This is a genomic window from Agromyces sp. H66 (assembly GCF_004959775.1).
Lineage (GTDB): Bacteria > Actinomycetota > Actinomycetes > Actinomycetales > Microbacteriaceae > Agromyces.
On the sequence record NZ_SJZG01000004.1, the window covers coordinates 166,749 to 367,506 of the forward strand.

The 200,758-nt window shown below is 70.5% G+C and carries 179 protein-coding genes, 5 tRNA genes, 1 other RNA gene and 2 pseudogenes (1 of these 187 running past the window's edge); 106 read left to right on the forward strand and 81 right to left on the reverse strand.

The features are described from left to right. Nucleotides 1-1,531, reverse strand: the 5' portion of a protein-coding gene (locus EZM51_RS08920; RefSeq protein ID WP_136707911.1) for a succinic semialdehyde dehydrogenase. The gene continues 20 nt to the left of window position 1, outside the view; 1,531 of the gene's 1,551 nt are visible here — the first part of the coding sequence; its start codon is at nucleotides 1,529-1,531; its stop codon lies beyond the left edge, outside the window. A gap of 55 nt (nucleotides 1,532-1,586) precedes the next feature. Here EZM51_RS08920 and EZM51_RS08925 point away from each other — a divergent pair, with 55 nt between their 5' ends. Both EZM51_RS08925 and EZM51_RS08930 read left to right on the forward strand, forming a co-directional pair. Continuing rightward, nucleotides 1,587-2,960 carry an MFS transporter gene (locus EZM51_RS08925; RefSeq protein WP_136707912.1) on the forward strand — a complete coding sequence of 458 codons (1,374 nt, stop codon included), beginning with the start codon at nucleotides 1,587-1,589 and terminating at the stop codon, nucleotides 2,958-2,960. Continuing rightward, entirely contained in the window at nucleotides 2,957-4,603 is a 1,647-nt protein-coding gene (locus EZM51_RS08930) for an aspartate aminotransferase family protein (protein WP_136707913.1), read from the forward strand. Before EZM51_RS08925 ends, EZM51_RS08930 begins: the two co-directional genes overlap by 4 nt. Nucleotides 4,604-4,741: 138 nt before the next feature. Here EZM51_RS08930 and EZM51_RS08935 read toward each other — a convergent pair whose 3' ends face one another. Genes EZM51_RS08935 through EZM51_RS08950 form a run of 4 tightly spaced genes read right to left on the reverse strand, consistent with a single transcriptional unit; the run spans nucleotide 4,742 to nucleotide 8,632 of the window. After that, complete coding sequence (locus EZM51_RS08935) at nucleotides 4,742-5,617, reverse strand: hypothetical protein (RefSeq protein ID WP_136707914.1); 876 nt, start codon at nucleotides 5,615-5,617, stop codon at nucleotides 4,742-4,744. Between the two features lie 16 nt (nucleotides 5,618-5,633). Next, complete coding sequence (locus EZM51_RS08940) at nucleotides 5,634-6,812, reverse strand: P-loop NTPase (protein ID WP_136707915.1); 1,179 nt, start codon at nucleotides 6,810-6,812, stop codon at nucleotides 5,634-5,636. Next, nucleotides 6,799-7,317 (reverse strand): DUF1003 domain-containing protein, encoded by a 519-nt coding sequence (locus tag EZM51_RS08945; RefSeq protein ID WP_136707916.1) that lies wholly within the window; start codon nucleotides 7,315-7,317, stop codon nucleotides 6,799-6,801. Before EZM51_RS08945 ends, EZM51_RS08940 begins: the two co-directional genes overlap by 14 nt. Then, the gene (locus EZM51_RS08950) at nucleotides 7,304-8,632 is read right to left on the reverse strand and encodes a CBS domain-containing protein (RefSeq protein ID WP_136707917.1); all 1,329 of its coding nucleotides are present in this window, start codon (nucleotides 8,630-8,632) and stop codon (nucleotides 7,304-7,306) included. Before EZM51_RS08950 ends, EZM51_RS08945 begins: the two co-directional genes overlap by 14 nt. A 77-nt stretch (nucleotides 8,633-8,709) precedes the next feature. Here EZM51_RS08950 and EZM51_RS20835 point away from each other — a divergent pair, with 77 nt between their 5' ends. Next, complete coding sequence (locus tag EZM51_RS20835) at nucleotides 8,710-9,468, forward strand: general stress protein (protein WP_211195864.1); 759 nt, start codon at nucleotides 8,710-8,712, stop codon at nucleotides 9,466-9,468. A gap of 146 nt (nucleotides 9,469-9,614) precedes the next feature. Continuing rightward, on the forward strand, nucleotides 9,615-9,959 hold the full coding sequence (locus EZM51_RS08960; protein WP_136707918.1) for a TIGR02611 family protein: 345 nt from the start codon (nucleotides 9,615-9,617) through the stop codon (nucleotides 9,957-9,959). Between the two features lie 93 nt (nucleotides 9,960-10,052). On the opposite strand, the gene EZM51_RS08965 is transcribed toward EZM51_RS08960, so the two are convergent. Continuing rightward, nucleotides 10,053-11,612 carry an aminopeptidase P family protein gene (locus tag EZM51_RS08965; RefSeq protein WP_169053845.1) on the reverse strand — a complete coding sequence of 520 codons (1,560 nt, stop codon included), beginning with the start codon at nucleotides 11,610-11,612 and terminating at the stop codon, nucleotides 10,053-10,055. A 47-nt stretch (nucleotides 11,613-11,659) separates the two neighbouring features. Then, complete coding sequence (locus EZM51_RS08970) at nucleotides 11,660-12,676, reverse strand: endonuclease/exonuclease/phosphatase family protein (RefSeq protein ID WP_136707920.1); 1,017 nt, start codon at nucleotides 12,674-12,676, stop codon at nucleotides 11,660-11,662. A gap of 97 nt (nucleotides 12,677-12,773) precedes the next feature. Between EZM51_RS08970 and EZM51_RS08975 the strand changes: the two genes are divergently transcribed. Then, nucleotides 12,774-13,643 (forward strand): PHP domain-containing protein, encoded by an 870-nt coding sequence (locus tag EZM51_RS08975; protein ID WP_136707921.1) that lies wholly within the window; start codon nucleotides 12,774-12,776, stop codon nucleotides 13,641-13,643. Between the two features lie 71 nt (nucleotides 13,644-13,714). Here EZM51_RS08975 and EZM51_RS08980 read toward each other — a convergent pair whose 3' ends face one another. Then, a complete protein-coding gene (locus EZM51_RS08980) occupies nucleotides 13,715-15,190 on the reverse strand; it encodes a DEAD/DEAH box helicase (protein WP_169053846.1) in 1,476 nt (491 codons plus the stop codon). 132 nt (nucleotides 15,191-15,322) lie between these two features. Between EZM51_RS08980 and EZM51_RS08985 the strand changes: the two genes are divergently transcribed. Continuing rightward, nucleotides 15,323-16,039, forward strand: coding sequence for a ferritin-like fold-containing protein (locus EZM51_RS08985; RefSeq protein ID WP_136707923.1), 717 nt, complete (start codon nucleotides 15,323-15,325; stop codon nucleotides 16,037-16,039). 25 nt (nucleotides 16,040-16,064) lie between these two features. On the opposite strand, the gene EZM51_RS08990 is transcribed toward EZM51_RS08985, so the two are convergent. Together EZM51_RS08990 and EZM51_RS08995 are read right to left on the reverse strand one after the other, a co-directional pair. After that, nucleotides 16,065-16,376, reverse strand: coding sequence for a hypothetical protein (locus EZM51_RS08990; protein WP_136707924.1), 312 nt, complete (start codon nucleotides 16,374-16,376; stop codon nucleotides 16,065-16,067). A gap of 2 nt (nucleotides 16,377-16,378) precedes the next feature. Beyond that, complete coding sequence (locus EZM51_RS08995; protein WP_136707925.1) at nucleotides 16,379-16,603, reverse strand: DUF3107 domain-containing protein; 225 nt, start codon at nucleotides 16,601-16,603, stop codon at nucleotides 16,379-16,381. A 93-nt stretch (nucleotides 16,604-16,696) separates the two neighbouring features. Here EZM51_RS08995 and EZM51_RS09000 point away from each other — a divergent pair, with 93 nt between their 5' ends. Continuing rightward, nucleotides 16,697-19,798: a UrvD/REP family ATP-dependent DNA helicase gene (locus EZM51_RS09000; protein WP_136707926.1), complete on the forward strand. Its 3,102-nt coding sequence runs from the start codon at nucleotides 16,697-16,699 to the stop codon at nucleotides 19,796-19,798. Next, entirely contained in the window at nucleotides 19,795-23,151 is a 3,357-nt protein-coding gene (locus EZM51_RS09005; RefSeq protein WP_248305550.1) for an ATP-dependent DNA helicase, read from the forward strand. Before EZM51_RS09000 ends, EZM51_RS09005 begins: the two co-directional genes overlap by 4 nt. Here EZM51_RS09005 and EZM51_RS09010 read toward each other — a convergent pair. Continuing rightward, complete coding sequence (locus EZM51_RS09010) at nucleotides 23,070-24,308, reverse strand: phosphotransferase (protein ID WP_136707927.1); 1,239 nt, start codon at nucleotides 24,306-24,308, stop codon at nucleotides 23,070-23,072. The genes EZM51_RS09005 and EZM51_RS09010 overlap by 82 nt on opposite strands. A 108-nt stretch (nucleotides 24,309-24,416) precedes the next feature. Between EZM51_RS09010 and nudC the strand changes: the two genes are divergently transcribed. Continuing rightward, nucleotides 24,417-25,382 carry an NAD(+) diphosphatase gene (nudC, locus tag EZM51_RS09015; protein ID WP_136707928.1) on the forward strand — a complete coding sequence of 322 codons (966 nt, stop codon included), beginning with the start codon at nucleotides 24,417-24,419 and terminating at the stop codon, nucleotides 25,380-25,382. Further along, a complete protein-coding gene (locus EZM51_RS09020) occupies nucleotides 25,367-27,154 on the forward strand; it encodes an ATP-dependent helicase (protein ID WP_211195865.1) in 1,788 nt (595 codons plus the stop codon). Before nudC ends, EZM51_RS09020 begins: the two co-directional genes overlap by 16 nt. A gap of 872 nt (nucleotides 27,155-28,026) precedes the next feature. On the opposite strand, the gene EZM51_RS09025 is transcribed toward EZM51_RS09020, so the two are convergent. Then, nucleotides 28,027-29,346, reverse strand: a complete 1,320-nt coding sequence (locus EZM51_RS09025; protein WP_136708085.1) for a zinc-dependent metalloprotease — start codon at nucleotides 29,344-29,346, stop codon at nucleotides 28,027-28,029. Between the two features lie 200 nt (nucleotides 29,347-29,546). Here EZM51_RS09025 and EZM51_RS09030 point away from each other — a divergent pair, with 200 nt between their 5' ends. The 11 genes from EZM51_RS09030 (at nucleotide 29,547) to EZM51_RS09080 (ending at nucleotide 46,222) form a co-directional block, all read left to right on the forward strand. Further along, entirely contained in the window at nucleotides 29,547-30,677 is a 1,131-nt protein-coding gene (locus EZM51_RS09030) for a PDZ domain-containing protein (RefSeq protein WP_248305551.1), read from the forward strand. 98 nt (nucleotides 30,678-30,775) lie between these two features. Next, a complete protein-coding gene (locus EZM51_RS09035) occupies nucleotides 30,776-33,661 on the forward strand; it encodes a UPF0182 family protein (protein ID WP_282568138.1) in 2,886 nt (961 codons plus the stop codon). Further along, the gene (locus EZM51_RS09040) at nucleotides 33,658-34,545 is read left to right on the forward strand and encodes a class I SAM-dependent methyltransferase (RefSeq protein ID WP_136707931.1); all 888 of its coding nucleotides are present in this window, start codon (nucleotides 33,658-33,660) and stop codon (nucleotides 34,543-34,545) included. Before EZM51_RS09035 ends, EZM51_RS09040 begins: the two co-directional genes overlap by 4 nt. Nucleotides 34,546-34,607: 62 nt before the next feature. Further along, nucleotides 34,608-34,681, forward strand: a tRNA-Met gene (locus EZM51_RS09045). 183 nt (nucleotides 34,682-34,864) lie between these two features. Then, nucleotides 34,865-36,823 carry a class I SAM-dependent DNA methyltransferase gene (locus EZM51_RS09050; RefSeq protein ID WP_248305552.1) on the forward strand — a complete coding sequence of 653 codons (1,959 nt, stop codon included), beginning with the start codon at nucleotides 34,865-34,867 and terminating at the stop codon, nucleotides 36,821-36,823. Beyond that, the gene (locus EZM51_RS09055; RefSeq protein WP_136707933.1) at nucleotides 36,820-38,010 is read left to right on the forward strand and encodes a restriction endonuclease subunit S; all 1,191 of its coding nucleotides are present in this window, start codon (nucleotides 36,820-36,822) and stop codon (nucleotides 38,008-38,010) included. The genes EZM51_RS09050 and EZM51_RS09055 overlap by 4 nt, the downstream gene beginning before the upstream one ends. Further along, the gene (locus EZM51_RS09060; protein WP_136707934.1) at nucleotides 38,007-38,870 is read left to right on the forward strand and encodes a GIY-YIG nuclease family protein; all 864 of its coding nucleotides are present in this window, start codon (nucleotides 38,007-38,009) and stop codon (nucleotides 38,868-38,870) included. Before EZM51_RS09055 ends, EZM51_RS09060 begins: the two co-directional genes overlap by 4 nt. Nucleotides 38,871-38,941: 71 nt before the next feature. Then, the gene (locus EZM51_RS09065) at nucleotides 38,942-39,568 is read left to right on the forward strand and encodes a nucleotidyltransferase domain-containing protein (protein WP_136707935.1); all 627 of its coding nucleotides are present in this window, start codon (nucleotides 38,942-38,944) and stop codon (nucleotides 39,566-39,568) included. A 168-nt stretch (nucleotides 39,569-39,736) separates the two neighbouring features. Next, on the forward strand, nucleotides 39,737-41,431 hold the full coding sequence (locus EZM51_RS09070) for an ATP-binding protein (protein ID WP_136707936.1): 1,695 nt from the start codon (nucleotides 39,737-39,739) through the stop codon (nucleotides 41,429-41,431). A 1-nt stretch (nucleotide 41,432) separates the two neighbouring features. Next, a complete protein-coding gene (locus EZM51_RS09075) occupies nucleotides 41,433-44,561 on the forward strand; it encodes a type I restriction endonuclease (protein WP_136707937.1) in 3,129 nt (1,042 codons plus the stop codon). Between the two features lie 35 nt (nucleotides 44,562-44,596). After that, nucleotides 44,597-46,222, forward strand: coding sequence for a thermonuclease family protein (locus EZM51_RS09080; protein ID WP_169053847.1), 1,626 nt, complete (start codon nucleotides 44,597-44,599; stop codon nucleotides 46,220-46,222). A gap of 78 nt (nucleotides 46,223-46,300) precedes the next feature. Here the strand turns inward: EZM51_RS09080 and EZM51_RS09085 are convergent, their stop codons facing one another. From EZM51_RS09085 to EZM51_RS09095, 3 genes are all read right to left on the reverse strand, one after another. Continuing rightward, nucleotides 46,301-47,404 (reverse strand): methyltransferase domain-containing protein, encoded by a 1,104-nt coding sequence (locus EZM51_RS09085; protein WP_169053848.1) that lies wholly within the window; start codon nucleotides 47,402-47,404, stop codon nucleotides 46,301-46,303. A 151-nt stretch (nucleotides 47,405-47,555) separates the two neighbouring features. Then, nucleotides 47,556-49,253, reverse strand: coding sequence for an AarF/UbiB family protein (locus EZM51_RS09090; protein ID WP_136707940.1), 1,698 nt, complete (start codon nucleotides 49,251-49,253; stop codon nucleotides 47,556-47,558). Between the two features lie 37 nt (nucleotides 49,254-49,290). Beyond that, nucleotides 49,291-49,860, reverse strand: a complete 570-nt coding sequence (locus tag EZM51_RS09095; RefSeq protein WP_136707941.1) for a PadR family transcriptional regulator — start codon at nucleotides 49,858-49,860, stop codon at nucleotides 49,291-49,293. A gap of 170 nt (nucleotides 49,861-50,030) precedes the next feature. Here EZM51_RS09095 and EZM51_RS09100 point away from each other — a divergent pair, with 170 nt between their 5' ends. Further along, complete coding sequence (locus EZM51_RS09100) at nucleotides 50,031-51,002, forward strand: ClbS/DfsB family four-helix bundle protein (RefSeq protein WP_136707942.1); 972 nt, start codon at nucleotides 50,031-50,033, stop codon at nucleotides 51,000-51,002. A 50-nt stretch (nucleotides 51,003-51,052) separates the two neighbouring features. Here the strand turns inward: EZM51_RS09100 and EZM51_RS09105 are convergent, their stop codons facing one another. Next, entirely contained in the window at nucleotides 51,053-51,739 is a 687-nt protein-coding gene (locus EZM51_RS09105; protein ID WP_136707943.1) for a hypothetical protein, read from the reverse strand. Nucleotides 51,740-51,862: 123 nt separating this feature from the next. On the opposite strand from EZM51_RS09105, the gene EZM51_RS09110 reads away from it, so the two are divergent. Next, nucleotides 51,863-52,684, forward strand: a complete 822-nt coding sequence (locus tag EZM51_RS09110; protein WP_136707944.1) for a carbon-nitrogen hydrolase family protein — start codon at nucleotides 51,863-51,865, stop codon at nucleotides 52,682-52,684. Nucleotides 52,685-52,687: 3 nt separating this feature from the next. Here EZM51_RS09110 and EZM51_RS09115 read toward each other — a convergent pair whose 3' ends face one another. Then, nucleotides 52,688-53,911, reverse strand: a complete 1,224-nt coding sequence (locus EZM51_RS09115; RefSeq protein ID WP_248305553.1) for a pyridoxal phosphate-dependent aminotransferase — start codon at nucleotides 53,909-53,911, stop codon at nucleotides 52,688-52,690. A gap of 168 nt (nucleotides 53,912-54,079) precedes the next feature. Here EZM51_RS09115 and EZM51_RS09120 point away from each other — a divergent pair, with 168 nt between their 5' ends. The 5 genes from EZM51_RS09120 (at nucleotide 54,080) to EZM51_RS09140 (ending at nucleotide 60,030) form a co-directional block, all read left to right on the forward strand. Beyond that, the gene (locus EZM51_RS09120; RefSeq protein ID WP_136707946.1) at nucleotides 54,080-55,657 is read left to right on the forward strand and encodes a trypsin-like peptidase domain-containing protein; all 1,578 of its coding nucleotides are present in this window, start codon (nucleotides 54,080-54,082) and stop codon (nucleotides 55,655-55,657) included. A 119-nt stretch (nucleotides 55,658-55,776) separates the two neighbouring features. Next, complete coding sequence (locus EZM51_RS09125; protein ID WP_248305554.1) at nucleotides 55,777-56,832, forward strand: glycosyltransferase family 2 protein; 1,056 nt, start codon at nucleotides 55,777-55,779, stop codon at nucleotides 56,830-56,832. A gap of 5 nt (nucleotides 56,833-56,837) precedes the next feature. Beyond that, nucleotides 56,838-57,650 (forward strand): CDP-alcohol phosphatidyltransferase family protein, encoded by an 813-nt coding sequence (locus EZM51_RS09130; RefSeq protein ID WP_136707947.1) that lies wholly within the window; start codon nucleotides 56,838-56,840, stop codon nucleotides 57,648-57,650. A gap of 73 nt (nucleotides 57,651-57,723) precedes the next feature. Then, nucleotides 57,724-58,584, forward strand: a complete 861-nt coding sequence (locus EZM51_RS09135; protein ID WP_282568139.1) for a glycosyltransferase — start codon at nucleotides 57,724-57,726, stop codon at nucleotides 58,582-58,584. Between the two features lie 150 nt (nucleotides 58,585-58,734). Then, a complete protein-coding gene (locus EZM51_RS09140; RefSeq protein WP_136707948.1) occupies nucleotides 58,735-60,030 on the forward strand; it encodes a CDP-glycerol glycerophosphotransferase family protein in 1,296 nt (431 codons plus the stop codon). Here EZM51_RS09140 and EZM51_RS20840 read toward each other — a convergent pair. From EZM51_RS20840 to EZM51_RS09160, 4 genes are all read right to left on the reverse strand, one after another. Then, nucleotides 60,027-61,118, reverse strand: coding sequence for a hypothetical protein (locus tag EZM51_RS20840; protein ID WP_211195866.1), 1,092 nt, complete (start codon nucleotides 61,116-61,118; stop codon nucleotides 60,027-60,029). The two genes, EZM51_RS09140 and EZM51_RS20840, sit on opposite strands and share 4 nt — an antisense overlap. Nucleotides 61,119-61,261: 143 nt before the next feature. Beyond that, on the reverse strand, nucleotides 61,262-62,110 hold the full coding sequence (locus EZM51_RS21060) for a hypothetical protein (protein ID WP_248305555.1): 849 nt from the start codon (nucleotides 62,108-62,110) through the stop codon (nucleotides 61,262-61,264). A gap of 555 nt (nucleotides 62,111-62,665) precedes the next feature. Further along, nucleotides 62,666-63,439 (reverse strand): ABC transporter ATP-binding protein, encoded by a 774-nt coding sequence (locus tag EZM51_RS09155; RefSeq protein ID WP_136707949.1) that lies wholly within the window; start codon nucleotides 63,437-63,439, stop codon nucleotides 62,666-62,668. Next, a complete protein-coding gene (locus EZM51_RS09160) occupies nucleotides 63,439-64,254 on the reverse strand; it encodes an ABC transporter permease (RefSeq protein WP_136708088.1) in 816 nt (271 codons plus the stop codon). The genes EZM51_RS09155 and EZM51_RS09160 overlap by 1 nt, the downstream gene beginning before the upstream one ends. A gap of 82 nt (nucleotides 64,255-64,336) precedes the next feature. Between EZM51_RS09160 and EZM51_RS09165 the strand changes: the two genes are divergently transcribed. Beyond that, nucleotides 64,337-64,873 (forward strand): ECF transporter S component, encoded by a 537-nt coding sequence (locus EZM51_RS09165; protein ID WP_169053849.1) that lies wholly within the window; start codon nucleotides 64,337-64,339, stop codon nucleotides 64,871-64,873. Between the two features lie 96 nt (nucleotides 64,874-64,969). On the opposite strand, the gene EZM51_RS09170 is transcribed toward EZM51_RS09165, so the two are convergent. Both EZM51_RS09170 and EZM51_RS09175 read right to left on the reverse strand, forming a co-directional pair. Continuing rightward, nucleotides 64,970-65,662, reverse strand: coding sequence for a phosphocholine cytidylyltransferase family protein (locus EZM51_RS09170; RefSeq protein WP_136707951.1), 693 nt, complete (start codon nucleotides 65,660-65,662; stop codon nucleotides 64,970-64,972). Nucleotides 65,663-65,893: 231 nt separating this feature from the next. Then, on the reverse strand, nucleotides 65,894-66,493 hold the full coding sequence (locus EZM51_RS09175) for a hypothetical protein (protein WP_136707952.1): 600 nt from the start codon (nucleotides 66,491-66,493) through the stop codon (nucleotides 65,894-65,896). A gap of 136 nt (nucleotides 66,494-66,629) precedes the next feature. On the opposite strand from EZM51_RS09175, the gene EZM51_RS09180 reads away from it, so the two are divergent. The 3 genes from EZM51_RS09180 to EZM51_RS09190 all read left to right on the forward strand — a co-directional run bounded on the left by EZM51_RS09180 (nucleotide 66,630) and on the right by EZM51_RS09190 (nucleotide 69,605). Further along, on the forward strand, nucleotides 66,630-67,703 hold the full coding sequence (locus EZM51_RS09180) for an ABC transporter ATP-binding protein (protein WP_349236062.1): 1,074 nt from the start codon (nucleotides 66,630-66,632) through the stop codon (nucleotides 67,701-67,703). After that, a complete protein-coding gene (locus EZM51_RS09185) occupies nucleotides 67,679-69,253 on the forward strand; it encodes a hypothetical protein (RefSeq protein WP_136707953.1) in 1,575 nt (524 codons plus the stop codon). Before EZM51_RS09180 ends, EZM51_RS09185 begins: the two co-directional genes overlap by 25 nt. 64 nt (nucleotides 69,254-69,317) lie before the next feature. Next, nucleotides 69,318-69,605 carry a DUF3039 domain-containing protein gene (locus EZM51_RS09190; RefSeq protein WP_136707954.1) on the forward strand — a complete coding sequence of 96 codons (288 nt, stop codon included), beginning with the start codon at nucleotides 69,318-69,320 and terminating at the stop codon, nucleotides 69,603-69,605. Nucleotides 69,606-69,617: 12 nt separating this feature from the next. Here EZM51_RS09190 and EZM51_RS09195 read toward each other — a convergent pair whose 3' ends face one another. Beyond that, nucleotides 69,618-70,937, reverse strand: coding sequence for a nicotinate phosphoribosyltransferase (locus EZM51_RS09195; protein ID WP_136707955.1), 1,320 nt, complete (start codon nucleotides 70,935-70,937; stop codon nucleotides 69,618-69,620). Nucleotides 70,938-71,017: 80 nt separating this feature from the next. Between EZM51_RS09195 and murI the strand changes: the two genes are divergently transcribed. From murI to EZM51_RS09215, 4 genes are all read left to right on the forward strand, one after another. Next, entirely contained in the window at nucleotides 71,018-71,920 is a 903-nt protein-coding gene (gene murI / locus EZM51_RS09200) for a glutamate racemase (RefSeq protein ID WP_136707956.1), read from the forward strand. After that, nucleotides 71,917-72,699 (forward strand): ribonuclease PH, encoded by a 783-nt coding sequence (gene rph / locus EZM51_RS09205; protein ID WP_136707957.1) that lies wholly within the window; start codon nucleotides 71,917-71,919, stop codon nucleotides 72,697-72,699. Before murI ends, rph begins: the two co-directional genes overlap by 4 nt. Next, nucleotides 72,696-73,328, forward strand: coding sequence for an RdgB/HAM1 family non-canonical purine NTP pyrophosphatase (rdgB, locus tag EZM51_RS09210; protein WP_136707958.1), 633 nt, complete (start codon nucleotides 72,696-72,698; stop codon nucleotides 73,326-73,328). The genes rph and rdgB overlap by 4 nt, the downstream gene beginning before the upstream one ends. Before the next feature lie 101 nt (nucleotides 73,329-73,429). After that, nucleotides 73,430-74,365 (forward strand): cation diffusion facilitator family transporter, encoded by a 936-nt coding sequence (locus tag EZM51_RS09215; RefSeq protein ID WP_136707959.1) that lies wholly within the window; start codon nucleotides 73,430-73,432, stop codon nucleotides 74,363-74,365. Nucleotides 74,366-74,404: 39 nt separating this feature from the next. Here EZM51_RS09215 and EZM51_RS09220 read toward each other — a convergent pair whose 3' ends face one another. Next, the gene (locus EZM51_RS09220; RefSeq protein WP_136707960.1) at nucleotides 74,405-74,944 is read right to left on the reverse strand and encodes a hypothetical protein; all 540 of its coding nucleotides are present in this window, start codon (nucleotides 74,942-74,944) and stop codon (nucleotides 74,405-74,407) included. A gap of 35 nt (nucleotides 74,945-74,979) precedes the next feature. Further along, complete coding sequence (locus EZM51_RS09225; protein ID WP_211195867.1) at nucleotides 74,980-76,689, reverse strand: FAD-binding protein; 1,710 nt, start codon at nucleotides 76,687-76,689, stop codon at nucleotides 74,980-74,982. Nucleotides 76,690-76,826: 137 nt separating this feature from the next. On the opposite strand from EZM51_RS09225, the gene EZM51_RS09230 reads away from it, so the two are divergent. Further along, nucleotides 76,827-77,957 (forward strand): helix-turn-helix transcriptional regulator, encoded by a 1,131-nt coding sequence (locus EZM51_RS09230; protein WP_136707962.1) that lies wholly within the window; start codon nucleotides 76,827-76,829, stop codon nucleotides 77,955-77,957. A gap of 2 nt (nucleotides 77,958-77,959) precedes the next feature. On the opposite strand, the gene EZM51_RS09235 is transcribed toward EZM51_RS09230, so the two are convergent. Beyond that, nucleotides 77,960-78,778, reverse strand: a complete 819-nt coding sequence (locus tag EZM51_RS09235) for a VTT domain-containing protein (protein ID WP_136708090.1) — start codon at nucleotides 78,776-78,778, stop codon at nucleotides 77,960-77,962. Between the two features lie 161 nt (nucleotides 78,779-78,939). Next, nucleotides 78,940-79,362 (reverse strand): MarR family transcriptional regulator, encoded by a 423-nt coding sequence (locus EZM51_RS09240; protein ID WP_136707963.1) that lies wholly within the window; start codon nucleotides 79,360-79,362, stop codon nucleotides 78,940-78,942. Here EZM51_RS09240 and EZM51_RS09245 point away from each other — a divergent pair. Next, nucleotides 79,349-80,494, forward strand: a complete 1,146-nt coding sequence (locus tag EZM51_RS09245) for an NAD(P)/FAD-dependent oxidoreductase (protein ID WP_169053851.1) — start codon at nucleotides 79,349-79,351, stop codon at nucleotides 80,492-80,494. The genes EZM51_RS09240 and EZM51_RS09245 overlap by 14 nt on opposite strands. Before the next feature lie 10 nt (nucleotides 80,495-80,504). Continuing rightward, nucleotides 80,505-81,374: an LLM class flavin-dependent oxidoreductase gene (locus tag EZM51_RS09250; protein WP_136707965.1), complete on the forward strand. Its 870-nt coding sequence runs from the start codon at nucleotides 80,505-80,507 to the stop codon at nucleotides 81,372-81,374. A 10-nt stretch (nucleotides 81,375-81,384) separates the two neighbouring features. On the opposite strand, the gene EZM51_RS09255 is transcribed toward EZM51_RS09250, so the two are convergent. Both EZM51_RS09255 and EZM51_RS09260 read right to left on the reverse strand, forming a co-directional pair. Continuing rightward, on the reverse strand, nucleotides 81,385-82,068 hold the full coding sequence (locus EZM51_RS09255; protein WP_136707966.1) for a GNAT family N-acetyltransferase: 684 nt from the start codon (nucleotides 82,066-82,068) through the stop codon (nucleotides 81,385-81,387). A 141-nt stretch (nucleotides 82,069-82,209) separates the two neighbouring features. Then, the gene (locus tag EZM51_RS09260; RefSeq protein ID WP_136707967.1) at nucleotides 82,210-83,301 is read right to left on the reverse strand and encodes an SDR family NAD(P)-dependent oxidoreductase; all 1,092 of its coding nucleotides are present in this window, start codon (nucleotides 83,299-83,301) and stop codon (nucleotides 82,210-82,212) included. Nucleotides 83,302-83,361: 60 nt separating this feature from the next. On the opposite strand from EZM51_RS09260, the gene EZM51_RS09265 reads away from it, so the two are divergent. From EZM51_RS09265 to EZM51_RS09275, 3 genes are all read left to right on the forward strand, one after another. Then, nucleotides 83,362-83,982 carry a TetR/AcrR family transcriptional regulator gene (locus tag EZM51_RS09265; protein WP_136707968.1) on the forward strand — a complete coding sequence of 207 codons (621 nt, stop codon included), beginning with the start codon at nucleotides 83,362-83,364 and terminating at the stop codon, nucleotides 83,980-83,982. Nucleotides 83,983-84,060: 78 nt separating this feature from the next. Next, the gene (locus EZM51_RS09270) at nucleotides 84,061-84,690 is read left to right on the forward strand and encodes a dihydrofolate reductase family protein (protein ID WP_136707969.1); all 630 of its coding nucleotides are present in this window, start codon (nucleotides 84,061-84,063) and stop codon (nucleotides 84,688-84,690) included. Continuing rightward, nucleotides 84,687-86,003, forward strand: a complete 1,317-nt coding sequence (locus EZM51_RS09275; RefSeq protein ID WP_248305556.1) for an FAD-binding oxidoreductase — start codon at nucleotides 84,687-84,689, stop codon at nucleotides 86,001-86,003. Before EZM51_RS09270 ends, EZM51_RS09275 begins: the two co-directional genes overlap by 4 nt. Nucleotides 86,004-86,052: 49 nt before the next feature. On the opposite strand, the gene EZM51_RS09280 is transcribed toward EZM51_RS09275, so the two are convergent. Next, nucleotides 86,053-86,134, reverse strand: a tRNA-Leu gene (locus EZM51_RS09280). 143 nt (nucleotides 86,135-86,277) lie between these two features. On the opposite strand from EZM51_RS09280, the gene EZM51_RS09285 reads away from it, so the two are divergent. From EZM51_RS09285 to EZM51_RS09305, 5 genes are read left to right on the forward strand one after another with little or no spacing between them, the layout of a single operon-like run. Beyond that, on the forward strand, nucleotides 86,278-88,158 hold the full coding sequence (locus EZM51_RS09285; RefSeq protein ID WP_211195869.1) for a glycoside hydrolase family 15 protein: 1,881 nt from the start codon (nucleotides 86,278-86,280) through the stop codon (nucleotides 88,156-88,158). Then, a complete protein-coding gene (gene zwf, locus EZM51_RS09290) occupies nucleotides 88,155-89,609 on the forward strand; it encodes a glucose-6-phosphate dehydrogenase (protein WP_211195870.1) in 1,455 nt (484 codons plus the stop codon). Before EZM51_RS09285 ends, zwf begins: the two co-directional genes overlap by 4 nt. A 59-nt stretch (nucleotides 89,610-89,668) precedes the next feature. Continuing rightward, nucleotides 89,669-91,360 (forward strand): FAD-dependent oxidoreductase, encoded by a 1,692-nt coding sequence (locus EZM51_RS09295; protein WP_136707971.1) that lies wholly within the window; start codon nucleotides 89,669-89,671, stop codon nucleotides 91,358-91,360. A gap of 11 nt (nucleotides 91,361-91,371) precedes the next feature. Next, entirely contained in the window at nucleotides 91,372-92,283 is a 912-nt protein-coding gene (locus EZM51_RS09300) for an SMP-30/gluconolactonase/LRE family protein (protein ID WP_136707972.1), read from the forward strand. A 60-nt stretch (nucleotides 92,284-92,343) separates the two neighbouring features. After that, entirely contained in the window at nucleotides 92,344-95,247 is a 2,904-nt protein-coding gene (locus EZM51_RS09305; protein WP_136707973.1) for an arylsulfatase, read from the forward strand. Here the strand turns inward: EZM51_RS09305 and EZM51_RS09310 are convergent. Then, a complete protein-coding gene (locus EZM51_RS09310; protein WP_136707974.1) occupies nucleotides 95,244-95,921 on the reverse strand; it encodes a hypothetical protein in 678 nt (225 codons plus the stop codon). The two genes, EZM51_RS09305 and EZM51_RS09310, sit on opposite strands and share 4 nt — an antisense overlap. Nucleotides 95,922-95,929: 8 nt before the next feature. Further along, nucleotides 95,930-97,273 carry a cation:proton antiporter gene (locus EZM51_RS09315; RefSeq protein ID WP_136707975.1) on the reverse strand — a complete coding sequence of 448 codons (1,344 nt, stop codon included), beginning with the start codon at nucleotides 97,271-97,273 and terminating at the stop codon, nucleotides 95,930-95,932. Nucleotides 97,274-97,469: 196 nt separating this feature from the next. Between EZM51_RS09315 and EZM51_RS09320 the strand changes: the two genes are divergently transcribed. Continuing rightward, nucleotides 97,470-98,594 (forward strand): aminopeptidase P family protein, encoded by a 1,125-nt coding sequence (locus EZM51_RS09320; RefSeq protein ID WP_136707976.1) that lies wholly within the window; start codon nucleotides 97,470-97,472, stop codon nucleotides 98,592-98,594. 48 nt (nucleotides 98,595-98,642) lie between these two features. On the opposite strand, the pseudogene EZM51_RS09325 reads toward EZM51_RS09320, so the two are convergent. Next, nucleotides 98,643-98,891 (reverse strand): annotated as a pseudogene (locus tag EZM51_RS09325) (DUF1653 domain-containing protein); the annotation flags it as partial. Between the two features lie 15 nt (nucleotides 98,892-98,906). Then, nucleotides 98,907-100,592: an alkaline phosphatase D family protein gene (locus EZM51_RS09330; RefSeq protein WP_136707977.1), complete on the reverse strand. Its 1,686-nt coding sequence runs from the start codon at nucleotides 100,590-100,592 to the stop codon at nucleotides 98,907-98,909. Between the two features lie 114 nt (nucleotides 100,593-100,706). Here EZM51_RS09330 and EZM51_RS09335 point away from each other — a divergent pair, with 114 nt between their 5' ends. Beyond that, the gene (locus tag EZM51_RS09335; RefSeq protein WP_136707978.1) at nucleotides 100,707-101,843 is read left to right on the forward strand and encodes an endonuclease/exonuclease/phosphatase family protein; all 1,137 of its coding nucleotides are present in this window, start codon (nucleotides 100,707-100,709) and stop codon (nucleotides 101,841-101,843) included. Nucleotides 101,844-101,878: 35 nt separating this feature from the next. On the opposite strand, the gene EZM51_RS09340 is transcribed toward EZM51_RS09335, so the two are convergent. Beyond that, nucleotides 101,879-102,304 (reverse strand): DUF1801 domain-containing protein, encoded by a 426-nt coding sequence (locus tag EZM51_RS09340; protein ID WP_136707979.1) that lies wholly within the window; start codon nucleotides 102,302-102,304, stop codon nucleotides 101,879-101,881. Between the two features lie 9 nt (nucleotides 102,305-102,313). After that, entirely contained in the window at nucleotides 102,314-103,036 is a 723-nt protein-coding gene (locus EZM51_RS09345; RefSeq protein ID WP_136707980.1) for an alpha/beta hydrolase, read from the reverse strand. A 49-nt stretch (nucleotides 103,037-103,085) separates the two neighbouring features. Between EZM51_RS09345 and EZM51_RS09350 the strand changes: the two genes are divergently transcribed. The 9 genes from EZM51_RS09350 (at nucleotide 103,086) to EZM51_RS09385 (ending at nucleotide 108,973) form a co-directional block, all read left to right on the forward strand. Beyond that, complete coding sequence (locus EZM51_RS09350) at nucleotides 103,086-103,781, forward strand: WYL domain-containing protein (RefSeq protein ID WP_136707981.1); 696 nt, start codon at nucleotides 103,086-103,088, stop codon at nucleotides 103,779-103,781. A gap of 51 nt (nucleotides 103,782-103,832) precedes the next feature. Further along, entirely contained in the window at nucleotides 103,833-104,351 is a 519-nt protein-coding gene (locus EZM51_RS09355; protein ID WP_136707982.1) for a putative immunity protein, read from the forward strand. A 101-nt stretch (nucleotides 104,352-104,452) separates the two neighbouring features. After that, the gene (locus EZM51_RS09360) at nucleotides 104,453-105,685 is read left to right on the forward strand and encodes an ATPase, T2SS/T4P/T4SS family (protein WP_211195871.1); all 1,233 of its coding nucleotides are present in this window, start codon (nucleotides 104,453-104,455) and stop codon (nucleotides 105,683-105,685) included. Then, nucleotides 105,682-106,545 (forward strand): type II secretion system F family protein, encoded by an 864-nt coding sequence (locus EZM51_RS09365; RefSeq protein WP_136707984.1) that lies wholly within the window; start codon nucleotides 105,682-105,684, stop codon nucleotides 106,543-106,545. The genes EZM51_RS09360 and EZM51_RS09365 overlap by 4 nt, the downstream gene beginning before the upstream one ends. Then, nucleotides 106,533-107,480 carry a type II secretion system F family protein gene (locus EZM51_RS09370; protein WP_136707985.1) on the forward strand — a complete coding sequence of 316 codons (948 nt, stop codon included), beginning with the start codon at nucleotides 106,533-106,535 and terminating at the stop codon, nucleotides 107,478-107,480. Before EZM51_RS09365 ends, EZM51_RS09370 begins: the two co-directional genes overlap by 13 nt. Before the next feature lie 57 nt (nucleotides 107,481-107,537). Continuing rightward, nucleotides 107,538-107,705, forward strand: coding sequence for a hypothetical protein (locus tag EZM51_RS20525; RefSeq protein WP_169053852.1), 168 nt, complete (start codon nucleotides 107,538-107,540; stop codon nucleotides 107,703-107,705). A gap of 11 nt (nucleotides 107,706-107,716) precedes the next feature. After that, the gene (locus EZM51_RS20530) at nucleotides 107,717-108,106 is read left to right on the forward strand and encodes a TadE/TadG family type IV pilus assembly protein (RefSeq protein ID WP_248305572.1); all 390 of its coding nucleotides are present in this window, start codon (nucleotides 107,717-107,719) and stop codon (nucleotides 108,104-108,106) included. After that, entirely contained in the window at nucleotides 108,081-108,527 is a 447-nt protein-coding gene (locus EZM51_RS09380) for a hypothetical protein (RefSeq protein WP_136707987.1), read from the forward strand. The genes EZM51_RS20530 and EZM51_RS09380 overlap by 26 nt, the downstream gene beginning before the upstream one ends. Next, nucleotides 108,524-108,973 carry a pilus assembly protein TadG-related protein gene (locus tag EZM51_RS09385; RefSeq protein ID WP_136707988.1) on the forward strand — a complete coding sequence of 150 codons (450 nt, stop codon included), beginning with the start codon at nucleotides 108,524-108,526 and terminating at the stop codon, nucleotides 108,971-108,973. The genes EZM51_RS09380 and EZM51_RS09385 overlap by 4 nt, the downstream gene beginning before the upstream one ends. 49 nt (nucleotides 108,974-109,022) lie before the next feature. Here EZM51_RS09385 and EZM51_RS09390 read toward each other — a convergent pair whose 3' ends face one another. Further along, nucleotides 109,023-109,676: a hypothetical protein gene (locus EZM51_RS09390; protein ID WP_136707989.1), complete on the reverse strand. Its 654-nt coding sequence runs from the start codon at nucleotides 109,674-109,676 to the stop codon at nucleotides 109,023-109,025. Between the two features lie 183 nt (nucleotides 109,677-109,859). Between EZM51_RS09390 and EZM51_RS09395 the strand changes: the two genes are divergently transcribed. Together EZM51_RS09395 and EZM51_RS09400 are read left to right on the forward strand one after the other, a co-directional pair. Continuing rightward, nucleotides 109,860-110,132 carry a hypothetical protein gene (locus EZM51_RS09395; RefSeq protein ID WP_136707990.1) on the forward strand — a complete coding sequence of 91 codons (273 nt, stop codon included), beginning with the start codon at nucleotides 109,860-109,862 and terminating at the stop codon, nucleotides 110,130-110,132. 166 nt (nucleotides 110,133-110,298) lie between these two features. After that, nucleotides 110,299-111,444: a hypothetical protein gene (locus EZM51_RS09400; protein ID WP_136707991.1), complete on the forward strand. Its 1,146-nt coding sequence runs from the start codon at nucleotides 110,299-110,301 to the stop codon at nucleotides 111,442-111,444. Nucleotides 111,445-111,556: 112 nt separating this feature from the next. Here EZM51_RS09400 and EZM51_RS09405 read toward each other — a convergent pair whose 3' ends face one another. Then, nucleotides 111,557-113,293, reverse strand: a complete 1,737-nt coding sequence (locus EZM51_RS09405) for a hypothetical protein (protein WP_136707992.1) — start codon at nucleotides 113,291-113,293, stop codon at nucleotides 111,557-111,559. A 145-nt stretch (nucleotides 113,294-113,438) separates the two neighbouring features. Here EZM51_RS09405 and EZM51_RS09410 point away from each other — a divergent pair, with 145 nt between their 5' ends. Continuing rightward, nucleotides 113,439-114,398 (forward strand): hypothetical protein, encoded by a 960-nt coding sequence (locus tag EZM51_RS09410; RefSeq protein ID WP_136707993.1) that lies wholly within the window; start codon nucleotides 113,439-113,441, stop codon nucleotides 114,396-114,398. A 29-nt stretch (nucleotides 114,399-114,427) separates the two neighbouring features. On the opposite strand, the gene EZM51_RS09415 is transcribed toward EZM51_RS09410, so the two are convergent. Then, entirely contained in the window at nucleotides 114,428-115,699 is a 1,272-nt protein-coding gene (locus tag EZM51_RS09415) for an MFS transporter (protein WP_136707994.1), read from the reverse strand. 70 nt (nucleotides 115,700-115,769) lie between these two features. On the opposite strand from EZM51_RS09415, the gene prfB reads away from it, so the two are divergent. Beyond that, nucleotides 115,770-116,879 (forward strand): peptide chain release factor 2, encoded by a 1,110-nt coding sequence (prfB, locus tag EZM51_RS09420; RefSeq protein ID WP_136707995.1) that lies wholly within the window; start codon nucleotides 115,770-115,772, stop codon nucleotides 116,877-116,879. A 61-nt stretch (nucleotides 116,880-116,940) separates the two neighbouring features. Here the strand turns inward: prfB and EZM51_RS09425 are convergent, their stop codons facing one another. Together EZM51_RS09425 and EZM51_RS09430 are read right to left on the reverse strand one after the other, a co-directional pair. Beyond that, entirely contained in the window at nucleotides 116,941-117,369 is a 429-nt protein-coding gene (locus EZM51_RS09425; RefSeq protein ID WP_136707996.1) for a cupin domain-containing protein, read from the reverse strand. 79 nt (nucleotides 117,370-117,448) lie between these two features. Next, on the reverse strand, nucleotides 117,449-118,198 hold the full coding sequence (locus tag EZM51_RS09430) for a gamma-glutamyl-gamma-aminobutyrate hydrolase family protein (RefSeq protein WP_136707997.1): 750 nt from the start codon (nucleotides 118,196-118,198) through the stop codon (nucleotides 117,449-117,451). Between the two features lie 151 nt (nucleotides 118,199-118,349). Here EZM51_RS09430 and ftsE point away from each other — a divergent pair, with 151 nt between their 5' ends. The 3 genes from ftsE (at nucleotide 118,350) to smpB (ending at nucleotide 121,166) form a co-directional block, all read left to right on the forward strand. Next, on the forward strand, nucleotides 118,350-119,663 hold the full coding sequence (gene ftsE / locus EZM51_RS09435; RefSeq protein ID WP_136707998.1) for a cell division ATP-binding protein FtsE: 1,314 nt from the start codon (nucleotides 118,350-118,352) through the stop codon (nucleotides 119,661-119,663). Next, on the forward strand, nucleotides 119,660-120,571 hold the full coding sequence (ftsX, locus tag EZM51_RS09440) for a permease-like cell division protein FtsX (protein ID WP_136707999.1): 912 nt from the start codon (nucleotides 119,660-119,662) through the stop codon (nucleotides 120,569-120,571). Before ftsE ends, ftsX begins: the two co-directional genes overlap by 4 nt. A 118-nt stretch (nucleotides 120,572-120,689) precedes the next feature. Then, nucleotides 120,690-121,166 carry an SsrA-binding protein SmpB gene (smpB, locus tag EZM51_RS09445; RefSeq protein WP_136708000.1) on the forward strand — a complete coding sequence of 159 codons (477 nt, stop codon included), beginning with the start codon at nucleotides 120,690-120,692 and terminating at the stop codon, nucleotides 121,164-121,166. A gap of 17 nt (nucleotides 121,167-121,183) precedes the next feature. Here the strand turns inward: smpB and EZM51_RS09450 are convergent, their stop codons facing one another. Then, nucleotides 121,184-121,471, reverse strand: a complete 288-nt coding sequence (locus EZM51_RS09450) for a transcriptional regulator (protein WP_136708093.1) — start codon at nucleotides 121,469-121,471, stop codon at nucleotides 121,184-121,186. 13 nt (nucleotides 121,472-121,484) lie between these two features. Then, nucleotides 121,485-121,940: a hypothetical protein gene (locus EZM51_RS09455; protein ID WP_136708001.1), complete on the reverse strand. Its 456-nt coding sequence runs from the start codon at nucleotides 121,938-121,940 to the stop codon at nucleotides 121,485-121,487. A gap of 118 nt (nucleotides 121,941-122,058) precedes the next feature. Here EZM51_RS09455 and EZM51_RS09460 point away from each other — a divergent pair, with 118 nt between their 5' ends. After that, complete coding sequence (locus EZM51_RS09460) at nucleotides 122,059-122,793, forward strand: tyrosine-protein phosphatase (RefSeq protein WP_136708002.1); 735 nt, start codon at nucleotides 122,059-122,061, stop codon at nucleotides 122,791-122,793. 7 nt (nucleotides 122,794-122,800) lie between these two features. On the opposite strand, the gene EZM51_RS09465 is transcribed toward EZM51_RS09460, so the two are convergent. Both EZM51_RS09465 and EZM51_RS09470 read right to left on the reverse strand, forming a co-directional pair. Then, on the reverse strand, nucleotides 122,801-123,466 hold the full coding sequence (locus EZM51_RS09465) for an SIMPL domain-containing protein (protein ID WP_136708003.1): 666 nt from the start codon (nucleotides 123,464-123,466) through the stop codon (nucleotides 122,801-122,803). 99 nt (nucleotides 123,467-123,565) lie between these two features. Beyond that, nucleotides 123,566-124,855 carry a glycosyltransferase gene (locus tag EZM51_RS09470; RefSeq protein WP_136708004.1) on the reverse strand — a complete coding sequence of 430 codons (1,290 nt, stop codon included), beginning with the start codon at nucleotides 124,853-124,855 and terminating at the stop codon, nucleotides 123,566-123,568. A 337-nt stretch (nucleotides 124,856-125,192) separates the two neighbouring features. Here EZM51_RS09470 and ssrA point away from each other — a divergent pair. Continuing rightward, nucleotides 125,193-125,562: a transfer-messenger RNA gene (gene ssrA / locus EZM51_RS09475) on the forward strand. Between the two features lie 81 nt (nucleotides 125,563-125,643). Here ssrA and EZM51_RS09480 read toward each other — a convergent pair. The 5 genes from EZM51_RS09480 to EZM51_RS09505 all read right to left on the reverse strand — a co-directional run bounded on the left by EZM51_RS09480 (nucleotide 125,644) and on the right by EZM51_RS09505 (nucleotide 129,311). After that, the gene (locus EZM51_RS09480) at nucleotides 125,644-126,015 is read right to left on the reverse strand and encodes a hypothetical protein (protein WP_136708005.1); all 372 of its coding nucleotides are present in this window, start codon (nucleotides 126,013-126,015) and stop codon (nucleotides 125,644-125,646) included. 428 nt (nucleotides 126,016-126,443) lie between these two features. Next, a complete protein-coding gene (locus tag EZM51_RS09490) occupies nucleotides 126,444-126,959 on the reverse strand; it encodes a septum formation family protein (RefSeq protein WP_136708006.1) in 516 nt (171 codons plus the stop codon). 172 nt (nucleotides 126,960-127,131) lie between these two features. Beyond that, complete coding sequence (locus EZM51_RS09495) at nucleotides 127,132-127,353, reverse strand: hypothetical protein (RefSeq protein WP_136708007.1); 222 nt, start codon at nucleotides 127,351-127,353, stop codon at nucleotides 127,132-127,134. A gap of 96 nt (nucleotides 127,354-127,449) precedes the next feature. Next, nucleotides 127,450-128,373 (reverse strand): LLM class F420-dependent oxidoreductase, encoded by a 924-nt coding sequence (locus EZM51_RS09500; RefSeq protein ID WP_136708008.1) that lies wholly within the window; start codon nucleotides 128,371-128,373, stop codon nucleotides 127,450-127,452. A 5-nt stretch (nucleotides 128,374-128,378) separates the two neighbouring features. Next, complete coding sequence (locus EZM51_RS09505; protein ID WP_248305557.1) at nucleotides 128,379-129,311, reverse strand: inositol monophosphatase family protein; 933 nt, start codon at nucleotides 129,309-129,311, stop codon at nucleotides 128,379-128,381. A gap of 108 nt (nucleotides 129,312-129,419) precedes the next feature. On the opposite strand from EZM51_RS09505, the gene EZM51_RS09510 reads away from it, so the two are divergent. Further along, nucleotides 129,420-129,492, forward strand: a tRNA-Lys gene (locus EZM51_RS09510). 148 nt (nucleotides 129,493-129,640) lie between these two features. On the opposite strand, the gene EZM51_RS09515 is transcribed toward EZM51_RS09510, so the two are convergent. The 11 genes from EZM51_RS09515 to EZM51_RS09565 form a co-directional block, all read right to left on the reverse strand. Next, nucleotides 129,641-130,579, reverse strand: a complete 939-nt coding sequence (locus tag EZM51_RS09515) for a 5'-3' exonuclease H3TH domain-containing protein (protein ID WP_248305558.1) — start codon at nucleotides 130,577-130,579, stop codon at nucleotides 129,641-129,643. 70 nt (nucleotides 130,580-130,649) lie between these two features. Then, a complete protein-coding gene (locus EZM51_RS09520; protein ID WP_136708010.1) occupies nucleotides 130,650-131,408 on the reverse strand; it encodes an SDR family oxidoreductase in 759 nt (252 codons plus the stop codon). Nucleotides 131,409-131,417: 9 nt separating this feature from the next. After that, nucleotides 131,418-132,011, reverse strand: a complete 594-nt coding sequence (locus EZM51_RS09525; protein ID WP_136708011.1) for a VOC family protein — start codon at nucleotides 132,009-132,011, stop codon at nucleotides 131,418-131,420. Nucleotides 132,012-132,146: 135 nt separating this feature from the next. Then, nucleotides 132,147-132,728, reverse strand: a complete 582-nt coding sequence (locus tag EZM51_RS09530) for a GNAT family N-acetyltransferase (RefSeq protein ID WP_248305559.1) — start codon at nucleotides 132,726-132,728, stop codon at nucleotides 132,147-132,149. Nucleotides 132,729-132,744: 16 nt separating this feature from the next. After that, complete coding sequence (locus tag EZM51_RS09535) at nucleotides 132,745-133,530, reverse strand: metal-dependent hydrolase (RefSeq protein WP_169053853.1); 786 nt, start codon at nucleotides 133,528-133,530, stop codon at nucleotides 132,745-132,747. A gap of 70 nt (nucleotides 133,531-133,600) precedes the next feature. After that, the gene (locus EZM51_RS09540) at nucleotides 133,601-134,194 is read right to left on the reverse strand and encodes an energy-coupling factor transporter transmembrane protein EcfT (RefSeq protein WP_136708013.1); all 594 of its coding nucleotides are present in this window, start codon (nucleotides 134,192-134,194) and stop codon (nucleotides 133,601-133,603) included. Further along, nucleotides 134,191-134,871 (reverse strand): ATP-binding cassette domain-containing protein, encoded by a 681-nt coding sequence (locus tag EZM51_RS09545; RefSeq protein WP_136708014.1) that lies wholly within the window; start codon nucleotides 134,869-134,871, stop codon nucleotides 134,191-134,193. The genes EZM51_RS09540 and EZM51_RS09545 overlap by 4 nt, the downstream gene beginning before the upstream one ends. Further along, nucleotides 134,871-135,524, reverse strand: coding sequence for a biotin transporter BioY (locus EZM51_RS09550; RefSeq protein ID WP_136708015.1), 654 nt, complete (start codon nucleotides 135,522-135,524; stop codon nucleotides 134,871-134,873). The genes EZM51_RS09545 and EZM51_RS09550 overlap by 1 nt, the downstream gene beginning before the upstream one ends. Before the next feature lie 189 nt (nucleotides 135,525-135,713). Next, nucleotides 135,714-136,304, reverse strand: a complete 591-nt coding sequence (locus EZM51_RS09555) for a thymidine kinase (protein ID WP_136708016.1) — start codon at nucleotides 136,302-136,304, stop codon at nucleotides 135,714-135,716. Nucleotides 136,305-136,327: 23 nt separating this feature from the next. Then, nucleotides 136,328-136,759, reverse strand: coding sequence for a hypothetical protein (locus tag EZM51_RS09560; RefSeq protein WP_136708017.1), 432 nt, complete (start codon nucleotides 136,757-136,759; stop codon nucleotides 136,328-136,330). Nucleotides 136,760-136,933: 174 nt separating this feature from the next. Continuing rightward, nucleotides 136,934-137,122, reverse strand: a complete 189-nt coding sequence (locus tag EZM51_RS09565) for a hypothetical protein (protein WP_136708018.1) — start codon at nucleotides 137,120-137,122, stop codon at nucleotides 136,934-136,936. Nucleotides 137,123-137,233: 111 nt separating this feature from the next. Here EZM51_RS09565 and EZM51_RS09570 point away from each other — a divergent pair, with 111 nt between their 5' ends. Genes EZM51_RS09570 through EZM51_RS09580 form a run of 3 tightly spaced genes read left to right on the forward strand, consistent with a single transcriptional unit; the run spans nucleotide 137,234 to nucleotide 142,676 of the window. Then, nucleotides 137,234-137,839 (forward strand): TetR/AcrR family transcriptional regulator, encoded by a 606-nt coding sequence (locus EZM51_RS09570; protein ID WP_211195872.1) that lies wholly within the window; start codon nucleotides 137,234-137,236, stop codon nucleotides 137,837-137,839. 8 nt (nucleotides 137,840-137,847) lie between these two features. Continuing rightward, entirely contained in the window at nucleotides 137,848-140,736 is a 2,889-nt protein-coding gene (locus tag EZM51_RS09575; protein ID WP_136708019.1) for an MMPL family transporter, read from the forward strand. After that, nucleotides 140,733-142,676 carry a YhgE/Pip family protein gene (locus EZM51_RS09580; protein ID WP_136708020.1) on the forward strand — a complete coding sequence of 648 codons (1,944 nt, stop codon included), beginning with the start codon at nucleotides 140,733-140,735 and terminating at the stop codon, nucleotides 142,674-142,676. The genes EZM51_RS09575 and EZM51_RS09580 overlap by 4 nt, the downstream gene beginning before the upstream one ends. 28 nt (nucleotides 142,677-142,704) lie before the next feature. Here EZM51_RS09580 and EZM51_RS09585 read toward each other — a convergent pair whose 3' ends face one another. Continuing rightward, a complete protein-coding gene (locus EZM51_RS09585; RefSeq protein WP_136708021.1) occupies nucleotides 142,705-143,571 on the reverse strand; it encodes a sugar phosphate isomerase/epimerase in 867 nt (288 codons plus the stop codon). An 85-nt stretch (nucleotides 143,572-143,656) separates the two neighbouring features. Here EZM51_RS09585 and EZM51_RS09590 point away from each other — a divergent pair, with 85 nt between their 5' ends. From EZM51_RS09590 to ilvC, 5 genes are all read left to right on the forward strand, one after another. After that, a complete protein-coding gene (locus EZM51_RS09590; protein WP_136708022.1) occupies nucleotides 143,657-145,909 on the forward strand; it encodes a bifunctional alpha,alpha-trehalose-phosphate synthase (UDP-forming)/trehalose-phosphatase in 2,253 nt (750 codons plus the stop codon). A 10-nt stretch (nucleotides 145,910-145,919) separates the two neighbouring features. After that, a complete protein-coding gene (gene ilvD / locus EZM51_RS09595; RefSeq protein ID WP_136708023.1) occupies nucleotides 145,920-147,614 on the forward strand; it encodes a dihydroxy-acid dehydratase in 1,695 nt (564 codons plus the stop codon). A gap of 41 nt (nucleotides 147,615-147,655) precedes the next feature. Then, nucleotides 147,656-149,458 (forward strand): acetolactate synthase large subunit, encoded by a 1,803-nt coding sequence (locus EZM51_RS09600; RefSeq protein ID WP_136708024.1) that lies wholly within the window; start codon nucleotides 147,656-147,658, stop codon nucleotides 149,456-149,458. A 2-nt stretch (nucleotides 149,459-149,460) separates the two neighbouring features. Next, on the forward strand, nucleotides 149,461-149,970 hold the full coding sequence (gene ilvN, locus EZM51_RS09605) for an acetolactate synthase small subunit (RefSeq protein WP_136708025.1): 510 nt from the start codon (nucleotides 149,461-149,463) through the stop codon (nucleotides 149,968-149,970). Between the two features lie 92 nt (nucleotides 149,971-150,062). Then, entirely contained in the window at nucleotides 150,063-151,091 is a 1,029-nt protein-coding gene (gene ilvC, locus EZM51_RS09610) for a ketol-acid reductoisomerase (RefSeq protein WP_136708026.1), read from the forward strand. Between the two features lie 71 nt (nucleotides 151,092-151,162). Here the strand turns inward: ilvC and merB are convergent, their stop codons facing one another. After that, nucleotides 151,163-151,834: an organomercurial lyase gene (gene merB / locus EZM51_RS09615; protein WP_136708027.1), complete on the reverse strand. Its 672-nt coding sequence runs from the start codon at nucleotides 151,832-151,834 to the stop codon at nucleotides 151,163-151,165. Between the two features lie 110 nt (nucleotides 151,835-151,944). Here merB and EZM51_RS09620 point away from each other — a divergent pair, with 110 nt between their 5' ends. The 4 genes from EZM51_RS09620 (at nucleotide 151,945) to serA (ending at nucleotide 156,512) form a co-directional block, all read left to right on the forward strand. After that, nucleotides 151,945-153,825, forward strand: a complete 1,881-nt coding sequence (locus EZM51_RS09620) for a 5'-nucleotidase C-terminal domain-containing protein (RefSeq protein WP_136708028.1) — start codon at nucleotides 151,945-151,947, stop codon at nucleotides 153,823-153,825. Nucleotides 153,826-153,881: 56 nt separating this feature from the next. Then, nucleotides 153,882-154,322 carry a hypothetical protein gene (locus EZM51_RS09625; RefSeq protein WP_136708029.1) on the forward strand — a complete coding sequence of 147 codons (441 nt, stop codon included), beginning with the start codon at nucleotides 153,882-153,884 and terminating at the stop codon, nucleotides 154,320-154,322. Nucleotide 154,323: 1 nt separating this feature from the next. Continuing rightward, a complete protein-coding gene (locus tag EZM51_RS09630; protein WP_136708030.1) occupies nucleotides 154,324-154,731 on the forward strand; it encodes a hypothetical protein in 408 nt (135 codons plus the stop codon). A 191-nt stretch (nucleotides 154,732-154,922) separates the two neighbouring features. Further along, nucleotides 154,923-156,512, forward strand: coding sequence for a phosphoglycerate dehydrogenase (gene serA, locus EZM51_RS09635; RefSeq protein WP_136708031.1), 1,590 nt, complete (start codon nucleotides 154,923-154,925; stop codon nucleotides 156,510-156,512). A gap of 12 nt (nucleotides 156,513-156,524) precedes the next feature. Here the strand turns inward: serA and EZM51_RS09640 are convergent, their stop codons facing one another. After that, nucleotides 156,525-157,091 carry a TetR/AcrR family transcriptional regulator gene (locus EZM51_RS09640; protein WP_136708032.1) on the reverse strand — a complete coding sequence of 189 codons (567 nt, stop codon included), beginning with the start codon at nucleotides 157,089-157,091 and terminating at the stop codon, nucleotides 156,525-156,527. A 77-nt stretch (nucleotides 157,092-157,168) separates the two neighbouring features. Between EZM51_RS09640 and EZM51_RS09645 the strand changes: the two genes are divergently transcribed. Beyond that, the gene (locus EZM51_RS09645) at nucleotides 157,169-158,752 is read left to right on the forward strand and encodes an MFS transporter (protein ID WP_136708033.1); all 1,584 of its coding nucleotides are present in this window, start codon (nucleotides 157,169-157,171) and stop codon (nucleotides 158,750-158,752) included. Nucleotides 158,753-158,848: 96 nt separating this feature from the next. On the opposite strand, the gene EZM51_RS09650 is transcribed toward EZM51_RS09645, so the two are convergent. Next, nucleotides 158,849-159,112, reverse strand: coding sequence for a DUF6458 family protein (locus EZM51_RS09650; protein ID WP_136708034.1), 264 nt, complete (start codon nucleotides 159,110-159,112; stop codon nucleotides 158,849-158,851). 138 nt (nucleotides 159,113-159,250) lie between these two features. Between EZM51_RS09650 and EZM51_RS09655 the strand changes: the two genes are divergently transcribed. Genes EZM51_RS09655 through EZM51_RS09670 form a run of 4 tightly spaced genes read left to right on the forward strand, consistent with a single transcriptional unit; the run spans nucleotide 159,251 to nucleotide 162,709 of the window. Further along, on the forward strand, nucleotides 159,251-160,324 hold the full coding sequence (locus EZM51_RS09655; RefSeq protein WP_136708035.1) for a 3-isopropylmalate dehydrogenase: 1,074 nt from the start codon (nucleotides 159,251-159,253) through the stop codon (nucleotides 160,322-160,324). Between the two features lie 11 nt (nucleotides 160,325-160,335). Next, complete coding sequence (locus tag EZM51_RS09660) at nucleotides 160,336-161,454, forward strand: branched-chain amino acid aminotransferase (RefSeq protein WP_136708036.1); 1,119 nt, start codon at nucleotides 160,336-160,338, stop codon at nucleotides 161,452-161,454. Continuing rightward, nucleotides 161,454-161,939, forward strand: coding sequence for a GNAT family acetyltransferase (locus EZM51_RS09665; protein WP_136708037.1), 486 nt, complete (start codon nucleotides 161,454-161,456; stop codon nucleotides 161,937-161,939). Before EZM51_RS09660 ends, EZM51_RS09665 begins: the two co-directional genes overlap by 1 nt. Further along, nucleotides 161,936-162,709 carry a fumarylacetoacetate hydrolase family protein gene (locus EZM51_RS09670; protein WP_136708038.1) on the forward strand — a complete coding sequence of 258 codons (774 nt, stop codon included), beginning with the start codon at nucleotides 161,936-161,938 and terminating at the stop codon, nucleotides 162,707-162,709. The genes EZM51_RS09665 and EZM51_RS09670 overlap by 4 nt, the downstream gene beginning before the upstream one ends. 25 nt (nucleotides 162,710-162,734) lie before the next feature. On the opposite strand, the gene EZM51_RS09675 is transcribed toward EZM51_RS09670, so the two are convergent. Continuing rightward, nucleotides 162,735-163,766, reverse strand: a complete 1,032-nt coding sequence (locus EZM51_RS09675) for an aminotransferase class V-fold PLP-dependent enzyme (protein ID WP_136708039.1) — start codon at nucleotides 163,764-163,766, stop codon at nucleotides 162,735-162,737. An 82-nt stretch (nucleotides 163,767-163,848) separates the two neighbouring features. Here EZM51_RS09675 and EZM51_RS09680 point away from each other — a divergent pair, with 82 nt between their 5' ends. The 3 genes from EZM51_RS09680 to EZM51_RS09690 all read left to right on the forward strand — a co-directional run bounded on the left by EZM51_RS09680 (nucleotide 163,849) and on the right by EZM51_RS09690 (nucleotide 166,618). Then, nucleotides 163,849-164,793, forward strand: a complete 945-nt coding sequence (locus EZM51_RS09680; protein ID WP_248305560.1) for a LysR family transcriptional regulator — start codon at nucleotides 163,849-163,851, stop codon at nucleotides 164,791-164,793. 55 nt (nucleotides 164,794-164,848) lie between these two features. Beyond that, nucleotides 164,849-166,366, forward strand: coding sequence for a glutamate--tRNA ligase (gene gltX / locus EZM51_RS09685; protein ID WP_136708041.1), 1,518 nt, complete (start codon nucleotides 164,849-164,851; stop codon nucleotides 166,364-166,366). A gap of 180 nt (nucleotides 166,367-166,546) precedes the next feature. Continuing rightward, nucleotides 166,547-166,618 (forward strand) — tRNA-Gln (locus tag EZM51_RS09690). A 605-nt stretch (nucleotides 166,619-167,223) separates the two neighbouring features. Here EZM51_RS09690 and EZM51_RS09695 read toward each other — a convergent pair. Next, nucleotides 167,224-167,628, reverse strand: coding sequence for a four-helix bundle copper-binding protein (locus EZM51_RS09695; protein ID WP_136708042.1), 405 nt, complete (start codon nucleotides 167,626-167,628; stop codon nucleotides 167,224-167,226). Between the two features lie 239 nt (nucleotides 167,629-167,867). Here EZM51_RS09695 and EZM51_RS09700 point away from each other — a divergent pair, with 239 nt between their 5' ends. Together EZM51_RS09700 and EZM51_RS09705 are read left to right on the forward strand one after the other, a co-directional pair. Beyond that, the gene (locus tag EZM51_RS09700; RefSeq protein WP_248305561.1) at nucleotides 167,868-168,548 is read left to right on the forward strand and encodes a DUF305 domain-containing protein; all 681 of its coding nucleotides are present in this window, start codon (nucleotides 167,868-167,870) and stop codon (nucleotides 168,546-168,548) included. A gap of 273 nt (nucleotides 168,549-168,821) precedes the next feature. Further along, the gene (locus EZM51_RS09705; protein ID WP_136708043.1) at nucleotides 168,822-169,130 is read left to right on the forward strand and encodes a hypothetical protein; all 309 of its coding nucleotides are present in this window, start codon (nucleotides 168,822-168,824) and stop codon (nucleotides 169,128-169,130) included. A gap of 37 nt (nucleotides 169,131-169,167) precedes the next feature. On the opposite strand, the gene EZM51_RS09710 is transcribed toward EZM51_RS09705, so the two are convergent. The 8 genes from EZM51_RS09710 to EZM51_RS09745 all read right to left on the reverse strand — a co-directional run bounded on the left by EZM51_RS09710 (nucleotide 169,168) and on the right by EZM51_RS09745 (nucleotide 177,626). Beyond that, nucleotides 169,168-169,665, reverse strand: a complete 498-nt coding sequence (locus EZM51_RS09710) for a pyridoxamine 5'-phosphate oxidase family protein (protein ID WP_136708044.1) — start codon at nucleotides 169,663-169,665, stop codon at nucleotides 169,168-169,170. Between the two features lie 105 nt (nucleotides 169,666-169,770). Further along, nucleotides 169,771-170,037, reverse strand: a complete 267-nt coding sequence (locus EZM51_RS09715; protein WP_136708045.1) for an SHOCT domain-containing protein — start codon at nucleotides 170,035-170,037, stop codon at nucleotides 169,771-169,773. 229 nt (nucleotides 170,038-170,266) lie between these two features. Next, a complete protein-coding gene (locus EZM51_RS09720) occupies nucleotides 170,267-172,210 on the reverse strand; it encodes a hypothetical protein (RefSeq protein ID WP_136708046.1) in 1,944 nt (647 codons plus the stop codon). Between the two features lie 147 nt (nucleotides 172,211-172,357). Continuing rightward, the gene (locus tag EZM51_RS09725) at nucleotides 172,358-172,777 is read right to left on the reverse strand and encodes a universal stress protein (RefSeq protein ID WP_136708047.1); all 420 of its coding nucleotides are present in this window, start codon (nucleotides 172,775-172,777) and stop codon (nucleotides 172,358-172,360) included. A gap of 78 nt (nucleotides 172,778-172,855) precedes the next feature. Beyond that, nucleotides 172,856-175,333, reverse strand: coding sequence for a heavy metal translocating P-type ATPase (locus EZM51_RS09730; protein WP_136708048.1), 2,478 nt, complete (start codon nucleotides 175,331-175,333; stop codon nucleotides 172,856-172,858). Nucleotides 175,334-175,420: 87 nt separating this feature from the next. After that, nucleotides 175,421-176,368 carry a F510_1955 family glycosylhydrolase gene (locus EZM51_RS09735; protein WP_248305562.1) on the reverse strand — a complete coding sequence of 316 codons (948 nt, stop codon included), beginning with the start codon at nucleotides 176,366-176,368 and terminating at the stop codon, nucleotides 175,421-175,423. Between the two features lie 74 nt (nucleotides 176,369-176,442). Then, nucleotides 176,443-177,057 carry a DUF305 domain-containing protein gene (locus EZM51_RS09740; protein WP_136708049.1) on the reverse strand — a complete coding sequence of 205 codons (615 nt, stop codon included), beginning with the start codon at nucleotides 177,055-177,057 and terminating at the stop codon, nucleotides 176,443-176,445. 122 nt (nucleotides 177,058-177,179) lie between these two features. Beyond that, nucleotides 177,180-177,626 (reverse strand): DUF6153 family protein, encoded by a 447-nt coding sequence (locus tag EZM51_RS09745; protein ID WP_136708050.1) that lies wholly within the window; start codon nucleotides 177,624-177,626, stop codon nucleotides 177,180-177,182. Between the two features lie 548 nt (nucleotides 177,627-178,174). Here EZM51_RS09745 and EZM51_RS09755 point away from each other — a divergent pair. From EZM51_RS09755 to EZM51_RS20535, 3 genes are all read left to right on the forward strand, one after another. Next, on the forward strand, nucleotides 178,175-178,846 hold the full coding sequence (locus EZM51_RS09755) for an ABC transporter ATP-binding protein (RefSeq protein WP_136708052.1): 672 nt from the start codon (nucleotides 178,175-178,177) through the stop codon (nucleotides 178,844-178,846). Continuing rightward, nucleotides 178,843-180,390: an ABC transporter permease gene (locus EZM51_RS09760; RefSeq protein ID WP_136708053.1), complete on the forward strand. Its 1,548-nt coding sequence runs from the start codon at nucleotides 178,843-178,845 to the stop codon at nucleotides 180,388-180,390. Before EZM51_RS09755 ends, EZM51_RS09760 begins: the two co-directional genes overlap by 4 nt. Before the next feature lie 66 nt (nucleotides 180,391-180,456). After that, on the forward strand, nucleotides 180,457-181,530 hold the full coding sequence (locus tag EZM51_RS20535; protein ID WP_169053837.1) for a hypothetical protein: 1,074 nt from the start codon (nucleotides 180,457-180,459) through the stop codon (nucleotides 181,528-181,530). A gap of 464 nt (nucleotides 181,531-181,994) precedes the next feature. Here EZM51_RS20535 and EZM51_RS09765 read toward each other — a convergent pair whose 3' ends face one another. After that, on the reverse strand, nucleotides 181,995-183,005 hold the full coding sequence (locus EZM51_RS09765; RefSeq protein ID WP_136708054.1) for a hypothetical protein: 1,011 nt from the start codon (nucleotides 183,003-183,005) through the stop codon (nucleotides 181,995-181,997). Nucleotides 183,006-183,317: 312 nt separating this feature from the next. Between EZM51_RS09765 and EZM51_RS09770 the strand changes: the two genes are divergently transcribed. Then, the gene (locus EZM51_RS09770; protein ID WP_136708055.1) at nucleotides 183,318-183,716 is read left to right on the forward strand and encodes a helix-turn-helix transcriptional regulator; all 399 of its coding nucleotides are present in this window, start codon (nucleotides 183,318-183,320) and stop codon (nucleotides 183,714-183,716) included. A 955-nt stretch (nucleotides 183,717-184,671) separates the two neighbouring features. Here the strand turns inward: EZM51_RS09770 and EZM51_RS09780 are convergent. Beyond that, nucleotides 184,672-185,670: a LacI family DNA-binding transcriptional regulator gene (locus EZM51_RS09780; protein ID WP_248305563.1), complete on the reverse strand. Its 999-nt coding sequence runs from the start codon at nucleotides 185,668-185,670 to the stop codon at nucleotides 184,672-184,674. Nucleotides 185,671-185,827: 157 nt separating this feature from the next. Here EZM51_RS09780 and EZM51_RS09785 point away from each other — a divergent pair, with 157 nt between their 5' ends. Genes EZM51_RS09785 through EZM51_RS09805 form a run of 5 tightly spaced genes read left to right on the forward strand, consistent with a single transcriptional unit; the run spans nucleotide 185,828 to nucleotide 190,631 of the window. After that, nucleotides 185,828-186,439, forward strand: coding sequence for an urea carboxylase-associated family protein (locus tag EZM51_RS09785; RefSeq protein ID WP_136708057.1), 612 nt, complete (start codon nucleotides 185,828-185,830; stop codon nucleotides 186,437-186,439). After that, a complete protein-coding gene (locus EZM51_RS09790; RefSeq protein WP_136708058.1) occupies nucleotides 186,436-187,056 on the forward strand; it encodes a flavin reductase family protein in 621 nt (206 codons plus the stop codon). The genes EZM51_RS09785 and EZM51_RS09790 overlap by 4 nt, the downstream gene beginning before the upstream one ends. Continuing rightward, complete coding sequence (locus EZM51_RS09795; protein ID WP_136708059.1) at nucleotides 187,053-188,312, forward strand: amidase family protein; 1,260 nt, start codon at nucleotides 187,053-187,055, stop codon at nucleotides 188,310-188,312. Before EZM51_RS09790 ends, EZM51_RS09795 begins: the two co-directional genes overlap by 4 nt. A 49-nt stretch (nucleotides 188,313-188,361) precedes the next feature. Beyond that, nucleotides 188,362-189,747: an MFS transporter gene (locus EZM51_RS09800; protein ID WP_136708060.1), complete on the forward strand. Its 1,386-nt coding sequence runs from the start codon at nucleotides 188,362-188,364 to the stop codon at nucleotides 189,745-189,747. 8 nt (nucleotides 189,748-189,755) lie between these two features. Continuing rightward, nucleotides 189,756-190,631, forward strand: a complete 876-nt coding sequence (locus EZM51_RS09805) for a polysaccharide deacetylase (protein ID WP_136708061.1) — start codon at nucleotides 189,756-189,758, stop codon at nucleotides 190,629-190,631. A 58-nt stretch (nucleotides 190,632-190,689) separates the two neighbouring features. On the opposite strand, the gene EZM51_RS09810 is transcribed toward EZM51_RS09805, so the two are convergent. After that, on the reverse strand, nucleotides 190,690-191,901 hold the full coding sequence (locus EZM51_RS09810; RefSeq protein ID WP_169053854.1) for a metallophosphoesterase family protein: 1,212 nt from the start codon (nucleotides 191,899-191,901) through the stop codon (nucleotides 190,690-190,692). A gap of 413 nt (nucleotides 191,902-192,314) precedes the next feature. Here EZM51_RS09810 and EZM51_RS09815 point away from each other — a divergent pair, with 413 nt between their 5' ends. Beyond that, nucleotides 192,315-194,663 (forward strand): transglycosylase domain-containing protein, encoded by a 2,349-nt coding sequence (locus EZM51_RS09815; RefSeq protein WP_169053855.1) that lies wholly within the window; start codon nucleotides 192,315-192,317, stop codon nucleotides 194,661-194,663. Between the two features lie 56 nt (nucleotides 194,664-194,719). Here EZM51_RS09815 and EZM51_RS09820 read toward each other — a convergent pair whose 3' ends face one another. Beyond that, nucleotides 194,720-195,358 carry an MBL fold metallo-hydrolase gene (locus tag EZM51_RS09820; RefSeq protein WP_136708063.1) on the reverse strand — a complete coding sequence of 213 codons (639 nt, stop codon included), beginning with the start codon at nucleotides 195,356-195,358 and terminating at the stop codon, nucleotides 194,720-194,722. A gap of 62 nt (nucleotides 195,359-195,420) precedes the next feature. On the opposite strand from EZM51_RS09820, the gene EZM51_RS09825 reads away from it, so the two are divergent. Then, nucleotides 195,421-196,323, forward strand: coding sequence for a diacylglycerol kinase family protein (locus tag EZM51_RS09825; RefSeq protein ID WP_136708064.1), 903 nt, complete (start codon nucleotides 195,421-195,423; stop codon nucleotides 196,321-196,323). A 78-nt stretch (nucleotides 196,324-196,401) separates the two neighbouring features. After that, nucleotides 196,402-196,474 (forward strand) — tRNA-Glu (locus tag EZM51_RS09830). Between the two features lie 41 nt (nucleotides 196,475-196,515). Here the strand turns inward: EZM51_RS09830 and EZM51_RS09835 are convergent. Beyond that, nucleotides 196,516-197,127, reverse strand: coding sequence for a TetR/AcrR family transcriptional regulator (locus EZM51_RS09835; protein WP_136708065.1), 612 nt, complete (start codon nucleotides 197,125-197,127; stop codon nucleotides 196,516-196,518). 23 nt (nucleotides 197,128-197,150) lie between these two features. Here EZM51_RS09835 and EZM51_RS09840 point away from each other — a divergent pair, with 23 nt between their 5' ends. The 4 genes and pseudogenes from EZM51_RS09840 to EZM51_RS09855 all read left to right on the forward strand — a co-directional run. Next, nucleotides 197,151-197,981, forward strand: coding sequence for an alpha/beta hydrolase (locus EZM51_RS09840; RefSeq protein ID WP_136708066.1), 831 nt, complete (start codon nucleotides 197,151-197,153; stop codon nucleotides 197,979-197,981). Between the two features lie 201 nt (nucleotides 197,982-198,182). Then, nucleotides 198,183-199,226 (forward strand): TerC family protein, encoded by a 1,044-nt coding sequence (locus tag EZM51_RS09845; RefSeq protein WP_136708067.1) that lies wholly within the window; start codon nucleotides 198,183-198,185, stop codon nucleotides 199,224-199,226. A gap of 126 nt (nucleotides 199,227-199,352) precedes the next feature. Next, nucleotides 199,353-200,243, forward strand: a complete 891-nt coding sequence (locus tag EZM51_RS09850) for a protein phosphatase 2C domain-containing protein (protein WP_248305564.1) — start codon at nucleotides 199,353-199,355, stop codon at nucleotides 200,241-200,243. After that, nucleotides 200,224-200,758 (forward strand): annotated as a pseudogene (locus tag EZM51_RS09855) (hypothetical protein); the annotation flags it as partial. The gene EZM51_RS09850 and the pseudogene EZM51_RS09855, both read left to right, overlap by 20 nt.

Genomic DNA, 200,758 nt, shown 5'->3' on the forward strand with positions numbered 1-200,758 from the left:
GCAGGATGCGCGCGAGCAGGACGAACGGGCCCGCGAGCACCGCGTACTCGCGCCCGGTACGGGGCAACTGGATGAGACCCGTCGACCGCGACACCGTGATGGCGTCGACGAATCGGAGCAGCCCCTCGGGGCCGTTGCGGCGGCCGACGCCGGACGCCTTCAGCCCGCCCATCGGCGCGTCCACCGAGCTGAACGTGGCGCGGTACCCCTCGTTGATGTTGACGCTCGCGGCCTCCAGTGCGTCGGCCACGCGCCGGCCGCGGCGGGCCGAGCGCGTGAGCACTGCGGCGTTCAGCCCGTACTCGCTGTCGTTCGCGGCGAGCACCGCCTCCTCCTCGCTGTCGACGATGTAGAGCGAGACGATGGCGCCGAACGTCTCCTCGGCGTAGACCCGCATCTCGGGCGTGACGCCGGTGAGCACGGTCGGTTCGTAGAACCACGGCCCGAGATCGGGGCGGTGCCGACCGCCGACCAGCACCGTGGCGCCCTTCGCGATCGCCTCGTCGAGGGTCGCCTCGACGTTCGCGAGTTGCTCGGCGCTCGTGAGCGAGCCGAAGTCGACCGTGTGGTCGTGCGCCGAGCCGAGCGTCGCGGTGCCGAGGCGGTCGACGAGTTCGCGCGTGAACTCGCCCGCGACGGCACGGTGCACGTAGAGTCGCTCGATCGAGACGCAGAGCTGTCCCATGGCCGAGAAGCACGCATACGCGGCATCCGCCGCCGCCTGCCGTGGGTCGACGTCGTCGAGCACGATGAGGGGGTTCTTGCCGCCGAGCTCGAGCGACGCGCCGATGAGCCGACGGCCGGCCTTCTCGCCGATCTTCCGGCCCACCGCCGTGGAACCCGTGAAGCAGATGTAGTCGACGTGGTCGGTGAGGGTCTCGCCGACCTCGTTGGTCGTTCCGGTCACGACCGCCCAGACCGCCTCGGGCACGCCCGCGTCGATGAACGCACGGCGAAGGGCGAGGATGGTGAGCGCGCCCTGGTCGTCGGCCTTCTGCACCACGGCGCATCCGGCGGCGAGCGCGGGCGCGATGTCCATCGCGGCGAGGCTCAGCGCGAAGTTCCACGGCGTGATGACGCCGACGACGCCCTTCGGCCGATAGCGGACCCGCGTCGTCGTGGCGAGCGGGACCCCCGCGCGCCGACGGCGACCGCGGAGAACGCGACGCGCCGAGAGGGCGTTGTAGCGCGTCACGGACGCGGACTGGAAGACCTCCTCGAGCGCCTGCCCCCGGGTCTTGCCGCTCTCGAGCTGGATGAGGTCGAACAGCAGCTCGCGGCGGTCGAGCAGCAGGTCGTGCGCACGCAGCAGCACCCGGCGCCGCTCGGCGAATCCCGCCCTGGCCCACGCGAGCTGCGCGAGCCGCGCCCGCGCGATCGCGTCGCGCACGTCGTCTGCGCTCGAGCGGGGGAGGTCGTGAATGCCCTCGCCGTCGAGCGGCGAACGCATCGCGATCGTTTCGGAGCCCGACGCGACGACGTCGTCGGCGAGTCTCGCGAAGAGTTCGGGGGAGGCCGTGGGGGCGCGCATGGGCACAGTCTAGGTCAGTTGACCCACTTCTCCCGGGGATGAGTACACTGCCACCATGACCGCACCGGAGCGACCCCTCTCCCGCGGCGTCGTCACCCGGTATGCGATCGGTTCGATCGGCACCGGCGGCTTCGCGACGCTGCCCGGACTCGTGCTCGTGTACTACCTCACCGACACCCTCGGCATCACGGCGCTCGTCGCCGGACTCGTGGTCACGGCCGCCAAGGTGTGGGACGTCGTCATCGATCCCTGGATCGGGGAGCGCAGCGACCGGGCGCTCGCCCGCACGGGCACGCGGCGCACCTGGATGACGATCGGCGCGATCGCGCTGCCCGTCGGGTTCCTGCTCACCTTCGCCGTTCCGGCCGGACTCGTGCCCGCGGCATCCGCCGTGTGGGTCTTCGTCGCGTTCCTCGCCACCGCCACCGCATTCAGCCTGTTCCAGGTGCCGTACATCGCGCTGCCCGCGGAGCTCACGGATGACTACGACGCGCGCACGCGGCTCCTCACGTGGCGGGTCGTGGTGCTCACGGTGGCGATCCTGCTGTTCGGGGCGGGCGGGCCCGAGATCCGTGCCGCCTTCCCCGGCGACGAGCGCCTCGGCTACCTCATGATGGCCCTCGTCGCGGGCATCGTGATCGGCGCCGGCATGCTCGTCGCGACGACGACGGCCACGCGCGGTACGGCGGCGACGGATGCCGCGCCCGCCCGGAGCATCCGGGCCGGCTACGCCGAAGGCCTCGCCGCACTGCGGCGGAGCACGCCGTTCCGGGCGCTGCTCACCGCCTTCGTGCTGCAGGGCCTGGCCACCGGAGCGATGCTCGCCGGCGCGCAGTTCGTGGCCACGTGGGTGCTCGGCGAGGAACGCCTCGTGACCGCGCTGTTCGTGGCGCTGATCGCCCCCGCCGTGCTGTGTGCACCCGCGTGGGAGCGGGTCGCCCGGCGCATCGGCAAGGAGCGGGGCTTCGTGGTCGCGAGCGTGCTCTTCGCGGTGGCGGCGGCCAGCCTCGTCGGCATGCTGTGGGCACCCGGCCCGTGGGTCTACGCGTCGGTGGCGCTCGCCGGCGCCGCGTACGCGGGCATGCAGTCGCTACCGATGGCCATGCTGCCCGATGTCATCTCGCACGACGCCAGGCGTCACGGCGACGGACGCGCAGGCAGCTTCGGCGGCGTCTGGACCGCCGGCGAGACGGCGGGCATGGCGCTCGGCGCGACGCTCTTCACCATCGTGCTCGCCGTCACGGGGTACGTCGAGTCGGTGGGCTCGGCCGTCGTCGCCCAGCCCGACGCCGCGGTCGCCGGGATCACGGTGGCCTTCAGCCTGCTGCCCGCCGCGCTCGTGCTGGCGAGCCTCCTGTCGCTGCGCCGCTACCCGCTGCGCAAGGGCGACATCGACGCGGATGCCACGGCGCGGGCGGCAGTGCGATGAGCGCGTTCGAGCGGCACCCCGACGACGTGCTCGCAGAGCTCGAGGCGCTGCGGAGCGCCGACGCCCCCACGCACGGCGGTCGGGTGCTCTCGTACGTGTACGACTCCGGGCTTCCCGAGCTCGACGAGCTCGCCGCCCGCGCCGCCCGCCTCGTGCAGGCGGTGAACGGCCTCGACCCGACGACGTTCACGTCGGTCGCCGCCATGGAGTCGGGCGTCGTCGGATTCGCGCGGCGGGTCTTCCACGGTGGCGGCGCGGGTGCCGGTGGCGCCGGGGGCGCCGGTGGCGCCGGGGGTGCCCGTGGCGACGACGTCGTGGTCGGCTCGGTCACGTCGGGGGGCACCGAGAGCTGCCTGCTCGCCGTCAAGACGGCCCGCGACGTGTGGCGCGCGGCGCGCGCGGGGACCCCGCGCACACCTCGGATCGTCGCCCCGACGACCGTGCACGCGGCGTTCCACAAGGCCGCGCACTACTTCGGACTCGAACTGGACCTCGTGCCGGTCGACCCGGGTACCGGTGCGCCGACGCCTGCCGCGATCGAGGAGCGTCTCGGCGACGACGTCGCGCTCGTGGTGCTCAGCGCACCGTCGTACCCGTTCGCGACGCTCGACCCGATCGCGGATGTCGCGGCGATCACCGACTCGCGCGGCATCGCGCTGCACGTCGACGCCTGCATCGGCGGCTTCGCGCTCGCGTTCTGGCCCGACGACCTGCCCGCCTGGGACTTCCGGGTGCCGGGCGTGACGAGCCTCTCGGCCGACCTGCACAAGTACGGCTACGCACCGAAGGGCGTGTCGGTGCTGCTGACCCGCGGACGCGACCGCCAGCGCCACCAGTACTTCGCGACGACCGACTGGCCGGGATATCCCGTGGTGAACCCCACGATGGCCGGGTCGAAGCCCGCCGGGCCGCTCGCGGCCGCGTGGGCGATCACCGGGGTGCTCGGCGAGGGCGGCTTCGCCGAGCTCACGGCCCGCGCGGCATCCGCCACCCGTGAGCTCCTCGACGTGATCGACGGCATCGAGGGCCTGCGCGTCGTCGGCGAACCCACGGGCCCGCTCCTCGCGGTGACGGTCGACGAGCGGGTGCCGGCCGACCGGCGGGTGGATCCGCACCACTGGGCGGATGCGGCGCGCGAGTCGGGATGGCACGTACAGCTGCAACCGGGTCGCGTGCAGTCGGACGGCACGCGCCTGCCGCACACGAGCCACCTCACCGTGACGCCCGTCACGCAGTCCGTGGTGTCGGAGCTGTCCGCCGCGCTCGCCGCCGCCGCCGATCGCGTGCGCGGCGTGCCGGCCGTCGACGGGCACGAGCTCGTGGCCGGACTCGCCGCGCAGCTGCCCGGCGGCGTCGAGGCGCTCGCCGCGGCGTCCGCGGGCGTCGACTCCGACGGCGCGGCCGCACTGCTCCGGGCGTTCGGCCTCCTCGGCGGCGGGGCCGGCGCGGACGATGGAGCGGGCGGGGCCGGTGGGGCCGATGCGGCGGGTAGCGCCGGCGCGAGCGGCGCGGGCGGTGGGGGCGGCGGGGCGTTGCCCGATCGGCTCGCACCCGTGCTCGCACTCGTCGAGGCGCTGCCCGGCTCGCTCACCGAGCGACTGCTCATCGAACTGCTCGCGCGGGTCGTCGAACCACGCGACTGACCCGTACTGCCGGCGGCCGGCCGCATCCTGCCGGACCGGCGCGCGGTCGCGGCATCCGCTGCCAGGGCCGGAATCGAGCGGTCGCGTTTGCAGGGTGCGACCCGCCAATCGCGACCTCTCGATTCCGGGGTCGGCCCTTCAGCCGGCCGGCGCATCCAGGCCGCAGCGTTCGCCGTAGTAGGCGTACAGCTCGGCCTTCAGGCCGTCGGCGGCGGGCACGTCGAGCCGGCCGGCCCGGCCGTCGTCGGTGGCGAGTTCGAACGGGAGGATCGTGCCGCGCTTGTCGTCGGCGATCGCGTGGGCGTCGCATCGCGCGGGCCGCACCGGAAGCGAGATCGTGAACGGCGCGTCACCGGTCGCCACGTCGAGGCCGAGCGTCCAGTCGATGCCGTCTTCGGCGTTCAGGAGCGTCGTGCCGTAGATGCGCTCGATGCGCATCGAGCGGTCGCCGGTGGCCACAGGCTCGACCCGCACGTCGATGTAGGCCCGACGGTCGGGGCCGACGCCGGTCGAGCGCAGGTGCTCGGGCATGACGAGGGCGGCCACGGCCGCGACGGACTCGCCGAGGCAGTCGGCGCCGTTCACGCGGGCGACGGTGTCGAAGGGGTCGTCGGCCGTGAGCCGACCCTCGTGCGCACCGTCCGCCGTGCGCAGGCGCAGGTCGACCTCGACCGGCCCGGGCTCGGCGTCGCACACGCTCGCCGGCAGGTCGAGCCGGATGTCGACCGCGTCGTCGGCCCCGAGCTCGATCGCCTCCGACCGCTCCAGTCCTGGCGCGAACGTCGGCGTCTCGACGACGAACGATTCGATCGTCACCGGCGTCGGGCCGGCGTTCTCGAAGCGCACCACGAGTTGCCCTGCGACGACGTCGAGGCGGCCCTGCTTGATGGAGACCGCGAGCCCGTCGGGCATCGCGGGCGCGGCGGCCGGCGACGCGCACCCCGCGAGCAGGAGCGGCACGGTCGCGAGGGCGCCGACGAGCGCGAGCGAGCGGGAGCGGTGGGCGAGAGGCATCCGGCTCATCGTTCGATCACCGCACCGAGACGTCGAGGCGGCGACCGGCCAGCGATCGGGGGAGGGCGGCGAGGTGCTCGGCGACCTGCTCGATGGCGCGCGCGGCCGGATCGTCGGGCGAGGAGGCCACGACGGGCGTGCCGGCGTCGCCGCCCTGTCGCAGCGCGATGCTGAGCGGAACGCTCGCCAGGAGCGGCACGGGCTCGGGCTGCCCCTCGGAGAGCCGCTCGGCCACGAGGGCGCCGCCGCCGGCGCCGAACAGCTCGACGACGCTTCCCTCGGGCCCGGCGAAGCCCGACATGTTCTCGACCACGCCGACGATGCGCTGTCCGGTCTGCCGGGCGACCACGCCCGATCGCTCGGCGACGTCGGCCGCGGCCGGCTGCGGCGTCGTGACCACGACGACCTCGGCGTTCGGCAGCAGCTGCCCCAGCGAGATCGCCACATCGCCGGTGCCCGGCGGCAGGTCGACGAGGAGCACGTCGAGGTCGCCGAAGTACACGTCGGTGAGGAACTGGTTGAGCGTGCGGTGCAGCATCGGACCCCGCCACGCCACGGCCACCGACGACGCGCGGCCGCCCGGCTCGGCGGGCTCCACGAACATGCCGATCGAGATGACCTTCACGCCGTGGGCCACGGGCGGCAGGATCATGTCGTCGACCCGCGTCGGGCGGGCGGCGTTGCCGTGCTCGTCGACGAGGCCGACCAATCCCGGGATCGAGAAGCCGTGCACGTCGGCGTCGACGAGCCCCACGCTCAAGCCGCGTGCGGCCAGCGCGACGGCGAGGTTCGCGGTGATCGTCGACTTGCCGACGCCGCCCTTGCCGCTCGTGATCGCGATCACGCGGGTGAGGGTGCCCGGGCCGAACGGGTTGCCCCGTGCCGCGCGGCCGCCGCGGAGCCGCTCGGTGAGCGCCTGCCGTTGTTCGGGCGTCATGACCGTGAGGTCCACGTCGGCGTTGCCGGGCCCGACGACCGTCTCCGCGGCCTGCCGCACGTCGCGTTCGATGCGGTCGCTGGCGGGGCATCCGACGATCGTCAACCGGATGCCGACCCGTGCACGACCGTCGTCGCCGACCGCGACCGACTCGACCATGTCGAGGTCGGTGATCGGCTTGCGGATCTCGGGGTCGATGACGCCGGTGAGTGCGGCGCGGACCCCCTGCTCGAGTGCTGCGACGTCAACGGGGGGCATGCTCGGCCTCCCCGTCGGGCTGCCGGTCGAGCTCCTCCATCGCGGCACGCAGCTCGGCGCGGATGAAGTCCTTCGTCGCGAGCTCCTTCACGACGAGCCGGAGCGCCACGACCTCGCGGGCGAGGTACTCGGTGTCGGCGAGGTTCCGCTCGGCGCGTTGACGGTCCTGTTCGATCTGCACGCGGTCGCGGTCGTCCTGCCGGTTCTGGGCGAGCAGGATGAGCGGGGCGGCGTAGGAGGCCTGCAGGGAGAGGGCGAGGGTCAGCGCGATGAAGCCGTAGTCGGCGCGGTCGAACTGCAGGTTCGTGGGTGCGAGCGTGTTCCAGAGCATCCACGCGACGACGAAGAGGGAGAGGCCGAACAGGAACCAGGGCGTTCCCATGCCGCGCGCGATGTACTCGGTGAAGCGACCGAAGCGGTCGCTGTCGCCCGATCCGCGGAAGGCCGGCGATCGGCGGATTCCCTTCGGGGTGTCGAACCGGCGGTCGACGTCAACGCGTGCCATCTCCTGCCCTCCTTCCATGCGGGATCGGGATGCTACCGGTGGTCAGTTGCGCGCGCGCCGCGGCGCGGCGTCCCACTTCGGTCTCCTCGGGATGACTTCGCCAGTCATCGGGCAGGAGGTAGTCGAGCACGTCGTCAATCGTCACCACCCCGACGAGTCGGTGCTTCTCGTCGACCACCGGCACCGAGACGAGGTCGTAGCTCGCGAGGATGCGGCTGACCTCGGCGGCGGAGGTGTCGGCGCGGACGGGCTCGAGGCCCTGGTCGATGAGCGTGCCGAGGCGCTCGTGCGGCGGATAGCGGAGCATCCGCTGGAAGTGGACGATGCCGAGGAACCGACCCGTCGGCGGCTCGTACGGCGGCAGGGTGACGCACACCGCGGCGCCGAGCGCCGGCGGGAGGTCGTGACGTCGGATGAGCGCGAGTCCCTCGGCCACGGTCGCGTCGGCCGAGACGATGATGGGCTCGGTCGTCATGAGCCCGCCGGCGGTGTCGGGGCCGTACGAGAGGAGGAACCGCACGTCGTCGGCCTCCTCGGGCTCCATGAGCTCGAGGAGGTGCTCGCCGCGCTCCTCGGGGAGCTGCGCGATGAGGTCGGCCGCGTCGTCGGGCGACATGTGGTCGAGCACGTCGGCGGCGCGGTCGTCGCCGAGCTTCGCGAGGATCTCGACCTGGTCGGACTCGGGCATCTCCTCGAGCACGTCGGCGAGCCGGTCGTCGGGCAGTTCCGCGGCGACCTCCTGCCGGCGCTGCGGGGGCAGGTCGAGGAGCGTGTTCGCGAGGTCGGCGGGCTTCAGCTCGGAGTAGGTCGCGATGAGCTGCTCGGCGGACTGCGCCTCGCCCTTCGCCGTGAACTCGCGCACCTCGCGCCAGGTCACGTAGGCCGACTGCCCCTTCGTGAACGGCGATGCGCCCTTGGGTCGGCGCACGAAGAGCTGGTCGACCTCCCACTCGCCGGGCTCGCGCTCCTCGATCGCGACATCCTCGATCGTCGCCTGGCCCGAGCCGTCGTTGAAGACCACCTTGCGACCGAGCATCTCGGCGATCACGCGCACCTCGCCGCCGCGCTGCTCGAACCGGCGCAGGTTGATGAGGCCCGTCGTGATGATCTGGCCGCCCCCGATCGACGTGACCCGCCCGATCGAGACGAAGACCCTGCGTTTGCCCGGGATCTCGACGATGAGTCCGACGACCCGCGGAGGGTCGTTCTTGCGGTACACGACGAGGACGTCGCGCACCTTACCGACCCGGTCGCCGGCGGGGTCGAAGACCGCGCAGCCGGCGAGTCGGGCGACGAAGACTCTCGTGGCACTCACACCACCAACTTAGCCCCGGAACCGGCATTCCGGCCGGTTCCGGGCGGCGGCGCGCGGCCCCGTGGGAGAATGGCCGCGTGACCAACCAATCCCCGTTCGGCGGCCGCATGGCGCGCACGTATCCGACCCTCCCCAGCGGTGAGACCGTGGCGAGCTTCGAGACCTACGCCGAGGCGCAGGCCGGCGTCGACACGCTGGCCAAGGCGGGCTTCCCCGTGAAGGAGCTCGCGATCGTCGGCACCGGCCTCACGAGCGTGGAGCGGATCACCGGCACCCTCAGCTGGGGGCGGGCCGCCGGCGCCGGCGCGTTGTCGGGCGCCTGGTTCGGCACCTTCCTCGGCCTGTTGTTCTTCATCTTCGCCCCCACGGGCGCGTCGCTCGGCATCCTGGGCGCCGCGATCCTCATCGGCGCGGGATTCGGCATGATCTTCAGCGTCGTCTCGTACTCGGTCAACCGGCGCCGCCGCGACTTCACCTCGATCGCCCAGGTGCTGGCGACGCGCTACTCGATCGTCGCCGAGCCGGCGCACGTCACGCGCGCACGGCAGGTGCTCGGAACCACGGATGTCGCGGGTGCACCGTGGAGCGCGCCGGCCGCGCCGGTGCCGCCCGCTGCCTCCGCGGCCGTGCCGGCGGCCGCGCCGCCGCCCGCGCCCGCCGCGTCGGCAGAGCCGTCGGGCGGGGAGGCGGCGTCGGCCGGAGGAGAGGGCACCGAGGCATCCGACACCGGCGCGGAAGCGGCCGAAGAGGAACCGCGCGGCCTCACCTACGGCGAGGCGCAGGACGCCGCCCGCCGGGCGCGCCGGCAGCGCGAACGCGGCGACGCCGACGCCTGAGGCCCGCCGGCGTCGGGCCGGTCGCGCGGCCGGTGCGCCGCTTCGGTCGACGCGAGGGCGCACAGGGGCGCGGTGAGCAGCAGCGCTCCTTGCGCGGCCGGCGACGTCGCGGGGCATTTCCAGATTCGCGATATATCGTGTCGCCCATGGTGCACCTGATCACGCAACGCGAGCTCGAGCTCGAGATCGCCGAGGGCGAGCGGCCGGATCGTCCGATCCGGCGGATGCTCCGCGGCATCCGCCGCTGGATCGACCGCCACCCGCGGCTGCGGTTCGCCTACCGACTCGGCGTCGGCGTGCTCGGCGGGGTCATCGCGTTCGGCGGGCTGCTGCTCGTGCCGCTGCCCGGCCCCGGATGGCTCGTCGTATTCCTCGGCCTCGCGATCCTCGGCACCGAGTTTGCGTGGGCGAAACGCCTCGCCGCCTTCACCAAGCGCCAGCTCGCGCGGTTCTGGGCCTGGTGGCAGGAGCGCCGGGCCGCGCGCGCCTGACGAACCCGACCGCCGGCCGCGCCACGCCCGCGGGCTCTGCGCCAGTTGTGCGGGCGCGGAGGACGCGGATGTGGCTCCGAGGCCGCGAGGGCGTCAGCGCGCGGCGCCGCGCACCCACGCCTCGACCTCGTCGGCCGTGCGCGGGATCGCCGCCGAGAGGTTCTCGGCGCCGTCGGCGGTCACGAGGACGTTGTCCTCGATGCGCACGCCGATGCCGCGGAACTCCTCGGGCACCGTGAGGTCGTCGGCCTGGAAGTACAGGCCGGGCTCGATCGTGAACACCATGCCCGCCTCGAGCACGCCGTCGAGGTACATGGAGCGACGCGCCTGCGCGCAGTCGTGCACGTCGAGCCCCAGGTGGTGGCTCGTGCCGTGCACCATGTAGCGGCGGTGGAACTGGTTCTCGGGCTGCAGCGACTCCTCGGCCGACACGGGCAGGAATCCCCACTCGGCGGTCTTCCGCGCGATGACCTCCATTGCGGCGGCATGCACCTCGCGGAAGATCGCACCCGGCTTCACGACCCGGAACGCGGCATCCGCGGCTTCGAGCACCGCCTCGTAGACCTGGCGCTGCACCGGCGAGAAGGTGCCGTTCACCGGGAACGTGCGCGTGATGTCGGCCGTGTAGTACGTGTCGCGCTCGACCCCCGCGTCGAGGAGCACCAGGTCGCCGGGCACGACGGGGCCGTCGTTGCGGGTCCAGTGCAGGATGGTCGCGTGCGGGCCGGCCGCGGCGATCGAGCTGTAGCCGACGTCGTTGCCGTCGAGCCGGGCGCGGGTCGCGAAGACACCCTCGATGACGCGCTCGCCGCGCACCTCGGCCGTGATGCGGGGCAGCTCCTCGAGCACCTCGGTGAATCCCCGCGCCGTCGCGTCGATCGCGGCCCGCAACTCGGCGACCTCGAACTCGTCCTTCACGAGGCGCAGCTCGGAGAGCACGCGCGCGAGCTCGGCGTCGGGCTCGTGCTCGCCGCCCACCTCGAGCGAGAACGGGGCGTCCGACGCGTTGGTCGAGAGGGCGGCCTCGGCGGCGTACCGGATGCGTGCGTGGTCGACGCGCTCGGTGAACGCCGGGTCGGCTTCGCGCAGCACGAGCGTCGAGGTGTCGACCGAGTCGATCACGTGGTCGAGGTCGGCGATGCCGCGAGTGGCGAGGCCCAGGTCGGCGGCGACGTGCGCGAGCGAGGGGCGCGGCCCGATCCAGAACTCGCCGATCGACGCGTCGGCGTAGAACTCCTCGGTGTCGCGCCCGGCGCGCTCGCGGAAGTACACGGTGGCGTCGTGGGCGTCGCCGTTCGGCTCGAGCACGAGCACCGCGCCCGGCTCGGAGTCGGCGCCCCAGCCGGTGAGGTGCGCGAAGGCCGAGTGGGCGCGGAACGGGTAGTCGGTGTCGTTGGCGCGCTGCTTCATGTCACCGGCCGGGATGATCAGCCGGATGCCCGTGAACGCCGCCGAGACCTTCGCGCGACGGGCCGCGGCGAACGTCGCCTGCTCCCGCGCGGGCGGCAGCGACTCGTCGCGCTCGGCCCAGCCGGTGCCGATGTATCGCTTGAAGCCCTCCGACGAGGGCGTCGTCGAGCGGTTGGCGTTGCGGTCATCCTCCTCCGCCGTGGGGCGCGCGGTCGAGGTGCTCGTGTCGGTGGTGTTCGCCATGCCGTCCATTCTGGCACCGCCGGCCGAGCGGACGCCGCGAGCCGACGTCACCCGACGCGGCTCAGCGTCGCGACCACGGGCCGGTGGTCGCTGCCCGACCCGTCGACCTCGCCGATGACCCGGAACGCGTCGACCCGCCACCCCGGCGTGGCCAGGACGTGGTCGATCGGGCTTCCGAGGAGCTTCGGCAGGATTGTCGGCCACGTGCCGATCGCTCCCGCGCCGGCGGCGACCGCGGCATCCCGGCACCGCCCGAGGTCGCCGCCGTCGACGCCGCGGCCGGCGAAGTGGTCGACCGTCGCGTTGAAGTCGCCCGCCATGATGACGTTCTCGCCCGCGCATTGCTCGGCGAGCCAGTCGAGGTCGCTTCGCCAGTTGCGGAGTTCCCAACGGATGGGCGCGACGGCGTGCACGGCGACGATGCGCGGACCGTCGCCGGCCACCGGGTCCGCGACGATCGAGGGCAGCGTGTTCGTGTTGCCGGGCGGTCCGGGCACGAGCGCCGACGTGACCGTGTAGTCGCCGAGTGCCGGCGAGATGAGGATCGTGGTGGAGCGCGCCTTCGCGACCTCGTCGAAGGCGACGGTGTGCACCCACATGGGGCTGCCGCCCTCGCGCATCGCGATCGCGATCTCCTCGCCGAGCGGTCCGGTGGTCTCGGGCAGCACGATGACGTCGGCGCCCTCGTCGAGCGCGAGCGTCGCGATGCCCGATGCGTCGGGCACCTCTCCGAGGGTGTTCCAGGACATGACGGTGACGGATGCCTCGCCGGCCGCGGCATCCGACCCGCTCGCGCCGCGCGTGGCGAGCACCGCGACGTTGCCGGCCGCGAACAGCGCCAGGACGACGGCCATGGCGATCCCGAACCGGCGCGTCGGGCGCGGGATCGCGAAGAGGGTGAACGCCGCCGCGAACACGATGCCGCCGAGGGCCGCCGCACCGCGCAGGGCGACGACGTGCGCGGCCACCCACTGGTTCTGGAGACCCACCCCCTGCGGCCAGACGAGCACGGCGGCGAGCGCGGCCGTGCCGAGGACGACCGTCCAGCCCAGGAAGCGCAGCATTCCACCAACCCTAGGCGAGCACGTCCTGCTTCCGCCGATGGGTCACTCCGGGTCTGCTGGGAGTCGGCGGTGAGGATGCCGCGACTAGCATGAAGGAGTGTCCGAGTCTCCCGTCGCCGCCGGTGAAGCCGACCTGCACACCCACACGACGGTCTCGGACGGAACCGAGTCGCCCACCGTCCTGATGCAGCAGGCCGCGGCGGCCGGGCTCTGGGGGATCGCCCTCACCGACCACGACTCGACGGGCGGCTGGGCCGAGGCCGCGGCCGCCGTGCCCGAGACGGGCGTGGTGCTGATCCCGGGAATCGAACTCTCCACTCGTGAGGGGTTCACGAGCGTCCACCTGCTCGGCTACCTCATCGACCCGCTCGACGAGGCGCTGCTCGCCGAGACCGCCCACATCCGCGAATCACGGCTCACTCGTGCCGAGGAGATCGTGCGCCGCATCGGCCGGGACTACGCGCTGAGCTGGGACGACGTGCTCGCGCAGACCACGGAGGGCGCCACGATCGGCCGACCGCACATCGCCGACGCGCTCGTGGCCCGCGGGCACGTGGCCTCGCGCTCGGCGGCGTTCGCCGGCATCCTGGATCCCGGCGCCGGCTACGCGCAGCCGCACTACGCGCCCGATCCGCTCACGGGGGTGCGCCTCATCCGTGCGGCCGGCGGCGTGCCGGTGCTCGCGCACCCCGGTACCCGGGGTGCGGAACGGGTCATCCCGCCCGAACGGCTGGAGCGTCTCGTCGACGCGGGCCTGTTCGGCCTCGAGATCGACCACCCCGAGAACCGCGAGGACGCGAAGCCGCGACTGCGCGCGCTCGCCCGCCGGTTCGGGCTCGCCGTCACGGGATCGAGCGACTACCACGGTGCCGGCAAGCCGAACGTGCTGGGCGAGTGCCGCACCGCACCCGAGGTCGTCGGGCGCATCATCGCCGAGGGTCGCGGCTCGGCGCCGGTCTTCCCCTGACGGGTCGCGCGTCGTCACGCCGACGGCGCGACGACGCGCGGGACGTCACGCCGACGGCGTGACGGGGAGCGTCACGCCGCGGGCGCCGACCCGCCGGTCGATCCGCGGCGCCGGCGGCGGCGGCGCGGTGCCGCGTTGCCGTCGTGGTGCTCGTGCCCCTTGCCGTCGTGCGTCCCGGTGCCGGGCTCCTTCGCGACGGCGGCCGTGTCGGCCCTCTCGCCGCCGGCGGCCGGCTCACCGGCCGGCTTGCCGCCGCGCGTGCGCCGGCGCGAACGCGAACGCGGTGCGCGCTCGGCATCGGCCTCGGCACGGCCCTCGCTGCGCCCGGCCGTGCTCGAACGCGCGGGTGCGGCCGTCGCGCTCGGCTTCAGCCGGCCCTTGGTGCCCTGGGGGATGTCGAGGTCGGAGTACAGGTGCGGGCTCGACGAGTAGGTCTCGGTCGGCTCGGGCTGGCCGAAGTCGAGCGCCCGGTTGATGAGCGCCCACTTGTGCAGGTCGTCCCAGTCGACGAACGTGACGGCGATGCCGGTCTTGCCCGCGCGCCCGGTGCGACCGACGCGGTGCAGGTACGCCTTGTCGTCGTCGGGGATGGTGTGGTTGATGACGTGCGTCACGTCGTCGACGTCGATGCCGCGCGCCGCGACATCCGTGGCGATCAGCACGTCCTTCTTGCCGGCCTTGAACGCCGCCATCGCCCGCTCGCGCTGGTCCTGGTTGAGGTCGCCGTGCACGGCGGCGGCGTTGAAGCCGCGGTCGTTGAGCTCCTCGACGAGCTTCGCCGCCGCGCGCTTGGTGCGCGTGAAGATGACGGTCTTGCCGCGGCCGTCGGCCTGGAGGATGCGGGCGATCACCTCGTCTTTGTCGAGCGAGTGCGCCCGGTACACGAGGTGCTTGATGTTCGCCTGCGTGAGGCCCTCGTCGGGGTCGGTCGCCCGGATGTGGATCGGCCGGGTCATGAAGCGGCGGGCCAGCGCCACGATCGGACCGGGCATGGTCGCCGAGAACAGCATCGTGTGCCTGGTCGCCGGGGTCTGCGCCATGATCTTCTCGATGTCGGGCAGGAAGCCGAGGTCGAGCATCTTGTCGGCCTCGTCGAGCACCATCTCGCTGACGTTGCGCAGCGAGAGGAGGCGCTGCGACGCGAGGTCGAGCAGGCGTCCGGGCGTGCCGACGACGATCTGCGCGCCGGCCTTGAGCTGCTCGATCTGGCCCTCGTACGCCTTGCCGCCGTAGATCGACACGATCTTGGTGGGACGGTTGGATGCCGCGAGCTCGAGGTCCTCGGTCACCTGCACGCAGAGTTCGCGGGTGGGCACCACGACGAGCACCTTGACGCCCGGCTCGGGGTCGTCGCCGAGGCGCTGGATGATCGGCAGGCCGAACCCGAAGGTCTTGCCCGTGCCGGTCTTGGCCTGGCCGATGATGTCCTGGCCCGAGAGGGCGAGGGGGATGGTCTGTTCCTGGATGGGGAAGGCATCGATGATGCCCTTCCCGGCGAGGGCGTCGACGATGTCGGACGCGACGCCGAGGTCACTGAAAGTGGTCAAAGTTCTGCCTGTCGAATGTCGCTGATGAGGGTGCGCCTCGTCTCGACTCCAGGCGCACGGCCGCGGGTCCAACGCCCGCATGCGCTTCCAGCCTATCGGAGACTCCCTGAGAGCCTCCGATAGGCTGGGCCCGTGGTGTTCCGGACGAATCGACGCGGCCCGCGTCCCGAGACGCCGCGCCTGCGTCCGCGCCCGGCGCCGACCGAGCTCGCGCGCGTCGACTTCCACGAGCTCGTGCCCGAGCCCGTGCCCTTCCTCGGGCAGGCCGCCTACATCCAGCTCGAGTTCTTCGAGGGCCTCGCCAAGGCCGTGGCCACCGCGCCGACGCTACCGTCGAAGGAGGGTCTGAGTGCGGCCGCGGGCGTCGCGCTGCGCAAGCACCACGCGCTCATCGCGGAGCTGCGCCGGCTCGACGTGGAACCCGACGACGTGATGGCGCCGTTCGCGCCGGCCACCGACCGGTTCCGCCAGGCGACGGCGGGCGCCGACTGGTACGAGCTGCTCCTCGGGATCCACCTCACGGCCGGCATGCTCGACTCGTTCTTCTCGCGCCTGGCCGAGGGTCTTCCGGCCGAGCTCGGCGCGCGCGTGCGGGCCATCCTCGACGAGGAGGGCGCCACGGTCGTGCTCGAATCCGAACTGAAGGCCGCGATCCAGGCGGACCCGAGGCTCGCCGACCGACTCGCCCTCTGGGGCCGGAGCCTCGTGGGCGACACGCTCCTCATCGCTCGCTCTGCGTTGCGGGGGTCGGATGCCTCGGCGCGGGCCGGCGAGCAGGTCGAGCCCGTGTTCACCGAGCTCATCGCCGACCACACGCGTCGCATGGACGCGCTCGGGCTCACGGCGTAGCCGGAGGTCGCCGTCGAGGCGCCGGTCAGGCCTTCCGGGCCGCGGCACCCGGCCGAGCGAGCCGCTCGAAGAGCGCCGCGTCGCCGCGCTCCCGGCGCGGGCCGATCACGAGAACGGCCGCGACGGCCGCAAGCCCGGCGGCGACGAGGGAGGCGACCCAGATCCAGCCGCCGTCCCACGGCAAGCCGAGCCAGGTGAGCCCGACCCACACGACGGCCGCGACCGCGGTGCCGATCGCGGGCACGAGGGCGCTGCCGTACGTGTGCCGGCGGGGGAGCGCATAGCGAGCGGCGAGTCCGAGGATCGCTCCGCCGAGCGCGACGAACATGAGCTCCATCGTCAGGCGACGAATCCGACGCGGCGCGACTCCTCCGAGCCGATCTCGATGTAGGCGAGCGCCGCCGACGGCACGACGTACACGGTGCCCTTGTCGTCGGTGAGCTTGAGGTGCGCCGACTGCCCGGAGAGCGCCGCCGCGACGGCCTGCTCCACCTCCGCCGCCGTCTGCGAGGTCTCGAATCCGAGTTCACGGGGGGAGTTCTGGATGCCGATGCGAACGTCCACGGTGCGCCTTTCTGCTTGTGTCTGAAACACTACGACACGGGCCGCGCCGGGCCGTACCCGTTCACTGTCGGCGGAACGCGTTACCGTTCAGGCATGCCCCGCACCGCGACTTCGCCGCACCCCGTCGCGACACTTCCCGATGGGGCGCACGCCGCGGTCTTCGGCTCACCCGGCAGCGGCAAGACCCGGCTCGTGGTCGAACTGGTCGCCGACCGCGTCGAACGCCGCGGCTACGGCACCGACGAGGTGCTCGTGCTGTCGGCGACGCGGGCGTCGGCCACGGCACTCCGCGACGAGCTCGCGGTGCGCCTCGGTGTCGCGACGAGGGGGCCGCTCGCGCGAACCGCCAACTCGATCGCGTTCCAGCTCGTGCGGGCGGCCACCGGAGCACCCGTCACGCTGCTCACGGGCGCCGAGCACGACCAGATCGTCGGCGACCTCCTCGAGGGCGGCATCCGCGACGGGTTCGGCCCGGCCTGGCCCGAACCCCTCGGGCCCGACGTGCGCGAGCTGCGGGGATTCCGCTCAGAGCTCCGCGACCTCATGATGCGCGCCGTCGAGCACGGTGTCGACGCCCGGGCACTCGCGCGACTCGGCGAACGCGCGGGCCGGCCCGAGTGGGTCGCCGCGGCGACGTTCCTCGAGGAGTACGCCGAGGTGAAGGAGCAGGTGCGGCCGACCCAGTTCGACTCCGCCGAGCTGGGCGCGTTCGCCGCCGCGATCGTGCGTCGCAGTACGACGGATGCCGCGGCATCCGCTGCGCTCGGCGGCCTCGCGGCGCTCCGGCTCATCGTGGTCGACGACGCCCAGGAGGCGACCGAGGCCACGGCCGCCATGCTCGGCGCGTTCGCGGCCCGCGGCGTCGCGGTGGTCGCGTTCGGCGATCCCGACGTCGCGAGCAACGGATTCCGAGGGGGCCGGCCCGAACTCCTCGGCTCGTTGTCGACCGTGCTCGACGGCGCCCCCGTTCGGCGCATCGAGCTCCCGAGCGTGCTGCGCGGCCGGTCGGCCATCCGCGAGGTCGTGCGCTCGGCCACCTCGCACATCGGCACCGCCCTCGGCGGAACGCACCGGCAGGCGACATTCGACGAGTCCGACGGCGTCGACGCCGACCCGTTGGCCCCGGTGCTCGGCATCGAGGCGCACTCGCATGCGGCCGAGTGCCAGTCCGTCGCGGCGCTCCTGCGCGAACGGCACCTGCTCGACGGCGTGCCGTGGTCGTCGATGGCCGTCGTGCTGCGGGCCGGTGCCGACGTGCCCGCGTTCGAACGCGGCCTCGCGCTCGCCGACGTGCCGACCGCGGGCGACGCGGCACGCACGGCGCTGCGCGACGCGCCGGCCGCCGCCGCGCTGCTCGTCGCGGCTTCGCTCGCGCTCGACCGCGAGCCGCTCACCGCCGAGCGGGCGATGGAGGTGCTCACCGGGCCGCTGGGGCGGCTCGACGGGGTCGGGCTGCGCCGCCTCCGTCTCGCGTTGCGGCACGAGGAACTCGCGGCGGGGGGCTCGCGGTCAGGCGACGAACTGCTCGTCGACGCGCTGTCGGCGCCGGGCGGATTCGAGACCGTCGACGCGGCTCCCGGCCGGCGTGCCGCACGCGTCGCGAAGCTCCTCGCCTCCGCACGTGGCGTCGCCACAGGTGGGGGCACCATCGAGGAGGTGCTCTGGTCGCTGTGGGACGGCAGCGGCCTCGCGTCGGAGTGGGGGGCGCAGGCGCGCGGCACGGGCGTGCTGGCCGACGAAGCGAACCGCTCCCTCGATGCGGCGGTCGCGCTGTTCGCGGCGGCCACGCGCTTCGTGGAGCGCGAGCCCGACGCACCGGCCGTGCGCTTCGTAGACGAGGTGCTGGCCAACGAGCTCCCCGAAGACTCGCTGGCGCCGCAGCGCAGCGCCGAGTCGGTCGTCGTGACCACGCCGCCGGCCCTCATCGGCCGCGAGTTCGACGTGGTGGTCGTCGCCGGGCTGCAGGACGGCGTGTGGCCGAACCTGCGCCCCCGCGGCACCCTGCTGCACGCCGGGCTGCTGCCGCGCGTCGTCGCGGCGGCGCGGGCGGGCGCGCCGTTGCCCGGCCCCGAGACCGCGGCCGAGTCGCGTGCGTCGGTGCGCGGCGACGAGCTTCGCCTCTTCGCGCTCGCGGCGTCTCGTGCGAAGCGCCAGCTCGTGCTGAGCTGCACCGCCAACGACGATGAGCAGCCGTCGATGCTCATGGGCTACGCCACCGAACGGGTCCGGCCGCGCCGTCGGCCCCTGCACCTGCGCGGACTCGTCGGCGCGTTGCGCCGCGAGGCCGTCGCCACGGCCGATCCCGAGTCCGCCGCGGCGCTCGCGCTGCTCGCCGAGGAGGGCGTCCCGGGCGCACACCCCGACGACTGGTACGGGCTCGCCGAGCCCTCGACCACGGCGCCGCTCGTGGACCTCGACGACCCCGAGGCGCTCGTCGCCGTGTCGCCGTCGCAGATCGACCGGGCCGAGGAGTCGCCGCTCGGGTGGTTCATCGACCATGTCGCGTCGCCGCCGTCGGGGATCGCCGCGTCGATCGGCACGATCGTGCACGCCGTGGTCGAGGAGGCGGGCGCCCGCGACGACGGCGACACGAGCGTGGAGACGCTGTGGGCCGCCGTCGAGGCGCGCTGGCGGGACCTCCGGTTCGAGGCCGGCTGGGTCGCCGAACGCGAGCGGCGCGGTGCGCGGCGCATGGTCGAGGGCGCCGCCGACTACTTGGCGGCGTTCGCCGACGACGGCAAGGTGCTGCTCGGCGCGGAAGGCCGGTTCACGCTCGTCGTCGACCGCGTGCGGATCACGGGCACCATCGATCGCGTCGAGGCGTCGCCCGACGGCACGACCGTGATCGTCGACCTGAAGACAGGGCGCACGCCGCCGACCGTCGAGCAGGCGTCGCGGCATCCGCAGCTCGCGGCGTACCAGCTGGCCGCGCGGGCCGGCGAGGTCCCGAACGCCGGCGTGGTCGGCGGCGCGAAGCTCGTCTACCTCGCGAGGCCGACCCGCGGCGTCGGTTACACCGAACGCGCACAGCAGCCGTTCGACGACGACGCCGAGGCGGAGTTCCGCGACCGACTCGCCGAGGTCGGGCGGCTCATGGCCGCGAGCACCTTCGAGGGCCCGGGGGAGCTCGGCTTCCGTTCCCGCTTCGGCGCCTGGCAGTACCGTGTGCACCTCATCCCGGCGGTCTCGGCATGAGGGCCGACGGCATGCGGGCCGACGGCACGGGGGCCGACGGCACGAAAATCCACGGCGCGGCGGCATCCGTCCCGATCGCGGGTCGAGGTGCCGCCATCGGCGCGGCCGAGATCGCCGCGCGCCTCGGCCTGCACCCGCCAACCGACGAGCAGCGTGCCGTCATCGAGGCCGATCCGCGCGGCGCGAGCATCGTCGTCGCCGGTGCCGGCAGCGGCAAGACCGAGACCATGGCGAACCGCGTGGTGTGGCTCCTCGCCAACGGGCACGTCGCCGTACCCGAGGTGCTGGGCCTCACGTTCACGCGCAAGGCCGCCGGCGAACTCGCCGACCGCGTGCGCGAACGCGTCGGGCAGCTCGTCGCCGAGGGCATCGCCGACGTGGAACTCGATCCGCTGGAATCGGCCGCCGTCAGCACCTACAACGCCTTCGCCAGCACGATCTACCGCGAGCACGCGATGCTGATCGGGCGCGAGCCCGACGCGTCGGTGCTGGGCGAGGCATCCGCGTGGCTCCTCGCCCGCTCGGTCGCCTCCGCGTCGGCCGACCCGCGGCTCGTGGAGCTCGACGCGTCGCTCGACCGGGTCACCGGCGCGGTGCTCTCGCTCAGCCGGGCGCTCGCCGAGAACGTCGCCGACAGCCGCGACGTGCACGCGTTCGCCCGTGACTTCCTCGCGATGGAGGGCCTGCCGATCGAGGCGCCGCGCAAGCGCACCGACTTCCAGACCTTCACCGACGCGCTCGGCGTGGTCGGCGCCCTGCCGCCCCTGCTCGAACTCGCCGACGCGTACGCGGCCGCCAAGCGCGAGCGCGGCTACGTCGAGTTCTCCGACCAGGTGGCGTTGGCCCTCGCGATCTGCGAACGGCATCCCGAGGTCGTCGCCGCGCACCGGGAGCGTGCCCGCACCGTGCTCCTCGACGAGTACCAGGACACGAGCGTCGTGCAGACCCGGCTGCTCTCGACGCTGTTCCGCGGGCACCCGGTGATGGCGGTCGGCGACCCCGACCAGTCGATCTACGGATGGCGCGGGGCGAGCGCCGCGAACCTCGCGCGCTTCGCGCACGACTTCGCGCCCGACGGGGCCGCCGGGGTCTTCGATCTGTCGACGAGCTGGCGCAACCCGCGGATCGTGCTCGATGCGGCGAACGCGCTCATCGCACCGCTCGACGCTGGAATCCCCAAGGCGCCCCTCGTGGCCTCGCCGTTCGCGGGGCCGGGCCGCCTCGACGTGGCGTGGGCGGAGACCATCGAGGAGGAGGCCGACCTGGTCGCCCGATGGTTCGCCGCGCGCCTCGGGCACGCTCGGGACGGGGCCGTGCCGACCGGGGCGCTGCTCTGCCGCACGTTCGCGAACGTCGGCGTCTTCACGGCGGCGCTGCACGCACGCGGCGTGCCCGTGCATGTGCTCGGTGTCGCGGGCCTGCTCGACCAGCCCGTCATCGCCGACCTCGTCTGCGTGCTCCGAGTGCTGCATGACCCCACCGCGGGCTCCGAACTCGTGCGGGTGCTCGGCGGCGCGCGCTGGCGCATCGGCACGGCCGACCTCGCCGCACTGCACGACCTCGCCAGGTGGCTCGCCGATCGCGACCTCGCGAGCCGGCGGCTCGACGACGACGTGCGCACCGGGCTCCGTGCGTCGATCGCACCAGATGAGTCGCCGTCGATCGTGGACGCCCTCGACTTCCTGCTCACCGCGCCCGATGGGCACAGCGCGGTGCGCGGCTTCAGCGAGACGGGCCTGAGCCGCATGCGCCGAGCCGGCGCGCAGCTCCAGTCGCTTCGCCGCCGCGCGGGCCTGCCGCTGGTCGACTTCGTGCATCTCGTGGTGCAGGAACTCCTGCTCGACATCGAGGTCGACGCGAACGAATCGCAACCCCTCGGCGCGCCGAGCCTCGAGGCATTCGACGACCTGCTCACGGGCTTCGCGCAACTCGCCGAGCACCCCACGCTCGGCGCCTTCCTCGGATGGCTCACCGAGGCCGAGCAGCGCGACCGGCTGGCGCCCCGGCAGGATGAGCCCGAACCGGGCGCCGTGCAGGTGCTCTCCATCCACGGGTCGAAGGGCCTCGAGTGGGATCTCGTCGCCATCCCGCGAATGGTCGACGACGAGCTGCCGTCGAAACCGCGCACCACGAAGGGATGGCTGGCGTTCGGCGAGCTGCCGAACGATTTCAAGGGCGACCGCGACGAGTTGCCCGAGCTGCAGTGGCGGGGCGTGCAGAGCCAGGCCGAGTTCGACGCCGCCGTGCGTGCGTTCGCCGACGAGAACCGGGATCGCCACGCCGACGAGGAGCGACGGCTCGCGTACGTGGCGCTGACGCGCACACGCGACGAACTGCTGCTCACGGGCTCGTGGTGGTCGACGCAGAAGTCGTCGCGTACGCCGAGCCCGTTCCTGCGCGAGCTCGCCGTGGCGGGCGTGGTCGACCCGGCGGCGCTGCCGCTCGCGCCCGCCGACGACGAGAACCCCCGCGACGGCGCGACGACACGGCAGCGCTGGCCGCTCGACCCGCTCGGTGCACGGCGCGCCCGAGTTCGCGCCGCCGCCGACGCGGTGCGCGCCGCCGCCGAGCGGCCGAGCGGCGCGGGCATCGGGCCTCGGCTCGCCGACGAGCTGCGCCTCCTCCTCGAGGAGCGTCGGCGCCGGTTCGAGGGGCCCGGGGCCCCGCCGATCCCGGCGCGTGTGCCCGCCTCCCGGTTCAAGGACTACGTCGACGATCCCGCGGCGGTCGCCGAGCAGCTCCGACGGCCCATGCCGCAGCGCCCCTACCGCGCCACCCGCATCGGCACGCTCTTCCACGCGTGGGTGGAGCACCGATCCACGGGTCCGGGCGAGGCCGCCGCGATCGACGACGGGTGGTCGGCCCTCGCGGTCGACGACGACGAGCCGACGTCGATCCTCGCGGATGCGGCGCCCGACCGTCTGCGCGCGCTGCGGGCGACGTTCGAGGCCTCCGAGTGGGGCGGGCGTCGCCCCATCGCCGTCGAGCTCGAGCTGCACCTGCCGATCGACGAGCACGTGTTCGTGTGCAAGCTCGACGCGGTCTACGAGGTGCCGCCCGGCGGGGAACTGGCCGCTCGCGGCATCCGCTACCAGGTCGTCGACTGGAAGACCGGCGCCTCGCCGCGCGACGAGCACGACCTGGAGCTCAAGCAGACGCAGCTCGCCCTGTACCGCCTCGCGTACGCGAAGTGGGCGGGCGTGGCGCCCGAGCAGATCGATGCGGTGTTCTACTTCGTCGAGGAGGACCGCATCATCCGGCCCGACCGCCTCTACGACGAGGCGGCGTTGCGCCGCTCCTGGGCCTCGGCGGCGGGCTCCGCGGCCGCCGTGTCGTCGGTGCCGTCGGGGTGAGGCGGCTCGGGCGGGGCCGCATCGCCCCAATCGCTGAGGTCGAGCGGGATCGGTGCCGTGGCATCCGCCGGCGCCGTCGGCTGTTCGCCGGCCTCGCGGCGCTCGAACTCCGAGAAGTCGTAGCTGTCGGTGAGCAGTGTCGCCCCGCCCTCGCGAGGCAGGTGGTCGCGGGGCGTGTCGTCGAGCATGCGCTCCACGTCGCCGACCGCGAGGATCGGACCGGTCTCAGGTGAGAGCGGCTCGCTCGTCTGGTCGTGCACGCGCTCCACGAGGCCGTCGAGGAGCGAGACGGCGTCGTCGATGATCGCCTCGTCGCGGCGCTCGACGCCGTGGAGGAGCCACCGAGCGAGCTCGAGCTCGCCGTAGAGGAGCGCGCGCTGGGGCAGATGGGCGTCGGCGACGCCGGAACGGCCTCGCGTGTACGCCTCGAGCGCGAACTCGGCGGATGCCCCGCGCGACGTCAGCAGCCAGTGCAGGTCGCGCGCCGGGTCGCCGACCGCGAGCGTCCCCCAGCCGACGATGGCCGTCACGATGTCGCCGTCGACGAGGATCGAGTCGGCCGTGAGCGAGCCGTTGACGACGGTGGGCCGGAATCGCCACAGTGCCTGGTCGTCGGTCGCCTGTTCCCACCGGCGCAGGATCGCCGCGGGCAGGCGACCGGTGTCGGCGGCCTGCCCGATGAGGTGGACCACGCCGTCATGCGCCTCCTCGGCGGTCTCCCGCGGGAGGCCCGCGTCGCCGATGAAGCCGGCGGGCAGCGTGTGGATCGCGGCGATGGCGGTGCCCACCGCCCAGGCCAGCGACTCGTGCTCGGTGAGCTCGTCGGCCGTCAGCACCGTGCCCGGCAGGAACTCGGTGACGATGGCGCGGGTGCCGTCGATCGGCGCCTGGCCGACGAACGCGGGCACCCGGAAGGGCAGGAGCGATCGGATGCCGGGGGTCATCGCCCGGATGGCGACGAGGTCGGCGGACTGCTCGGTCTCGGCACTCTGCGAGCGCGGCGCGCGGATGACGAGGTGCCGCCCGTCGGCGGCCCGGAGCAGGACGCTGTCGTACCCTCCGTGGCTGCGGCGGGTGTGCGTGCGGGCCCCGCGCACCTCGAGGCCGGGCACCGCCGCCGTGGCCAACGCGGCTAGAGTGAGAGGGGGTCTGGCCATGGCCACAGCTTAAGCAGGTGAGTCCGCCTCCCGGGCGACCGCCACGCCTTCCCGCCGACTCCGCCCACTGGTGCAGACAGCGGGCTCAGACGTGCAGAGAGGTGTCCAGTGCGCGAAACGACCGCCCCGCCCCTCGCGCGCGCCGCCATCGACCGCGACGGCGAGGCCCGCGCCGACGACGACTTCGCCGAGCATTTCGACGCCGACCCCCGGGCTCGCGTCATCGCGATGCACCGCGGCCGGGTGCTCCTCGCCGAGCGCGTCGACGGCTCGGATCCGGTGCTCGACTTCCGTCGCCCGGGCGAACTGCCTGAGCCGCAGCTGCGCTGCTACCTCGGTCGCACGGTGACCGACGATGGGACCGTGCCGGCGGGCACGCCCGTCGAGGTCCGGGTGTTCGATGCGGATGCCGCGTCGCGCGTCGAGCCCGAGCAAGCGCGTTGGGCGAGCCTGCGTGCGGCGGCCCCCGTGCTCGGCGACCGCGACGCGGGACTGTTCACCGAGGCGGTCGCCCTCGCGAACTGGCACGAGTCGAGCCCGTTCTGTCCACGCTGCGGATCGACGACGACGGTGATCCAGGCGGGCTGGGCACGCAGGTGCGACCGGGAGGACACGCTCCTCTTCCCCCGAACCGACCCCGCCGTCATCGTGCTCGTGACCGACGACGAGGATCGCGTGCTCCTCGGCTCGAACGCCCTCTGGGAGCAGAACCGCTTCTCGCTCCTCGCGGGGTTCGTCGAACCCGGGGAGTCGCTCGAGGCGGCCGTGGTGCGCGAGATCGGCGAGGAGGCCGGGCTCGTCGTCGACCGGGTCGAGTACGCGGCGTCGCAGCCCTGGCCGCTGCCCGCCAGCCTCATGATCGGCTTCACGGCACGGGCGGCCGCGAACGCCGCGGCCGCCGATGCGAGGCCCGACGGCGTCGAGATCCTGGAATTGCGCTGGTTCACGCGCGAGGAACTCTCAGGCGCGAACCCCGACATCGGTCTGCCCGGCGGGAGCTCGATCGCCCGGTGGATGCTCGAGCGCTGGTACGGTGGCCCGGTCGACGAGGGGATGCCGTGGATCACGTCGTGATCGCGGCATCCGACGATCCACTCCTTCGCGCCCTCGACGACGACCAGCGCGTGGTGGCCGAAGCCCTGCTCGGCCCGGTGTGCGTGCTGGCCGGCGCCGGAACCGGCAAGACCCGGGCGATCACGCATCGCATCGCGTACGGCGTGGCATCCGGTGCCTACGACCCCGCCCGCGTCATGGCGCTGACCTTCACGGCGCGCGCGGCCGCCGAGCTGCGGGCCAGGTTGCGGGTGCTCGGCGCCGGGGGAGTGCAGGCGCGCACGTTCCACGCCGCGGCGCTCGCGCAGCTCAACCACTTCTGGCCGCTCGTGGTGGGCGGCAGCGCCCCTCGCGTGCTCGAGTACAAGGGGCGTGTGCTCGGCGAGGCCGCCGAACGGCTGAAGCTGCGCGTCGATGTGCCCACGCTGCGCGATGTCGCCGCCGAGATCGAATGGCGCAAGGTGAGCGCCCTCGGCATGGACGACTACGAGCGCCGGCTCGCGAGCCGCGGCGCGCCGGGCTCGCTCACCGCCGACCAGATGCTCGCCCTGATCGCCGGCTACGAGCAGCTGAAGGACGAGCGCCGCGCGCTCGACTTCGAGGACGTGCTGCTCGCGACCGCCGGCATGATCGAGTCGGAGCCGTCGGTCGCCATGCACGTGCGCGAGAGCTATCGGCACTTCGTGGTCGACGAGTACCAGGACGTGTCGCCCGCGCAGCAGCAGTTGCTCGACCTCTGGCTCGGCGGTCGCCGCGACGTGTGCGTGGTCGGCGACGCGAGTCAGACCATCTACTCCTTCGCCGGCGCCACGCCCGAGTACCTGCTCGACTTCGAGCGGCGCTACGAGGACGCGACGGTCGTGCGCCTGGAGCGCAACTACCGGTCGACGTCGGCGATCATCGGCGTCGCGAACCGGCTCATGCGGGGCCGGGCGGGCGCGCTGCAGCTCGTGTCGGTGGCCGGTGAGGCGGATGGGGCGACGGATGCCGCGGCGACACCCGTCGTGGAACCCGACGTGGTGTCCTACCCCGACGAGCTCGCCGAGGCCCGCGGGGTCGCCACCCGCATCCGGGAGCGCGTCGACGCCGGGGTCCCGCCCGAGTCGATCGCCGTGCTCATGCGCGTGAACTCGCAGTCGGCGATCCTCGAGCGGGCGCTCGACGACGTCGGCGTGAGCTCGCGGGTGCGCGGTGCCGTGCGCTTCTTCGACCGGCCCGAGGTGCGCGAGGCGGTGCATTCGCTGCGCGCGGCGGCGCTCACGATCGCGGGCGAGCCGCTCTTCAAGTCGGTCAGCGACGTGCTGCGTTCGCTCGGCTGGACCGTGCAGCCTCCCGAGGGTCCCGGCGCGGTGCGGGCGCGGTGGGAGTCGCTGAACGCGATAGCGCGCCTCGTCGACGACGCGCCCGAGGGCACGACGTTCCGGGAGTTCGCCGACGAGTTGCGGGCGCGTGCCGAGGCCCAGCACGAGCCCACGGTGTCGGCCGTGACGCTCGCGACGCTGCACTCGGCGAAGGGCCTCGAGTGGGACGAGGTGTTCATCGTCGGGCTCACCGAGGGCATGCTGCCGATCTCGTACGCGAAGGGGTTCGACGCCGTCGACGAGGAGCGGCGACTGCTCTACGTCGGCATCACGCGGGCACGGCGCCGGCTCGCGCTGAGCTGGCCCCGCGGGGGCGGGGGGCAGCGAGGCGAACGGGAGCCGTCGCGGTTCCTGCAGGAGTTCGGCACCCGCAATCGGGATGCGGCTCGTGGCGTCGCCGCCGGGGGAGGGCGCCCGGTCGCTCCAGCGTGAGCGAGGCGGCGGCGAGACCGGTGCGGCCGTGCGCGAGGCGGTCGTCGACGACGGCCGCGGCGAGCGCGCTCGCGTCGAGCGCGGCACGCGGGGTGCAGCTGGCGGCGGGTCGCCCCGCGAGCTGCGCCGCGATCACCGGCCACGCGGCGTCGGCGTCGCGCCTCGTGAGGTCGAGGCAGCGCAGGCACGGCCCGGTGCCGGGTTCGACGAGGGGGCCCACGCGCGCGCCCGTGTCGTCGAAGACGATCACGAGGTGGGGTACGTCGCGGCGGAGGAACGGCAGGTAGCTCGCCGGCGGCACGACCCAGGTCGCCGAGATCACGGCCAGGGTCGCCGTCTCGCCCGCGTCGCGCGCGTCGGCCACGTCGTAGCCGAGCGTCGTGAGGCTCGAGGTGAGCCGGCTCCGGACCAGGCCCTCGGCGTCGAGCGCCACGAGCGGCGGCGCGGCGGCCGGCTCGGTGGCCGCGGCGGCCGTGGTGGCCGGCGCGGGCTCGGTGGCGGGGGTGGCAGGCGTGGCATCGAGGCGGCGTTCGGCGCGGAGACCGGGTTCCGGCTCCGGCAGGAACGCCGGCTCGAGCAGCTCGAGCAGGCGCTGCACCTGCTCGGCCGTCGCACCGAGGCCAACGCCCATGGTGAGGAACGTCGACCGGCTCACGCCGTGGCGCAGCGCCGCGAGCAGGTTGGCCTCGAGCTCGCCGGCGTCGGGGAGGATGACTCGGGCCGCCGTCGCGCCGAGCTGCAGGTCGGTCGGCGAGCGCCACACGAGGGGCAGGGTGGGGTCGATCCGCGGTGCCATGCCGGGAGCATGCCCGAGATCACGTCGGTCTCGCGGCATCCGTCCACAGGCCGGGCGGAACCGGAACCGGGCACACTCAGCCCGTGGGCTCCTCCCCGTCTTCACCGGGTGCGGCCGGGGTCTCGCCGCGGAGCAGCTGCTCGAGCGCCTGGTCGAACTCGTCGTCGGCGTCGGACTCCGCGGTGCGGGTGCCCGTGAGGCGGGCGACGAGCCCGCTCGGGTCGTCGAGGTCGGCGGCCGTCGGGAGCAGGTCGGGGTGGGCCCAGAGTGCGTCGCGACCCTCGATGCCGACGGCCTCGGTCACGGCGCGCCACATGGCGGTCGCCTCGCGCAGCCGGCGTGGACGGAGCTCGAGTCCGACGAGCGTCGCGAACGCCGACTCGGCGGGGCCGCCCGACGCGCGGCGACGGCGGATCGACTCGGCGATGGCATCGGAGCGCGGCAGGCGCCCCGTGGCATCCGCGGTGACGGCGTCGACCCAGCCCTCGACGAGCGCGAGCATCGTCTCGAGTCGGCCCAGCGCGGCCTGCTGCGCCTCGCTCTTCGGGCGGATGAGCGCGCCGTTCACGACGGCGTCGCGGAGTTCCTCGGTGTTCGACGGGTCGAAGCCCTCGGCGAGCTGTTCGAGCCGGTCGGTGTCGATGTCGATGCCGCGGGCGAAGGCGGTGATGGCGGTGATCAGGTGCAGGCGGAGCCAGCGAGCGTGCCGGAAGAGCCGGGCGTGCGCGGTCTCGCGCACGGCGAGGTAGAGCTCCACCTGGTCGTGCGGGATGTCGAGTCCGTCGCCGAACTCGGCGACGTTCTGCGGCAGGAGTGCGGCGCGGCCGTCGGTCTGCAGGGGGATGCCGATGTCGCCGCCCGAGACGACCTCGGTCGCGAGCTGCCCGACGACCTGGCCGAGCTGCATCGCGAACAGCGCGCCGCCGATGCCGCGCATCATGCGGCTCGCGCCCTGGATCATGGTGCGCAGCTCCTCGGGCGCCTGCTCGGTCATCACGCGCGTGAGGGCGTCGGAGATGCTGAGGGCGACGGGCTCGGCCAGCTGCGTCCACACGGGCATGGTGGCCGTCACCCACGCGCGACGGGTGAGCAGCTCGGGGGTCTCGGGGAGCGCCGAGAAGTCGACGGCCTCGTCGAGCCAGAGCGATGCGACCTGCAGCGCCTGTTCGAGGCGCGCCCGGTCGTCGTCGTCGATCTGCCGCTGGCCGGATGCCGCGCGCTGCTCGCCCTGGCGGAGCGCCACGCTCCAGTCGATGCCGTCGCCGCCGCGGTTCATGGCCTGCTGCAGTTGGCCGAACAGCGCGGCGATGCTCGCCGGATCGTTGGGGAGCCCGGCGGCGCCCGCGAGTTGCGAGGCGTCGATGCCGCCGGCCCCCGAGAGCAGTTCGCGGAGCATCTCGCGGAACTCCTCCTCGGGATTCCGGTCGCCAGGCTCGTCGTCCTGATGGGCCACGTGAGCCACCTCCAGTCGCGTCTCTTCAACCGTAGCGCCGGCTCAGGGGACTGGTCTGGGAAATGGCCTAGGCTGGGTCTTCCGGGTGTCCGCCCTTCGCGAACAACGCCCGTACGCGATCAGGCACCGCCGGGAGGACTGGGTTGAGCATCTTCGACGATGAGACCCCGTTGTCCGAAGACCGTCGGCGCGCCGACCCCGGCGCGACGCGACGCCCTCTCCGGCAACGCATCGGCGGGTGGGCCCTCGCCGTGGCCGCCGTCATCGCCGTGCTGTTCGCGCTGCTGCCCTCCCCGTACGTCATCGAGCAGCCCGGACCGATCTACGACACCCTCGGGGTGGCCGAGCGCGGCAACCGGGAGATCCCGCTCATCGAGATCCCCGACGAGCAGACCTTCCCGACCGACGGCGAGCTCAACCTCCTCACGGTGACCGTGCTGGGCCGGCCCGGCCGGACGCCGAACTGGCTGGAGGTGCTGGGCGCCTGGTTCGACCAGACCCGCTCGGCGGTGCCCATCGAGGTGTTCTTCCCGCCGGGCCTGAGCGAGGCCGACCGCGACGCGCAGAACGAGGCGATGATGGTCGACTCGCAGCAGGACGCGATCGCCGCGGCACTCGTCGAGCTCGGCTACGAGTTCCCGCGCGAGGTCACGGTCGCCGACGTCGTCGAGGGGTCGCCCGCCGAGGGGCTGCTCGACGAGGGCGACGTCATCGCCGAGGTGAACGGCGTGCCCGTGCACGCGGTCGAGGAATTGCGGGAGGCGGTGCGGCAGAACGGCACGGATGCTCCGGCGAACCTCGTCGTGGTTCGCGACGGCACCGAGCAGACCGTCGCCGTCACGCCCGTCGAGCGCGGCGGTGCCGTGGTGCTCGGCGTCGGGGTCCGCATGCGCTACGAGTTCCCGATCGACGTCACCCTGCAGCTCGACGATGTCGGCGGACCGAGTGCCGGCATGATGTTCGCACTCGGCATCGTGGACAAGCTCACCCCCGGCGCGATGACGGGCGGCGAGATCATCGCCGGCACCGGCACCATCGATTCGGCCGGCGCGGTGGGTCCGATCGGCAGCATCCGACAGAAGCTCTGGGGCGCCGACGGGGCGGGCGCCGACTGGTTCCTCGCACCCGAGTCGAACTGCGATGAGGTGACCGGGCACGTCCCCGACGGCCTCACCGTCTTCGCCGTGTCGAGCCTCGACGAGGCTCGATCGATCGTCGAGGCGGTCGGCGACGGCGCGGACCTCTCGGGATTCGCCTCCTGCCCCGCGTCCTGAACAGCCGGTTCCAAGGCTCGCGACCATAGGATGGAATCTCGATCCCATCGCGACCGAACACGAGGCCGAGATTGTCAGCACAGCCGCAAGCACCGAGGATTCCGCGCCGCCGCGCCCCCATCGTCATCACGATCGGGGTGGTGGCAGCACTCGTCATCGCGTTCTTCGTCTTCGTCGGACTCTACGCCGACGTGCTCTGGTACGACCAGCTGGGCTTCCTCGAGGTCCTCACGACCGAGTGGATCGCACGCCTCGTGCTCTTCGTCATCGGCTTCGTCGCCATGGCGGTGCCCGTCTGGGCGTCGATCCAGATCGCGTACCGTACGAGGCCCGTTTACGCGAAGCTGAACTCGCAGCTCGACCGCTACCAGGAGGTCTTCGAGCCGCTCCGGCGCCTCGCCATGTACGGCATCCCCGTGGTGCTCGGCGTGTTCGCGGGCGTGTCGACGTCGACGCGCTGGGAGCTCTCGCTCATGTGGCTGAATCGCACCCCGTTCGGCACGACCGACCCGCAGTTCGGGTACGACGTGGGGTTCTTCGTCTTCGAGCTGCCGTTCTACCGCTCCATCGTGGGGTTCGCCTCGGCGGTCGTGCTGCTCTCGCTGCTCCTCGTCGTCGCGACGGCCTACCTGTACGGCTCGATCCGCGTGAGCGGCCGCGAGGTCGTGATCTCCAAGTCCGCTCGCGTGCAGATCGCCGTCACGACGGGCGTGTACCTGTTGCTGCAGGCGGTCAGCATCTGGTTCGACCAGTACGCGGCCGTGTCCGAGTCGGGTCCGATCATCACGGGTGCGGCCTATACCGACGTCAACGCCGTGATCCCGGGTCGGGGCATCCTCGCGGCGATCGCGGCGGTCGTCGCGGTGCTCTTCTTCATCACCGCGGCCATCGGGCGTTGGCGGCTTCCGCTCGTCGGCACCGCGCTCCTCATCGTGTCGAGCCTCATCATCGGGTCGCTGTACCCGTGGGTCGTGCAGCGGTTCCAGGTGGACCCGAGCGCGAAGACGCTGGAGGCGCCGTTCATCGAACGGGGTATCGAGTCAACGCGTGACGCGTACGGCGTGGCCGACATCGAGGTGATCCCGTTCGAGGCGAAGACCGACGCCGAGCCGGGCGCGCTGCGAGCCGACGCCGAGACCACCGCGAACATCCGCCTGATGGATCCGCTCGTGATCAGCCCGGCGTTCCGGCAGCTCGAGCAGTTCCGCCAGTACTACCAGTTCCCCGCGGAGCTCGACGTCGACCGCTACGAGATCGACGGAAGCACCCAGGACACCGTGGTGGCCGTACGCGACCTCGCACTGGAGGGCCTGGGCGACGCGCAGACCTGGTTCAACTCGCACATCGTCTACACCCACGGCTACGGCATGGTGGCGGCGGCGGGCAACCAGCGCTCGGTCGACGGGCAGCCCGTCTTCCTCCAGTCCGGCATCCCGTCGACGGGCGTGCTGGGCGACTTCCAGCCGCGCGTGTACTTCGGCGAGGGCTCGCCCGACTACTCGATCGTCGGGGCCCCCGAGGACGCCGACCCGATCGAGCTGGACTATCCGGCCGGTGGCGACAGCGAGCGGGAGACCCGCACGACCTTCGAGGGCGACGGCGGGCCGAAGCTCGACAACGTCTTCACGAAGCTCGTCTACGCCCTGAAGTTCCAGTCGGAGCAGATCTTCCTCTCCGACGCCGTGAACACCGATTCGCAGATCCTGTACGATCGCGACCCGCTCGAGCGTGTGCGCAAGGTCGCGCCCTATCTCACGCTCGATTCCGACACCTACCCCTCGGTCGTCGACGGCCGCCTCGTGTGGATCGTCGACGGCTACACCCTCACCGACCAGTACCCGTACTCGAACAAGGTCAGCATGAGCGAGGCCATCGCCGACAGCGAGGGGCTGCCGGCGACGCTGCCGTTCGACGAGGTGAACTACATCCGGAACTCGGTGAAGGCCACGGTGGACGCCTACGACGGCTCGGTGACGCTCTACGCCTGGGACGAGGACGACCCGATCATCCAGACCTGGCAGAAGATCTTCCCGGCGGCGATCGAGCCGATGAGCGAGATGTCGGGCGAACTGCTGAGCCACGTGCGGTACCCGGCCGACCTGTTCAAGATGCAGCGCGCGGTGCTCGGCCGCTACCACGTGACCGACCCGGGGTCGTTCTACTCCCGCGAGGACGCGTGGACCACGCCGAAGGAGCCGACGGCCGGCGCGAACACGACGCTCCTGCAGCCGCCGTACTACCTGACGATGCAGATGCCGGGGCAGGATGCGCCGTCGTACTCGTTGTACTCGACGTTCATCCCCGAGGCCCGTGGCGAGCAGAGCCGCAACGTGCTGCGCGGGTACCTTGCCGTGAACTCGGATGCCGGGTCGACCGACGGCGAACGCGGGGAGGACTACGGAAAGCTCCGTCTGCTCGCGCTGCCCGAGGATGACAACGTGCCGGGTCCCGGCCAGGTGCAGAACCAGTTCGACGGCGACCCGAGCATCTCGGCCCAGCTGAACATCCTGAAGCAGGGCCAGTCCGACGTGATCAACGGCAACTTGCTCACGGTTCCCGTGGGCGGCGGCCTGCTCTACGTGCAGCCGGTCTACGTGCAGTCGACCGGCAGCACGAGCTATCCGCTGCTGCAGAAGGTGCTCGTCGCGTTCGGCGACCAGATCGCGTTCGAGGACACGCTCGATCTCGCACTCGACGTGCTGTTCGGCGGCGACTCCGGCGCCGACGCCGGCGACAACGAGGTGGAGCCCGACGTCGAGCCCACGACGCCGCCCGAGGACGGCGAGCCGACGACCCCCGTCGAGCCGACCGACGAGGTGCAGGCGCTCCTGAACGAGGCGAACCAGGTCCTCCAGGAGAAGCAGGCCGCGCTCACGGCGGGTGACTGGGCGGCGTACGGCGCGGCCGACGAGCGGCTCGCCGAGATCATCGAGCAGTTGCTCGAGCTCACGCAGACCGAGACGACCGCCGAAGAGTCGCAGTGACCGGTTCCGTCGACCTCCGCGGTGGCGACTGGCTCGACGATAACCGCGCGAACTGGGACGAACGGGTGCCGATCCACGTGGCATCCGACTTCTACGACCAGGACCCGCTGCGCGCGGGCGGGAGCGTGCTCGACCCCATCGCGCGCGCGGGTGTCGATCGGCTGTTCCCCGATGGGCTCGCGGGCGTTCGCATCCTGCACCTGCAGTGCCACTTCGGCTCGGACACGCTGTCGCTCGCGAACCTCGGCGCGAGCGTGGTCGGGCTCGACTTCTCGCGTGCGGCCGTCGAGGAGGCCCGGCGCATGGCGGCGGAGATCGGCCTCGATGGCCGTGCGCGGTTCGTCGAGGCCAACGTCTACGACGCCCGCCAGGAACTGCCCGATCCCGGATCGTTCGACCTGGTATTCACGACCTGGGGAACGATCGGCTGGCTTCCGGATGTCGCGGAGTGGGCCCGTATCGTCGCCTGGTTCCTGAAGCCCGGCGGGCGCCTGTACTTCGCCGACGGGCACCCGGCGGCGTACGTGTTCGACGGCGAGGGCGGCGCGGGCGGCATGCCGACCTTCCAGTATCCGTACGTGAACGCCGATCCCGACGTGATCGACGACCCGAGCGACTACGCCGACGCGGATGCGAAGCTCGTCAACGACCGCACCTGGGAGTGGGTGCATCCGCTCGACGAGATCATGGGCGCGCTGCGTGCGGCGGGCCTCACGATCGACGACTTCGTCGAGCACTACGAGGTGCCGTGGCAGATCTTCCCGATCGCCGTGCCGAAGGGCGACGGCATGTTCGGGTGGCCCGCCGAGCGGTGGCTGCCGCTGTCGTACGAGCTGGTCGCGTCGGCGCCGACGGAGGGCCCAGCGGATTCCGCCGACTCCTGAACCGGCGAGGCCGTGCTCGATTGGACGGCCGATGCATCGCCTGCTAGTGTTATCTCTTGTGCCGCGGGGTGGAGCAGTTCGGTAGCTCGCTGGGCTCATAACCCAGAGGTCGTAGGTTCAAATCCTGCCCCCGCAACAGATGAAGGCCCGGAATCCAACGGATTCCGGGCCTTCGTGCTTGCCGCCGCGAGTCGTGCCCGCGCCCATTTCGGGTGACAGGTGCGCGATCGAGCCACCTCCGATGCCCACATGTGGAATCGTTCTACTGGGTGACCCTCCGCACCCCTCGCACCGCGGCATCCCGAAAGGCGCTTCATCGTTGAGCAACAACCACGCCACCTTCATTTGGTCGATCGCCGATCTGCTGCGCGGTAGCTTCAAGGCGCACCAGTACGGCGACATCATCCTGCCGTTCACGGTGCTTCGCCGCCTCGATGCGGTGCTCGCGCCCACGAAGCAGGCGGTGTTCGCGGCGGTCGAGGAGGCGAAGCGCAATGAGCTCCCGGTGCGGGCGACCTACCTCAAACAGAAGGCCGGTCACCGGTACTCGTTCTGGAACGAGTCGAAGTTCGACCTGAAGACAGCGCTCGGCGATTCCGAGAACCTGGCATCGAACCTGCTCGACTACGTCAACGGGTTCAGCGAGAACGTGCGTGACATCTTCGCGAAGTACAAGATCGAGGACCGTCTCGCCGAGCTCGATGAGCACGACCTGCTGTTCCTGGTGACCCAGCGGTTCGCTGAGGTCGACCTCTCGCCGGCGAACGTGCCGAACGAGGAGATGGGCCACATCTTCGAGGAGCTGATCCGAAAGTTCGCGGAGGCCTCGAACGAGACCGCTGGTGAGCACTTCACCCCCCGTGACGTGATCGAGCTCATGGTCGACGTGCTCCTCGCCCCAGAGAACGAGACCCTGGCGACCCCGCACATCGCGCGCTCGATCTACGACCCCACGGCCGGCACGGGCGGCATGCTCAGCGTCGCCGAGGACCACATCCGTTCGGCCAACCCGACCGCGACGCTCACTCTTGCCGGGCAAGAGATCAACCCGCAGTCGTACGCGATCTGCAAGGCCGACATGACCGTGAAGGGTCAGGCGGTCGACGCGATCGTGTTCGGCGACACCCTCCGCAACGACGGCCATGAGGCTCGTACCTTCAACTACTGCCTGTCGAACCCGCCGTTCGGCGTCGACTGGAAGAAGCAGCAGAAGGATGTCACGCAGGAGCACACGCTTCGCGGCTACGCGGGCCGGTTTGGGCCGGGTCTGCCGCGCGTGTCAGACGGGTCGATGCTGTTCCTTCTGCACCTGATCTCGAAGATGCGCCCCACCGACGAGGGTGGCGGGCGTGCGGGCATCGTGCTCAACGGCAGCCCGCTGTTCACCGGCGGCGCCGGGTCGGGGGAGTCGAACATCCGCAAGTGGATCCTCGAGCGCGACCTGCTCGAGGCGATCATCGCCCTGCCGACCGACATGTTCTACAACACCGGCATCGCCACCTACGTCTGGATCCTGTCCACGAAGAAGGAACTGAGACGCGAGCGCAAGGTGCAGCTGATCGACGGCAGCAAGCTGTTCCGTAAGATGCGCAAGGGCCTCGGCTCGAAGCGTAACGAACTCGGCGAGCAGAACATCGCCGACATCGTGAAGCTCTACAGCGACTTCGACGAGACGAAGCAGTCGAAGATCTTCCCCCGCGAGGCGTTCTTCTACCGCACCATCACCGTCGAGCGACCGCTCAAGCTGGCGTTCCAGGTCACGCCCGACCGTATCGAGGCGGCGCTCGCCGAGAAGGCGGTCGCCAAGCTCGATGAAGGCGAGCGGATGTCGCTGCGCCGCGCCCTCGAAACGCTCGACGCCGCCCGCACCTACAAGAACCGCGACGCGTTCACGAAGGAGCTGAAGGCCACGCTCAAGGATGCCGGGCTCACGCTCCCAGCCCCGGCCATGAAGACGGTGCTCGCGCAGCTTTCCGAACGGGATGACACTGCCGATGTCTGCACCGACACCAAGGGCAGGCCCGAACCCGACCCGACATTGCGCGACACCGAGAACGTGCCGTGGACGGAGGACCTCCACGAGTATTTCGCCCGCGAGGTCACCCCGTTCGCACCCGACGCGTGGATCGACGAGTCGAAGACCAAGGAGGGGTGCGAGATTCCCTTTACGCGGCACTTCTACGAGTACGTGCCGCCGCGCCCGCTCGAGGAGATCGACCGCGACCTCGACGTGGTACTCGGGCGGATCCGCGCGCGACTCGAGCAGGTGCGTGCGTGATATCCACCGAAGAGAGCGCCGAAAGTTGGCCATTGGTGAGACTTGGCGCACTGGTCCAGTTCAAGAGCGGTGACGCCATCTCGGGCGAGAAGATTCGGGATGAAGGCGACTACCCCGTTTTCGGTGGGGGCGGCTTCCGCGGCTACACGGACACGTACAACACCATGGGAGACCGTGCGCTCGTCGGCAGACAAGGTGCACTCTGTGGCAATGTCACGTTCGCGCGTAGCCGCTTCTTCGCGACTGAGCATTCGCTCGTGGCGCACCCGCGTACCGCCTTCGACGCGCGATGGCTCGCGTTTCTTCTTGAAGCAATGAACCTTCGCCAGTACTCGATGTCTGCTGCACAACCGGGGCTCGCGGCGGAGAATCTGGCGCAGCTTCGAGTCCCAGTGCCGCTGATTGCGGAGCAAGAGGCGATTGCAGAGTTCCTCGATCGGGAGACGGCGGAGATCGACGCGTTCATCGCGGATCAGGAGGAGCTCATCGCCCTGCTGACGGAGCGCCGCGCCGCGACGATCAGTCACGCAGTCATCAGGGGGCTCGATCCTTCCGCCCAGACCGCTCCCACTGGCGTAAATTGGCTGGGCGACATTCCGTCGCATTGGACGGTGCGTTCGGCCATCGCGATCGGTCGTACATTCGGCTCCGAGCCCATCGCGGAAGATGAGCTTGCCTCCGAGGGGGTGATCGCCTTCCTCAAGGTCTCGTCGTTGTCCTCCTCGTCGCTCCAACTTGAGTCGATCGATTGGTATGTGAACGACAGCCAGCGAGCCGTCACAGGCGAGTTTGTAGTATTTCCCAAGCGCGGTGCGGCCATCTTCGGGAACAAGGTCAATGTTGCGACTGGTCCCGCGGTCATTGATCCGAATCTGATGGGCTGGCAACTCTTTCCGTCAAACAGCCCGAGGTACTTCGCATATGTTCTCAAGTGCGTACGTCTCGAAGAGCTCGCCGACGTCTCGACCGTTCCACAGATCAATGTGAAACACCTCAGGGAGCTTCGCTTGCCGGTACCTCCGGTTGATGAACAGGTTCGGATTGCGCACCACATCGACAGGGAGGTCGGGGAACTCGATGCCGCAATCGCCGACGCCAGCGAAGCGATCGCCCTTTCCCGCGAGCGACGCGCCGCACTGATCTCGGCAGCGGTGTCGGGCAAGATCGACGTGAGGAGTGCCGCGTGAGGCCGCAGACGATCCAGATCTTCCTGCCGACGGGCGATCCGAGCGGTATCCGGCAGGCGGAGATCACGACGCGTACGGTGCGGGTGTACGACGTTCCTCGCTCGGAGTTGCGGCGATTCGCCGGGCTCTCGGCGGCGCACCAGCCCGGCGTCTACTTCCTGATCGGGGAGGAGTCCGACGAGGCATCCGTCGACGATCGGCCGCTGCTCTACATCGGCGAGTCCGACGATGTCAGCGTGCGACTCGGTCAGCATGGCGCCGATGCGGCCAAGGCGTTCTGGAATCGGGCGCTCGTCGCGGTGTCGCTGACCGACAGTTGGACCAAGGCGCACACCCGTCAACTGGAGTTCGACGCGCTCGCGAGCGCCGCGAGTGCTGCGTCGCATCGTCTGCAGAACGGGAACACGGGGTTCAGCCGCAAGCTCCAGGACCCGATCGCCGCGGACTGCGCCGAGTACTTCGAGACGATCGAGGTGCTGGTCTCGACGCTGGGGCACGACTTCCTCGAGCGCGCGAAGAGCGCGGGCGAGGTGGGCGCCGACGACACCTATTCGATAACTGCCAAGGGCGCGACGGCGCGGGGCACGTACTCTGCGGCCGGGTTCACGGTGTTCCGTGGCTCTGGCGCGAACGCGGTCGTCAATCGCGAGGCGCATCCGCGAGTGCACTCGGCGCAGGGGCGCCTGCTCGCCCAGGGCGTGCTCGAAGCGAATGGAGACGGCTTCGTCTTCACACGCGACCACACCTTCACGTCGCCATCGGGCGCGGCCGACGTCGTGTTCGGCCGGTCCGCGAACGGATGGACGGAGTGGAAGACCGCCGACCGACGCACGCTGGATTCTCAGGTGCGAGTGCAATGAACGACGGTCGCGGTTGTACCGATAGCGTGACAATCGTTCCATATTCGTGACATTCGTACCAGAATCGTCACATGAACCTGAGCGAGCCGCTCGCGGGCATCACCAGCGAGGTCGAGGCCGCGACGCTTCGCGTGCTCGCCCGCAGCGACGCGGGGTTCTCGGGTCGGCAGGTTCACCAGCTGGCCGGCGTCGGCTCCACGACGAGCGTGCATCGGGCGCTCACACGCTTCGTCCGAGTCGGGCTCGTCGATGCGGAGTCGCGACCGCCGGCGATCATCTACCGCCCGAACCGGCGGCACGTGCTGTGGCCCGTGATCGAGTCGGCCCTCGACACGCGCTCCCGTGTGTTCGCCGACCTCGACCGGTTCTGTCGTGAGGAACTGCCTGGCGAACTCGACCTCACCATCGTCGTGTACGGCTCGGTCGCTCGACGCGAGTCGTCGCTCGAATCCGATCTCGACCTATTCGTCGTCTACCCCGACGGCATCGATCCCGACGCGCAGGCGGAGTACAGCTATCGGCTGGAGCAGCACGCGGAACGTCTCACCGGGAACGAGACGCAGATCTACGCCGTCACGCGCTCTGAACTCCGTCGTCGCGAACGCGATCGCGACCCGCTGCTCGCGAGCGTGATCGCCGACGGCATCGTCGTGCACGGATCGCAACTGCCCACCGCGCAGAGACGTCGCGCCTCGTGAGGTGCTGAGCGAGCAATCCTCAGCCCGAGGTGCTCGCCAAAACACATGGTTGCGACTCGACCGGCGATCAGCGTATGTTTTTCCTGAGAAAACATACGCTCGAGACACGGAGGCGCGGTGGGCATACGTTTTCACGACGACGATCCCGTCTCTGACGAGGTGCAGCGTGTGCTCACCTCACTCGCCGGCGGCACTCCGCTCGAGCGGAAGCGCGTCGATCTCAAGGAGGAGCGTGGCCGGCGCGACAAAGGCGGAGTGCTCTCGCCTCCGGTTCCGCAGAGCGAGTCGGCCGCCAGGCACCTGGCGGGGGAATGCGCCTGCATGGCCAACACGCCGGGCGGCGGAGCCCTCATCGTCGGCGTGGCCGACGATGGCGCACTCGTCGGCACGGGCTTGGACGCGGAATGGCTTCGATACCGCATCTACGAACTCACCGATCGACGGATCACCCCCGATATCCGTGTCGTCGACGTCAACGGCGTCCGGCTCCTGACGATCATCGTGGTCGAAGCGCTCGAGCCGATCACCTTCAACAACAAGCTGCTGTGGAGAGTGGACACGAACTGTGTCTCGATCGACACTGCAACCTGGGTAGCGGGTCGAGCGCACCGGCCGATGAGCGACTCGAGCGCGCTTCCGTCGACCTTCACGATCGCCGACGTCCGCCCGGTCGCCATCGCTCGCGCCCGCGAATACCTGAAGGCATCCGGCGAAACGCGCTCCATCGAACTGGCACGCTCGACTGACGCCGACATGCTCCGGCGACTGAACGCACTGACCGCCGACGGCCATCTGACCCGTGCAGGCGCGTTGCTCTTCGTCGGCCGTGATGAGCCGGCGCTCGATTACGTGCGCCGAAAGATCGTCGCCGGCGACAGCGTGAAGCGGGTGTCATTGTCGGGTGTGGCGGTGCTGGAAGAACTGGCCGAGGTCGAGCGAGAACTCGAGGCTGCCAACGATGTCGTGTCGCACATGGGCGATGGTTTCGCGATCGGCCAATTCCGTGAATTGCCTCCGACCGCCGTTCGCGAAGCAGTGGTGAACGGGCTAGCCCATCGCGACTGGGCCGACCCGCGCCCGACGGTCGTCGAGCACATCGGCGGCACGCTGACCGTGACCTCGCCCGGCGGATTCGTCGGTGGGGTCGACGCTACGAACATCATCACGCACCCCTCCCAGACCCGGAACCGGGCGCTCGCCGACCTGCTCGCGGCATTGCGGATCGCCGAGCGTGAAGGTGTGGGTGTCGACCGGATGGTTCGTGACATGGTGCGACTCGGGCGGCCCTCGCCGATCATCCACGAAATCGCCGGACCTCACGTACGCACCACGCTGGTGGGCGGCGTGGTGGATGCCGAGTGGGTGCGGTTCCTCGGTGATATCGAACCAGGCGAGTACGGGAACGACCTCGACGTCATCCTCATCCTCGACCGTGCAAGTCGCACCGGCTGGATCGACATCGAACGTTTGGCCCCCGTGCTGCAGCGCAACATCGGCGAGACCGAGCAGGCGATGGCGCGCATGCTCACCCTTCGGATCGGCGAGCAACCGCTCGTCCGACAGATCGCCGGGGTTCCCGAATCCGCGTCGCCTGCGTGGACCTTGACGGATGCCGCTCGCCGCCGCCTTCCCGCCCGGGTCGACGATGCGTTGAGTATCCGAGCACGAGCCGCGTTGGCGATGGACTGGGCTCGAGCGCGAGGACGCATCAGCAACACCGAACTCGCTGACCTCACCGGCGTGCAGCAGCCCAATACGCTTCGACTGCTCAAGTCGTTGGTCGAACGTGGGGAACTGAGGCCGTCTCGGCCGAATGCACGCGGGCGCGGGCTCTACTACGTTCCCGTTGACGGGAAGGAGTGACGTGTCGATACAGCACGAGATCGCGTTCGAAGACGAGATCTGCGCGCACCTCGAAGCGCATGGGTGGGTGTACTCGCCGAACGACGAGTTGTACGACGCCGAACGCGCGCTCGTGGCATCCGACCTGTTCGACTGGCTCGAGGCGACGCAACCCGATCAGCTGGCCAAGATCGTCAAGCCCGAGGCATCCGCTGCGGTGCAGGACCAGGCGCGTCGACAACTGCTCGACCGAATCGGGCAGGTACTGGCGACCGATCCGATGAACGGCGGTGGCACGCTGAACGTGCTGCGCCGCCCGGTGTCGCACCGGAACGCGAAGCTGTCGCTGTTCCAGACGCGACCGGCGACCTCGTTGAACGCGACGACACTCGAGCGGTATGCGGCGAACCGGCTGCGGGTGATGCGGCAGGTCGAGTACTCGACGAAGCACGGCGGCCGAATTGACCTGGCGTTGTTCGTCAACGGCATCCCGGTGGCCACGATCGAGCTGAAGACCGACCTCACCCAGAACCTCGCCGCCGGGCTCAAGCAGTACGCGCACGACCGCATCCCCACGGGCGAACCGCTGCTGACGTTCGGCCGCGGCGCGCTCGTGCACTTCGTCGTCACGAACGAGGAGGTGCACATGACCACGCACCTCGATGGCGCGAACACCCGGTTCCTGCCGTTCAACCGTGGCCGCGACAACGGCGCCGGCAACCCGCCGATGGATGACACGAGCCCGACGGCGTACTTCTGGCGCGACATCCTCGACCGGGACACCTGGCTCGACCTCGTCGGGCGGTTCCTGCACTTCCGCTTCGACGAGCGCACCGACCCGATCGACGGGAAGAAGTCGTTCACCCGGTCGCTTCGGTTCCCCCGCTACCACCAGTGGCGTGCGGTGACGAACCTCGAACGCGTCGTGCTGGATGAGGGGCCGGGGGAGAACTACCTGATCCAGCACTCGGCTGGGTCTGGCAAGACGGACTCGATCGCGTGGGCCGCGCACCGGATGGCGCAGCTGCACCGCCCCGACGGCTCGAAGGTGTTCGACGGCGTGATCGTGGTCTCCGATCGGCAGGTGCTCGACGGGCAACTGCAGCGGGCGGTGGAGCAGCTCGAGACGACGTCGGGAGTGTTCCAGCCGATCACCCGCGGCGGTGAGGCGTCGAAGTCGAAGCAGCTCGCCGGCGCGCTGCTCGCCGGGAAGCAGATCATCGGGGTGACGTTGCAGACGTTCCCGCATGCGCTCGAGGAGATCGAGAAGAACACCGGGCTGGCCGGGCGGACGTATGCGGTGATCGCGGACGAGGCGCACTCGTCGCAGACAGGCGAGGCGGCGGCGTCGCTGAAGCAGGTGCTGACGGCCGAGGGTCTCGATACGCGCTCGGCGGGCGCTACTCGACCAACGGATGAGGGTGACGACGAGGCATCCGTCGACGCCGAGGATGTGCTCGCTGACTACATGGCGCGCAAAGTCGGCATCGGGAACATCTCGTTCTTCGCGTTCACGGCCACGCCGAAAGGTAAGACCGTCGAACTGTTCGGCCGGGCCGACGAGGCCGGCGAGAAGCATCCGTTCGACCTGTACTCGATGAAGCAGGCGATTCAGGAGGGCTTCATCCTCGACGTACTGAAGAACTACCTGCCCTACGACCTCGCGTTCGAGATCGCGCACAAGGACGACCCGGCCAAGCTCGACATCGAGGTCGACGTGCAGAAGGCGAACAGCGAGCTGATGCGGTGGGTCCGTCTGCACCCGACGAACATCTCGCAGAAGGTCGCGGTGATCGTCGAGCACTTCCGTGCCAACGTGCGCAGCGAGCTCGGCGGGCGGGCGAAGGCGATGGTCGTCACCGGCTCGCGCAAGGAAGCCGTGCGATACAAGCTCGCGATCGACGAGTACCTCACCGCGAACGGGCTGGCTGACGAGTTGGCCGCGCTGGTCGCGTTCTCAGGTGCGGTGACGGATGCCGCGGCCGGCACGGGTTCGCCGGCGGGCGAGTTCACCGAGGCATCCATGAACCCGGGTCTCAAGGGGCGGGCGTTGGAGGAGGCGTTCGCCGGCGACGAGTTCCAGGTGATGATCGTCGCGAACAAGTTCCAGACCGGGTTCGATCAGCCGCTTCTCGTGGGCATGTACGTCGACAAGAAGCTCTCGGGCATCACCGCCGTGCAGACGCTCTCGCGGCTGAACCGGGTGATTCCCGGCAAGGAGAACACGTACATCCTCGACTTCGTGAACGACCCCGCCGAGATCCGCGCGGCGTTCCAGACGTACTACGAGGACGCCGAACTGCCGATCGACAAGGTGTCGGACCCGAACGTCATCCACGACATGCTCGGCAAGCTGCGCAGCATGCACATCATCGACCGGCACGACATCGACGACGTCGTCGACGCGTGGCTGAACAAGACCAGCCACAATCAGCTCTATTCGAAGATCAAGGCCTCTCGTGATGTGTTCTGGGACCGGTGGCGTGCTGCGGTCGACGGCGACGACGGCCTCGAACTCGCGCGGCTCGAGGAGTTCCGCGCAACCGTGAACGCGTTCGTGCGCGCCTACGACTTCCTGTCGCAGATCCTCGATTACGGCGACACCGACATCGAGAAGTGGGCGATCTTCCTGCGCGTGTACCGGCGGGTGATCGAGCGTGAGGGCGGCGACCCCTCGGCGATCAGCACGGATGACATCGTGCTCACGCACTATCGGCTGCGCAAGCTCGATGCGCAGAACCTCAAGCTCACCGACGGTCAGGCGGGCGAGCTCAGCGGCGTCACCGCCGCCGGGTCGGCGCAGCCGAAGGAGACGAAGTACGGGTTGCTGCGCGAGGTGATCGACCGGATCAACCAGCTCTTCATCGGCACCGACGTCGACGAGGTCGATCAGGTGTCGAGCATCGAGACGCTCGCGCGGCACATGATCGACAGCGAGCGGATCCAGGCGCAGGCGATGGCGAATACTCCGGCCGACTTCGCCTCGTCGCCGACGATCCAGGTCGAGGTGGAGGACGCGCTCTACGCGGCGGCAGCAGGGCAGAGCCAGGCGTTCAAGGCCCTGCTGAAGTCGGCGGATGCCGCGCAGATCGCCGCGGTCGTGCTGGCGATGGGGCTGTACGAGAAGGCGCGGGCGGCCGCGGAGGCGTGATGCATCGGGTACGGAGGTTCTTCGCGCGATCAGATGTGCGCATCGGCGCCACGGTCGCGGTCGGCGCGGGACTACTGCTGTCGGCAGCTAGGGATCGCTTTCCCGCCCTTGGGGTGGTCGCGTCGTGGATTATCGGGTTGGCGCTTCTGGTCCTCGTGGCAGCCCTTGCTGAACTCGCTCACGGCCGTCGTCGACACATGACTCCTGCCGAGCATCGCTGGTACTACGAGCATCGAAACGGCAAGCCGGCGAACCTCTACTGGCCCGGCCATTTCATTCCGGTGCAACGGGCGCCGGTACGGCCGTGGCTCATTGAAGGTCTCGTGGTCGCCACGGCCGTCTCGTTTGGGCTCGCGAACGTGCGTTGGGGGAGTCCGCCAGCAACACACGCATGGGTGTCGTTGACCTTCCTGCTGGGCATCAGTTCTGCGATCGCGGCATATCGCAGGTTCGTCTCGCGCAATCGAAGCATGTCACAGGCCGAACGGGTGCTGTTCTCAGCGGATCCGGCTCAGAAGCCGTCGTTCCTCTACTGGCCAGGAGAACCGGTTCCCAGTCGTGATCCTGCGCCGTGGTCCGAGACGCCCCTGGTGTTGGTGCCGCGACGGATCATCGCCGCGTACAGCGAGCGACCACGCCGCGTCATGTCGGCAATCGCCATCGTCGTGATCTCGCTCATAGCGCTCTCCGGTGTCGTACTCACTGCCGCTCCGGCCGCTGCTGACGAAGCGACGGTGACGCGCATCGTCGACGGCGACACGTTGGAGGTCCGACTGAACGGGGAGATCCGGCGCGTTCGGCTGCTGAACATCGATACCCCCGAACTCGGCCGCGACGGGCGCGAAGCGGAGTGTCTGGCAGAACAAGCGAAGGACACGCTCGCGCAACTCGTGCGCCCCGGTTCGAAGGTGCGACTGGAATATGACCGCGTCCGTGTCGATCGATACGGCCGTGTGCTAGCGGCGGTGGTCAGCGAGTCCGGCACTCTCGTGAACGCCTCAATCGCTCGGCTGGGATTCAGCGGTCCGATCTCGTACGGCGACAATATGGAGTACTTCGACGAGGTCGAGGCGGCAGACAGGATTGCACGTGAGAATGCGGCCGGTATGTACGACGCTCAGGTGGAGTGTTCTCCGGCAGCGGTCATCGCGGGCATCGCGGCACAAGTTGAAGCGCTACCGCCCACCTTGCCACCAAGCTCTGCTGAGCTCGTAACGGTCGCTGCGACGGCTGCTGCGGTGACGGTCGCGGCAGCAACCGCACGGGCGTCATTCGAACAGATGCGATTCCTGAGCGAATCATCGCGGAGCTATTTCATCGACGAAATCGATCGCCTCTCGAGTGCGGCGAACGCCGTCGAGCGGCGCGCCGCCGTTGAAGCCGACGTCGCGCAGGCCGCGGAAGCGGCCGCCAACGAACAGGCCGAGCGCGAGGAAGAAGCTCGCAAGGCGGCGGCTGAACGCGCAGAAGCCGAGCGTGCCGCCGCAGAACAGTCGGCACGAGAGCAGTCGGGGACGCCGGATTCGGATAGTGACGATCGGGCATCCGGTGGCGGGTACCCATCCGATATCGGCTATACCGGATGCCGCGACTACAGCGGCGTCGGCATGATCGACGACCAAGGCCGCTCCTTCGCACCCATTCCGTGCCCCCCGCGTTGATCGCAGTATGCAACTTCCTGGGGTCGTGGATGTGTGGCGTCGAACGGAGGTGCCAAACGGGCCGAGCAGATCGGTTCCTCACGACGGCCGGGCGACGACGATGCGCGGATGCCTCCCCGCCACGCTCAGCGGAAGCGTTCGTACCACGTCCCAGTGCCGGCTCCCGGCGAGCGCCGGCTCCTGGCCCTCATCGACGAGGACGACGAGGAGTCCGTCGTCGCGCAGCACCCGGCGCCACTCGCTCAGCAGGTGCGGCAGTCCGTGGCGTTCGTGCACCTGCACACCCCACGGCGGGTTGCTGATGATCCGGTCGATGCTGCCGCTCGCGTCCGGCAGGGAGACCGCGTCGCCGACGCGCCACACGATGCCCGGGTGTCCATCGGCGTTGCCGGTCGCGATGCGCACGGCATCGGCGTCATGGTCGCCGCCGACATATGCGCCGTCGGGCTCCGCGTGCGCCGCCTCGATCAGGATGGTGCCGGCACCGCAGCAAGGGTCGAGAACGCGGAGGCCGGGCTCCAGCCGTGCGAGTTCGGCCATCGCGGCCGCGACCGGAGGGTGGATGCTTCCCGCCACGGTGGCGCGCCGCCACGCGCGTCGATGCAGCGGCGTGCCGCTCGCACGCAGGCCCACCCGCACGAGCGTCCCGTCCGCGGTCACGCGCCAGTCGATGGCTTCCGGCGGGGGAGCGATGCCACCCCGCCGCGAGTGGTACGCGGCTCCGAGCCGTCGCGCCAGCACCCTGCCCACGGCATCCTCGAGGTCGTGGCGGCTGTAGTTCCGTCGACCCGTGAGCGATGCCGTGGCGCTGAACACCACGTTCCGTCGGAGGTCTCGGGCGCGAAGCATCCTCACCCCGGCCGTGAGGTCGGCTCGCGCCAGCGCCGTGGACAGCGGATCGAGGCACTGCCGGCTCCGCCCCGGGTCGGGTATCGACGCGACGATCGGGAACACGTCGTCGGCGGTGCGCGGCGGGTCGGTCAGGATCGAGTCGTCACGTGGTTCCACGACGAACTGTCGCTTCGAGGCGGCGAGGACGCGATGGCCCTCGCGAGCGAGCCCGGCGGCGGTGAGCTCCTCCAGGCCGTTGACGGTGCGGACGAGGATCGAGGGAGGGGGAGTGATGCTGCTCGGGCGCGCGCGGTCGAGCGACCGCGCCGCCTCTCGGCGGATGGCAGGCATGTGAGAACTTCCGGTCGGCGATTGAAGCGGCGGATGGCCGCCCCACATCGCTCGCCGCGGGCGGGGCCTCGGTCTGGCGAGCGGGTCGCTAGCCGAGGAGGAAGAACATGCGTGTCACGGAAAGCATTCTACGGTGCAGTGCCGGCCCCGCTCAGCCCGGGCCGCGTCGGCCGAGCATCCCCGCGAACAGGGCGTGCAGCAGCGGCGCCGCCGACGCCGCCATGAGCACGGTGCCGAAGACCGCGTCGACGGGACGGAGCAGGATGCCGCCGATGAGCAGGCCGGCGAACAGGATCGCCGAGACGACTCGCCGCCCGGTGCGCTCGAGCTGTCGGATCCGCTGGTCGAGGCGCGGCGTCTCGACGGCGAGCTTGCCGTCCTCGATCCGGGTGACCACGTCGTCGAGGCGGCGGGGCAGCCGTGCTGCGATGCCGGCGATGGACACGGCCTCCTGCGCGAACGCACGAACCGTACCGCCGCGTTCGTCGCGCAGCAATCGCCCGGCGTAGGGCTCGACGGCGTTCCAGATGTTGAAGTCGGGATCGAGCGAGCTGCACATCCCCGAGGTGAGCGACATCGCACGGATGATGAGCAGGAAGTTCTCGGGAAGCTGGAACGGCAGCGCCCGCATCGTGGCGCTGAACTCGATCGCGAATCCACGCAGCTCGCGCTCATCGAGCTGCCGGAGGTCGGCGAAACCCATACCACCGAACCGCGCGAACAGCTCGGTCATGGCCCGCTCGAGCTCCGCGGTATCGGCGGACGGCAGCAGGACGCCCAGGTCCTTGACGCTGTCGACGAGCTGGCGCCCGTTGCGCGCGGCGACCGCGATCAGGAATCGCTGCAGGCCCCGGCGCAGGGAGTCGGGGACCTCGCCCATCATGCCGAAGTCGACGAACGTCAGCGCCCAGTCTCGTCCGTCCGCGCGCGAGCCGGCGGGGAGGGGCGTGACGAAGATGTTGCCGGGGTGCGGGTCCGCGTGGAAGAAGCCGTCGACGAACAGCTGGTCGAACATCACGGGCGCGAAGTCCGCCGCCACCGCCGACGGGTCGATGCCGGCGGCGCGCAGGCCCGCGAGGTCGTTGATCTTGATCGCGGTCACGTCCTGCAGCGTGAGCACGCGCCGCGTGAGGCGCTCCCACGCGATCTCGGGCACTCGCACGCGGTCGTCGTCGGCGAACTCCTCGGCGAACCGCTCCGCGTTCAGCGCCTCGTGCAGGTAGTCGATCTCCTCGAGGCTGGTCTGTGCGAACTCCTCTACCAGCCGGGGCAGGTCCACATGGCTCGACACGAGCTTCACCCGGTTCAGCCATCCCGCCACCCTGCGCAGGGCCGCGAGGTCCACGTCGACGATCGCCTCGATCCCCGGTCGCTGCACCTTGACGACGACGTCGGCGAACCCGGTCTCGGCCGCTTCCGCGGGCGTCAGCCGAGCACGGTGAGCCTGGCCGAGGGATGCCGCGGCGAGCGGCTCGGGGTCGAAGAATGCGTACGCGTGCTCCAGCGGCACGCCGAGTTCGGCTTCGGCGAGGGTGCGGATCTGCGCGAACTCGACGGGCGGGACCTCGTCCTGAAGTCCCTCGAGCTCCTTCGTGATCTCGGGCGGAAGCACGTCCAGTCGGGAGGACATGAACTGCCCGACCTTGATCATCAGCCCGCCGAGCGCGACCGCGAGCGTGTGGAAGTTCCGCGCGATGCGCTGGAGCCGCGCGGCCCGCCCACGCGCCGCCGGCTTCGCCAGGCCGATCCTGGGGAGGAAGATCTCGAACCACCAGGCCTGCACCATGTACCGCATGGCGAACCGCAGGAGCCGCCGGTATCGGGCGCGCGTGTGCCTGGCGTCGGCCATGGGGACTCCTTGACGCCGACGTGCTCGCGGCACGCGGTCAGCCTTGGGCGAGGATCGAGTACAGCTTACGCCGGGCCTCGTCGAGCACCGCGACCGCTTCCGTCACCTGCTCGGGAGACCCGCTGCGCGCCACCTGGGCGGCCGCCTGGGCGAGCTGGGCGCCGGCCTTCGGAATCGCGGTCGCGCTCGCGGCATCCCGCATGCCCGGCATCTCCCAGGGAGCCGAGCGCTCTGCCGACCCCTCGGTCCCCGCTCGTCCGGTGTCGGTCAGCGAGTACGTCTTGCGGCCGCCGGACTCCTCCGCGGTGATGAGCCCCTCGTCGGCGAGCATCTGCAGTGTCGGGTACACCGAGCCCGGGCTCGGCTTCCACATGCCGTGGCTGCGCTCCTCGATCTCGTGGATGATCTGGTAGCCGTGCATGGGCCGCTCCGTCAGGAGCGCGAGCACGGCCGCGCGCACGTCGCCTCGCCCCATCCGGGTGCCGACGCGCTGCTCGAAGACATCTCGAAGCTGCTCCATCGCCTCCCACAGCCCGGCACCCGCTCGGCCCGCGCCCGGCCCGCGACGACGCGGCCCGAATTGATCTCCCAGGTATGAATCGTTCATGACGACCTCCTTGCGACAGCGACCTCAGCCGTCGATAGCGATATATAACGATACATCGCTCAGGATGTCCACACCAGCGATGCCCGACGTCACGACGGCGCCGCGTATCGTTCCGGGCGCCGGGACCTTCGGCCCGGCGCCCGGGCGCCGCCGGGCCGCATCATGGGTGCATGTCCACGAACCCGTGGTCATCGCCCGCAGGGGCGAGAGCCCGACCTGGCATGCCGGGCCGGAGGGTCGGCTACGTCGTGGCGATCGTGGTCAACGTCGTGTTCTTCCTGCTGGTGAACGTGTGGCCGACATGGCGGGTCGTGCCGTTCCTCACCGACGCGGCGCAGGAGCTCGTCGTGCTGGTGAACCTGTCGCTGATCGCCGGCCTGGTCGTGAACGTGCTGAACCTGGCGCTCGATCTCGCGTGGGTCAAGGCGGTGGGGGAGATCATCACGTCCGTGATCGCACTGGTCGTGGTCGTACGGTTCTGGATCGTGTTCCCCTTCGCCTTTCCCGAGCCGGGGTTCGACTGGGAGCTGCTGACTCGAGTGGTGCTCGGCGTCGCGATGGCGGGCACCATCGTCAGCGTCATCGTGCAGGTCGTGGTGCTCGCGCGGCTGGATGGGACGCCGCCCTCGTACCATGGCGGGATGACCGCCCCCGAGACGCGCGACGCCCTCATCGACGCCGCCGACCTATGCCTCTCCGCCTTCGAACGCGCCGTCGACGACGTGCCCGAGGCCGAGCGCACTGCCCCGTTCGCCGGTACCGGTCGCGACCGCGACCTGCGCGACGTCGTCAACCACCTGCATGCCTGGCATGTGCTCCTGCTCGGCTGGCTCGACGCGGATGCCGCGGGCCGGTCGCCGGCATTCCCCGCCGAGGGCTACGACTGGGCATCGCTCGACGACCTCAACCTCGCCCTCCGCGACCGCTACCGCGACGTCGACCTCGAGGCGGCGCGCCGGCGCCTGCGGACCAGCCACGCCGAGGTGCTCGCTCGGCTGGCGGGCATCGAGGATGCCTCGCTGTACGACCCGTCGCGGCATCCGTGGCTTCGCGGCGCACTCGCCGAACCGGTGCACGAGTGCCTGGGCGCCCACTACGACTGGGCGATCGAGGCCGTCGGCGCCGCCCGAGCGCCGCGCTGATCGCGGTGGGCGGCGGGATCCCCCCAGGAACATCCCGCCGCCCGGCCCGCCTACGCGCCGTCGCCGCTGAGTCGGAACGGCACGGTGACGATGTTCGAGGCGACGCCGATCTGCTGAAGGTCGTGCTTGTCGACCACGCCGTCTCCGTTCGCGTCGGGGACGACCGCCGGCGCGTCGTCGAAGACGCCGTTGCCGTCGAGGTCGTCGACCACGGCCACCGTCAGGACGGTGTCGACGTCCTCGCCGGCGATCGGGGCACCGACGAGCCACGTGTCCCAGATCTCGGCGGCTCCCTCGGATCGATCGGTGACCCCGGTCAGGTTGAACAGGTTTGCGAGGTTGGTGCCGGGCCCCGAGAATCCGGGCCGGGTGCTGCTCGTCGTCGAGGTCAACACGACGAGTCCGGGCAGCCGGTCGTCGGCGCCCGTCGAGAAGGTGCCCGGGAACGGCGCGATGTCGTTGTGTGCCGCGGGGCCGGTCAGTTGGAGCCCGGAGAAGCCGGCCGTCGTGAGTCCGTCGCGATACTCCAGCGAGAGGTCGACGAACCAGCCGGCACCGTCGATGCCCGCGACGTCGCCGCGGCTGGGCGCGAGCACGTCCACGTGGACGGGGGCGTCGTTCGGGTTGCCTCGGTCGGCTGGCGGCCCGCCGAATGCCGATGCGGGAGCGGTCGAGACGATCGCGCCGGCGACGAGTGCTCCGGCGGCGATCGCGAGACGAGTGGTGGTCGTGTTCACGGGATCTTCCTTCGTTCGAATTCCACGTGGGGCGGCTCTCGTGTCCGTCCCTTCCCGTACCACGACACGCACGGCGATTTCGTTCACCGACACGCTGCGGAACGACTCGCATAGGCTGGCCGCATGGCCGACACGACCCCCACCGATCCCGGTTTCGCGATCGCCGTGGCGCAGTTCGCGCCGGGCGACGACCGCGCGGCGAACCTCGCCGAGATCGAGCGGCTGGCCGCGCTCGCCGTCGCGCGCGGCGCGCGGCTCGTCGTCTTCCCCGAGTACTCGAGCTACTTCACGCCGACGCCCGACGAGACGTGGCTGGATGCCGCCGAGCCCGTCGGCGGCGCGTTCACGACCGCGCTCGCCGCGCTCGCGGATCGGCTCGGCGCGCACCTCGTGGCCGGCATGATCGAGCGGCTCGAGGGCGAGCGCCGGGTCGCGAACTCCGTGGTCGCGGTCGCGCCGGGTGAGGTCGTCGCGCGCTACCGCAAGCTCCACCTCTACGATGCGTTCGGGCAGCGAGAGTCCGAGTGGGTGGCGCCGGGGGAGGTCGCCGCTCCCGAGGTCTTCGAGGCGCGCGGCATCCGTTTCGGCCTGCAGACCTGCTACGACGCGCGCTTCCCCGAGGTGACCCGGCGCGTCGTCGACGCGGGCGCCGATGTCGTGTGCATGCCCGCGGAGTGGGTGCGCGGCCCGCTGAAGGAGGCGCACTGGCGGGTGCTCACGACCGCGCGGGCGCTCGAGAACACGGTGTACGTCGCCGCGGCCGACCATGCCCCGCCGGTCGGCGCCGGCAACAGCATGATCGTCGACCCGATGGGCGTCGAGGTCGCGACGATCGGCGAGGTGACGGATGTCGCGGTCGCGTGGATCTCGCGCGAGCGCATCGAGGCGGTGCGGCGCGTGAACCCGGCGCTCGAACTGCGCCGGTTCCGCGTCACCGAGCGCTGAGGGTCAGCGCGACCCCGAGCCGAGCCGAGCCAGTCTCGAGGATGCCTCCTCGAGCACGTCTCGGCGCTTGCAGAACGCGAACCGCACCAGGCTTCGGACCGCATGCTGCCGGTCGGCGTGCACGAAGGCCGACACCGGCACGCCGACGACCCCGGCCCGGTCGGGGAGCTCCCGGCAGAGCGCCGCACCGTCGTCGTAGCCGAGCGGTGCGGCATCGGCGACGATGAAGTATCCGGCATCGGGCAGCGAGACGGTGAAGCCCGCCGCCTCGAGGCCGGCCGCCAGCACGTCGCGCTTGCCGCGCAGGGCGGCAGCGGCATCCGTGAACACCGCGTCGGGCAGGCCCAGCCCCGTGGCGACGGCCGGCTGGAACGGGGCGCCGTTCACGTAGGTGAGGTACTGCTTGACCGCGAGCACGCTCGTGACGAGATCGGCCGGGGCGGTGAGCCAGCCGATCTTCCACCCCGTGGTGCTGAACGTCTTGCCGCCCGACGAGATCGTGATCGTGCGTTCGCGCGCGCCGGGGATCGTGGCGATCGGCCGGTGGGCCGTGCCGAACGTGAGGTGCTCGTAGACCTCGTCGGTCACGATGAGGGCGTCGTGCCGCACCGCGAGGTCGACGATGCGCTCGAGCACCTCGTCGCCGAGCACGGTGCCGGTCGGGTTGTGCGGCGAGTTCACGAGGATCATGCGCGTGCGATCGGTGACCGCCGCCTCGAGCTCATCGAGGTCGACGTGCCAATCGGGGAACCGGAGCGGAACGGTGCGGTGCACGCCCCCGGCGCGGGCGATCAGCGCCGCGTACGCGTCGTACGACGGCTCGAACGTCACCACCTCGTCGCCCGTGTCGACGTGCGCGAGGATCGCCGCAGCGAGTGCTTCGGTGGCGCCGGCGGTCACGAGCACCTCGGATGCCGCATCCACGTCGAGCCCGTACCATCTCGCCTGGTGCTCGGCGATCGCCTCGCGGAGCACGGGCGAGCCGATGCCCGGCGGATACTGGTTCACCCCGTCGGCGATGGCCTGCCGAGCGGCCTCCAGCACCTCGGCCGGGCCGTCCTCGTCGGGAAAGCCCTGACCGAGGTTGATGGCGCCGGTGCGCTGGGCGAGCGCGCTCATCTCGGCGAAGATGGTGGCCGCGATCGAGCCGTCGTCGGCGAGCAGCCCGGCACCGGCGGCGGTGCGCTGCCACGGGCGGAGACCGGGTGCGGGGGAGAAGTCGCTCACGCTCTCACCGTACGTCAGGCTCCGGCCGCTACGCTGGCGCAGGGGCGTGCTCGGGAGGCATCCGTCTTCGGACGAATCACTGCTCGGGGATAGCCGGTTCATAGACTTCGCCGATGCCGCGCACAGCTTCGCGCTGGATGCTGGGCACCGACTTGGAAGGGAGCAATCATGACCGACACCACTGGAGGTCCTGTCGGCGAGGCCCGGGAGGGCGACGTCGCCGAGACCGCTTCGACGAACCGGCAGGCCCAGGACGCGGCGCAGCCCGCCGAGGCCCCTGCCGCGCCGCCCGCCACCGGCACCGTCTACCACCCGGGCCAGGCGCCGCAGCCGTACCACGCGCCGCAGTACGGGCACCCGGCCGCCTCCGCGACCGGCGAGGCCCGGCCGACCTCGGCAGACGTGCCGCCGGCCTTCGGCGGTCCGCGCCCGGGCGAGACGCAGCCCACCACGCCCCTGGCGGGCGTGCCGCCGTACGGTTCCGTTCCGGGCACGCCGGCCGCCGCCGGCGAGCCGGCGAAGCCGCGTCGCGTCGGACTCGGCGTCGCCGCCGCGATCGTCGCCGCTGCCCTCATCGGTGGCGCCTCGGGTGCGGGCATCACCGCGCTCCTCACGGCGAACGACTCGCCCGCGGCGACCGGCGGCTCGGGCACCGCGCAGAACATCGTCGTGAACGACCCCGACTCGGTGAACCAGATCACCGCGGTCGCCGCGAAGGCGAGCCCGAGCGTGGTCACCATCTCGGTCTCGGGAAGCCAGGCCGGCGGCACGGGCTCGGGCATCATCCTCTCCGAGGACGGCTACGTGCTCACCAACACGCACGTCGTGACGCTCGACGGTGCGACGGGCGACCCCGTGATCAAGGTGGAGACGAGCGATGGGCGCCTCTACGACGCCGACCTGGTGGGCACCGACCCGCTCTCCGACTTGGCGGTCATCAAGCTCGTCGACGCGTCCGACCTCACGGCCCTCGAGTTCGCCGACTCCGACGAGCTCAACGTCGGCGACACCGCGATCGCCATCGGCGCGCCGCTCGGCCTCTCCGGCACGGTCACGAACGGCATCATCAGTGCGCTCAACCGCTCGATCGACGTGGCCTCGTCGGCGGCGCCCGAGACGCCCGACGACCAGGGCCAGGGCGACGGCGGTCAGGGCGACGGCTCCGAGAGCCCGTTCGACTTCTTCTTCGACCTGCCCGACCCCGACGGCGGCGATCCGCAGCAGCCGTCGGCGAACGCCGGCCGGGTGTCCCTGCCGGTCATCCAGACGGATGCCGCCATCAACCCGGGCAACTCGGGCGGCGCGCTCGTCGACTCCGAGGGCCGGCTCATCGGCGTGAACGTGGCCATCCTCTCGACCGGCGGCGCCGGCGCCGAGGCGGGCAACATCGGCGTGGGTTTCGCGGTCCCCTCGAACCTCGCCGAGCGCATCGCCCAGGAGATCATCGAGAACGGCTCGGCGACGCACGGACTGCTCGGTGCGACCGTGACCGCGGCCGAGTCCGACGAGTCGAGCACCATCGTCGGCGCCCTCATCTCCGAGGTGACACCCGGCGGGGCGGCCGACCAGGCGGGTCTCCGCGCCGGAGACGTGGTGACCGGGTTCAACGGGATCCCGATCACCGACCAGACCGACCTCACCGCGCAGGTGCGCGCGATGGCGGGCGGCGCCTCGGCCGAGATCACCTTCACGCGCGACGGCGAGTCGCAGACCGTCGATGTCACACTCGGCACCTTCGAGGGCTGAGCGGCGACCCGGTCGGGGTCGACCGGACGACGGGAGGGCCGGGGCCCACGGGACCCCGGCCCTCCTCGTCGGCGAGGGGCGTGACTGCTAGGCTCGATCGACCCGAGCGAGTGAGGAACATGCCCGAGCAGCACCACCAGGCGACACCGTCGTCGCTCGTCGGCGTCTCCTATGTCATGCCCGTGCTGAACGACGTGACCCACGTGCGGGCGGCCGTCGAATCGATCCTCGCGCAAGACTATGAGGGTCCCGTCGAGGTGCTCATCGCCCTCGGCCCGTCGATCGACGGCACGGCCGAGCTCGTCGCCGACCTCGCCGAGCGTCACCCCGACGTGCGGGTGCTCGAGAACGAGGTCGGGTCGACGCCGGCCGGACTCAACATCGGCATCCGTGCCGCCCGGCACCCGGTCGTGGTGCGCGTCGACTCGCACTCGATGCTGCCCACCGACTACGCCCGCATCGCCGTCGAGACCCTCGAGCGAACCGGCGCCGACAACGTCGGCGGCATCATGGACGCCAAGGGAGAGACGCCGTTCGAGCAGGCCGTCGCCCTCGCGTACACCACCAAGGTCGGGCTCGGCGGCTCCGCGTTCCATGTCGGCGGCGCCGAAGGCCCCGCCGACACCGTCTACCTCGGCGTGTTCCGTCGGAGCGCGCTGAACCGTGTCGGCCTCTTCGACGAGACGATCAAGCGCGGGCAGGACTGGGAGCTCAACCGGCGCCTCCGCGAGACCGGCGGCACGGTGTGGTTCACGCCGGCGCTCGCCGTCACCTACCGGCCGCGCTCGACGGTCGAGCGGCTCGCGCGCCAGATGATCTCCACCGGGCTGTGGCGCGGTGAGCTCGCGCGGCGGTTCCCGGCCGCGAACGGCATCCGCTACTTCGTGCCGCCGGTCATGGTCGTCGGGGTGGCGCTGGGTGTGCTCCTCGGCATCGGCGGCATCGTGCAGGCCGCCATGGGCGTCGCGCCGTGGCTGCTCATCGGGTTCGCGGCACCGCTGGTCTACCTGCTGTTCGTGATCGCCGCGACGCTCGTGTACGCCCGTGGCCGCGGCGCGCGCACCGCCGCCTGGTTTCTCGTAGTGTTGCCCTGCATACACGTGTCGTGGGGGATCGGCTTCGTGCTGGGGTACCTCTCGCTCACGAGCAACATCGCCAAGCACACGGGAAGGTGACGCGGATGTCCCAAGCCGGTCAGGCCGCGGCCAGGCCCACGTCGATCGCAGAGCTCCGCGCGGTCACGCAGCCGCCCGAGGTGCGGAGCCGCCGCAACGCCGAACACTGGACGGCCTCGCTGTACCTCCGCAACCTCTCGCCGTATCTCACCTGGGTGCTCCTGAAGACGTCGATCTCGGCGAACGGCGTCACCGGCCTCATGATCCTCGTCGGCTGGTCGACCGCGGCAGCCCTGCTCATCCCCGGCATCTGGGGCGCGCTCCTGGCCGTCGTGCTCGGCCAACTGCAGATGCTCGTCGACTGCTCCGACGGCGAGGTCGCCCGCTGGCGCCGAACCTCGTCGCCCGCGGGCGTCTTCCTCGACAAGGTCGGCCACTACACGACCGAGGCACTCATTCCGCTCGCGCTCGGCATCCGTGCGGCCGCGTACCCCATCGAGCTGCCCGGCGACTTCCTCTGGACGACCATAGCGGCGCTGCTCGCCCTCGTGATCGTGCTGAACAAGGCGCTCAACGACATGGTGCACGTCGCCCGCGCCAACGCGGGGCTGCCGAAGCTCGCCGACACCCACGGTGAGACCGCACCCCGCGGCGGGCTCATCGCGAAGCTGCGCAAGGCCGCCCGGTTCGTGCCGTTCCACCGCCTGTACCACTCCGTCGAGCTCACGTTGATCGCCTTCGCCGCCGCGCTCGTCGGCCTCGTGGCCGGCCAGCCGCTCGTCGACCGCGTCGTGGTGGCGGCGCTGCTGCCGCTGGCGGTGCTCTCCCTGTTCGGCCACTTCGTCGCGATCATGGCGTCTCGCCGTGTCCGCGCCTGACGTGCCGGTCCCCGACCCTGCCGACGGGGCGTCCGCTTCGACGGGCTCAGCGAACGCGCGACCGCGCGTCGGCGTGGTGGTGCTCACGATGGGCACCCGGCCCGATGATCTCGCACGCGGCATCCGGAGCGTCCTCGACCAGCGCGACGTGACGGTCGACGTGGTGTGCGTGGGCAACGGGTGGGACCCGGCGACCGCCGTGCCCGCCCTTCCCGACGCCGTGAAGACGCTGCACCTGCCCGAGAACCTCGGCATCCCCGCCGGCCGCAACCGCGGCGTGCCCGAGGTCGCGGGCGACGTGCTCTTCTTCCTCGACGACGACGCGTTCCTGCCGAGTCCGGGGTTCCTCGCGAGCGGATGCCGCCTCCTCGCCGATCGGCCCGAGATCGGGCTGATCCAGCCCCGGGTCGTCGACCCGTCCGGCCGGGTGTCGCCGCGCCGGTGGATCCCGCGCATCCGCAAGGGCGACCCCGCGCGCTCGAGCACGGTGTTCTCGTGCTGGGAGGGCGCGGTGCTCATGCCGCGTGCCGTGTTCGAGGCCACGGGCGGATGGGCCGATCCGTTCTTCTACGCGCACGAGGGCATCGAGCTCGCCTGGCGGGTCTGGGACACCGGTCGCGTCGCCTGGTATGCGGGCGACCTCGAGGCGGGGCATCCGGTGATCGATCCGGCGCGCCACGCGTACTACTACCGGCTGAACGCGCGGAACCGCGTGTGGCTCGCCCGTCGCAACCTGCCGGCCGTGTTCGTGCCGCTGTACGTGGGCTCGTGGACCGCCATCCAGGTGCTGCGCTGGGCGCGCAACCCGTCGGCCCTGCGCGCCTGGTTCGCGGGGTGGCGTGCGGGCTGGCGGCAGGACGCGGGGGAGCGGCGTCCCATCCGGTGGCGGACGGTGTGGCGCATGACGCTGGCCGGGCGCCCGCCACTGGTCTGAGGAGCCGGGCGTCCGCTCCGGTCCGCCCCGCGGCCCGCCCAGGTCCGACGCGCGTGGCGACGCGTAACGATCGGCTCTCGATCATCGCTCGGCAACCCATGGCGCCGCCGCCGGGACATCCGGCGTCCACCTGCTCGCTACCCTTGGACGGTGGGACTACGCAGGGACGCCCAGCGCGCCGTCAAGCTGGCCAGGGACATCATGTGGTCGCGGCGCGCCCAGCGCGAGCTGCTCTCGCGCCTCGCGAAGCAACCGCCCCTCGAGCCGCACCGGTACCGCATCGGGGTGTACTTCGCCGACGGCCGCGTCAACCTCTACCAGCTGCGCCAGTGGTACAAGCCGCTCGCCGAGCTCGCGCAGACGCATCCCGTGCTCATCCTCAGCCGGGCATCGGGCGCGGCGCTGGCCCTGCTCGACGAGTCGCCCCTGCCGGTCGCCTACGTGCGACGCGTCGTCGACCTCGAGCAGGTGATCCATGAGCAGGACCTGCACATCGTGTTCTACGTGAACCAGAACGCGAAGAACTTCCAGATGATGCGCTACGGGCGTCGCTGGCACGTGTTCATCAACCACGGCGAGTCCGACAAGATGTACATGACCACGAACCAGTTCAAGGCGTACGACTACGCGCTCATCGCGGGTGACGCGGCGCGCGCCCGCCTCGAGAAGGTGCTGTGGGACTACGACTTCGACAAGCGGGCCATTCCGATCGGGCGACCGCAGGCCGATCACTACCTCGACGGGACCTCGCTGCCGTACCCGCCCGATGAGCGCGACGTCGTGCTGTACGCGCCCACGTGGGAGGGTGATCGCGGTTCCGCCGCGTACGGGTCGATCGCCTCGCACGGGGTGCCGCTCGTGCGCGCCCTCCTCGCCACGGGCCGGCATCGCGTGATCTACCGGCCGCATCCACGCTCGGGGGTCGTCGACCACGCGTACGGCGCGGCGAATCGCGAGATCATCGCGGCCATCGCTGCGGCCAACGCCGCCGACCCGACGGCGCAGCACGTCTACGACGACGGTCCGTCGCTCGGCTGGCAGCTGGCGGCGGCGGATGTCGCGATCGTCGACATCTCGGCGATGGTGTACGACCGGCTCGCCGCCGGCAAGCCGCTGCTCATCACCCGGCCCGCGAACCCCGAGGCGCAGATCGACACGGGCGGCTACCTGCAGGCCTGCGAGTGGCTCGAGGTGTCGGATGCCGCATCGATGGTCGCGCGCATCGACGAGGTCGCCCACGACGAGGCGGCGCTCGAACGGCTCGGGTTCTGGGTCGAGCGGTACTTCGGCGACACCACCCCGGGCGTCACGACGAAGCGGTTCCACGCTGCCGTCGACCACCTCATGGACGAGTGGGAGCGCTTCGCGGCGCTGCATGCGGGCGAGGAGGAGATCGACGAGTTCGAGGAGGACGACGAAGACGAGGCGGAGTCGCTCGGCGCCTAGGATCCGGCGCGGGGCGCGTCGGTCGTGTCGCCAGGCCCCTCGATGGCGGCGCCCTCCCTGAAGCCGGAGCCATCCTCGATGGCGGCGCCGCCCTCCTCGATGTGGCTGCCCTCGTCGGCCCCGCCGGAGCCATCCTCGATGGCGGCCCGGGACTTCGACCGCTTCCGCTCGCGCACGGCGCGGCCCGTGGCGGCGCGCAGTTCGCGGCTCGTGCTCACGGCGAATCCGCCGACCGCGGCCCCGGCCCGCGCCATCCGGAGCGCCGCCGTCTTCACCATCGAGTCGTCGCCGCGGGGCTCGAGATCGAGGGGGAGCAGGGCCGGCGGCGCACCGAACGCGAGGCGCGACTGCTGCAGCACCCTGCGCCCGAGCAGGTGGTTGCCGACGCCGCCGATGGCCGCGCCGATGCCGAACGGGATCGCCTTGCCGACGATGCCCGCGCCGCCGCGCACGGCGAACTGCTTGAGGAACACCGTTCGCAGGCGATCGACGACCGTGCCCATGAACGCCTTCGGCAGGCTGTTGGTGATGATCTCGCCCCAGTAGGCGTTGCGGGCCACGCCGCGGCCGGTCGCCTGCGACGCGAGTTGGCGCACGAGGTCGATGCCCTCGCGGCCGAGCATCAGGGTCATCACGAGGGCGCGTGCCCGTTCGGGGTTCTCGACGGCGATGCCGTGCACTTCGGCCACCGACTGCGCGAAGAGCGCCGTGGCCTCGAGGAAGCCCGCGGTCTCGACGCTCGAGAGTGCGAGGGTGACGCCGGTGCCGATGCCGGGGACGACCGCCGTCGCGCCCACGGCGGCGCCGCCGGTCGTGACGGCCGCGAGGTAGCGGCGTTCGAGGATGCGCACGAGCTGGTCGGTGGTGGCGTTCGGGAAGCGTCGACGGATGCCGCGCAGGTGCGCCACGACGACGGGTCGCTGGATCGAGAGCACCGCGTCGATGCCGCGCTCGACGCCGTGCGCGCGCCCGAGGTCGGGCTGGTCGCCTGGCGTGGCGCCGGGCGTGTTCCCGGGCGTGGCGCCGGGCTCGTCCTCCCGTGGGGCACTCGAGCCCATCGAGGTGATCTTGTGCACGCGTTCGGTCATGGTGGCTCGATCCTAGGCGGCGAACCCGAGCGGATGCCGGGGGTTGCGTGACGACGCCGAGTTCCGCGTTCGCGGGGTGTGGGGCGGCGACTCGTCCTCCACAGGCCCCACGCCGGGAAGTTGTCCACAGGTAAACGGCCTGATCAAGCGTGATTTCGAATGTCGGCGGGTCGTGGTCGAATGAAGGCATGGAACCCGCAGCCCGACTCGTCGAGGCGCTCGACCGCGTCCTCGAGCTCGAGCGTTCCATCCGCGCCCTGCAGGCTGAACAGCTGGGCCGGGTGCACGAGCTCCGGCTGCTGATGCGTACGGTCGAGGCGCACCCGACGCGCACCGAACGCGAGAACCGGGAGTGGGCCGACCGCGCCTGTTCGGCCGAGCTCGCCACGTCGCTGCAGGTCCATGAGCGGGCAGCGACGGCCCTGATGCATGACGCCACGGCACTCGTCGATCTGCCGGCGGCGGCCGAGGCGCTCACCGTCGGCGACGTGTCGCTGCACCACGTGCGTGCGCTCATCGACGCGGTCGGGTTCGTGCCCGGCGAGCGTGCGACCGAGTTCGAGCAGGAGGCGATCGAGAAGGCGCGCCGCATGACGACGGTCGGGTTCCGCAGGGCGCTCGTGCGCATGCAGCACCGGTACCAGCCCGCGGCCCCCGAAGCCCGCAAGCGTCGGGCGCTCGACGACCGGCGGCTCGTCATCGAGCCGGCCCACGACGGCATGGCCTGGGTCAACCTCCTGTGCGCTGCGGAGGAGGCGGTCGCGATCCGGGCGCGAGTGGCGGGCGCCGTCGCCGTACGAGCGGCGGGCGATGCGCGCAGCAGGCCGCAGCGCGAGGCCGACGCGGCGGTCGCGCTGCTCATCGGCCGCGTCGATCCGTTGGGGGCGCCCGATCCCGGCGACCTCGGCACGGTGCGCGCGACGGTGCATCTCGTCATCCCGGCACTCACGCTGCTCGGGCACGGCGTCCAGCCGGCCATGCTCGAGAACCACGGCCCCATCGACACCGAGACGGCACGGCACCTCTTCGCGCACGTGCCGTCGTTCCGGACGATCCTCACCGATCCGGTGTCGGGCGCGACGCTCCGGTACGGTCGCTCGACACGCCGGGTGCCCGCCGATCTCGCCGCGTGGCTGCGCGTTCGCGACGGGCGGTGCCGGTTCCCAGGCTGCGAACGGCCGGCGAGCGAGAGCGAGCTCGACCACACGGTCGCGTGCGAGCACGACGGATGCACCGACCACGACAATCCCGCCGTGCTGCCGCGGTCATCATCGGCTGAAGCATCACACCGGGTGGCGTGTCTGGCAGCGGTCCGACGGCACCATCCGCTGGTGCAGTCCCGCGGGGCGCTGGTACGACGGGCCGCCCGACGGGTTGGTGCATCCCCTCGGCGAGCCGGGCGCGGGCGGAGCGGCGGCCCGCGCGGGGTGAGCCCGAGCGTGGTGAGAGTTGTGATGCGCGCGCCGCCACGGTGCGGGGGGAGGGGGCGGAGTGGTGGCGGCGCGACTGCGGTGCCGGGTGAGGTGGTCGCGGCGCGACTGCCGAGCCTACTTGCCGCCGTGCTCCGCGTTGTAGCGGTCGAGCACCTCGTCGATCGGGGCGTCGAGCACGAGCGCGCCCTTGTCGAGATAGAGGCCGCGCGTGCAGAACCGGCGCAGGTCGCGCTCGTTGTGCGACACGAAGAAGAGCGTGCGCCCGCTCGCGAGCAACTCCTCGATGCGCCGGTAGCACTTCTCGCGGAACGCCTTGTCGCCGACCGCGAGCACCTCGTCGACGAGGAGGATGGGCTCCTCGAGCTGCGAGATCACGGCGAACGCGATGCGCACCTTCATGCCGCTCGAGAGGTGCTTGTACGGCGTGTCGAGGAAGTCGCCGATGTCGGCGAACCCGATGATCTCGTCGAACTTGGCATCGATCTGCGCCCGGGTCATGCCGTGCAGCCCGGCGGTGAGATAGACGTTGTCGCGAACCGTGAGGTCGTCGACGAATCCGCCCGTGATCTCGATGAGCGGAGCGACCCCGCCCGTCACCTCGACCGTGCCCTCGTCGGGGATCATCACGCCCGCGACGAGCTTCAGCAGGGTCGACTTGCCCTGGCCGTTCCGTCCGACGACGCCGATCGCCTCGCCCTCGCGTACGTCGATCGACACGTTCCGCAACGCCCAGAACTCGTCGGGCCGCGTACGCCGCCGCCGTCCGGCGAAGAGATCCTTGAACAGGCGACGACCGCGGCGATTGCGCCGGAACCGCACGCCGAGGCCGTCGACGCGGATGGCGCGGGCCTCGGTGGAGGCGTGCGCGGTGGCCGGGGCATCCGTCATCAGATCTCCTTCAGCACCTGGCGCACGCTGCCGCGGAAGACGAGCATCCCGATTGCGAGCAGTGCGACCGACATCGCGGCGGACACCACCACGTTGAACCAGTCGAGCTCGTCGGGGAAGAACCCGGCGCGGTACAGCCCGAAGATGCCCGAGAGCGGGTTGAACGCCGCCCAGACATGCAGTTCCTCGGGCAGGTTCGACACCCCGTAGATGATGGGCGACGCGTAGAAGAGGAACCGCAGGATGAGCTTCACCGCACGTTCGAGGTCGCGGAAGAAGACCACGAGCGGCGCCACGATGAGCGAGACGCCGACCGTGAGCACGGCCTGCAGGAGCACGGCGAGCGGGAAGAACACGAGCTCCCAGCCGACCCGCGCACCGAACGCGATCGCGAACACCGCGAGCACCGGCAGGGCGAGCACGAACTCGATGCCCTTCGACAGCACGATGCGGTTCACCCAGATGGTGCGGGGGATCTTCGTCGACCGGACGAGCTTGGCGTCCTTGAGGAACGCGCGCGTCGAGTCCGAGACGGCGCCGTTGAACCACATCCAGGGCAGGAGCGCGGAGAGCAGGAACACGATGTACGGCGGTGTGCCGACGAGGCGCTCGAACACCTGCGTGAACACGAACCAGTAGATGCCCGCCATCACCAGCGGGTCGAGCACCGACCAGAGGTAGCCGAGGGCCGAGGTCGAGTAGCGCACCTTCAGGTCGCGCGTCGTGAGGAGCCAGAGGGAGTGCCGATACCGGATCCACGGCGTCCGCTGGAGCGGATGCGCGTCGCCGGCGCCCCCGACCGTTACCGCACTCATCACGATCTCATCGTAGATGCCGCGCGGCGGTAGGTTTGGAGGAGGCGGTCAGCGCGCGCCGCGACCGGTCGGAAGGAGCGTCGTGCACCGCACCAGTACCCGGGTCCTGCTCAGTTGCGCCGCGATCGGCGTCGTCGGAGGCGTCGTCGCCGGCGCGTCGGGATATCTCGCCGCCGCGTTCGCCGCGTTCGGGCCGATGCTCTACGGCCTGACGGTCGGCACGCACTTCCTGCCGAGCGTCGTCGCACTCGCGTTCCTGAAGCGACCCGGCATGGCGGTGCTCGCGGGCCTCATCGCCGGGCTCGTCGGCGCGGCGTTCGCGCCGTGGTGGTTGTGGCGCTACGTCGGCGCCGGGCTGCTCGTCGGGCTGCTCATCGAGATCCCGTTCCTCGTGTCGCGGTACCGTCGCTGGGATGCGTGGCTCTTCTACGCCGCTGCCGGCTTCGCGGGGCTCGTCATCGCGATCGCCGTCTTCATCGGCCTCGGCGCCGAGCACTACGCGTGGTGGGCATGGGCGATCGCGCTGCCGCTGTGGGTGCTCTCGCCCGTGCTGTTCACGTGGATCGGACGCATCGTCGCGCGCCGACTCGCCAAGGCTGGCGTGGCGCAAGCCACCTGAGCGCGGGCGCGGCCCGGGCCGCCTGAGCGCGAATCGCGCCGGCACGCGAAGAGCGGATGCCACGAGGCATCCGCTCTTCACTGCTGTGCTGCGGGATCACACGAAGTGGTTGGCACGCTCCAGGTCTTCGGCGAAGTCGATCTCGACCGCGTAGAGGTCGGAGACGTCCATCGGCTCGACGAGCATGCCGTTCTTCTCGATGGCGAGCTCGATGCCGCGCTCGAAGTAGTCCTGATCGCCCACTCGCGAGAGGTGCGCCAGGAGCAGCGCCTTGTCGCGACTCGACACGTAGTTGATGCCGACGGCCTCGCCGAGACCGCCCTTGACGGTCTTGGAGAGCTCCTTGATGTAGCCCTCGGCGGTCGTCGTGTACTTCACCTCTTCGTCGGACACCTTGGCGGTGTTGACGGTGACGAACGACTGGTCACGCGCGATGAGCGGCAGCGCGCGGTCGAGGATGCGCGGGTCGAACACGACGTCGCCGTTCATCCAGAGCAGCCCGCCCGACTGCGATGCCGCCAGCGCGCGCATGAGGCTCTTCGAGGTGTTCGTCTGGTCGTACTCCTCGTTGTAGACGAAGGACGCCTGCGGGAACGCCTCGATGATGTGCTCGAGCTTGTACCCGACGACGATCGTCACGCTGGCGTTGTTGCCGAAGGCGTGCTCGATGTTGTCGAACTGCTGACGCATGATGGTGCGGCCATCGGCGAGTTCGGTGAGCGGCTTGGGGAGGGATCGTCCGAGCCGGCTCCCCATGCCGGCCGCGAGAATCACGATCTGGGTGGTCACTGCATCTCCTTCGGTGGTGGCGGATGCCGCGACACGCACGTTGCCGTGTGTTCGTCGTCTGTTCATCCGGAAGTTCACATGTGGACACGCCGTTATGCCGACTCACAGGATACCGGCGACCACGGCCCGGCACATGGGGGTTGACGCGGTCGTAGTGGGATCGTGATACGAAGCTCAGGAAATCCGCAGAATACCCCATCCGGGGGGTAGTGGGGCGCGTCGGCGACGCACTCATTGGTAGGTTGTGTTGGTGACTTCCGTTTCGCCCTCAGAACACGACGACGAAACTCCCGGAGGCACCGGCACGGGGGTGTCCGCTGATCGGGGGACTTCTGTCGCGCGTCCCGCGTCCGAGGGCGAGCAGAATGAGGCCCTGCCGGCGGCCCCACGTCGCCCGAGCGCCTCGACGTCGGCCGCGACTTCCGGCACGGCGAAATCCGGCACGGCGAAATCCACGAGGTCGACGAAGCCGAGGTCGACGACGGCGAAGGCGGCCGCGACGAAGGGGACCGCGGCGAAGGCGGCGGCGGCGAAGGGAACTGCGCCGAAGGCGGCGGCTAAGGGGTCCGCGGCGAAGGGGTCCGCGACGGCGCCGGCCGCGTCGGATGGTGCGAAGACCGCGCCGGCGTCAGACGACCAGCCCGAGGCGCCGACGCCTTCGAAGCGCACGCCGGCATCGCGGGCGGCGTCGTCGAAGGCCGCCGCCGCGAGGGGCGAGGCTGCGAAGTCGGCGCGCACGTCACGCGCGTCGACGGCGAGCTCGGCGACGACGAGGAAGCGCTCCACCGGCTCGACGACCACGAAGCGCCAGCAGGTCGCTGCCGCGTTCACGACCGAGACGACCGCCGCAGAGCGGGGGAACCGAACGCCCGGCGAGGGGAAGGCCGCGACGGTCGAGTCACCCGAGACGTCGGCGACGCCCTCCTCCGCGACCGACGTCGCCGCGAGGGAGCCCGCCACCACGGAGGTGGCCGCGACCGACGTCACCGCGACGGAGCCCGCCACCACGGCGGCGGCCGCGACCGATGTCGCCGCGACGGACGTCGACGAGACCACGCGCGAGCGCCCGGTCGTCGCCGCCGCGGTGGCCGAGGCCGACGCGCCCGCGGCCGTCGACGCGCCCGGCACCGAGGCGCCGGTGACCACGGAGGGGTCCGAGGGCACGACGCCCGCGGCATCCGACGCCGATCAGGCCGTGGTCGTCATCCCCGCGCCCCGCGCGCCGAAGCCGCGGAAGAAGCGCACGCTGCGCGTCGCCCGTGCAGCCCCGGCACCCGACGCGCCGCGCGTGCTCACGATCCAGGGCCTCGTGAAGCGGTTCGGCAACACGACCGCGGTCGACGGCATCTCGCTCGACGTCCGGGCGGGGTCGTTCTACGGCATCGTCGGTCCGAACGGCGCCGGCAAGACCACGACGCTCTCGATGGTCACGGGGCTGCTGCGACCCGACGCCGGCGCGGTGCACGTCAACGGCATCGACGCGTGGGCGGACCCGCGCGCGGCCAAGCGCGTCACCGGCGTGCTGCCCGACCGGCTGCGACTGTTCGACCGGCTCACCGGTGCGCAGCTCCTCTACTACTCGGGGTCGCTCCGCGGACTCGACGACCGCACCGTGCGCGAGCGGAGCGTCGAGCTCATCGCGGCGTTCGGCCTCGAGGACGCCGTCGACCGGCTCGTCGCCGACTACTCCGCGGGCATGACCAAGAAGATCGCGCTCGCGTGCGCGATGATCCACGCCCCGCGTCTGCTCGTGCTCGACGAGCCCTTCGAGTCGGTCGACCCGGTCTCGGCGGCGAACCTCACCGACATCCTCGAGCGCTACGTCGGCGGGGGCGGCACCGTGCTCCTCTCGAGCCACAGCATGGACCTCATCGAGCGGGTCTGCGACTCGGCGGCGATCATCATCGGCGGCCGCGTGCTCGCGTCGGGTGCGCTCGACGAGGTGCGCCTCGGGAAGACCCTCGAAGACCGCTTCGTCGAGCTCGCAGGCGGACGCAAGGCAGCGGAAGGCATGGAATGGTTGCACAGTTTCTCCGACTGAAACTGCGCCTGCTCGCGAACATCTTCCGACGTAGTCCCTGGCAGGTCGTCGGCATCGTCGTCGGCCTCGTGTACGGGCTCGGAGCGGCCGCGCTGCTGTTCGTCTCCCTCGTCGGGCTGCGCTTCATCGACGACGTCGAGGTGATCCGCGACGTGTTCGTCGTCGTCGGCGGCGCGACCTTCGTCGGCTTCGTCGTGTTCCCCCTGATCTTCGGCGTCGACGACACGATGGACCCGCGACGGTTCGCGTTGTTCGGCCTGCCGAACCGCACGCTCGCGATCGGTCTCGCCGTCTCGGCGGTGATCGGCATCCCGGCCATCGCGCTCGCCATCGTGCTCACCGGCACCGTGGTGACCTGGTCGCGCGGCGCCGGCGAGACCATCATCGCGATCCTGAGCGCCGCACTGGCGTTCGCCACCTGCCTGCTCCTCGCCCGCCTGGCGACCTCGATCGCCTCGGTGCTGCTCGCCACTCGTCGTGCTCGTGAGGTCAGCGGCGTGATCGGCATCCTGCTCATCGTGCTCCTGTCGCCGGTGATCGTGGTGCTCATCTCCATCGACTGGGCGCGCTCGGGCCTCGACGTGCTCGCGTCCATCGCCGGCGTGCTCGGCTGGACCCCGCTCGGCGCCGCGTTCGCCGCACCCGGTGACGCGGCGGCCGGTGAGTGGGGCGCCGCGGTGGTGAAGCTCCTCATCGCCGTGGCCACGCTCGCCGCCCTGTGGTTCGCGTGGGAGGCCGTCGTCGCGAAGGTGCTCGTCTCGCCGGGCCGCGAGGCATCCGCGAAGAGCTACCGGGGTCTCGGATGGTTCGATCGGATGCCGCACACGGTGACCGGTGTCGTCGCCGCCCGCAGCATCACCTACTGGTTCCGGGACGCGCGGTACTGGGTTTCGGTGCTCATGATCCCCGTCGTGCCCGTGCTCGTGCTCGTGCCGCTCGGCCTCGCGGGCGTCCCGCTCGCCTACACGGCGCTCGTCCCCGTGCCGCTCATGTGCCTGCTGCTCGGATGGGCGCTGCACAACGACACGGCCTACGACAGCACGGCCGTCTGGTTGCACGTCGCGTCGGGGGTCCGCGGCGCCGCGGATCGTGCGGGCCGGCTGGTGCCCGTGCTCATAACGGGCGCGCTGATCATCGGCCTCGGCAGCGCCGTCACGGTGTTCGTCCTCGACGACGGGCGGCTCCTGCCGTCGCTCATCGGCGTGAGCACCGCACTGCTCTTCGCGGGCCTCGGCGTCGGCGCGATCACCTCGGCCCGATTCCCGTACCCGGCGGTCAAGCCCGGCGACAGCCCGTTCCAGCAGCCGCAGTCGACCGGGGCGGTCACGGCCCTCGTGCAGTCGATCACCATGTTCGGCTCGCTCCTCGTCGCCCTGCCCGCCGTCGTGTTCGGGGCGCTCGGACTCTTCGTGGACCCGGCATGGCACACCGCGTCGTTCGCGGCGGGCGTAGGGCTCGGGCTGCTCGTGCTCGTCGTCGGGATCTGGCTCGGCGGCCGCGTGTTCGAGCGACGCGGACCCGAGATCCTCGCGGCCGCGATGCGCGCGTAGCCGCATGACCGGTGGTGCGACCGGGTCGGCCGCAGTCGTGGCATCCGCGCGTAGAATCGAGCGCATGATCGAACCCGTACGCGCGAGCATCGCCGATCCCGACGCGCCAGGCGGTGGCACCTCCGTGCTCGACCGCGAGCTCGAGAAGCTGCTCGAGGAAGAGCACATCGAACCCGGCGACCACGAGCGGTTCGCGCACTACGTGAAGAAGGAGCAGATCCTCGAGTCGGCGGTCACGGGCAAGCCCGTGAAGGCGCTCTGCGGCAAGAAGTGGACGCCCGGTCGCGACCCCGAGAAGTTCCCGGTGTGCCCCACGTGCAAGGAGATCTACGAGCGCATGAAGGCGCAGTAGCGGCGGCGGGTCTCAGCGGTAGCTCGTCGGGATGACGGGCTCGCCGCGCCCCAGCCGGAACGCCTCGATCGGCAACTCCTGCATGACCTCGGCGCGATGCGCTCGCGCCGCCGCCGTGCCCGCAGGGCCGACGAACGCGGGATCGGCGACACCGCCCTCCATGAGTTGCACCATGAGCGGTCGCAGCCGATCGCCCGGTTCGAACTCCGCCTCGCCCTCGGGGCCGTCGCCGATGAAGATCAGCTCCTCGCGCGCGGTGCGCGTGGAGTCCAGTCGCCGCGCCGCGTTCTTGCGGCCGCCGATGCTGAGCTTCTGCGTCGATGACTTCGCCACGGCCACCCACTCGCCGGCGTCGTCACGGCGGGCGACGAGCTTGTACACCATGCCGGCGGCGGGGAACCCCGACCCGGTGACGACGGCCGTGCCCACGCCGTAGGCGTCGACCGGGGCGCCCGAGAGGCCGGCGATCGTGAACTCGTCGAGGTCGCTGGTCACCGTGATCCTCGTGTCGACGGCGCCGAGGCCGTCGAGCTGCTCGCGCACCGCGGCGACCACGGTGGGCAGGTCGCCCGAATCGATGCGCACGGCCCCTAGCTCGGTGCCGGCCACCTGCACGGCGAGCTCGACGCCCTTCGCGATGTCGTAGGTGTCGACGAGCAGCGTCGTCTTGGGGCCGAACGCCGCGACCTGCGCCCGGAAGGCGTCCTCCTCGGTGTCGTGCAGGAGCGTGAACGCGTGCGCGGCGGTGCCCATGGTCGGGATGCCCCAGGTGCGACCCGCCTCGAGGTTGGAGGTGGCGTCGAAGCCCGCGATGTACGCGGCTCGCGCCGCCGCGATGGCGGCGTGCTCGCTGGTGCGGCGGGAGCCCATCTCGGCGATGGGCCGGCCCAGCGCGACCGAGACCATGCGTGCGGCGGCGCTCGCCACCGACGAGTCGTAGTTCAGCGTCGACAGCACGAGGGTCTCGAGCATCACCGCTTCGGCGAACGTCGCCTGGATGGTGACGAGCGGCGAGCCGGGGAAGTACGCCTCGCCCTCGCGGTAGCCCCAGATGTCGCCGCGGAACCGGTAGTCGGCGAGCCAGTCGAGGGTCTCGGGGCGCACCACCTCGTGCTCGCGGAGCCACTCGAGCTCCGCATCCTCGAAGCGGAACCGGTCGATGAGCTCGAGCAGCCGGCCGGTGCCCGCGACGACGCCGTAGCGGCGGCCGTCGGGGAGGCGCCGTGCGAACGCCTCGAAGAGGCTCTCGCGATGGCCGGCGCCGTCGCGGAGCGCGGCATCCACCATCGTCAGCTCGTAGCGGTCGGTGAAGAGCGCAGCAGAACCGGTCACAGCGTCAGCCTAGTGCTCGGGATGCCGCAATCCCGGGCCGGCGGCGAGCGTGCCGCCGCGCTCGCCTAAGCTTGGATGTCGTGACGGATGCACCGATCGGGATCTTCGACTCCGGCGTCGGCGGTCTCACGGTGGCCCGCGCCGTGAAGGACCAGCTGCCGCACGAGTCGATCCTCTACATCGGCGACCTCGAGCACTCGCCCTACGGGCCGAAGCCCATCGCCGACGTGCGTCGGTACGCGCTCGCCGTGCTCGACGACCTCGTCGCGCAGGGCGTGAAGATGCTCGTGATCGCCTGCAACACCGCGTCGAGCGCCATGCTCCGCGACGCGCGCGAACGGTACGACGTGCCCGTCGTCGAGGTCATCCAGCCCGCGGTGCGGCGCGCCGTGGCCACGACCCGCAACGGCCGCGTGGGCGTGATCGGCACCGTCGGCACCATCCAGTCGCGCGCGTACGACGACGCGTTCGCGGCCGCCCCGCACCTCGACCTGTCGTCCGCGGCGTGCCCGCGCTTCGTCGAGTTCGTCGAGGCCGGCGTCACGAGCGGCGACGAGCTGCTCTCGGTCGCCGAGGAGTACCTCGCGCCGCTCCGCGAGGCCGGCGTCGACACGCTCGTGCTCGGCTGCACGCACTACCCGTTCCTCAAGGGCGCCATCTCGTACGTGATGGGCGAGCAGGTCTCGCTCGTCTCGAGCGATGTCGAGACCGCCAACGACGTCTACCGCGTGCTCGTGTCGAACGGCATGGAGCGTCGCGCGCCGACGCCGCCCACCTACCGGTACGAGGCGACGGGCGGCTCGACGAGCGCGTTCCTCGACCTCGCGCATCGGCTCATCGCGCCCGAGATCCCGAGCGTGGAGCTCGTCGAGACCGGTGCGCTCACGCTTCCCCACCACGCGTCGACGGGCTCCCTTCGACCGGCTCGGGGAGCGAACCCTTCGACACGCCCAGCGACCGAACTTCGACAGGAGAACGCATGACCGAGGCATCCGACCCCCAGGCGGCCACGGCCGACCTCGTGCGCGCCGACGGCCGCGCGCCCCACGAGCTGCGGCACGTGACCATCGAGCGTGGCTGGAGCGCGCACGCCGAGGGCAGCGCCCTCATCTCGTTCGGGAACACGAAGGTGCTCTGCACCGCGTCGTTCACGAACGGCGTGCCGCGCTGGATGCAGGGCAAGGGCCGCGGCTGGGTCACCGCCGAGTACGCGATGCTGCCGCGCGCCACGAACACCCGCAACGACCGAGAGTCGGTGAAGGGCCGGATCGGCGGGCGCACCCACGAGATCAGCCGGCTGATCGGCCGGAGCCTGCGTGCCGTCGTGGACACCAAGGGCCTCGGCGAGAACACCATCCAGATCGACTGCGACGTGCTGCAGGCCGACGGGGGCACCCGCACCGCGGCCATCACGGGCGCCTACGTCGCCCTTGTCGACGCCGTCGAGTGGGCCCGTGAGCAGAAGTTCATCGGGCAGCGGGCGAAGCCCGTCATCGACACGGTCTCGGCCATCTCGGTCGGCATCGTCGACGGCACGCCCATGCTCGACCTCGCCTACACCGAGGACGTTCGCGCCGAGACCGACATGAACGTCGTCGCCACCGGGCGCGGCCTGTTCGTCGAGGTGCAGGGCACCGCCGAGGGAGCGCCGTTCGATCGGCGCGAGCTCGACTCGCTGCTCGACCTCGCGCTCGCCGGCACCGCCGAGCTGGCGCTCGTCCAGCAGGCGACGCTCGCCGCGACCGACGAGGCGACGGCCTGAGCGTGGCCGGCACGCCGCTCGAGGTGGTGCTCGCCACCCACAACGCGCACAAGGTCGCCGAGTTCCAGCACATCCTCGGCGAGCGGATGCCGGGGCTCGTCGTGCTGCCGTACGACGGCCCCGAGCCCGTCGAGGACGGCACCACCTTCGACGAGAACGCGTTCATCAAGGCGCGGGCCGCGGCATCCCACACCGGACGCATCGCGCTCGCCGACGACTCCGGCCTCGCCGTCGACGTCATGGGCGGCGCACCCGGAATCTTCTCGGCCCGCTGGGCGGGACCCGGTCGCGGCGCCGAGGCGAACCTCGAGCTGCTGCTCGCGCAGCTCGGCGACATCCGCGACCCGCACCGCACGGCGCACTTCCACTGCACCATCGCGCTGGTGGTGCCGGATGCCGCGGGCACGCCGTTCGAGTACGCCGCAGTGGGCGAGTGGCCCGGGCGCATCGCGACCGAGCGGGCGGGCGTCAACGGGTTCGGCTACGATCCGATCTTCGTGCCCGACGGGTTCGAGGTGTCGGCCGCGGAGCTCGCGCCCGAGGTGAAGAGCGCGCACAGCCACCGGGCTCGGGCATTCGCGGCGCTCGTGCCCGAGCTGGTGCGCGTGGCCTCGCGGCTCGGACGCTAGCGTCGCGCGTCGCCCTCCGCAGGCACGGCCGCCCGTGGAGAGAACGCGTCTCATTCCCATCACGGCGGGTACGCGGCATCCGCGCATACGCTGGAAGGGACATGGCACACTCGCACGACCACGCGCACACCCACGGGACGGCGGCGAACCGCACGCGGCTCCTGGTGGCGATCGCGATCATCGCGGCGTTCCTCGTGGTGCAGGTCGTGGGCGGCATCTTCGCCGGCTCGCTCTCCCTGCTCGCCGACGCCGGGCACATGGCGAGCGATCTCATCGGCCTCGTCGTCGCGCTCGTCGCCGCGCTCGTGGCCGCGCGTCCCGCGACCGACCGGCAGACGTACGGCTACCGCCGGGCCGAGGTGCTCGGCGCCCTGGTGAACGGCGTGGTGCTCGTGGTCGTCGCGGTGTCGGTGACGGTCTCTGCGGTCGGCCGGCTCGTGACGGGCGCGGGCGGCGAGGCGCACGAGGTGCTGGGCGGTCCGATGCTCGTGGTCGCGCTGCTCGGGCTCGTGGCGAACCTCGCGGCGATGCTCGTGCTGCGGGGCGGAGCGAAGCAGTCGATCAACATGCGCGGCGCCTACCTCGAGGTGCTCGGCGACCTCATCGGCTCGGTGCTGGTGATCGTCGCGGCCGTGGTCATCCTCGTGACGGGATTCGATGCCGCCGACCCGATCGCGTCGCTCCTGATCGCGGCGTTCATCGTGCCGCGTGCACTCGCGCTCCTGCGCGACGTCGTGCGGGTGCTCTTCGAGTCCGCCCCGCCCGACACCGACGTCGCCGAGATCCGCGACCACCTGCTCGGCGCCTCGGGCGTCGTCGCGGTGCACGACGTGCACGTCTGGCAGATCACGTCGGGTTCGGCCGTGTTCAGCGCCCACGTCGAGGTCGAGCCCGAGGTGTTCGCGTCGGGTCGTGCCGGCGAGCTCCTCGACGAGTTGGGCGGATGCCTCTCCGATCACTTCGACGTGGCGCACTCGACGTTCCAACTCGAGCCCGCGGGCCGTGCCGAACACGAGCAGCCGCACCACCATCGGTGACGCGGCTGCCCGTGATCGCACGGGATGCGGCGGTGCCCGTCAGCAGGCGAGGCTCGGGTTGAACGGAGCGTAGAGCCCGGACGGGTTGTGCTTGCCGGTCCACACGTGCAGGTCGTAGTGCACCGGCATGTGCGGATCGTGGCCGGGCATCGGGCCGTCGAACGGCTGGTCGCCGAGCATCGGGGTGGGCTGGCCGACCTCGGGCTCGAAGAACTCCACGCCCCAGAGCTCGAGCTCGCCCGACGCCGAGGGTCCGTACATCAGGATCGGCGGCTTCGTCGGGTCGACGGGGGCTCCCGGTGCGATGAGGTCGGGGTTCATGAAGTGGATGCCCATGGCGCCGTCGGGGCTGCTCGCGCACTCGTGGGTGCTCTCGTAGCCCTCGGCGATGGCGACGTCCACGTCGTGGAAGCGGGCGGTCGCGGCGCGGACCTCGGCGATCAGGGCCGACTGGGCGGCGTGGCTCGGACGCGGGGCCGCGCTCGACTCGTCGGGCAGGGCGGTGGCCGGCAGCGCGGTGCCGCCGACCGCCAGCGCGCCCAGGAGGCCCGCGGCGACGATGGTGTGTCGGATGTGCATGTGGTGCTCCTTCGTTTCGGTGGTCGAGGTGGGCGTCAGGCCGTGCCGACCGGGTGGGCGGCCGTCCAGACGCCGGAGGGGTCGATCGAGCGGCGCACCTGCCCCAGCCGTGCCCACGACTCGGCGTCGAAGGCGGTCGCGACGTCGATCGTGCGGTCGGCGAAGTTGAGGAAGGTCCGGGGCGACGCCCACGGGCCGAGCGCGGCCACCACGGCATCGGCGGCCGCGGTGCCGGCCTCCGCCATCTCGGGCGTCGGCGCCGGTGCCACGGTGAACAGCGCGTACGCCCCGTCGAGGCGGTCCAGCGCGCCGTCGTGAGGCACGGCGAGCGCACCGCCGAGGTGGCGAAGCTCGGCGAACATGAGCGGGATCTGCACGCCGGGGCCGACGACCGCGAGCAGCGCGTCGATCGCGGCATCCGGGAGCTCGGCCATCAGGGCGTGGTGCCCGACGGCCGGGGTCGGACCCGGCGGGTCCATGTGCACCGCGAGCATGCCCTCGGCCGGGATGCGGGCGAACGTGTCCATCTCGGGGTCGAGCGCGCGCAGCGGGGCGAGCAGCTCGGCCGCGCGCGGGTCGTCCTCGAGCACGGCTCCGTCGATGACCACGAGGTTGCGGCCGCTGAGGAACGGCGGGAGCTCGGGGATCGGCGGGAACCGCATGAAGCGCAGCGACGTGGTGACCGAGTCGGGCAGGTCCGCCGTCCACGTGCGCCATGCGCGGGTGACCTCGTCGGCACGGGCGAGATCCCACAACAGCATGCCGGCGAAGACATCGGGGTAGGGGAGCAGCTCGATCTCGAGGGCGACGACGGCGCCGAAGTTGCCGCCGCCGCCGCGAAGCGCCCAGAAGAGGTCGGGGTGTTCGTCGGCGGTCGCCCGCACGAGCGTGCCGTCGGCGGTCACGAGCTCGACCGCGCGCAGGTGGGATGCTGCCAGCCCGTGCCGGCGACCGTAGAACGAGAGGCCGCCGCCGAGCACGTAGCCGGCGACCGCGACGTCGCCCGCGCTGCCGTGCAGGGCGGTGAGCCCGTGCGGCGCGGCGGCGGCGACCACGTCGCGCCACAGCGTTCCGCCGAGCACGCGGGCGATCCGGCGCTCGGGATCGACGGTGACGCCGGTGAGCTCGTGCAGGCGGAGCAGCAGCACGTCGTCGAGCGACCGGGCGCCGAGCGCCGCGGCGCCGTGGCCGGTGCTCTGGGGCGCGATGCGGAGGCCGAGCCCGGCCGCCGCGGTCACGACGCGCGCGACCTCCTCGATCGACCGCGGCACGGCGACCGCGGCGGGCCGCTGGGTCACGGCGAGGTTCCAGGGGGTGCGCGCGTCGTCGTAGCCCGGGTCGTCGGGCAGGAACACCGTGCCGGCATCGCGGAGGGTCGGTGTCTCGATGAGCGAGGGATTCATGTCGGAGTCCTTCTTCCAATGGGTGGTTCGCGTGCGGGCCGTCACGTCGGCGGAGACCGCGACGAGCATCCCGTCGAGGGCGAGTCGTTCGACCTCGACGCAGCTGATCGCCGGCGCCGTCGTGTCGTCGAATCGTTCGGCGACGACGTCGACGAGCTCGGCCGCGTGCGCGCCGTCGACGGCGAGCACGCGGAGCTCGCCGACCGCCGAGCGGGGCAGCCCCCGGGCATGCAGCTCGGTCTCGAGGCGCACGAGCGCGAGGCACAGCTGCGCCGTGGCGTCCTCGGCGTGCACGAGGTAGCCGTGCTCGTCGATGGGTGCGGTGTCGATCGTGATGGTCACGTCCGACAGCATGCGGGCGGGGAGCCGCTCGTCGGTATCCCGAGCGACCGCACACTTCCCGCTCCCGGCGATCTGGACTCGAGATCCCCAGCGATCTGGGATAGGATCGCGGGCCCTGCCGGGCGCATACTGGTTCGGTGAGAACCCGTCTGACCGAGGCCCGCGTGCTGGGCGACCTCGACGTGCTGTCGCGCGGCGGGCTCGGGCTCGACGACTTCTTGGCCGAGGCGACCGCGTCGGTGCAACGTGCCGTGCCGTGGGTGGGCGCCTGCGTCGGGACCCACGACCCCGCCACGATGATGCTCACCAGCGCTCGGAAGTACGGCACCCTCGTGAGCAACAACGCTCACGACCAGCTCTTCGGCATCATCGAGTACGGGTCGGCCGACGCGACGTCGTTCCGCTCGCTCGCCGTCTCGGAGCACCGGGCGATCGGGATGCACGAGGCGACGTCGGGCGAGGTCGAGCGGTCGGAGCGGATGACCCGGCTGATGCGACCGGTGTACGGCTTCGCCGACGAGGCCAGGCTGCTGTTCCGCGACGGTTCGGGGGTGTGGGGTGCCCTCGCGATCTTCCGCGGCAGCGACGACCCGAGCTTCGCCCCCGATGAGGTCGAGTTCCTCGGCCGACTGTCGGAGTCGTTCGCGCGGGGCGTGCGCTCGGGCATGCTCGCCCGGCTCGCGGCCGGTCACCTGGGCGATCCCGATGCCACGGGCCCGGCCGTCGTGATCGTCGACGCGCAGGACCGCATCTCGCAGATCAGCCTCGGCGCCGAGGAACGTCTCGAGCAGTTGCGCGGCGACGTGCACGGCGGCGATCCGCTCAGCCTCGTCACCTCGCTCGTCGGGGCGGCGCGTCACGCGCTGGGCACGCCCGGCGCCTCCCTTCCGCGTGCCCGGGTGCGCACGGGATCGGGCGTGTGGCTGTTGCTGCACGCCTCGCCCCTCCGCGGCGCGAACGGTGCCGTCGGCGACGTCGTGGTGACGATCGAAGAGGCGCGTCCCCCCGAGATCGTCGCCCTCGTGGTCGCGGCGTTCGGGCTCACACCGCGCGAGCGCGACGTCACCCGGCTCGTGCTGCAGGGTGTCGACACGAAGGAGATCGCCTCGACCCTGCACGTCTCCGCCTACACGGTGCAGGACCACCTCAAGTCGGTCTTCGACAAGGCCGGGGTGCGCAGCCGTCGTGAGCTCATCTCACGCGTCTACTTCGACCAGTACGTGCCGCGCATGGGCACCGACGTCGGGCCGACGGGCTGGTTCACCTGACCTCAGCGGTCGTGCGGCGGCCGTTCGTCGCCGTGCCGGCCCGGGCCGTGCTCGCCGCGACGGTCGCCGTCGAAGTGCGGCGGGCGGTCGAACACGTCGGGGTCGAGCACGAGCTCCTCGGCCTCGTCTTCGTCGGTGACGACGTCTTCGCCGGCGGCCTCGGCCTTCTTCGCCTTGCGGCGCTCGCTGAAGTAGTGCCACAGGGTGACGAGCGCCGTGCCGCCGACCGCGATGAGCAGGATGATGTCGATGTACTCGCGCACCAGGTACGCGACCGGCGGGATGAACCCGATGAGGTACCCGAACATGGTGAGCCCGAAGCCCCAGAGCACGGCGCCGGTGAAGTTGTAGAGCGTATAGCGGCCGCGCTGCATGTGGCCGACGCCGGCGGCGACCGGTGCGAAGGTGCGCACGATCGGCACGAAGCGGGCGAGGATGATCGTGAGCCCGCCGAAGCGCTCGAAGAACGCGTTCGTGCGTTCGACGTTCTTGACGCTGAAGAGCCCGCTCTCCTTGCGTTCGAACACCTTGGGACCGCCGCGATGCCCGATCTCGTAGCCGACCTCGCCACCGAGGAAGGCCGCGACGCCGATGAGCAGCGACACCCACCAGATATTCACCCCGAACACGCCGTTGGGCGCGGCCGGCGTGGAGTGCGACAGCAGGCCCGAGATGACGAGGAGCGTGTCGCCGGGAAGGAGGAACCCGACGAGCAGGCCCGTCTCGGCGAAGACGATGAAGCAGACCACGAGGAGCGCCCACGGGCCGGCCGAGGCGATGATCGTCTCGGGGTCGAGCCACGGAATGAGGGCGGTATGGATCACAGGGATCTCCTGTCGTCGTCGGGCACGGCGGATGCCGGTCAGCAGGCGGCGTGGTGTCGTTGCAGTCTACCCAGCGGATGCACCGCCCGACTGGGTGCGCGCACTGAATCATCCGAGCGGATGACGCGGGCTCGCGGCATCCGCCCGCGTCCGCGTCGTCAGCGCCCGCGAAGCAGCTCGATCTCCTCGCGGTTCACCTCGGCCGCGCGCGCGAAGAGCTCGTTCGCGAACGCGAGCTGTTCATCGGTGAGCGTCTCGAGGTAGGCGTTCCAGCGAGCGCTCACGCGCCCGTACACCTCGCCGAACCGCGCGAAGATCGCCTCGGGGATCGCCGTGACGATCACCCGGCGCCGATCGCTCGGATCGCGGTCGCGGGTGACGAACCCGGCGCGCTCGAGTCGGTCGATCGCGGTCGTGATGGCGCCGCCGGCGGTCAGGCCCGTGCGCTCGGCGAGTTCGCCGGGGGTCGCGGGCCCCTCGCTCATGAGCAGGCTCGCGCACTGCAGGTCGGTGCCGTTCAGGCCGCCCCACTTCGCCACGGCGTCCTGGAAGAGCACGGCTCGCGCCATGAACTCGCGCATCACCTCGGAGATCTTCGAGGCGACCGCAGAGCCCGACCCAGAGGCGGGCCTCTTCCTCAACGTCGCCACCAACGGCCTCGCCGTGCTCGACCGGCTCGGCCTCCGCGAGCGGATCGTCGACAAGGGGCACCGGTCGCCGCACCTGATCATGTGGTCGAGCACGGGCAAGCGACTCGGCACGGTGCCGAACGGGCCGGCCCGCGACCCCGAGCGGGGCAGCGTCGTGGTGCGACGCGGCATCCTGCACCACGTGCTCCGGGACGCCGTGCGCGAGGCGGGCATCCCGGTCACCTTCGGCGCGCGGCTCGACCGCATCGAGCAGGCGGATGCCGCGGTGCGGGCGTTCTTCGCCGACGGCCGCACCGCCGACGGCGACCTGCTCGTGGGCGCCGACGGCGTCGGGTCGCCGACGCGTCGCCACATCGATGCGGATGCCCCGTCGCCCGCGTACTCCGGACTCGTCGGCCTCGGCGGCGTCGCCCGCGTGCCCGGCCTCGCGCCGACCCCCGAGGCCCAGCACATGGTGTTCGGCCGCCGATCGTTCTTCGGGTACCTCGTGCGCCACGACGGCGAGGTCTACTGGTTCGCGAACGTCACGCATCCCGCGGCCGACCGCGACGCGCTGCGTGCCGTGACCGCCGAGGAGTGGCTGGCCGTGCTGCGCGAGCTGCACGCCGACGACCCGTATCCCGTGCCGGAGATCCTCCGGCACGCTGCGGGCGAGCTCGGCGGCTACCCGATCGACGACCTCGTGCACGTGCCGCACTGGAGTCGTGGCCGCGTGGTCGCCGTCGGCGACGCGGTGCACGCCACCTCGCCGAGCGCCGGCCAGGGGGCATCCCTCGCCCTCGAGGATGCGATCACGCTCGCCCGGTGCCTGCGCGACGCGCCCGACCACGCGACGGCGTTCGCCGAGTACCAGCGGTTGCGGCAGCCGCGCGTCGAGGCGGTGGTCGGCTACGCCAGGGCGATCAACCGGCAGAAGCGGGTGACGAGATCCCGTCTCGGCATCGCGATCCGGGACGCGATGCTGCCGATGTTCCTCAGGAAGGCCGCCGACGACACCCGCAACGACTGGCTCTACAACCACGAGATCGCGTGGCAGGGGTCTCCTGTCGGAGGTCGCCGATAGCGTCGCCGCCATGCGGCATGGATTCATCTTCACCGGCACCGAGCCGGGCCTCGCGGTCGAGCTCGCGCAACTCGCGGAGGCCTCCGGATGGGACGCCTTCTTCGTATGGGAGGGGATCTGGGCGACCGACCCGTGGTCGACGCTCGCGGCGGCGGCCACCGTCACCGAGCGCATCCGGCTGGGCACCATGCTCACGCCGGTGCCGCGCCGCCGCCCGTGGGAACTCGCGGGGCAGACCATGACGGTCGACCGCCTCTCGAACGGGCGCGTCATCCTCTCGGCCGGACTCGGCGTGCCGGCCGAGGTGGAGCAGCGGTTCTGGATCTTCGAGGACGACCCCGGCCGCAAGGTCCGCGCCGAGCTCATGGACGAGGGCCTCGAACTGCTCCAGCACCTCTGGCGCGCCGAGCCCTTCGAGTACGCGGGCCGGCACTACCGTGCGCAGCGCACCGAGCAGATGCTGCCGCCCGCGATCGTGCAGGAGCCGCGCATCCCCACCTGGGTCGTCGGCCTGTGGCCCAGGCCGCGGTCGATGCGCCGGGTGGCGCGGTACGACGGCTGGATCCCCAACTACGCCCCGCCGGGTGCGTCGCCCACCGGGCCCGACGAGCAGCAGCGGCTCTACACGCCCGCGATCGCCGCCGAGGCGATCGCCTGGATCCGCGCCGAGCGCGATCGGCTCGGACTCGGCGCCCGGCCGTTCGACGTCGTGCAGGAGGGCACCACGGGCGGCGTCGACCCCGAGGCGGATGCCGCGGTCGTGCGCCCGTGGGCCGACGCGGGCGTCACGTGGTGGCTCGAGGCCGACTGGCAGGTGCCGGCCGAGCGCGTCGCCGAGTATGCGCGCGACCGGCTCCGCGCGGGGCCGCCGCGACCCTGATGTCGCCGGTTCAGGAGCGACCCCGGCCGTGTGAGGCCCGGTAGCCGTCCACGTCGAGGGCCATCACCCGCTCGTCGTCGGAGTTCGAGATCTCGACGAACCCGAGCCGGGTGGCGAGCACCCTCGAGGCCTCGTTCTGCGACCAGATCTTCGCGATCACCCGCTTGGCTCGCATCCGGTCGAATGCGAGGCCGAGCATGCCGTCGGCGGACTCGCGTGCATAGCCGTGCCCCTGCTGGTCGGTGGCGATGATCCAGCCGATCTCGAACTGGCGGTCGGGCAATTCGGTCGCGCGGAAGTGCATCGAGACGTCGCCGATGAGCTTCCCGTCGAGCATCACCGCGAGCGCCAGGAAGTCGTCCTTGCGAAGGAGGTCGACGTGATGCGTCCGGTCGATGAGGTGCTTGAACGAGCGCAGGCGCGACCTGGGCGGCCATGCCAGGTAGCGGAGCACCTCGGGATCGGATTGCAGTGCGTACCATGCCGCGGCGTCTCGGAGGCGATGCGGTCGCAGCACCAGGCGCTCCGTGGCGATGGTGGGCGACCGCACGCCATCGGGAACGGCCGGTCCGCGCATCCAGCCGGGCCGCCGCACGGGACTGTGCTTCGACAGCCACGCGAGGGCGTGCCGCAGACGGTCCCGCAGGCTCGCGTCGCGCCCTGCTGGGACGGATGTCGCGCTCCGTTCGGTCATCGCACACCTGGCCCTCGGGTGCGATGGTACCCGCCGATGCGGGCGACGGCGAGGGGTCGCGGCCGGCCGGAGGGGGGAGGGGCGGTCGGCCGGCCGCGACGGGGGGTCGTCGTGAGCCCGAGGTGACGACGACGGTCTGGATCAGGCGGCGGACCAGCCGCCGTCGCTCGCGAGCACGACGCCGTTGACGTTCACGCCGTCGTCGCTGAGGAGGAAGGTGATGGATGCCGCGAGCGCCTCGGCCTCCGCGGCATCCGGCAGCACCGCCATGGCCTGCCGCACGCGCTGGGCGCCGAGGGGCGACGCGAAGGTCGCCTCGATGTTCGTGATGGTGGGGCCGGGGGCCACGGCGTTCACCCGCAGGCCGCTCGGCCCGTACATGAAGGCCGTCGACTTGGTGAGGCCCACCACGGCGTGCTTCGAGGCCGTGTAGGCGACGCCGGCCGCCGAGCCGCGCAGCGCGGCCTCGCTCGCGGTGTTCACGATCGAGCCGTGTCCCTGCGCGAGCATGACCGGCGCGACGGCGCGCATGAGCTTCATGGTGCCGTCGACGTTCACGGCGAACACGCGCTTCCACACGGCGTCGGTGAGTTCGCCGACGGGCGTCATGTCGTCCATGATCCCGGCGACGTTCGCGAGTCCGTCGATGCGCTCGCCCGCGGCGCCCACGATCTCGGCGACCTTGGCGTCGTCGGTGATGTCGGCGACCAGTGTCACGACGTCGGCGCCGGGGTGCTCGGCCGCGAACTCGTCGAGACGCTCCTGCGACACGTCGACGGCGATCACGCGGCCGCCCTCTCGGACGATGCGCGACGCGGTGGCGCGGCCGATGCCCGACCCCGCGCCCGTGACGATGACGGTCTTCCCGGCGAAGCGGCCCTGATCGATGCGCTCGACCCACTCGGGGCGTTCGACCACGGGCGCGTGGGTCGCGGCATCCGTCGTCGCATCGGACGTCGCGGAAGCTCCGGCGGCGGAGGCGGCCGTGGCCGCGTCGTCGGCGGGGACGTCGCCGGCTGCGGCGCGCTGCACGAGCTCGTCGACGAGCTCCTGCGAGAACCGGCCCTTGCTCAGCTTGATGAGCCGCTTGATGGCGAGGCGATGCACGGGGCGCAGGACGCCCGCGTCCTGCCCGGACTGCGTCAGCAGGTCGCGCAGGATCGGGCCGCCGACCGGATGCTCGAGCCACGTCTTGATGGAGTCGTCACCGGTGAGGGTCTTGGTGGTGCTCAATCTCGGGTTCCTTGTCGTTCGACGCTACCGGACAACTATGTCCGGTAGTAACGTTACACCGTGTCCGAGGGTGAGCAGCAGATTCCCAGCAGTCGCAAAGCAAACCGCGGCCCGAGCGTCGGGCCCCAGAATCGGCGCGCGCTCATCGCCGCCGCCCGCGAGGTGTTCGCATCCGACGGGCTGCAGGCGCCGTTCAGTGCCGTCGCGAAGCGGGCGGGCGTCGGACAGGGCAGCCTCTACCGGCACTTCCCCGACCGGCTCGCCCTCGCCGTGGCCGTGTTCGACGAGAACCTCGACGAACTCGAGGTCGCCATGGCGTCGCCCGACGCGACGCTCGACGACCTGCTCGAGTCGATCGTGGGCCAGGCGGTCGTGTCGACGGCGCTCATCGACCTCATCTGGCTCAACCGCCGCGACGACCGCGTGGCCCACCTCCGCGAGCGGCTCCGGCGTCTCGCGGAGATCCTGCTCGCCCGCGAGCACGCGGCCGGCCGCATCGCCGATCACGTCGAGACGCAGGACGTGCTCCTGGCCGTCACGATGCTGGCCGACGTGGTCTCGCGCACCGAGGCCGCGGAGCGGCCCGACGTGGCCCGGCGCGTCCGTGCGATCTTCCATGCCGCGTTCAGCGCACCGGACCAGCCCGTCCCGGCCCTTCCATCGGCCGGCTCGAGCCGGTAGCGTCGAAAGGTAATTCGAACGTCTACGTTCAGGTTACTGGGCGATGGGGTGCTTCAGCGCCGATCAGGGGAGTGGAAGATGGCTTCGAGCGTCCTCTACATGTCGATGTCCCTCGACGGGTTCATCGCGGGGCCGAACGAGCGCCACGACAACGGTCTCGGCGACGGGGGCGACCGGCTGCACACCTGGATCTTCCCCGACGCCGAAGGGGGCGACTTCGAGGCGGCCGAGCAGCGCCTGCGCGGCGTGAACCGGCAGATCTACGACGAGTTCATGTCGACGGGAGCCGTGGTCGCCGGGCGAGGCACGTTCGAACCGGCCGGAGGCTGGGGAGGAGATCACCACGACGGCGTGCCGATCTACATCCTCAGCCGGCATCCGGCGCCCGACTGGGCGGCGGCCTGGCCCGCCGTGCATTACGTGAGCGACCTCGAGGCGGCGATGCGCGACGCGAAACTCGCCGCGGGCGGGAAGGACGTGCTCGTGCACGGCGCCGGCATCGCGCAGCGAGCCCTCGCCGCGGGGATCCTCGATGAGCTGGAGATCCATCTGGTTCCGGTCCTGATGGGGGAGGGTCGGCGGCTGTTCGAGCACCTCGGCGCCGAGCAGCGGGAACTGCAGCGAGTCCGGGTGCTCGAGGGGGAGGGCGGGGTCGTCCACCTGCGCTACCGCGTCACCGGCGGCGCACGGCCGGGAGGGCGATCGTGAGTCGCGGCATCCTCACCGCCGATGCCCTCGACGGGGAGGTGCTGCTGCCCGACGATCCCGGATACGACGACGCCCGCCGCGTCTGGAACGCCATGATCGACCGGCGACCCCGGCTGATCGTGCGGTGCGCGAGCGTCGCCGACGTGCGGGCCGCGGTCCGGGCCGCACGCGAACACGGCCTCGAGATCGGCGTCCGCTGCGGCGGGCACAGCGTGATCGGCCTGCCCGTCGCCGATGGCGCCATGATGATCGACCTGACCCCGCTCGCGACCGTCCGCGTCGACCCGGCGGCGCGCCGGGCCCGGGTGCAGGGAGGCGCGCTCCTCGGCGCCCTCGACGTGGCCGCGCAGGAGCACGGGCTCGCCACCACGGCGGGCAACGTCTCGCACACCGGCGTCGGCGGGCTCACGCTCGGGGGCGGCATGGGCTGGCTGGCACGACGGTTCGGGCTGGCGTGCGACAACGTCGTCTCCTTCGAGCTGGTCACGGCCGATGGCGAGGTCGTGCGCGCGACCGCGGACGAGAATCCCGAGCTGTTCTGGGGCCTGCGCGGCGGTGGCGGTAACTTCGGCATCGTGACCGACTTCGAGTTCCGGCTGCATCCCGTCGGCACCCGAGCACTCAGCGTCGAACTCGACTTCCCCGTCAGCGAGGCAGCCGGTGTGCTCTCCCGATGGCGCGACCTCAGTGCGACGGCTCCGAGGGCGGCGACCTACGCCGCGACCGTGCTCGGCGGAATCGCGACGGTGGGCTTCGTGTGGGTCGGCGACCCCGACGAAGGGCGACGACACGCGCGAGCGCTGCAGGGACTCGGTCGGCCGGCGGCGGAACGGATCGTGGAGCTCTCCTATCTCGCGTTGCAGCGCCGTGAAGACGACGTCGAGGGCTACACGCAGCGCCGCTATTGGAAGGGACACTGCTTCGACGAGTTGCCGGATGCCGCGCTCGAGGCGCTCCTCGAGCACGACCCGGCGGTGGCCGGCGGCCTGCAGGCCTACGGGGGTGCGATCGCGGACGTCGACGACGACGCGACCGCGTTCGGCCACCGCGGTGCGGCGTTCGAGTACGTCGCCGCCGCGCGTTGGATGGACCCTGCCGAAGATGCCGAGCGGATGTCGCGGGCTCGGAAGTCGGCGGCCCGGCTCGCGCCGTTCGCGGCCGGCGTGTACGTCAACGCCCTCGGCGACGAGGGCGCCGAGGGCGTCGCCATGGCGTATCCGCGGGCGAAGCTCGCCCGGCTCACGGCGCTGAAGGACGTCTGGGACCCGGGCAACGTCTTCCACCTCAACCACAACATCCCGCCCGCGGGCTGAGCGGTCACGTCGCGACGACCGTGATCGGCGTCGCCAGGTTCGGCCGAAGTGCGGAAGGTGGGACTTGAACCCACACGCCCGAAGGCACAGGAACCTAAATCCTGCGTGTCTGCCGATTTCACCACTCCCGCGAGTGCCCGATCAGTCTAGGCGTTCGCCCGCGGAACGGCGGGTCGACCGACTGGCGGCCGGCGGCGGCATCCGTCCGTCGGGACCTTCGGCCCCTCGGCGACTGCGGCGAGATGTGACGATGTCGCGGGAGATGGGGGATCTCATGGCTGACGAATACCCGAACATCGCCGATCACGGTCTGATCGGCGACCTGCAGTGCGCCGCGCTCGTGGACACGAGCGGCACGATCGACTGGTTCTGCTTCCCGCGCTTCGATTCGCCGAGCGTGTTCGCCTCGCTGCTCGACGCGGAGCGCGGCGGGTACTGTCGCGTCCGCCCCGCCAGCGATGACTACGTCACGCGCCAGTTGTACCTGCCGAACACCGCGATCCTCATCACGCGATTCATGACGGAGGCGGGCGTCGGCGAGGTCATCGACTTCATGCCCGTCGCGGAGGGGCCCGCGACCGACCGCCACCGGCTCGTGCGGCTCATCCGCGTGGTGCGCGGGTCGATGGACTTCGTCGTGGAGATCCAGCCCCGGTTCGACTACGGTCGGGCGGCGCACACGATCGAGTTGCGCGACGATGGCGCCGTGTTCTCGTCCGACGATGCGACGCTCACCGTCCGCCGGGTCGGCGAGCCCATCCTCCGCGGAACCGAGCGCGCGGGCCATGTCGAACTCGTCGATGACGGCCTGCGCGTGACGGGCACCCTCAACGTCGGCGAGATCACGGGCATCGTGTTCGAGTCGGGCGAAGGCGATCCCGGCCCGGTCTCCCGTGACGACGTCGTCGACATGTTCCTCTCGACTCGCCAGTACTGGCGGGATTGGAACAATCGCTCGACCTACCGCGGGCGGTGGCGCGAGATGGTGGCCCGGTCGGCGATGACGCTGAAGCTCATGACCTACGCGCCGACAGGCGCGCTCGTGGCGGCGCCGACCGCCGCGCTCCCCGAGCAGGTGGGCGGCGAGCGGAACTGGGACTACCGGTACACCTGGGTGCGCGACGCGTCCTTCTCCGTCTACGCCCTGCTCGGCCTGGGCTACACCGACGAAGCCGAGGCGTTCGTGGACTGGCTGATGGACCGCATCCGGGAGAGCGTCGGCACCGGTTCGGGCCCGCTCAAGATCATGTACCGGGTGGACGGCTCGTCGGACCTGGTCGAGGAGTCCCTCGGCGACCTGGATGGGTATCGCGGCTCGAGCCCGGTGCACGTCGGCAATGGGGCCGCCGACCAGCTCCAGCTCGACATCTACGGCGAGGCGATGGACGCGATCCACCTCGCGGACACGCACGGGCTCGAACTCCCCCACCGGGGGTGGGCTCAGATCCGCGACATGCTCAACTGGGTCTGCGAGAACTGGGACCAGCCCGAGGAGGGCATCTGGGAGACCCGGGGCGGGCGGCAGGACTTCACCTACGGCCGGTTCATGTGCTGGGTCGCGCTCGATCGCGGCGTCCGGCTCGCTCGCCGGCACGGCCGTCCGGCGCCGCTCGCCACGTGGATCGAGCAGCGCGACCGCATCTACGAGCAGGTCATGGAACGGGGCATGCACGCCGAACGTGGAGCGTTCGTGCAGCACTACGACACCGACGTGCTCGACGCATCGCTGCTGCTCATGCCGCTCATGGGCTTCGTCGCGCCGCGCGATCCGATGTGGCTGTCGACGCTCGACGAGATGGACAAGGAGCTCGTTTCGGACAGCCTCGTGTACCGCTACGACCCGGCCGCCTCGCCGGACGGACTCCGCGGTTCGGAGGGGACGTTCACGCTCTGCTCGTTCTTCTACGTCGACGCGCTCGCGCGCGGCGGCCGGCTCGACGAGGCGCAGCTCGTGTTCGAGAAGATGCTCACCTACGCGAACCACCTCGGGCTGTACGCCGAGGAGATCGGCCTCACGGGCGAGCAGCTCGGCAACTTCCCGCAGGCGTTCAGCCATCTCGCCCTCATCAACGCCGCCGTGAACCTCGACTACCAGCTCGACCACGGCGCCGGCGACGTCGAGGCGGTCCTCAAGAGGGGACGGCGCGGCGCATGACCGATCAGGAGACCACCCGGAGGCGGGAGCAGGGGGAGACCATGGCGCGGGACGCGGAGACGGAAACGGCCGGCGGCGGGCGCGGCGACGTCCTCGTGATCTTCGGCATCACCGGCGACCTCGCGCGCGTCATGACCTTCCACTCCCTGTACCGGCTCGAGCAGCGCGGCCTCCTCGAGTGCCGCATCGTTGGCGTGGCGTTCGACGACTGGACGCTGGACCGGCTGGTCGACCGCGCCCGCGACTCGATCGCCGGCACCGGCGAGGAGATCGATCCCGAGGTGTTCGAGCGCCTCAGCCGCCGACTGAGCTACGTGCACGGCGACTTCGCCGACGCCGGCACCTACGAGCGGGTCGCCGCGGAGATCGGCGGCGCGCGCACCCCGGTGTACTACCTCGAGACCCCGCCGAGCCTGTTCGCGACGGTCGTGAAGGGACTGGCCGGCGTCGGCCTGACGGCCGGCGGGCGGTTCGTCATCGAGAAGCCGTTCGGGCATGACTTCGCGTCGGCCCGTGCGCTCGCCGCCGAGCTGCACGAGTACGTCGACGAGTCGCAGCTGTACCGCATCGATCACTACCTCGGGAAGATGGGCCTCGAGGAGATCCTCTACCTGCGGTTCGCGAACACGATGCTCGAGCCCGTGTGGAACCGCAACTACCTCGACTGCGTGCAGATCACCATGGCCGAGGACTTCGGCATCGCGGGGCGCGGCAGCTTCTACGAGCCGGTCGGCGCGCTGCGCGACGTCGTCGTGAACCACCTGATGCAGCTGCTCGCGGCCGTCGCGATGGAGGCGCCGTCGCACGGCGACGTCGAGACCATCAAGGACATGCAGACGTCGTTGTTCAAGTCCGTCGTCGAGGCCGACCCCAAGCGGTATGTGCGCGGCCAGTTCGACGGGTATCGCGAGGTCGACGGCGTCGCCGCCGACTCCACCACCGAGACCTTCTGCGCGCTCGAGCTCGAGATCGAGAACTGGCGCTGGTCGGGCGTGCCCTTCTTCATCCGCACCGGCAAGCTGCTTCCCGTCACCCAGACCGAGGTTCGGCTGGTCTTCAGGCACTCGCCGAAGCTCGGGTTCGGGTTGCGTCGCGCCGACAGCGAACCCGACCAGCTCGTGATCCGGCTCGACCCGTCGACGGGCGTGCGCATCGTGCTGAACGCGCAGCGAGCGGATGCCGCGACGCCGAGTTCCGTCGAGCTCGAAATGGAGTTCGCGACGAAGGGCGGCGAGGGCCCGACCCCGTACGAGGTGCTCCTGCTCGCCGCGATCGAGGGTCGCAGCGCACGCTTCGGGCGCCAGGACACGGTCGAGGAGGCATGGCGGATCATGCAGCCGCTCATCGACGACCCACCGCCGGCGCGCCCGTACGCGCCGGGCACGTGGGGCCCGTACGACGCCGATGCGCTCGTCGCCGACCACGGCGGCTGGCGCGATCCGTGGCTCTGAACGCAGAGCCACCACGGGGCCCGACGGGCGAGACACACGAAGAAGCAAGGAGTGAACCGATGAAGGTCATCATCGTAGGCGGAGTCGCGGGCGGGGCATCATGTGCCGCGCGACTGCGACGACTGGACGAGGACGCCGAGATCGTCATGGTCGAGAAGGGCCCGTACGTGTCGTTCGCGAACTGCGGGCTGCCATACCACGTCGGCGACGTGATCGAACACGAGTCGGACCTCCTGGTGGCGAGCGAGCGCCTGTTCCGTGAGCACTTCCGCGTGGACTGTCGCACCGGGTGCGAGGCGGTGCGCGTCGACCCGGCGGCGAAGACCGTCGACCTGAAGGATGTCGCGACCGGCGAGGTCACGACCGAGTCGTACGACAAGCTCGTGCTGGCGCCCGGGGCGCGCTCCATCCGACCGCCGATCCCCGGCATCGACCTGCCCGGGATCTTCCAGGTGCGCACCGTGCCCGACGCGCACGAGATCCGGCAGTGGATCGAGCGGGGCACGAGCTTCCTCGCCGGCATGGAGAAGTACTCCGGATTCCAGACGGTTCGGCCGAAGATGCATGCCGTCGTCGTGGGCGGCGGGTTCATCGGCCTCGAGATGGCCGAGAACCTCGTCTCGCGCGGCTTCGACGTGACCGTGCTGGAGCTGGCCGACCAGGTGCTCACCCCGCTCGACCTCGAGTACGGCAACCTCGTGCGCAACTTCCTCGAGCTGCACGGCGTGCATGTCATCGTCGGCGACGGGGTGGCCCGGTTCGAACGGAACGACGAGGGCGAGGCGCTCACCGTCACGACGCAGTCGGGAAAGACGTTCCCGGCCGACCTCGCGATCCTCTCACTCGGCGTGCGGCCCGAGACCGAGCTCGCGCAGCAGGCCGGCCTCGAGATCGGCGAGCGCGGCGGCATCCGGGTCGACGAGCACATGCGCACCAGCGACCCCGACATCTTCGCCGTCGGCGACGCCGTCGAGGTGCGCGACTTCGTGACGGGGGAGTGGAGCCTCATCGCGCTCGCGGGGCCCGCGAACCGGCAGGCCCGCATCGCGGCCGACGTGATCGCGGGGCGTGACTCGGCGTTCCGCGGAACGCAGGGCACCTCGATCGTCGGTCTGTTCGGCGACGCCATCGCCTGGACGGGAGCGAGCGAGAAGACGCTCAACCGCCTCGGCGACACCGACTACGAGAAGGTCTACCTCTACCCGAACTCGCACGCCGGCTACTACCCGGGCGCGCGGCCCATCGCGATGAAGCTCATCTTCCGCAAGTCCGACGGACGCGTGCTCGGCGCGCAGGCCGCGGGCGAGGACGGAGTCGACAAGCGCATCAGCCACATCGCCCTGGCGATCCAGCTCGGCGCAACCGTGTACGACCTCGAACAGGCCGAGCTCTGCTACTCGCCGCCGTACGGCAGCGCGAAGGACCCGATCAACTTCGCGGGCATGGTGGCCGCCGACGTGCTGCGCGGCGACCTGCCGCTCAGCCACTGGGAGGCCCTGGGCGACAACTACGTGCTCGACGTGCGCGAGAAGCCCGAGCTCGCGGTCGAGCGCGTGCCGGAGGCTGTGAACATCCCGATGGGCGAGTTGCGCGACCGGATCGACGAGCTCCCGCACGACCGGGCCGTGCACGTGGTGTGCCGGTCGGGCCAGCGGGCCTACACCGCGGCGCGGCTCCTGCGCCAGCGGGGCGTCGATGCGCACGTGGTCTCGGGCGGAATGCTGTCGCGCGCGATCGTGTCGATGAAGTGAAGGTGAGGCGGATGTCGCAGGCTGTCGCCGTCACGACCGAGCAGACCGTGCTCGGCGAGGGCGCCCGGTGGGACGATCGCTACGGCGAGCTGCTGCGGGTCGACATCCTCGCCGGACGGGTGTTCCGCGACCGGGTCGACGACGACGGTGCGCTCATCGCTGTCACTGCGTACGACGTGCCCGGCACGGTGGGCGCGATCGCGCCGGTCGAGGGCGACGACGGTTGGATCCTCGCCGCGGGACGCGGATTCCTGCACCTGCGTCCCGACGGCGCGCTGCGCACGGTGCTCGCCGACGTCGTCGACGAGGGCACCCGGATGAACGACGCCGCCTGCGATCCGCAGGGTCGGTTCTGGGCGGGCACCCTCGCCGACGACCACCACGAGGGCGGGGGCGCGCTCTACCGCCTCGATCGGTCGGGCGCCGTCGAGGTCGTGCTGCGCAACCTCACGATCTCGAACGGGCTGGGCTGGAGTCCCGACGGGCGCACGATGTACCTCGTCGACAGCGGGCCGCGCGTGGTGCGCGCCTTCGCGTTCGACGGCGCAGAGGGCACCGTCTCCGACGGGCGCGTGCTCGTGTCGGTGCCCGAGGAGGTCGGTTCGCCCGACGGCATGACTATCGATGCATCCGGGGGCCTCTGGGTGGCGATCTACGGCGGAGGGCGCGTGCACCACTACGCGCCCGACGGCGAACTGCGTCAGGTGCTCAGCGTGCCGGCCGCGCAGTCCACCTGCTGCGCCTTCGCGGGGCCGGGCCTGCGGCGCCTCTACGTGACGACCGCGACCGAGAACTGGTCCGACCATCAACGTCGGGCCGAGCCGGCGGCGGGGGTCGTGTACCGGTTCGAGACGGATGCCACGGGGACGCCGGCCGCCCCGTTCAGACCGGATCCGGCGTGGTGGGGCGCGATGTCGGGCTGACATCGCCGCACCGCATCGGATTCGACGTGCCTGCGGGCGAGGGAGAACAAGGGGGACGAAATGGATGAGCAGATGATGGACGTGCTGGTGGCCGGATATCCGGACATCGAGACGGCCCGACGGGACTTCGACGCGCTCGTCGAGCTCGTGAGGGCGAAGACGGTGCGGATCGAGGGCGCGATCCTCGTGGTGCACGAGGCCGACGGCGAGGTGACCGTCGCCGACACGGGCGACCACCTCGGTCGCAGGGGTGCTGGCTGGGGCGCGGGTGTCGGACTCGCGGTGGGTCTGTTCGCGCCCGCGTTGATCCCCGCGATCGCCGTCGGTGCGGCGGGCGGCGCCCTGGCGGGCGTCTTCACCGACCACCGCCTGAAGAGCGGAATCGCTGACAGCATCGGCGCGAACCTGCCTCCCGGGCGGGCGGGCATCGTCGCCGTGTTCGACGACGAGCACCGGCTCGCGGTCGAGCGGGCGCTTCCGGGATCGCCGGCGAAGTCGATCGCGCAGTCCGACGGCCACAGCCTCGGTCGGCTGAAGGCGTCGCTCGCCGAGGCGGCTGGCAAGTTCGCGCCCGACCGTACGGTGCTGCCGTTGAAGGACCCGGCGTTCGGCGGCACGGCCGGCCGCACCATCGACCAGTCGGTGGCCGACTGGACCGTCGTCATGACGCCGAAGCCGCCCGCGGGCGCGCCGAACGTGCTCGTCGTGCTCATCGACGACGCCGGCTTCGGCAACCCGAGCACGTTCGGCGGACCGATCGACACGCCGACCATGACGCGCGTGCAGCAGATGGGCCTCACGTACAACCGCTTCCACGTGACGGCGATCTGCTCGCCGACGCGAGCGGCGCTCCTGACCGGGCGCAACCAGCATCGAGTCGGCTTCGGCTCGATCGCCGAGTACCCCGGGCCGTTCCCCGGCTACACGGCCGCGGTGCCGAAGAGCTGCGCACCCGTCGCACGGGTCCTCAAGGACAACGGATACGTGACGGGCGGCTTCGGCAAGTGGCACCTCACGCCGGACAACCTGCAGGGTGCCGCCGGCCCGTTCGACCGCTGGCCGAGCGGCTGGGGCTTCGACCACTGGTGGGGCTTCCTGAGCGGCGCCGCGGGGCAGTACGACCCGATCATCACCCAGGACAACGCGACGCTCGGCGTCCCGGAGGGTGCCGACGGGAAGCAGTACTACTTCCCCGACGACATCACCGACAAGGCCGTCGAGTGGCTGCATGCCGTGCGTGCGCAGAGCCAGGACAAGCCGTGGTTCATGTACTACTCCACCGGCTGCGCGCACGCTCCGCACCACGTGCAATCGGAGTGGGCCGACCGATACAAGGGGAAGTTCGACGCCGGCTGGGACGAGTACCGCAAGACGGTGTTCGCGCGGCAGAAGGAGCTCGGCATCGTGCCGCAGGACGCCGAGCTCACCGAGCGACCCGACCTGTTCCCCGCGTGGGACTCGCTGTCGGACGCCGAGAAGACGCTCTACGTGCGCCAGATGGAGGTGTTCGCGGGCTACTCCGAGAACGCCGACTGGAACGTCGGGCGGCTCATCGACTCGATCGACGAGATGGGCGACCTCGACAACACGCTCATCTTCTACATCTGGGGTGACAACGGCGCGAGCATGGAGGGCACCATCACGGGGTCGTTCAACGAGCTCACCTTCCTCAACGGAGTTCCGCTGACGCCCGAGCAGCAGCTCGAGCTGATCGACCGGCACGGCGGCATCGAGGAGCTCGGCGGCGTCGACACCGCACCGCACTACGCCGCGGCGTGGGGCTGGGCCGGGAACACCCCGTTCAAGTGGGGCAAGCAGACGGGCAGCCATCTCGGCGGCACGCGCAACCCGATGGTCGTCGCGTGGCCCGATCGCATTCCGGGGGGCGGCGAGCTGCGCTCGCAGTTCACGCACGTGATCGACGTGGGTCCCACCATCCTCGAAGCGGTCGGGCTGCCCGAGGCGAAGTCGGTCGACGGCATTCAGCAGGAGCCGATGGATGGTACGAGCTTCGCCCACACCTTCGACGACGCGGCCGCCGAGGAGCGCCACACGGTGCAGTACTTCGAGTCGATGGGCAACCGCGCGATCTACAAGGACGGCTGGTGGGCCTGCGCCCGGCTCGACCGGATCCCGTGGGACTTCTCACCCGCGACCATCGCGAAGCTCGCACCGGGCGTGTACGACCCCGAACAGGACACCTGGGAGCTCTACTTCCTCCCCGACGACTTCACCCAGGCGCACGATCTCGCCGCCGAGCAGCCCGAGAAGCTCGCCGAGCTGAAGGAACTCTTCTGGCAGGAGGCCGAGCGCAACCGGGTCCTGCCCCTGCTCGGCGGAATGTCGGTCTTCTTCGGCATCCTCCCGCCGCTGCCCACCACGACCCGGTTCACCTTCCACGGCGACGTCCAGAACGTGCAGCGCGGCATGATCCCCCGCATCTACGGGCGCTCCTACGCCATCGAGGGCGAACTCGTCGTGCCCGAGGGCGGTGCCGAGGGTGTGATCGTGGCGAACGCCGACGAGATCGGCGGGTTCGCGCTCTGGGTCGACGGCGACGGGCTCCTGCACCATACCTACTCGATGCTCGGCGTCGAGCAGTACCGGCAGGTCTCGACCGAGCCACTGCCGACGGGGAGAGTCGCGGTGCGGATGCAGTTCGACGCCGACGAGCTCAAGCCGGGCACGGGCGGCACGGCGTCGCTGTGGGCGAACGGGACGAAGATCGGCGAGGGCCGCATCGACCGCACCGTGCCGGTCGCGTTCAGCTCCTACTCCGGCATGGACATCGGGCGCGACAACGGGCTCGTCGTCGATGCCGCCTACAAAGAGCAGGCGCCCTATGCGTTCACGGGAGCCGTCCACACGGTCGTGTTCGACCTCAAGCCCGCACCCCACTCGGTCGAGCGGCAGTTCCACCACGCCGCCGGCGCCGCCGGGGTCGGCTCGGGGGCGGCGGGCTAGCGCGTTCCGCGGCGCCCGGGGCGGCGGAACAACAGGATGACGCTGAGGAGCAGGACCCACGCGGGGAAGAGCAGCGGGGTCCACTGGCGCTCGCCGGAGGCGACGAGCAGGACCAATGCGATGAGGTACCCGAGGTAGAACACCCATCGAGGCACCGATGAGGTCCGCAGCCCGACGGTGCTCACCGAGAGGGTGAACACCGCCGCCATCCGCATCGCGTACACCGAGATGAGCGTTTCGGTGCTCGTCCGGCTGAATGCCCACAGATCGGCATCGGCATTCGGGCTGTCGACCATCTCCAGCATGCTGACCGATGTCACGGCTCCCATGAACACCATGCTGAGGAACAGCAGGCCGCTGCCGAGGAAGACGGTCGAGAACAGCCGGTCCTCGATCTCGGCCAGCTGCTCGCGCACCACGCCGATGAACCACAGGAACGCGATGCCCGCGAAGGGCACCAGATTGAGGCCCCACAGGATGAGGGTCCTCCGCGCCGCATCCGACCGGAACTCCTCGAACCCACCTCCCGAGGCTGCGAGGCGCATGAGGATCATCGCCGCCATGAGCAGGAGCGCGAACGCGATTCCCGCGATCGCCGCCCCGCGCCGTGTCCGCCAGAAGGGAGGAGTCGGAACCGGGGGTTCGGTCGTTCCTGCCGCGAGATCATCCGTCATGGCGCTCCTCAGTCTTCCTCTTCTTCGCCTTTTCCGTCGCGTTCTCCGCCTCTTCCGTCGCGAGTCGGCGGCGCAGCGTCGTCGACCAAGGGAGCCTTGGGATGACGACGCGGCAGTCCGCGCACGGCCACGTCGGCGACCGCGCCGCCCGGCTCGGGCCCACGTGCCGCCGCCGCACGACCGTAGCGCGCCGCGAGGGGTGCGGCGCTGGCCCCGTGCGCGATGACGCTGAGGAAGACCGTCGCCGCGATGACGGTGACGGCGAGCGCGGCGTCGGATTCGCCGAGTTCCTCCAACGCGAGGAGCGCGAACACCAGCGATGCGAGCCCCCTCGGGCCGAACCAGCCGACGAACAGCACCGTGTTGCGGTCGAGACCGGATCCGATCGTCGCGATCGCGACCGGGACCATGCGCACGATGGTGAGGCTCAGGACGGCGTACAGCACCAGCATCGGGCTGAGGCCGTCCAGGAGGATCGGGATCGCGATCGCCCCGAAGGCCAGCCAGACCAGAAGTGAGACCAGCCCGCTCGCCTGCTCGAGGAACACCAGTTCCGCCCGGCCGCGTCGCCCGGCGGTGGCGCCGAAGGCCAGCCCGCCGCAGAACGCCGCCACGAACCCGTTACCGCCGACGGCGATGGCCACCAGGTAGGCGGTGAGGGCGAGCGCCAGCACGGCGACCCCTGCGAAGTCCTCGGCGACCCATCCCTTGCGGCGCGTCAGGCGCAACAGGGCGCCGCCCGCGCCGCCGATCACGACGCCGATGAGCGCGCCGATCGCGAGCTGCGCGAGGGCCGTGCCGAGGCCCGCTGCGCCCTCCACTCCCTCGACGGCCGCCGCACCGGCGATCGCGAACATCACGACAGGCGTCGCGATGCCGTCGTTCAAACCGCTCTCAACGGTGATCAGCCGACGTATCCTCGACGGCACGGCCGGGTTCGTCACGACGGGCACGCCGAGCGCCGCATCGGTGGGGGCCAGCGCCGCGGCGACCAGCAGTGCGAGCCAGCCGTCGAGCTCCGGGAACAGCCATCTCGCCAGGCCCCACCCGGCGAGGATGGTGAGGGGCAGGCCGATGCCGAGCAGGCGGGAGTACCGTCCGAGGTCGGCGCGCAGGTCCTGCACACGCACCCGTGCGGCATCGGAGAACAGCACCCATACCAGGGCGACCTCCGCCAGCGGCTTCAGCGTCTCCGGAGCCGCGGCGGCGTCGACCAGCCCGAGGCCCACCAGGCCCGCGCCGAGGGCGGTGAAGACGATCGGGGCGGCGAGGTCGGCTCGCTCCAACCGGGCCGCGACGGTTCCCCAGAGGAAGATCGCCGCCAGCACCAGCAGCACCGCCACCGCGTCCATTCCCACCTCGCCCCATTGCGTGGCCCTGCGACGCACCACTCCCATGCCGACGTGATCTCAGCATCTCCAAGGGCCGACGGCAGGCACGGGCCATTGGTCCTGTCACTCCGTCGCGGCGGGACGTTCGGCCCCGACGGGCGGTGCGGCGGGGTGGGATGCAAACATGTTTCGCAGGAGGTAGGCGATGAATCGACCGATGAGCTCGGCACCCGTTCCGTTCACGAGCGACGACTATGCGGCCCGGATGGCTCGCGTGGTCGACGACTCCCGCGCTGCGGGTCTTGACGGCGTCATCGTGACGCCCGGGCCCGACCTGGTGTGGCTCACGGGCTATCGGCCCACCGCCCTCACGGAGCGATTGACGATGCTGGTCCTGCTGCCCGACGCGCGCCCGACGCTGCTCGTGCCCGCGCTGGAGCGACCCGATGCCGAGGCCGCCGAGGGTTCGGCGAGCGTGGGCATCGTCGACTGGGCCGACGGCGCGGACCCCTACGCGTCGGCAGCTCGACTGCTGCGGCCTGACGGGCGGTTCGGCATCTCCGATTCGGCGTGGGCGATGCACCTGCTCGGGCTGCAGTCGGCCCTGCCCGACACTCGGTACCGGGCGCTGAGCCAGGGCCTGCCGATGATGCGAGCGATCAAGGACGACGACGAACTCGCCCGTCTCGCGGCGGCGGGCGCCGCTGCCGACGCGACCTACGGAGAGATCGTGAACGTGCGGTTCGCCGGTCGGCGCGAGACGGAGGTGGCGGCAGACCTCGCCATGCTCCTGCGCGAATTCGGGCACGAGCAGGTCGACTTCACCGTGGTCGGTTCAGGCCCGAACGGGGCGAACCCGCACCACGAGGCGGGCGATCGCGTGATCGAGCAGGGCGATGCGGTCGTGCTGGACTTCGGCGGCCTCATGCACGGGTACGGGTCGGACACGACTCGCACGGTCTGCGTCGGGGAACCGTCGGCGCAGGTGCGGGAGGTGCACGACGTCGTCAGGCGAGCGCAGCAGACGGCGTTCGAGGCGGTGCGTCCGGGAGTGCCGTGCCAGGAGATCGACCGGATCGCCCGGGCGGTCATCACCGACGCGGGGTACGGCGAGGCGTTCATCCACCGCACGGGCCACGGCATCGGCGTGACCACGCATGAGCCGCCGTACATCGTGGAGGGCGAGGAGCAGCCGCTCCGACCCGGGATGTGCTTCTCGATCGAGCCGGGCATCTACCTCACCGGGCGCTTCGGCGTGCGAATCGAGGACATCGTCACGGTCACCGACACGGGCGGCGAGCGCTTGAACACCACCGACCACGGCCTCCACATCGTCGAGTAGCCGGCGCCGCCGGAGTCGGGCCGTCGCTTCCACCCGCCGGAACCGCGGCACCGCGCGGCCCTCCACCTCCACGGTCTCGAGGAACATCGCGAGCGGGCGCACCCACGCGCCGTGGTCGCCGTACAGCTGCCGGTAGACGACGAGCTCCTCCTCGGTCTCGCTGTGCCGCGCGACGAGGAGTACCTCGTAGCGGGCGCCCTTGTAGTGCTCGTAGACGCCGGGCTCGAGCCGCGTCGGCGATGCGGCGGTGGGTTCGCTCATGGGGTCATCGTACGGATGCCGCGTGGCTCGCGGCATCCGTCGTCCGCGGCGTCAGCGGCGGCCCCACCCCTCGATCGCTGCTCCGCCGGCTGCCGGCACGGTGACCGATGCCACCTCCTCGAGTCGCGGGTGCCGCTCGTCGCCGTCGTCCACCTTGCCCGTGTGCCATGTGAGCTTCAGGCCGTCGGGCCCGTCCTGCAGCAGGGCCAGGTTGTTGTCGAACCACGGACCCTTCACGGTGTGCCAGCGGAACGGGGCATCCGGAACCTTCACCGAACGAGCCGCCGCAGCGCCAACCGGGGTCGCGGCACCGTACGACATGACCACCGCGAACCAGCGCAGGAAGCGGGGGAGCGGGTTGCGCACGGGCGAGCAGACCGACTGCAGGATGCGCCCGCCGCCGTCGCGTTCGACCTCGGCGAGGTACGAGTAGTGCACGTCGCCTGACAGGAACGTGACGGACTGGGGCGCCGGGCCGCGCTCGCCGTCGGCGACCTCGGTCACCATGCGTGCCACCGCCTGGAAGCTGTTCTGGAACACCGCCCAGTGCTCCAGGTCGACGGCCTGGCGCAGGCGTTCGCCGATCCAGGCGGCCGCCCGGCCCCAGGCGCCCTGGGCGATCGCTTCGTCCCAGGCCTCGACGTGGTGCAGGCCCATGGGCAGGAGGAATGGCAACGAGGTGGCCACGAGCACGTGCCGGAATCCGCCGCGCAGCTGCTCGTCGAACCAGGCGAGCTCCTCGGCGTCGAGGAGGCCCCGTGCGTCCGGCGTGAGGTCGCGCGCGGCTCGCGAGTCGACCACGATGAGGCGCACGTCGTCGATGTCGCGCGCGTAGCTCCAGCGGAAGCTGGTCGGGTCCTGGTCGGCACGATCGGCGAACGCGTCGAGCGCGTCGCTGAGGTCGAGCTCGTCGTCGCCGCGGTGACCGGCCACGCGTTGCCACAGCTGGTCTCGTGCACGCTCTTGCGGCGACAGGTTACCGAGGTGCTGGTACACCCAGTACGACGCGAGGCCGGCCACGATGCGGCCGTGCCACCACGACGTGGCCTCCATCTTCTTCTTCCAGTCGAGCGAGGCATTCCAGTCGTCGCGCACGTCGTGGTCGTCGAAGATCATGGCGGTCGGCACGGTCGAGAGCAGCCAGCGGTTCGCGTCATCCGACCACGCCAGCCGGTAGAGATGGGCGTACTCCTCGAAGTCCTTCAGTTCCTTTCCGGGTTCCTTCCGGATGTCGCGCCGTTCGCGGATGAAGTCCTGCATCGCCTTCGACGTGAGGTCGGCGTACACCTGGTCGCCGAGGAAGAGCAGCAGGTCGGGTCGGATGTCGCTGCCCTCCGCCATCGCGAGCGCGTATGCGCGCATCGAATCGACGCCGTGCGTGCGGTTGCCGGTGCGGTCGTGCGGCACGCTCGTGCGGCATGAGCCGTAGGCCATCCGCAGGGGCCGGCCGGGCGTGCGCGTGACGATCAGGGGTGGCGGGTGGTCGGAGTCGGGTTCGGGCCAGACCTGCTCGCCGTCGATCTCGACGCGGTACGGATGCTCCGAGCCCGCGTCGAGGCCGTCGACCTCGACGAGCGCGTAGTGGTGGCCGTGCACGGCGAACGTGCGAGCCTGCCATACGCGGTCGCCCAGGTGCACGCTCACCCGGGAATCCGCTCGCGTCTCGACCCAGACGCTGGCGGACGTCTCGTCGACGTATCGCAGCATCGGGCCCAGCACGAGCGGCGATGTCACCATGTGTTCTGTTCTACCCGCCGGTGCATCCCGCTGCCACGGGTTGACTCGGTGGGTGGTGCTGCGCCCGGCGTCAGGAGTAGCGTGCACCCCGAGACGAGCGGTTGGGGGGCTGCCATGTCGAACATGTACACGGGTGTCCGGAGGATCAGGGATGCCGCGATGCGCCAACGCTGCGCCGAACGGCTCGTGACGATGCGGGCGTCGCTCGCACCGCTGCGGGCCAAGCGCAAGGACTCGTCGATCCTGCTCGCGACCTGGAACATCCGCGACCTGGGGTCGAACAAGTTCAACCCGGCCGGGCGCCTCGACGAGTCGTTCTACTACCTCGCCGAGGTCGCCTCGTGCTTCGACCTCATCGCCCTGCAGGAGGTCAACCAGGATCTCGACGACTTCGAGCGGCTGGTGGGTATCCTCGGCCGCAACTGGAACTACCTGCTCACCGACACGACCGAGGGGAGCCGGGGCAACGGCGAACGCATGGCGTTCCTGTTCAACCGCGACAAGGTGTGGTTCCGCAACATCGCCGGCGAGATCGTGCTCCCGAAGGGTCAGCTCGTGGTGCCCGCGAGGGCCGTGCGGCCACCCGACGAACAGGGCAGCGCCGAGCGATCCCTGGTTCCAGACCTGCCGACGACGAAGCCCGAGCAGATGGAGGGGCAGCAGTTCGCCCGCACGCCGTTCCTGGTCGCGTTCCAGGCGGGCTGGTTCCGGTTCAACCTCTGCACCGTGCACATCTACTACGGCAAGGACTCAGGGCAGGCGCTGCAGCAGCGCATCGGCGAGATCAAGGCGCTGGTGTCGTTCTTCGCCAAGCGGCACGACAAGGAGAGCAAGGGCGTTCCGCCGCAGCAGGCCGAGAACTACGTGCTGCTCGGCGACTTCAACGTGGTCAGCCCCGAGCACGAGACCATGCAGGCGCTCACCGCGAAGAAGTTCAGAGTGCCCGAGCAGATCGACGGCGCGCACCTCACCGATCGCAACCACTTCTACGACCAGATCGCGGTTCGCGTGAAGGACCCGCGGTTCAAGGTGACCGACGGCGGGATCCTCGACCTCTACCAGGACGTGTTCACCGACGCCGACCTGCCGCTCTACGCCGACCTGGTGCCGAAGACGCCGAAGAACCTCTCCGAGCTCAAGCGATACCAGCGTTGGCGCACCTGGCAGATGTCGGATCACAGCCCGCTCTGGGTCGAGATCGAGACCGACTTCTCCGACGACTACCTGCGGGACATCAGCGGCGCGCCGTGAGGCGCGGTGCGGTCGGATGTCGCGGCCGCGCGCACTCAGAAGAGCTCGTCGCCGGGCGCCTCGGCCGCCTGGCGGACCCAGTCCACGAAGCGTTGCTCGTCGAGCTCGTCGTCTTCGTGGATGTCGAGGTAGCGCACGCGCTCATGCTTCGATTCGCCCGGCGGGGGCGGATCGAGGGATTCGCCGTTCAGCCAGGTCACCTTCACGTACCGGTCGAAGCAGTGGAAGCTGAGGAACCATCCATTGCCCTCGATGCCGTAGTAGGGCGAGTTCCAGCGGACCGCCTTGCGCACGTCGGGAACGGTTCGCACGATGAGGTCGTCCAGTGCGCGGCCCACGTCGCGTTTCCACCCCGGCATCGCGTCGAGGTAGGCCTGCACCGGCGCGTCGCCGTCGCCTTTCGGAATTTGCGGGTTGCCGCCTGACAGCAGTTGCGGCTTCCCCGATGCCTTCTCTGCCATGGTTCCAATCTACGCTCGGGTTGTGAGGGTGTCGATCGAGGCGAGGAACCTCGTGATCGAGCGCGCCAGCGCCGTCGCGTCCTCGAGCATGGGCAGATGGCCCGTGCCGAGTTCGTCCGTCCATGCGGCGTCGAGGCGCCGGGCGAACGTCCGCTGGAGCTGAGGCGGCAGCTCGCGGTCGCGCGAGGTGACGACGTACCCTCGCGGCCCGTCGAGGGCGGTGCGTGCGGCGGCCCGTGCGGTCGCGTCCCGGTAGAGGCCCGGCGACTCAGGGGCGAAGTCCGCGATGATGCGTGCGGTGGTCGGTTCGTCGAGGCCGTCGGCGATGCCGCGGCGGATCGCGGCGTCGGGCGGCCGGGTTCCGGCGAGCCGCATGGCGACGCCGAGCAGCCATCGGTTGGGCAGCGGCATCGCGGAGATGAAGGATCCGCCCGGCTTCGGGATGACGGCGGTGACGGCGAGGAACGCGCTGACCCGGTCGGGCGCCAGTCGTGCCACCTCGGCGCCGATCACGCCACCCGACGAGTGCGCGACGATCGCGAACCGTCCGGCCGGCGCCGACCGGAGCGCTGCCTCGGCATAGTCCCGCAGTCGGGCGGTCGTCGCCGACGCGGGTCGTGCTGCCACCCGTGTGTCGTGCTCGTCGCTCAGCGCGCGGCGCGTGTCGTGCCAGATCCATTCGGGAAGGCCTGCGCCGCTGATCAGCAGAAGGGGCTCGTGTGAGGTGCTCATGCCTCCATCGTCGTAGCGCGACGTGTCACCGGTATGTCACCATTTGTGCATGAACCGCACCGACCGCCTGTACGCCCTCCGTGAGGAGCTGCGGCGCGCCGGGTCGGCCGGGCGCACCGCGGAACGTCTCGCCGAGACCTTCGAGGTCAGCGTGCGGACGATCAAGCGGGACATCTCGACCCTGCAGCACGGCGGGTTCCCGGTCTGGGCGCGCCCCGGACCGGGCGGTGGCTACGTGGTCGACCCCGCGGCCACGCTGCCGCCCGTGAACTTCACCGACGCCGAGGTCTCCGGCCTCGCCGCCGCCGTGGCCGCCCACCGGGGGCAACCGTTCGACGGCCACGCCCGCGCGGCGCTCGTCAAGATCCTCGACGTGATGGACGCCCCGGCACGAGCGCGCGCGACCGACCTCGGCGCCCGACTGTGGATCGACCACGTCGACACCCCGTCCACCTCCCGCGTCCGTCACGCCGTGGAGCAGGCGCTCCACGAACGACGCGTGCTCTCGCTGCGATATCGCGACCGCAACGGCGAACTCAGCACCAGGCCGGCCGACCCGATCCTGCTCGCGAACACGCGCGGGGCGTGGTGGTTCGTCGCGTACTGCCACCGCAGCGAGGGCATCCGGTGGTTCCGGCTCGACCGCATCGAGTCCGCGCACCTCACCGCGGAGCCCGCGGCCGACATCCCCGTCTCCGAGGTCGGCGTACCGCCCGCGAGCGCCCAGGCCGTCGCCGACCTCTGATCGGCGGCGGCGCCGCCGCGTGCCCGGTCCGATCTCGGGTTGAATGGACGGATGCCGATTCTGCCGGACGTGCGCGATCCTCGACTCATCACGATCCGCCGGGGCGGCACGCTGACCGACGAGGACCACCGGCTGATCGCCGAATGGTCGGCGCAGTGCGCCGAGCACGTGCTGCCGCTGTTCGAGCGCGAGGACCCGCACGATCCGCGGCCCCGGCAGGCGCTCGAGGTCGCGCGGGCGTGGATCCGCGGCGAGGTGCCGATGAAGGTCGCCCACCGCACCGCGTTCGTCGCCAATGCGGCGGCGCGAGGGAGAGGGGATGCCGCGAGGTTCGCCGCGCTCTCGGCCGGCCAGGCGGTCGCCGTTGCCCACGTCGCCGCGCACGACCTCGGCGCGGCCGCCTACGCGATCCGTGCCGCCGAAGCGGCCGCCGATCCGGATGACGCGGACGCAGCGCGCCGACGGGAACGCGACTGGCAGCGCGCGCAGCTGCCGGAGTCGCTGCGCGCGTTCGTGCTCGAGGACCAGCGGGCGCGCGACGACATCTGCTGGCACGTGTTCCGCGACTGATCGGCCGTCAGCCCGGCCGTTTCGCGGCTCGGACGCCGTAGCGGCACCGGGTTGTGGATAAGTCGCCGCCGGGGCATCCACTCGCCGCCAATATGGTGCGCATGACGGACCCCGTGCGCACGATCGCCGAGCGGGTGCGCACGCGGGTGCTCCGCGACGGGGTCGATCTCATCGGCGACAGCGGGCTCGCCGCGCGTTACGCCGACGAGGAGGTGCGGCGCTACAGCGAGCGCGCGCTCGCCGGCGCGCACGCCCAGCTCGGTGATGAGTCGGGCACCGCACGCGAGGTCGTGGCATCCATCACCGGGTACGGGCCGTTGCAACCGTTCTTCGACGACCCGACCGTCGAGGAGATCTGGATCAATACCCCGACACGGGTCTTCATCGCGCGCAACGGCGTCGCCGAGCTCACCACGGTCGTGCTCTCCGATCGGGAGGTGCGGGAACTCGTCGAACGGATGCTCCAGCACTCGGGTCGCCGGGTCGACCTGTCGTCGCCCTTCGTCGACGCGTCGCTGCCCGACGGGTCGCGGTTGCACGTCGCCATTCCCGATGTCACGCGGGCGCACTGGGCGGTGAACATCCGCAAGTTCCATCGCAGCATCCGCACCCTCGGCCAGCTCGTCGAGTTGGGCTCGCTCACCCGGCAGGCGGCGGAGTTCCTGCGCATGAGCGTGCTCGCGGGCGCCAACATCCTCGTCTCGGGTGCGACGCACACCGGCAAGACGACCATGCTCAACGCCCTGATGTCGTCGGCTCGCCTCGACGACCGTGTGGTGACGGTCGAGGAGACCTTCGAACTCGACCTCGACGTGCGCGACGTCGTCTCGATGCAGTGCCGCCAGCCGAGCCTGGAGGGCACGGGCGAGATCACGCTCCGCCGTCTCATCAAGGAGGCGCTGCGCATGCGTCCCGACCGGCTCGTCGTGGGGGAGGTGCGCGAGGCGGAGAGCCTCGACCTGCTCATCGCGTTGAACTCCGGCCTGCCCGGCATGTGCACGATCCACGCGAACACCGCGAGCGACGCGCTCGTGAAGCTCTGCACGCTGCCGCTCCTCGCCGGCCGCAACATCGATGCGTCGTTCGTCGTGCCGACCGTCGCGAGCTGCATCGACGTCGTCGTGCACCTCGGCATCGACCGCGACGGCGCCCGCCGCGTGATGGAGATCGCCGCGGTCATGGGAACGACGACGGATGCCGCGATCGACGCCGAGGCGATCTTCCACCGCCGGGCGGGAGCGCTCGAGCCGACCGGCGCACGACCCGCACGGCTCGAGAAGTACGCGGCCGCCGGGCTCGACCCCGAGATCGTGCTTGCGCGGGCCGTCGCATGAGCCTCGTGCTCGGCGCCGTCTTCGGCCTCGGCGTGCTCCTCGTGCTCTCGCCGCTGCTGTGGCCGGCGCGAGGTGAGCGGCCGCCGCGGCAGGGCGGGGCGGGGGACGCGATCCGCGATGCCCTCGCCCTCGCCGGACTCGGCGCCGTGCCGTTGCCGGTCGTCGTCATCGTCTGCGGCGCGATCGCCACGCTCGGCGGTGCGCTCGCACAGGCCGTGTTCCAGATTCCCGTGCTCACGCTCGTCGCGACGGTGCTCGGCGCGGCACTCGTCCCGGCGCTCGTCAACGCTCGCGCCCAACGGCGCCGCATCGCGAACCGCACCGTCTGGCCCGACGTCGTCGATCACCTGGTCGCGTCGGTGCGGGCGGGCATGTCGCTGCCCGACAGCGTGGCCGCCCTCGGCGAGCTCGGTCCGGCGCCGACCCGGGCCGCATTCGCCGAGTTCGACGCCGACTACCGCCGGAACGGCAACTTCTCGGTCTGCATCGATCGGTTGAAGGCCGCCCTCGCCGACCCGACGGCCGATCGCATCCTCGAGACGCTGCGCATGGCGCGGGAGGTCGGCGGCAGCGACGTCACCGCGGTGCTGCGGGGGCTCGCCGGATACCTGCGAGAGGATGCCGCCCTCCGGGCCGAGGTCGTCGCCCGCCAGTCGTGGATCCGGAACGCGGCTCGGCTCGGCGTCGCCGCCCCCTGGCTCCTGCTGCTCGTGCTCGCCTCGCGCCCCGAGACGCTCGAGGCGTACGACTCGGCGGCGGGCAGCACACTCATCGTGGTGGGCGTCGCGGTCACGCTCGTCGCCTACCGTGCGATGACCGCGCTCGGCCGCCTCCCCGAGGAGCGCCGATGGTTCCGTTGAGCGCGGTGGCGCCGCTCGGGATCCTCCTCGGCGCGACCCTCGGGCTCGGGCTCTGGCTCGTCACCTCCGCCGTGCCGCGCATCGGACGCCCCCGGCTCATGGAGCGCGTCGCGCCGTACGTCGCCGATCTCTCGCCCGAGGCGCGCGCGATCCTCGCCCGACGAGTCGCCGACCCCACTCCAGTGCTCGGTCTCGTGGTGCTGCCCGCGGCTCGTCGGCTCCGATCGTTCGTCTCGGCGTGGCTGGGCGGCGGTGACACGATCGCCAAGCGCCTGCGCCAGGCCGGTTCGTCGGCGTCGGTCGAGCGATTCCGCGGCGAGCAACTCGCGTGGGCGGCCGCGGCGTTCGCGGTCGCTTCGGCGCTCGTGATCGCCGCACCGACCTTCAGCGCGATGCCCGCGATCCTGCGGGTCGCCTTCCCGTTCGTGTTCGCGGCGCTCGGCGCGGTCGTGCGCGACTGGATGCTGCAACGTCGTGCACGCCGCCGGCTCGCTCGCATCTCATCGGAGCTGCCCACCGTGCTGGAGTTCCTGACGCTGAGCCTCACGGCCGGTGAGGGCATGCTCGACGCCATCCGGCGAATCGCGTCGGCCGGTTCCGGCGAGTTGCCCGGCGAGTTCGCACGGGTCGTCACCTCGGTCGGCGCCGGAGCGTCGCTCGGCGCCGCCCTCGCCGACCTCCGCGACGAACTCGAGCACCCGGCGCTCGCCCGCGCCCTCGACCAGGTGCTGGGCGCCCTGGATCGTGGCGCTCCGCTCGCGACGGTGCTGCGCGCCCAGGCAGGCGATGCACGCGAGGAGGCGAAACGCACCATCATCGAGCTCGCCGGCCGCAAGGAGATCGCGATGCTCGTGCCCCTCATCTTCCTGATCCTGCCCGTGACGGTGGCCTTCGCGCTGTTCCCGGGCTACCTCGTGCTCCAGGCGGGCTTCTGATGGCCCGCATCCCGTATCAGCGACGCACCGGTGGGTGCAGCGACGAAAGGAATCACCATGCGAGAGCAGCTGATCGCACGCCTGCGCGAGGAACGCGGCGACGTGCCCGGATGGGTGCTCATCACGCTCATGACGGCCGGGCTCGTGATCGTGATCTGGGGGCTCGCCGGCCCCGCGCTGAGCGGCGTCTTCGATCAGGCGATCAGCCGGGTACTCGGGTTCTGAGCACTCGGGTTCTGCGCGCCCTCGCCCGTGACGAGCGGGGGTCCGCCGTCGCCGAGTTCACGCTGGTCGGCGTCCTCCTGACCGTGCTCGCGCTCGCGGTGGTGCAGCTCGCGCTGGCGCTCCACGTGCGCAACACGCTCCTCGACGCGGCGGCCGAGGGCGCGAGGTACGCGGCCCTCGCCGGCTCGTCCGCAGCAGACGGCGTCGCTCGGACGCAGGACCTCATCGCCGCCGCCATCTCAGCGGAATACGCCGACGGCGTCACCGCAACGGCGACGTCGATCGGCGGCATCCCCGCGGTCGAGGTGACGGTGCGAGCGACCCTCCCCGTCGTCGGGCTCCTCGGCCCCGAGCGCGCATTGGAGGTCTCGGGCCATGCGGCGATCGAGACTGTCGGCTGACGACGGCTCGGCGTCGCTCGAGTTCCTCACGGTCGGCGTGCTCCTGCTCGTCCCGCTCGTCTACCTGGTGCTCGCCGTCGCCGCGGTGCAGGCGGGCGCGCTCGGCGTCGAGGGCGCTGCGCGGCAGGCGGCGCGCGTCGCCGTGCTCGCGGCCGATCGGGATGCATCGGATGCCGCGGTCGATCGTGCGGTGCGCGTCACGCTCGCCGACTACGGGATCGACGCGGCCGAGGCATCCGTCACCGTCGACTGCGACCGCGCCGACTGCCACGAGCCCGGAGCCAGGGTGACCGTCTCGGTGGTCGCTCGCGTGGAGCTGCCGCTCGTGCCCGACGTGCTCTCACTCTCGACGATCGGCAGCGTGCCGGTCGAGGCGACCGCCACGCAGACCGTGTCGCGGTTCGCGGGGGAGCGGCCATGATCGCCGCGCTACGCCGGCCGGCCGGCCGAGCCGATGACGGGTCGACGCTGCTGCTGACGATCTTCTACTGCGCGCTCGGTCTCGCGATCGTGCTGGTGGTCGCCTCGGCGACGACCCTGTACCTCGAACGCAAGCGGCTGCTCACGCTCGCCGACGGCGCCGCACTGGCCGGGGCGGAGGCATGGCGGCTCGACGCCGTGCGCATCGACGGCGACCGGCTCACCATCGAGCTCGACGACGGCGACGTGCGGGCCGCCGCCGCCGAGTATCTCGGCGACGCGGCATCGGGCCTCGACGACGTCGAACTCGTGCGCGCGGCATCCGACGACGGACGCAGTGCCACCGTCACCCTCCGCTCCGTGTGGCGGGCGCCCATCGACACCGCGCTCGTGCCGGTCGCGGTGCCCATCGAGGTGACCGTGACGGCGCGGTCGGTGTTCCACTGACGCTGGTGCGGCCTGCGAGCGCGGTGAGTGGCCGCACCGCCCTCGACGATCAGTTGACCTGCGACAGCCCCGAACCGAGGAGCTGGAACAACCGTATCTTCCGTTCGATGGCCACGTCGTCGGTCGGCAGGTCCCAGATGTAGACGGGCTCGGTGGGGGTGTAGTACAGGGTTCGCGACGACGTGACGACCTCGACCTCGTCACGCGGGCGTCCGTCGAACGTCGGTTCGGTCTGCAGCGCCGAACGGATGATGGTGCCGAGCGAACTGCCGTCCTCCGCCGAGAGCATGTGCCCCACGTGGTGCGGCTTCAGCCCCTTCGCCTGCAACTGCCGCAGCGGCCTGGGGTCGGTGCCGTGCACGTTCGGCCAGCAGACCTTGCAGCTGCGCACCCCGTCGAGGTGCTGCGCGGACTCCCGGGTGAGGAGCAGCGGCAGGGGGAGACGGTAGCCGGGGTCGCCGCCGAGCCGGGCGCGATGACGGTCGTCCCATCGGGAGTGGCGATCGAGGTGGGGCTCCAGCACCGAGCACTCGAGGCGATGCAGCACCCGCTCCCGGTCGCGGCCCGTGTCGGCTCCGGCGACCGCGAACTCGGCGCCGTCGCCGAACGCCTGCCTGAGGGTCTCGAGCTCATCCGCGACGATCCGGTTCACCAGCGCGTCGGTCTCGCTCGAAGCGGGCCGCTCGGGGTCAGGTCGTTCCATCCGCAGTGACTCCGCTCTCTTCGCCTCGGGGCCACGGCCCTCATGCCGAGGCTACTCGACCGGCGAGCGCTTCCGGTGCAGCCGTGCGGGGCGACACGCTGACGACCTCAGCCGAACGCGGTGGCGGCGTCTGCCGCGGCGGCGGCGGCGCGTGGCGCGGCCACGATGCGGTTGACTGGGAGCATGACCGACGGCCGCACGACTTCCGGATGGCGCAGCACCTCGCTCGCCGCCATCATCGGGCTCATCCTCGCGGTGGGTTCGCTGTTCCTCCCGGCCACCGGCGCGCTCGCCGTCTCGGGCGGGGCGATCGTGCTCGGCGTCCTCGGTCGGCGGCAACTGAAGCGCGACCCGAGCACGGGCCCGGCCTGGGTGTCGCTCGCCGCCCTCATCATCGGCGGGTTCGTCTTCGTGTCGCAGGCGATCATCCTCGCCATCGTCTACGTCGGGCGCTGAGCCGCGCGGGCTCCGCGCGGGCTCTCCGCGGCCTCCGCGCGGGGGCCGCGAAGGTCGCACCCCGACCTGAGCACCGCCTCTGCCGGATTGAGCAAGGAGTACCCATCCGGCCGGTGGCGTCGGGGCGGCATCCTTCTGGTACCACCCCGCCCCGGAAGGAACCAGCATGCTCGCCCTCATCTCCGCCATCGGGTTCGGCATCGCCGCGGGCGGTCTCGTCGGCGCGATCGCCACCGGCGACCCGCTCTACACGATCACGTGGAGCATCGCGTTCGCGATCGCGTCGATCGTCGGCGTGTTCGCCGCGGTGGGCACCTTCGCGCGTGGCATGCGCGCCGCGGCATCCGACCCCGAACGGCAGACCGGTGAGCTCGCGCTGGCGCGCGTGGAGAGCATCCGGCGCACCGGGTTCACCGTCAACGACCAGCCCCAGTGCGAGATCCAGCTCACCGTCGCGCCGCGCCACCGCCCGCCGTACACGACGGCGCATCGCCAGATCGTCGACATCGTCGAACTCCCGCAACTCCAGCCCGGCTCGGTCATCGTCGTGCGCCGCCCCGACGCCGAGAAGGCCAACGTGCTGCTCGAGCTGTCGCCGCCCGAGGACTGGGCAGGGCTGCGCGACGCCGAGCGGCTGCGCACCGGCGACGAACGCACGGTGCCGCTCGCGTCGCAGGCGACGGCCTGGGCCTCGGAGCCGCAGACCCTCTCGGGCGCGCCGAGGGTGAAGCGGCCCGCACGCCCGTGGCGCCGACTGCTGTTCGCCGGGGCGTTCGTCGCGGCGGCCGCCCTCGTGCTCGTGCCCGCCTACGACTCGATCGCGCGCACCGCGCAGGCGTGGGCATCGGGGAATCCGGATGCCGCGGGCGTCGTGCTCGGCAACCGCCACCAGGAGATCGTCGACGCGCTCGCTGCCGAGACCGGCGGCACGCAGTTCGTGCGCATCGGCTTCTACGACGGCTACGCGATCGCGGCGGCGCCGTCGGCGCCGGGCGCGCTCACGATCGACACCTACCAGTTCCGGTACGACCGCACCGAGCGGCAGGGCCCCGAGCTCATCCAGCCCGACGACCCGGCAGCGGCCCTCTTCGACGCCGACGAGGTCGATTTCTCGCGCATCCCCGAGCACATCGCCACGGCCGCAGCGCATGCGGGCATCGACGACCCCGACTCGGTGATCGTGGTCGTCGACCGCGCCCTCATCGCCGACCAGGCGGGCGCACGGCCGGTCGAGGTGATGGTGATGCTCGATTCAACCTACGAGGACGCGAGCGTCGTGATCGACCCGGAGACCGGCGAGGTGCTGCGGTAGCGGATGCAGCGGGGGATGCTGCGGGGGAGCGGATGCCCCGTGCCGCCCGCCGCACGCACGAGCGGTCCCGATGGCCGAAGCCACCGGGACCGCCCCCCATTTCTCGCCGGCGTCAGTCGTCGCCGGTTGCACGGCGGCGCAGTCGCACCGCCAGTACTGCGGTCACGCCCGCGAGGAGCGTGCCGAGGCCGATCACGAGCGGCACCGTGAGGTCGGCGCCGGTCTTGGCCAGCTTCGAGGCATCCGTCGACGTGGTCGCCGTCGCGGTATCGGCCGGAGTCGTCGGCGTCGCGGTCGGCGGCGCCGTCGGGGCGGGTTCCTCGGTGTCGGGGTCCTCGCCGCCAACACCACCGGCGGGCTCGCAGCCCGGCCGCTTCTCCTCCTCATCGAGCCACTTGCACTTGAACTCGAGCGCACCCGGAATCGTGGACTGCTGCTCGAACAGCTTCGGAATGTCGAAGGTCGAGTCGAGGATCCGGTAGTTCACGCCGTTGTGGCGCACCATGTAGTCGCCCGTGACGCGCTGATAGGCCGGGGAGAGCTCGTACCAGCCGACGGAGCGACCCTCGACGTTCATCTCGATCTTGTCGGACCACTCGTCGGCTTCCATCTGCTTGCGTTCATAGCCGAACTCCATGGACAGCTTGAAGGCCTTCGCCCACGTGTACGACATCTCCCACTTGAGCTCCCAGATGTTGGTGATCTCTCGCGTGTGGGACACGTCGTGACTGGACGACTGATCGACGTAGCCGTTGTTCGTGATCGGGGTTCCCACCACGACCGGATCCTTGAGCACGTCGACGATGCCGAAGGGTACGTAGGAGCATTGCGACGACGCACTCACGCACGACTGCTCGATGATCTGCTGCGCCAGGTGCTTCTGCGTGACCGGCGTGTACGGGATCACGCTGACCGTGAAGTCGACCTTCCAGTCGCCTCGGCCGTCGACATCCGAGCCGTGCATCGTGCACTCGTAGGGCGAGTAGCCCTGCTTCACACCGCCCGTGAGCGGGTCGCCGAGATAGATGTGGCACTCCGACGTGTGCTCGAACTCGCTGGATCGCCTGTTCTCGGCGAAGCCGACGACGTAGAACGGCGTCGTCCTGCCGTTCTCGACGATGCGGTACCCGAAGTCCATCCGTGCGCCGTCGCCGCCCTCGGCGTTGCGGCGCTGCACCACCCAGCTCGAGGTCTGGCCCGACGCGAGGGCGTCGGTGGTGTCGTCGGTGATGGTGGTGCCGTTGAGCTCGGCCTTCTGGTTCAGCGATTCGTACCAGGCCTTGTCGAGCGAGACGGCGCCGGTCGGGGTGACCGTGCCGCGCACCGTGGCCCACACGAGCGAGGTGACCGTGAACTTGACGATGGCGCGGTTGTCGCGTGACTCGGTCTCGTGGTCGCACGCGTAGGGCGAGTCGTTCTCAGCGTCGACCTGCACGAGGGATCCGCCCTCCGAGCGATAGATGTCGCAGACGCCGCTCGCGCCGCCGCCCCACTCCACCGAACCCTTGATCCAGTACGCGGTCGGCACGCCGCGCTCGACGATGCGATACGCGAAGTCGGCGCCGATCGTCGCCGCGCTGCCGCTCGCGTGGAACCCGCCCATCGCGTCGGGGGTGGCGGTCGGGAAGACCTGGGAGAGGTCGGTGTTCGCGTGGGCGGTGACCTCCCCATCGGCGAGTGCGATCTCGCCCTTCGGCAGCATCCAGGCCTCGAGCGTGCGCGACTCCGCGGCGTAGGCGGCGGATGGAAGGAGCGCGGCACCGGCCGCGATGGCCGCGGCGGCGAGGCCGGCGAGCGCGGCGCGGAGCGCACGACGGTCGCGGCGTCGGGATGGGTTTCGTGGGTGCATCCTTCGACGGTAGGAAGTCGCCGTGCGGTGCCGACATGGGCCTAGGTCGCCACTCACGGAGTGCGCATGCCCCCAGAACGGGTGATCGGATGCCGCGGCGCGGCGTCACTGGAGACCGACCCGCCCGCCCGCCATGATGGAGCGCATGGCGACCGACGTGCTCACCGCCGCAGCCGACGAGCTCTACGCCCTCGTGCCCGAGGAGTTCACGGCGGCGCGCAACACACGCGCGAAGGACGCCAAGGCCGCGGGGGACCGGGAGCTCGGCGACCTCATCGGCGCGCTGAGGAAGCCCTCGCCCGCCGCGTGGATCGTGAACCAGCTCGTGCGGAGGCACCCCGACGAGCTCGACGAGCTGCACGACCTCGGCGAGGAGCTGCGCGACGCGCAGGCGTCGGGCGACGGCAAGGCCCTCACGAGTATCGGCGCCGAGCGGCGCAGGCTCCTGTCGGCGCTCCTGCGACAGGCGATCGAGCTCGCGGATGCCGCGGACCGGTCGCCCTCGCGCGCCGTGCTCGACGAGGTCGAGCAGACGCTCATCGCTGCCACCGTCGACGAGGCGGCGGCCTCGGCGCTCGCCACGGGCCGACTCGTGCGGAGCCTGCAGGCCGTGGGATTCGAGCCCGTGGAGCTCGACGGAGCCGTCGCCGGCGAGGCATCCGCTGCTCCGCAGACCACACGACGATCTGCTCGCGCCGCGCGCCCCGAGCGACCGACGAAGCGAGGCGGAGGGGGGACGGCAACCGACGACGAGCGCCGTGCCGAGCGCGAACAGGCCGAGCGCGACGCGAAGGCCGAGCGGGATCGCGCGGCGCGTGAGCAGGCCGAGGCCGACCTGCGCGACGCCACGGAGCGCGCCGAGGCGGCACAGCGCGCGCTCGCCGAGGCGGAGGACCAGCTGCAGGCCGCCGAGTGGAACGCCGACGAGCTGCGCGACGAGCGCCACGATCTCGAGGCGCGGTTGAAGGAGCTCCGCTCCGAGATCGCCGAGGCCGAACGCGACGAGCGCGAGGCCGAGCGGGTGTGCGCCAAGGCCGCGGTCGCCGTCGACCGGGCGCGCGACGACGTCGAGGCGGCCGAGGCCGCGCTCGCCGCGCTCGACTGAACCGCGCCAGTCGACGGAACCGCCGCGGCTCAGTCGTGCGAGCCGCGCGGCCGGCGGGGCAGGTATCGCGGCACGTACCGCCAGAGGATCGCCGCGCCGGCCAAGCCCAGCACGCCGATCGTCGCGCTCGCCGCCATGATCGACGCGATCGAGGTGATCGCCGAGATGAGCAGCGGCGCCACCGCGTGGCCCGCGTGGCCGATGGTGCGGAACGCGCTGAGGAACGGCGCGGGGTTGCCCTTCGGTGCGAGGTCGGCGCCGAGGGTCAGCAACACGCCGCTCGTGAGCCCGTTGGCGATGCCGAAGAACACGGCGACGATCGCGAACCACAGGTCGCGCTCGGTCAGGTCGTGCGTGAACGCCAGCACGAGGTGCCCGGCGGCGAGCCCCACGAGACCGGGGATCGCGCCCCAGAGTCGGCCGAACCGATCCATCACCTGGCCGCTCACGTAGAACAGCCCGAAGTCGATGGCGGCCGCGATGCCGATGACGAGGGATGCCGCGTCGGCCGGCATGCCGATCGACACCGCCCAGAGCGGCAGGATCACCGTGCGGCTCGCCCGCACCGCGCCGAGGAATCCGATGCCGGTGCCGACCCGCGCGAGCACCGCCCGATGCGCCACGATCGCCCGGAACACGCCATGCGACGCGGCATCCGCCTCGGCCTCGCCCTCGGTGAGCGGGCCGGCGGAGGTGGAACGCACCACGCGCGCCGCCCCGAACGTGCGCTCGGGGTCGGGCAGGAGCAGGAGCACCACGACCACGGCGAAGCACGCGGCGACGAGCACCCAGACCACGAGCTCCGGCGAACCCGACCACGCGATGATCGCGGCCGCGGCGAACGGGCCGACGGCCCACCCGCCCCGGAACACGCCGCCGAGCGTCGACAGGGCGCGCGCCCGGACCCGCGCCGGCACGTAGCTGGTGAGGAACGCGTGGCGCGCGAGCCCGAAGACGGAGGTCGCGAGTCCGAGCAGGAACACGCCGATGCCGAGCGCGAGCGCCGTCGGAGAGACGACGGCGATGAGGGCTCCGGTGACCGCGAGCATCGCCGCGCCGATCATGGCGTTGCGCTCGCCGATGCGGGCGACGAGCCAGCCCGCCGGGAGGTCGCCCACGAGTTCGCCGACCATGAGCATCGACGCGATGAGGCCGGCGATCGCGAGCGAGGCGCCGCGCTCGGTCGCGACGACCGGGATGACCGGGATGAGCGCGCCCTCGCCGAACGAGAAGATGAACGTCGGCAGGTAGGCCGGGAGGATGATCGAGCGCCACGAGAACGAGGGCGTCGGATCGGTCATCACCTCGACGCTACACCGGGGCGCGACCGCGCAGGTCGCGCCCAGCGCGGGCCACTAGGCTGGGAAGGCCATGTTGGATCTTGACCTCACGCAGGAGATCGCCGCGCTGCGCTCCACCTTCCGCGACATCCGTGCCGTCGTCGACGTCGACGCCCTCGAAGCCGAGATCGCGCGACTCTCCGAGGAGGCCGGCGCGCCCGACCTCTGGGACGACACCGAACGCGCCCAGAAGGTGACGAGCGCGCTCAGCCACCGGCAGTCCGAACTCGCCCGGGTGAAGAGCATCGACTCGCGGCTCGACGACCTCGAGGTGCTCGTCGAGATGGCCCAGGAGGCCGACGACGAGGAGACCGCCGCCGAGGCCCGCACCGAGCTCGCCGCCCTGCAGCAGACGATCGGCGACCTCGAGGTGCAGACCCTGCTCGACGGCGAGTGGGACGACCGGCCGGCCGTCATCACCATCCGCGCCGGCGCGGGCGGGGTGGATGCCGCGGACTTCGCCGAGATGCTCATGCGCATGTACCTGCGCTGGGCCGAGCAGCACGGCTACGGCGCCACCGTGATGGACACGAGCTACGCCGAGGAAGCCGGCATCAAGTCGGCGACGTTCGAGATCGACGCCCCCTACGCGTTCGGCACGCTGTCGGTCGAGGCGGGCACCCACCGCCTCGTGCGGATGAGCCCGTTCGGTGCGGCCGGCAAGCGCCAGACGAGCTTCGCCGCCGTGGAGGTCATCCCGCTCATGGAGGAGGCGCAGGAGGTCGACATCCCCGACAACGACATCCGCGTCGACGTCTTCCGCTCCTCGGGCCCTGGCGGCCAGTCGGTCAACACGACCGACTCGGCGGTGCGCATCACCCACCTGCCGACCGGCATCGTCGTGTCGATGCAGAACGAGAAGTCGCAGATCCAGAACCGCGCCGCCGCCATGCGCGTGCTGCAGTCGCGACTGCTGCTGCTGCAGAAGGAGCAGGAGGCCGCCCAGAAGAAGGAGCTCGCGGGCAACATCACCGCGAGCTGGGGCGACCAGATGCGCTCCTACGTGCTCGCGCCGTACCAGATGGTGAAGGACCTGCGCACCGACTACGAGGTGAACAACCCGTCGGCCGTGTTCGACGGCGACCTCGACGGGTTCATCGCCGCCGGCATCAAGTGGCGCAAGCGCAAGCAGGACGACTGACGCCGGAGCGGATGCCTCGGGGCCGATGAGCGTCGGCCTCGCGGCATCCGCCCGCTGTCGCTCACCAGGGCGACGGACGCCCTTCGGCGCGCGAGGCGTCGTCGGGAAGGTGCGGCAGCTCGTGGCCGCCTGCCCGGATGCACAGCCAACGCAGCTGCTCGGGGCTGTCGGGCAGCGCCCGCCAGGTGCGCCACACGCCCTGGCCCACTCGAACGACGGTGCCGGGGCCGACGTCGACGACCTCGTCGTCGAGACCCATCTGGCCGCGGCCCGCAAGGAACACGTACAACTCCTCGATGCGGTCGTGCGTGTGCCAGTACCCCGCCTCCTCGCCCGGCTCGAACGCGTTCGCGGTCATGCCGATGTACTGCATCGTGAGGTCGTGATCGACGACGCGTCGACCGTCGCGCGTCGAGGTGGGACGGAAGCCACCGAAGTGCTGCCGCCACTCGTCGAGTCCGCCCATTTCCAGAACTTGGTAGTCAGTCACGACGACACTGTAACCGGCGCGGCACGTGACGCTCGACGCCTGTGGATGCGGCGAGGCGGATGCCGGAACGGCGGCGCACTCAGGACCGCATGGCGAACTTCGCCAGCGCCCGCGAGCGCGCCGCGGCGACGAACGCGCGGATGAGCGCGATGCCCTCGGGGTCGAGCCGCTCCTCGGGGTGCCATTGCACGCCGAGGCAGAATGCCCCATCGGTCGCCTCGATGGCTTCCACCACGCCATCGGGCGCGGTGGCGGAGGCCACGAGCCCCTCGCCCAGTCGGTCCACGCCCTGGTGGTGATGCGAGGAGATGTCGAACTCGAGCTCGTGCGTGATACTGCTGAGCAGCGTGCCCGGCGTGATCGACACTGGGTGCGACGTGTGGGTGCCGTACTCGGCACGGTGCGGCGTGAGGTCGAGCCGGTCGCCCAGGTGCTGCTCGAGCGTGCCGCCGAGCGCCACGTTGATCACCTGCATCCCGCGACAGGCGCCGAGCACGGGCATGCCGCGTTCGCGCGCGAGCCGCGTGAGCTCGATCTCGAGTTCGTCGCGCACCCGCAGCGATGCGTCGTTCGACGGATGCGCCTCGCTTCCGTAGAGGGTCGCGTCGAGGTCGCGACCACCGGGGAGGAACAGGCCGTCGACGGCATCGAGGAGCCGCCCCGGGTCGCCCAGGTGCACCTCGAGGCTCGGGAACAGCAGCGGCGCGCCGCCGGCCTCCTCGATCGCCGAGACGTAGGCGTGCGGGATCCCGTCGGTGGGGATGTCCACCCAGGCGCCCGAACTCGCCGACTTGCGGTCGGCGACGAGGCCGATCGTCGGAACGGTCATCACGTCTCCCACCGAGTCGAGTTCGTCTCAGTTTCCAACCTACCCGCGGATGCGGACGGCGGGGCGTACGCGGCGTGCCGAAGTTCCCAAGTTGTGAGTTCAGCGAGTCGCAGGTGCCGATTCCGGCCGTGCTGCTTAGGCTCGATCCGACATGATCCGATTCGACTCCGTCACCAAGACCTACGCCGGCCAGTCGAGGCCCGCCCTGAACGACATCGGGGTGGAGATCCTCCGTGGCGAGTTCGTCTTCCTCGTCGGCGCATCCGGCTCCGGCAAGTCGAGCTTCCTGCGGCTGATCCTCAAGGAGGAGAAGCCCACGAGCGGCAAGATCCACGTGCTCGGGCAGGACCTCGGCACGATCTCCAGCCGCAAGGTGCCCTACTTCCGGCGCGACCTCGGGGTCGTGTTCCAGGACTTCCGGCTGCTGCCGAACAAGAACGTCTTCGAGAACGTCGCGTTCACCCTCCGGGTCATCGGCAAGTCGCGCGGCTTCATCCAGTCGGCCGTGCCCGAGACGCTGAAGCTCGTCGGACTCGACGGCAAGGGCAAGCGGATGCCGCACGAGCTCTCGGGCGGCGAGCAGCAGCGCGTGGCCATCGCCCGCGCGATCGTGAACAAGCCGCAGATCCTGCTCGCCGACGAGCCGACGGGCAATCTCGACCCGGTCACCAGCGCCGGCATCATGACGCTCCTCGAGCGCATCAACGCGGGCGGCACGACGGTCGTCATGGCGACGCACGAGGCGGGCATCGTCGACCAGATGCAGCGCCGCGTCATCGAGCTGTCGGCCGGCGAGATCGTGCGCGACGAGCGCGCCGCCGGCTACGGTGCCGTCGAGGATGAGCACGCCGACGCCGTGCGGCGCGTCGCCGCGGCACAGGCCGCGGATGCGGCGACCGTGGCCGACGCCGACGCGGTCGCGGCGGCGCTGGGCGAGGAGTCCGCGCGGGTCGCAGCCGCGACATCCGGCCGCAAGGCGACGTCGAAGTCGGCCAGGTCGACGAAGACGACGGACGCCGCGAAGGCCGAGAAGGCCGCGAAGGCCGACCGGACCGCGAAGGCCGGCCGGACCGGGAAGGCCGCCACGTCCGCGAAGAGCGACGAGGCGGCACCCGACACCACGGGCACCGAGCGCGCGGCGAGCACGGCGGATGTGCCCGCGCCCATCACGCGGGCGGCGCCGAAGGTCGGCAAGAAGGTCATGCAGGAGAAGCAGCCGCTCTACGTCGAGCCCGAGGAACGCGACGAGGTGACGGATGCCGCGGCGGCGATCACCGCGGCCGCCACGGGGGTCGTCTCGCTCGAGGGCGCGGCGCCGACCGACGGATCGGACGGCGCGACCGGCGCCGAGCGGCAGGGGGCCGCGGCATCCGAGCACCTGACGCTCGCCGAGCGGCTGGGACTGCGCGCCCCCGGTGGGCCGCGCGCGGGTGACGACGACCAGGAAGTGGGGCCGACGAGATGAGGTTCGGGCTCGTGCTCTCCGAGGCCGCGAACGGCCTGCGCCGCAACGCGTCCATGGTCGTCTCGGTCGTGCTCGTGACGTTCATCTCGCTGACGTTCGTCGGCACGGCCGCGCTGCTGCAGCTGCAGATCGCGCAGATGAAGAACTACTGGTACGACCGGGCCCAGGTCGCGGTGTACCTCTGCACGGCGGTGTCGACGGCGCCGGGATGCACCGACGGCGAGGCGACCGAGGAGCAGAAGGCCGCCGTCGAGTCGCAGCTCTCGTCCGACACGCTCGCGCCGTTCATCGACGAGTTCTACTTCGAGGACCACCAACAGGCCTACGAGAACTTCCAGGAGCAGTTCGAGGGCACGCCGGCGGCCGACTACGTGACGCCCGAGGTGCTCAACGAGACGTTCTGGGTCAACCTCGTCGACCCGGGGCAGGCGGCCGTGCTCGCCGAGAGCCTCGCCGGGCTCGCGGGCGTCGAACAGGTGGTCGACCAACGGCGGTACCTCGACCAGATCTTCGACGTGCTCAACGCGGCGAGCTACACCGCCATCGCGGTCGCGGCGATCATGCTCGTCGCGGCGGCCCTGCTCATCGCGACCACGATCCGGCTCTCGGCGTTCTCGCGACGGCGCGAGCTCGGCATCATGCGACTCGTCGGGGCATCCAACCGATTCATCCAGACGCCCTTCGTGCTCGAGGGCGTGTTCGCCGGCCTCATCGGCTCGGTGCTCGCGGCAGGGGCGGTGGTCGCGATCGTGCACTTCTTCGTGCAGGGCTACCTCGCGGCGAACCTGTCGTTCACCTTCGTCGACCTCACCGATGCGTTCATCGTGGTGCCGCTGCTCATCGCGGTGGGCGTGCTGCTCGCGGCCGTCTCGGCGGGCATCGCGATCACGCGGTACCTCAAGGTCTGATCCGGTCGGTCCCTGAGCCAGTCGAAGGGCGGCGGTCCCTCGGCCCGTCGAAGGGTAGACTGAACGGCTGCTTCCGGATGTCCCGGCGGCATCCGTCATCGAGACCGAGGAGCGACACGTGCCCAGGGAACGCGGTCAGAAGGTCGTCGCGACCAACCGCAAGGCGCGCCACGACTACACGATCGAGGACACCTACGAGGCGGGCATCGTGCTCACCGGAACCGAGGTGAAGTCGCTCCGCGAGGGCCGTGCGTCGCTCGTCGACGGCTACGCGTTCATCGACGGCGGCGAGATGTGGCTCGACGCGGTGCACATCCCCGAGTACACCGAGGGCACGTGGAACAACCACGCGCCGAGGCGCAAGCGCAAGCTCCTGCTGCACAAGCAGGAGATCGTGAAGATCAGCCACAAGACGAAGGAGGGCGGCTACACGCTCGTCCCCCTGCAGATCTACTTCAGCGACGGCCGGGCCAAGGTCGAGCTCGCGGTCGCGAAGGGCAAGCGCGAGTACGACAAGCGTCAGGCGCTGCGCGAGCGGCAGGACAAGCGCGAGGCCGCCCGGGCGATCGCGACGCGCAAGCACCTGGGGGAGTAGCCGCGGGTCGCCACGGTTCAGCCGGCGATCTCGCGGAGCACCTCGAGATGTGCCGCGAAGGCGGCGCGGCCCCGCGGGGTCATCGACAGCCACGTTCGGGGCACCTTGCCGAGATAGCCCTTGCGCACCGTGACGTAGCCGGCCGCCTCGAGGGCCGAGGCCTGCTTGCTGAGGGCCGAGTCGCTCAGCTCCACGGCATCGCGGACGAACGCGAACTCCGCCTCGTCGGCCGCGGCGAGCAGCGCGGCGATCGAGAACGGCACCGGGCGCTGCAGCAGCGGGTCGAGCCGGTGCCGCGGGTGCATGGCATCCGGGCGATCAGCCACGGACGACCACCAGTTCGCGCACCGAGCCCCAGAGCGGCGGCACCGCCGTGACCGCGGCGGCGACCGCGAAGAACGCCACGGATCCCGGGAAGATCAGGAGCCCGGCGCCGAGCGACGCGGCGAAGCACGCGCCCCATGCACCCATGGCGATGCCGAATCGGCGCGAGAAGCCGAGGCTCGATGCGCGGATGCGCCGCAGGTGCACGACGGCGAGCACGCCCAGCACGGCCGCGAAGGCGAGCGAGACGCCGAGGATCGCGGCCTCGTCGGTGCGCGCGAACCAGCCGAGCGCGGCGAGGTAGACGGCGGATGCCGCGGCGAGGCCGGTGAGCCATGCGGACGCCGAGGCCGAGCCCTCGACGGAGACCCGGCGGCCGGCGGCCCGGGCTTCGTGCAACCGCGCCTCGGCGGCGTCGCGGTCGATCGGGGAGTCGTCGTGGTCGTCCATCGCGACACTCTAGCAAGTACTTTCCATCACGGAAAGCGGCTGTGCGGGAATCTTGCCCTTCGCCGCCATGAGCGAACGCTCGGAGGATTCCCGAAGGTGCGCGAGTAGGCTCATCGCGATGGAGACCTCGACGCGCATCCCGATCCCCGGCACGTACAACTTCCGCGACGTCGGCGGGCTGCCGGCGCTCGGCGGCCGGGTGCGCGAGGGCGTGCTGTTCCGCTCCGACGGACTGCACCGGCTGGGCGACGAGGGTCGCGCCCACCTCCGCCGGCTCCGCGTCGGCCGGGTGATCGACCTCCGCGACGAGAACGAGGCGGCGGTCATGCCCGACGACCTCGACGGGCTCGACGTCGAGGTGCTGAGACTCCCGGTCTTCGAGGGATCTGGCGCCTCGCAGGGCGCACGCGGCATCTCGCTCGACGCGCTCTACCACCGCATCGTCACGCAGCACACCGCGGTCGTCGTGGGCGCGCTCCGTGAGATCGCCACGGCCCGCGAGCAGTCGGTCGTGGTGCACTGCACCGCCGGCAAGGACCGCACCGGGGTCGTCGTCGCCCTCGCGCTCAGCGCGGTCGGCGTGCACCGCGACGCCGTCGTCGAGGACTACGCGCGCACCGAGGCGAACCTCGCCGGCGAGTGGCTCGAGCAGATGGTCGCCATGATCGGCCGGTACGGCATCCCCGACACCCCCGAACTCCGCGTGCTCATGGGCGGCAGCCCGCCCGAGGCGATCGAGGGCATGCTCGACACGGTCGAGCGCTCGCACGGCTCGACTCGCGAATACCTGCTCGCTGCCGGCCTCGCGCTGCACGAGCTCTCCGCCCTCGAAGAGCTGCTCATCGCCGACTGAGGCGTGCTCAGGCGCCCGCCGCCGTGAACCGCGCGTCGACGGATGCCTCGATCACGAGCTGTGCGGGCGCGAACTCGGCGCCCTGCGGCCCTCCGCCGAACTCGGCGGCCGTGCGCATCATCATCGCCTTCGGCGCGCCGGGCATCGGCTGCGCACTCAGCATGCCGTGGTCGGCGAGTTCGACCGGCGTCGGCTCGCCGAGACCGAGCGCCGATGCGTACACGCGCGCCTTCGCGAGGGCGTCGGCGACGGCCGCCCGCTGCGCGTCCTCCTGCACACGTCGGCGCGTGGCATCCGTCAACCGCCACTCGATGCCGCCGATCGTGATCTCGGCGGCCCCGGCCGCCTCGCCGACCCATTCGCCGAGCCGTGCCAGATCGCTGAAGACCACCTCGACCTCGGCGCTCGCCTGGTGCACGAGCGGCAGCTGCTTGCCCTCGCTGTTCCAGGGACGGTACGACCACACTCGGAGCTGTCCCGCCGACCAGGTGTCGAGGGCACCGGATGCCTCGAGCTCGCGCACCTGGGCCAGCACGCGATCATGGGCGGCGGTGGTGCGACCGTGCACGTGCTCGCGAACGGCGCCCTGCGCGCCGATCGAGAGGCTGACGGCACCGAGTTCGGGAGCGATGCGCTCCTCGGCGCGGCCGGTGACGGCGATCGTGGTCGGCATGCGTTGTCTCCTCTGCGTGCGGATGACCTCCTCGTCGCCGCGCCCCGGGCTCGCGTCGTACGCGGTCGTCCTCAGCTTACGGGCCGCGCGGCCCGGGCGTCAGGAGCGTGTGGGGGCGGGGAGCGCCCCGGCGTCGGCGAAGAGCCGCTCGAAGACCGCGTTGCGCTCGAACTGCATCGCGTGGGCGCGGGCGCGCTCGGCACGGGCCGCGCGTTCGCCCGGTGCGAGCGCGAGCGCCTCGTCGATGGCGGCGGCGATGGCATCGGGATCGTCCACCGGCACGATCATGGCGTGATCGCCCACGGCCTCGCGGATACCGCCGGTCTCGGTCGTGATGACCGGGCCGCCGCCGGAGAGCAGCTGCTCGGCGAGGGCGATGCCGAACGTCTCGACGAATTCAGGACGCGGCTTGCTGGGCAGCACGTAGGCGGCGCATCCGGCCATCAGGGCGGGCTTCTCGGCGTCGTCGACGTCGTCGAGGAACATGATGCGGTCGGCGCGCGGGGATGCCGCGGCGAGCCGGCGCAGTGCGTCGGACTCGGGTCCGCGACCGGCGATCACGAGGCGCAGGCGTTCGCCGGCCGGGGTCCGCTCGAAGGCGGCGATGAGGTCGTCGACGCCCTTCGCCGCGGCGAGCCTGGACAGGAACAGCACGTAGCCGTCGCGTTCGAGTCCGCGGGCGGCGAGCACGCCGTCGACGTGCGACGGGTCGAGGTCGACGTACTGCGACGTGTCGATCGCGGGGTAGGACACGCCGATGCGCGCGCGGCACTGGTCGGCGAACCGGGTGCCGTGGCACGCGTCGACCTCGTCCGCGGCGGCGATGATGAGGTCACGGGTGTATGCCGAGACCGCCACGCAGTGGTCCTGCGCGAGGTAGCTCGACAGCACGTGCGCCGCGGCGCCGAATCGCCCCTCGCCGACGCACGAGCGGACGACGTTCGTGACATCCGATCCGACCGCCTCGGCGATCGTGGTGACGTTCACCGGCAGTCCCGTGCTCCAGGCGGCGCGCACGGCGTCGGCGACCGCCACCGTGTGCGGACTGAGGTAGAGCGAGAGGCACACGGTCGGCACGCCGTCGGTGAAGAGCTCGACGAGCCGCCCCGTGATGCCGGCCAGGTAGCGGCCGTCGGGAACCTTGTAGTCGCCGACGGGCTCGGGACGCTCGACGATGATGCCCTCGCGGTAGGGGAGCACGCCGTCGAGCGGCTTCAGGGGCAGGCCGGTGGCCTCCAGCCGCTCGACGGGCCAGGTCACGATGCGAACCTCGTCGAAGCCGTGCTCGATGGCCGCCTCGGCGAGGTTGCGGCCCTCCACCGAATGCCCGCAGATCACCGGGTCGGCGCGGTTCACGATGACGAGTCGGTTGCGGGGCCCCGTGCGCATGGCTGATCGTATCGAGCGCGGCGGCCGAATCCTCCGAGGATCCACAGGACCGGGGACGCCGAGGACGCGCGGGTCGACGATCGTGAGCGGGCCGAGGCCGGAAGTTCCCATGCGGGGACGTTACGGGCCGGACGTCGATCGTGGGTTACGGTCGGGTGAACGATGCACGCGGCATCCGTTCGCGGGCACTTCGCCGGTGCCCTGCCGGGGGAATGACAGCACCCTGCGCCCTGTTGTATCCTGTAAGGCCGCCACCCCTTCGGGAGAGGTGGATTGGAAACTCCACAGCGTGCGACAACGGCCCGCCGAACCGGTCTCGAACCGGTAGGCGACACACGGGGATGATCGGTTTCGACATCGTCTGCGAACCCACGAGAAGCGGGCCGAGGATGCAGGGTTATCTCGTGAACGCTCCCTGCAAAACAATAACTGCCGAAAAGAAGCAGTCTGACTTCGCCCTCGCTGCCTAAGCGAGCCCGATAGTCCGTCAGCCCGGGTCTGTTCCCGCCCCGGTCGCTGGCGTCATCTAGGGAACTTGCTGCGCGTCGTCGCCTGAGCGACGCGCGGGACTTTCTTCAGGCTGGGCCTGTCGACTTGGGTGCCTGTGGCAAAGGTCGGGGCCGAGCAGAACGCTTGCACAGGCTGCGCCCGGAGAAGGCGTGGAATCACAGCGATGGACGGGGGTTCAATTCCCCCCATCTCCACCATGGTCGTTGTCGCACGTTGCGGTCCAGCACGAAGGCCGCCCCGGAATCGGGGCGGCCTTCGTGCTGCCTGAGGCGTCGGCGTCAGTGCTCGGCGCTGCATCCCTCGAGCAGCTGGATGCCGTTCTGGTTCTGCCGCTTCTCCAGCACCGACCCGTGCGAGTCGCAGATCGCGTTCACGAGGAGCGCGTAGCCCTCGCCGTTCTGGAAGTTGCCCTTCGCGCCCGGTGTGAGCTCGACGGTTCCCGGGGGTACGAACACCCACTCCTCGGGAGCGCCCGGGAAGACACTGGGCAGCCAGACCCAGTTGCCCTGCACGACCGGCCCGTCGGTGCAGACGGCACCGCAGTCGGCTGGCGGCTTATTGGGGTTGTAGCAGTCGAGCGCCTGGGCGGCCGTGGGTACGAGCACGAACGCGGCGGCGAGGCCGGCCGCGAGGAGTGCTTTCTTCAACATGGTTCCTCCGTTTGCTTCATCGGTCACGGAAAGAGACGGACATTGAACCGACCGTATCGAGGCATGAGGAGGAGTCGACAGCCCCTGACCGGGGGTGGAGCGTCCCGCTCGGCCGCGGAAAGCCCATGGGACCTACGGCCCGTCGCGCTCCGTTCGCCGCCGGTAGCCAGAGCGACGGCGTTCGAGACCGAGGAGGCACACGGTGGCGGGCTACGAACGAGTCAAGGTGGTCGGTGGCGCGGGGGGGCGTGGGGGGTTCTTCTTCCTGCTCGCCTACCTCGGCGCCGCGATCTACTTCATCTCGACGTCGGACGGGAGCTTCTGGGGCGTCGTGCTGGGGTTGCTGCAGGCCATCGTGTGGCCCGTTCTACCTCGTGTACCACGTGCTCCTGCTGCTCGGGGCGTGACCCCGCGCCGCCGCGCCGGCGTCAGTACGCGGCCTTCGCGAGCGAACCCGTGACCGGGCCCGCCGGATCCCAGATGACGCACGAGACGACGCGGTCGCCCTGCGCCCAGCTCTCGGCGGTCGGACGGTAGGCGTAGAAGTCGAGCGTCGACGACTCGTAGGCGAGGCCCACGAACGGCTCGAACTGCTCGAAGCATCCGGTGTCGGATGCCTCGAGCACCGCGTCGTCGCCGGGATACTCGCCGTCGTCGAGCGTGAAGTCGAAGTACACCTCCTCGTCGTGGGGTTCGCCGCACGGGACCACGGGCACCTCGCTCACGACCTCGTCGTCGACCATGTTCATGCAGTCCCCGACGCGGATCGCGAACACGTCGGCCTGGCCCTCCTCCACGATCTCCTGCGTGGTGTCGTCGCGTTCGGGCTGGGGCGCCCCGATCGGCAGCAGGTCGAGCACGGCGGCGCATCCGGTGAGAGGGAGTGCCACGGCGAGGGCCGCGGCGGCGAGGAGGGTGCGGACGAGGGGGCGGCGAGCGGTCATGCTGGTGCCTTTCGGGCGAGGGTGGAAGGGCGGGGGAGTCGGTCGACGTCGAGGCACGCAACAGCTCGTGCCGACACGGCGGCGCCAGCCTATCGGCGGCCACCCACTCCGCGCGATGGGACGGAGTCCCCATGGACGGGGCGCGCGCCGGTGCTGCGGCGCGGCGTCTCGTTCAGTGGTCGGGGTGGTCCGGGTCGGCCCGGCGCCAGACGGCCAGGCGTCGCGTCCACGATCGGCGCGTCGGCTCGGCGATCACTTCCGCGTCACCCGTCGCCTGCGCTGCGCGCTCGGCGGCGTCCCGCTCCTCGCGCCAGATCAGGTACGCGAGGTACGGGTCGTCCTCCGGACCCAGCGCGGGTTGCTGGTTCGGCAACCGAGTCCGTCTGCGTTGCATCGCCGACTCTTCCCCCTGAGGGCCCAGCCCTCGTCCCCTGGGAGCCCCCCGCTCCCCTGGGAGAAAGATTACGCCGAACTCGCCGCGGCGCGACCCCTAGCGCAGGTGCGGGAGCACCTCCGCGGCGATGAGCTCGAGGTGCTCGAGGTCTCTCAGGTCCACCAGCTGCAGGTAGACGCGCTCTGCGCCGAGCTCGCGCAGCCGGAGGAGCTTGTCGACCGCGGCATCGGGAGTTCCCGCGATGTTCACCTCGGCGAACGTGTCGACGTCGGCGCCGATGGCCTCGAGGCGTCGGAGGTAGTCGGTGTCATCGCGCGCGACGACGGTCGGCAGCGCGACCGAACGACGAAGCGTCTCCGGGTCGCGGCCGAGATCGTCGCAGGCGCGCCGCACGCCGTCGAAGGCCCGGGCGATGACCTCCTCGGAACGGAAGCCGATGTTGAACTCGGTCGCGAATCGCGCTGCGACCGCGGGCGTGCGGCGGGGCCCTGCGCCGCCGATGATCACGGGCACGCGCTCCTGCACGGGCTTCGGCAGCGCCGGGGCGGCCTCGAGCGTGTAGTGCTCGCCCGCGAAGTCGAAGGTCTCGCCGGCGGGCGTCGACCACAGGCCCGTGACGATCTCGAGCTGCTCCTCGAGGATGCCGAACCGCTTCTCGGGGAAGGGGATGCCGTAGGCCGCGTGCTCCGCGTCGAACCACCCCGTGCCGAGCCCGAGTTCGACGCGGCCGCCCGACATGGCGTCGACCTGCGCGACCTGGATCGCGAGGATCGAAGGGTGGCGGAAGGTCGCCGACGAGACGAGCGTGCCCAACCGGATGCGCCGGGTCTCTCGTGCGAGGCCCGCGAGGGTGGTCCAGGCATCCGTCGGTCCCGGCAGCGGGTCGCCGCCGCCCATGCGCAGGAAGTGGTCGGAGCGGAACCAGCCGTCGAAGCCGAGCCGTTCGGTCGCGGCCGCCTGCCCGAGCTGGTCGTCGTAGCTCGCGCCCTGCTGCGGTTCGGTGAAGATGCAGAGCTCCATGCGGCTCACTCCTCCTCGTCGGTGTCGGTGTCGGCGTCGCCCAGTACGGCGAGCACCGCGTCGTGCAGGTGGCCGTTCGTCGCCAGCGAGCTGTCGTGCCACGGGCCGGGATCGCCCGTGATCGACGTGAACCGGCCGCCGGCCTCCTCGACGATCGGCACCAGCGCGGCGAGGTCATAGGGCTTCACGTCGAACTCGCCCGTGATGTCGATGAGGCCCTCGGCGAGCAGCATGTACGACCACAGGTCACCGTAAGCTCGGTCGCGCCACACCCGGTCGCCGAGTGCGAGCAGGCGGTCGAGGTAGCCCGCTTGCCGCCATTGGGCGAGGCTCTGGAAGCTGAGCGAGGCATCCGCCAGCTGCTCGACGGCCGACACGCGCAGGCGCCTGGCACCCGGGAAGCGAGCGGATGCCGCATCCGCCCGCCCTGCGTGCGTTGCCGTCTCGTCGGGGGTCTCGGTACCCTCGGCGCTCGCACCGGCCTCGGCGTCGGATTCGATCGTCCACGCGCCCATGCCGCGGGCCGCCCACCAGCGCCGGCCCATTGCGGGGGAGGAGGCGACGCCGACAACCGGCACGCCGTCGATCGCGAGCGCGATCAGGGTGCCCCAGACCGGGATGCCGCGGAGGAAGTTCGCGGTGCCGTCGATGGGGTCGATGATCCACTGCCGCGCGGAGTCGCCCTCGGTGCCGAACTCCTCGCCGAGGATGCCGTCGCCGGGGCGCGCCTCGGCGAGCCGCTCGCGGAGGGCGCGCTCGACGGCGAGATCGGCCTCGGTCACAGGGGTGCGGTCGGGCTTGGTCTGCACGTCGAGGTCGACCGCGCGGAAGCGGGCGAGCGAGACGGCGTCGGCGCGATCGGCGAGTTCGAGGGCGAGGCTGAGGTCGTCGATGAGGTCGTGAGCGGGATCCGGGTCTTCGGCAGGGGCGACGGTCACCCGACCCAGCCTAGCGAGGCGCGCCGGCCCCGCTCGATTGGCGCTCGGTGCCTCTCGCCTGATAACGTGGTTCTTCGGTTCGGGGCTCTCCGAGACATCCCGAACCATGCACCTCTAGCTCAATCGGCAGAGCAACTGACTCTTAATCAGTGGGTTCAGGGTTCAAGTCCCTGGGGGTGCACGGCGGCCCCGAACCTCTCGCCAGGTTCGGGGCTTCTTCATGCCTGCGGGCCGCCGGGGCCGGGTGATCCATCACCTCGTCACCGCTGCACGCGCACACCCTTCGAGCGAGCCTGTGTGAATGCAGGGTCATCCGGTGCGGGGCGCGATCAGTCGGCGGTGACGTCGTTGCCGAGCGCGCGCAGCGCCCGCTGCGCCGACCCCCCGAGGTTCCACTCGGTCGCGAGGCGCTCGACCTCGGCGAGGTGGGCCGCGTCGAGCGGCCGGATGCGCGCGTCGAACTCGCCGAGCTCGAGGTCGCGCACGACCTCGACGACGGTGGGCGCGACCGCGAGGTAGTCGGCGGCGCCCGTGAGCTTCGAGCGCATGCGCTCGGACAGCGGCGCGGCCGGGTCGGCGGCAGCTGCCACGAGCGCGTCGAGGTCGAGGAACTGCTGCAAGAGGCTCGCCGCCGTCTTCTCGCCGATGCCGGAGACACCGGGGAGGCCGTCGGAGGTGTCGCCGCGCAGCACCGCGAAATCCGCGTACTGGGCGGGAAGCACGCCGTACTTGCCCACGACCGTCACGTCGGTCACCACTTCGAGCCTGCTCATGCCGCGTGCCGTGTAGATGACCCGCACGTCGCGTGCGTCGTCGACGAGCTGGAAGAGGTCGCGGTCGCCCGTCACGACATCGACGGGCATGCTCGCCTGCGTCGCGAGGCTGCCGATGACGTCGTCGGCCTCGTGCTGCGGCGCACCGATGACGGTCACGTCGAGCGCCGCGAGCAGCTCGCGGATCATCGGCACCTGCGCCTCGAGCGGGTCGGGGACCTCCTCGACGTCAGGGCCGGCGGGCACGACTTCGGCGACGCGATGCGCCTTGTAGCTCGGGATGAGCTCGACCCGCCAGTGCGGGCGCCAGTCGTCGTCCCAGCACGCCACGAGGTGCGTCGGCTCGAAGTCGGCGACGAGCCGGGCGATGATGTCGAGCAACCCACGCACGGCGTTCACCGGGGTGCCGTCGGCCCGCCTGATCGAGTCGGGCACGCCGTAGAAGGCGCGGAAGTACAAGGAGGCGGTATCGAGGAGCATCAGTCGGTCGGCCACATGGCGATCCTGTCATGGACCGCCCACGCCGGGCGACGGGCTGCGCCGGCCGGGTCGGATGCCGCGGGCCTCAGTAGTCGGTGACCGCCGTGATCCCGCCGTCGACCACGAGCTCGTGGCCCGTGATCCCCGCCGCTCGGGTCGAGGAGAGGAACACGCACGCGTCGGCGACCTCCCGGGGCCGCACCGGGCGACCCGTCGGCGCGCGGTCGTTCCAGCGTGCGACGCCCTCGGGCCACTGCGTCTCGAGGCCGTTCCGCCAGAGGAGCCCCGGCGACACGGCGTTGACCCGGATGCCGTGCGGCGCGAGCGCCACGGCAGCGGTTCGCGTCAGCGAGCGGAGGGCCGCCTTGCTGCTGCCGTAGTGCGCCTGATCGGGCGTCGCGCGGTCGGCCGAGATCGAGGTGATGTTCACGATCGAGCCGCCACCGTGCGTTGTCATCGCACGCGCGGCGTGCTGCATGCAGAGGAACGGCGCCACCACGTTGAGCCGGTGGGTCGACATCCAGTCGTCCGCCGTGAGGTCGAGGAACGGCTTCGCGGGGTAGGCGCCGGCATTGTTGACCAGGATCGTCGCGCGGCCCGCCGCCGACTCCGCGAACATCCGCTCGAGGTCGCGCTCGTCGGTGAGGTCGCAGCGCACCGTGTCGGGTGCGACGCCGGCCTCCGCCGCGATGCGTTCGGCGAGGGCCGCGACGTCGTCCCGGGGCGAGCGGTGATGCAGCACCACGTGGGCTCCGGCCTGGGCGAAGCGCATCGCGATCTCCGCGCCGAGGCCGCCCGCGGCCCCCGTGACGAGCACGGTCCGTCCCTCGAACTCGCCGCTCATGACGCGCTCCTAGCAGCCGATCTCGTACGGACCGGCGTTCGCGTCGGCCGGGTGCCAGTCCGCATGCTGGAAGCCCTCGAACCGCGCACCCTCGAGCAGGCAGACGTCGCCGAGCGAGATCTCGTAGAACTTGACGTGCGTGTAATCGTCGAAGAGCCGGTAGACGGGCATGCAGACCGGACTCTGGAACTGCTGCCCCGTGAGTACGTCGCGGTGCTCCTCGATGAAGTCGCGGTGGCCGGCGCCGACGACGAAACCGAGGTGCTCGAGGCCCATGCGGTACACGCGCTGGTGGAAGGGCGGGATGAGTTCGATGAGCGGGATCGAGAGGCCCTCGCCCACCTCGATCGGCTCGGCCAGCACGATCTTCGAGATCGGCCGCCCGTTCCACACGTTCTCGAGGTTCGATGTCGCGTACGCCTCGATGGCGTCGCGGGCGAGCACGTAGTCGTGCCAGGTCGGGACCCGGATCGCGAGGTGGCTGAGCGGGTACCCGCCGGCCTCGATGCCGAGCTCGGCGCAGCGGGCGACCTGCTGCGCATGGAATGCACGGGCGGCCTCCTCGAGTCGGCCGCGCTCGGCCAGTCCGGTGCTCCACGTCATCGTGTCCACTCCTCTTCGGGTTCGGGGAATCCGACCTCACGATACGTCGCGCGGACCCCGTCGAGCAGGGCGACCGACATATGAGCGCGATCGCGCGTATCTGCGCAGCGCCTGCGCGATGCGGCGCATCCCGACTCAGCCGCCCGCGGCGCCCGCTGCCAGCACCTTGCGGAAGACCACGAGCTCGCACCTCGTGGCGAGCAACGGCGCCAGCTCGGGGTACAGTTCGGCGAGCTCGCCGGTGCGCACCTCGCGGTAGCCGATGCGCGTGTACCAGTCTCGCAGGAACTCCTTCGACGGGTGGCTCCACGCGGTCGGTACGAGCAGCTCCAGCTGCATCCCGGAAGAACCGCGCTCGCGGGCCCAGCGCTCCGCGAACGCGACGAGGGCGCGACCGATGCCGAGCCCGCGACGGTCTGGGTCGGCGGCGAGCATCCCGAACTCCGCGAGGTCGTCATCGAGTGCCTGCACGCGCACGGCACCGACCACGCGGTCGCCCGCCCGCGCCGTCACGAGTTCACCGCGGCGGATCAGGGCCGCGACCTCTTCGGCGCTCGTGCGCCGCGCGCCGTCGACCCAGAGGCCGGACTCGGCCTGCTCGTACACGCCGTTCACGAGCTCGGCGAGGGCGCCGACCAGCTCGTAGTCGTCGGCGGATGCCACGGGCTCGATGCCGACGTCGAGCGCGGTCGATGGCGGGTTCGGCGAGGCGGTCACCGTTCCATTCTGACGGTCACAGCGATGCGAACAGCTCCACGCCGACGAGCCGCAGGCCCTCGTTGGCGAAGCCCGTGAAGCAGTAGAGGCCGAGCACGGCGCCCAGCACGGCCTCGCGGATCGAGCCGGTGTCGCCCAGCAGGGGCAGGGCGACGTAGCCGTTGGGCTGCCAGAGCCGGTTGAGCACCGGCACGGGCCGGAGGAACTCGGGCGGGCGCGGCACCCACGGCCAGAAGAGGCCGGGGAGGCCGCCCGTGGTGAGGAAGTCGCCCGCGAGGTGGGCCACGAAGCCGAGGGTCACCGCGAGCGGGAACCACGCGACCTGGTCGGGGGCGACGAGCACGATGAACGCGCCCAACAGCGCGCCGAGCAGCCACGCCGCCGCCCACGAGCGCACGAAGTCGCGTGCCTTCAACCCGAAGCTGGTGAGCGCCGCAGTGCCGATGCCGGTGCCGATCGCGACCGCCCCCAACGGCTCGATCACCGGGGTCACGAGGGTGAGCGCCCACGCGCCCGCCGCGACGAGCGCGACGGCGACGGTCGAGTGGGCGCCCTGCCGGTGCCCGCCCGAGAGGAGCCCCACGGTGCCGGTGGCGAGGCGGCCGAGCACCGGCACCGAATGCGCGATGGTCGCGCTGTGGTGGTCGGCGTCGGGCAGGAGCGCCGCGCCCGCGCAGACCGCGGTGCCCGCGAGCACGCCCACCGGGTCGAGCGGGTAGGCGCCGAGGGTGATGATCGGCATGGTGCCGGTGATCGCGATCCACGCGGCGGCGCCGCTCGTGGCATGCGTGACGCCCATCATCCGGTGCGGTCCTCCTGGTTCGGTCGGCGGCTTGCGATCGACCAGTATGCCGGTCCCCGGCGACACCCGCTCAGTCGTCGAACCCCCTGGCCACCAGCGCCTCGCCCATCGCATCGGCCGTCTGCAGTGACCGCACCACGACCGGCACGGCGACGGCACGAAGCGATCCCTCGACGCCGCGCGCCCGGCGGGCGTCGAGCACCGCCCGCACGATCTCGGTCATGAGCGGCACCGCGCGGATCGTCATCGCCAGCACGATGCCCACGCGCTCGGCATCGACCCGCCGACCCAACGGGCGCAGCCCGGCGCGCACGGCGTCGAGGATGGCCGACACCCGGGTCGTGAGGGTCACGAGCGCCGCGAGCGCGACGCATGCCGTGACGCGCAGCGACATCTCCAGCGCCGTCTCCCATCCCGAGAACAGGGCGTTCAGGGGCGCTGCGATGAGGAGAATCCACAGCACGGGCACGAGCTGCGCCACTGCGTCGCGCGGCGGAATCGCCGCGACCGCGAAGCCGAGCAGCACGAGCGCGAGCGCGATCAGCAGCATCCACCACTCGGGGAGCAGGGCGATGACGACGACGGATGCCGCGAGCCCCACGAGCTTGGCACCTGCGCCGAGCCGGTGCAGCGGCGAGGTGCCGGGTCGGTACGACCCGATCATCGGATGAGGCTCCGGTACGCGCCGAGCGCGTCCGCGGGCGCGCCGTCGGCGACGATGCGGCCGCGCTCCACCACCAGCACGCGATCGAACGACTCGACCGACTCGAGCCGATGCGTGACGAGCACGAGCTGCTGGTCGAGCTCGGCGAAATGCCGTTCGACGAGCTGGGCGTTGCGGGCGTCGAGCAGCGTGGTCGGCTCGTCGGCGACGACGATCGCGGGCTCCGCGACGAGCACCGCGGCGAGGGCCAGCAGCTGCTTCTGCCCGCCCGAGAGGCGATGCGCCGGACGGTCGGCGAGTTCGGTGAGCCCGAACCGGTCGAGTGCGCGATCGACGCGCGCCGCGACATCCGCTGCATCGAGCCGAAGCCGGCGCAGCGAGAACGCGACGTCCTCGCGCACCGTGGGCATCACGATCTGGTTGTCGGGGTTCGTGAACACGAACCCGACACGGCGGCGCACCTCCCGGCCATGGCGCGCGACGTCGAGGCCGTCGACGAGCACTCGCCCGGCGGTCGGAGTCACGAGTCCGTTGATCAGCCGCGCGAGCGTGGACTTGCCCGAGCCGTTCGCCCCGATCACGCCGATGCGTCGCTCGGTGAGCCGCAGCGAGACGTCGACGAGCACGTCATCGCCGTCGTAGCGATGCGTGACGTGCTCGAAGACGATCTCGCTCATCAGGCGTCGGTCGCGGCCGTCTCGGTCGAGGGCGCGGCGGCCCGCGCTCGGCGCCACGGCCACGACTTCTCGGCGATGAGTCCGGGCCAGGCGCGGTGCACGCCGGCGGCCACGAGGGCTGCGACGACGGCCTTGACGGCGTCGCCGATGAGGAAGGGCAGGCTGCCGGCGGCGATCGCCGCTCCGATGGGCATGCCGGTCACCGCGGCGAGCCACGGGATGCCCACGAGGTAGACCGCGAGGATGCCGCCGACCGCCGTCGCGACGAAAAGCGTCCAGAACCGCTGGCGAGGGGTGAGCCGCTCGGCGAGCCAGCCGATCACGAGGGCGCCGAAGATGAAGCCGAGCAGGTAGCCGCCGGTCGGCCCGACGAGCACGCCGAGTCCGCCAGTGCCGTTCGCGAGGATCGGCAGGCCCGCGAGGCCGAGCCCGACGTACACGGTGACGGCGAGCGCACCCTTGCGCGCGCCGAGCACGGCGCCGGCGAGCATGACGCCGAGCGTCTGCAGGGTGATCGGCACGCCGATGCCGATCGGGATCGCGCCGGGCAACGTCAGCGCGGCGATGAGGGCGGCGAAGACGGCGATCTGCGCGAGGTCGCGGGCGGAGCTGCGCACGGCGGTACGGCCGGTGGGAGTCTGGGCGACGGTCATCGTTCCCCTTGGGTTCGTGGGCGTTCGAGCCGAAGGGCTCGTGAACTCACGCTACGAAGGGCGGGGGAGCGGCTTCTCGATCCGGCCGTACAAGAATCGGCGACGGATTTTGGAACGCGGATGCCGCGGCCCCGACTCGCGGCTCCCGCGCGATGAAGCTGTCCGCGAGGCCCAATCCGACGCGACGCATCACGCGGAGCGGCGGCCTCGTCCGCCGAAGTGCCGCCGACAGCGTGCCTGGTACGACTCGATGCCGCCGACGTGCTCGGTGGTCGCGATTCGAGCGTCCGCGATTTCGTCGGCGACGACGCGCTGATGGAATGCGGCGTCCTGCCCGCAGACAGCGCACACGGCGGTGAGCTTCGTCACGTCCTCGGCGAGCGCCATGAGCGACGGGAGGGGTTCGAAGGGGCGGCCGTCGAATGTCACGCAGAGACCGGCGACGACCACCGACATCCCGGTGAGCACCAGCCTGTTCACCGCTGGGACGAGTTCCGGCCCGAAGAACTGGGCCTCGTCGATTGCCAGGAGGTCCAACTCGCGATCGCCGACGAGGTCCACCAGCGACTCGACGTCGGGCACTGACCGGGACGCGATGCTGAGCCCCGAGTGCGAGGCCACCCAGCCCGCGGCGTGCCGATCGTCGAGCGCGTGGTTGGCGACCTCGACGGCGAGTCCGGCAAGTTGCGCGCGGCGCACCCGCCGCAGCAGCTCCTCGGACTTGCCGGCGAACATCGGCCCGCAGACGACCTGGAGCCGGCTGTTCGGGTTCCTGGGCATGGGTCAGAGCCGGCGCCCGAACCTCAGGCGGCGCGGACCTCGAGGTCGGACGACTGGCCGATCGACGGCAGCGACGCGGCATCCGTCTCGGTGTCGTCGGCGACGACCGGGTCGGCCCACACGACGAGGGGGGCCGGCACCCAGCTGAGGGCGAGCGGCTCGTTCTCGGCCGGCACCACGACGGCGACGGACTCGCGCTCGTCGAGCACCGTGCGGGTGAGCTCGGCCGCGATCTGGTGCGTGAGCATCGCGTGGAAGATCTGGTCGGTGTCCTGCTCGGTGCGACGCACGAGCGACCAGGCGCCGCCCGGACCGATGAACTCGCTGAGCTTCGCATTCAGCAGTTCGAAGAGGTGTTCGCCACGCAGGTCCGCCGCGGTGGGGCGCGGCGCAGTGGCGGCGGCGTGGGCGGAGGCCTGGGCTGCGAGCCTCGCTCTGCGCCAGCGGCGGAACATCGGTGACCCCTCTCGGTGGCGTTCGGGCCGTGCGGTTCGGGCCGCACGGTCGGTCTCTTTCAGTCTCGGGCCTCGACTCGCGGATCGCGGCTGACACGCCGCGTTCGCCGGCTTGCGCGGCGAAGGTCGGAGCGCCGACGGTCGGAGCGGTGGCGAGGACCTTCGGCGAGCCTGCTACTCGCCGAGCTCGGCGCGCTTGGCCTCGTCGGCGACGGTGCCGATCGCGATGGCGAGGCTCGCGGCCCAGGCGACCCACATCAGGATGAGGCGCCAGTCCCGCGGGCCGGCGATGGTGGCCTTGACGACCCCGATGGCGCCGAAGATCGAACTGATCACTGCTCCGCTGAAGAGGTACTTGCGCATGCGGCAACGCTACCCGCTCGCCTCCGACGACCGGGAGCGCCGACTGGGAGTCGACCGTGAATCTGCCCGATCGGTCAGAGTCTGACCGATCGGTCAAGTAGGCTCGCAGACATGCCCACCGATGCCCCCACGCCGTCACGCGTGCGCGCGAGCGACGAGCTCCGCCAGGTCGCCCTCGAGCAGTTCTCGACCATCGGATTCGCCGCGAGTTCGCTGCAGCACATCGCCGATCAGGCCGGATACTCCAAGTCCAGCGTGCTCTACCACTACTCCTCCAAGGAGGCCCTGCTCGAGGCGGCCATCGGCCCCGCGATCGACGCCCTCGAAGCGCTGCTCGGCGACTTCGTCGCGAGCGGCCGCTCCGTCGAGGCGCGCGCGGAGTTCATCGAGCGGTTCGTCGACTTCCTCCTCGGCAACCGGCTCGCGGTGCACACCTTCGTGAACCAGGGCCAGTCACTGCCCGGCGTCCCCGTGATCGAACGGGCGAACACGGCGATCCGCGGCCTCGCCGACTCGATCTGCGAAGCGGATGCCCCGCTCAGCGAGCAGATGCGCTTCGGCGTCGCGCTCGCCGGTGCGGCCTACACGCTCGTCGCGGGCGCCACGTTCCTCGAGCAGGGCCGGCGCGCCGAGGCCGACGACGCCGACGTCCGGGCCGCGCTGATCTCCGTGCTTTCCGAACTGCTCATCCCGGCCGACGGCCGCACGACCCGATAGGCCGCGCCATGGCACTGCTCCTCCACCGGATCGGACGATTCGCCTTCCGACGGGCGTGGCTCGTCATCATCGCCTGGGCCGTGGCCCTCGCCGCCCTCCTCGGGGCCGGCATCGGCCTCGGCGGCCAGCTCCAGGAGTCCTACGCCATTCCGGGCACCGAGTCCCAGGACGCGATCGACCAGCTCGCCGCCGTGTTCCCGCAGACGTCGGGCGCCTCGGCGAAGGCCGTCGTCGAAGCGCCCGACGGGGCATCCGTCGAGTCCGGGTCCTACCGCGACGCGATCACCGCCATGGAGGGCGAGCTCGAACAGGTCGACGGCGTCGCGAGCGTGCTCGGGCCGTTCGACGAGTACGCGGGCGACCAGGTCTCGGGCGACGCGCGCACCGCGTACATCCAGGTGCAGTTCGACACCCCGACGACCGGCGTCACCGACGACTCGATCGACGCCGTGGTCGCGACCGGCGACATCGGCCGGGACGCGGGTCTCACCGTGGCGTTCGGCGGCGAGGTGTTCCAGGACACGACCTTCGGCCTCACCATCACCGAGGTCTTCGGCGTGCTGTTCGCCGGCGTCGTGCTGCTCATCACGTTCGGGTCGCTGCTGTCGGCCGGGATGCCGCTCGTCACCGCCCTCGTCGGCGTGGGCGCGACCTTCGGCGGCATCTCGCTCGTCGCGGCATTCGCGACGGTCTCGAGCACGGCGCCGATGCTGGCCGTCATGATCGGCCTCGCCGTGGGCATCGACTACGCCCTGTTCATCCTGTCGCGGCACCGCACGCAACTCGCGCGCGGGCAGGATCCCGAGGCCAGCGCCGCCGAGGCGGTCGCCACCGCGGGCGGCGCCGTCGTCTTCGCGGGCCTGACGGTCATCATCGCGCTGCTCGGCCTCCTCGTCGTGGGCATCCCGTTCCTCAGCGTCATGGGCATCGCCGCGGCGTTCGCCGTGCTCATCGCCGTGCTCGGCGCCGTCACGCTCCTGCCCGCCCTCCTCGGCGTGTTCGGGAAGCGGCTCATCCCGAAGCCCGGCAGCCGCGCCCACCGTCGTGCGAACGCCGACGACGACCGCGGCAAGCACACCATGGGCCGTCGCTGGGTCGACCTCGTGCTGAAGGCGCCCGTCGTGTTCGTGGTGCTCGTCATCGGCCTGCTCGGCACGGCGGCGATCCCCGCCGCCAGCCTCGACCTGAACCTGCCGAGCGGGGCGTCCGAACCCGAGGGCTCCACGCAGCGCGAGGCCTACGAGATGATCGAGAACGGCTTCGGGCCCGGCTACAACGGCCCGCTCATCGTCACCGTCGACATCACGCAGACGACCGACATCTTCGACGACCTCGACGCCGTCGGCGCGCGCATCGACGAGCTCGACGGCATCGCGTACGTGGGCAAGGGGCTGCCGAACGAGACGGCCGACACCGCCATCATCCAGGTGATCCCCGAGAGCGCCCCCGACGCCCCCGAGACGAAGGTGGTCGTCGAGGAGATCCGTGACCTCGCGCCTGAGATCGCCGCCGACTACGGCACGCCGATCGCCGTCACCGGCTACACGGCCGTGACCATCGACATCTCGAACCGCCTCAACGACGCGCTCGTGCCGTTCGCGCTCATCGTCGTGGGGCTGTCGATCCTGCTGCTGCTCCTCGTGTTCCGGTCGATCTTCGTGCCGGTCAAGGCCGCGCTCGGATTCCTGCTCTCGGCGTTCGCCGCCATCGGCGCCACGGTCGCCATCTTCCAGTGGGGCTGGTTCGCCGACCTCCTGCACATCCAGCCCGGGCCGATCCTGAGCTTCCTGCCGATCCTGCTGCTCGCGGTGCTGTTCGGCCTCGCCATGGACTACGAGGTGTTCCTCGTCTCCGGCATGCGCGAGGAGTTCGTGAAGACCCGCGAACCGCGCGCGTCGATCGTGCACGGCTTCCAGCACGCCGCGCGCGTGGTGACCGCCGCCGCGCTCATCATGTTCTTCGTCTTCTTCGCCTTCGTCCCCGAAGGTTCGGGGGTCATCAAGGGCATCGCGTTCGCGCTCGCCGTGGGCGTCGCCTTCGACGCGTTCCTCGTGCGCATGACGTTCGTGCCCGCCGCCATGGCGCTCGCCGGACGCGCGGCCTGGTGGCTGCCGACGTGGCTCGACAAGCGGCTGCCCGACGTCGACATCGAGGGCGAGGGGCTCCGCTCGCACCTCGAGCGGGCGGAGTGGGCCGCCGGGCGCCCGGCCGCCGTCAACCTCGACGACGGCATGTTCGGCCTCCCGGATCGGCCCATCGGCCCGCTCACGGTCGACGTGCCCGCCGGCGGCGTGCTCGTCGTGCGCGGCGAGGCGGTCGACCGCCGGGTCGTGGCCGCCACCCTCGCCGGTCGGCTCGCACCCGTATCGGGCCGTCTCGCGGTGCTGGGGCATCCGCTGCCCACCGCGTCGAAGGCCGTCATGCGCGGCGTCGCCATCGCCGAACTGCCGACGGATGCCGCGACCGGCGGCAGCGTGGGCGAACTCGTGGCCCGCCGCCTCGACGCCACCGGCCCGTGGTACCGCGTCGCCCCGTCGAACCGCGTCGTGCGGTCGTGGGTCGAGCGCGCCGCCGACGCCGCCGGACACGGACCCGACGGCCCCCGCTTCACCGTGGACACCCCGATCGCCGCCCTCGGCGCCGAGGCCCGCGCGCTCGTCGCCGTCGCCGCAGCGCTCGCCGAGCGTCCGAAGGCCGTGTCGATCGACCTCGACGACGACCCCGGCTCGGCGAGCGTCGAGCTCTGGCGCGCGCTCGCGCGTCTCGTTCCCGCATCGGTGACGATCATCGTCGGACTCGGCGCGTCGGCCGTGGCACCCGATGCCGCCCCCGAACTCGCCGCACGCGGCATCCGCACCATCGAACCCGTCTCGTCCCTGCAGGAGGTCGCCCGATGAGCACCAAGCTCTCCCGGCTCTTCGGATCCACCCCGTCCCAGCGCCGCGTGCGCTACGGAATCCTGGTCGCCGCCGTCGTCGCCGTGCCGCTCGCCGTGGCCGGCCTCGTCTCAGGCGCGTTCGTCGGCGCCGACGACAACATGGAGTCGATTCCCGCGGTCGTCGTGAACAACGACGAGATGGTGACCCTCTCGCTGCCCGACGGCACCGAGCAGCCCGTGCTCGCGGGCCGCCTGCTCGTGACCGAGCTCACCGACCCCGACACCGCGGGCTTCGACTGGACGATCTCGAACGACGAGGAGGCCGCCGAACTCCTGGCCGCGGGCGACGCCTACGCGGTGCTCACGATTCCTGAGGACTTCTCGGCCTCGGTGACGTCGCTGTCGGGCGACGAGCCCACCAAGGCGAACCTCGACATCCGCACCGACGACGCGCACGGGTACCTCGCGGGCTCGGTCGCGCAGTCGGTGGGCGACGCGATGACCACGACGTTCGGCCGGGAGCTCACCCAACAGTACCTCGAGGGCTTCTACGCGAACCTCGCGGCGCTCGGCGGCTCGCTCGGCGACGCCGCCGACGGCGCGGCGCAGGTCTCGTCGGGCGTCGGCTCGCTCGCGGGCGGCCTCGGCGAGCTCTCGAACGGCGTCGCGCAGTCCGCCGCCGGGGCGACCGAGCTCGCGAACGGGGCGACCGCCTACGCCGACGGCGTGGCGCAGTACACGAACGGCGTCGACGGCATCGCCGGCGGCCTCGGCGAGCTGAACGCCGGTGCGGCGGGCCTCGACGGGCTCTCCGACGGGTGGGACCAGTACGTCGGCGTCATCTCCCAGGTCTCGGGTCAGCTCACCGGTGCCGTCACCGAGCTCGACGCGTACCTCGCGGCGAATCCCGAGATCCTCGAGCAGTACCCCGACCTGGCCACCTACCTCGGCTACGTCGACCAGGTCGAGCAGGGCGTCTCCCAGTTCGCCACGGGCGGGCAGACGCTCGCGGCCGAGACCCGCTCCGCCATCGACGGCATCCAGGGCGGCATCTCCGGCCTCGCCGGCGGCGCCGCGGAGCTCTCGGCGGGCTCGGCCGGTATCCGCGACGGCGGGTACGGCATCGCCGGCGGCGTCGGCGAGCTCGCCGCAGGACTGAACCAGCTCTCCAGCGGTGCTGCGGATGCCGCGGGCGGCGCCACCGAGCTGGCGGGCGGCGCAGCCGCGCTCGCCGACGGCCTCGCCACGGGTGCCGAGGAGGCGAAGGCGCTCACCGACATCGACGCGGAGGCGACCGCCGACGTCGTCGCCGAACCCGTCACCTCGACCACCGAGCGCGACAACGAGATCGGCACGATCGGGGAGGTCATCGGCATGCTGTTCGCGCCGATCGGGCTGTGGCTCGGGGCGATGGCGATGTTCCTCGTGTTCCGTCCGTTCGGGCGCGAGGCGCTGCGGAGCACCGCATCCACGGGCGGTCTCGTGGTCCGCACGCTCACCCGCGCCGGCGCGGTGGCCCTCGCGCAGGCGGTCGCGGTCGTGCTGCTCCTGCACGGTGCACTCGGCGTCGCCTGGACGCTGCTGCCCCAGACGTTCGCCTTCGCGGCGCTGCTCGCACTCGCCTTCACCGCCGTGCACGCCTTCCTCACGGCGTGGCTCGGACGGGCCGGCATGCTCGTCTCGCTCGTGCTCGTGGCGCTGCAGCTCGCGGCATCCGGCGGGCTCTACCCGATCGAGGTGCTGAGCGGCCCGTTCCAGGCGATCAGCCCGTTCCTGCCGCTCACCTGGGCAGTGCAGGGCATGCAGCTCATCGTGGCCGGCGCCGGCGGCGCCGCGGTTGCGACGGCAGCGGGAATGGTGGCGCTGTTCGGACTCGTCGGCGTCATCGGCACGGCCGTCGTGGTGGGCCGACGGCGGGGCATCCGCTCGATCGGCCTCGCCGCGACCGCGCTCGGGTGACGCCGGTCGGCGACTCGCCGACCGGCGGTCAGTCCTCGTGCCGGTGGCCCGGGAGGATCGCCTCGATCGCCCGTCGCGACTTCGTCACGACGCGGCGTCGACGGGTCGGCCGGGTGTGCCGGCGGGCGAACTCGAGGGTCTCGCGGAGCAGCTCCAGCCGTTCGCGCTCGCTCTTCGCCTTGCGCGTGTTGACCTCGGCGACGATCGAACCGGTCCAGCCCCGCGCGGTGAGCATCTCGAGCACCTCGGCGACGGGTTCGTGGCCGTGACCCGGCAGCAGGTGCTCGTCGAAGATCTGTCCCTCGCCGATCGCGCCCGATCCGTCGCACAGGTGCACGTGCCGCAGGCGGTCGCCGAGGTCGTTCGCGAACTGCAGGCTGTCGACGCCCGAGAGCGCCGCGTGCGAGAAGTCGAGCGTGACCGCGTCGCAGTCCATGATGCGCGGGTCCCAGCCGGGCGCGTAGGCCTTCATGTTCCGCCCCGCCGCGCGCCACGGGAACATGTTCTCGACGGCGATCTCGACGTCGTACTTCTCCGAGATCTCGCGGACGATGGTGAGGAAGTTCGACGCGTACGTCGACTGCCAGCGGAACGGCGGATGCACCACCACGCTCTCGGCGCCGACCGCCGCCGCGAGCTCGGCGGTGCGGTCGAGCTTCACGCGCGGATCCCGGCCCCACACGAAATGCGTGAGCAGCAGCACGGGCGCGTGGATCGAGAGGATCGGCAGCGAGTAGCGACGCGAGAGCTCGAGCAGCGGCTCGGGCTGCTGCGTCGACTCCTCCTGCGTGACCATGATCTCGATGCCGTCGTAGCCCGCGAGCTTCGCGAGTCGGAAGGCGTGCTCGGGCTCGAGCGGGTAGACGCAGGTGGTGCTCATGCCGATGCGGATCATCAGACCGCAGTCTATCCGCGGACCCTGAGGGTCGGCGGGGGGCTGTTAGCCTGAACGGAGCGCGAGGAGGAGGGACATCCGCCACATGCACGCCCCCGGACCTGAACGCGACGAGCTCCATGTCGAGCACGCCTACGACATGATCGTCGTCTCGAACCGGCTCCCCGTCGACTACCAGGCCGGTCCGAACGGCGAGACCGAGTGGAGGAGCTCGCCCGGCGGACTGGTCACCGCCCTCGAGCCCGTGATGCGGGCCGCCGACGGTGCCTGGGTCGGATGGGCGGGCGTCGCCGACCGCGAGTTCGAGCCGTTCGAGCACGACGGCATCTCGATCATCCCGGTGCCGCTGACCGAGTCCGAGCTCCAGGAGTACTACGAGGGATTCTCCAACGACACGCTCTGGCCGCTCTACCACGACGTGATCGCCCCGCCCTCGTTCCACCGGGAATGGTGGGACGCCTACGTGCGCGTCAACCGGCGGTTCGCCGAGGCCGCCGCGCGGGCGGCCTCCGACGGCGCTGTCGTGTGGGTGCACGACTACCAGCTCCAGCTCGTGCCCCGGATGCTGCGCGAGAGCCGTCCCGACCTCGTGATCGGCTTCTTCAACCACATCCCGTTCCCGGCCTACGGCATCTACTCGCAGCTGCCGTGGCGGCGCCAGGTCATCGACGGGCTGCTCGGGGCCGACGTCATCGGGTTCCAGCGCGCCGCCGACGCGGGCAACTTCTCGCGCGCGGTGCGGCGCCTCTTCGGCTACACCACGCGCGGCACCGTCATCGACGTGCCCGACAACCGACGGGAGGGCGAGACGCGACGCGTGGTGGCCCGCCACTTCCCGATCTCGATCGACGCCGCCGGCTTCGAGGAGATCGCCCGCCGCCCCGAGATCCAGGAGCGTGCGCGCGAGATCCGGGCGAGCCTCGGCGACCCCGAGACGATCATGCTCGGCGTCGACCGCCTCGACTACACCAAGGGCATCCGGCACCGCATGAAGGCGTTCGGCGAACTGCTTCGCGACGGGCGCCTCTCCGTGCAGAGCGCCACCCTCGTGCAGGTCGCGAGCCCGTCGCGCGAACGCGTCGAGACGTACCGCCAGCTCCGCGACGAGATCGAGCTCATGGTCGGCCGCCTCAACGGCGATCATTCGACGCTCGGCCACCAGGCCATCGCCTACCTCCACCACGGCTACCCCCGCGAGGAGATGGTGGCGCTCTACCTCGCCGCCGACGTGATGCTCGTCACGGCGCTCCGCGACGGCATGAACCTCGTCGCGAAGGAGTACGTCGCCTGCCGGTTCGACGACGACGGCGTGCTCCTGCTCAGCGAGTTCACCGGGGCGTCCGACGAACTCCGTCAGGCCGTGCTCGTGAACCCCCACGACATCGAGGGCCTCAAGGACGCCATGGTGGAGGCGGTGCGGATGCCGAAGCGCGAACGTGCCCGTCGCATGCGCGCCCTCCGCAAGCGCGTGCGCGACAACGACGTCGCCAACTGGTCGGCGACGTTCCTCGAGACGCTCACCGGCGCCGGGATCATCCAGCCGGGCGTGCCCGACCCGCTGCGCACCGCGCTCGGGCGCATCGCCGAGACCGAACGGCTCCTCGTCGCGCTCGACTTCGACGGCACCCTGGCCCCGCTCGTCGATCGGCCCGAGGACGCCCGGGCGACCGAGCGTGCCCGCTCGGCGATCCAGCGGCTCGCCGAGGCCGACGACACGCGCGTGGCCATCGTGTCGGGCCGCGCCCTCGCGAGCCTCGGCGAGGTGGCCAGCCCGCCCGACGGCACGCTGCTCAGCGGCTCGCACGGCGTGGAGCTGCAGCTCGACGCCGGCGAGGTCACGATCGACCTCCGCGACTCGGAGTTCGCGCGGCTCCAACAGCTCGCCGACATCCTCGAGGAGGTCGCCGCCGGCGCCGAAGGCGCCTGGGTCGAGCGCAAGCCGGCCGGGCTCGCACTGCACACGCGGCAGCTCAGCTCCGCGGCCGGCACCGCGCTGCAGCAGGCGGCGCGCCAGCGCGTCGAGTGGGAGGTGCAGGGCATCACGATGCGCGCGGGGAAGTCGGTGCTCGAGTTCTCGGTGCGGACGAGCGACAAGGGCGAGTCGCTCACACGGCTGCGCCAGCACGTCGGCGCGACCGCCGTCATCTACGTCGGCGACGACGTCACCGACGAAGACGCGTTCGCCGCGCTCGACGCGGAGGACGTGGGCGTCAAGGTCGGCCAGGGGAAGTCGATCGCCACCCACCGGGTGCGCAGCCCCGAAGACGTCGCCACGCTGCTCGAGGTGCTCGCCGACGCCAGGGACAGCGCGCGCGAGGCCGTCGCGCACTGGTCCTAGACTCGGATGCATGTCGGAGTTCGATCCCAAGCCCCGTAGTCGCGTCGTCACCGACGGCATCGAAGCCACCACGAGCCGGGGCATGCTCCGCGCCGTCGGCATGGGCGATGCCGACTGGGACAAGCCGCAGATCGGCATCGCGAGCTCGTGGAACGAGATCACGCCGTGCAACCTCTCGCTCGGGCGCCTCGCACAGGCCGCCAAGGAGGGCGTGCACGGCGGGGGCGGCTACCCGCTGCAGTTCGGCACCGTCTCGGTCTCCGACGGCATCTCGATGGGCCACGAGGGCATGCACTTCTCGCTCGTGTCGCGCGAGGTCATCGCCGATTCGGTCGAAGTCGTCATGCAGGCGGAGCGCCTCGACGGCTCGGTGCTGCTCGCCGGCTGCGACAAGTCGATCCCCGGCATGCTGATGGCCGCCGCCCGACTCGACCTCGCCTCCGTGTTCCTGTACGCCGGCTCGATCGCGCCCGGCTGGGTGCGCCTCTCGGACGGCACGGAGAAGGACATCACGATCATCGATTCGTTCGAGGCCGTCGGCGCGGTCAAGGCGGGGAAGATGAGCGAGGAGGACGCCAGGCGCATCGAGTGCGCGTTCGCGCCCGGCGAGGGTGCGTGCGGCGGCATGTACACCGCCAACACGATGGCCTCGGTCGCCGAGGCGCTCGGGCTGTCCCTGCCCGGGTCCGCGTCGCCCGCGGCCGCCGACCGCCGACGCGACTACTACGCCCACCGCTCGGGCGAGGCCGTCGTCAACCTGCTGCAGCAGGGCATCACCGCGCGGCAGATCCTCACCAAGAAGGCCTTCGAGAACGCCATCGCGGTCGGCATGGCCCTCGGCGGTTCGACCAACATCGTGCTGCACCTGCTGGCGATCGCCCGCGAGGCCGACGTCGAGCTCACGCTCGACGACTTCAACCGCATCGGCGCGAAGGTGCCGCACGTGGGCGACCTGAAGCCCTTCGGCAAGTACGTCATGAACGACGTGGACCGCCGCGGCGGGCTGCCGGTGCTCATGAAGGCGCTGCTGGACGCGGGGCTCATGCACGGCGACGCCCTCACCGTCACCGGGAAGACGCTCGCCGAGAACCTCGCCGAGATGGACATCCCCCCGCTCGACGGTGAGGTGCTTCGCAGCCTCGACGACCCGATCCACGAGACCGGCGGCCTCACCATCCTGCACGGCTCGCTGGCGCCCGAGGGTGCGGTCGTGAAGACCGCGGGCTTCGACGCCGCGACGTTCGAAGGGCCCGCCCGGGTCTTCGAGCGCGAGCGCGCCGCGATGGACGCGCTGACCGCCGGCGAGATCACGCACGGCGACGTCGTGGTGATCCGCTACGAGGGCCCGAAGGGCGGCCCCGGCATGCGCGAGATGCTCGCCATCACGGCGGCCATCAAGGGGGCAGGCCTCGGAAAAGATGTACTACTCTTGACTGACGGTCGATTCTCAGGCGGCACAACCGGCCTGTGCATCGGCCATCTGGCACCCGAAGCGGTGGACGCAGGTCCCATCGCCTTCGTGCGCGATGGTGATCTCATACGGGTCGATATCGCAGCTCGTTCCATCGACCTACTGGTCGACGATGCCGAGCTGGCTGCCCGCCGTGAAGGCTGGGCTCCGCTTCCTCCGCGCTATACCCGTGGCGTCCTCGCGAAGTACTCGAAGCTCGTGCGTTCCGCCGCCGAAGGCGCCACGACGGGCTGAGTGTCGCGCCTCCCGCACACCGTCCACAGAACAGGAACCGAATGACCACGGAATCGACACCCGTGCCGTCGCCCGCCCCAGTGCCGCCAGGCGCGCCCGTGGAGCTCACGGGTGCCGAGGCGGTCGTCCGCTCGCTCGAGATGCTCGGCATCACCGACGTCTTCGGGCTGCCGGGCGGCGCGATCCTCCCCGTCTACGACCCGCTGCTCGACAGCCGCAAGCTGCGCCACATCCTCGTGCGCCACGAGCAGGGCGCCGGGCACGCGGCCGAGGGCTACGCCTCGTCCTCCGGCAAGCTCGGCGTCGCGATCGCGACCTCGGGGCCGGGCGCGACGAACCTCGTCACCGCCATCGCCGATGCGCACATGGACTCGGTGCCGATCCTCGCGATCACCGGCCAGGTGTTCTCGAACCTCATGGGCACCGACGCCTTCCAGGAGGCCGACATCGTCGGCATCACGATGCCCATCACGAAGCACTCGTTCCTCGTGAAGCGCGCCGAGGAGATCCCCGCCACCATCGCGGCGGCGTACCACATCGCCACCACCGGTCGGCCCGGCCCCGTGCTCGTCGACATCACGAAGGACGCCCAGCAGGCGACGTTCCAGTTCCGCTGGCCGCCGAAGGTCGAGCTGCCCGGGTACCGTCCCATCACCAAGGCGCACGGCAAGCAGGTCTCCGCGGCGGCGCAGCTGCTCGCCGAGGCGAAGCGCCCCGTGCTCTACGTCGGCGGCGGCATCATCCGGGCGCGCGCGTCAGAGGAGCTCCTCGCCCTCGCCGAAGCCACCGGTGCGCCGGTCGTGACGACGCTCATGGCGCGGGGCGCGTTCCCCGACTCGCACGAGCAGCACCTGGGCATGCCCGGCATGCACGGCACCGTGCCCGCCGTGCTCGCGCTGCAGGAGGCCGACCTGCTCGTGGCCCTCGGCTCCCGCTTCGACGACCGCGTCACGGGCAAGTCGGCGCTCTTCGCGCCCGACGCGAAGGTCGTGCACGTCGACATCGACCCGGCCGAGATCTCCAAGATCCGCACGGCCGACGTGCCCATCGTGGGCGACCTGAAGGACGTACTCGTCGACCTGCTCGCCGGGTATCGCAACGCCACGGCCGCCGAGAAGCCCGACCTCGAGGAGTGGTGGGCGACGCTCGACGGCCTCCGCTCGGAGTTCCCGCTCGGCTACACCCAGCCCAGCGACGGCCTCCTCGCGCCGCAGTACGTGATCGAGCGCATCGGCGAGCTCACCGGCCCCGAGGGCGTCTACGCCGCCGGCGTCGGGCAGCACCAGATGTGGGCCGCGCAGTTCATCAAGTACGAGCGTCCGAACTCGTGGCTGAACTCGGGCGGCGCCGGCACCATGGGCTACGCGGTGCCCGCAGCCATGGGCGCGAAGGTCGCCGAACCCGACCGCGTCGTCTGGGCGATCGACGGCGACGGCTGCTTCCAGATGACGAACCAGGAGCTCGCGACGTGCGCCCTGAACGACATCCCGATCAAGGTCGCGATCATCAACAACTCGTCGCTCGGCATGGTGCGCCAGTGGCAGACCCTGTTCTACGACGGCCGGTACTCCAACACCGACCTGCAGACGGGCCACGACACGGTGCGCATCCCCGACTTCGTCAAGCTGGCCGAATCGTACGGTGCGCTCGGCATCCGCGTCACCAAGGAGGTGGAGGTCGACGCCGCGATCAAGCTCGCGCTCGAGACGAACGACCGACCCGTCGTCATCGACTTCGTCGTGTCCGCCGACGCCATGGTGTGGCCGATGGTGCCGCAGGGCGTGTCGAACAGCTACATCCAGTACGCCCGCGATCACTCGCCGGCATTCAGCGAGGAGGACTGACCATGTCGACACACGTGCTCTCCCTCCTCGTCGAGGACAAGCCGGGCCTGCTCACGCGGGTGGCCGGGCTCTTCGCCCGCCGCGGGTTCAACATCGAGTCGCTCGCCGTGGGCCACACCGAGATCGCCGGGCTCTCCCGCATCACGGTGGTCGTCGACGTGGAGGACCTGCCCCTGGAGCAGGTCACGAAGCAGCTCAACAAGCTCATCAACGTCATCAAGATCGTGGAGCTCGACCCGGCGCAGTCCGTGCAGCGCGAACACCTGCTCATCAAGGTGCGCGTCGACAACGCGACCAGGTCGCAGGTGCTCGAAGCGGTGAACCTCTTCCGCGCTCGCGTCGTCGACGTCTCGACCGACGCGCTCGTGATCGAGGTCACGGGCGACAGCGGCAAGACCAACGCCCTCCTGAGGGTGCTCGAGCCGTACGGCATCAAGGAGATCGCCCAGTCGGGTCTCCTCGCGATCGGTCGCGGCGGCAAGTCGATCACCGAGCGCGTCTTCAAGGGCTGACCATCCGTTCCCCGAGCTCGTCGAAGGGAACAACGCACGAACACGTCCCTTCGACAGGCTCAGGGACCGGAATCAAGGAGAAAGAACAGCACATGGCTGAGATCTACTACGACAAGGACGCCGACCTCGCCCTGATCCAGGGGAAGAAGGTGGCGGTCATCGGCTACGGCTCGCAGGGCCACGCGCACGCGCAGAACCTGCGCGACTCGGGCGTCGAGGTCGTCATCGGCCTCAAGGAGGGTTCGAAGTCGAGGCCGAAGGCCGAGGAGGCCGGCTTCGAGGTGAAGAGCGCCGCCGAGGCATCCGCGTGGGCCGACGTCATCGTCATCCTCGCGCCCGACCAGGTGCAGCGCCACCTCTACGCGGACGACGTCGAACCGAACCTGGCCGAGGGCAAGGCCCTCGTCTTCGGCCACGGCTTCAACATCCGCTTCGGCTACATCACGCCGCCCGAGGGCGTCGACGTGCTGATGGTCGCCCCGAAGGGCCCCGGCCACACCGTTCGCCGCGAGTACGAGGCCGGTCGCGGCGTGCCCGTGATCGTCGCCGTCGAGAAGGATGCCTCGGGCAACGCCTGGCCCCTCGCCCTCTCGTACGCGAAGGCCATCGGCGGCCTGCGCGCGGGCGGCATCAAGACCACCTTCACCGAGGAGACCGAGACCGACCTGTTCGGCGAGCAGGCCGTGCTCTGCGGCGGCGTGTCGCAGCTGGTGCAGTACGGCTTCGAGGTGCTCACCGAGGCCGGCTACCAGCCGCAGGTCGCGTACTTCGAGGTGCTCCACGAGCTCAAGCTCATCGTCGACCTCATGTGGGAGGGCGGCATCGCCAAGCAGCGCTGGTCGGTCTCCGACACCGCCGAGTACGGCGACTACGTCTCGGGTCCCCGCGTCATCGACCCGCACGTCAAGGAGAACATGCAGGCCGTGCTCGCCGACATCCAGTCGGGCGCGTTCGCCGAGCGGTTCATCGCCGACCAGGATGCCGGTGCCCCCGAGTTCCTCGCGCTGCGGGCGAAGGGCGAGGCGCACCCCATCGAGGCGACCGGCCGCGAGCTGCGCAAGCTGTTCGCGTGGAACGCGTCGAACGACGACGACTACGTGGACGGCGAGGTCGCTCGCTGACGCGAGTCGATCTGTCCACCTGAACTCCTGCGCGGCGGGGTCGGCTTCGGCCGGCCCCGCCGTTCGGCGCGTCAGGGTGCGTTGCCCCAGAACGGCCCCACCAGTCCCACGCTCGCGAAGTACTCGTGGGCCTCCTTCGGTTCGCGGCGCCGGTAGGGCGAGTCGAGCCGGCCCGCGTACCACTTCGACGCGAGACGCCAGAGCGTGGCGAGATCGAACACCGCGCCGCGCTCGTTCCCGGTCTCGCCGAGCCAACGGTCGACGCAGGCCTCGGTGCAGAAGACCCGCTGGTTCTCGCAGGTGTGCACCACGTCATCCCAGGCGCGGGCCATCGGCACCAGGAAGTGGGCCACCTGCGTGCCCGCGGGCGGGTGGGCGTTCGTGACCGTCCACGAGTGCGCCGTGCCGCACGCCGGGCACGTCGTCGCGACGAGCGCGGAGGGCTCCTCGGGCACGAGGTTCGGGATCGCGAACGCGTCCCAGGCGCAGCCGCCCCACCAGAGGGTGTGGCGACCCATCACCGAGAACGCGAAGTTCCTCGTCGCGAACGGGTGGGCGAGCACGACCTCATGGTCGCCGTCGAACACCAGGTGGCGCCGTGCCGCCAATTCGTCCATCGCCTCGACGACCTCCGCAGCGGAGAGCCCGGTCCGTTCGCCGAGTTCGGTCACGGACGGCATCCGGCCGGTGCCGGCGAGGGAGGAATACACGGCCAGGCGCACGTTCTCGTCGCGATCGGTCATGGTCCGAGCATGCTCCACATCGGGCGCGCGATCCAGCGCCGGGCGCGTGCTCGAATGAGCACGCCCGAACCCTTGCTCCGAGGGCTCCGACTGTGGTCGCATGTGGTTCCATGAGCGAACTCCGACACCGCCACACCGACCCCACTCCACGCTGGTGTTCCTGCAGGGTGCCCGACGATGACGTCGAGCCCGCGGCATCCGGAATCTCCCGACGCAACGTCCTCATCGGTGCCTCCGCGGCCGGTGCCCTCGCAGCCGTCGGATGGTCGGGCCCGGCCCAGGCCGCACCCGGCGACTCGACCGTGACCATCACGATCATGGGCACCTCCGACCTGCACACGAACGTCGTGAACTGGGACTACTACCGGGACGCGACCTACAGCGACAGCGCGGGCAACGCCGTGGGTCTCGCGAGGGTGGCCAGCGTCGTGAACCAGATCCGCGCCGACCGCGGTCCCGAGCGCACGCTGCTGTTCGACGCGGGCGACACCATCCAGGGCACGCCGCTCGGCTTCTACTACGCCACGGTGGAGCCGGTCACGGAGACGGGCGCGATCCACCCGATGGCCGCCCAGATGAACGCCCTCGGCTACGACGCCGTCGCGCTCGGCAACCACGAGTTCAACTACGGTCTGGCGTTCCTCGACAACTGGATCTCGCAGATGGAGGCACCGGCGCTCGCGGCGAACGCCGTGCACGCCGGCACGAAGGTGCCGAGGTTCCGCCCGTATGCCATCAAGCGGATGAAGGTGAAGGGGCGCCCGCCGATCAGGGTGGGTGTGCTCGGGCTCACGAACCCCGGCGTCGTGATCTGGGACAAGGCGAACGTCGAGGGCGAACTCGAGGTGCAGGGGCTCGTCGAGGCGGCCGCTCGCTGGGTTCCCGTGATGCGCGCCGAGGGCGCCGACATCGTCGTGGTGAGCGCGCACTCGGGCGACAGCGGCACGTCGTCGTACTCGGGCGACCTGCCGGTCGAGAACGCGGCCGCGCTCGTCGCCGAGCAGGTGCCCGGGATCGACGCCATCCTCTTCGGCCACGCGCACCGCGACGTGCCGGAGCGCTTCGTCACGAACGCCGAGACCGGCGCGCAGGTCGTCATGAGCGAGCCGAAGAACTGGGGCCAGCGGGTCAGCGTGTTCGACCTCCGTCTGGAGTTCGTCCGGGGTCACTGGCGGGTCGCGCAGAGCCAGGCGATGACGGTGAACACGAACACCGTCGTCGACGACCCGGCCTTCGTCGCCCTCGTGCGCGACCAGCACGACGCCGTGGTGACGTACATGAACACCCCGGTCGCGAACTCGACCGAGGCGATGTCTGCGGCCGAGGCGTGCTGGAAGGACACGGCGATCCTCGACTACGTCAACGAGGTGCAGACGGCCACCGTGGCGGCTGCGGTCGCGGGCAGCCCCGAGGCGGCCCTGCCGATCGTCTCGATCGCCGCGCCCTTCAACCGGGCCGCCAGCTTCCCGGCTGGTCCCGTCACGATCAAGGACGTCGCCGGGCTCTACATCTACGACAACACGCTGCTGGCCTCGGTGCTGACCGGCGCGCAGATCAAGGAGTACCTGGAGTTCTCGGCGAAGTACTTCAAGCAGGTCGCGCCCGACGCCCCGGTCGATCCGGCGGCCTGGACCAACGCGCCGTGGCCGAACCCCGATTCGCCGACCACGCCCGACTACAACTACGACCAGTTCTCGGGCGTCGACTACGGCATCGACATCTCGCAGCCGGTCGGCTCGCGCATCGTCGGTCTTTCGTACGAGGGGGTGCCGGTGGCCGACGATCAGCAGTTCCTGGTGGCGGTCAACAACTACCGCCAGTCGGGCGGCGGCGGGTTCCCGCACATCGCCTCGGCACCGGTCGTGTACAACGCCCAGGTCGCGATTCGCGAGGCGATCGTGGCGTACGCGTCGGCGCAGGGCACGATCGACCCGGCGGACTTCCACGTCGAGAACTGGCGGCTCGTGCGGAACGGGACGCCCGTGTTCTGATCACCGGCCCGAGGTGACGCGGGGTGGCGGGCCGTCCGACTGGCTAGTCTGGTCGCATGGCCCGCGACTCCGACGACGACGCCCTGCGATGGGAGGGCGACGACGATCCGACGCTCGCGCCCGGCTGGAAGACGGTGGGCAGTCCGGTGCCGCTGGAGGGTGCGGCAGACGAACCCGACGCCGCCGGCCAGGCCGCCACGAAGGATGTCCCGAGCCAGCCGGGATCGGCCGAGCTCGTCATGCTCGGGGTGCTCGGCGGCGTCTACCTGCTGTACTCGATCGGCTGGCTGATCACGGCATCCCGACCCGCACCCGTGCTCGCCGACCCCGTGGCGCAGTTCATGTACGGGTTCGGCACGTGGTTCGCCGTGGCGGCACCGGCGCTGTGGTTCGGCGCTGCGCTGTGGCTCGCCTCGCAGCACCGTCGCGCACGCCTTCTCTGGCTCATCGCGGGGGCCATCGTCCTCGTGCCCGTCCCGTTCCTGCTGCGAGGTTGAGATGACCGAGGCATCCCTTCCCGCAGGTGACGCGGGCGCCGGTTCGGCCGGCGCGGCCGGGGCATCCGGAGCCGCGCCGCGCCCGGCGACGCCGCTCTGGCTGGCGGTCACGATCGCCGCGGTCTTCGGCGTGCTGTACGCCTACGACGTGTGGGAGGCCGTGCGCGATCTCGTGGGCGTGTCGCTCATGGTCGGCGACCTGGGCGTCTCGCTCGCGGGCGTCGGCGTCGCCCTGCTCATCGCGGCGCTCCTCGTGCCGCTCATCGTCTACGCGCTCGCCTTCTGGCTGGGGTACCGCCGCGGTCCGCTCGCGCAGGTCGTGCTCTTCCTGGCCGGATACGCGCTCGTGCAGGTGCTGACCCTCGACCTCGGGGCATTCTTCGAACTCGGCGGCATCGACTTCTCGTGACATCGGCGGCCGTCGCCGACGTGCCGCAGACCGACGCCGTCGACGCGCCGCAGACCGCCGCCCGACGTCACAGAACGGAGGCGGCATGCGGCCTCCAGTAGAGTGAACGGGTAGGCGCCCCCACGGCGTGTGGCGCATCCCACCCCGTTTCAGCGCGCCGAGCGCGCGCGTCGCCCCGAAGGATCCGATTCGTGTCAAAGCCGGTCGTGCTGATCGCCGAAGAACTCTCGCCCGCCACCGTCGAAGCCCTGGGGCCCGACTTCGAGGTCCGCAACGTCGACGGCACCGACCGGCCGGCGCTGCTCGCGGCGCTGGCCGACGCGAACGCCATCCTCGTCCGCTCGGCCACGAAGGTCGACGCCGAGGCGATCGCCGCGGCACCCAGGCTCAAGGTGATCGCCCGAGCCGGCGTCGGCCTCGACAATGTCGACATCAGGGCCGCGACGACCGCGGGCGTCATGGTCGTGAACGCGCCGACGTCGAACATCATCTCGGCCGCCGAGCTCACGGTCGGGCACATCCTGAGCCTCGCCCGGCACATCCCGGCGGCGCATGCGGCGCTCGCGCAGGGGGAGTGGAAGCGCTCGCACTACTCCGGCGTCGAGCTCTACGAGAAGACGGTCGGCATCATCGGCCTCGGCCGCATCGGCGCGCTCATCGCGGCGCGGCTGCAGGCGTTCGGCACCGAGGTCATCGCCTACGACCCGTACATCACGGCGGCGCGCGCGCAGCAGCTCGGCGTGCAGACGGTGAGCCTCGACGAGCTCCTCGAGCGCAGCGACTTCATCACGATCCACATGCCGAAGACGCCCGAGACCACCGGCATGATCGGCGCGGAGCAGCTCGCGAAGATGAAGCCGACCGCGTTCGTCGTGAACGTCGCCCGTGGCGGACTCATCGACGAGGAGGCGCTGCACGACGCACTCGTCGCGAAGACGATCGCGGGCGCCGGCCTCGACGTCTTCGTCTCGGAGCCGCCGAAGGAGTCGCCCCTGCTGTCGCTGCCGAACGTCGTCGTCACGCCGCACCTCGGCGCGTCGACCGACGAAGCTCAGGAGAAGGCGGGGGTCTCGGTCGCCCGGTCGGTGCGCCTCGCGCTCGCGGGCGAGCTCGTGCCCGACGCCGTGAACGTGGCGGGCGGGGTCATCGACCCGTACGTGCGGCCGGGCATCCCGCTCGTGGAGAAGCTCGGGCAGCTGTTCGCCGGCCTGGCCCACGGCCCGCTCACGAGCCTCGACGTCGAGGTGCGCGGCGAGCTCGTCGACTACGACGTGAGCGTCCTGAAGCTCGCCGCGCTCAAGGGCGTGTTCACCAACGTGGTGAGCGAGACCGTCTCGTACGTCAACGCGCCGCTCCTGGCCGAGCAGCGCGGCATCGACGTGCGCCTCATCACCGATCCCGAGAGCCCCGAGTACCGCAACGTCATCACGCTGAGCGGTGCGCTCGCCGACGGCACGCAGGTCTCGGTCGCGGGCACGCTGACCGGCACGAAGCAGATCGAGAAGCTCGTGGGCATCAACGGCTACGAGATCGAGGTGCCGATCGCGACGACGCACATCATCATGGAGTACACCGACCGCCCCGGGATCGTGGCGATCTACGGACGCGAGTTCGGCGACGCGGACATCAACATCGCCGGCATGCAGATCGCCCGTCGCGAGGCCGGGGGGCAGGCGCTCAGCGTGCTCACCGTCGACTCGCCGGTGCCGAGCGAGGTGCTCGAGCGCGTGCGCACCGCCATCGACGCCGCGTTGCTCGTCGAGATCGACATCACCGAGTAGTCGCTCGGCGATTCATCCCGGCGTGGGCGGCTCCGTCGCGAGCCGCTCGAGGAGGGCGACCAGGGCGTCCATCTCGGATGCCCGCGGCGCGTCGACGCCGAGGTCGTCGATCTCGCCGTGCAGCGCCGAATCGTAGTACAGGCCGTCGCCGATGAGCGTGATGGCGAGCGCCACCGTGGGGTCGGCGACGTGTCGGCCGATGGCCTCGAACCAGCGGTGCCGGGCGTTGCGGATCGCTCGACCCGCGGCGGCGTTGCCGCCCTGCGCGAGCCGTGCGGCCGCCACGACGGCACGGTCGAGCGGATGCTCCATCGCGACGGAGGAGCGCACGAAGTACGCGATGGCGCCCTCGGGCGCGTTCTCGATGTCCTGCACGTCGCGCTCGACGAGCGTGTCGAGGCGCTCGATGAGCCCCTCGATGAGCGCCTCCCGCGAGGCGAAGTGGTAGAGCAGCCCGCCCTTGGAGACGCCGGCGGCCCTGGCCGTCGCGTCGAGGGTGGCCGCGCGTTCCCCGTCGTGGAGGAGGATGCGCTCGAACGCGTCGAGCACCGCTTCACGCGCGGCGGGAGGTCGGCTCATGTGCTCGATGGTATCGAGCGCCGTCCCTCGTCGACGTGTTACTATACCGGCTGGACGGTATAGTAATGGATGCACGGATGACTCACACCATCGAACAGGCGACCCCGACGACAGTGACCGCGGTGGATGCCGCAGGGCCGGCCGGTCCCGATCTGCGCGTGCGTGCACCGCGACGCGCCTGGTTCGCACTCGCCGTGCTCATGCTGCCGGTGCTGCTCGTGTCGGTCGACAACACCGTGCTGAGCTTCGCGCTCCCGGCGATCTCGCGCGATCTCGCGCCGACCGCGGCGCAGCAGCTCTGGATCATCCACGCCTACCCGCTCGTGCTCGCGGGGCTCCTCGTCGCGATGGGCGCCGCCGGCGACCGATTCGGCCGGCGGCGCGTGCTCCTCATCGGCTCGATCGGCTTCGCCGTGCTCTCGGTCGCGGCGGCGTTCGCACCGACGGCCGAGGCGCTCATCGCCGCCCGCGCGGCGCTCGGCCTCTTCGGCGCGATGCTCATGCCCTCGACGCTGTCGCTGCTGCGTGCGGTCTTCACCGACCGTGAGCAGCGACGACTGGCGATCGCGATCTGGGCGTCGGGCTTCGCGGCCGGCAGCGCGCTCGGCCCGATCGTCGGCGGGCTCCTGCTCGAGCACTTCGCGTGGGGCTCGGTCTTCCTCCTCGCCGTTCCGGTGCTCGTGCCCATGCTCGTGCTCGTGCCCGTGCTCATCCCCGAGAGCCGGGATCCGGCGCCCGGGCCGATCGACCTCGTGAGCGTCGTGCTGTCGCTGGCCGCGATGGGCCCGATCGTCTACGGCATCACGTCGCTCGCGACCGAGGGCGCCGACGGATTCGGCGTGCCGGCGATCATCGCCGGCGGGATCTTCGCCGTGTGGTTCGCGCGCCGCCAGCTCCGCAGCGCCTCGCCCATGCTCGACGTGCGGCTCTTCCGTCAGGGATCGTTCGGCGGCGCCGTGCTGGTGAACCTCCTCAGCGTCATCGCCCTCGTCGGGTTCCTCTACTTCGTGTCGCAGCACCTGCAGCTCATCGCGAGTCTGGGTCCCGTCGACGCGGGTCTCGCGCTCGTGCCCGGCCTCGTGACGATGATCGTGGCGGGGCTCGCCGTGGTGCCGATCGCACGCAGGGTGCCTCCGCGCGTGCTCGTGCCTGCAGCATCGGGGCTTTCGGCCGCGGGCTACCTCGTCATCGCGCTGACGACCTCCACCGACTCGATCGCGCCCATCGTCGCGGCGTTCATGCTCCTCGGGGCGGGCATCGGGGCGGCCGAGACGGTCTCCAACGAGCTCATCCTCTCGAGTGCGCCGGCCGCGAAGGCCGGCGCGGCGTCGGCCGTCTCCGAGACCGCCTACGAGCTCGGTGCGGTGCTCGGCACGGCGATCCTCGGCGGCATCCTGGCCGCGCAGTACCGCGCCGGCATCGTGGTGCCGCCGTTCCTCAGCGCCGCCGAGGCGGATGCCGCGCGGGAGACGCTCGCCGGGGCCGTCACGGTCGCCGAGGGCATGCCCGGCGCGATCGGCGACCAGCTCGTGGCATCCGCGGCCCTGGCCTTCGACGCCGGGGTCGTCGTGACCTCGCTCATCGGCGTCGCGCTCATGCTGGCGGCCGCGGCGGTGGCGGCGGTCTCGCTGCGGAACCCGGCCCCCGGTCGCCGGGAGTGACGGGCGTCGGTCGTCGGCTCCGAGCACGGCCGGTGGAATGCCGAACGGCCGTCCGCCCCCGCGACGGGGGTGCCGGACGGCCGTTCGCGCGACGGCTCAGAGGGTCGTGGGATCCTCAGGCGTCGAATGCTCGTTGCGCACCACGCGATCGCCCGTGGCCGGGTCGACGCTCGTGTGCGAGGTCGTCACCGAACGCCGGCGGCGGGCCAGGAGAACGATGCCGAGGATGATGACGATCGCACCGGCGACCATCAGGATGTAGCCGACGAGCTGGAGGTTGATCCAGTCGACCGCGAGGTTCAGCGCGAACGCGAGGATCGCGCCGATGACGAAGAGCACGATACCGAGACCGAGACTCATGTGCGGGTCCTGCTTTCTCTCCGGCGGCGCGCGCGCCGCGTTTCGATGAGGCGGATACCTCGTCCTGAGGCCGAGTGTATCGATCGGCTCCGCGCACGGGACACTACGCTGGGAGGGCTGGCGCACGAAGGAGGATCCATGGTAGGTACGGTCAGGCTCGCGGTCATTCCGGGCGACGGGATCGGTCCCGAGGTGGTCGGAGAGGCGCTCAAGGTGCTCGATGCGGTGACCGCCGGCACCGAGGTCGCCTTCGAGCGGACGCCCTTCTCCCTCGGCGCCGCGCGCTACCTGGAGACCGGCGACGTGCTGACCGACGACGACCTCGCCGCGATCAGGGAGCATGACGCGATCCTGCTCGGCGCCGTGGGCGGCGTCCCCGGCGATCCGCGACTCGCGGGAGCGAACATCGAGCGCGGACTCCTGCTCCGGCTCCGGTTCGAGCTCGACCACTACGTGAACCTGCGCCCGTCGGTGCTGTACCCCGGCGTGACCAGCCCGCTCGCGAACCCGGGCGAGGTCGATTTCGTCGTCGTGCGCGAGGGAACCGAGGGTCCGTATGTCGGCAACGGCGGGGCGATCCGGGTCGGCACGCCCGCGGAGGTCGCGAACGAGGTGAGCGTGAACACCGCCTACGGGGTCGAGCGCGTCGTGCGCTACGCGTTCGCCGCGGCATCCGCTCGCCCGAAGCGGAAGCTGACCCTCGTGCACAAGACGAACGTGCTCGTCTTCGCCGGCGCGCTCTGGAAGCGCACCGTCGACGCGGTGGCCGCCGAGTATCCGGAGGTCTCGGTCGACTACCTGCACGTCGACGCCGCCACGATCTTCCTCGTCACGGATCCTGCTAGATTCGATGTCATCGTCACGGACAACCTCTTCGGCGACATCCTCACCGATCTGGCCGGCGCGATCAGCGGCGGCATCGGACTTGCGGCCTCGGGCAACATCAACCCCGACGGCCGGTTCCCGAGCATGTTCGAGCCGGTGCACGGTTCGGCTCCCGACATCGCCGGGAAGGGCATCGCCGACCCCACCGCCGCGATCCTCTCCGTCGCGCTGCTCCTCGACCACCTGGGTCACCCCGAGCTCGCGGCGAGGGTGCAGCGGGCGGTCGCCGCCGACATCGCCGAACGCGGCGACGTGCGACGCTCGACCTCCGAGGTCGGCGACGCGATCGTCGCCCGGATCGACGTACACGAGACCCAGCGCATCTGAAGGAAGGCACCATGACGACGACGAACCTCACCCTGCAGACCCCCTCCGAGGCGGGACTGACGTGGGCGGTCACGCGCAACGAGAACGCACGCACCGACGCCGACCGCGAGGCGATCCTCGCCGACCCGGGCTTCGGCAACCACTTCACCGACCACATGGTCGACATCTGCTGGTCGGAGAAGGGCGGGTGGCATCGCCCCCGCGTCTCGCCGTACGGGCCGATCCCGCTCGACCCGGCGGCGGCGGTGCTGCACTACGCGCAGGAGATCTTCGAGGGCCTGAAGGCGTACCGGCACGCCGACGGCTCGATCTGGAGCTTCCGGCCCTACGAGAACGCGGCGCGCATGCAGCGTTCGGCCCGGCGCATGGCGCTGCCCGAACTGCCCGTGTCGTACTTCATCGACTCGCTCAAGCAGCTGATCGCGGTCGACGGCTCGTGGGTGCCGAGCGCAGCCGAGACGAGCCTCTACCTGCGTCCGTACATGTTCGCCAAGGAGGCGTTCCTCGGCGTGCGTCCGGCGAAGAAGGTCGCCTACTACGTGATCGCGAGCCCCGCGGCCGCGTACTTCCCGGGCGGCGTCGAGCCCGTGAACATCTGGCTCTCGACGACGTACGCGCGCGCCGGCAAGGGCGGCACGGGCGCGGCGAAGACCGGCGGCAACTACGCGTCGAGCCTCCTGCCGCAGGCGGAGGCCTACGAGAAGGGATGCCAGCAGGTGGCGTTCCTCGACCCGGCGGGCAACCTCGAGGAGCTCGGCGGCATGAACATCGTGCTCGTCCGACGCGACGGCACCCTCCTCACGCCCGAGTCGGACTCGATCCTCGAGGGCATCACGCGCGACTCCATCCTGCAGCTGGCCGCCGACCGCGGACACGTCGTCGAGCGGCGTCCGATCGCGCTCGCCGAGTGGCGCGAGGGCGCGGCATCCGGTGACATCGTCGGCGCCTTCGCCTGCGGCACCGCCGCGGTGGTCGTGCCGATCGGCCGACTCCTCGCCGAGGACTTCGAGATCCTGCACCACGGCGACGAGGCCTCGGAGCTCGCGCTCTCGCTCCGCGAGGAGCTCACCGGCATCCAGTACGGCCGCGTCGAGGACCGTCACGGTTGGATGACGCGGCTCGACGCCTGATGACGGGCACGGTCATCCGGCCGTTCCGACGTGACGACACCGAGCCGGTGATCGCGCTCTGGCGCGCCGCCGGTCTCGTCGTGCCGTGGAACGACCCGTACCGCGACATCGAGCGCAAGCTCACGGTGCAGCCCGAGCTGTTCCTCGTGGTCGAGGAGGAGGGTGACGGCGGTGGAACCGGCGCCGCCGTCATCGGCACCGCCATGGTCGGCTTCGACGGGCACCGCGGCTGGGTCAACTATCTCGCGGTCGACGAGTCGCACCGCGGGGAGGGCGTCGGCGCTCGGCTCATGGCCGCGGCCGAGCGCCTCCTGGTGGAGCGCGGATGCCCCAAGCTCAACCTGCAGGTGCGATCCACGAACTCGGGCGTCATCGAGTGGTACCGGTCGCTCGGGTATGGGCTCGACGAGGTCGTGAGCCTCGGCAAGCGGCTCATCCCCGATGCGCCCTCGGCCCCGCCGAGCGCCTCTAGGCTGGATCCATGAAGATCGCGCGCTTCTCGCACGGCGAGTCCATCGCCTTCGGCATCGTCGACGAGGAGGAGCACGAGCTCGTCGTGCTGAAGTCCGACCCGATGTACGCCGGGTACGACCCGACGGGGGAGCGGGTGCCGCTCGCCGAGGCGAAGCTGCTCGCCCCGGTCATCCCGCGTTCGAAGGTCGTGGCCGTCGGCCGCAACTACCGCGACCACGCCGCCGAACTGGGCAACGACGTGCCCGCCGAACCGCTCCTCTTCCTGAAGCCCAACACCTCGGTCGTCGGACCGGGCGACGCCATCGTGCTGCCGCGGCAGAGCGAGCGGGTGGAGCACGAGGGCGAGGTCGCCGTCGTCATCGGGCGCATCGCCAAGCACGTCTCCGAGGCGGATGCCCCGGGCGTGATCTTCGGGTACACGATCGCGAACGATGTCACCGCGCGCGACCTGCAGCGCCGCGACGGACAGTGGACGCGGGCCAAGGGGTTCGACACGTTCTGCCCGCTCGGGCCCGTGATCGACACCGAGCTCGACGTCGAGCGCGGCACGATCGAGACGAGCGTGAACGGGGCGCGCAGACAGGACGGACGCCTCGCCGACATGGTGCACTCGATCCCCGCGATCGTCGCCTACGCGTCGAGCGTGTTCACGCTGCTGCCGGGCGACGTGATCCTCACCGGCACGCCCGCGGGCGTCGGGCCGATCGTCGACGGCGACACCGTCGAGATCACGGTGTCGGGACTCGGCACGCTGTCGAATCCCGTGCGCGCGGCGGGCTGAACGCGCCGCTGCGGCATCCGGCCCGTCAGCGACCCACGGCGGCGGCGGCGAGGTCGACGTCCTCCTCGTCGTTCCACAGGTGGAAGGCGACGCGCGCCCGACCCGCTCGGCCCGACGCCGTCATGCCCGCTGCCGTGAGCGCCGCGAGGTCGGCGCCGTCGGCGTCGGGCCAGGTGACGATGGCGCTGTCGGATGCCGCGAGCCCGAGCCGCTCCCGGAACGCGTTGGCCAGGCCGAGGTCGTGGCGGTACACCTCGTCGGCGTCGAGCGACGCGGCGAAGCCGAGTGCGGCCTCGGCGCCCTCCCACGCATGCCACGCAGGGGAGACGTCGAACCTGGTCGCGTCGTCGGCGAGGTACAGGTCGGGTCCGTAGGTCGACGTCCACGGGTCGGCGCCCGAGTACCAGCCGGCGGTGTAGGGCACGATCTCGTCGACGGCCCGGTCGGAGAACGCGGCGAAGGCGGCGCCGCGCGGGGCGCTGAGCCACTTGTAGGCGTGGCACACGATGAGGTCGGCGTCGAGGTCGGTGGTCGGCATCCAGCCGGTCGCCTGCGTGGTGTCGACGAGCGTGAGCGCGCCGTGGTCGCGGGCTGCGGCGGCGACGGATGCCGCGTCGGCGACCTCCCCGGTGGCCGACTGCACGAGCGAGTACGCGACCAGCCACGTGGCATCCGTCACCTCGTCGGCCAGCGCGTGACCGGGAACGTGCCGGACCCGCAGGTCGCCGCGGACGAGGAACGGCGCCACGACCGACGAGAAGTCCCCGTCGATGCAGAGCACCTCGGCGCCGCGCGGGGCGGAGGCGGCGACGAGGCCGGCGAACACCGAGACCTGCGATCCCGTGGCGACGCGCTGGGGGGCGACGCCGAGGAGTGCGGCGGCGTGCCCACGGGCGCGCTCGAGGGTGGCGGAGTAGTCGTGGGCGCTCGCCGAGCCCGCCGCCCAGCGGTCGAGGTCGCGCTGCACGGCGTCGCGAGTGGCGTGGGTGGGAATGCCCAGCGTGCAGGCGGCGAGGTAGCCGCGTCCGGCAGTGAAACGGTCGCGAAGGGAGTCCATGCGACCAGTCTCCGGCTCGCGGCATCCATTCGACAAGAGCAGGTGAGTGATCACATTCATGACATTGGCTTATGATTCGAGCATGTCCGACATGTCCATCGAGCACCTCGCGTCGGCGATCGACCTGCACACCATCCGCGTCGTGGGGCAGGTCGCCGAGCAGGGCTCGCTCACGGCCGCCGCCGAAGCCCTCGGCTACAGCCAGCCCGCGGTGAGCCAGCAGCTGCGCCGGTTCGAGGAGCGCACGGGCATCGCCCTCGTCGAGCGCGTCGGTCGCGGTATCCGCCTCACCCAGTCCGGCCGCGTGCTCGCGCGGCACGCGGGAGCCGTGACCACCGTGCTCGAGGCGGCGGCGGGCGAGCTCGCCGAGATCCGTGGACTCCGCGCCGGCCGCGTGCGGCTCGTGGCGTTCCCGTCGGCGTCGGCCACGCTCGTACCGCGGCTCATCGCCGCGCTCGCCGCGGAGCATCCGGGCGTGACCGTCACCTACGTCGAGGCGGAACCGCCCGAGGCGGTCGCCGCGGTCCGCGCCGACCGGGCCGATGTCGCCATCACGTTCAGCTACCCCGGCGACCGTGACGACCCGCACCGGGCGAGCGCCCGTGGGCTCGACGTGCTCCCATTCTGCGACGAACCGATGCAGCTCGTGCTGCCCGAGGGGCATCCGGCCACGGCATCCGACGTCGTCGATCTCGCGACGCTCGCCGACGACGACTGGATCGCCGGGTGCCCGCGCTGCCGGGGCCATCTGCTGGAGCTGACGGATGCCGCGGGCTTCCACCCTCGCATCGCCTTCGAGACCGACAACTTCGTCGCGGTCGAGGGCATGGTCGCCCAAGGACTCGGAGTGGCCCTGCTGCCGTCCCTCGCCCTGGACTCGTCGCCGCGGCCTCCCGGCGTCGTGACGCGGCCCACCGCGCGCGCCGACGTGCGCTCGCTCCACTTGGTCACCGCTCGCGGCGCCGATCGCGTCCCCGCCGTCGGCGCGACGCTCAGCGTGGTGCGCCGGCTCCTGCCCGTGAACTGAAAGGCCCCGCATCCTCGGCGTTCCCGTCACCGGTCGGTCGATACGATTGACGCGTATGTCCGAGACAGCTGATCCCACCACCACCGCCACCGGAAGCGACATCCGTGTCCGCTTCTGCCCGTCGCCCACCGGCACGCCGCACGTCGGCCTCGTGCGCACGGCCCTGTTCAACTGGGCCTACGCCCGGCACACGGGCGGCACGTTCGTCTTCCGCATCGAGGACACCGATGCGGCGCGCGACACCGAGGAGAGCTACGAGCAGATCGTCGACGCCATGAAGTGGCTCGGCCTCGACTGGGACGAGGGCATCGAGGTGGGCGGTCCGCACGCCCCGTACCGCCAGTCGCAGCGGCTCGACATCTTCGCCGACGTCGTCGAGCGGCTGAAGGCCGCCGGGCACGTCTACGAGAGCTACTCGACCGCCGAGGAGATCGACGCCCGCAACGAGGCCGCCGGGCGGCCGAAGCAGTTCGGCTACGACAACTTCGACCGCGACCTCACCGACGAGCAGCGGGCGGCGTACCGGGCCGAGGGCCGCCAGCCGGCGCTGCGGCTGCGCGTGCCCGACGACCTCGACCTCGGCTTCGACGACCTCGTGCGCGGTCGCATCGACTTCGCGCCCGGATCGACCACCGACTTCGTGGTGGTGCGGCCGAACGGGGCGCCGCTGTACACGCTGGTGAACCCCGTCGACGACGCGCTGATGGGCATCACGCACGCGCTCCGCGGCGAGGACCTGCTCTCGTCGACGCCGCGCCAGATCGCGCTGTACCACGCGCTCATCGACATCGGGGTCACCACGTTCGTGCCGCGCTTCGGGCACCTGCCCTACGTCATGGGGGAGGGCAACAAGAAGCTCTCCAAGCGCGACCCCGAGTCGAACCTCTTCCACCACCGCGACCGCGGATTCATCCCCGAGGGGCTCCTGAACTACCTCGCGCTCCTCGGCTGGGGCTTCGCGGCCGATCGCGACGTGTTCAGCCGCGACGAGCTCGTCGAAAGGTTCGACGTCGCCGACGTGAACCCGAACCCGGCCCGGTTCGACCTGAAGAAGGCCGAGGCGATCAACGGCGACCACATCCGGCTCCTCGACACGGCCGACTTCGCCGAGCGCACGGTGCCCTACCTGCAGGCCGCGGGCGTGATCGACACGCCCATCACGCCGGCGCAGGAGGCCGTGCTCGCCGAGGCGGCACCCCTCGTGCAGGAGCGCATCGGGCTGCTCGGCGAGGCGCCCGGCATGCTGGGCTTCCTGTTCACGGATGCCGCGGGGCTGGCGTACGACGACGACGCGCTCGCGGGCCTGCCCGCCGACGCGCCCGCCGTGCTCGCCGCGGCGCGCGAGGCGCTCGACCGGCTGCCCGCCGAGGCGTGGGGCCACGCCGAGATCGAGGAGGCGCTGCGCGACGCGCTCGTCGACGGGCTCGGGTTGAAGCCGCGCGTCGCGTTCGGCCCGGTGCGCACCGCGATCTCGGGGCGACGCGTGTCGCCGCCGCTCTTCGAGTCGATGCAGATCCTCGGCAAGATCGACTCGTTGGAGCGCATCGAGCGGCTCGCGGCGCGGCTCGGGTAGCGAGCCGACTGCGTGCCTCTCGTCGAGGGTGCACATGCTGCCCCGCGGAGGGCGGCGACTGCACGCTCGGCGTCGAGGCGGGGCATCCGGCGGGCCTTCGGCGAGGCCCGCTCAGTTTGGCCGGGCCGCCTCGCGTAGGCTAGAGTTGCATGTCGGCCCGGGACTTCGGTTTCCGGCCATTGGGGTATGGTGTAATTGGCAACACGGCTGATTCTGGTTCAGTTGTTCTTGGTTCGAGTCCAGGTACCCCAGCAGTAAGAGGCGCAGGATTTCGCGGCAAAGTCACCCTTTGCCCATCCTCCCAGCCCGTCCCGTTCCGGGTCGAAAGACCAGAAACGGGACCAGAACCCTCTTCGACGCATCCTCTGCGACCGGTCCTACCGATCGCTACGGCGCTGTCCCGACATCGTCGGGCTGTTGCGGGCTCGGCTCGTGTGGGCGATCAGCGACATGGGCAGACCACAGCTCCCGGCAGGCGAGATGGGCAAGATCAGCGTCAACCGTCTCGCAAATGGTCGCTACCAGGCTCGTGGCGCCACCAGGGACGACACAGGGGGCCTACAGCGGGTCCGGGCCAGCGGCGACACTGAGGAAGCCGCCCGCGCCGCACGGACTCACCCCGGAGAACACGATCGCGGAGGGCGTCGAGCGATGGCTCGAGCAGTCCTGGGCATGCATCCTTGACCAACGCGGGCGTGAACGACGCGGGTGACAGAGTAGCTGGGCATCCGCTACGGCGATCCCAAGATCCCTGACCTCATCCTCCCCGACGGTCCTGTGGAGGATCGCCATCACTTGACCGGTGAGGACGCGGGAATCGCCGTCCTTTCAGTTCGAGCGATGTGCCGACGTTGCGCTCACAGGCTCCCGAGGAGTTCGGCGCAGGCCTGCTCGCAGCGCCGGCATGCTTCGGCACAGACCCGGCAGTGTTCATGCATCTCGGCATGACGCTCGCATTCGTCCGCGCAGGCGGCGCACGCGGTGCGGCACGCTTCGAGCGTTGCTCGGGTGATGTTGGCGTCGTACCCGGTGTGTCGCGACAGCACGTTGGCCGTCGTCGCGCAGAGGTCCGCGCAGTCGAGGTTGGTTCGGATGCACTTGGTCAGCTCGGCGACCATGTCCTCGCTCAAACATGCGTCGGCACACGCCGTGCAGGCTTGGCTGCACTCGAGACACGCGGCGATGCAGTCGGTGAGCGTGGCTTGGTCGATGTCGCCGAGGTCCTTGGGATAGGTGCGCAGCATCTCTTCGATCGTTGACACGAGACTTCTCCATTCGTTGCGTGGAGCTCCATTCCCTTCGGAGCTTCCATTGCGTGCGACGGTACGGAGCGCGGCCGCGCGTCTCCACGGGTTGACAAGTTGCGACCACCGGCCCGTCCTCGCGCCGTGATGGATACCGGCCGGGTATCAGACCTCGCCATTGCGACGCAACGCCCTTGCCGCGGCGGCGCCGGCCTGATCGCGTTGGAACGAGAGACAAGTGAGGAGGTTCGAGCAGTATGTCCACGAATCCGAGCGCAGACCGGCAGCAGCAGGAACGGCAGCAGCAGGAATCGCAGCAACAGGGCGAGCAGGGTCAGGACGGGCAGGGCCAGGCGAACACCGCGGAATCCGGCAAGGATGACGGGCGCCAGTCGAATCAGACGCTGAAGATGTACCTGCGGTTCGGGGCGATGATCCTCACCGCGATGGTGGTCATGTACTGGGTGATGTTCATGGGCTCGTGGGAGTGGAGCCACGTCCGCTTCAGTCAGAGCCGCGTGTTCATGACGGTCACGATGGGCGGCACGATGGGCCTGGTCATGCTCGGGTGGATGCTCGGCATGTACAAGAGTGTGAAGGGCAACATCGCCGTGGTCGCGGCCAGCGTGCTCCTGATCGGCGGCGGCATCGCTCTGGATCGCAGCCAGGTCACGGTCGACGACACCTCCTTCATGCGGGCGATGATCCCGCACCACTCGCTCGCGATCACGCGCGCGGAGCGCTTCCAGAACGAGGACGTGCGCGTGTGCGAGCTCGCCGTCGAGATCAGTGAAGCGCAGCGGCGTGAGATCGAGGAGATGGACTGGCTCATCCGCGACATCCAGGAGAACGGCGTCGCGGCGACCGCTCAGGAAGCCGAGGATCGGGCCGTGCCCGATTTCACCCGAGCCGCCGATCGGACCTGTCCCGCCGAGTAGCGGCGACACTATCGACGGCTCGTGGCGGTCGGCTGTGAGTGGCGGCTGCGACTCGAACGCGATCATGAAGTTGGTCGCGCTCAGCCGGACCGGACGTACTTCCAAGGCCCGAGCAGTGAGGATCGGTCGAACCGACCTCGCCATAGCACCCGTGGCCTGCGCCACCCGGCTTCACGTTGTTAGGTCGCGTTGATCAAGACCTGAGGGGTCCGGGATGCGCGTTCGTTGCGTCCTCGCGGCGCCGTGACGAGTGGGGAGAGCGAGAATGAGTGCGTGAAGGTTCAGGTGCTGCATATCGACGAGTGCACCAACTGGGAAGAGACACGAGCGCGGATGAGGCAGGCGCTCGACGGGATCGGTTTTGCTGACGTGCCGGTCGACTGTGTCCTGATCCGAACCGAGCGTGACGCTGTGCGCTCTGGTTTTGCGGGCTCGCCGACAATTGCCGTCGATGGCGAGGACCTGTTCCCATCTGATGGGCGAAGCACTGATCTCGCCTGTCGGGTCTATCTCACTGAGACAGGCTTGGCTGGGGCGCCTACCCGAACGCAGCTCGAGCGTGCCCTCCGCGAACGTGTGTAGCTCATCTCGTCGGCAAAATACGACGACGTCCCGGCGATCAGCGTCGTGGGTCAAGAGAGATGTTGCCGGCGCCGGCTTCCATGTTTCGCCGGAGCTGCCAGATGTTGGAGCCGACCATGTATGTGTGCACCTTCGGGTCGGGGATGATCTTCACGAAGCAGACTCGGGTCTCGCCGTTTTCTCGCGCCCGCCGGTAGCCCTGGAGGACGCGGCGTCCCATCCAGAATTTCTCGAACACCCCGGTTCCTTGGGCATCGTCCCAGTTCAGCAACTCTGCTCGCCCGTGTATCTGGATGGTCGCGGGTGGAAGGAACGTGAGCGCGGGTCGTGGGACAGGGATCACCACTGACACTCGCGGGTCCGATGCGATGTTGCGCGCTTTCAGCAGGTGGCGGCGGGTCATGACATAGAGGGCGAAGGGATCGCCGGGGCGTGTGGAGCCGTAACTCACGCCGGCGGAGTGCGGGGCTCCGTCCCGCCCAACCGTGGAGAGCACCGCGAAGTGCTGCCGACGGATCTGCTTGACCACGATCATCGGCGTCACTCGGGCACCGCCGTGGTCAGCTTGGCGAGTCAAGGTCGTTGCCTCGGTTCCTGGCAGTGGCGTGGCCGGCAGTAGCGCGTCGAGTGGGCGACTGCGTCAACGCTTGCGACGACCCGCTTCAAGGGTCTCAAGCAGTTCTCGGAATTGATCCGGCGTGATCTCGCCGTTGGCGAGCCGATCCTCCAGTATCCGGCGCGCCGAGTCGGTTTCAGTCTGACCCCATCCGGCGGAAGGATGGCTGCCCGTTCTCGTTGCTCGCACCGCGAAGACGATGGCCACGACGATGCCCGCAACGATCAGCAGCGGCACCAGTACTGCGGGGATCCACATCCACCAGGCCCCGTACCCGTAGTCCCACATCATCAGCTGAACCTCCCTCAGATAATGACCACTCCTCCAGTAAACCGGCCGCGCGGCGGTCGCGACAGGGTATTTCGACCCGATGATGAGCGGGTCCTACGGGACCAGTGCTCACCGGTCGTGAGGACGCTCCCTGGCGCGACGGTGCGCGGATCGATTGATCATTGGGTTGCCGACCTCCAGGCACGAGAAGGGGGCGGTTGCCCGCCCCCTTCCTGACTAGATCAGGCGATCACGGGTCGACGAAGATCCAGAGGCCGCTGTCACGGTCGCTGGCGAGGATGTAGGTCATGCCGTCCTCACCGACGAAGGTCTCGACGCCCCAGAAGTCGTTGCCGTGCTCGTCGAGGTAGCCGCCCACCTCCACGAGCTCGCACCCGCTGGTGTCGACGTGGACCTCAGGATCGTACGGCACGCCGTCGCACATGATCTGGATGGCACGAAGGCCGCCCGAGTAGTACGACAGGTAGGCGAGCGACGGGTCCTGCGGATCCACGGCCACCTCGTGCACCGAAAGGTCGCCATAGCCGAATGCGAAGTCCGGGTCGTGCGCCTCATCGATGGCGTAGGTGTCGCGCTCTTCGAGCGTCTCGGTGTCGAAGAGGTGCACGTAGCCCCATCCGTCGAAGATCGAGCCCACCTCGATGCGCTCACCGATCGTGCCGATCGCGATGTCCTCGGGGTACGTCCACGGCCCCTCGACGGGGTCGAGGCCGAACAGCTTGTGGAACGCCTCGTGGGTCGTGCAGACCGCGACGATCTCGTCGACGAAGGCACCGGATCCGCAGAACGCCGTATCCGGGTCAACATGCCGCTGCACGAACAGCACCGCGTCCCACCCTGCCAGGGCGGCCTCGTGGGCCTTCTCACCGGGGAAGCAGGCCTCCTCGGGCGCACTCGGGTCGCCGGTCGGGCCGCGCTGGAGCACGATGATCGTCTCATCGCCCGGCTGCAGCAGGTCGAGGTATCCGGGGACATCCTCGGGGCTCGGGATCGCGGCCGAGTCGGGGCATCCGTACCCGCCATAGACCACCGGACCACTGAGCGTCAGGTCGTCGAGAATGGCCGGCGGCTGCCCGCCGGGCACGATCACCGACTCGTACTCGCCCGCGAACTCGCCCGTCGTGATGTTCAGCGCATCGGTACGGTACGGGGCGAAGTCCTCATCGGTGCCGATGAAGAGCCCGCCGTCGATGGTGAACTCCGCCTGGTGCCCGTTCCCTTCGGGAGTGAGCGAGACACCGAGCGACTCCAGGAGTTCGGGGTCGACCTCGGCGAACTCGGTGTCGCCGATGAACACGGCGTTCGCCGGATCGGTCACGTCCAGGAGCACGTACCCGCCGTCCCAGTACGAGAGCAGCATGATCCACTGGTCGCCGAACTGCTTCACGACCATGTCGTGGAGGAACGAATCGGTCAGGCCGAGCTCCGGCTGGTTGACGTCGAAGTCGTTGAGGTCGTACTCGGCGACGAGCCGAGGCCGGTTCGGCTTGGTGATGTCGAAGATGTCGACATCGGTCGACTCCTCGTTGTCGGTCAGCACCACGTAGGCGCGGTCACCGGTGTCCCATGCGAACGCACTGTGGATCTCGTTCGTGTCGCTCGAGCCCGGCTCCCGGTCGCCGAAGTTCGTGGAGAGCTTCTTCGGGTTGCTTGGGTCAGTGACGTCGTAGAGGGAGACGCCGCCCTTGGCGTTCTTGCCGCACGCCTCGTTGTTCATGAGGAGGACGTCGCCGGTGAAGTACTGCGTGGTGAGCTCGATGACCTGCATTCCCTCGCCGGGACGCGTGTCCTGGTGGGACGGGATGAAGCCGATCAGCTCTGGGGTGAATTCCTCCTCGGTGTCGATGCCAGAGATGTCGACGATGTACGCGCCGGCATCGGGGCTGTTCTGGCCGCCCGTTTCTGGGCCGGCGCAGTCCGGCTCTCCCCAGTTCGCGAGGTAGGCGGTGTTGCCGTCGGGAGAGACGGTGACATCCGCGATCAGGTCGGGGGTGTCGGTGAGGTCGACCACGGCCTCCAGGGCGATCTTGCCCCATTCGCCTTCACCGAGGAGATGCCCCTCGTCGGTTCCGTGCTGGCCGTCTGGATCGGCCGCTGCCGGTGCGCTGACCCCGAGCATCGTGAGCCCCAAGGCGCAGACCGCAGCCGTGATGAGTGACGCGCGTCGTTGCATCGTCGTTCTCCGATTTCGTGTCATGGTGTGACGCCTGACAGTCGTCAGACGGGCAGAGACTAGACCGGCCGCGGGTGCGCCTCCAGCGTCTGGCGGTTACGTCGGCGGGGGGCTAACATATGGTCTTTCGCCCAGATCCTCCGGGGTTCACCGAACTGGGCCACGCACGACCACGACGCTGCAGGCGGCGTGGTGTACCACCTGGTTCGAGACCGAGCCGAGCAACAGCCCCGCGAAGCCGCCATGGCCCCGTGAGCCCACGACGACGAGGTCCGCATTCGTCGAGGCATCGATCAGGATCCGAGCCGCGCCTCCGTGTGCGACCTCGGTCGTCACCTCGACCTCGTCGTGCGGGCATCGCTCAAGGACTGTGGCCTGCAGGCGCTTCGCCCCCGACTCGATCTCGCTGACGTCGAGCGTGCCCTCCATGCCCGCGGTGACCGGCGGGTAGTCCCACGCGGTGATCAGATGCAGGCGAGCGCCCCGCAGTCGCGCCTCGGCGATCGCCCACTCGAGCGCGCGCTGCGAGAGCTTCGAGCCGTCGACGCCGACGATGATTCGCTTCATCTCAATGTCCTTCCCCGTGTCTCCGCTACCTGTCCGTGCTGGTTCGGTTGCACCCATTCATCTGCCGCCCTTTCGGAGTCAGTGAACCGGTTGCGGAGTTGCTGGGCTCTGGTCGGCGACGGTGGGGAGCTGTGGCGGAAGCTCCAATCGCTTGAGGAGCAGGGCGTTGACCGCGACGATGACGCTCGATCCCGACATGCTGATCGCCGCGATCTCAGGGCTGAGCATGATCCCGAACGCGGGGTAGAACACCCCGGCCGCGATCGGCAGGGCGATCGCGTTGTACCCGATCGCCCAGCCCAGGTTCTGCCGCATCTTGCGCAGCGTTCCCTTGCCGATGCGAAGGGCGACCGCGACATCCATGGGGTCGGAGCGCATGAGCACGACATCCGCAGTCTCGATCGCGACATCCGTGCCGGCGCCGATCGCGATGCCCAGATCGGCCTGCGCCAAGGCGGGAGCGTCGTTGACGCCATCGCCGACCATCGCGACCTTCTTCCCAGCCTGCTGCAGGTCGGCGATCCGGGCACTCTTGTCTTCCGGGAGCACCTCGGCGATGACGGTATCGATACCCAGCAGGCCGGCGATACGCTCGGCGGTCGGCTGGTTGTCCCCGGTGAGCATGACGACCTCGATCCCTGCCTCGTGAAGGGCGTCGATGGCCGCTTTCGCTGTCTCCCGTGGTGCGTCCGCGAGCGCGATGACGCCCGCGATCGCACCGTCGACCGCGAACATGATCGCAGTGCGGCCGCTCGAGGCCAGCCGTGACTGTTCGTCGCGGACCGGGCTGAAGTCGACACCCTCGGCGGCCATCAGCCGAGCGTTGCCGAGCACCACGGTGCGCCCGTCGACGGTCGCGACCGCGCCTTGCCCGGTGACGTTGCGGAACGCGGACGCGGTGCGTCGCGAGGCGCCGCGGGCGTCGGCATAGGCGACCACTGCACGGGCCAGCGGATGCTCCGACTCCCGTTCCGCCGCTGCGACGTAGGAGAGTAGCTCCGTCTCGTCGCCGCCGACCGGGATGTAGTCGGTCACCTCGGGCTCGCCCTTCGTGAGCGTGCCCGTCTTGTCGAGCACGACCGCGTCGATGCGGGCGGCGGTCTCGATGCCGGTGGCGTTCTTGAACAGCACGCCTCGCTTGGCACCGAGGCCGGTGCCGACCATGATCGCGGTCGGGGTGGCCAGACCGAGGGCGTCGGGGCAGGTGATCACCACCACCGTGATGGCGAACAGGATCGCCGCCGGCACGGTCGCCCCGGCAAGCAGCCAGACGATGAACGTGCCGGTGCCGCCGATGAGGGCGACGAGCACCAGCCAGAAGGCTGCCCGGTCGGCCAGTCGCTGCCCGGGAGCCTTGGAATTCTGCGCCTCCTGCACGAGCGCCACGATCTGCGCCAAGGCGGTGTCGGCGCCGACCTTCGTCGCGCGCACCCGCAGCGTGCCCACGGTGTTGACCGTCGCACCGATGACCTCGGCACCGGGTGCCTTCTCGACGGGCAGGCTCTCGCCAGTGACCATTGACTCGTCGACCTCAGACTCACCGTCCTCCACCTGCCCGTCGGTGGGAACCTTCGCACCCGGCCTCACCAACATGAGGTCGCCCGGGAGGACCTCCGCCGTGGGCACCTCGACCTCCTGACCGTCGCGGATCACCACCGCGCGGGGCGGTGCCAGTTCCAGCAGTCGCCGGATGGCATCATTGGCTCCGCCGCGTGCCCGCATCTCGACCCAGTGCCCGAGCAGCACGAAGGTGGCGAGCACCGTGGCGGCCTCGTAGAACACCTCACCGCCCCCGGTGAGGGTCACCACGAGGCTGTAGAGCCATCCTGCGCCGACGCCGACCGCGACGAGCACCATCATGTCCAGCGTCCGGGCGCGCAGCGCGCGCCATGCGCCGTCGAAGAAGATCCACGCCGAGTAGAAGATCACCGGCAGCGACAGGATGAGCGCGAATACGTCATCACGCAGTCCGAATGGCGTCGGCACGTTGAAGCCGATCACCTCGCGGCCGATCGGCGAGTACAGCGTGATGGGGATGGACAGGATCAGGGCGACCAGGAAGCGGTTGCGCATGTCGCGCACCATGGCGTCCATGGTCATGCCGGCGTGGCCACCGTGTCCCATCGTCTCCTGGGCGGTTCGCGTGGCGGCAGGTGGATGCGCGTGACCGGTGTGCGGTTCCGCCGGAGCCGGAGCCGCAGCCGGGCGGGTGTCGGTGGAATCAGGCCGGGTCTCGGTGGCGAGCCCGGTTGCGGCGTGTTGGTGATGATCGCTTTCCGAAACGAGCGTGACGGGTCGCTCATCGGCGGGATCGCAGATGTGATCCGGCACCGATTGGCCCGCGCAGTGGTATCCGCAGTCGCGCACCCATTTCCTGAGTTCGGTCAACGAGGTGACGTTCGGGTCGTACGTGACGTTGGCCGTTTGTGCTACCGGGTTCGCCTCGACGCCGATGACGCCAGGTTGACGTGACAGGTGGGCCTCGGCGACGGACTTGGAGGACGCCCATTGCACACCGGAAACTTCGAGCACGACCGTGGTGGCGTGTTCATTCATGACTGCTCCTTGTCACGCTGTCGAATCGGCTACCGTCTGCGCCAGCGTCTGACGCTCTCGCTGCACCCACGCTCATAGCCTGCTCCCTCACCCGGCCGGGAGCACGACGATGGTTTGTTCGCCGTCGAAACGTACGACGCCGCGCTCGTCGACCACGAGGGCGCCGCTTTCTGTCGCGGCGACAGCGGTCGCAGAGCCGTCGGTCGCTGCGAGCTGCTCCCACTGCCCGGCATCCGTCATCCGCCAGAGGTTGCCGTCGATCCCGGCTCCGACGAGCACATCACCGACGGCATCGAGGAGGTACAGGGTCGGCGCGTCCGGAACGGGGTCGAAGCTGACACCGGCGTTCTGGCTGAGCAACACCCCACCCTGCGTCGCGGCAAAGAGTCGGCCGTCGGACGTCGCCGCGAGACTCACAGCCTCGATCTCGGCACCGACCGACCAGGAGCGACCGTCGTCGGTGCTGGTACGCAGCGCGGTCGAGCTCGAGCCGATGCCGTAGAGCGTGCCGTCCGCTGCCCCTTCGAGCACGTGGAAGTCCTCCTGACCGGTGAACGCGACCGGCTCCCACGACTGGCCCTCGTCGTCACTTCGGATGATGCCGAGGTTGGGCGATCCGAGCTCAGCCGGGGTTGTGGCACCGGGATGCCCGGACGCGAACCAGGCGTCGTCGGTGATCGTGAATCCCATGCCATCGAAGTCGAAATCGCCGAGCGGCCCGGTCAGCGAACCCGTGTCGTCAACGATCCAGATGCCCTCGTGGGTAGCCAAGAGGATGTCGTCGGAGGCAGGGGTCGCCGCGATGGCGTGGATGTGCTGCGGCGAAGCGGTCGGCCGTTCGGCCGGGACATTTGCGGCACAGCCTGCGAGCACCAGGAGTGAGGACGTGCCGAGAGCGGCGGCGGCGATGGCGGGCTTCATATCAGGGTCTCCATCAGGATGACGCTGACGGTCGCCAGCACGACGGCGGTCGCCAGCAATACGGTGGCGGCGATGTTCGGGTATCGAGAAATCATGTGTCTGAACTCCGGGCATGAGACTGACGGTGAGCGTCCAGTCCGCGCGACTGGAAGGGCGGGGACCGGGGGGTGCGGTCCCCGCCCGGCTCGTCACAACTGGCCGAGCAGCTCCTGCATTGTTGTGATCTCGGCGGTCTGGCCGTCGATGACCTGTTGCGCCAGATCGATCACGTCGGGATTCTGCCCGTTGTTCACCTCTGACTCGGCCATCGTGATGGCTCCTTGGTGGTGGACGATCATCTGCTCGAGGAACAGGCGTGCTGCCTCGTTCCCGGTGGCGGACTCCAGGGCGGCCATGTCGTCGTCGGACATCATGCCGTCGCCCATGTCCATGCCATCCATTTGACCGGCGGTCGCCTCCACGCCCCAGTCGTCGAGCCAGTTGTTCATGGTCTCGATCTCGGGGCCCTGGGCGTCCTTGATCTGCTGGGCGAGGTCGAGGACGCGCTGGTCGACGCCGTCCTTCTCGAGGATCGAGTCGGCCATCTCGATTGCTTGCTCGTGATGGGGAATCATCATCTGCACGAACATCTGGTCCGTCGTGTTGGCGTCGGCGGACGATTCGGTCGGCATCATGGGGGTCGCGCTCTGGTCCATTCCCGGCATGCTTCCAGCGTCGGAGTCATCTCCGGCCGGGGTGCAGCCGGCGAGCACCAGCGCCGTGGTCAAGGCCGCCGAAGCGAGCGCGAACGTGCGAATTCTCATTGAGTCGAGTCCCTTGTGTTCAGTCGAATGCGGGTTGATTCGACGCAGGCGAGCCCTGGGCAATCAAGTCGCCAAGGCAGGCCGGCGATCGTTGCGGACGTAGCTGAATCCGCAGTGATGAATCAGGTCCGACTGATGGACAGCAACGACAATGAGGGTGGACGTGGCCGCGCGACCCGCCCGAGGACGATCGCGTACCGACGCCACAGTGCCAATGCCGAGGCCAGTTTCGCCAGCATGGAGGGCGGCGCAAGAACGATCAGCACGACGAGCAGGGCCAAAACGCACGTCACCATGAGCATCGAGTGGTCGGGTCCGTGAGACGGGGACGCGCAACTGTCACCGCATGGCTCGGCATCGATCGCTGCCCACACGGGGACCGCGCCGATGGAGGACTCTTCGACCTGCTGTCCGGTTGATGCCTCAGTGCTGTGGCCGTGCGCGGGGCCCTGTGAACTGATCGTGTGCATGGCCAACAGGCCCACGATCACGCCAATCGCGGCGAGCAAGGACAGGATGAGGCGTCCGGCCTGCGAACGTGAGCGAACCAGCACTCGGATCGTCGACATCCGTCCTCCTCTCCTGCTCCAGACTATTGCAGCTGACTTCGGGCCGCCGCTGCATTCGCGTAACGGGCGGGCGCTTCGTCCCACAGGGGCGGGCAGTCAGCGCAGCAGAACCAGTACCGTCGATCTTCGTAATCGCGGAACAGGCCCTTTGCCTCAGCCGCTTCGACATTCACCAGGTTGTCCGGCATGACAGGGCATCGCACGAGGCGCTTCGCTCCAGGTTCGGGCTCGTGTCGATGGGTGTGGCCCGTGTGCAGACCCTCGTCATCATCGTTGTGCGAATGCCCGGAATGTGGTGCCGCCATTGCGTTCCTTTCGACGAATCATCATCAACAGCCCGGGCATCCAGAAAGAAGTTTGTCCGGGTGCCCGTCGGGAATCATAATACCCCCAAGGGGTATTTGCGTACCGCTTTTGTGCGAACCTTCCCAGCAAGCGCTGGCACAGCGTGGGCCATAAGGCCCACCCCACGACGGCCCACGGGTGTTCGCTGGTCGCGACGCGCGCCGATGTTCGAACGATCCGCGGCGTGTAGGGAGGCCCGAGCGATGAGTGCCGTCAGCAAGTCCGGCGTCGGTGACACGCGGCCCGCGCTGTTGGAGGCGACCGGCATCAGCAAGGCGTATCGCCAAGGAGTGTGGCCGTGGCGTCGACGCAACCAAGTCCTCGACGGTGCGGGCATCGTCCTCCATCGTGGCGAGGTGCTGGGTCTGGTGGGGGAGAACGGCTCGGGCAAGTCGACGCTGATGCAGGTCTTAGTCGGTCTGCTCCGACCGGATGCCGGCGACGTGCAGCTCGATGGGTCACTGGGGTACTGCCCGCAGCGGCCCGTGGTGTTCGAGCGCCTGACCTGTGACGAGCATTTCGAGCTGTTCGGTGTGGCGTATCGGATGACCGGAGAGGAGCGGCGGCAGGCTCAGGCTCAGCTGTACGAGGAACTCGACTTCGCCAGGTACGCACGCACCCGAACGGATCGTCTCTCGGGCGGCACGCTGGCGAAGCTGAACCTCGCGCTGGCGATGCTCGCCGATCCCGACATCCTCATGCTCGACGAACCGTACGCCGGGTTCGACTGGGACACCTACGTGCGGTTCTGGGAGCTGATGGCACGACGCCGGGAGTCTGGCCGTGCAGTCGTGGTGATCAGCCACTTCATCGCTGACGAGCAGCGGTTCGACCGCATCGTCCAACTGCGAAACGGCAAGGCGGTCCCCAAGTGACGGCGTATGCCGTGCTCACGCGCCGGTTCCTCCTCGAGTACGGCCGGAACCCGGTAAACCTCCTGGTGCTCGTACTGGTACCGGTCGTGTTCGTGCTGGTCGCGGCCGAGCCGATGGCGGATGCCGCAGAGCTCCTCGGCGGGACCGGTCTGGCCGTGGAAATCGCGACGACGGGCTGGGCCGCCGCGTTCCTCGCCGCTCTGGCGATGTACTTCCAGACCCGACAGGCGCGGTCGGCCGATCGCCGACTGGTCCTCGCGGGGGTCCGCGTCCCGGTGCTCGTCGGCGCCCGCATCTCGACGGGGCTGGCGATCGCGGCGTTCGTGTCGGCGGCGGCGCTGGGCACGTTGTTCCTTCGCGGCGAGGTGGATGACCCGCTCCGCGTCATTGCCGGAACCCTGATGTTCGCCGTGGTGTACGTCGGGATCGGGGCAGCGGTCGGCGCGGTCGTCCGCGACCCGGTCAACGGCACCGTCGTCATCCTGCTGATCTGGATCCTCGACGTGTTCTTCGGTCCCGCGCTCACCTCGCCCGACCGGGTCGAGCTCACCCGGTGGATGCCGACCCACTTCATCACCCTCTGGATGGTCGACCTCCCGTCCGGGCACGGCGGTAGGCTCGGCGACCTTGGCCTCGCCCTCGTCTGGGTCGCGGCATCGCTCATCGGCAGCTGGCTGCTGCTGGCTCGTGCCACCCGAACGGGCCGGCGCTCGCATCCCCAGCGCCGGCCCGGCTGGCTGCGGCAGGCGACCACCGGCTTCCGACTGGGCTTTCGGCAGTACCGACGGAACGCAGCCCTCTGGGTGCTGCTGGTCACGGTACCGATCATCTTCATCTGGCTGTCGAAGCTGATCACCGAGGAGCAGTTCTCCGTGATGCGCGTGATCGACGACGGACGCGACGTCGACCTACGGTACTGGCTCCCGGACACGCATGCAGGAACGATGGCACCGATCGCGGTCGCATCACTCGCCACCGTCGCCGGCCTCTTCATCGCGCTCAACAATCGCGATGGGGATCGCAGGCTGGTCCTGGCCGGCGTGCACCGCTCAGCCCTCCTGACGAGTCGATTCGCAGAGGTCGGCGTCGCCGTGCTGGTCACCTCCGCCGCATCGCTCGCGGTCACGGCGATGGTGTTTCAGGCCGAGCAGTGGGGGGCGTTCATCGGCGGCATCCTGCTGCTGGGTGTGGTGTACGGGCTGTTCGGGATGTGTCTGGGTTTCCTCCTCGACCGCGTGAGCGGGGTGCTCATCGCATTCGTGGTGCCATTCCTCGACCTCGGCATCACCCAGAGCCCCATGCTCAGGCTGGAGCCACCCGGGCCCGCGGTCCTCCTCCCCGGATACGGACCCTACCGGCTCCTGATCGACGCCGGCCTCACCAAGACCTTCGATGAGACGGAAGGCCTGCTGATCGGGCTGGCCTGGGTGCTGGGACTTACCCTCATCGTCACGCTCGTCTTCACCGCCCGCACACGCGTGGAACACCACAGGGCACACCCGAGGCATGCGCACGGCGAACGCCATCCAGCCGCGGCGACGTGAAGACGGGTCGGCGCAAGACCAGCTGGTACGTGCTCACTGGCGCCCCGTTCCGGAAAGACGACCACCGTGCGACTGCTGCGCTACCGCGGATGCATCACGACGATCGAGCACGCCCGCCATTACATCGACCTGCAGCGACTCGAGGCAGGAGTGTCGGCGCTTGGGTGCATAGTGCTGTTGATCGATATGAAGCGCATCTACCTCGACCAGCTGCATTGGGTCACGCTTGCTCGCGTGGCGATGGGTGTCGACACCTCGCAGTCTCGACGAGATGTCTACGATCTCGTCTTGTATTCGAGTGAGAACGGCATCGCTTCGTTTCCGCTTTCGGCGGCTCACTATGAGGAGACGCTCAAGCGCGGGGATCCGCGCTCTCGGCAAGAACTCGGCATGGTGATGCACCAGGTATCGCGAAGTCACTCGATGTGCGGAATCAATGAGCTGTTGCGACCAGAAGCCGTGATCGCTCTCGCCCAGTGGCACTCTCTGCCGGCGCCCCCCGAGCCTCGAGTCTTTGGGATTGGGCTGAGGCATGCCTTCGGAAGCCCGCGGATCAGCTATTTCTCGTCGCCCGAGGTCGAGCGGCGGGCAGTCGCCACGTATGGACGGGACGCGGTTGACAGCTTCTTCGAGGAGGGTCTGATCATGGGGCCGCCGGAGAGACTGCCGTCAAACGGGATCGGGCGGCCGTCCGAGAAGTGGAACCATGCGCAACTCGACGGCGAGCGGGCGATCACGGCGCGCGTTTCAGCGGCTGGACACTCTCCGCAGCGTGGCCGGGACATCGTGATGTATGAGGAGGGAACTCACGCTTTGAAAGTGGTCAACGAGCTCGCTGCAGGATACGGCCTTCCGGCGGTGGTCCCCGAGTCTCGTGACGATGTCGAGGCGATCGTGTACGCAATGCCCTCCAAGGCTGTGCTGACGAGAATGAGGATGTCGGCACACGAGAACGAGCGATTCAAGTGGGAGCTGGGCGATCTGGGCGACTTGGCCGGACTTGCTCCGGCAGCCGCGTATTGCGATGTCGTCGTGACCGAGAAGAAGTGGGGCTCAATCTTGGCGCGTCACCAGCGGCACTTGAAGGCCCGCATCACCACGCGCCTCGAAGACCTTCCCGAACTGCTTATAGCCTCGTGAGGCGTGGCCCGCGACACCGCGCGGCTTGCCACTATCTCCACCCCGATGCACTGGCGTCGGAACGGGTACCTAGCTCGGCGCGAGACGAAGAGCCCTCTCGGTGAAGAACCTCACTTCCCCGTTTGTGTCTTCGATACCGAAGACCAACTTGCCGGAGGGAGTGGCCGTACGTCGACGACCGTGCCGCGTCCGCGCACAGTGAATACGTCAGCGCCGGGCGTGACGATCGATTCGCTCATGGACGAGATTATCCATGCGGCAGGGTTGGTGGGTCTCGCTCGCGATAATCATGGCTTCCGCATCCTGGATCCTAGATGCGGGTGACGTCCGGTCCGCGGGTAGAGGCGTGCGCTTGAGATCCCCTTGGAGCTCGGGTAAGAGGGACCGGCCGTCACCAACTCATGCTGCAGTCCTCCCGTGTGCTACGCCGTGCGCCAACGCAATTGGCAGAGCTGTGTCGGTCTCTAGGGGAGCTCGTCGACCGTGACTTCGAGCCCCGGTGGCCCGGGGAGAGGTGTCTCATCTTTGAATGAGGCCTTGAGAATTCGCACCTTGCCGCTCTCGTCGAGATATCCGGAAACGGCAGTCGCACCGGCGGATTGCCGCGACTCCTTCTGCGCCAGGGCGAAAGCGTCGCCGCCCATTAGGCGGTCGAGCCACTCCCGTGTCCGACTGATGACGCCGCCGAGGAACTCTGCGAGGATGAACTCCCGCCCGTCGTCGCTCACTACCGAGAATCCGGGCGTCAGAGTCGCGAGTTGACCTGGATCGGGATGCAGTGTGTGGGTGGCGCTTCGAATCCGCAAGGCCATCACGCCGTTCTGGATTTCAACCGGCGCGCGCTGCATCTCATAAACAAGATCTGAACCAGACGCCGTCTCCGCTGGCTCCATTTTGAGATCGAGGCTTCCGGTGCCGACTCGCTCGAGACGGAGCTTCCCGGAGATCAGGCCGCGATGCTTGTCGAGGATATCGAGGCGGTGGAGCAACCAGAGGAGACTGTCCTCACGCGCGACTCCGTCCACCCAGGGCTGTAGGCGGCGAAGACGTTCGAGGTACACCGCCGGGACCGATTCCAGATTCTTGACCTGCTGGTCCCACTCTGCTTGGTTCTGGGTAATGACGAAGGCCACCCTGCCGGGCTTCGTCGGTTCCGCGCCGTCTAGTGTCGCGAGCCCCCAGACGACGGCATCAAGAACGCCACGAAGGTTGTGCAAGGTGTCGCCCAGAATGAGCGACCACTCGTCGACTGGTGGCGGCGCCTTAGCAACGATCCGGAACTCCACAGCGTGCTCGTCGACCTGATGCAGCTCAGCCAGCAGGCTTTCCGAGGCCGACCACTCATCAATTCGGCCGCGGAGCTCATTGGCGAGGTGTACTGCCCGGGCATACTTCATCTCCGCGCGATTGGTGAAGTTGATGCCGGAGCGCAGGAGCGGCTCGTTGGGAGTGGGCATGTTGGACGACTTCGCCATAGCTCAAGTTGTAGCGCACACGCTAGATCTAGCCGAGCATCCACTCGACGAAGGCGGCCCGAGGCCGCTCGAGCGCGCGTCAAGCGATCCACAACACGACGGGCGCGACGACGCCAGCGACAGGATCCAGAGTGCTGGGTCGGCGCAAGAGTCCTCGATCGGGTGGGAGTGGTCGAAACGGTTGAGGGATCTAGTCTCCGGACACGCCGGGGGACTCAGAGAGAGTTCCTCGACCTGCCCACACGGGGGTGGAATGTGTTGCATCCGTGCAACGTTTAGTGTTGCATAGATGCATCATCACGAGGAGCCATCATGAGCCGCGCAACCGAAGTCTTCTGGGAAGACCTTCGCGAAGACCTGAAGGACCCTGAGTTCCTTCGCGAGTACGTGTCGAGCTGGGTTCGGATCACGACGACTGACACGATCATCAACGAACTGGATGACGTGCGCGTGGAAGCCGGCATCTCGAAGGCAGAACTCGCGCGGGCTATCAACGCTGACCCCGCCTCCCTGCGGCGACTCTTTAGTGCGACTCGCTCGAATCCGACTCTTGGTACTCTTGCCGAGATCGCCGCGGCTCTCGGGATGCGTATCACCCTCGAACCACTCGACCAGGAGGGACTCGCAACTACCACGCGGCCGCTCCTCGACGGAGCTACCGCGGATCCGAGCGGGTTGGTTTCCCGCCTAGGGGCGACCACCCTCGTATAGCGAGCGGGGGTTCCTCGAGCGGTACTCCTCGCCGAGTTGCCGGACAGCCTCATAGTCGGCCGCGGACAGTGTGCTACGGAAGACCTTCACGCGTCCGTCGATGACCACGAGAAGCGGCCGATCTACACCGATCGCTTCGTAATCGAGCAGGCAGAACAACCGATAGTGAGTCCTACCTGGACCGTCGATGCGTAGCTCAAACCAACCGGTCATCTCGCCGTGCATCGCTTCCCAGTACCCACCGCCAGCGAATCGCTTCGGGGGAGCCTCCGCGACAGCGGCGAGAGAAGCTCGGGCCTGAGCTCGCACCCCAGTCGGAAAGCCGTTCAGCATCCGGCGACCTGGGGCGTCGCGGCTAGCGTCGTCATCCGCATGACGCTGGAAGAAGACGATGGAGTGCGGGTCATCGCTTGAGCTTCGGCTACGTGCAGGTTCGAAGGGCGCTAGAGTAGTCCGTCTGGGGCGAGCGTGCTGGCGTGCGCGCTTGTCGGGGGACATCCTGTCATGCTCCTTACCTACACGAGGGCCGAACTCGATGGTCGAGGTCGGGAGGCGAGCCGCCTTGTGGTAGTCAGTGTACAGGTAACTACCAGACAACTCTCAGGTTCGGTGAACGCTCAGGGTGGGCGCTCTCTGTGCAGTCGTAGGCTACGCAACCCGGGCGATCGGGCACGGCCGCGTTTAGCGGCGCGGTTGCCGCATGCAGGATATCCGCGGCGATGACCAGGAACGCTCCGAGAACTGCGTCGGGGCACCAGATTCGGCCCGCACTCATCCGTAGCAGCACGTAGACTAGTGGACATGAGATCCGCGGAAATCCGCGGGACTCCGCCCCTCGAAGGCACGGGTCGCCCGGCCGAGATCCACTTCAGTTGTTCTTGGTTCGAGTCCAGGTACCCCAGCGCAAGACCCGCGAGAATTCGCGGGTCTTTTCGTGTTCTGTGAGGGGACTGCTTCAGGCCGGGGTTGGCGCGCTGCTCATCGTCGACTCGCGCACGATCAGCGTCGGCGTCAAGGCCACGGACGTCGGATGTCCGCCGGCGATCACGGATTCGAGCAGGCCGAACGCCGTTCGGCCCACGTCCAGCATGGGCGAGCGGATCGTCGTCATCGGCACGGGGAGACTCGCCGCCAGCGGCGTGTCGTTGTAGCCGACGATGCCCACGTCCTCGGGGACCCGGAGTCCGTGCTCCCGGAGGCCGCCGATGGCGCCGATGGCGGCGAAGTCGTTGGTGGCGAAGATCGCATCGGGCGCGGGCCCCTGTGCAAGGAGCTGATCCACGCCGGCGCGACCGGCGGCGGCGTCGAACCCGGTCCGCACGAGTCGGTGTTCGGGGAGCGAGAGACCGTGCGCCTCCAGTCCGGCGCGGAAGCCCTCGATGCGGAGATTCGCCGTCGAGGCGTAGTCGGGTCCCGCGATCACGGCGACATCGGTGTACCCGTTGGCCGCGAGGTGCTCGGCGGCGAGGTGGCCGCCCTGCGCGTCGTCGGCGAAGGCTCCCGGATACGTGTCGGAGGTGCGCGAGGCGAGCACGAAGGGGACACGCTGCGCGGCGAGCTTCCGGAGGAGCGGATCCTCCCGGCGTGCGTCGCAGAGGATGATGCCGTCGACGCGGCGATCGAGCAGCTGGGCGACACGCGCCTCGCGCTGGGCGGGGTCGTCGAGCGAATTGGTGACGAAGGCGGCGTAGCCGTGCTCGGATGCCGCTTCGTCGATGCCCTCGAAGATCGTCGCCAGGACGAAGTCCTGCAGGCGCGGCACGATCACGCCGACCTGCAGCGAGCGGGCCGTGCGCAGGCTGGCGCCATGAGGATTCCGCCGGTAGCCGAGCTCCGCGGCGGTGACGAGGATCCGAGCCACGGTTTCCGCGCTCGCCCACCGCTCCCGCTCGTCGGCCGCGCTGTTGAGGACTCGGGAGACCGTCGAGACATCGACGCCGACGGCGGATGCCACCGTCTGCAGCGTAGGCGCCTTCGGTCGCGTCATCGCGAGGACCGCTTCCTGCGGCAGGGAGTTCCGATCACCCTCTTGACAATAGCCCAATCGTTTGGGTACCGTCGCCTTCACCCGCACACAAACGTTTGTGTGATTACGAAGACGAGGTTTCGACATGGCGTATCTCTCAGCGCGCACCGGGGTTGCGGTACCCGTGGCCGCGGGTCAGCAGCTGACGGTGACAAACACCCACGGGCAGCAGGTCGTCGACATGTGGGCGTTGGACGCCCACGACGCATCCCGATTCGTTTCCGCTCCGCACACCTGGATGCGGACCGGACGGCTCTCGATCCGAGCCGGCGACGAACTGTCGGACACCGCTCGGCGCCCGCTGCTCGCGTTCGACGAGGACACGAGCAGCGGCGAACACGATCTCCTCATCCCGAGCTGTGACATCGCCCGCTATCGAGAACTGGGCGTAGAGGGGTATCACGACAACTGCCGTGACAACTACTTCGAGGCCCTCGCAGCGGCCGACATCGAGCCGCTTCCGTTCGTCCCGCAGCCGCTCAACCTCTTCATGCGCGTCCCGATCGCGGCCGACGGATCCGTCTCCATCCAGCCGCCGGTCTCGAAGCCGGGCGACCGCGTGCGATTCACCGCACTGGAGGATGTGATCGTCGTGCTCTCCGCGTGCCCACAGGACCTCGCACCGACCAATGGCCCGGGACGCGTGCCGACCGGCGTCGCATACGAGGTCGTGGGCGCAGCCGAAGGCGCACGATGATCGCCATCGATCACCTCGAGCGATCCGAGCGCTTCACCATGCTCTCGTGGGCGGTAGCGCCGCGACCGATCGCGTGGGTCAGTTCGATGAGCCTCGATGGCACGCGAAACCTCGCTCCGTTCAGCTTCTTCACGATCGCCTCGACGGACCCGCTCGTGCTCATGATCGCGATCGAGCCCCGAGCGGACGGAACTCCGAAGGACACCCTGGCCAACGTCATGGCCACCGGTCAGTTGGTCGTGCACATCGTCGATGTCGATCGGATCGCGGAGGTCGCCCGAACCGCCGAGGAGAGCGAGGCGACCTTCGACGAGCTGGCGGACCTCTCGCTTCCGACGACCGACGCGCACGTCGTCGACGTCCCGGTGGTCGACGACTGCATCGCCGTGTTCGAGTGCGTGCTGGTCGAGACCCGGCGAATGGGGTACGAGACGCTGGTGTTCGCGCGCGTCGTGGCGGCTCGGGTCGACGAGCGCGTGATGGCCGTACGCGATCGGATCACCCCCGAGGCGATACGTCCCCTCGGCCGGATCGGCTCCACGTTCACGGACTCCGCCCGCATCGACCTGCCGCAGGTCCGTCGACGCGCTCAGCGGTGCACGGGAGCGCTGCGATGACCACGACGATCGAGGGTCGGGCGATCGATGAGACGCTCGAGCGTGCCGGACGTGCGCGCGAGGCATTCCTCCGGGTGGTGGCGGGCCGCGCTCAACGGGATGCCGAGCGTGCGGCAGGCAGCATCGGCCCGCTCGCCGGAGTGCCGTTCGCCGTGAAGGACGTCTTCGATGTCCGGGGGACCCGCACGACGGGAGCGTCACAGCTGTTCGATCACCGCCCGCCGGCCCGAGAGGACGCCGAGGCGGTTCGTCGCCTCTCCGACGCGGGAGCCGTGTGCATCGGCAAGACCACGATGAGCGAGCTCGCGTACTCGGGACTCGGCGTCAACGACCGGTTCGGCACGCCGACGATCCGACGGGAGGGGCGCGAGTACCTCATCGGCGGCTCATCGTCGGGCTCGGCCGCAGCGGTTCGAGCGGGCATCGTGCCGATCGCGTTGGCGAGCGACACGTCGGGTTCGGCGCGGATTCCCGCGGCCTGGGCGGGTGTCGCCGGGTTCCGCCCCAGCATCGGGAGGTACTCGCGCACCGGGATGCTCGGGTTGGCGCCGACCCTCGACACCGTCGGTATCATCGCCGACCGGGTCAGCCGCCTTGCGGCCGTCGACCGGGTCCTTTCCGGAGACTCAGATGGGGCCGAAGCATCGAGCGCTCCGACATTCGCCATCCCGCACGACGAATACCTGGCGTCCTGCGATCCACGTGTGCTCGAACGGTTCCATCAGGACGTCGAACGCCTCCGGTCGCTCGGTCTGCGTGTCGCACAGCGACGGTTCACCTCCCTCGATGCCGTCCGAGAGCTGCATGAGCGACACCTGCCGATCGTCGAGGCGGAGGCGCTCGCCGCCTTCGGGCCGCACCTTGCCCGAGATCCAGACCGGTTCGGCCCGGCCGTGAGGCGGAGGCTGGAGCGCGCGCGATCCCGCAGGCGCGATCGATCCCCGGCGCCTCTCTACGAAGCGATGGCGCCGCTGCGAGCTCGATACCGCGGAGAGCTCGGTGACGCGCTCCTCGTGAGTCCGCCGACCGAGATCGACGCACCGAGGCTCCATCAGGCGAGCGAGTCCCACCCGGCCCACGACGCGCTCAACCTCCGAGCGCTGGGCCTGACCATGGTGCTCAGCTACCTCGATGCTCCGAGCGTGGTCGTGCCACGAGTCCGTTCCGACGGCCGGGAGTCGACCATCCAGATCTCCGGCCGCGCGGGGGGAGACCACCACGTCCTCCACGCTGCCGCGCTCGTCGAAGACATCTAGTCCCGGCACGTACCCCGATCACCGCATCACCATTCAAAGGAGAAATGAGATGACAACGAAAAACGCCGCACCGCCGCTGAACCCACGGCTGCGGACCGTATCGAAACGGGAGACCCGAGTCGCCACCGGTATCGCCTTCCTGGCCTGGACGATCGCCGTCTACGATTTCATCCTGTTCGGCACCCTGCTCCCGCGCATCCAGGAGTCGTTCGGTTGGGACACGAGCTTCGCCCTGCTGGTCTCCACGCTGGTGAGCATCGGCACCGGCATCATGGTGCTGGCGATCGGTCCATTGGTGGATCGATTCGGCCGGCGGCGGGGAATGATGCTGTCGATCGGCGGCACCGCAGCATCCTCGGCGGCAACGGCGGCCGTGAACGGGGTGGCGGCACTCGTGGCCGTTCGGTCCGTGAGCGGCGTGGGGCTCGCCGAGTCATCCATCAATGCCACGTATCTGAATGAGCTCTACTCGCAGTCGGCGAGCGAGCGCGTTCGCCGAAACAAGGGGTTCGTCTATTCGTTCGTCCAGGCTGGATGGCCGGTGGGAGCGCTGGTGGCGGCGGCATTCGTCGCGGGCGTCACGGCCATCTGGGGCCCCGACAGCTGGCGCATCGCATTCCTGCTCGCGACGATCCCCGCGATCCTCACAGCGCTGCTCTGCAGGCGGCTCCTTGAGAGCCCCCAGTTCGAGATCATGCAGGAGGCGCGACGACAGGCGAAAGCGGGCGCACAAGCCGAGGCGCGGGAGTTGCTCGCCTCAGCAGGACTCGAACAGCCGTCGCGGGCGCCGTTCGCCAACATCTTCCGAGGAGCACACCTGCGGAACACGGTCTTCCTGTCGCTCGCGTGGGTGTTCAACTACTTCGGCCTGCAGGTGTTCTCGGTGCTCGGCACGACCGTCCTGGAGACGGGGAAGGGGCTCGACGCCGCGACGACCCTGGTACTGGTGATCGCGTCCAACGTCGTCGGCGCCGCCGGCTACATCTTCTTCGGCTGGGCCGGTGACCGTTGGGGGCGCAAGCGCGTGATCGCGGTCGGGTGGATGGCGTCCGGTGCGGCGTTCGCGGCGCTCCTGCTGGGGCCGAACGATCCGATCTTCGTGCTCACGGCGTACATGGCCGGGCTGTTCCTGATGCTCGGGCCGTACGCCGCGCTCATGTTCTTCCAGACCGAATGCTTCGACGCCGACTGCCGCGGGACCGGCAGCGCGTTCGCCTACGCGATGAGCCAGCCGGGTGCGATCATCGGCGGGCTCCTGCTCACGGGGCTCACCGCGGTCGCGATTCCCTTCTCAATCGCGGCCCTCGCCGTGGGTGCGGTCGGCCTCGTGCTCTCCGGCGTGCTGATCCTGGGCGCGCGTCCCCTGGCCATCGCCCGTCGTTCGGATGACGCGGTTGCCACAGCATCGACCCGAGCCCCAGCAACAATCAAGTGAGGAGCAGCATGTCGACACAGAGCTGGTTGCGCGGACACCCGTCCGCGGCCACCATCACCTTCGATATCGATGCCGAAACGCCCGTCCTGGCCGAAGGGCGACGATTCGCCACCCATGCGATGACGATGTCGCATCAGGCATTCGGCCCCGACGTGGGGGTGCCGCGCCTGCTCGACATGCTCGATCAGGTCGGGGTGGCGGCGACGTTCTTCGTTCCCGGTTGGGTCGCAGAGGTGCGGCCATCGCTCGCACCGAGCATCGTGGAGCGAGGCCATGAGGTGGCGCACCATTCGTACAGCCACCGGTCGGCGACCGAACTCACGCCCGCCGAGGAGCGCGAGGACTTCGAGCGTGCATTCGAGGTGTTCCAATCGCAGGGCATCGAGTTGTCGGGTCATCGCGCGGCGATGTGGGAGGCGACGACGAACACGCCGAGACTGATCCGCGAGTTCGGCCTCACCTATGACTCATCCCTGATGGGTGACGACAAGCCCTACCGCCTCGTCGCCGAGGGTCAGCGGCCGCTTGCGGAGCTCCCCGTGCACTGGTCGCTGGACGATTGGGAGCAGTACGCGTTCCTGCCTGCGCCGGTGATCGGGAGCGCCATCGAGTCGCCGGCGAAGGTCCTGGAGATGTGGAAGCTGGAGCTCGATGCGATGCGCGAGTTCGGTGGGCTGTTCAACCTGACCTCGCACCCGTTCCTGACCGGACGTCCGAGCCGCACGGTCGCGCTGCGATCGTTGATCGAGTACGGATTGGAACGCGGCAACCGCTTCGCCACCTGTCGCGAGATCGCAGCCGATGCGCTCGAGGACACGACGCTGCGAGAGCTGCCCGAGGAGCGCCTGATCGTCGACACGTCGGCATATCCGTTCCCGGACTGAGCCGGGCCGGAAGCGCGCGCCGGGCGTCACGAGCCCGGCGCGCGTCACCGATCCCGCGTCAGATGTCCGCCTGCCTGGGTGCCAGGGGAGTGGGGTCCATCGGCTGGTCGTTCGCGGTCAGGTCGATATCGAGGTCGCGGGCGTAGACCACCCGGGTCGCGATCTGCACGTCGTCACCGTTCTCGGTGAGCTCGAACACGCGGCCGCCGCGCATGCGGTTGCGCTCGGCACCCGGCAGCCCGTAGGCGCCGAAGCCCGTGCCGGGCGCGTATCCGAGCAGCACGCCGTAGTAGTCGCCGACGTAGTCGTTGACGTGATCGTGTCCCACGAACACGCCCTTCACGTCGCCGCGCTCGAGGATGGCGTTGAACATGCCCGAGTTGAACGGCCCAGGGCACTCGTCCTCGTTGCGCTCGCCGACGATCCCGTGCCGGGCGCGACCACGCGCGGCATCCGCCTCGGTTCGCGTGTCGACACCGCCCCACCACATGAAGCGGTGCTCCCAGAGCGCGATGTGGATGAACATGAGGCCCGGCAGCTTACGACCGAGCCGCTGTTCGAGCTGCTGCGACTCCTCGCGGTACCACGCCACCTGGTCCATGCGCAGCCAGTCCCAGGTCGGGTAGCCGGCGAAGTCCTGGCCGGCGATCGCGCCGGGCGCATACCGGCCCGAGTCGAGGAGCCAGAGTGCGAAGGCCTCCCTCGGCCCGGCAGCGGAGGTGATCGGCACGATCGTGTTGCCGGTGCCGGTGAGGCCGGCGATGTTCGCGGCGTTCAGGTTGTAGTCGTAGCTGCGGTAGAAGTCGAGCATCCCCGCCTCGTCGACGCCCGACTGGGGCAGCGAGTCCTCGTCGTGGTTGCCGTAGGTGACCGCCCACGGGATGCCGCGGCTCTCCATCGGCCACACGACGTTGTTGATCGCCTGCTTCACGGCGAGCCGCGTCTCGCAACCGCCGGTGATGACGTCGCCGTTGATGAGCACCATGTCGGGCTGCTCCTGATCGAGGGTCTTCTCCATGAGTTCGACGGTGCGCCGGTCGGTGCGCTCGTCGTCCTGCGTGTCGTTGAACTGCACCACCTTGAACGTTCCGTCGGGGTGGAACGCCAGCTTGGGCGCCGTCGCACGGGGGCTTCCCGCGGGCGACATCCGCCGCGTGTCGCCGGGTGCGGCGCTCGCCGCGTTCGCGGCGGTGGGCAGGGCCGCGCCCAGCACGCCGAGCCCTCCGGCGGTGAGGATCGTTCGGCGGCTGAATGGCAGCTTCTCGGTCATGCTCTGTTCTCCTTCGTCGCGCGCGGTCGGTTCGACCCGTGTCGCGTGCGACGTTAGGCAGCGTGGGTGTCCCGGGTGGGAAGAGCAGATGAACGACGTCCCGGCACGAAGCGAGGGGCCCGTCCCGGAGAAATGGACGGTACCCCTCGTTCCCCTTGGGTGGCGGGCTCGTGAGCCGCGGGAATCCGATCGCCGCGGGCAGTCCGCACATCATACGCAGGCGACGCGATCGCCAGAAGTCCCCAGAACTCGGGTCGTCGAATGCGGGCCATATCGACCCCGGAGCGCGGCCCATCCGCGCGACTCACCCCCGCAGCCCCTTTACAGGGGGGACCCGCTGAGGTTGCATGGGGAGGAGGACGGGGACTCGACTCGAAGTCCGTACGCTGTTGACGACAGGTGGAGGTGAACCCGTGGACGCTCGGAACAAGCGCAACCGCGACTTCGCCGAGACCCGCACGCCGCTCGGCGTCCTCGGTGGGTTCGTCGGCCTCATCGCGACGAGCGCGGCCGCGGCGACGCTCGTGACGGTGGGCATCACGCCGACCATCGCGACCGTCGGGATCGCGGCATCCGGCACCATCGGCATGTTCGAGAACCTGCCCAGCTACCTCGAGATCGGCGAACTCTCGGAGAAGAGCGACATCTATGCGACGGCCTCCGACGGCACGCCCGTGCTGCTCGCGTCGTTCTACGACCAGAACCGGGTCGAGGTCGGCTGGGACCAGATCAGCCAGTACGTGAAGGATGCCGCGGTGGCCGGCGAGGATCCGCGTTTCTACGAACACGGCGGCATCGACCTGCAGGGCACCATGCGTGCGGCGGTGACGACCGCGACCGGCCGGGAGACGCAGGGCGGTTCATCCATCGCGCAGCAGTACGTGAAGAACGTGCGCGTGCAGGAGTGCGAGCGCGACGCGGCCACCGTGGCACTCGAGGACCTCACCGACGAGGAGCAGGCGGCCCTGACGGGCGACGAGCGATTCGCACTCATCGAAGAGGAGCGGCTCGGATGCTACGACAAGGTGACCGAGACCACGATCGATCGCAAGCTCAAGGAGATGCGGCTGGCGATCGGCGTCGAGAAGCGGTACAGCAAGAGCGAGATCCTGCTCGGCTACCTCAACATCGCCGGCTTCGGCGGCACCGTGTACGGCATCGAGGCCGCGGCCAACTACTACTACTCGACCACCGCGGCGAACGTGACGCTCGCGCAGGCGGCGTCGCTCCTGGCCATCGTCAACAACCCGGCGAAGTTCAAGATCGACAAGCCCGACGATGAGGCGAACGGCGCCGCCAACGGCTACGCCGAGAACCTCGGCCGGCGCAACTACATCCTGCGGCAGATGCTCGACGAGCAGAAGGTCACGAGGGCGGAGTTCGACGAGGCGATCGCCACGCCGGTGGAGCCCGCCATCACCGAACCGAGCACCGGGTGCCAGACCGCACTCGGACGCGGATTCTTCTGCGATTACGTGAAGAACATCCTGCAGACCGATCCGACCTTCGGCGAGGATGCCGAGACCCGCATGCTCAACTTCAAGCGCGGCGGGTACCAGATCTACACGACCCTCGACCTCGACCTGCAGCACGCGGCGGAGGAGGCGATCGCCATGAACGTGCCGCAGACCTACCCTGGGTGGGACCTCGGCGCGGTGGTCTCGAGCGTGCAGGTCGGAACCGGGCGCGTCCTCGCCATGGCGCAGAACAAGAGCTACAGCCAGGATCCCCTGGTCCTGCAGCAGGGTCCGCAGTTCACGAGCATCAACTACAACACCGACTTCGACTACGGCGGCTCCCGTGGTTTCCAGCCGGGTTCCTCCTACAAGGTCTTCACGCTGGCGCAGTGGCTCATCGAGGGCCACAGCCTCGCCGAGCGCGTCGATTCCCGCCGGAAGAGCAACTGGGGCGTCTTCCAGGACAGCTGCCTGGGGCCGCACTTCGCGGGCGATTGGAACCCGAGGAACGACGCGAACGAGCCGGGCGCCAACTACAGCGCGCTGGAGTCGACGATCGGCTCGATCAACACCGGCTTCGTCGGCATGGCCAAGCGGCTCGACCTGTGCGGCATCCGCAAGACCGCCGAGGCGTTCGGCGTGCACCGAGCCGACGGCGCCCCGCTCTTCCAGGGCCCGTCGTCGGTGATCGGCACCAACGAGGTCGCGCCGCTCTCGATGGCCGTGGCGTTCGCGGGCATCGCGAACAACGGGGTCACCTGCACGCCGATCGCGATCGACCGCATCGTGGGCCGCGACGGCGAGGAGATCCCGCCGCCGAAGTCGACGTGCACCCAGTCGGTGCCGCCCGAGGTCGCGTCCACGATGCACTACGCGCTCGGGCGCGTGATGACGGGCGGCACCGCCACCGCCTCGTATTTCGGCACCAAGCCGCGTGTGCCGCTCATCGGCAAGACGGGGACGACCGACGGGTCGAAGGACACGTGGATGGTCGGCGCCAGCACGAAAGTGGCGACCGTCGCCGCGGTGGTGAGCGTGAACGGCGAGGCGAACCAGCGCGGCATCTCCTTCGACAGCGGCGAAGCAGCCACCGCCCGGCATCGGATGTGGCCGCACGTGATGTCGGTGGCCGCCGCGAAGTACGGCGGGGATCCGTTCCCCGAGTCGTTCGGGCCAGGTGCGCCCTCGTCGAACTCGAACGATTCCGACGGCTCGGATGCGGAGACGACCGGTTCCGACGGGCCGGGGAACAGCGATGGCGGCCGTGGCAACGGAAACGGCGGCGGGGACGACGACGACGACTGACGTCGGCGCCCCGCGACGCCCGATCGCAGGTCCGTGGCGCGACATCCCTCGCCCGTTCAGAAGTCGAGCGTGTCTCCCGGCTCGAGCGCCACGTACTCGCCGCCGCCCTGCTCGGTCGCCCAGCCGAGGCGCGCATTCGACAGGGCCTTCCCGGCCTGCGAGAGCACCATCTCGTGCGTGGGGAACGCACGCCGCGGTGCCACGGCCATGACGTAGTCCATCGACTCGGCGACCTTCATCCAGGGCGCGCCCGCGGGTGCCGCGAGCAGCTCGACGTCGACGCCCTCGGGCACCGCGAACGAATCGCCAGCGTAGTACAGCCGGTCGTTCACGAGTACGCCGACGTTGTCGACGACGGGAATCGAGGAGTGGATCACCGCGTGCCGGCCGCCGAAGAATCGCAGCCGGAACGGCCCCACCGCGACCTCGTCGCCGGCCGTGACCGTCTCGACCGGGAATCCGGATGCCGCCGTCGAGACCCCGGCCGGACCGAAGATGCGCACCCCCGGGTTCGCGTCGACGATGCGTCCGAGCTGCTCGGGCGTCCAGTGGTCGTCATGCTGATGGGTGATGACGACGGCGACCGCGCCCGCCGACTCCGTGATGGGCGTGGTGAACTTGCCGGGGTCGATGTACAGCTTGTTCCCGGAGTCCTCGATGACGAGCGCGGCGTGTTCGAGCTTGGTGAGTCGCATGCGTCGAGCCAACACCGCCCGTCGGTTGCCGCGCAAGTCGCTCGGCCTGCCAGAATCACTCCATGGATCGTGCCCCCCGGCGCCTCATCGTCGCCGACAACCCGGCCGCCTCGTTCGGTCGCCATCGCGGGGTCGGGCCGGCCGTCGCCGAACGCCTCATCGTGGAGGGCTACGACGTCTCGATGGTGCGCGAGCCGAACTTCGAGCTGCTCCGCCGTGAGACGGAGCAGGCGTTCGCGCAGGGCACCGACGGCCTCATCGTCGTCGGCGGGGACGGCATGGTCTCGCTCGCCGTCAATCTCGTCGCCGGCACCGGCGTGCCGTTCGGCATCGTCCCCACCGGCACGGGCAACGACCTCGCGCGCGGACTCGGCCTGCCGTTCGACGACCCCGCCGCCGCGACCGAGGAACTCGTCGCCGCGCTCGAGCGGCCGCCGCGACCGATCGACGCGGGCATCATCCGCCACGGCGGGCACTCGACGTACTTCGCATGCGTGGTGTCGGCGGGCTTCGACGCCATCGTGAACGAACGGGCGAACCGGATGGTCCGGCCTCGCGGTCCGAGTCGCTACACGCTCGCGCTCATCCGCGAACTCGCCACCTTCCGGCCGAAGAAGTACACGATCACGATCGACGGCGTACGGCGCGAGCAGCGCGCCATGCTGGTGTCGGTGGCCAACAACCCATCGTTCGGCGGGGGCATGCGCATCGTGCCGCACGCCGACCTCGCCGACGGGTTGCTCGACGTGTTCATCGTGCATCCGCTGTCTCGGGTGGGCCTGATGAGGGTGTTCCCGAAGGTGTTCGCGGGCGAGCACACCGACCATCCGGCCGTCGAGTTCGTGCGCGCCCGGAAGGTGGTCATCGAGGCCGACGACATCGTCGCCTATGCCGACGGCGAGCGCATCGGCGCCCTCCCGATCGAGGTCGAGGCGGTACCCGGAGCCGTCTCGGTGTACGCGTGAACGGAGCGGGGATGCCGCAGCCGGCTCGATTTTGCGGGAGCCCCGCGCCTGTGCCATACTCTTCGAGTTGTCGATTTCGGCCCCATCGTTTAGCGGCCTAGGACGCCGCCCTCTCACGGCGGTAGCGCGGGTTCAAATCCCGCTGGGGTCACAACACTGAAAACCCCCGGTCATCCGGGGGTTTTCTGCATTTCAGGTGCGGGGTTCGCGGCGCCCACTCGGGACGAGCAGCGGAGCGAGCAGCTCCAGGAGCGCCTGCTCCGTCTCATCGGGATCGAGCCCGCCGTCGAGGCGAAGGATGCGCCACGTCGTCGCGTCGCAGATCGCGATGACCTGGGCGAGTCGACGTCGACGGATCGACTCGTCGCCGCCCGGATCGAGGTGGTCGCCGAACGCCCGGCGGCACCAGTCCAGGTGGTACTCCCTGCCGCGTGCCGCGAGTTCGGGCAGCCCCGGCACGAGCGGCGCCTCGGCGTACGTCTTCAGGATCAACCCGCCGTAGCGCTCGTAGTGATCGACCAGTGCGCGGATGGTCTCGGTGGGCGACGCGTGCGCCGCCGCCTCGCGGGCCGCGGCGATGCGACCGAGCTCGCGTTCGACCGTCGTCGTCATCAGGCCCGGCTTCCCGCCGAAGCGCCTGATGACGGTCTGCACCGTCACGCCCGCGTCGGACGCGATGTCCTCGAGCCGGATGCGATCGTACGGCGTGACGGCGAGTCGCTCCAGCATCGCGTCGACGATGCGCTCGCCGGTGAGCTCGGCGGCGTCGGCGCGGGCGGACATCCGATACGGTCGTGATTTCATGTTAATTACGCTAACATCAAAATATGGACACCATCACCGAACACGCCGAGCGGGTCGCCACCCGGCTCGGCAGCCTCAACGTCCGAGTGCTCGGAACCGGTCGAACCACCGTGCTCTGGTCGTCGATGTTCGTCGACAGCCACACGTGGGACCCGATCCTTCCGCTGCTCATGGAGGGCGACACGACGCCCCGCCGGTACGTGCTCGTCGACCCGCCCGGCCTCGGCCTGAGCGAGCCGTTGCGTCGGCGGACCAGCATCGCCGAGGCGGCGGATGCCGCGCGCGACGCGCTCGATGCACTCGGGGCGACCGGCCCGGTCGACTGGGTCGGCAATGCCTTCGGCGGTCATGTCGGGCTGAACCTCGCCACGGATCCCGAACTGCTGCGCAGCCTCGTCGCCATCAGCTCGCCCACCGAGGCCATCACGCCCGAGCTCCGTCGGAAGATCGCGCTGCTGAAGCCGATCCTGCGGATCGCCGGGCCGGTGCGACCGGTTCGCGACGCCATCGTCGACGGCATGCTGACCGAGGCGTCGGCCGCCGATCCCGAGATCCTCGGGGTCGTCGTCGGCAGCCTGCAGCGGCCGACCCGCGCGAGCATGGCCAGTGCGCTGCGTTCGTTCATCATCGACCGCACCGACGTCACCGAACGGCTCGTCGAGATCCGCGTGCCCAGCCTCTTCGTCGCCTCCGACGACCGCGGCGATTGGAGCCCCGATGACGCGGCACGGGCGGCTGCGCTGACGCCGGACGCGACGGCCGTGACCATCGCGCGATCGCGAACCCTCATCCCGCTGGAGCAGCCGCGGGAACTGGCCGACCGGATCCTCGCCTTCTGGACGCAGCTCGCGTGACGCGTCCGCCCCGCGGCATCCCTCGTCGATCGTTCGGCTAGACTCGTGCGAGCGAAGGGGAGTATCCCGCGGGGCGAACGTGCCTCGAGCCACGATCGTCAGTACGAGCGCCGAAGACGCCGCTCCGGGCGTGGCGGCGCGCCGTCGGCGCGACCGGGAGAGACTTTCGGGTTCACCTGACCCCTCATCGGAAGGCCGCTTGTGCTCGAACTCCCCGTCTGGTTCGAAATCGGATCCCTCGTCGCCCTGACGCTCATCCTCGTCGCCGACCTGCTGCTCGTCGTCAAGCGCCCGCACGTCCCCTCGTTCCGCGAGTCGACGCTCTGGGTCGTCTTCTACGTCGCGCTCGCCCTGATCTTCGCGCTGCTGATGTTCCTGCTCGGCGATGCGGAGCACGCGGGCCAGTTCATCGCGGGCTGGCTCACCGAGTACAGCCTGTCGATCGACAACCTCTTCGTCTTCGTGATCATCATGGCGCGCTTCGCCGTGCCGAAGAAGATGCAGCAGGAGGTGCTCATGGTGGGCATCATCCTCGCCCTGCTCTTCCGCGGCGTCTTCATCCTCCTCGGCGCGCAGCTCATCGAGAACTTCAGCTGGGTCTTCTACATCTTCGGGGCCTGGCTCGTGTGGACGGCGATCCAGCAGGCCTTCCTGCACCGCGAGGAGAGCGCCGAGGAGAACGAGGGCCGGCTCATCCGGATGCTCCGGAAGCGGGTGCGCATCTCCGACGACTACGACGGCATCAAGCTGCGGACGACGGTCGACGGCAGGCGCATGTTCACGCCCATCATCATCGTGTTCATCGCGATCGGCACGACCGACCTGCTGTTCGCCCTCGACTCCATTCCCGCGATCTTCGGCATCACGCAGAGCGCGTTCATCGTGTTCACGGCCAACGTGTTCGCGCTCATGGGCCTGCGCCAGCTGTACTTCCTCCTCGGTGGACTCCTCGAGCGGCTCGAGTACCTCAAGTACGGCATCGCGTTCATCCTCGCCTTCATCGGCGTGAAGCTCGTGCTGCACGCCCTGCACGTGAACGAGCTCCCGTTCCTCAACGGCGGCCAGCCGGTCGAGTGGGCGCCCGAGATCTCGACCTGGGTCTCGCTCGGCGTCATCGTGGCCGCCATGGCGGTGGCGACGATCGCGAGCGTGGTGAAGGCCCGGATCGATTCGCAGCGGCGAGGCACGAAGCTCCTGGAGGAGGTGCCGCACTTCACCGAGGACAGTTCCCGGCCCGAGCGGTGAGCGCGGCGGCGACGGCTCTCCACAGCGGGCGGCGATCGGAGCCGGGACTTGCTAGCGTTGTGAGGCGGCGCCTGGGTGGGGCGCCCGGGCCGGTGGGCCCGGTGGCGAGCTGCGGCGAGGAGCAACGTGTCGGATGATGGCGAGGACGTCGTCCCACTCCCGCGCGGTTCGGCGGTGATCGCGCACAGCGCCCAGAGCGACGTGGGGCGGGTGCGCAGCGTCAACGAGGACTCGTTCCTCGCCGAGGCGCCGGTCTACCTCGTCGCCGACGGCATGGGCGGCCACGCGCGGGGCGATGCGGCGAGCCGAGCGGTCGTCGAGACGTTCCGCCGCCACCTCGAGGGTGGCCGGCCGTCGACGCCCGAACAGGTGCTCGACGCGATCCACAGCTCGAACGACGCCGTGCGGGCACTCACCGGGGAGGGCGAGGAGGGCACCGCCGTCGCGGGCACGACGCTCACGGGGGTCGCGCTCGTCGACGCCGGCGACGGAGCCGGCTTCCACTGGATGGTCTTCAACATCGGCGACTCCCGGGTATACGAGTGGGACGGCCGCACGCTCGAACAGCTGAGCGTCGACCATTCCGCCGTGCAGGAACTCGTCGATGCCGGGCTGCTCCGCGCCGAGGAGGCCGAGCGTCATCCCGAACGCAATGTGATCACCCGCGCGATCGGCGCCGACGACGTCGTCGACCCCGACATCTGGCTCATTCCGGCAACGGGCCGGCAGGTGTTCCTGATCTGCTCCGACGGACTCTCGAAGGAGGTCGACGACGAGCGCCTGGCGCACATCCTCGCGGGCGACACCGGGCACGCGGCTGGGCTGGCCGGCGAGCTCGTCGACGCCGCGCTCGAGCATGGCGGCCGCGACAACGTGACCGTGATCGTCGTGGAGTCGGAGCTCGGCGTCGTCGGCGGCGACGACGAGGAGGCGACGCGCGACCGGCCCGCCGCCCATCCCGACGAGGACACGACGCCCCGTGGCGTAGGAGGTGGGAATGGCGACGTACCGTCCTGACCCGGCGGCCGCGTGGCTCGCTGCGGTGCGTGGCGGGGTCGTCCTGATGGCGCCCGCCACCGCGGCGGGCGACCTCGTGGCGCTCTGGCGCGACCTCACCGCGGCCGACCCCACCTCGACGGTCCTCGATCGGCTGACCGCGGGTGGACTCGCCGCGACGCCGTCGTTCGCGCTCGTCGTGCGCGACGCCGAGCGCGGCTCGACGCGCGTCGTCGTGCGGGGCGAACCGAGCGTGCGGGCCGGCGACACCGAGGTCTCCGGTGCCGGGGTCGCGACGTGGGCGGAGCGGGTGGTGTCGGGCGACGTCGAGGTCGTCGTGCCGGATGCGGCTCCCGATGGCCCCGATCTGCCCGTCGTCGAGGGCATCGTGCCGTCGTCGTCGGTGCGCTCGGAGGTCGTCGAGCCGGTCGCGGTGCCGGTTGCGCCCGCGCCCGCGCTACCGGCTGCGCCCGCGCCCGCGCTACCGGCTGCGCCCGCGCTACCGGCTGCGCCGGCCGCGCCCGCCGTGCCGGTCG

Coding starts and splice junctions, on each gene's coding strand:
- EZM51_RS09390 (WP_136707989.1), bottom strand. CDS start 109,676: ATGGAACGACCTGACCCCGAGCGGCCCGCTTCGAGCGAGACCGACGCG.
- EZM51_RS09465 (WP_136708003.1), bottom strand. CDS start 123,466: ATGCCGACCACGATCGCCGTCACCGGCCGCGCCGAGGAGCGCATCGCT.
- EZM51_RS09430 (WP_136707997.1), bottom strand. CDS start 118,198: ATGACCGTTCCGACGATCGGCCTCGTCGCCGACCGCAAGTCGGCGAGT.
- EZM51_RS09330 (WP_136707977.1), bottom strand. CDS start 100,592: ATGGTGACATCGCCGCTCGTGCTGGGCCCGATGCTGCGATACGTCGAC.
- EZM51_RS09095 (WP_136707941.1), bottom strand. CDS start 49,860: ATGAACGATTCATACCTGGGAGATCAATTCGGGCCGCGTCGTCGCGGG.
- ilvN (WP_136708025.1), top strand. CDS start 149,461: ATGTCGACACACGTGCTCTCCCTCCTCGTCGAGGACAAGCCGGGCCTG.
- EZM51_RS09185 (WP_136707953.1), top strand. CDS start 67,679: ATGGTTGCACAGTTTCTCCGACTGAAACTGCGCCTGCTCGCGAACATC.
- EZM51_RS09625 (WP_136708029.1), top strand. CDS start 153,882: ATGGCCCGCGACTCCGACGACGACGCCCTGCGATGGGAGGGCGACGAC.
- EZM51_RS09590 (WP_136708022.1), top strand. CDS start 143,657: ATGCACGCCCCCGGACCTGAACGCGACGAGCTCCATGTCGAGCACGCC.
- EZM51_RS09270 (WP_136707969.1), top strand. CDS start 84,061: ATGGCTTCGAGCGTCCTCTACATGTCGATGTCCCTCGACGGGTTCATC.
- EZM51_RS09155 (WP_136707949.1), bottom strand. CDS start 63,439: ATGACGGATGCCCCGGCCACCGCGCACGCCTCCACCGAGGCCCGCGCC.
- EZM51_RS09310 (WP_136707974.1), bottom strand. CDS start 95,921: ATGACGGATGATCTCGCGGCAGGAACGACCGAACCCCCGGTTCCGACT.
- EZM51_RS09085 (WP_169053848.1), bottom strand. CDS start 47,404: ATGCCTGCCATCCGCCGAGAGGCGGCGCGGTCGCTCGACCGCGCGCGC.
- EZM51_RS09840 (WP_136708066.1), top strand. CDS start 197,151: ATGGACACCATCACCGAACACGCCGAGCGGGTCGCCACCCGGCTCGGC.
- EZM51_RS09765 (WP_136708054.1), bottom strand. CDS start 183,005: ATGGCGAAGTCGTCCAACATGCCCACTCCCAACGAGCCGCTCCTGCGC.
- EZM51_RS09715 (WP_136708045.1), bottom strand. CDS start 170,037: ATGATGTGGGACTACGGGTACGGGGCCTGGTGGATGTGGATCCCCGCA.
- EZM51_RS09545 (WP_136708014.1), bottom strand. CDS start 134,871: ATGAGCGAGATCGTCTTCGAGCACGTCACGCATCGCTACGACGGCGAT.
- EZM51_RS09495 (WP_136708007.1), bottom strand. CDS start 127,353: ATGCAACGCAGACGGACTCGGTTGCCGAACCAGCAACCCGCGCTGGGT.
- EZM51_RS09355 (WP_136707982.1), top strand. CDS start 103,833: ATGCCGATTCTGCCGGACGTGCGCGATCCTCGACTCATCACGATCCGC.
- EZM51_RS09825 (WP_136708064.1), top strand. CDS start 195,421: ATGGATCGTGCCCCCCGGCGCCTCATCGTCGCCGACAACCCGGCCGCC.
- EZM51_RS09345 (WP_136707980.1), bottom strand. CDS start 103,036: ATGAGCACCTCACACGAGCCCCTTCTGCTGATCAGCGGCGCAGGCCTT.
- EZM51_RS09570 (WP_211195872.1), top strand. CDS start 137,234: ATGCCCACCGATGCCCCCACGCCGTCACGCGTGCGCGCGAGCGACGAG.
- EZM51_RS09065 (WP_136707935.1), top strand. CDS start 38,942: ATGAACCTGAGCGAGCCGCTCGCGGGCATCACCAGCGAGGTCGAGGCC.
- EZM51_RS09380 (WP_136707987.1), top strand. CDS start 108,081: ATGCGGCGATCGAGACTGTCGGCTGACGACGGCTCGGCGTCGCTCGAG.
- EZM51_RS09385 (WP_136707988.1), top strand. CDS start 108,524: ATGATCGCCGCGCTACGCCGGCCGGCCGGCCGAGCCGATGACGGGTCG.
- EZM51_RS09245 (WP_169053851.1), top strand. CDS start 79,349: ATGAACTCGCGCATCACCTCGGAGATCTTCGAGGCGACCGCAGAGCCC.
- EZM51_RS09525 (WP_136708011.1), bottom strand. CDS start 132,011: ATGACGTGGAGCACCGGACTGGCCGAGCGCGGCCGACTCGAGGAGGCC.
- EZM51_RS09315 (WP_136707975.1), bottom strand. CDS start 97,273: ATGGACGCGGTGGCGGTGCTGCTGGTGCTGGCGGCGATCTTCCTCTGG.
- EZM51_RS09800 (WP_136708060.1), top strand. CDS start 188,362: ATGACAACGAAAAACGCCGCACCGCCGCTGAACCCACGGCTGCGGACC.
- EZM51_RS09550 (WP_136708015.1), bottom strand. CDS start 135,524: ATGACCGTCGCCCAGACTCCCACCGGCCGTACCGCCGTGCGCAGCTCC.
- merB (WP_136708027.1), bottom strand. CDS start 151,834: ATGACCGATCGCGACGAGAACGTGCGCCTGGCCGTGTATTCCTCCCTC.
- EZM51_RS09250 (WP_136707965.1), top strand. CDS start 80,505: ATGCGGCATGGATTCATCTTCACCGGCACCGAGCCGGGCCTCGCGGTC.
- EZM51_RS09405 (WP_136707992.1), bottom strand. CDS start 113,293: ATGCACCCACGAAACCCATCCCGACGCCGCGACCGTCGTGCGCTCCGC.
- EZM51_RS09835 (WP_136708065.1), bottom strand. CDS start 197,127: ATGAAATCACGACCGTATCGGATGTCCGCCCGCGCCGACGCCGCCGAG.
- EZM51_RS09470 (WP_136708004.1), bottom strand. CDS start 124,855: ATGCGCACGGGGCCCCGCAACCGACTCGTCATCGTGAACCGCGCCGAC.
- rph (WP_136707957.1), top strand. CDS start 71,917: ATGACCGAGGCATCCGACCCCCAGGCGGCCACGGCCGACCTCGTGCGC.
- EZM51_RS09300 (WP_136707972.1), top strand. CDS start 91,372: ATGTCGCAGGCTGTCGCCGTCACGACCGAGCAGACCGTGCTCGGCGAG.
- EZM51_RS09785 (WP_136708057.1), top strand. CDS start 185,828: ATGGCGTATCTCTCAGCGCGCACCGGGGTTGCGGTACCCGTGGCCGCG.
- EZM51_RS09575 (WP_136708019.1), top strand. CDS start 137,848: ATGGCACTGCTCCTCCACCGGATCGGACGATTCGCCTTCCGACGGGCG.
- prfB (WP_136707995.1), top strand. CDS start 115,770: ATGTTGGATCTTGACCTCACGCAGGAGATCGCCGCGCTGCGCTCCACC.
- EZM51_RS09480 (WP_136708005.1), bottom strand. CDS start 126,015: ATGTTGAAGAAAGCACTCCTCGCGGCCGGCCTCGCCGCCGCGTTCGTG.
- EZM51_RS09365 (WP_136707984.1), top strand. CDS start 105,682: ATGAGCCTCGTGCTCGGCGCCGTCTTCGGCCTCGGCGTGCTCCTCGTG.
- EZM51_RS09630 (WP_136708030.1), top strand. CDS start 154,324: ATGACCGAGGCATCCCTTCCCGCAGGTGACGCGGGCGCCGGTTCGGCC.
- EZM51_RS09090 (WP_136707940.1), bottom strand. CDS start 49,253: ATGGCCGACGCCAGGCACACGCGCGCCCGATACCGGCGGCTCCTGCGG.
- EZM51_RS08945 (WP_136707916.1), bottom strand. CDS start 7,317: ATGGCACGCGTTGACGTCGACCGCCGGTTCGACACCCCGAAGGGAATC.
- EZM51_RS09000 (WP_136707926.1), top strand. CDS start 16,697: ATGCCCCGCACCGCGACTTCGCCGCACCCCGTCGCGACACTTCCCGAT.
- EZM51_RS09350 (WP_136707981.1), top strand. CDS start 103,086: ATGAACCGCACCGACCGCCTGTACGCCCTCCGTGAGGAGCTGCGGCGC.
- EZM51_RS09680 (WP_248305560.1), top strand. CDS start 163,849: ATGTCCGACATGTCCATCGAGCACCTCGCGTCGGCGATCGACCTGCAC.
- gltX (WP_136708041.1), top strand. CDS start 164,849: ATGTCCGAGACAGCTGATCCCACCACCACCGCCACCGGAAGCGACATC.
- EZM51_RS08965 (WP_169053845.1), bottom strand. CDS start 11,612: ATGGCGAACACCACCGACACGAGCACCTCGACCGCGCGCCCCACGGCG.
- EZM51_RS09580 (WP_136708020.1), top strand. CDS start 140,733: ATGAGCACCAAGCTCTCCCGGCTCTTCGGATCCACCCCGTCCCAGCGC.
- EZM51_RS09255 (WP_136707966.1), bottom strand. CDS start 82,068: ATGACCGAACGGAGCGCGACATCCGTCCCAGCAGGGCGCGACGCGAGC.
- EZM51_RS09240 (WP_136707963.1), bottom strand. CDS start 79,362: ATGCGCGAGTTCATGGCGCGAGCCGTGCTCTTCCAGGACGCCGTGGCG.
- EZM51_RS09460 (WP_136708002.1), top strand. CDS start 122,059: ATGGAGACCTCGACGCGCATCCCGATCCCCGGCACGTACAACTTCCGC.
- EZM51_RS09720 (WP_136708046.1), bottom strand. CDS start 172,210: ATGCAACGACGCGCGTCACTCATCACGGCTGCGGTCTGCGCCTTGGGG.
- EZM51_RS08925 (WP_136707912.1), top strand. CDS start 1,587: ATGACCGCACCGGAGCGACCCCTCTCCCGCGGCGTCGTCACCCGGTAT.
- EZM51_RS09755 (WP_136708052.1), top strand. CDS start 178,175: ATGAGTGCCGTCAGCAAGTCCGGCGTCGGTGACACGCGGCCCGCGCTG.
- EZM51_RS09805 (WP_136708061.1), top strand. CDS start 189,756: ATGTCGACACAGAGCTGGTTGCGCGGACACCCGTCCGCGGCCACCATC.
- zwf (WP_211195870.1), top strand. CDS start 88,155: ATGACCGATCAGGAGACCACCCGGAGGCGGGAGCAGGGGGAGACCATG.
- EZM51_RS09340 (WP_136707979.1), bottom strand. CDS start 102,304: ATGGCAGAGAAGGCATCGGGGAAGCCGCAACTGCTGTCAGGCGGCAAC.
- EZM51_RS09335 (WP_136707978.1), top strand. CDS start 100,707: ATGTCGAACATGTACACGGGTGTCCGGAGGATCAGGGATGCCGCGATG.
- EZM51_RS09295 (WP_136707971.1), top strand. CDS start 89,669: ATGAAGGTCATCATCGTAGGCGGAGTCGCGGGCGGGGCATCATGTGCC.
- EZM51_RS09820 (WP_136708063.1), bottom strand. CDS start 195,358: ATGCGACTCACCAAGCTCGAACACGCCGCGCTCGTCATCGAGGACTCC.
- EZM51_RS09025 (WP_136708085.1), bottom strand. CDS start 29,346: ATGCTCCGCGAACTGCTCTCGGGGGCCGGCGGCATCGACGCCTCGCAA.
- EZM51_RS09675 (WP_136708039.1), bottom strand. CDS start 163,766: ATGGACTCCCTTCGCGACCGTTTCACTGCCGGACGCGGCTACCTCGCC.
- EZM51_RS09745 (WP_136708050.1), bottom strand. CDS start 177,626: ATGTCGACGATCCGAGTGCTGGTTCGCTCACGTTCGCAGGCCGGACGC.
- ilvD (WP_136708023.1), top strand. CDS start 145,920: ATGTCGGAGTTCGATCCCAAGCCCCGTAGTCGCGTCGTCACCGACGGC.
- EZM51_RS09535 (WP_169053853.1), bottom strand. CDS start 133,530: ATGATGGGCGTCACGCATGCCACGAGCGGCGCCGCCGCGTGGATCGCG.
- EZM51_RS09450 (WP_136708093.1), bottom strand. CDS start 121,471: ATGCACCCGCGGCACCGGCTCGACCCGCTGCTGCAGCGCCCGGTGCCG.
- EZM51_RS09540 (WP_136708013.1), bottom strand. CDS start 134,194: ATGATCGGGTCGTACCGACCCGGCACCTCGCCGCTGCACCGGCTCGGC.
- EZM51_RS09555 (WP_136708016.1), bottom strand. CDS start 136,304: ATGCCCAGGAACCCGAACAGCCGGCTCCAGGTCGTCTGCGGGCCGATG.
- EZM51_RS09700 (WP_248305561.1), top strand. CDS start 167,868: ATGTCCACGAATCCGAGCGCAGACCGGCAGCAGCAGGAACGGCAGCAG.
- ilvC (WP_136708026.1), top strand. CDS start 150,063: ATGGCTGAGATCTACTACGACAAGGACGCCGACCTCGCCCTGATCCAG.
- EZM51_RS09410 (WP_136707993.1), top strand. CDS start 113,439: ATGGCGACCGACGTGCTCACCGCCGCAGCCGACGAGCTCTACGCCCTC.
- EZM51_RS09735 (WP_248305562.1), bottom strand. CDS start 176,368: ATGCCCGGAGTTCAGACACATGATTTCTCGATACCCGAACATCGCCGC.
- EZM51_RS09370 (WP_136707985.1), top strand. CDS start 106,533: ATGGTTCCGTTGAGCGCGGTGGCGCCGCTCGGGATCCTCCTCGGCGCG.
- EZM51_RS08940 (WP_136707915.1), bottom strand. CDS start 6,812: ATGCCCCCCGTTGACGTCGCAGCACTCGAGCAGGGGGTCCGCGCCGCA.
- EZM51_RS09650 (WP_136708034.1), bottom strand. CDS start 159,112: ATGAGTCTCGGTCTCGGTATCGTGCTCTTCGTCATCGGCGCGATCCTC.
- EZM51_RS09400 (WP_136707991.1), top strand. CDS start 110,299: ATGCTCGCCCTCATCTCCGCCATCGGGTTCGGCATCGCCGCGGGCGGT.
- EZM51_RS08930 (WP_136707913.1), top strand. CDS start 2,957: ATGAGCGCGTTCGAGCGGCACCCCGACGACGTGCTCGCAGAGCTCGAG.
- EZM51_RS09790 (WP_136708058.1), top strand. CDS start 186,436: ATGATCGCCATCGATCACCTCGAGCGATCCGAGCGCTTCACCATGCTC.
- EZM51_RS09560 (WP_136708017.1), bottom strand. CDS start 136,759: ATGTTCCGCCGCTGGCGCAGAGCGAGGCTCGCAGCCCAGGCCTCCGCC.
- EZM51_RS09160 (WP_136708088.1), bottom strand. CDS start 64,254: ATGAGTGCGGTAACGGTCGGGGGCGCCGGCGACGCGCATCCGCTCCAG.
- EZM51_RS08960 (WP_136707918.1), top strand. CDS start 9,615: ATGGTGCACCTGATCACGCAACGCGAGCTCGAGCTCGAGATCGCCGAG.
- EZM51_RS09395 (WP_136707990.1), top strand. CDS start 109,860: ATGACCGACGGCCGCACGACTTCCGGATGGCGCAGCACCTCGCTCGCC.
- EZM51_RS09110 (WP_136707944.1), top strand. CDS start 51,863: ATGGCCGACACGACCCCCACCGATCCCGGTTTCGCGATCGCCGTGGCG.
- EZM51_RS09415 (WP_136707994.1), bottom strand. CDS start 115,699: ATGACCGATCCGACGCCCTCGTTCTCGTGGCGCTCGATCATCCTCCCG.
- EZM51_RS09305 (WP_136707973.1), top strand. CDS start 92,344: ATGGATGAGCAGATGATGGACGTGCTGGTGGCCGGATATCCGGACATC.
- EZM51_RS09620 (WP_136708028.1), top strand. CDS start 151,945: ATGAGCGAACTCCGACACCGCCACACCGACCCCACTCCACGCTGGTGT.
- EZM51_RS09500 (WP_136708008.1), bottom strand. CDS start 128,373: ATGGAGCTCTGCATCTTCACCGAACCGCAGCAGGGCGCGAGCTACGAC.
- EZM51_RS09585 (WP_136708021.1), bottom strand. CDS start 143,571: ATGATCCGCATCGGCATGAGCACCACCTGCGTCTACCCGCTCGAGCCC.
- EZM51_RS09190 (WP_136707954.1), top strand. CDS start 69,318: ATGATCGAACCCGTACGCGCGAGCATCGCCGATCCCGACGCGCCAGGC.
- EZM51_RS09640 (WP_136708032.1), bottom strand. CDS start 157,091: ATGAGCCGACCTCCCGCCGCGCGTGAAGCGGTGCTCGACGCGTTCGAG.
- ftsE (WP_136707998.1), top strand. CDS start 118,350: ATGATCCGATTCGACTCCGTCACCAAGACCTACGCCGGCCAGTCGAGG.
- EZM51_RS09600 (WP_136708024.1), top strand. CDS start 147,656: ATGACCACGGAATCGACACCCGTGCCGTCGCCCGCCCCAGTGCCGCCA.
- EZM51_RS09740 (WP_136708049.1), bottom strand. CDS start 177,057: ATGAGAATTCGCACGTTCGCGCTCGCTTCGGCGGCCTTGACCACGGCG.
- EZM51_RS20840 (WP_211195866.1), bottom strand. CDS start 61,118: ATGACCGAACGCGTGCACAAGATCACCTCGATGGGCTCGAGTGCCCCA.
- ftsX (WP_136707999.1), top strand. CDS start 119,660: ATGAGGTTCGGGCTCGTGCTCTCCGAGGCCGCGAACGGCCTGCGCCGC.
- EZM51_RS09770 (WP_136708055.1), top strand. CDS start 183,318: ATGAGCCGCGCAACCGAAGTCTTCTGGGAAGACCTTCGCGAAGACCTG.
- EZM51_RS08935 (WP_136707914.1), bottom strand. CDS start 5,617: ATGCCTCTCGCCCACCGCTCCCGCTCGCTCGCGCTCGTCGGCGCCCTC.
- EZM51_RS08970 (WP_136707920.1), bottom strand. CDS start 12,676: ATGCTGCGCTTCCTGGGCTGGACGGTCGTCCTCGGCACGGCCGCGCTC.
- EZM51_RS08990 (WP_136707924.1), bottom strand. CDS start 16,376: ATGGAGCTCATGTTCGTCGCGCTCGGCGGAGCGATCCTCGGACTCGCC.
- EZM51_RS09010 (WP_136707927.1), bottom strand. CDS start 24,308: ATGGCCAGACCCCCTCTCACTCTAGCCGCGTTGGCCACGGCGGCGGTG.
- EZM51_RS09710 (WP_136708044.1), bottom strand. CDS start 169,665: ATGATCGTGGTCAAGCAGATCCGTCGGCAGCACTTCGCGGTGCTCTCC.
- EZM51_RS09005 (WP_248305550.1), top strand. CDS start 19,795: ATGAGGGCCGACGGCATGCGGGCCGACGGCACGGGGGCCGACGGCACG.
- EZM51_RS09520 (WP_136708010.1), bottom strand. CDS start 131,408: ATGAGCGGCGAGTTCGAGGGACGGACCGTGCTCGTCACGGGGGCCGCG.
- EZM51_RS09320 (WP_136707976.1), top strand. CDS start 97,470: ATGAGCTCGGCACCCGTTCCGTTCACGAGCGACGACTATGCGGCCCGG.
- EZM51_RS09725 (WP_136708047.1), bottom strand. CDS start 172,777: ATGAAGCGAATCATCGTCGGCGTCGACGGCTCGAAGCTCTCGCAGCGC.
- EZM51_RS09795 (WP_136708059.1), top strand. CDS start 187,053: ATGACCACGACGATCGAGGGTCGGGCGATCGATGAGACGCTCGAGCGT.
- EZM51_RS09645 (WP_136708033.1), top strand. CDS start 157,169: ATGACTCACACCATCGAACAGGCGACCCCGACGACAGTGACCGCGGTG.
- EZM51_RS09665 (WP_136708037.1), top strand. CDS start 161,454: ATGACGGGCACGGTCATCCGGCCGTTCCGACGTGACGACACCGAGCCG.
- EZM51_RS09810 (WP_169053854.1), bottom strand. CDS start 191,901: ATGACCGAGAAGCTGCCATTCAGCCGCCGAACGATCCTCACCGCCGGA.
- EZM51_RS09655 (WP_136708035.1), top strand. CDS start 159,251: ATGGTAGGTACGGTCAGGCTCGCGGTCATTCCGGGCGACGGGATCGGT.
- EZM51_RS09660 (WP_136708036.1), top strand. CDS start 160,336: ATGACGACGACGAACCTCACCCTGCAGACCCCCTCCGAGGCGGGACTG.
- EZM51_RS20525 (WP_169053852.1), top strand. CDS start 107,538: ATGCGAGAGCAGCTGATCGCACGCCTGCGCGAGGAACGCGGCGACGTG.
- EZM51_RS09220 (WP_136707960.1), bottom strand. CDS start 74,944: ATGCACATCCGACACACCATCGTCGCCGCGGGCCTCCTGGGCGCGCTG.
- EZM51_RS09120 (WP_136707946.1), top strand. CDS start 54,080: ATGACCGACACCACTGGAGGTCCTGTCGGCGAGGCCCGGGAGGGCGAC.
- EZM51_RS09130 (WP_136707947.1), top strand. CDS start 56,838: ATGTCCCAAGCCGGTCAGGCCGCGGCCAGGCCCACGTCGATCGCAGAG.
- EZM51_RS09125 (WP_248305554.1), top strand. CDS start 55,777: ATGCCCGAGCAGCACCACCAGGCGACACCGTCGTCGCTCGTCGGCGTC.
- EZM51_RS09360 (WP_211195871.1), top strand. CDS start 104,453: ATGACGGACCCCGTGCGCACGATCGCCGAGCGGGTGCGCACGCGGGTG.
- EZM51_RS09565 (WP_136708018.1), bottom strand. CDS start 137,122: ATGCGCAAGTACCTCTTCAGCGGAGCAGTGATCAGTTCGATCTTCGGC.
- EZM51_RS09285 (WP_211195869.1), top strand. CDS start 86,278: ATGGCTGACGAATACCCGAACATCGCCGATCACGGTCTGATCGGCGAC.
- EZM51_RS09100 (WP_136707942.1), top strand. CDS start 50,031: ATGTCCACGAACCCGTGGTCATCGCCCGCAGGGGCGAGAGCCCGACCT.
- EZM51_RS09670 (WP_136708038.1), top strand. CDS start 161,936: ATGAAGATCGCGCGCTTCTCGCACGGCGAGTCCATCGCCTTCGGCATC.
- EZM51_RS09215 (WP_136707959.1), top strand. CDS start 73,430: ATGGCACACTCGCACGACCACGCGCACACCCACGGGACGGCGGCGAAC.
- EZM51_RS09730 (WP_136708048.1), bottom strand. CDS start 175,333: ATGAATGAACACGCCACCACGGTCGTGCTCGAAGTTTCCGGTGTGCAA.
- EZM51_RS09490 (WP_136708006.1), bottom strand. CDS start 126,959: ATGACCGCTCGCCGCCCCCTCGTCCGCACCCTCCTCGCCGCCGCGGCC.
- EZM51_RS09455 (WP_136708001.1), bottom strand. CDS start 121,940: ATGGACGACCACGACGACTCCCCGATCGACCGCGACGCCGCCGAGGCG.